Genomic DNA, 172,099 nt, shown 5'->3' with positions numbered 1-172,099 from the left:
GTGCTCCTTCTCGGTGCTGTCACCCTTGTCGTGCTCCTTGGACCACTCGTCGCCACTGACGAGCGACAGGGCACCGGAGCCGGTGTGCATGCCGCCGCTCGGCTTCTCGTGGTCCTTCTCGTACCGGCCGCCCTTGTCGTGCTCCTTCTCGGTGCTGTCACCCTTGTCGTGCTCCTTGGACCACTCGTCGCCACTGACGAGCGACAGGGCACCGGAGCCGGTGTGCATGCCGCCACTCGGCTTGCCGTGGTCGCTCTCCTTGCTGTGGGAGGAGCCGTCCCAGTCGCCGGTGGTGATCGCGTAGGCGCCGGGTGCGGCGAGCGCCAGGGTGCCGGCGGTGGCAGCCGCGGCGAAGAGAATGCGGGCAGAGCGCATCGTTGGACTTCCTTCCGTACGCCGCGTCAGATGACCAAGTGTCAGCTTCCGGTTACGCGGCGACACGGCTCACCGTCGGTCGCCGACGGACGGCCTGCCACTCGGGATGGTGCATATGGGCTCACGGCGCCCGAAAGAGGGCGCCTTCGCGGGCCGGGCTCACGCGGAAGCGCTCGGATTTTCGGCGCGTTGTGCGGCGTGTCACACGCGGGGGTCACGGGATCCTCGTGCGATCCTCGGACTGGCTTCACCCTCGCGTTCCGCCGAGAGGCCGTGGTCGAGAAGACCGGGCCCGATACGCGCGAAGACACCCCGTCAGAGGTGCCTTCGCAGGTCAGAACGTTTTTCTTCGGTGGGGCGGGTGGGACTCGAACCCACGGCCGACGGATTATGAGTCCGCTGCTCTAACCGGCTGAGCTACCGCCCCGAACGGTGAGGCGCGTACATGTGTGCGCGCCGTCTGCCGCAGCATAGCCGCTCATACGATCTCCTGCTTCGGATGATCGGCTCTGCTCGACCATGAAGACCGCGTCGCGCTCCGCATGGTTCCCGGAGACGCGAAAAAGGACCCCGAAGGGTCCTCTTCCGACTTGCTCCCCCGACTGGACTCGAACCAGTAACCCTCCGGTTAACAGCCGAATGCTCTGCCAATTGAGCTACAGGGGATCGCGCTCCCCCGACTGGACTCGAACCAGTAACCTGCCGGTTAACAGCCGGCTGCTCTGCCAATTGAGCTACAGGGGATTGCTGCGTTGCACCGATCGGATCCACCTCGGACCTTGCCGGGCGGCGCTCGCTCGCTGCGAGACATACATTAGCGCAAGCAGGGGGGTGCTCCGCCAATCGGTATCCCCAGGGCCTCCAGGGAAGGATCGCTTCCGTGCGGTACAAGCTGACGTTCGTCGTGGGGCTCGCCCTCGGTTACGTGGTCGGAACGCGGGCCGGACGCGAGCGCTACGAGCAGATGAAGAAGTCCGCGAAGGACTTCGCGCGCAATCCCGCCGTGCGGAACGCCGCGGAGTCCGCCGCCCAGACCGGGCGCCAGGCCGCGGGCAAGGCCGCGCACCTGGTGGGCGACAAGGTGGGCGACCGGCTGCCGTCCTCCGTGACCGACCGGGTCCACGCGCTGCGCGAGCGCGGCCGGGTCAACGGCAAGGTCGACGAAGAGGACTGGGGCACCAGCAACACCTGACCCCCCGCGTGCGGCAGAATCATGTGTCATGGGGATAGTCGCCGGACTGGACAGCTCTGCGGAGTTCACACGCATCGTCGTCTGTGACACGGACACGGGTGCCGTACTGCGGCAGGGGTACGCCGCACATCCCGGCGAACCCAAGGCCGCCGACGTCGATCCGCAGACCTGGCTGCTCTCGCTCGGGGAGGCCGCCGCCGGCGGGCTCCTGGAGGGCGTGGAGGCCATCGGCGTCTCCGCGCAGCAGCACGGCCTCGTGCCGCTCGACGCACAGGGCGGCCTGGTGCGACCCGCGCTCGTCCGCAACGACAAGCGGGCGCAGGTCGCCGCCGCCGACCTCGTCGAGTCGCTGGGCGGACGGCAGGCCTGGGCCGAGGCCGTCGGCAGCGTGCCCGGCGCCGGGCAGCCGGTCGCCAAGCTGCGCTGGCTGGCCCGTACGGAGCCGGAGAACGCCCAGCGCGTCGCCCTGGTGCTCCAGCCCCACGACTGGCTCGTCTGGCAGCTCCTCGGCCGGCCCGCCCGCCGCACCACCGACCGCGGCGCCGCGTCCGGCACCGGCTACTGGTCGGTCCGCACCGGCACGTACCGCCCTGACCTCGTCGATCTCGCCCTCGGACACCAGGCCGTGCTGCCCGAGGTCCTCGGGCCCTCCGACGCCGCCGGCATCACCCCCGAGGGCCTCCTCGTCTCGGCCGGCACCGGCGAGACGATGGCCGCGGCGCTCGGCCTCGGGCTCGGCCCCGGCGACGCGGTGGTCTCGCTCGGCGCGTCCGGCTCCGTGATGGCCGTCCACCACGAGGCGCTCGCCGACCCCAGCGGCGTGATCACCTCCTTCGCCGACGCCACCGGCATGTTCCTGCCGGTCGTCTCCACCTCGAACGCGGTGCGGGCGCTGCGCGGCACCGCCGAGATGCTGGGCGTGGAGTCGCTCGACGAGCTGTCGGCGCTGGCCCTGAAGTCGACGCCCGGCGCGTCCGGGCTCGTCCTGCTGCCCTACCTGGAGGGCGAGCGGACCCCCTCTCTGCCGCACGCCGCGGGCACGCTCAGCGGGCTGCGGCGCGAGTCGATGAGGCCCGAGCACCTCGCGCGGGCGGCCTTCGAGGGGATGCTCTGCGGGCTCACCGACGCGATGGACGTGCTGCGCGGCCGGGGCGTCGAGGTCCGGCGGGTGTTCCTGCTCGGCGCGGCGGCCGCCCTTCCGGCGGTGCAGGCCCTCGCTCCGGCGCTGTTCGGCGCCCAGGTCGTCGTCCCGCAGCCGGCCGACTACGCGGCGCTCGGCGCGGCCCGGCAGGCCGCGTGGGCGCTCGGGGTCGCGCGGGGCACGCTGTCCCCGTCCGCTCCCCCTGCCTGGCAGGGTGCCGTGGCGCAGATCCTGGAGCCCGGCGAGGACCTGGCGGCCGGGCAGGCGGTGCGCCAGCAGTACGTGGCGACGCGGGAGCAGATCCACCCGGGCGCGTTCGGCCGCTGAGCGGGCCGGGCCCGGGGGCGCACACAGGTTCGTAAAGTCTTGCCCAGGGCTGCGCCCGCACCCCGAAACCGAGTCGTAACGCTTCAGGGGTGCGGGCGATAGTAGGAGCCGTGCTCATAAGACTTCTCCGAACCCACCTGCGGCCCTATCGAAAACCCATCGCGCTGCTCGTCCTCCTGCAGTTCCTGCAGACCTGCGCGAGCCTCTACCTGCCGACCCTGAACGCCGACATCATCGACAACGGTGTCGTCAACGGGGACACCGGCTACATCCTGCGTTCCGGCGCCCTGATGGTCGGCGTCTCCGTCGTCCAGGTCGTCTGCAACATCGGAGCCGTGTACTACGGCGCGCGGACCGCCTCGGCGCTCGGCCGGGACGTCCGCGGCGCGGTCTTCGACCGGGTGCAGTCCTTCTCCGCCCGGGAGCTGGGACACTTCGGCGCGCCCTCGCTGATCACCCGTACGACCAACGACGTGCAGCAGGTCCAGATGCTGGTCCTGATGGCGTTCACCCTGATGGTCTCGGCGCCCATCATGTGCGTCGGCGGCATCGTGATGGCGCTCGGCCAGGACGTGCCCCTGTCGGCCGTGCTGCTCGCGGTGGTGCCGGTCCTCGGCATCGCCGTCTCGCTGATCGTGCGCAAGATGCGGCCGCTGTTCCGGACCATGCAGGAGCGGCTCGACACGGTGAACCGGGTGCTGCGCGAGCAGATCACCGGCAACCGCGTCATCCGCGCCTTCGTGCGGGACGGGTACGAGGAGGAGCGCTTCCGCGGCGCCAACCGCGACCTCACCGACGTGTCCCTGGCGACCGGGCGGCTGATGGCGCTGATGTTCCCGACGGTGATGACCGTCGTGAACGTCTCCAGCGTCGCCGTGGTCTGGTTCGGCGCGCAGCGCATCGACAGCGGCGGGATGGAGATCGGCGCGCTGACCGCCTTCCTCGCCTATCTGATGCAGATCGTGATGGCCGTCATGATGGCCACCTTCATGTTCATGATGGTGCCGCGTGCCGAGGTCTGCGCGGAGCGCATCGAGGAGGTCCTCGGGACCGAGACGAGCGTCGTGCCGCCGGCCGAGCCGGTGACGAAGCTGCTGCGGCGCGGGCACCTGGAGGTCAGGAGCGCGGACTTCCGGTACCCGGGCGCGGAGGAGTCGGTCCTCAAGGACGTGGCGCTGGTCGCCCGGCCCGGTGAGACCACCGCGATCATCGGTTCGACGGGCAGCGGCAAGTCGACGCTGCTCGGGCTCGTGCCCCGGCTCTTCGACGCGACCGGCGGCGAGGTGCTGGTCGACGGCGTGGACGTGCGGAAGCTCGACCAGAAGCTGATGGCGCGGACCGTGGGGCTCGTCCCGCAGAAGCCGTACCTGTTCTCGGGGACGGTGGCGACGAACCTGCGGTACGGGAAGCCCGACGCGACCGACGAGGAGCTCTGGCACGCCCTGGAGGTCGCCCAGGCCAAGGACTTCGTGTCCAGGCTGGAGGGCGGTCTGAACGCCCCCGTCGCGCAGGGCGGCACCAATGTGTCCGGCGGGCAGCGGCAGCGGCTCGCGATCGCGCGGACGCTCGTGCAGCGACCGGAGATCTATCTCTTCGACGACTCCTTCTCCGCGCTCGACTACGAGACGGACGCCCTGCTCCGTGCCGCGCTGGCCCGGGAGACGGCGGACTCGACCGTGGTGATCGTCGCGCAGCGCGTGTCGACCATCCGGGACGCCGACCGGATCGTCGTCCTCGACGAGGGCCGGGTCGTGGGCACCGGACGGCACCGCGAGCTGATGGCGGAGAACGAGACGTACCGGGAGATCGTGCTCTCCCAGCTGACCGAGGCGGAGGCAGCCTGATGGCCGGTCCTGGCGGACGCATGATGGCCGGTGGCGGCCCCGACCAGCGGTCGATGGACTTCAAGGGCTCGGGAAAGCGGCTGCTGAAGCAGCTGGCGCCGGAGCGCGGCACGCTCTGGGCGATGCTGATCGCCGGCGTGCTGTCGGTGGCGGCCTCCGTGGTCGGTCCGAAGGTCCTCGGCAAGGCGACGGACCTGATCTTCGCGGGCGTCGTCGGGCGGAACATGCCCGAGGGCGTCACGAAGGCGCAGGCCCTGGAGAAGCTGCGGGCCGACGGTGACGGCGGCATGGCCGACATGCTGTCCGGGGTCGACTTCACACCCGGCAAGGGCATCGACTTCGGTGCGGTCGGCGGGGTCCTGCTGTGGGTCCTCGCGATCTACGTGGCGGCGGGCCTGCTCATGCTGGTCTCCACCCGCCTGTCGATCAAGGTGATCAACCGGACGGTCTACCGGATGCGGGAGGACGTCCAGACGAAGCTGGCGCGGCTCCCCCTGTCGTACTTCGACAAGGCGAAGCGCGGCGAGGTGCTGTCCCGGGCGACCAACGACATCGACAACATCTCGCAGACGCTCCAGCAGTCGATGGGCCAGCTGGTCAACTCGCTGCTCACGATCGTCGGCGTGCTCTTCATGATGTTCTGGATCTCGCCGCTGCTCGCCCTGGTGGCGCTGGTGACGGTCCCGGTCTCGGTGTTCGTCGCGGCGAAGATCGGCAAGCGCTCGCAGCCGCACTTCGTGCAGCAGTGGAAGTCCACGGGCGCGCTGAACGCGCACGTGGAGGAGATGTACACCGGGCACAGCCTGGTGAAGGTGTTCGGCCGGCAGGACGAGTCCGCGGAGGACTTCCGCGAGCAGAACGAAGCCCTGTACGAGGCCGGGTTCAAGGCGCAGTTCAACAGCGGCGTGATGCAGCCGGTGATGTTCTTCGTGTCGAACATCAACTACGTCCTGGTGGCCGTGGTCGGCGGTCTGCGGGTCGCGACGGGCAGCCTGTCCATCGGCGACGTGCAGGCCTTCATCCAGTACTCGCGCCAGTTCTCGATGCCGCTGACGCAGGTCGCGTCGATGGCGAACCTGGTGCAGTCCGGTGTCGCCTCCGCGGAGCGGATCTTCGAGCTGCTCGACGCGGAGGAGCAGGAGCCGGACTCCCCGAAGAGCGAGACGGGGACATCCCCGGCCGAAGGCTGGGGGACGGTCGACCTCAAGGGCAAGGTCGCCCTGGAGGGCGTCTCCTTCCGGTACGAGGCGGACAAGCCGCTCATCGAGGACCTGTCGCTCACCGTCGACCCGGGCCAGACGGTCGCGATCGTCGGCCCGACGGGCGCCGGCAAGACGACCCTGGTGAACCTGCTCATGCGGTTCTACGAGGTGACGGGCGGCCGGATCACCCTGGACGGGGTGGACGTCGCGAAGATGTCCCGCGAGGACCTGCGCAAGGGCATCGGCATGGTCCTCCAGGACACCTGGCTCTTCGGCGGCACCATCGCGGACAACATCGCGTACGGCGCCACGCGCGCGGTGACCCGTGCCGAGGTCGAGGAGGCGGCGCGCGCCGCGCACGCCGACCGTTTCATCCGGACCCTGCCCGAGGGGTACGACACGGTGGTCGAGGACGACGGGGCGGGGGTCAGCGCGGGCGAGAAGCAGCTGATCACCATCGCCCGGGCGTTCCTGTCGGACCCGGTGATCCTCGTCCTCGACGAGGCGACGAGCTCGGTCGACACCCGGACCGAGGTCCTGATCCAGAAGGCGATGGCGCGCCTGGCCCACGGCCGGACGAGCTTCGTCATCGCGCACCGGCTCTCCACGATCCGGGACGCGGACGTGATCCTGGTGATGGAGAACGGCTCGATCGTCGAACAGGGCACGCACGAGGAGCTGTTGGCGTCCGGAGGGGCCTACGCCCGGCTGTACGCGGCGCAGTTCGCGCAGGCGGTCGCCGAGGTCGACTGACGCCCCGCGCGAGCGGGAGACCGGCCGGTCAGGGTGCGGGCACGGGACCACCGGGGCGGAAGCGCTCCACCCCGACGATGTGCCGCACCTTGACCGGGCGGACGACCACGCCGACCCGCCGCTCTCCCGGCATGAGCCACTCGAAGCGTTCGGTGCCGAGGTACTTGCGGGCCAGCCGGTCCATCATCGCGTGGGCCTCCTCGCCCTCGACGAAGCGGGAGACGACGCCGCTGATCTGGACCCGGTCGAAGGGGTCGGCGGCGTCGGCGTGCGAGAGGTAGACCCGGGGGTCGTTGCGGAGGTTCTCCTCCTTCACCCGGCCCACCGAGGTGTTGAACATCAGCTCCCCCTCGCCCTCCAGGTCCACCCACATGGGGCTGACCTGGGGGGCGCCGTCGGCGAACACGGTGCCGACGTACCAGATGTGGGGGGCGAGGAGGCGGGCCCGGACGGCCGCGTCGAAAGTCGCTGTCATTCCGGGGCCCCTACCCACGCTCAGTCCAGATAGCCGCGGAGCTGGTCGGCGTAGGCGTGGTCGCGGAGCTTGTTGAGGGTCTTGGACTCGATCTGGCGGATGCGTTCGCGGGTGACGCCGAAGATGCGGCCGATCTCCTCCAGGGTGCGGGGCCTGCCGTCGTCGAGGCCGTAGCGGAGCTGGACGACCTTCCGTTCGCGCTCGCCGAGGGTGGACAGGACGTCCTCCAGGTGGCGGCGGAGCAGCAGGAAGGCGGCGGACTCGACGGGTGAGGCGGCGTCGCCGTCCTCGATGAGGTCGCCGAGGGCGACGTCCTCCTCCTCGCCGACGGGCGCGTGCAGCGAGACGGGTTCCTGGGCGAGGCGGAGGACCTCGCCGACCCGCTCGGGGGCCAGGTCGAGCTGGGCGGCGACCTCTTCGGCGGTGGGTTCGTAGCCGCGTTCCTGGAGCATGCGCCGCTGGACGCGGATGACCCGGTTGATGAGCTCGACGACGTGCACGGGGACGCGGATGGTCCGGGCCTGGTCGGCGAGGGCCCGGGACATGGCCTGGCGGATCCACCAGGTGGCGTAGGTGGAGAACTTGTAGCCGCGCGCGTAGTCGAACTTCTCGACGGCCCTGATGAGGCCGAGGTTTCCCTCCTGGACGAGGTCGAGCATGGTGAGGCCGCGGCCCACGTACCGTTTGGCGACGGAGACGACGAGGCGGAGGTTGGCCTCGATGAGCTTGCGCTTGGCGATCCGGCCGAGGACGACGAGCCGGTCCAGATCGCCCGCCAACTGACTGTCTAGGTCGGGGGTGTTGGTGAGTTTCTCCTCGGCGAAGAGTCCGGCCTCGACGCGGCGCGCGAGGTCGACCTCCTCCTCGGCGCTGAGCAGCGGGATGCGGCCGATCTCGCGCAGGTACTGGCGGAAGAGGTCGGAGGAGGGGCCGTTGCCGCCGGGGTCGCCGGTGCGGCGGCGCTGGACGGGTATCTCGGGGAGTTCGGCCTGCTCGTCCGGTTCGGTGGTCTGGATCGTCTGGATCTCGGTCTGCACGGCGGGCGACCTCCAGGGAGGGGCGGAACGGCTCCGTCACCCAGTGTGGGGTACGACACATCGCCGCCACGAGGGGCGTGCGGTGACTTTTTGAGTCCGGACCGTGACCGACGGTCAGAGTGCGGCGGCGCCGTGCGCTTGCAGCGCCGCTCTGTACTGCTGGAGGACGAAGACCTCCTGCTGCGCTGCAGTCACCTGCTCAGGGCTCGTGTGGCTGAGCCGCTTCAACGCGGCGTTGAGCTGATCGATACGGCGATCCACCGCACGCCGCCGGACCTCGACCAGCTGCACGGACGCGTAGACCTCGTCCGCGCCCTTGGCAGCGAGGATCCTCTCCACAGCGAGCTCGCGCACGAGGGTACGGACAGTGTCGTTGGGCGCGGCTGCGAGAACGACGTCCATGTAGTCGGCGGGGGCGCCGTCGGCACCGCCCGCGTCCTGGATGCACTGGCGGACGGCCGCGTACGGCGGAGCGGTGAACTCGTCCACCCCGTATGCGTCGAAGAAAGGCGAGACCAGCTCGGGCCGCTGCAACGCAAGCTTGAGGAGTTCCCGCTCGGTGCGGTGGGCGGCACTGCGCAGGTTGAGCGCGGGACCAACGGGGGCCGTGGGGGCCGGTACGTCCTCGTACGAGCGCTGCCGAGCAGGCTGCGGAGCATCACCCTTGCCGCGCTGCCACTGGGCGATCCGGCTGACCCGCCGCACGACGAACTGATCTTCCATGATGCCGAGCAGCCCTGCAAGCTTGACTGCAACCCTCTGACGCATCGAGGGGTCCTTCAGCTTCGCGACGATCGGGGCGGCCTCGTTCAAGGCGGCAGCCTGACCCGCCGGGGTCTCCAGGTCGTAGCGGCGGACGATCTGGCGGAGGGCGAACTCGAAGAGCGGGGTGCGGGGCTGGACGAGCTCCGCGACGGCCTCGTCGCCCTTGGCGAGGCGGAGTTCGCAGGGGTCCATGCCGTCGGGGGCGATGGCGATGTACGTCTCGGCGGCGAACTTCTGGTCGTCCTCGAAGGCGCGCAGGGCGGCCTTCTGGCCGGCGGCGTCGCCGTCGAAGGTGAAGATGACGCGGGCCGAGCCGTTGTCCATGAGGAGCCGGCGGAGGATCTTGATGTGGTCGCCGCCGAAGGCGGTGCCGCAGGTGGCGATGGCGGTGGTGACGCCGGCGAGGTGGCAGGCCATGACGTCGGTGTAGCCCTCGACGACGACGGCGCGGCTGACCTTGGCGATGTCCTTCTTGGCCAGGTCGATGCCGTAGAGCACCTGGGACTTCTTGTAGATCGGCGTCTCGGGCGTGTTGAGGTACTTGGGGCCGTTGTCGTCGTCGCGGAGCTTGCGCGCGCCGAAGCCGACGATCTCGCCGCCCACGTCCTTGATCGGCCACATGAGCCGGCCGCGGAAGCGGTCGATGGGGCCGCGGCGGCCGTCCTGGGAGAGGCCGGAGAGGATCAGTTCCTTGTCGGAGAAGCCCTTGCCGCGCAGGAAGCGGGTGAGGTGGTCCCAGCCGGCCGGGGAGTAGCCGACGCCGAAGTGCTCGGCGGCGGCCTGGTCGAAGCCGCGCTCGGCGAGGAACTTCCGGCCGATCTCGGCCTCGGCGGAGCCGAGTTGTCCGGCGTAGTACTCGGCGGCGATCTTGTGGGCCTCGATCAGGCGGATGCGCTCCCCGCGCTGGTGGCCGGGGTTGTAGCCGCCTTCCTCGTACCGCAGCGTGATGCCCGCCTTCGCGGCGAGGCGCTCGACGGTCTCCGAGAAGGAGAGGTGGTCGATCTTCATCACGAAGGCGATGGTGTCGCCGCCCTCCTGGCAGCCGAAGCAGTGGAAGAGTCCCTTGCTGGGGCTGACCTGGAAGGAGGGCGACTTCTCGTCGTGGAAGGGGCAGAGACCCTTGAGGTTTCCGCCGCCCGCGTTGCGCAGCTGGAGGTACTCGGACACGACGGCGTCGATCGGGACCGCGTCCCGTACCGCCTTCACGTCGTCATCGTTGATCCTGCCTGCCACGCATGAAGTCTACGGGTGTCCCGCCCCCTTCAGATCAGGCTCTCCAGGGGTACGGAGGGGTCGGCGAGGGCCTCCGGGTCCACGGCCGTACGGGCCCTGATGAGGTCCTGGACCGGGCCTGTGACGTCCCACACATTCACGTTCATGCCGGCGAGCACCCGGCCCTCCTTGAGCCAGAAGGCGATGAACTCGCGCTTGCCGGTGTCGCCGCGGACCACCACCTGGTCGTACGTGCCCGGGGGCGCCCAGCCGGAGTACTCCATGCCCAGGTCGTACTGGTCGGAGAAGAAGTAGGGCACCCGGTCGTACGAGACGTGCTGCCCGAGCATGGCGCGGGCGGCGGCCGGGCCGCCGTTGAGGGCGTTGGCCCAGTGCTCGACGCGGAGCCGGGTGTGCAGCAGCGGGTGGTGGGCGGCGGCCACGTCGCCCGCGGCGTAGATGTCGGGGTCGGAGGTGCGCAGGGACTCGTCGACGGCGATGCCGCCGCCGTCGGCGCGGTCGACGAGGGCGAGCCCGGAGTTCTCGGCGAGGACGGTACGGGGCGCGGCGCCGATCGCGGCGAGGACGGCGTGCGCCGGGTGTTCCTCGCCGTCGTCGGTGCGGACGGCGAGGACCATGCCGTCCTGGCCGACGATCTCGGTGAGCCGGGCGCCGAAGTGGAAGCGGACGCCGTGGTCGGTGTGCAGGTCGGCGAAGAGCTGGCCGAGCTCGGGGCCGAGGACCCGGTGCAGCGGGGTGGGGTCGGCCTCGACGACGGTGACCTCGGCGCCGTAGCCGCGGGCGGCGGCGGCGACCTCCAGGCCGATCCAGCCGCCGCCGGCGATCACCAGGTGGCCGTTGTCCCGGCCGAGGCCGGCGAGGACCTGGCGGAGCCGGTCGGCGTGGGCGAGGCGGCGCAGGTGGTGGACGCCGGCGAGCTCGGTGCCGGGGACGTCGAGGCGGCGGGGTTCGGCGCCGGTGGCGAGGAGCAGCTTGTCGTAGCGGATGACGGTGCCGTCGCCGAGGCGGACGGTGCGGGCCTCGCGGTCGATCGCGGTGACGGACTGGTTGAGGTGGAGCTCGACGTCGTTCGCCGCGTACCAGGCGGCCTCGTGGACGAAGACGCTGTCGCGCTCCTTGGCGCCGGTCAGGTAGCCCTTGGAGAGCGGTGGGCGCTCGTACGGGTGGTCGCGTTCGTCGCCGATGAGGATCACCCGGCCGTTGAACCCCTCGGCGCGCAGGGTCTCCGCAGCTTTGGCCCCTGCCAGGCCCCCGCCGACGATGACAAAGGTCTGATCTGCGTCGACCACGTCGTTTCCTCCTCATTGCGACCGGTTCCAACCTACGCCCCCGGGCGTTCGTGCCGTCGTACCTCTCCGGGCCGTGCCTGCGAGGGTCCCGTACGGAGGGTGGTGACGGAAGAGGGCCGTACCGGCCCGCACCCGCTAGCGGGGGGTGCGGAGGCGGGCGTGCAGGGCGCGGGCGGAGGCGTCGGTGAGGTTGGCGATCTGGTCGACGAGGACGCGCTTGCGGGCCCGGTCGTCGGGGGCGGTGTCGAACGCGGCCCGGAACTGCGGTTCGAGTCCGTCGGGGGCGCGGGCGGCGAGGGCCTCGGCGAGTTCGGCGACGACGATCCGCTGGTCGGCGCGGAGCGCCTCCTGCTCGGCGCGCTGCATCACGTACCGGTCGGCGACGGCCTTGAGGACCGCGCACTCGTTGCGGGTGGCGCGGGGGACGACGAGTTCCGCGGCGTAGCGCGTGAGCCGGCCGGAGCCGTAGGTCCCGCGGGTGGCGCCCTCGGCGGCGAGGCAGAAGCGGCCGATGAGCTGGCTGGTGGCGTCCTTGAGGCGGGCCTGGGCGACGGCCGAGCCGTCGTACCCGTGCGGCCACCACTCCTGGTCGACGAGCCGGTCGAGGGCCTCGGCGAGCTCCTGCGGGTCGGTGTCCTCCGGTACGTAGCGGCCGATGGCGACGGCGAAGACGTCGGCGCGCTCGGGCTCGGCGTAGAGCATGTTGGGGTCGATGTGCCCCGCGTGCAGTCCGTCCTCGAAGTCGTGGACCGAGTAGGCCACGTCGTCCGACCAGTCCATGACCTGGGCCTCGAAGCACTTGCGGTGCGCGGGGGCGCCCTGCCGGATCCACTCGAAGACGGGCAGGTCGTCCTCGTACACGCCGAACTTGGGCGAGCCGGGGTCCTCGGGGTGACCGCCGCGCGCCCAGGGGTACTTGGTGGCGGCGTCGAGGGCGGCGCGGGTGAGGTTGAGCCCGACGCTGACGAGGTCGCCCTCGTCGTCCTTGACGAAGCGCTTGGGCTCGATGCGGGTGAGGAGCCGGAGCGACTGGGCGTTCCCCTCGAAGCCGCCGCAGTCCTTGGCGACGTCGTTGAGCGCCTGCTCGCCGTTGTGCCCGAAGGGCGGGTGGCCCATGTCGTGGGAGAGGCAGGCGGCTTCCACCAGGTCGGGGTCGCAGCCGAGGGCGGCCCCCAGCTCGCGGCCGACCTGGGCGCACTCCAGGGAGTGGGTGAGCCGGGTGCGGGGGCTGGCGTCCCAGGCGTGGCTCCTGGTGCCGGGGGTGACGACCTGCGTCTTGCCGGCGAGCCTGCGCAGCGCGGAGGAGTGCAGCACGCGGGCGCGGTCGCGCTGGAAGGCGGTCCGCCCGGGGCGTTTGTCGGGCTCGGCGGCCCAGCGCTCGGTCGCGGCGGTGTCGTATCCGGGGGTGTCGGTGATGTCTGCGCTGTCCTTGGTGTCCTCGATGCCTTCCATGTCTCGACGGTAACCGGAGGGACCGACAGAAGAGCTCAGACGGCGGCGAGTTCCCTCGCGGGATGGGTGGTGCGGGCCTGGTCGTAGCGGTGCAGGACGAGCCGGGCGAGGGCCGGGTGCGCGCCGAGCGGCGCGGAGGAGAGCCAGGGGGCGTGGGCGGCGGCCCGGGTCGCGAAAAGGCCGGGGGCGGTGAAGCAGGAGGCGACGGCGATCCGGTGGCGGCCGCGGGCGGTCAGCGCGCGGACGGCCTCGGGGACGGTGGGGGCGGCCGCGGAGGCGTACGCGGGGACGACGGGGACGCCGCCGAGGCGCTCGCCGAGCCGGGCGGCGATCCGGCGGGTCACGGCGCCGGACCGGGGGTCGCGGGAGCCCGCGGAGGCGAGGACGACGCCGTCTCCCGCGCCGGGGGTCCAGCCGGCCTCGGTGAGGCGGTCGGCGAGGGCCTCGACGAGGAGGGGGTGGGCGCCGAGGGGTTCGGCGAGGCGGGCCGGGGTGCCGGCGAGGGCGGCGGGCAGGTCGTGGGTGACGTGGTGGCCGGGGGCGAGGAGGAGGGGGACGAGGACGGCGTGCTCGACCTCGGCGAGCGCCTCGTCGAGGAGCGGGGCGTTCAGCTCGATGTGGGCGAGGCGGACGTCGAGCCCGGGGCGGAGCTCGCGGACCCGGTCGAGGAGCCGGGAGAGGGTGGCGCGGGCGCGCGGGTCGCGGCTGCCGTGGCCCACGGCGAGGAGGGTGGGGGCGTCGGTCATGGGCGGTGGGCCTCCTCGTCGGGCTTCGGGTGCCGCTCGGGCTTCTGGTCCAGCTCGGGCCGCTGGGGCAGCTCGGGCCGCTGGTGCAGCTCGGGCTTCTGGTGCTTCTCCTGCTTCTGGTGCTTCTCCTGCCGGCGGCCGTACGGACGCACCTCGGCCAGTCGCGCCGAGAGCTGTCCGGCGATCCTGTCGAGCAGTCCCGCGGCGGGGGCGAACGCGCTCTCCGGCTCCGTCATGCGCCGATCGTGGCGGGGCGGCGTTGCCTGGCCGTTTCCGGCGCGTGACGTGTCGTGGGCGCCCCCCTCACGCCGGCCGGACCGCGCGTGTGCCGGTGGCACCCCGCGGGGCGGGCGCCGAGAATGGGAGGGCCGACCGCGGGACGACGGTGCCCCGCTCATCCGGCAGGGATGCAGGTGACCGCGTATGTGCCGGTGGCTCGCGTACTGGGGAACTCCAGTGCTGCTCGACACGATCCTGTACAAGCCGGCCCACTCCCTGATCGACCAGAGCCTGCACTCCAAACTGGGCGTGGAGACCACGAACGGCGACGGCTTCGGCGTCGGCTGGTACTCGGCGCACAACGAGACCCCGGCCCTGCTGAGGGACGTCGGCCCGGCCTGGAACAACCGCAATCTGCGGGAGCTGGCGGACCACGTCCGGTCCCCGCTGTTCTTCGCCCACATCCGGGCGTCGACGGGGAGCGCGGTGCAGCAGTCGAACTGCCACCCCTTCCGGCACGGCCGCTGGATGTTCATGCACAACGGCGCCATCGACGGGTTCTCCCGCATGCGCCGCGACCTCGCGCTGCTCGTCGACCCCGGGCTGTACGCCGACATCGAGGGCACCACGGACTCCGAGGTGATGTTCTACCTGGCCCTGACCTTCGGGCTGGACCGGGACCCGCCCTCCGCCGTCGCCGCGATGGCGGGGGTGGTGGAGCGGGTCGGCCGGGAGCACGGGGTGGAGTTCCCCCTCCAGATGACGCTGGCCGTCACCGACGGTGAGCGCGTCTGGGCCTTCCGCTACTCCACGGCCGGCGCCTCCCGTTCGCTGTTCTACAGCAGCCGGGTGGACGCCCTGCGACGGCTCCACCCGGACCTCGGGTTCCTGCAGCACGTGTCGGGCGAGACGCGCCTCATCGTGTCCGAACCCCTCGGTGACCTGCCCGGGGCGTGGAACGAGGTGCCGGAGAACAGCTACGGCGTGGTCCAGCCGGGGAACGACGAGCTGCACCGGTTCGCGCCCGCGGCGGCGTGAGCTCGACCGGTCCGGGCCCGGGGTCAGGCCGCCGGCTGCCAGACGTACCGCACGTCCGGTTCCCGTTCCTCGTTGCGCGCGCCGTCCGTGCGCTCCGCCTCCACGAAGCCGTGCCGTTCGTAGAAGCGCCGAGCCGGGGCGTTGACCTGGAACGTCCACAGGGCGAGACCGGCCGCGCGGCGCTGCTTGGCCAGCTCGACGAGACGGTCGCCGATGCCCCGGCCGCGCCACGGTGGATCGACGTAGAGCTGGTCCAGCTCCTCGTCGTCCAGCGCCATCATGGCGACGACCGTGCCGTCGGCCGTCGCCACCCAGGTCTCCTGGCCGGCCACGACCACGTGCCGGATCCAGGACCTGACCTGGTCGTCGGTGTGTGCTCGGCGCACGTCCGGAAGGGCTGCCGCGTAGGAGCGCAGCCACACCTCGGCCACCGCGGCGGCGTCGGAGTCGGCGGCACGGCGGATGACGAGTTCGTTGATCTTCACTCCGCGGATCGTACGGACCCGCGCCCCTCTCCTCCCCTCTTTTTTCATTCCGAATCACGGAATATCTTTTCCACCATGAGAATGTCCCCGCCCGCGCTCCCCCGGCGCGCCGCAGCCGAGTTCATCGGCACCGCCGCCCTCGTCGCCGTCGTCGTCGGCTCCGGCATCCGCGCCGACTCCCTCAGCCAGGACATCGGCGTCCGGCTGCTCGCCAACGCCGCCGCCTCCGCCCTCGGCCTCGGCCTGCTCATCGCCCTCATCGGCCCGCTCTCCGGCGCCCACTTCAACCCCGTCGTGACGCTCTCCGAGTGGTGGGACCGGCGGCGGGAGGGCAAGGGGCGCGACGTGCTCGCCTACATCGCCGCCCAGATCGCCGGGGCCGTCACCGGCGCCGTGCTCGCCGAGGCCATGTTCGGGCGGGCGCCGGGCTCCTGGTCCACCGAGCCGCGCGCCGCGCTCCACCTGCTCCTCGGGGAGGCCGTGGCCACCGCCGGCCTCGTCCTGGTCGTGCGCGGACTGCGCCACATCGGGCGGCCCGGCCTCGCGCCCGTCGCCGTCGCCGGATACATCGGCGCGGCGATCTGGTTCACCTCCTCCGGCTCCTTCGCCAACCCGGCCGCCACCCTCGGCCGCTCGTTCTCCGACTCGTTCACCGGGATCGCGCCCGCGTCCGTGCCCGCCTTCGCCGCCGCCCAGCTGCTCGGGATGCTCCTCGGCATGGGACTCGCCGGTGTGCTCTACGGAACAGACCGGGCGGCGGGCGAACCGAACGCGTCCGAAGCGCGTCGGACGGGGTGACAGCACACCGCCCCCTCCAGGAGGTTCCCGCATGCCGGCACGGCTCACCCGGTTGATCCCCCGCACCACCCGGGCCCGCCGCCGCACCGTCCAGGCCGTGATGCTGGGAGCCGTCCTCGCGCTCGCCCCGGCGACCTGGATGCACACCGCAGCCGCCGGGAAGCTCCGTACCACCGCCGACGTGCCCGCCCGGGACGTCGCCGTCGTCTTCGGCGCCGGCCTCTGGAAGGGGCGCCCCACCCCGTACCTGGCGCACCGCCTCGACACCGCCGCCGAGCTGTACCGCACCGGGAAGGTCCGGGTCCTCCTCGTCACCGGCGACAACAGCAGGACCGCGTACGACGAACCGAGCGCCATGCGCGCGTACCTCACCGCGCGCGGCGTGCCGGACGGCCGCATCGTCAGCGACTACGCGGGCTTCGACACCTGGGACTCCTGCGTCCGCGCCCGGAGGGTCTTCGGCGTGGACCGGGCCGTCCTCGTCACTCAGGACTTCCACATCAAGCGGGCCGTCGCGCTGTGCGACCGCGCCGGGGTCGACGCGTACGGGGTCGGGGTCGCCGAGCCGCACGACCGCACCTGGTACTACGGCACCACCCGGGAGCTCTTCGCGGCGGGCAAGGCCGCCCTCGACGCCGGGCTCCGCCCCGACCCGCACTTCCTCGGCCCGAAGGAGAAGGGCGTCGCCGAGGCCCTCGCCTCACCCGGCGCGGCCCGCCCTGCGGAGGGCATGGCACCGCGCCCGTAATACGCCGCGCCGTCCCGCGTAACACGCCGGACCCATGCTGGCCGCATGTCCGACGCCGCCACCGTCCCTACCCACTGCCCCTACTGCGCCCTGCAGTGCGGCATGCGGCTCCGCCCGACCGGCACCCCGGAGCTGCCCGCCGAGGTGGTCGAGCGGACCGACTTCCCCGTCAACCGGGGCGCCCTGTGCGGCAAGGGCCGCACCGCCCCCTCCGTACTCTCCTCCCGGGTCAGGCTCACCGAGCCCCTGGTCCGAAGCCCTGACACGGGGGCCCTGGAACCCGCGTCCTGGGAGGAGGCACTCGCCGCCGTCGCCGACGGGCTGCGCCGGACCCGCGCCGACCACGGTCCCGATGCCGTGGGGGTCTTCGGCGGCGGCGGCCTCACCAACGAGAAGGCCTACACCCTGGGCAAGTTCGCCCGGCTGGTGCTCGGCACCTCGCAGATCGACTACAACGGCCGCTTCTGCATGTCCTCGGCCGCCGCCGCCCACCAGCGCGCCTTCGGCCTCGACCGGGGACTGCCCTTCCCCCTGGAGGACGTCCCCAGGACCGGCTGCGTCATCCTCGTCGGCTCCAACCTCGCCGAGACCATGCCGCCCGCCCTGCGCTACCTCACCGAGCTGAAGGTGAACGGCGGGAAGCTGATCGTCGTCGACCCCCGCCGCACCCGCACCGCCGAGCAGGCCGACCTCCACCTCGCCCCGCGCCCCGGCACCGACCTCGCGCTCGCCCTCGGCATGCTGCACCTCGTGGTCGCCGAGGGCCGGGTCGACGGGGAGTTCGTCGCGGAGCGCACCACCGGCTGGGAGGACGCCCGCGCCGGGGCCATGTCCCACTGGCCCGAGCAGGTCGAGCGGATCACCGGCGTCCCCGTGCCCCTGCTCCGCGAGGCCGTCGCCCTGTTCTGCGACGCCGACAGCGGCATGGTGCTGACCGCGCGCGGCCCCGAGCAGCAGTCCAAGGGCACCGACACCGTCGGCGCCTGGATCAACCTCTGCCTCGCCACCGGCCGGGCGGGCCGCCCGCTGAGCGGCTACGGCTGCCTCACCGGCCAGGGCAACGGCCAGGGCGGCCGCGAGCACGGCCAGAAGGCCGACCAGCTGCCCGGCTACCGCAAGCTCGACGACCCGGCCGCACGCGCGCACGTCGCCGGGGTGTGGGGCGTCGACCCCGCATCGCTCCCGGGGCCCGGCAGGAGCGCGTACGAGCTCCTCGACGCCCTCGGCGGCGACGTGCGGGCGCTGCTCCTCATGGGCTCCAACCCGGTGGTCTCCGCGCCCCGCGCCGCGCACGTGGAGGGGCGGCTGCGGTCGCTCGACTTCCTCGCCGTCGCGGACGTCGTGCTCTCCGAGACCGCCGAACTCGCCGACGTCGTCCTGCCCGTGACCCAGTGGGCCGAGGAGACCGGGACGATGACCAGTCTGGAGGGGCGGGTGCTGCTGCGCCGCCGCGCCCTCACGCCACCGGCGGGCGTGCGCAGCGACCTGGAGGTGCTGCACGCGCTCGCCGGGCTGCTCGGCTGGGAGAAGGGCTTCCCGGCCGACCCGGAGGAGGTCTTCGAGGAGCTGCGCCGCGCCTCGGCGGGCGGGCCCGCCGACTACGCGGGCATCAGCTACCGGCGGATCGAGGAGGAGCAGGGCGTCTTCTGGCCCTGCCCGGAGCCCGGGCACGCGGGGACGCCGCGCCTCTTCCTCGACCGGTTCGCGACGGCCGACGGGCGGGCCCGGTTCGTGCCCGTGGTGCACCGGGCGGCGGCCGAGGAGACGGACGCCGACTATCCGGTCGTGCTCACCACCGGCCGGGTCGTGTCCCAGTACCAGTCGGGGGCGCAGACCCGGCGGGTCGCCGAGCTGAACGCCGCCGCCCCGGGTCCGTTCGTGGAGCTGCACCCCCGGCTCGCCGAGCGGCTGGGGGTCGCCGAGGGCGAGGAGCTGGCGGTGGTCTCGCGGCGCGGACGGGCGGTCGCCCCGGCCCGGATCACGGCGTCGATCCGCCCGGACACGGTCTTCATGCCGTTCCACTGGTACGGGGAGGGGCGGGCGAACACGCTGGTGAACCCGGCGCTCGACCCGGTGTCGCGGATGCCCGAGTTCAAGGTGTGCGCGGTACGCCTGGAACGGCTCGCGGACTCCGGTCGAACCAGTCGCCGCTCTCGATGACCTCCCCCAGGGGCGCGTCCGGCGCCGCCAGGAACACCCAGGCGGAGACCCGCGCCCCGTCCCGTACCCGCTCGACGTCCATCGCCACCCGCTCGTAGCCGACGGGCAGCTCCAGGCGGTCGAGCAGGCCGAACAGGTCGCCGTAGTCGCCGGGCGAGGGCGTGAGCAGGGTGCCGACCACCCGGCCCCCGTCCGCCGGGACGACGTACGGGTAGCCGGGCCCGTCGTGCAGGACCGCGCCGTGCAGGACGGCGTCGGCCTCGGTGCCGATCCGGCCGGCGAGGAACCGGTCGTGGTTGTACGCGCCGGGGCGCAGCGTCCCGTACACGAAGAACGGCCGCTCTTCGGGGGCCGGGGTCGCGATCTCCGCGGCCGCCTCGGTCTCGCGCTCGACCCAGCGGGCGTACGCCTCGCCGGCCCGGGTCACGCGGGTGGCGAGGATCTCGGGCGTCTCGTAGTCGTGGGCGGCGAGGAGGTGGGCCTCCAGGGCCGGGTAGCGGGCCTCGGTGGTCTTGAACACCACCTCCCACTCCTCGGTGGTCTCGATCGCGCCCCGCCAGTGGTAGACGGAGGTGACGGGCCCCGAGATCTGCGCGCAGGCGACGAGCCGTGCCTCGACGGCGCCGCGCGCCAGGGCGTCGGCCTTGGCGCGGGCGTCGGTGGTGGTGCGGACGGTGACGATCACGTCTCCACCGTACGGGCGAACTGGGCGGCGTGCAGCCGGGCGTAGGCGCCGTCGGCGGCGAGGAGTTCCTCGTGGGTGCCCTGCTCGGCGATCGCGCCGCGGTCCATCACCAGGATCGTGTCGGCGTCCCGGACGGTGGAGAGCCGGTGGGCGACGACGAAGCTGGTGCGGCCGGCCCGCAGGGAGGTCATGGCCTGCTGGACGAGGCGTTCGGTGCGGGTGTCGACGGAGCTGGTGGCCTCGTCGAGGACGAGGATCACCGGGTCGGAGAGGAAGGCGCGGGCGAGGGTGACCAGCTGCTTCTCGCCGGCGCTGAGCCCGCCGCCGTCCTCGTCGAGGACGGTGTCGTACCCGTCGGGCAGGGTGCGGACGAAGCGGTCGGCGTGGGCGGCGCGGGCGGCGGCGACGATCCGCTCGCGGGAGACCTCCCCGGGGACGCCGTAGGCGATGTTGTCGGCGATGCTGCCGCCGAACAGCCAGGTGTCCTGGAGGACCATGCCGGTGGCGGAGCGCAGCTCCTCCCGGGTCATGGCGGCGGTGTCGACGCCGTCGAGGGTGATCCGTCCGCCGGTGACCTCGTGGAAGCGCATGAGCAGGTTGACCAGGGTCGTCTTGCCGGCGCCGGTGGGGCCGACGATCGCGACGGTCCGGCCGGGTTCGACGGTGAGCGACAGGTCCTCGACGAGCGGCCTGCCCTCCTCGTAGCGGAAGGCGACCCCCTCGAAGGAGACCCGGCCGCGGAGTTCGGCGGGCCTGCGCGGCGAGGCGGGTTCGGGGGACTCCTCCTCGGCGTCGAGGAGGTCGAAGACGCGCTCGGCGGAGGCCACTCCGGACTGGAGGAGGTTGGCCATCGCGGCGACCTGGGTGATCGGGCCGTTGAAGTCGTACGAGTACTGGATGAAGGCCTGCACGTCGCCGACGGACAGCGTGCCGCTCGCCACCCGCAGGCCGCCGACCACGGCGATGGCGACGTAGTTGAGGTTGCCGACGAAGGTCAGCGCGGGCTGGATGAAGCCGGAGACGAACTGGGCGCGGAAGCTCGCCCGGTGGAGCTCCTCGCCGAGCTCGTCGAAGCGGGCGACGGCCTCGGCGCGGCGGCCGAAGGCGACGACCTCGGTGTGTCCGGTGATCATCTCCTCGACGTGGCTGCCGAGGCGGCCGGTGACGGCCCACTGCTTCACGAACTGGGGCTGGGCCCGCTTGCCGACGAAGCCGGCGACGGCGACCGAGACGGGCACGGTGGCGAGGGCGACGAGGGCGAGCAGCGGCGAGATCCAGAACATCATCGCGAGGACGCCGACCAGGGTGAGCAGGGCGCGCGTCATCTGGCTGAAGGCCTGCTGGAGCGTCTGGGTGATGTTGTCGATGTCGTTGGTGGTGCGGGAGAGGACCTCGCCGCGCGGCTGCCCGTCCAGGTAGGTGAGGGGCAGTCTGCCGAGCTTGTGCTGGGCCCGGGCGCGGAGCCGGTGTCCGGCGCGCTGGACGAGGGTGGTGGCGGTCCTCAGCTGGACCCAGGTGAGGGCGGAGGAGCCGGTGACGACGGCGACGGAGAGGGCGAGCATCCGGCCGACGGCGTCGAAGTCGACGCCGTCGGGGCCGGTGGCCCCGGTGATCACGAGGTCGGTGGCGCGGCCGAGGAGGAGGGGGCCGAGGACCGAGAGGGAGACGGCGGCGGCGCCCGCGAGGAGGACGGCGAGCAGCCGGGCCCGGTCGGGGGTGAGGGTGCGCAGCAGGCGGAGGCCGGAGGAGCGGAAGGCCAGGGAGCGTTCGAGGGCGGGGGTGGTGAGGCCGGGGCCGCCGCTCCGGGCCGGGGGGCCGGTGCGCTCGGGGGTCTTCGCGGGGCTCGGGGCGCGGGTCTCGGTCGCCGTGCTCATGCGGCTTCCTCCTCGGTGAGCTGGGAGAGGACGATCTCCCGGTAGGTGGGGTTGTCCCGCATGAGGGACGTGTGGGTGCCGGTGCCGACGGTGCGGCCGTGGTCGAGGACGACGATCCGGTCGGCGTGCCGGACGGTGGAGACGCGCTGGGCGACGATGACGACGGTGGCGTCCGCGGTCTCCTCGCGCAGGGCGCCGCGCAGGAGGGCGTCGGTGCGGGGGTCGAGGGCGGAGAAGGAGTCGTCGAAGAGGTAGACGCGGGGGCGGGCGACGAGCACGCGGGCGATGGCGAGGCGCTGGCGCTGGCCGCCGGAGAGGTTGGTGCCGCCCTGGGAGACGGGGGCGTCGAGGCCGGCGTCGAGCGCGCGGACGAAGTCGGCGGCCTGGGCGACCTCCAGGGCGTGCCAGAGTTCCTCGTCGGTGGCGTCGGGCCGGCCGTAGCGGAGGTTGGTGGCCACGGTCCCGGAGAAGAGGTACGGCTTCTGGGGGACGAGTCCGACGGTCCGTGCCATCAGCTCGGGGTCGGCCGCGCGCACGTCGACGCCGTCGACGAGGACCTCGCCCTCGGTGGCGTCGAAGAGCCGGGGCACGAGCCCGAGGAGGGTGGACTTGCCGCTGCCGGTGGCGCCGATGACGGCGGTGGTCTCGCCCGGGCGGGCGACGAGTCCGACGCCGTCGAGGACGGGCCGCTCGGCGCCCGGGTAGCGGAAGCCGACGCCGGTGAGGTCGAGGCGGCCGGGGCCGTCGAGGGTCCGGACGGGGTCGGTGGGCGGGGTGACGGAGGAGCGGGTGTCGAGGACCTCGCGGACGCGCTCGGCGCCGGCTTCGGCGCGGGGCATGTGCATGAGCAGGAAGAGGACCATCATCACGGACATGGAGGTCTGGAGGAGGTAGCCGAGGAAGGCGACGAGGCCGCCCGGCTGGAGGGCTCCGGAGTCGATGCGGTGGGCGCCGACGTACACGAGGGCGACGGTCGTCAGCTGCCAGACGATCAGGACCGTGGGGAACATGAGGGCCTGGAGCCGGCCGGCCCTGAGGCCGACGGTGAGGAGCTCGTCGTTGGCGGCGCCGAACCGTTCCCGCTCGTGCCGGTCGCGGACGAACGCGCGGACGACCCGGACGCCGGTGATCTGTTCGCGCAGCACGCGGTTGGCCCGGTCGACGCGCTCCTGCATGCCGCGGAAGAGGGGTCGCATGCGCAGCACGACCGTGCCGACGGCGCCGGTCATCACGGGCACGAAGAGGAGCAGGACGAGGGCGAGCGGCACGTCCTGGCGCAGGGCCATGACGAGTCCGCCGGCGCAGAGCAGCGGGGCGGCGACGAGCATGGTGAGGACGAGGACGGTGAACGTCTGGATCTGCTGGACGTCGTTGGTGGTCCGGGTGATGAGGGAGGCGGCGCCGAAGCGGCCGCGCTCCCGGGCGGAGAAGTCCTGGACGCGGCGGAAGACCTCGGAACGCAGGTCGCGGGCGACGCCCATGGCGATCCGGGCTCCGGCGTAGGTGGCGCCGGCGGCCGCGGCGGCCTGGAGGAGGGTGACGGCGATCATCGCGGCGCCGCCGCCGAGGACGCGGCCGGTGTCGCCGCGCAGGACGCCGTGGTCGATGACGCCGGCGTTGAGGGTGGGCAGGGCGAGGGAGGCGAGGGTCTGGAGGAGCTGGAGGGCGACGAGGAGGGCGAGGAGGGACCGGTAGGGCCGGAGGCGGGGTGCGAGCAGTCGGAGGAGCATGCCGAGGATCGTGGTACCTCAAGTTTGGTTGAGGTCAAGTCTCCTTCCGGGCCCGTACGGTGAGGGCATGACGACTCCTCCCGCGCACATCGAGGTCGACGGAACCCCGGCGGCCGATCCGCAGCTCCTCGCCACCCTCATGAGCGGCTTCGGCCACTTCACGGCGATGCAGGTACGGAACGGGCGGGCGAAGGGACTCACCCTCCACCTCGACCGCCTCGACCGCTCGACCCGCGAGCTCTTCGGCCGGGAGCTGGACGGCGAGCGGGTGCGCGCGCTCGTCACCGGAGCCCTCACGAACGCCGGCCGGCGGGACGCCTCGGTCCGGGTGTACGTGTACCCGGGCGTCCGCACGGTCGTGACCGTCGCCGACCCGGCCCCCGACCGCCCCGGCGCCCCGCAGCGCCTGACGACCGTCGACTACTGGCGGCCCGCGCCGCACATCAAGCACCTGGGCGGCTTCGGCCAGGCCTACCACGGCGAGGCGGCGCGCCGGGCCGGGTTCGACGACGCCCTGCTGACCTCCCCCTACGGCGAGATCGCCGAGGGCGCGGTCACCAACATCGCCTTCTGGGACGGCACTTCGGTGGTCTGGCCGTCCGCCCCCTGCCTCACCGGCATCACCATGTCCCTCCTGGAGCCGCGCCTGGAGTCGGTGCGGCGCCCGGTCACCCTGGCCGACCTGCCGGGCTACCGCGCCGCGTTCGTGACCAACTCCCGGACCATCGCCCCCGTGACCGCGATCGACGAGGTGGAGTTCGAGGTGGACGAGGAACTGATGGGCCGGGTGTTCGCGGCGTACGAGGCGGTCGAGGGCGACGAGATCCGCCCGTAGCGGCGCCGGGGCACCCGGACACCCGTTCGGCGCGGGTGCTCACCCGTTCGGCACGGGCCGTCAGCTGACGCGACGTGAACCGCTCTGACCTGCGAAGACGCAGGAAATCCAGGCGACGCACCGTAGCGGACGGGTGAATCCTGATGCCCCATCAGCAGGCGGGGGGCGCGACGCGGCTCTTATCTCGGTCATAGAAGGTCCGGCTCCGGGACGTCCCTCCCGGGAGGACCAGCCGGCATGACCGCTCGCGCGCCCCGGAGGACCCCATGCGCACCACTGCCCGCCTCTTCACCGGTACCGCGCTGGCGGTCCTCGCGATCGGGGCGTTCACCGCCCCCGCCGCCCTCGCGACGGGCGACGGCAACGAGTGGACCAACGAGAGCCACGAGTCGGGCGGCGGCCGCGAGTCGCTCGAGATCTTCCCGTCGTCCGCGTCCCCGGGCGAGACCGTCACCGTGAACACGACCGCCTGCGGCAAGCACGGGCACGGTGTCGGGGACGCGAACTCGCTCGGCGCGGGCGAGTTCCCGCTGAGCCCGAGCACGCACAAGGAGGTCGTGGTCGGACAGTTCAGGGTGCCGGAGCACGCCAAGGCCGGCTCCTACTGGATCAGCGTGGCCTGCGACAACGGCAAGACGGCCCGGGGCGACCTCACGGTCAAGCACCGGACTCCGAGCGGCCACGTCCAGACCGGTGTCGGGGGCTCCGTAGGCCCCGACACCGCCCAGGTCACGGCAGGCGCGGCGGTGCTGGCCGCGGCTGCCGTCGGCGGGGTCCTGCTCCTGCGGCGCCGGGCGAGCGGCGCGCGGGGCCACTGAGACCACCGCCTGTCCTGCCCCCGCCGCGCGCCCGAACACGGCCCGGCGGGGGCAGGGCCACTTCCACGCACCGACCGAGCGACCGAGGGGACCCGGGTGAGCAACAGGAGCAAGGGCTGGGGCATAGCCGCGGCCGCCTGCGTCGGACTCTGGCTGGTCCAGAACGGCTCGCAGGACGTCACCCCGCCCGTGCCGTCGGCCGCGCAGGCCTTCGCCGCCGGGCCGAGCGTGCACACCGACGCCGCCGCCGACCCGCTGCCGCCCTCCCCGCCGGTCCGGCTGCGGATCCCCGAGACCGACGTGGACACCCCGATGATGCGGCTGGGCCTCGCGGAGAACGGCGCGCTCGACGTGCCGCCGGCCTCGGACCGGAACATGGCCGGCTGGTACGGGGAGGGCACCACGCCCGGCGCGAAGGGCACCGCGATCATCGCGGGGCACGTCGACAACGCCGACGGGCCGGCCGTCTTCTACACCCTCGGCGCGCTCAGGAAGGGGCACCGGATCGAGGTGGACCGGGCGGACGGGCGGACCGCCGTCTTCACGGTCGACGCGATCGAGGTGTACGCGAACAAGGACTTCCCGAGCCGGAAGGTGTACGCCGAGGCCGGCCGGGCCGAGATCCGGGTGATCACCTGCGGCGGGGGCTTCTCGAAGAAGAACGGCTACCAGGGCAACGTGGTCGCCTTCGGCCACCTCATCGGAGTCCGCTGAGGGTCACGACCACTGGTCGAAGGCCAGCTTCGCGACCAGCGACAGCACGACCACGAGCAGCACCCCGCGGACGAACTCCGCCCCCTTGCTCAGCGCCATCCGGGCCCCGACCGTCCCGCCGACCAGGTTGAAGACGGCCATGACGGCCGCGAGCTGCCAGTACACGCTGCCCTGGTAGGCGAACATGGCGAGCGCGCCCGCGTTGGTGCAGACGTTGACGATCTTCGCGGTGGCGGAGGCCGTCACCAGGTCCAGGTGGAGCACGGCGGTCAGGGCGAGGACCAGGAAGGTGCCGGTGCCCGGCCCGAACAGGCCGTCGTAGAAGCCGATGCCGCCGCCCACGACGACGATCGCGGTCACGATCCGCGCCCGGGTCAGCGGTGCCCGCTCCTCCCCCGCGGCCTTCGCGCCGAAGGAGGGCCGCAGCATCACGAAGGCCGCGACCGCGAGCAGCACCACCATGATCACCGGGCGCAGCACGTCACTGCTGATCCCCGCCGCGAAGAAGGCACCGCCCATGGAACCGGCGAGGGCCGCGAGCCCGATCCGCACCGCCGTCCCCACCTGGACGGGCGCCTTGCGGACGTAGGTGAGGGCGGCCCCGGTGGTGCCCACGATGGAGACGGCCTTGTTCGTCCCGAGGATGTGCGCGGCCGGCACGTGCGGCAGTCCGAGCAGCAGCGCGGGCAGCTGGAGCAGGCCACCACCGCCCACCACGGCGTCGATCCAGCCCGCCACGAGCGAGGCGAGGCAGAGCAGGACGAGGGTGGTCAGCGAGATGTCGGGCATGGCCGTGAGCCTAGGGAGGTGATCGTTGCCCCGTCCATCAATCGACGGATCGTTGAGCCAGTTCTGAGCTTGCGGAGCCCGGTTCCCGGTCGGGGGCCGGCGGGGCCGCCGGGGTGACGGCGGCGGTGAGCAGGGTCGCGGCGAGCGCCCCCGTGCCGAGGAGCGCGGCCGCGAGCCGCCGGCGGGCGAGTTCGGTGGCGCGCGGGGCCCTGTGTCTAGGCATGGTCGAAGTCCTCGCTGTGGATGCGGGAGGCCGGGACCCCGGCCCTGAGCAGGGAGGCGGTCGCGGCGCGGGACATCGCGGGCGGTCCGCACAGGTACACGTCGTGGGCGGCGAGCTCGGGCACGAGGGTCCGCAGGGCGCGGGGGGCGAGCGGGTCGAAGGCGCCGTCCGACGGGCCCAGCAGGAAGTGCAGGGCGGCCTGCCGCTCGCGGGCGATGGTCTCCAGCTCGGCGCGCAGGACCAGACCGGCCTCGTTCGAGGCCCGGTAGAGGAGGGTCACGTCGCCGGGCCCGCCGGGCAGGGTCTCGAAGAGGGCGCGCAGCGGCGTGATGCCGACCCCGCCGGCCAGCAGCAGGACCTTGCGGCGGGTGCGGCGGTGGGCGGTGAGCGCCCCGAAGGGGCCGGAGGCGAGGACCCGGGTGCCGGGGCGGAGCCGGCGGATGCGGCGGGTGTGGTCGCCGAGCGCCTTCACGGTGATCCGCAGGGTGTCGTCGCGGACCGGCGCGGACAGGGAGAACGGCAGGGCGGTCGCCCACAGCCCGCGCCGGAGGAAGCGCCAGCGGAAGAACTGGCCCGGTTCGGCGCGGAGGTGGGCCACTCCCCTGCCCCGGACGAGGACGGAGACGACCCCGGGGCCCTCGTCGCGGACCTCGGCGACCCGCAGGTCGTGGCGGAGGGCGGCGCGGACCGGGACGACGATCCGGTACCAGACGAGGAGCACGGCGACGGTGCCGTGGGCCATCGACCAGAGCCAGCGGGTGACGAGGCCGCCGGCGAGGTCGGGGCCCGCGAGCTGGTGGACGAAGCCGAGTGCGGCGGCGAGGAGGGCGCCGAGGTGGACCGCCCGCCAGGTCTCGTGCCGGATCCGGCGGCGGACGGCCCGGGCGGAGGTGACGCCGACGGCGACGAGGAGGCCGGTGCCGGCGGTGGCGGCGGCGATCGCCCCGTACGCGAGGAGGCCCCCGGTGGCGGTGACGAGGTCGGTACGGGTGTGCACCGCGTAGCCGCAGAGGGCGAGCAGCGCGTGCGCGCCGATCAGCCCGAGGGCGTACCGGCCGCCGAGGGCGTGCCAGCGGGCGAGCCGGTCGGCGCCGACGCCGTGCTCGACGGCCGGGACGCGGGCCATGAGCAGCAGCAGGACGAGGACGCCGTAGCCGCCGAGGAGGCCGGTGAGGTGGGCGCCGGTCGCGAAGAACGCGTCGAGGCGGGCGGAGGGCCGGGCCTGGACGCCCCACAGCAGTGCCACGGCCCCGGCGCCGCCGGCGATCGCGTTCCGCAGCCGCTCGGGGGCGAGCCGCAGGGCGGGCGCGGGCGGGAGCCCGGCCTCCGGATGCTCGGACAGCGGCACGGGGAGAGGGGTGTAGAGGGGGTGGTGGTGGCTGGCCTCGGTGGTCACGTCCCGACCCTAGGGCGGCCCGTATACGGGAACGGCGCGCTTAAGGCGGGCTTGAGGCGAGACTGACCGGGCGTTAATGCGGCGGGCCTCACAGCGGTCCCCGGGCCGGACGGAGATCAGCGTTCCGTACGGGAAACAGTCGGGATGCCGACGGGTAACACCCGCCCCGCACCCTTCCGGTATGAGTACACGGATCGTGGTGGTCGGGGGCGGGACGGCGGGCGCCCGGCTCGCCCAGCGCCTGCCCGTCACCCTCCTCGGCGAGGAGCCGCACGCCCCCTACAACAGGGTGCTGCTCGCCGACGTCCTCGCCGGACGGTACGCCCCCGAGGTGATCGCGCTGCCCGGGACCCGGGAGCCGGTGCGGCTCGGGACCCGGGCGGTGCGGATCGACCGGGCCGCGCGGACCGTCGCGTGCGCGGACGGCTCGGTCGTCGGCTACGACCGGCTGGTCCTGGCCACCGGCTCCAACCCGGTGCTCCCGCCGCTGCGCGGGCTGCGCGGGGCGGCGCTCCCGTCCGGGGTCCACCCCTTCCGCACCCTCGACGACTGCCTGTCGCTGCGCGCCCTCGTACGGCCCGGAGTGCGGGCCGTGGTCATCGGCGGCGGGCTCCTCGGCGTCTCGGCCGCGCGGGCCCTCGCCGAGCGGGGCGCGGACGTGGTCCTCACCCAGCAGGGCGAGCGCCTGATGGAACGGCAGCTCGACGAGCAGGCCTCGGCGCTGCTCCGGGAGCACGTCGAGGCCCTCGGCGTGGAGGTGCACACCGAGTGCCGGGTGAGCGGGCTGCGGCAGCGGGACGGGGCGGTGACGGCGGTCGAACTCGCCGACGGCTTCGTCCTCGACGCGACGGTCGTGGTCCTGGCGTGCGGGGTCCGCCCCCGGGTGGCCCTGGCCCGTGAGGCGGGCCTGACCGTCGCACGGGGCGTGGTCGTCGACGACGAGCTGCGCACCTCGGACCCGTACATCCACGCGATCGGCGACTGCGCGGAGCACGCGGGCCGCGTGTACGGCCTGGCGGGCCCGGCGCTGGACCAGGCGGACGTCCTGGCGGCGGTCCTGGCGGACCTGCCGCCGTCGGTCGCGCGCACCCGTCCCGCCCTCGGGGAACGCACGCCCGCGACGGCCCGCTACGAGGGGACCCGCGCGCTCACCCGGCTCACCCTCACCGGCCCCCGCCCCCTCGACCTCGCCTCGTTCGGTCAGGTCACCCCCGATCCCGGCGACGACGTCGTCCAGCTCACCGATGCCACGCGCAGCGCCTACCGCAAGGTCGTCGTCCGCGGGGACCGGCTCGTCGGGGGCGTCCTCCTCGGCGACCTGGCCGCGGTCGGCACGCTCGCCCGGGCCTGGGAGGGCGATGAGGCCCTGCCCGACGAGGCCCCCCTGCTGCACCTGCTCACCCACGACGGAGGCTCCTCATGACCACCCCCACCCTCGTCCTGGTCGGCCACGGAATGGTCGGCCAGCGGTTCCTGGAGGCGCTCGCCGACCGTGGCGTCACCGAGCGGGCCAGGATCGTGGTCCTCTGCGAGGAGCCGCGTCCGGCGTACGACCGCGTGCAGCTGACCTCGTACTTCTCCGGCAAGACCCCGGACGACCTGTCGATGGTCGAGGCCGGCTTCATGGAGCGGCACGGCATCGAGCTGTACGTGGGCGATCCCGCGGAGAGCGTCGACCGGGCGGCCCGGACGGTGACCGCCCGCTCGGGGCGGGTGATCGCGTACGACACGCTCGTCCTGGCCACCGGTTCGTACCCCTTCGTGCCGCCCGTCCCCGGCAAGGACGCCACGGGCTGTTTCGTGTACCGCACGATCGAGGACCTCCTGGCGATCGAGGAGTACGCGAAGACGGCGAGGACCGGCGCGGTCGTCGGCGGCGGGCTGCTCGGTCTGGAGGCGGCGGGCGCGCTCAAGGGCCTCGGGCTCGACACGCACGTCGTGGAGTTCGCGCCGCGCCTGATGCCGGTGCAGGTCGACGAGGGCGGCGGCGCGGCCCTGCTCCGCACGATCGAGCGGATGGGGCTGACCGTCCACACCGGGACCGGCACCCAGGAGGTGGTGACCGAGGACGGCCGGGTCACCGGCATGCGGCTCTCGGACGGTTCCGAACTGGCCGCGGACATGGTCGTGTTCTCGGCGGGGGTACGTCCCCGGGATCAGCTGGCCCGTGACTGCGGCCTGGCCGTGGGCGAGCGCGGCGGGATCGCCGTGGACGAGCTCTGCCGGACCTCGGACCCGGCGGTCTTCGCGATCGGCGAGTGCGCGCTGGCGGCCGACGGCCGGGTGTACGGCCTGGTGGCGCCGGGCTACGAGATGGCGCAGACGGCGGCGGCGACGATCGCGGACGGGGCGGCCGGGGACGGCTTCACCGGCGCCGACATGTCGACGAAGCTGAAGCTGCTCGGTGTGGACGTGGCCTCGTTCGGCGACGCGCACGGGACGGCCGAGGGCTGCCTGGACGTCGTGTACTCCGACTCCCGCTCGGGCGTGTACAAGAAGTTGGTGGTCTCCGGTGACGGGGTGTTGCTCGGCGGCGTCCTGGTCGGCGACGCCGAGCAGTACGGGCTGCTGCGCCCGCTGACGGGTTCCGTGCCGCCGGTCTCCCCCGAGCAGCTGGTGCTGCCGGCGGGCGCGGGTGCCCCGGTGGCGCTGGGCCCGTCCGCGCTGCCGGACGACGCGGTGATCTGCTCCTGCCACAACGTGACGAAGCACGCGATCGGCCAGTGCGCGTCGCTGGCCGAGGTGAAGAAGTGCACCAAGGCCGGTACGGGCTGCGGCAGTTGCGTGAAGGTGATCGAGAAGCTGCTGCCGGCCCCGGCCGACAAGGGGCTCTGCGGCTGCTTCTCGTACACCCGGAGCGAGCTGTACGAGATCGCCCGCACCCTGCGGCTGGCCTCGTTCGCGGCCCTGCTCGACTCGCACGGCCGCGAGGAGGCCCGGGGCGGCGAGGGGTGCGAGGTGTGCAAGCCGACCGTCGGGTCCATCCTCGCGAGCCTCAACAACGGCTACATCCTCGACGGCGAGCAGGCCTCCCTCCAGGACACCAACGACCACTTCCTCGCCAACATGCAGCGCAACGGCTCCTACTCGGTGGTGCCGCGCATCCCCGGCGGTGAGATCACCCCGGACAAGCTGATCGTGATCGGCGAGGTGGCCCGGGACTTCGGGCTGTACACGAAGATCACCGGCGGCCAGCGGATCGACCTCTTCGGCGCCCGGGTGGACCAGCTGCCCTCGATCTGGACGCGGCTCGTCGACGCGGGTTTCGAGTCGGGACACGCGTACGGCAAGGCGCTGCGCACGGTGAAGTCCTGCGTCGGGCAGACCTGGTGCCGCTACGGCGTCCAGGACTCGGTGCGGATGGCGATCCGCCTGGAGCTGCGCTACCGGGGCCTGCGCGCCCCGCACAAGCTGAAGTCGGCGGTCTCGGGCTGCGCCCGCGAGTGCGCGGAGGCGCAGTCGAAGGACTTCGGGATCATCGCGACGGCGAACGGCTGGAACCTGTACGTCGGCGGGAACGGCGGCGCGACCCCGCGCCACGCGGACCTCCTGGCGCAGGACCTCTCGGACGCCGAACTGGTGCGGCTCATCGACCGGTTCCTGATGTTCTACATCCGGACGGCGGACCGCCTGGAGCGGACGTCGACCTGGCTGGAGCGCCTGGAGGGCGGGCTCGACCACCTCAAGGACGTGGTGGTGCACGACTCGCTGGGGCTCTGCGACGAGCTGGAGGCGCTGATGGCCGCGCACGTGGCCGGTTACCGGGACGAGTGGGCCCAGACGCTGGACGACCCGGAGCGGCTGCGGCGCTTCGTCTCCTTCGTGAACGCGCCGGGAGCGCCGGACCCCTCGGTCCGGTTCGTGCCGGAGCGTGACCAGATCAAGCCGGACCTGACGATCCTGACGATCGGAAACCTGGAAGGGGCCACCTCCCGATGACGACGACGCTCGAACCGATGGAGACGCTCGAACCGGCGGGGACGCTCGAACTGTCCCTGTCCCCCGATTCCTGGATGGCGGTCTGCGAGGAGGCCCGGCTGACCCCGGGCCGGGGCGTGGCGGCGCTGCTGCCGGACGGCCGGCAGGCGGCGGTCTTCCGGGACCGGTCGGGCCGGACGTACGCGATCGACAACCGCGATCCGTTCACGGGGGCGCAGGTCCTGTCCCGGGGGCTCGTCGGCTCGGCGGACGGGCGGCCGTTCGTGGCCTCGCCGCTCCTGAAGCAGCGGTTCGACCTGGAGACGGGCAGGTGCCTGGACGACGAGGAGGTCGCGGTGGCGGTGTATCCGGTCCGCAGCAGATAACTTGACCGATCGTTCCAGATAGTCGTACGGTCCTCTCGTGGCCAGGACCAAGGAATTCGATCCGGAGGCCGCGCTCCAGGCAGCGCTCGAACTGTTCTGGGCGCGCGGCTACGAGGCGACGACGATGTCGGACCTCGTGGAGCACCTCGGCATCGGCCGCGCCAGCATCTACGCGACCTTCGGCAACAAGCACGAGCTGTACCTGAAGGCGATGGACCGCTACCTGGAGACCCGCGAGCCGGGGATGGTGGAGGAGCTGTCCGCGCCGGGCCCGGCCCTGCCGGCCGTGCGGGCCCTCGTCCGCCGCTTCGCCGCCGAGGCGGCGGCGGACGGGGAGCGCCTGAACGGCTGCTTCGTCACCAACTCGGCGGCGGAGCTCGGACCGCACGACACGGTGGTCGCGCGCCGGGTGGAGCTGAGCTGGGAGCAGATCGAGACGCTGCTGCACGGCGCGCTCACCCGGGCCCGCGCCGGGGGCGAGCTCCCGGCCGACCGCGACCCGAAGGCGCTCGCGCGGATGCTGCTCGTGCTGCTGCAGGGCGTCCGGGTGGTCGGCAAGGCGTCGAGCGACCCGGGCCGGGTCCTGGACGCGGCGGAGCAGGCACTGACCCTGCTGGACTGAGGAACGGGCGCCCACGGGGGGCGCCCTTTCTTCGGGGCCCATTATGGAATGAACGGTCAAGTTCAGAATGGATTTCGGGGGGACGACATGACGACGACGGACCTGCGGGAGCCGCGGGAGGCCACCGGCCTCCCCCGGCCGGCCCGCCACGGCTTCCTGCTGCTCGGCGGCGTCCAGATGACGCTCATCTTCACGCTCGCCTCCCTCGCCGTCCCGCTCCCCCGCATCGGCGCCGAGTTCCGGCTCGACCGCGCCCAGCTGGTCCTGCTGAGCGCCGCCTACGGGCTGACCTTCGCCGGACTGCTGCTGCTCGGCGGCCGGCTCGCCGACCGCTCCGGCGGGCGCCGGGTCCTCACCGCCGGACTCCTGGTCTTCGGCGCCGCCTCCGCCCTCGCACCGCTCGCCCCCGGGTACGGGACGCTGCTCACCGCCCGGTTCGGGCAGGGCGTCGGCGCGGCGCTCGTCGCCCCGGCCGCGATGGCGGTCCTGCGGGCGCTGTACCCCGAACCCGCCGCCTACGGCAGGGCGATGGCCACCTGGGGCGGGCTCTCCGTGCTCGGCGCGACCGCCGGGAACCTGCTCTCCGGGGTCGTCTCCGCGGCCACCTCCTGGCGCGGCACCTTCGCGGTCCCGCTCGCGGTGACGGCGACGGCCCTGATCCTGGCGCCCCGCCTGCTGCCCGCGACGCCACCGGGCCGGGGCCGGGCCCTCGACCTGCCCGGCGCGCTGCTCGCCACCGCCGGGATCACGCTGGCCAGTTACGGGCTCGTCCTCACCGACGCCCATCCCTGGGGCTCCGCCGCGGTCCTCGTGCCGCTGCTCACCGGCCTCGTGCTGCTCGCCGCCTTCGCCGCCGTCGAGCGGCGGACCGCCGACCCGCTGCTGCCCCCGGACTTCCTGCGCGACGGCCGCCGCGTCCTGGGCCTCGCGGCGATCGGGCTCACGGCGGCCGGCACGGCCACGGTCTTCGTCCTGCTGTCCCTCGCGCTCCAGCAGCAGCGCGGCTGGTCGGCGCTGCTCACCTCCGCCGCCTTCGTCCCCTTCGCGGTCGCCCTGCTCGGCTCGGGGCGGCTCGCGGGCCCGCTGATCGGGCGGTACGGCCCCGGCCGGGTGACCGCCGGCGGGCTCGGCACGGCCGCCGCGGGGCTCGCCCTGCTCGCCGCCACCGGTTCCGACACCGCGGCCCCGTACGCGTACGGCCTGCTGCCCGGCCTGCTCCTGCTGCCGGCCGGCGGCGCGCTGTCCTTCGCGGGCGCCGCCGTCCTCGCCACCGACGGGGTCCCCGCGCACCGCGCGGGCCTCGCGGGCGGCGTCCTGAACACGGCGATGGAGCTCGGGCCGACCGTGCTCTTCGCCGCCCTGCTCACCCTCGGCGGCGACGCGGTGTCGCTGGCGGCCGCCGCCGTCCTCTTCACCGCCCTCGCCACCACCACTCTCCTCCTCCGGAAGGGCTGACCACCATGTCCGCACGCTTCACCGACCGCACCGTCCTCGTCACCGGCGCCGGTTCCGGGCTCGGCCGGGCCATCGCGCTCGCCTTCGCCGCCGAGGGCGCGAAGGTCGTCGTCGCCGGCCGCACGGCAGAGTCCCTCGACGGGACGGTCGCCCTGATCGAGGCCGCCGGGGGCACGGTCGCCGCCGTCACCGCCGACGTGTCGAGCGCCGAGTCCACCCGGGAGCTGGTCCGGCGCACGGTCGCGCTGTTCGGCGGCCTGGACGTGGCCGTGAACAACGCCGGGGTGTTCCGGGGCGGCGGCCACAGCGCCGCCGACCTCCCGCTGGAGGACTGGAAGGCACTGCTCGACATCAACGTCACGGGCGTACTGCACGCGCTCCAGGCCGAGGTCGCCCACATGCGGGCGAACGGCGGCGGGGCCATCGTGAACATCGCGTCCAACCTGGGCCCCCACGTCCGCGTCCCCGGGCTCTTCGGCTACCAGGTCTCCAAGGCGGCCGTGTCGGCGATCACCCGGGCTGCCGCCCTGGACCACATCGCCGACGGGGTCAGGATCAACGCGGTCAGCCCCGGGGCGGCGGAGTCCACGATGTCGCTGCGGCCCGGTGAGACCGAGGCCGAGCGCGAGGTCCGGATGAAGGAGCAGTCGCCCCTCGGCCGCATCTCGTCGGCGGCCGAGGTGGCGGCGGCGGTGCTGTACCTCGCGTCGGACGACGCGGGCTCCGCCGTCGGCACGGACCTGGTGATCGACGGCGGCGTCTCGGCCTGAGCCGGGGCCTCAGCCCTGGACGGCCGCCGGGTCCATCCAGAAGACCTCCCAGTGGTGGCCGTCCAGGTCGGTGAAGGAACGGCCGTACATGGAGCCCATCTCCAGCGGGTCCTTCGCCGGGCCGCCGCCGGCGGCGAGGGCGGCGTCGGCGAGCCGGTCGACCGCCTCCCGGCTCTCGGCGCTCAGCGTGACCAGGACCTCCGTGGTCTTGGCCGCGTCGGCGATCTCCTTCCCGGGCGCCATGAAGGACGTGAACTTGGGCTCTTCGAGGAGCATCGCGAAGATCGTGTCGCTGATGACCACACAGGCGCTCGTCTCGTCGCTGAACTGCGGGTTCGAGGCGTATCCGAGCTTCTCGAAGAAGGCCTTGCTGGCGTCGACGTCCTTGACGGGCAGGTTCACGAAGATCATCTGCGGGGCCATGGCGCTCTCTCTTCCCTCGTTCGGTGCTGTCGAGAGGTAAGACGGACCTGCCCCTCGGAACTCATCGGTCTCCCGAGGATTCTTCTCGTTCAGGCCGCGGAGCGCAGGGCGAGGGCCGCCAGGGGGACGAAGCCACCGCCGGTGCCCTCGGTCGGCCCGGCACCCAGCCGCTTCAGCATCGCCACGGCGATCCGCTCGCCCTGCGCCTTGGCCCGCTCGGCCCTCGGCCCGCTGTGGAGGCCGTCGACGGCGGCGCGCCAGAGCTGCACCCAGCGGCCGAAGTGGGCGGCGGTGAGCGGCCGCGCGGAGTGGAGGGCGGCGTGTGGGGCGAAGGCGTCCCGCCCGTAGTCGGCGGTACGGAGGAGGGCGCGCTCCCAGAAGTCGCCGATGCGCGGCAGATGGACCTCCAGGTCGGTCCCGGCGATCTCGGTGAAGAAGGGCCCGATCAGCGGGTCGGCGAAGGCCGCGCCGTAGAAGCGCCGCAGCAGCACGTCGAGGTCGTGACGGTCGCTGATGTCCCGGGTGGCAGGCATGCCCCCAGTCTGCCCCCGGCCGCCGCCTCCCCCAAGAGCCGAAGGTCCCGGCGCCTCCCACGAGCCGAAGGTCCCGGCGCGCCTCCCCCACGAGCCGAAGGTCCCGGCGCGCCTCCCCCACGAGCCGAAGGTCCCGGCGCGCCTCCCCCGAGAGCCCCCGGAGGTCCCGGCGCCGGCGCTCGCCCCGCGCCGACAGCGAGCCCCCGTCTCCGCGTCATCGCCCGTTGACGCCCAGTCAACTCCGCACTCCTAGGTTCCGGAAGCGCGCGACCCCGTCGCCCGACCGGTGCGGCGGGGCGGTTCACAGCCTCTCAGGAGTGAGACGTGGAGCGACGCAGTTTCCTGCGTGGAGCGGTCATCGGCACCTCGGCCGCCGCCTTCGGCGGCAGCCTGTGGCAGAGCGCGGCCTTCGCCGCCCCCGCCCAGCCCGGCGCCGGCCCCTACGGGGCGCTCGGCGCGGCGGACGCGAACGGCATCCAGTTGCCGGCCGGGTTCACCAGCCGGGTGATCGCCCGGTCCGGCCAGACGGTGACCGGCACCTCGTACGCCTGGCACAACGCCCCCGACGGCGGCGCCTGCTTCGCCGACGGCACCGGCTGGATCTACGTCTCGAACTCGGAGATCAACCCGAGCGGCGGCGCGAGCGCCGTGCGCTTCGACTCGGCCGGAGCGATCACCGGCGCCTACCGCATCCTCTCCGGCACCCGCCAGAACTGCGCGGGCGGCAAGACGCCGTGGAACACCTGGCTGTCCTGCGAGGAGGTGTCCCTCGGCTACGTCTACGAGACGAACCCGTGGGGCGGCACCGCCACCCGCCGGGACGCCCTGGGACGGTTCAAGCACGAGGCGGCGGCCGCCGACCCGGTGCGCCGGGTGATCTACCTGACCGAGGACGAGACGGACGGCTGCTTCTACCGCTTCGTCCCCACCACCTGGGGCGACCTCTCCTCCGGCACGCTCCAGGTCTTCAAGGCCGGTACCGCCACCTCCGGCACCTTCACCTGGCAGAACGTGCCGGACCCGGACGGCTCGCCGACCACCACCCGCGCCCAGGTGTCCGGCGCCAAGCGCTTCAACGGCGGCGAGGGCTGCCACTACGCGGACGACACCGTCTGGTTCACGACCAAGGGCGACAACCGGGTCTGGCAGGTGAACCTGGCCGCCGGCACGTACGAGCTGGCCTACGACGACTCACTGGTGGTCGGCGGCGGCGCTCCGCTGACCGGCGTCGACAACATCACCGGCACCGCCTCCGGCGACCTGTACGTCGCCGAGGACGGCGGAAACATGGAGATCTGCGTCATCACGCCGGACGACGTCGTCGCGCCGTTCCTGCGGATCACCGGCCAGTCCGGCTCCGAGATCACCGGACCGGCCTTCTCCCCCGACGGCACGCGGCTGTACTTCTCCAGCCAGCGCGGCACCAGCGGCAGCTCCTCCGGCGGCATCACGTACGAGGTGAAGGGCCCGTTCCGCGCGTAGCCGCCGCTACGACGTGACCGGTCCGTTCCGCGCGTAGCCGCGCGTGTAGCACCGCAGGTCCATGTGCCGCTGGGCACCGCCGAGCAGGGCGGCGCCCAGCGGCGTCAGCGTGTGCAGGACCGCGTTGCCGTGGCGGAGGGTCGCGATGAGGCCGGCCTCGCGCAGCACGCCCGCGTGCTGGCTGGCCGAGGCCAGGGACACCCCGGCCCTGCGGGCCAGCTCGCTGGTCGTCCCGCCGTCCCCGATGGCGTGCAGGACGGCCGAGCGGGTCTGGCCGACGAGCTTGGCCAGCGAGGAGCCGCCCGGCGCCCGGACGGTCGCCGTCTCGCCGTGCGTGACGGGGTAGACGAGGACCGGCGGCAGCGCGGGGTCGCGGAGCACCACGGCGGTCCCCCGGCAGAAGAACGACGGCTGCAGCAGCAGCCCCCGCCCGTCGAGGTGGACGTCCCGGTCGACCGGGTAGTCCGCTTCGAGGACGGGCGCGCGCCAGCGCAGCATCGGCGGCAGCGAGGCGAGCAGCTCCTCGGCCCCGCCGTCCAGGAGGGCCCGGCCGCGGCGGGCCCGGTCGGCCTCGACGCGGGCCCGGATGTGCGGCCAGTACGGCTCGACGGCGGCCCGGTGGTAGCTCCGCAGGGCGCCCACGAGCCGGTCGAAGGGCTCCGCGCCGCCGTCGGCGAGGGCACGCAGCGAGTGGGGCACGGTCCGCCCGCCGGAACGGTCGGCGGCGAGCAGCGAGAGCTCCTCGCGCAGCCGGTCCCGTTCGGTGGCCCGGATGGCCTGGAGGCCCTCGTCGAGTCCGTGGACGCCCTCCGCGGGCGTCAGGAAATCGGGAAAGTAGCCGCGGCTGGGAACGAGCGCGGCGAGGAGCCGGGTCTCACCCCCGAGCCGCATCCGGGCGTCGGCCCGCCAATCCCCGTAGACGACCGGTCCACGCCGGTCCCTTAAACGGTGAAAGCTCAGAATCGTTTCCCACAGAACGTCCGGCCGGGCGGCCGTCCGCACCCCCGCCAAGTCGCTACCGGTGAAATGAATCCGCAGCATGAAGGTCCCCACCTGTGCACTCGCAACCACCCCCGACGACGAGTATGCACAGCATCACTGCACGTTACCAGGGTGTTTCAGCCACAGTTGAAAGGCATCGCGGCAATCAGGGGGGAACCGAAAAGCTGTACGGGTCGGGCAGGAAACCTTCAGGACCGAGGTGACGTGGTGAAGACCGTGGGGGGCTTTGCCCGTCCGGCGGCGGTCGGCGAGGTTGCGGCTCACCTGCCCGACATCGGTAAAGGGCGCGGCCTCCGGGTGGGGATCCGGGGGTCGCGCCCGCCCCGTTCTTTGCGACACGTAAACGTAGAAGTTCAATAGCCAATAATTCAATCGGCCGTAATTGAACATGAACTCACATGTGCACGGCTAACCCCCGGGGATATACGACGGGACGGACACCTCCGCACAAAGGTGTCCGTCCCGTCTCTTTTGTGAATCCGGAGCCGCCGCCCGCCGGTGAGGGTGAGAGGTGACCGACGGCGGCCCCGGTGGCTGTGAACCCGCTGCTGAACGGGGGTTCAGGAGGGCCCGACCGCCGCTCCTGAACGCCCGTTCAGCAGGCCTCAGCGACTGTCGCTGCCCTTGGCCTCGGCCGCCGCGCGGCCGGCCTCCAGGCGCGCCACCGGGATCCGGAAGGGCGAGCAGGAGACGTAGTCGAGGCCCACCTCGTGGAAGAAGTGCACCGACTCCGGGTCGCCGCCGTGCTCGCCGCAGACACCGAGCTTGATGTCGGGGCGGGTCGCGCGGCCGGCCTCGACGGCGCTGCGCACGAGCGCGCCGACACCGTCCTTGTCGATGGTCTCGAAGGGGCTGACGCCGAAGATGCCCTTCTCCAGGTACGCGGTGAAGAACGAGGCCTCCACGTCGTCGCGGGAGAAGCCCCAGACCGTCTGCGTCAGGTCGTTGGTGCCGAAGGAGAAGAACTCCGCGGCCTCGGCGATCTGACCAGCGGTCACGGCGGCGCGCGGCAGCTCGATCATGGTGCCGAGCGCGAGCTTCAGCTCGACGCCGGTCCGCGCCTGGACCTCGGCGATGACCTGCTCGGCCTCCTCGCGGACGATCTCCAGCTCCTGGACGGTGCCGACGAGCGGGATCATGATCTCGGCGCGCGGGTCGCCCTTGGCGTCGATGCGGTGGGCCGCGGCCTCGGCGATCGCCCGGACCTGCATGGTGAACAGGCCGGGGATGACCAGGCCGAGACGGACACCGCGCAGACCCAGCATCGGGTTCTGCTCGTGCAGCCGGTGCACGGCCTGGAGCAGGCGCAGGTCGTTCTCGTGCGGCTCCTTGCGGGACTCGGCGAGGGCGACGCGCACCGACAGCTCGGTGATGTCGGGCAGGAACTCGTGCAGCGGCGGGTCGAGCAGGCGGACCGTGACGGGCAGCCCGTCCATGGCCTCGAAGAGCTCGATGAAGTCCTGCTTCTGCAGCGGGAGCAGCGCCTTCAGCGACTCCTCGCGCTCGGCGTCCGTGTCGGCGAGGATGAGCCGCTCGACGTACTGGCGGCGCTCGCCGAGGAACATGTGCTCGGTGCGGCACAGGCCGATGCCCTGGGCGCCGAAGCGGCGGGCGCGGGAGGCGTCCTCGGCGTTGTCGGCGTTGGCGCGGACGCGGAGGCGGCGGACGCGGTCGGCGTAGGCCATGATCCGGTGCACGGCGCCGACCAGCTCGTCGGCGTCGTCGGCGCCGGCGTGCATGCGGCCCTCGAAGTACTCGACGACCGGGGACGGTACGACGGGCACCTCACCGAGGTAGACCTTGCCGGTGGAGCCGTCGATGGAGACGACGTCGCCCTCCTCGACGACCTGGCCGTCGGCCGTGGTCATCCGGCGGCGCTTGGTGTCGACCTCCAGCTCCTCGGCGCCGCAGACACAGGTCTTGCCCATGCCGCGGGCGACGACGGCGGCGTGCGAGGTCTTGCCGCCGCGGGAGGTGAGGATGCCCTCGGCGGCGATCATGCCGTCCAGGTCGTCCGGGTTGGTCTCGCGGCGGATCAGGATGACCTTCTCGCCGGAGCGGGACCACTTGACGGCCGTGTACGAGTCGAAGACGGCCTTGCCGACGGCGGCGCCCGGGGAGGCGGCGATGCCGCGCCCGATCTGCTCGACCTTGGCGTCCTCGTCGAACTTGGGGAACATCAGCTGGGCGAGCTGCGCGCCGGTGACGCGCTGGAGCGCCTCGGCCTCGTCGATCAGGCCCTGGTCCACGAGCTGGGTGGCGATGCGGAAGGCGGCACCGGCGGTGCGCTTGCCGACGCGGGTCTGGAGCATCCAGAGCTGGCCGCGCTCGATGGTGAACTCGATGTCGCAGAGATCCTTGTAGTGGGTCTCCAGCGTGTTCATGATGTGCATGAGCTGGTCGTACGACGTCTTGTCGATCGACTCGAGGTCGGCCAGCGGCACGGTGTTGCGGATGCCGGCGACGACGTCCTCGCCCTGCGCGTTCTGCAGGTAGTCGCCGTAGACGCCGGCGTGGCCGGAGGCGGGGTCGCGGGTGAAGGCGACGCCGGTGCCGGAGTCGGGGCCGAGGTTGCCGAAGACCATCGAGCAGACGTTGACGGCGGTGCCGAGGTCGCCCGGGATGCGCTCCTGGCGGCGGTACAGCTTGGCGCGGTCCGTGTTCCAGGAGTTGAAGACGGCCTCGATGGCGAGGTCCATCTGCTCGCGCGGGTCCTGCGGGAAGTCGCGGCCGGTCTCGGCCTTCACGATCTCCTTGAAGTGCTCGACGACCTTCTTGAGGTCGGCGGCGTCCAGGTCGGTGTCGCTGGCGACCTTCTTCGCGGCCTTGGCCTCGTCGAGGGCCTCCTCGAAGAGCTCGCCGTCGACGCCGAGGACGGTCTTGCCGAACATCTGGATGAGCCGGCGGTACGAGTCCCACGCGAAGCGGTCGTTGTCCGCCTGGCGGGCGAGGCCGGCCACCGACTCGTCGGAGAGGCCGATGTTGAGGACGGTGTCCATCATGCCCGGCATGGAGAACTTGGCGCCCGAGCGGACCGAGACGAGAAGCGGGTCGTCGGCCTGGCCGAGCTTCTTGCCCATCTGCTGCTCAAGGGCGTCGAGGTGCGCGCTGACCTCGTCGCGGAGCTCGACCGGCTCCGAGCCGCTCTCCAGGTAGACCTTGCACGCCTCGGTGGTGATCGTGAAGCCCGGAGGCACCGGCAGGCCGAGGTTGGTCATCTCGGCGAGGTTGGCGCCCTTGCCACCGAGCAGGTCCTTCAGGTCCCTGTTGCCCTCGGTGAAGTCGTAGACGAACTTCTGATCATTGTTTTCCGACACGGGTCCCGACTCCTCGATGACTCGGTTGGCTGCCCTGACGGCGAGGAACATACCCAGATCGAAGGCTTCTGGGGAGGTACGCCTACCGGTCACACGGTCTTAACCACCCGTCCGCCAGCACTTCGAAAGTTACCGAGGCGAAGCTTCCGGTTTCACGGCCCGAAGGCCAGTTGACCCGATCCAGTGGAACCTCGCTCACATGAGCGCACAATTGAGCATTTGCGTTCAACTCTTGAACGCAAAAGGGGTGGCACTCAGTGCCACCCCTTCAGGGCTTACAGCTACCCGTAACCTGCTCATCTGAGCACCACCCCCCTCAAGGGTGGCGAGGATCACTCCTCCAGAAGGGCCGGATCTCAGCCGCCGGACGTGTCCAGCTCGGCGTCCTCGCTCACCGCGGAGCAGTCGTAGGGGTCCTTCAACCAGCCGTCCGGCAGGACAACTCGGTTGTTTCCGGACGTACGGCCCCGAGGACCGTCGGCACCCACCGGCCACGACTGGTCCAGGTCCAGCTCGCTCAACTGAGCGCGCAGCTCGTCCAGGGAGGAGGTGATGGCGAGCTTCTTGCGCATCTCGGAGCCGACCGCGAAGCCCTTCAGGTACCAGGCCACGTGCTTGCGGAAGTCGATGACACCGCGTGCCTCGTCACCCAGCCACTCGCCGAGCAGCCGCGCGTGCCGCACCATCGCGTCCGCGACCACGCGCAGCCCCGGCTGGGCGTACGTTCCGGTGCCCTCGAAGCCCGCCACGAGGTCCGCGAAGAGCCAGGGGCGGCCCAGGCAGCCCCGGCCCACGACGACGCCGTCACAGCCCGTCTCCCGCATCATCCGCAGCGCGTCGTCCGCCGACCAGATGTCGCCGTTGCCGAGCACCGGGATCTCCGGCACGTGCTCCTTGAGCCGCGCGATCGCGTCCCAGTCGGCCGTGCCGCCGTAGTGCTGGGCCGCCGTCCGCCCGTGCAGGGCGATGGCGGTCACGCCCTCCTCGACGGCGATCCGGCCCGCGTCGAGATAGGTGATGTGGTCGTCGTCGATGCCCTTGCGCATCTTCATCGTGACCGGCAGGTCGCCCGCGTTGCCCACGGCCTCGTTGAGGATCGCCCGCAGCAGCGGCCGCTTGTAGGGCAGGGCCGAGCCGCCGCCCTTCCGGGTGACCTTGGGGACCGGGCAGCCGAAGTTCAGGTCGATGTGGTCGGCGAGGTCCTCGTCGACGATCATCCGCACGGCCTTGCCGACCGTCACGGGATCCACGCCGTACAGCTGGATCGAGCGCGGCTGCTCCGTCTCGTCGAAGCGGATGAGCTGCATGGTCTTCTCGTTGCGCTCGACCAGGGCGCGCGTCGTGATCATCTCGCTCACGAACAGCCCCTTGCCGCCGCTGAACTCACGGCAGAGGGTACGGAAGGGGGCGTTGGTGATGCCGGCCATGGGGGCGAGCACCACCGGCGGCTGCACGATGTGCGGCCCGATGGCGAGAGGGGTGAACGCGGTCATTCGGCCATTGTCCCGCACTGCGGAGTTTCTTAGACAGCCATACGATCCGCACATGCCAGAGCTCACACGCGGCCGCCGCCTCGTCGTCCTCGCCATCTGCTGCATGAGCCTGCTGATCGTCAGCCTGGACAACACCGCGCTGAACGTCGCCCTGCCCGCCATGCGCGAGGACCTCGGCGCCACCGTCGCCGGGATGCAGTGGACGATCGACGCCTACACCCTGGTCCTCGCCTCCCTGCTGATGCTCGCGGGCTCCACCGCCGACCGGATCGGCCGCCGCAAGGTCTTCGTCACCGGCCTGGCCGTCTTCGCCCTCGGCTCCCTGCTGTGCTCCCTCGCGCCGAACCTGGAGGCCCTGATCGCCTTCCGGGCCGTCCAGGCCGTGGGCGGCTCGATGCTGAACCCGGTCGCCATGTCGATCATCACCAACACCTTCACGGAACCGGCCGCACGCGCGCGGGCCATCGGGGTCTGGGGCGGGGTCGTCGGCGTCTCCATGGCCGCCGGGCCGCTGGTCGGCGGCCTGCTGGTCCAGTCCGTCGACTGGCGGGCGATCTTCTGGGTGAACCTGCCGGTCGCGCTCCTCGCCCTGGTCCTGACCCTGCGGTACGTCCCCGAGTCCCGCGCGCCCCGACCCCGGCGCCCCGATCCGGTCGGGCAGCTCCTGGTGACGGCGCTCCTCGCCTCGCTCACGTACGCGATCATCGAGACCGACCCGCTCTTCGCCGGGATCGCGGCCGTCGCGCTGGCCGGACTCCTCGGCTACGAGCCCCGTCGCCGCGAGCCCCTCATCGACCTGCGGTTCTTCCGCAGCGCGCCGTTCAGCGGGGCCACCGTCATCGCCGTCTGCGCCTTCGCCTCGCTCGGCGGCTTCCTCTTCCTGAACACCCTGTACCTCCAGGACGTGCGCGGGCTCTCCCCGCTCGAAGCGGGGCTCTGGATGCTGCCGATGGCCGGCATGACGTTCGTCTTCGCGCCGCTCTCGGGGCGCCTCACGGCGACGCGGGGGCCGCGGGCACCGCTGCTGCTCGCGGGGACGGCGATGACGGCGGGGCCGCTGCTCTTCGCGGCCTTCTCGGCCGAGACGAGCGATCCGCTGCTCCTCACCGGGTACGTGGTCTTCGGCATCGGCTTCGGCCTGGTGAACGCCCCGATCACCAACACCGCCGTCTCCGGGATGCCCCGCGCGCAGGCCGGGGTGGCGGCTGCGGTGGCCTCCACGAGCCGCCAGGTCGGGCAGACGCTCGGCGTCGCGGTGATCGGCACGGTCCTGGCGGCGGGTGTGGGCGCGGTGCCGGACGCGGACGCGTTCGTGGCGGCGGCCCGCCCCGGCTACTGGATCATCACGGGCTGCGGGCTCGCCGTCCTCACGGTCGGGGCGCTGACCAGCGGCCCGTGGGCGCGGCGCACGGCGGAGCGGACGGCCCGGTGCCTGGCGCCGGAGGGCGCGGCGGAGGACGGGCCTCAGGCGATGGCCAGGACGCCCTCCGCCTGATCCGCGACCACCAGGTCGAGGAGGCGGGCGACGCCGGCCTGGGTGGCGTCGTCGACGGGGACGTACGTGACGAGGTGCGTCCCGGCGTTGGGGCCGAGCCAGAGGTTGGTGTGCTCGAAGCTGAGGAGTCCGACGCGGGCGTTGCGGATGACCTTCACGCGGCCGCCGGGGGCGACCACCTCGTGCCGGGCCCAGATCTCCCGGAACTCGGGCGAGGCCTCCTCCAGGCGCCGGACGAGCTCCTTCCAGGCGGGTTCGGCCAGGTGCTCGGCCATGGCGGCGCGGAGCTTCCCGGCGAGCGCGCGGGTGACCTCGGGCAGGTCGGTGACCGAGGCCCGGAAGTCCTCGTTCGTGAAGGCCAGCCAGAGGGAGTTGCGGTCCTCGCGGGGCAGCGCGTCGAGGTCGCAGAAGAGCTTCCCGAAGGTGCGGTTGTGGGCGAGGAAGTCGTAGCGGCTGTTCTGGATCGCGGCGGGCACGGGCTCCAGCTGGTCGAGCAGCCGGCGCAGGGTGGGCGTGACGGCGGCGCAGGGCGCCTCGGGGTGCGGGTCGGCGGCTCCGGCGAGGGCGAAGAGGTGGCTGCGCTCGGTCGGGTCGAGCAGCAGGGCTGCGGCGAGGGCGTCGAGGACCTGCGGGGAGACCTGGATGTCGCGGGCCTGTTCGAGCCAGGTGTACCAGGTGACGCCGACGGCGGAGAGGTGGGCGACCTCCTCGCGGCGCAGGCCGGGGGTGCGGCGGCGCCGGCCCCTGGGCAGGCCGACCTGTTCGGGGGTGATGCGCTCGCGGCGGCTGCGCAGGAAGGCGGCGAGCTCGTGGCGCCGTACGTCCTGCTCGGTCCGCGGAGCCCGCGCGTCGGGTGCGCCGATCGCCATGACGGTCATGCCTCCAGGGTGCCGGGGTGGTCAGCCGGTTTCCAGGTACTGCTCGTACCAGGATAAGGAGACTCTGGTACCAGGCTGAGCGGGGGCGGAGGCTCGGTCCCGTGACTACGACCTCCGCTTCCGTCCGCACCTCGGCCCCGGCCGCCCGCCGGGCCCCGGCACTGGGCACCCTCGGCCTGTTCACCGTGCTGCTGGGTGCCGCACTGCCTCTCATCGACTTCTTCATCGTCAACGTCGCCCTGCCGTCCATCGACCACGACCTGGCGGCGGGCCCGGCACTGCTGGAGCTGGTGGTCGCGGGGTACGGCCTGTCGTACTCGGTGCTGCTGGTCCTCGGGGGGCGCCTCGGCGACCTCTTCGGCCGCCGCCGGCTCTTCCTCGCCGGCATGGCCGCCTTCGGGCTGACGTCGCTGGCCTGCGGGCTCGCCCCGGACGCCTGGACGCTGGTCGCGGCGCGGGTGGCGCAGGGCGCGGCGGCGGCGCTGATGCTGCCGCAGGTGCTCGCGACCATCCACTCCTCGACGGAGGGGCCGCGCCGGGCGCGGGCGCTGAGCCTGTACGGGGCGACCGCGGGTCTCGCGATGGCCGGCGGCCAGATCCTGGGCGGGGTGCTGGTGACGGCCGACATCGCGGGCACCGGCTGGCGCGCGGTGTTCCTGGTGAACGTGCCGGTGGCGGTGGCGGGCCTGGTCCTGGCGCTGCGGTCCGTGCCGGAGACCCGCTCGGAGCGTCCGGCGCCGGTGGACGTGCCGGGCACGCTGCTCCTCGCGCTGGCGCTGCTCGCGCTGCTCGCCCCGCTGACGGAGGGCAGGGCGGCGGGCTGGCCGCTGTGGACCTGGGTGTCGCTCGTGGTGTTCCCGTTCGCGGCGGCGGCGTTCTGGTGGGTGGAGCGGCGGGCGGACCGCCGGGGCGCGACCCCGCTGGTCCCGCCGAGCCTGCTGGCCCTGGTCCCGTTGCGGCGCGGGCTCGTGGTGGTGCTGCCGCTGTCGCTGGGGTTCAGCGGCTTCATGTTCGTGATGGCGGTGGCGCTCCAGCAGGGGCTGGCGATGGGCGCGGTGGCCTCGGGTCTGGCGCTGGTGCCGATGGCCCTGGCGTTCTTCGGGGCCTCGCTCGCGGGGCCGCGTCTGGTGCGGCGCTGGGGCACCCGGATCGTGCCGGTGGGCGCGCTGCTCCAGGGGCTGGGTGTCGGCGCGATCGCCTGGGCGGTGGGGCACGACTGGCAGGGGCTCTCCGTCGGGGACCTGGTGCCGGGCATGGCGGTGGCGGGTCTCGGTCAGGGGCTCCAGTTGCCGGTGCTGTTCCGGGTGGTGCTCTCGGAGGTGCCGTCGGAGCGGGCGGGCGTGGGCAGCGGGGTCATGGTGACGACGCAGCAGTCGGCGCTGACGCTGGGCGTGGCGACGCTGGGTTCGCTGTTCCTTTCGCTGGCCGCGTCACCGGCGGACATGGGCGGGGCGCTGCGGACGACGTTGCTGGTCCAGCTGGGTGTGGTGGTGCTGACGCTGCTGCTGAGCCTGCGTCTTCCCCGCACGGTGAAGTAGGCACGAGAACGGAAGATGGAGTGACAGATATTGAAATCTGTCATCGCACATGTCATGGTTGTTCCATGACCACCACAGCACAGAACTCCGTCCCCACCCGTCGGCTCGGCACCACCGGTCCCGCCGTCTCCGCGCTCGGCCTCGGCTGCATGGGCATGTCCGCGCTGTACGGCGAGAGCGATCGCGCCGAGTCGATCGCGACGATCCACGCCGCCCTGGACGCCGGCATCACACTGCTCGACACCGGCGACTTCTACGGGATGGGCCACAACGAACTACTGATCGCCGAGGCGCTGCGGACCGCGCCCGCGGCCGCTCGTGAGCAGGCGCTGACCAGCGTCAAGTTCGGCGCCCTGCGCACGGTCGAGGGCGGCTTCACCGGCTACGACGGCCGCCCGGCCGCCGTGAAGAACTTCGCGGCGTACTCGCTCCAGCGCCTCGGCACCGACCACATCGACGTCTACCGGATCGCCCGCGTCGACCCGGACGTCCCGATCGAGGAGACCGTCGGTGCCATCGCCGAGCTGGTCGAGGCCGGGCACGTGCGGCACATCGGCCTCTCCGAGGTCGGGGCGGACACCCTGCGCCGGGCGGCGGCCGTGGCCCCGATCGCGGACCTCCAGATCGAGTACTCGCTGATCTCCCGGGGCATCGAGGAGAAGATCCTGCCGACCGCCCGCGAACTGGGCATCGGCGTCACCGCGTACGGAGTCCTCTCCCGGGGCCTGATCAGCGGCCACTTCACCCGGGACCGGGAGCTGGGCGCCGGGGACTTCCGCGGGATGTCCCCGCGCTTCCAGGGCGAGAACCTCGACCGGAACCTGGACCTGGTGGACCGGCTGCGCGAGGTCGCCGGGGCCAAGGGCGTCACGGTCGCCCAGACGGCGATCGCCTGGGTCCTCGCCCAGGGGGACGACATCGTCCCGCTGGTCGGCGCCCGCCGCCGGGACCGCCTGGCGGAGGCGCTCGGCGCCCTGGACGTCACGCTCGACGACGCCGACCTGACCGCGATCGAGGAGGCCGTCCCGGCGGGCGCCGCCTCGGGCGAGCGCTACCCGGCGGCCCAGATGGCCCACCTGGACAGCGAGCACTGACAGGTACTGTCATTCCCATGGCCGCCACCGAGACCCTGACCGCAGAGCGCATCCTCGAAGCCACCGAGGAGGTGCTGCGGCGCTACGGCCCGGCGAAGGCGACCGTCGTCGACGTGGCCCGGGTCCTCGGCGTGAGCCACGGCAGCGTCTACCGCCACTTCCGCACCAAGGCGGCGCTGCGCGAGGCGGTCACGGAGCGGTGGCTGGAGCGGACGATCGTCGCCCTCGTGCCGTACGTCGAGGCGGAGGGTCCGGCCGATGAGCGGCTGACCGGCTGGCTGACGGCCCTGTTCGGCCTGAAGCGCAAGAAGGCGGGCGGCGATCCGGAGCTGATGGCCACCTTCCAGGTGCTGATCGGCGAGAACAGCGCGGTGGTCGACCGGCACGAGGACCATCTCGTCGAGCAGATCGCCCGCATCCTGGAGGACGGCCGCCGCGAGGGCCTGTTCGCGGCCCCCGAGCGGGACGCCGTGACCACGGCCCGCGCGGTCTTCCACGCCACGGACCGCTTCCACAACCCGGCGCACTCCGCCGAGTGGTCGGCCCCGGGCGCCGAGGACGCGTTCACGGCGGTCGTCTCCCTGGTGCAGCGGGCGCTGCGGGCCTGACCCGTCACCCATTTGAAGATCATTTGGCTTGGAGTTTCCCCTTCCCTGTCCGGTGCATGACTAGCGTTCTCCCGCACCGCGACCGTATGCACTCCCAGGGGGAACCATGTCCACACCCGCCAAGCCGGCCCGCTCAGGCGGTTCCTCCGCGATCGGCTGGGCCCTCACCATCGGCCTGAACGTCGTCGCACCGATCCTGACCTACAACACGCTGACGGAGGACCACGGCTGGTCCGAGTTCTCCGCGCTGCTGCTCAGCGGCGCGTGGCCGGTCCTCGACACCGCGATCGTGGCCGCCTGGCGCCGCAAGATCGACGAGTTCGCCATGGTCACCCTGGTCTTCCTGGTGATCACGGCCGTGGTCTCGCTGGTCGGCGCGCACACGGCCCGCGCGCTCCTGATCAAGGACTCCGCGGTGACGGGGCTGTTCGGTCTGCTCTGCCTGGGGACGCTGCTCGCGCCGCGCCCGCTGATGTTCTACTTCGGCCGGAAGTTCGCGACCGACGGCACCCCGGCCTCCACGGCGTGGTGGAACGGCATGTGGGAGTTCGAGGGCTTCCGCTCCACCATGCGCACGATGACGCTGGTCTGGGGCGTGGCGTACGTGACCGAGGCGCTGGTCCGCATCGCCCTCGCGTACGCGCTGCCGACGAAGACCATGGTCACGCTCAGCCCGGTCATGATCTACGGCGTCCTCGCCCTCCTCGGCGTGTGGACGGGCTGGTTCGGCAAGCGCCGCGCGGCGGAGGGTGCCCGGCGCCAGGCCGAGGCGGAGGCGGCCGCCGCCGCCGGTGCCGCGACCGCCTGACGGCACGGGAAAGCCCCCGGCCCCTTCCTGCGGGAAGGGACCGGGGGCTTTCGCGTGTCCGCGATCAGACGGTTCAGGCGCCGATGAGGCGGCTGGCCAGGTAGCCCTGGATCTGGTCGAGGGAGACGCGCTCCTGCTTCATGGTGTCGCGCTCGCGCACGGTCACCGCGTTGTCCTCAAGGGTGTCGAAGTCGACGGTGACGCAGTACGGCGTGCCGATCTCGTCCTGACGGCGGTAGCGGCGGCCGATGGCGCCGGCGTCGTCGAACTCGATGTTCCAGTTCTGCCGCAGGTCCGCCGCGAGGCCCTTGGCCTTCGGCGAGAGCTGCGCGTTGCGGGACAGCGGCAGGACGGCGACCTTGACCGGGGCCAGGCGGTGGTCGAGGCGCAGCACGGTGCGCTTCTCCATGACGCCCTTGGCGTTCGGCGCCTCGTCCTCGATGTAGGCGTCGAGCAGGAAGGCGAGCATGGTGCGGCCGACACCGGCCGCCGGCTCGATGACGTACGGCGTGTAGCGCTCGCCCGTCTCCTGCTCCAGGAAGGAGAGGTTGGCGCCGGAGGCCTTGGCGTGGGCGCTCAGGTCGTAGTCGGTGCGGTTGGCGACGCCCTCCAGCTCACCCCACTCGCTGCCGCCGAAGGAGAAGCGGTACTCGATGTCGGCGGTGCGCTTCGAGTAGTGGGAGAGCTTCTCCTGCGGGTGCTCGAACCAGCGCATGTTCTCCTCACGGAGACCCAGGCCGGTGTACCAGTTCCAGCGCTGCTCCATCCAGTACTCCTGCCACTGCTCGTCCTCGCCCGGCTTGACGAAGAACTCCATCTCCATCTGCTCGAACTCGCGCGTGCGGAAGATGAAGTTGCCCGGAGTGATCTCGTTCCGGAAGGACTTGCCCATCTGCGCGATGCCGAACGGGGGCTTCTTGCGCGAGGTGGTCTGCACCTGGGCGAAGTTGGTGAAGATGCCCTGGGCGGTCTCGGGGCGCAGGTACGCGACGGAGCCGGTGTCCTGGGTCGGGCCGAGGTGCGTGGAGAGCAGGCCGGAGAACTGCTTGGGCTCGGTGAAGGTGCCCTTGTTGCCGCAGTTGGGGCAGTTGAGCTCGGTGAGGCTCTCGGGGAGACGGCCGTGCTTCTCCTCGTACGCCTCCTCCAGGTGGTCGGCGCGGAAGCGCTTGTGGCAGGAGGTGCACTCGGTCAGCGGGTCGGTGAAGGTGGCGACGTGACCGGAGGCCTCCCAGACCTCGGTGGCCAGGATGACCGACGAGTCGATGCCGACGACGTCCTCGCGCGCGGTGACCATGTAACGCCACCACTGGCGCTTGATGTTCTCCTTCAGCTCGACACCCAGCGGCCCGTAGTCCCAGGCGGCACGCTGACCGCCGTAGATCTCGCTGCACGGGTAGACGAAGCCACGGCGCTTGCTCAGGCTGACGATGGTGTCGATCTTGTCGGCGGCCACGGTGCTCTCTTCATTACGACGACGAAGTGCGAATGCCTCAGGTTACCGGCGCGCACGCCCCCGGTATCAAATCGGTTCCGCGGCCGGGGCCCGCGAGGGCCGCGTGGGACGGACCACACGGAGGGCAATTGACAACCGTTTCCAGTTTTGTTGAAAATGAGTGTCATGAACGTACGTCGCCTCATACCCAGCACCGCCCTCGCCGGAGCCGTCGCGCTCGGGATCGTCTCCCTCTCCGCCTGCTCGGGAACGTCCGACGCCGCGGACAAGGGAGGCGACGGCAAGCTGGACGTGGTGGCGTCGTTCTACCCCATGCAGTACCTGGCCGAGCAGATAGGCGGCGGTCACGTCGCCGTCAACACGCTCACCAAGCCCGGCGTCGAACCCCACGACCTGGAGCTCAAGCCGAAGCAGATCGGCGAGCTCGGCGAGGCCGACGTCATCCTCTACCTCAAGGGCGTCCAGCCCGCCGTCGACGACGCCATCGCCCAGGCCGGCGTGGAGAACACCGTCGACGCCGCGACCCTGACGAAGCTGGAAGAGCACGGCGACGAGGTCGGCCACGACCACGCGGGCGAGGAGGCCGGGCACGACCACGCGTCCGAGGCCGGCGCCGACCCCCACGTCTGGCTCGACCCCGTGAAGTACGCCGAGGTCGCCAAGGGCGTCGGCAGCGCCCTGCAGAAGGCGGACCCGGACCACGCCGCCGACTACGAGAAGAACACCGCGGCCCTGGTGAAGAAGCTCGGCGACCTGGACACCGAGTTCGAGACGGGCCTGAAGAACACCGCGACGAGGACCTTCATCACCACCCACTCCGCCTTCGGCTACCTCGCCGAGCGCTACGGCCTGGAGCAGGAGGGCATCACCGGCATCGACCCCGAGTCCGAGCCGAGCCCCGCCCGCATCAAGGAACTCCAGGACATCGCGGCGAAGGACAAGGTCTCCACCGTCTTCTTCGAGACCCTCGCGAGCGACAAGACCGCGAAGACCCTCGCGGGCGACACCGGTCTGAGGACCGACGTGCTCGACCCGCTGGAGGGAATCACGGACAAGTCCAAGGGCGATGACTACCTCGCGGTCATGCGGTCGAACCTCACCGCCCTCAAGACCGCGCTCGGCGCCAAGTAGGAGGCCCCCTCGTGAGCGACGACCAGCCCGTCATCTCCGTACGCGGAGCCACCGCGGCCCTCGGCGCGCGCCCCGTCCTCCGGGGCGTCGACCTCACCGTCCACCGCGGTGAGGTCGTCGCCCTGCTCGGCGCCAACGGTTCCGGCAAGTCCACCGCCGTCCGCGCCGTCATCGGCCAGGTCGCGCTGACCGGCGGCGCCATCGAGCTGTTCGGCACCGACCGGAAGCGGTTCCGCGACTGGGCCCGCGTCGGCTACGTGCCGCAGCGCACCACCGCCGCCGCCGGCGTCCCCGCCACCATCCGCGAGGTCGTCTCCTCCGGCCGGCTCTCCCGCCGGAAGTTCGGCTGGACGACCAAGGCCGACCGGGCCGCCGTCGAGCGGGCCATCGACCTCGTCGGCCTCGCCGACCGCGCCAAGGACTCCGTCTCCGCGCTCTCCGGCGGCCAGCACCAGCGCGTGCTGATCGCCCGCGCGCTCGCCTCCGAGCCCGAACTCCTGATCATGGACGAGCCGATGGCCGGCGTCGACCTCGCGAGCCAGGAGGTCCTCGCCGCGACCCTGCGCGAGCAGGTGGCGGGCGGCACCTCCGTCCTGCTCGTCCTGCACGAACTCGGCCCGCTGGAGCCCCTCATCGACCGCGCGGTCGTCCTGCGCGACGGCTGCGTCGTCCACGACGGCCCGCCGCCGGAGGCCGTCGGCCAGCACGCGCTGCCCGGCCACGACCACGTACATCCGCACGCGGCCGGCGAGCCGCTCCGCACGGGACTGCTGACCTGACCATGGACTTCCTCGAACCTGCCTTCATGCAGCGGGCGCTCCTCGCGGCCGTCCTCGTCGGCATCACCGCCCCCGCCGTCGGCATCTACCTCGTCCAGCGCCGCCAGGCCCTCATGGGCGACGGCATCGGCCACGTCGCCATGACCGGCGTCGGCCTCGGCTTCCTGCTGAACTCCAGCCCGGTCTGGATGGCGACCCTCGTCGCCGTCGCCGGCTCGGTCGCCATGGAGCTGATCCGGGCGTACGGGAAGACCCGCGGCGACCTCGCGCTCGCGCTGCTCTTCTACGGCGGCATGGCGGGCGGCGTCCTGCTGATCAACCTCTCGCCGACCGGCTCCAACGCCAATCTCAGCTCGTACCTCTTCGGCTCGCTGTCCACGGTCTCCACCGAGGACGTCACGACGATCAGCGTCCTCGCCGCCTTCGTCGTCCTCGTCACGGTCGGCCTGCGCAAGCAGCTCTTCGCCGTCAGCCAGGACGAGGAGTTCGCCCGCGTCACCGGCCTGCCCGTGCGCGCCCTGAACCTGCTGATCGCGGTCACCGCCGCCGTGACCGTCACGGTCGCCATGCGGGTCGTCGGCCTGCTCCTGGTCAGCGCGCTCATGGTGGTCCCGGTCGCCGCGGCCCAGCAGCTGTCGAAGTCCTTCCGCGCGACCTTCGTCCTCGCGGTGGCGACCGGCATCACCGTCACCCTGGCCGGCACGGTCACCTCGTACTACCAGGACGTGCCGCCCGGCGCGACGATCGTCCTGTACGCGATCGGCGTCTTCATCGTCCTGACCCTCCTCGCGACCCCGCTCGCCAAGCGGCGGGCCCGCGCCGCTGAAGCCGCCACGCGGGACTGCGACGCACAGGTTCCGGCCACCCGGCGGCCGACGGACGACGTGAAGGTCTGATCCGCGCCTGATCCCGGGGGCACGGGGGGCTGGCAGAATGGCGGGGCAGACAAGCATCCAAGGAGGCCCCCGTGGCGACGGCAGGACCCCCCGTACGCGGCCGCTCGACCAAGCAGCGGGCCGCCGTGTCGGCGGCGCTGAACGAGGTGGACGAGTTCCGCAGCGCCCAGGAGCTGCACGACATGCTCAAGCACCGCGGCGACTCCGTCGGCCTCACCACCGTCTACCGCACGCTCCAGTCCCTCGCGGACGCCGGCGAGGTGGACGCGCTGCGCACCAGCGACGGCGAGACGGTGTACCGCCGCTGCTCGACCGGCGACCACCACCACCACCTGGTCTGCCGCGTCTGCGGCAAGGCCGTGGAGGTGGAGGGCCCCATGGTGGAGCAGTGGGCCGAGACCATCGCGTCCGAGCACGGCTTCGTGAACGTGGCGCACACGGTCGAGATCTTCGGCACGTGCGCGGAGTGTGCCGAGAAGTGACCTGACATACGAGGGGCCCGCACCGACGCGCATCGGTGCGGGCCCCTCGGGCGTCAGACCCGGATGGCGTTCCGGTCCAGGATCGCCCGCAGCCGGCCCTCGTCGGCCGGGCCGGCGAGTCCCCGCTTGGGCAGGTACGCGAAGCCGGTGCCGGAGCTGCGGTGCGTGAAGAGCACGAAGAGCCGGGGCGTCTCCGCGTACCGGGTCAGCAGCGCCCACCGGATCGTCATGTCGGTGTCCCGGGAGATCCACCGCCCGCCGTCCTCGTCCACGACCGCCCGGGCCTCGCCCTGGGAGCCGATCAGCCGGAAGAGGCTCCGGGCGGACAGCCACGGCACCAGCTCGGCGCAGGCCACGGCCACCGCGCCGAGGAGGACGAGCTTGACGGGCCCCGCCACCTCGCCGGCCACCAGCCCGGCACCGGCGACCAGGAAGGCCAGCGCACAGACCCCGCGGGTGGCCCACCGGAAGAACCGCCACCACCGGGTCGACCGCAGCCGGACCCGTACCGCCTCCTTCACCTCGGCGAACTCGGCCGAGTAGACGATCTCCAGCCGCTCCCCCACCGCCGGCTCAGCCCTTGTCGAGGACGGCGAGGTCGGCCGGGTCGACGCCGCCGAAGCGGCGGTCGCGCTGGGCGAACTCGACGCAGGCCCGCCACAGGTCACGGCGGTCGAAGTCGGGCCACAGCACGTCCTGGAAGACCATCTCGGCGTACGCGCTCTGCCAGATCAGGTAGTTGGAGGTGCGCTGCTCGCCGCTGGGCCGCAGGAACAGGTCCACGTCCGGCATGTCCGGGTAGTAGAGGTACTTCTGGATCGTCTTCTCGGTGATCTTCGCCGGGTCCAGCCGGCCGGCCTTCACGTCCTCGGCCAGCGCCTGCGCCGCGTCCGTCAGCTCGGCACGGCCGCCGTAGTTCATGCAGAAGTACAGCGTGAGCTTCGTGTTGTCCTTGGTCTGCTCCTGCGCGACCTGGAGCTCCTTCGCCACGGACTTCCACAGCTTGGGCATCCGGCCGACCCAGCGCACCCGGACGCCGAGCGAGTCGAGCTGGTCGCGGGACTTGCGGATGAAGTCACGGTTGAAGTTCATGAGGAAGCGCACCTCCTCGGGCGAGCGCTTCCAGTTCTCCGTGGAGAAGGCGTACAGCGAGATCGACCCCACGCCCATCTCGATCGCGCCCTGGAGCACGTCGAGCACCTGCTCGGCGCCGACCTTGTGCCCCTCGGTGCGCGGCAGCCCGCGCTCCTTGGCCCAGCGGCCGTTGCCGTCCATGACGATCGCGACGTGCTCCGGCACCAGCTCGGCCTGGAGCTTCGGCGGACGGGCACCGGAGGGGTGCGGCTCGGGGGCGCTGTACTCCCGACGCTGGCGCCCGAGGAGTCGTGCGATGGCCATGAGTGGTCTCTCCTAGCTTTTCTCTACGTACCGCAGGGAGCGCAGGCCGCGCTCCAGGTGCCAGTGCAGATAGGCGGACACGAGCCCGCTGCCCTCCCTGACGTGACGCGGCTCGCACGCGTCCGCCGTCGCCCAGTCGCCGGTGAGCAGCGCGCTGAGCAGGCCGATGGCCTCCGCAGAGGGTACGACGCTTCCGGGCACCCGGCAGTCGCCGCATATGACCCCGCCCACGGCGACCGAAAAGAACCGGTTCGGCCCGTGGAGTCCACATTTCGCGCAGTCCTCGAAGCTCGGCGCATAGCCGTTCACGGCGAGGGAGCGGAGGAGGAAGGCGTCCAGGATGAGGTGGGGCGCGTGCTCGCCCTTGGCGAGCGTCCGCAGGCCCCCCACGAGCAGCAGGTACTGCTGCACGGCGGGCTCGCCCTCGTGGTCGGTGAACCGCTCGGCCGTCTCCAGCATGGCCGTGCCGGCGGTGTACCGGGCGTAGTCCGTGACGATGCCGCCGCCGTACGCGGCGATGGTCTCGCTCTGGGTGCAGAGCGGCAGGCCGCGTCCGACCAGCTCACTCCCCCGGGCGAAGAACTGCACGTCCACGTGCGAGAAGGGTTCGAGGCGCGCCCCGAACTTCGACTTCGTCCGGCGCACGCCGCGCGCGACGGCGCGTACGCGGCCGTGACCGCGCGTGAGGATCGTGATGATGCGGTCCGCTTCACCCAGCTTCTGGGTGCGCAGCACGATGCCGTCGTCGCGGAACAGACTCATGGGCCCATTGTCCCGTACGGGACGGACAGCCCTCCCCGACGGGTCAGGGCACCTCGCCGCGGCTGCGGGCGTTCACGTGCGCCGTGGCCGCGCTCAGCCGCTCCGCCGACGTCGCCTCCCGCACCCCGTCGGGCTCCACGTCCCACTCCCGCCCGCCGCCGAGCGGCCGCACCTGCACATAGGGGCCCTCGTGTCCCATGACCCTCCCGACCCGTCCGGTACGGATCTCGACGACGTACGACCCGATGGGCAGCGTCATGAGCGACCCTCCTCCCTCGGCAGTACGGCGGCGGCGAGGAGCCGGGCCGTTTCCACCGTGCAGCATCCCAATTCCACGAGCGGCCGCGGGGGCTCCGCGGCGAGCGTGACGACGTCGAGCCCGAGCGAGGGGGGCGTGATTCCCGCCCTGGCGAGGGCCTCGCGCAATTCCGCCACTGCCTCTTGTGCGGTTCCGACTGCCCCCGTGGTCGCCTTCATGATGTCTTCCTCACCAACGTATGCCTTTCTGAATCCATTTCCCGCTTCGCCTCTCCAGGGCGTGGGCAGATCCGTAGAATCGGCAGACTCGCAGGCCCGACAACTGAGGTGCGGTGTCGGGGAGTTGTCTCATGGCCAGGAGGAACGCCGGAAGGCGGCGGGGCTCTCTCGGACGGAGCCGGGCGGACTGGTGTTCGTCTCCGGTGCGTACATCGGACTGTCCGAGCAGGGAATCCGAAAAACTCGAAGCGGCGGAATCTTCGAACGGACGGTACGGGATCTCGTCAACAAATCGCCGTACGCCTCCTCTTCACCGGTTCGAGAGCGAGGAGCCGGGACGCGCCTCCCCGAAGGGGTTCAACCGCGACCGCCCCGCCCCTACGATCACCGCCATGTCGATCACCCCGTCCACGCCCGTCCTCCAGGGCTCCAGGAAGACGTCACTGCGGCTCGACGACGGAGCGCTGCTCCTGGGCACGCCGCACGAGGAGGCCCGCATCCCGCTGGCCGCGATAGAGAGGATCCGGGCGGAGGGGCGGTCGGTCACCGTCGAGCTGACGGCACCGGCGGGGACCACCCGGTACACGCACCGGATCGACCGGGTGAGCGAGGCGGGCGCCGCGCTGTTCGCCGAGACCGTGAACGCCGCGCTGCCCGGGACCCCCGGACGGGACCCTGCGGCCGACGGCACCGCGCTCGTGGAGACGCGCGCCCTCCCCCTGAGCCGGCGGTCGAGGAAGCTGCGCGGCGTCGGGCGGCTGTCGGCCGGCGCCCTCGGCCTGCTCGCCCTGGCCTGCGTGGCCGTCGGCGTCGCCGGGGACCCCGTCACCGCGGTCCTCCTCATACCCGGGGGGCTCGTCGTGACGGGGGCACTCGCCGTCGGCGCGAACGCGCTGGCCAACTGGTACCGCGAGTGGCGGCTGATCCGGCACGGCATCACGGCCTTCGCGGCGGAGGTCCCGGACAGACCGGGGATGTACCTCTACACGGACCCGGCGGGGCGGATCCGCCATGTGTTCACCTGGGCGGGCGGCATCGCCGTGAAGGTCAGTTACGACCCCGCGGACCCGGGGAACGTCGTGCTCCCGAGGGCCGCCCTGTTCCGGCGCGGGGAACTCGCCCTCGGGCTGTGCTCCGCCCTCTTCGCGCTGCTCGGCCTCGCGGGACTGATCACGCTGACGGTCATCGCGTTCGTCGACCCGGAGGCGATCGTCGGCGCGACCTAGCCTGACTTATGGAAGTCATAAGTTCACCTTATGAGGCCATAGACCGGGGGCGGGTACCACGGTGCGCGAGGGGTTATTTAGGGTGGCCTAAGTGTCGGCGGCCTCGCCGCCACGTCGCTTGCGAAGGGAAACCCCGTCATGCCCCGCCCCCTCCGGGTCGCGATCGTCGGCGCCGGCCCCGCCGGAATCTACGCCGCCGATGCGCTGCTGAAGTCCGAGGCCGCCGCCGAGCCGGGCGTGTCGATCGACCTCTTCGAGCGGATGCCCGCGCCCTTCGGCCTCATCCGCTACGGCGTCGCCCCCGACCACCCGCGCATCAAGGGCATCATCACCGCCCTCCACCAGGTGCTCGACAAGCCGCAGGTCCGCCTCTTCGGCAACGTCGACTACGGCACCGACGTGCACCTCGACGACCTGCGCGCCTTCTACGACGCGGTGATCTTCTCGACCGGCGCCATGGCCGACCGCGAGCTGAGGATCCCCGGCGTGGAGCTGGACGGCTCGCTCGGCGCCGCCGACTTCGCGTCCTGGTACGACGGCCACCCGGACGTCCCCCGCACCTGGGACCTGTCCGCCGAGAAGGTCGCCGTCCTCGGCGTCGGCAACGTGGCCCTCGACATCGCGCGCATCCTCGCCAAGACGGCGGACGAGCTGCTGCCGACCGAGATCCCGGCCAACGTGTACGACGGCCTCAAGGCCAACAAGGCCGTGGAGATCCACGTCTTCGGCCGCCGCGGCCCCGCGCAGGCGAAGTTCAGCCCGATGGAGCTGCGCGAGCTCGACCACTCGCCGAACATCGAGGTCATCGTCAACCCCGAGGACATCGACTACGACGAGGGCTCGATCGCCGAGCGCCGCAAGAACAAGCAGACCGACATGGTCGCGAAGACCCTGGAGAACTGGGCCATCCGCGACGTCGGCGACCGCCCGCACAAGCTCTTCCTGCACTTCTTCGAGTCCCCCGTCGAGATCCTCGGCGAGGACGGCGAGGTCGTCGGCCTGCGCACCGAGCGCACCGAGCTCGACGGCACCGGCAACGTCAAGGGCACCGGCACCACCACCGACTGGGACGTCCAGGCCGTCTACCGCGCCGTCGGCTACCTCTCCGACGAGCTGCCCAAGCTCCCCTGGGACGCCGTCTCCGGCACCGTGCCGGACGAGGGCGGCCGCGTGATGGAGGAGACCGGCGAGCACATGGCCTCCACGTACTGCACCGGCTGGATCCGGCGCGGCCCGGTCGGCCTGATCGGCCACACCAAGGGCGACGCCAACGAGACCGTGGCGAACCTCCTGGACGACTTCGCGAACGGGCGCCTGCTCACGCCGGACACCCCGCAGGAGGACGCCGTCGTGTCCTTCCTGGACGGCAAGGGCATCACGTACACCACGTGGGAGGGCTGGTACGCCCTGGACGCCGCCGAGAAGGCGCTCGGCGAGCCGCAGGGCCGCGAACGCGTGAAGATCGTCGAGCGCGAGGACATGCTGCGCGCGAGCGGCGCGATCGACTAGCACCAGCCGGTCGCGGGGGCCCTCGCCCCTTCCCGGTCCTACGCTGGAAGGACCCGGAAGAGGTGAGGGCCATGTCCGCACCCACGATCGACCGGATCACGCGGGCGCGGGACGCCGCGGCACGGGAGTCCTGGGCCGAGGCGTACGGGCTGCTGCGCGCCGACGACGCCCACCCCTCGCGCGCGCTGACCGCCGACGACCTGACGATCCTCGCCGACGCGGCCTGGTGGTCGGGCCACGTCGACGAGTCCGTCACGGCCCGGCTGCGGGCGCACGCGGCGTACGTCGCGGGCGGCGACCACCGGGGCGCGGGACTCGCCTCCTGGTGGCTGTCGTACGAGTACGAGGGCCTCGGGCGGCCCGCGGCGGCGTCCGGCTGGCTGCACCGGGCCCACCACCATCTGGACGGCCGGCCGCCCTGCCCCGAGCAGTGCTTCCTCGCCTGGACCGACGCCGAGGAGGCCACGGCCCGCGGCGACCGCGCGGCGGCCCTCGCCGCCACCCGGCGCATGACCCGGCTCGCCGTCCGCTCCGGCAGCCCGGACCTCCTCGCCCTGAGCCGCCAGGCCGAGGCCAGGGTCCTGCTCGCCGAGGGCCGCCGCACGGAGGCCCTCGCCCTCCTCGACGACGCGATGTGCGCGGTCACGGCCGGCGAACTGAGCGGCATGTTCACGGGCTGGCTGTACTGCCTCGCCCTCACCCAGTGCATGGAGGCGGCGGACTTCGGCCGCGCCGTGGAGTGGACGAACGCGGCGATGGAGTGGTGCGCGCCGCCGTGGACGGGCCGCCCGGCCGACGCCGCGCCCGTCACCGTCACCGCGCCCGTGACCGCCCCCTCCGACGAGAACCCCTTCCGCGGAGTGTGCCGGGCGCACCGCGTCGACGTCCTCGACCTGCTCGGGGCGTGGGCGCTCGCGGAGGCCGAGGCCCGGCAGGCCTGCCGGGAGGTCCCGGTGGACTGCCTGGAGTCGGCGGCCGCCGCGTACTACGCCGCCGGGGACGTCCAGCGGCGCCAGGGCCGCCTGGAGGAGGCCGCCGCCTCCTACGCGCACGCCCACGAGCTGGGCCGCATCCCGCAGCCGGGCCTCGCGCTCCTGCGGCTCGCACAGGGCCGCGCCGAGGCGGCGGTCGCGGGCGTCGACCTCGCCCTCGCCTGCCAGGGCGACCCCCGCCACGACGTCCTCGGCAGGGCCCGGCTGCTCGCCGCCCGCACCGAGGTGGCCCTCGCGGTGCGGGACGTGCCGGGGGCGGCGGGCGCGGCGGGCGAGCTGGAGGTCCTCGCCGGGGACGTACCGCTGCTCCGGGCGATGGCCGACACGGCGCGCGGCGCGGTCGCCCTGGCCGAGGCCCGGCCGGAGCCCGCGCTGCGGCTGCTGCGCCGGGCGCTCGGCGGGTGGCTGGAGCTACGGGTGCCGTACGAGGCGGCGCAGGTCCGGATGCTGCTCGCGGCGGCCGACCGGACGGTGGGCGACGAGGAGGCGGCACGGCTGGAGCTGGCGGCGGCGCGGGCCGTGTTCGACCGGCTCGGCGCGGTGCCGGACGCGCGGCGGGCGGCGGCCCTGCTGACCGGCGGGACCCGACGACGGCTCCCGGGCGGTCTGACGGCCCGGGAGGCGGAGGTGCTGCGGCTGGTGGCCTCGGGCGGCACGAACAAGGACATCGCCCATGCGCTGGTGATCAGCGAGCACACGGTGGCGCGGCACCTGAACAACATCTTCGCGAAGCTGGGGGTCGGCTCCCGCTCGGCGGCGACGGCGTACGCCTGCGCCCACGACCTGACCTGACCCGGCCCCTTCGTCCCCTGGGCCGAAGGGCCCATGGGCGGGCCGTCCGGCGACATGGGCCGTTCCGGCGATGCGGGGCGCGGGCGCGGCCCGGTAGACCGGGCACATGACCACCACGACACACCCCCTGGACACGCTCCGCGGTGCCGTGCGCGGCACCGTCGTCGCCCGTGGCGACCCGTCGTACGACGAGGCCCGCCGGGTCTACAACGCCCTGCACGACCGCCGGCCGGCCGCCGTGGTCCACGCCGTCGACGCCGGCGACGTGATCGCGGCGGTGCGGTACGCCCGGGAGCACGCGCTGCCGCTCGCGGTGCGCGGCGGCTCCCACTCGGTCGCCGGTTTCGGCACCGTCGACGACGGCCTGGTCGTCGACCTGTCCCGGATGCGCGGCGTCCGGGTCGACCCGGAGGCCCGTACGGCGCGGGCCGAGGGCGGGGCCACCTGGGGCGACTTCAACCACGCCACCCACGCCTTCGGGCTCGCCACGACCGGCGGGGCGGTGTCCACGACCGGCATCGGCGGCCTGACGCTCGGCGGCGGCATGGGGCACCTGTCCCGCCGCTGCGGCCTGAGCTGCGACAACCTGGTCGGGGCGGACGTGGTGACCGCCGAGGGCCGGCTGGTCTCGTGTGACGCCGAGCGGAGCCCGGACCTGTTCTGGGCGCTGCGCGGCGGCGGCGGGAACTTCGGGGTCGTCACCTCGCTCGCGTACCGCCTGCACCCGGTCGACGTGGTCTTCGGCGGGATCACCTGCTACCCCCTCGACGGGGACGTGGTCCGTGCCTGGCAGGAGCTGATCGCCGCCGCGCCGGTCGAGCTGAACGTGATCCTCCTCCTGGCGCTCGGCCCGGAGGAGCCGTTCCTGCCGGAGCGCTGGCACGGGCGCCCGATCTGCGCCGCCTTCACCTGCTACAGCGGCCCGGTCGAGGAGGACGAGAAGATCCTCGCCCGCCTGGACGGTCTGGGGCCGGTGGTCGGCCGGTTCATGGACCGGATGCCGTATCCCGTGATCAACACCCTGTTCGACGAGCAGCTGCCGCCCGGGCTCTACCACTACTGGAAGGGCAACTTCAGCCGCGAGCTGTCGGAGGGCGCGATCGCGGCCCACATGGAGTACGGCGGGACGATGCCGACGATGGAGTCGGACACGGCGGTCTTCCCGATCGACGGGGCGTGCCACGAGAGGGGCCCGGAGGAGACCGCGTTCGCCTACCGGGACGCCGTCTTCTCGCACTCGTTCGGCGCGACGTGGACGGACCCGGCGGACTCGGAGCGGAACATCGCCTGGACCCGCGCCTACGACGCGGCGCTGCGGCCGCACACCGAGGAGGGCGGGTACGTGAACTTCATGGACACCGACGACCAGGACCGGGTGCGGGTGAACTACCGGCAGAACTACGACCGGCTGCGCGCGGTGAAGCGCCGGTACGACCCGGAGAACGTGTTCCGGCTGAACCAGAACATCGCCCCTTAGGGGACGGTGCGGGCCGAGGCGAGGAGGCGGACGGTGTCCTCGGGGGCGAGCGCGAGGGCGTTCCCGACGGTCCCGAGGACCTCGGTCTCGGCCGGGGTGTAGGGGCCGTCGGCGAGCGCGATCCGCGCGGCCTGGACGAGGATCGACTCCCGTCCGGAGGGCGCCAGGTGCGGGGTGAGCGGCTCCAGGGCCTCGTGGAGCTCGATCGAGAGGAGCGTGCCCTCGGGGTTCACCTCGGGCATGAAGCGCCCGGTGTCGGCCTCCAGGGCCTCGACGAGGTCGACGAGCTGGACGGCCGTGCACTCGGCGAAGCCGGCGGACCTGACCGCGGTGACGGCCCGGTCGAGGACCTCACGGGAGTCGGTGCCGCCGGCCGCGAGGACGGCGAGGGCGACGGTGTGCACGGCGTCCCGCAGCATCGCGGAGAAGCGGCTCGTCGTCGGGTGGTCGAGCACCTCCGTACCGAAGTGCGTGTGACAGGCCGCGCACTCGACCACGGGGCCGGTACAGCCCCGGGGCAGGACGGGGACGCCCAGGACGGCGAACCTGCGGCGGCCGGTGCGGCGCCGGTAGTTCCGGTCGCCGCCGCACTCCTCGCAGAAGAACTCGCCGTCTCCGACGGTGTTCCAGGAAGTGCGGATTCCGCAGACGCCCACTTTCCCGTCACGTGAATTCCGGGCAGACCGCACACGCACCTCCTCAACGGCCCGGCTGCACTGCCGGCGTTGGCGTGATGTTAGCCACATCCTTGATGTGGCGTCAGCACCCCGTCGCCAGATCGCCGTGGACTTGGCCGAGACACGTCACCGCTCGCGGAAGATCAGGAAGCACGGCGGCGGCGCTTCGCAAAGGCCAGGAAGCCTCCGCCGACCACGACGGCGGCCGCGGCGGCTCCGATGACGCCCGGACCGATGGCCGAACCGGTCGTCGCGAGATCACCCTCCGGGGTGGTGGAGGGCGCCGGGGCCGGGGCGGTGGCGGACGGGGTCGTGGTCCCGGCCGGAGTGGACGGGGACGCGGGGGCCGAGGGGGTCTCGGAGGTGCCCGGGGTCGCGCCGCCCTCACTCGGGGTGGGCGCGGGGGTGGTGGCCGGCGGGGTGGGGACGGGGGTGTCGGTCGGCTTCGGCTTGCCGGGGGTGACGACGGGTCCCGGCGTCTTCTCCTTCGGGAGGCAGCCGGTGAAGTTCATCTGGTGGGTCTCGGCGCCGGGGACGGTGACGAGCTCCTCGGCGATCACGGAGCCGTTGACGTGACCGGGGCCCACGTGCGCGCCGCCCATCTCGACCGTGGCCTTCGGGGCGAGGATCGTGCCGGGCCACGAGGTGTAGTTCTTCTTCACGCTCTCGGCCTGCGGGAAGTTCCACAGCAGCCGGGAGCGGATCTGCCGGTAGGCGTCGCCCGGCACGGCGTAGTCGTCGATGACGGGGGCGCCGCCGCCGAGGTTCTTGTAGTAGACGCCGTAGGTGGCGGAGGTGCTCATGTCGTACGAGGCGCCCAGCACGTTCACGAGGGTCGAGGAGCCGACCGGGACGTCCAGGGTGATCGCGCGGAACTTCTCCAGGTCGGCGGCGTTCACGGCGAAGACGTTGAGCTTCTGGTCGGTGCCGGTGAGGAAGATCCCGTCGCCGGCGGTGGAGACCGTGCCGTTGGGCTCGGTGGCGGCCCAGCCGGCGGACAGCGCCCGCAGGTTCGTGAACTCCTTGCCGAAGTCGACCGGAGAGGCGCCCTTCGCGCTCGGGCCGTCGACGCCGAAGCCGCTGCCCTTCCGGGAGCGGTCGTCGAGCTCGCCGTACACGCCGGTGCCCTTGGTGATCACGACCTGGTTGGCGTGCAGGGTGCCGGCGACGACGAGGCTGTGCCCGCCGGGCAGCTTCGCGAGGTCGGCGGGGGTCAGCCGATATCCGACGGAGAAGCCCTGGCCGGTCTTCGCGTCGCCGAAGTACGCGTCGCCGCCGACGGCGACGGCGCCCTCGGAGTCCGCGTGGCGGACCGAGTCCTTCTCGACGAACTCGGCGTAGAGACCGGCGGTGCCGAGCGGCTGCGGGGCGCACTCCGTGGGGGCGGCGGAAGCGGCGGGGGCCCACCCGAGGGCGGCGCCGGTCACCGCGAGGACGGCGGCCACGGCAGCGGTCGTGCGCATGGGAACTCCAGGTCAGGGAGGTGGGGAGGGGGTGTGAGGCCGACCCTCCGGCACGCCCTGATGTCCCGTCAACTTCTCCCATATCCCGGAAAATCGGACGCCGCCGACTGTTCCTCCTTAAGTCAAGCTAAAAGCGTGACGGAGGTCACAGTCGACGGCGTCCGGGGCCGGCGGAAGGGGTCAGCGGGCGGAGCGGTTGACGGCCGAGATGACCGCCTTCAGGGAGGCGCGGGTCGTGTTGGCGTCGATGCCGATGCCCCACAGGACCTGGCCGTCGATGGCGCACTCGATGTACGAGGCGGCCTGCGCGGACGCGCCCTCGCTCATCGTGTGCTCCTGGTAGTCCAGCAGGCGGGCGTCCACGCCGACCGACTGCAGGGCGTCGAAGAAGGCGGAGATCGGGCCGTTGCCGGAGCCGGTCAGGACGGTGTCGACGCCGTCGACGACCGCCTCGACGCGCAGGGTGTCGGTGCCGTCCGTGTCCGAGGTGGACTGGCCGGAGCGCAGCTGGATGCGGCCCCAGGCGTTGTCCGGGTTGGGCAGGTACTCGTCCTGGAAGACGGCCCAGATCGCGGCCGGCGTGACCTCGCCGCCCTCGCTGTCGGTCTTCTGCTGGATGATCTTCGAGAACTCGATCTGCATCCGGCGGGGCAGGTCCAGCTTGTGGTCGTTCTTCAGGACGTACGCGATGCCGCCCTTGCCGGACTGCGAGTTGACGCGGATGACGGCCTCGTAGGAGCGGCCGACGTCCTTCGGGTCGATCGGCAGGTACGGGACGGCCCACTCGATCTCGTCGACGGTCTTGCCCTGGGAAGCCGCGTCGGCCTCCATGGCGTCGAAGCCCTTCTTGATGGCGTCCTGGTGGGAGCCGGAGAAGGCGGTGTAGACCAGGTCGCCCGCGTAGGGGTGGCGCGGGTGGACCTCCATCTGGTTGCAGTACTCGGAGGTGCGGCGGATCTCGTCGATCTGGGAGAAGTCGATCTGGGGGTCGACGCCCTGCGAGAACAGGTTCATGCCCAGCGTCACCAGGTCGACGTTGCCGGTGCGCTCACCCTGCCCGAACAGGCAGCCCTCGATGCGGTCGGCGCCGGCCATGATCGCCAGCTCGGCCGCGGCCACGGCCGTGCCGCGGTCGTTGTGCGGGTGGACGGAGACGCAGATGTGCTCGCGGCGGGTCAGGTTCCGCGACATCCACTCGAAGCGGTCCGCGTGCGTGGACGGCGTCGAACGCTCCACGGTGGCGGGCAGGTTCAGGATGATCTCGCGGCCGGGGCCGGGCTGCCAGACGTCACAGACCGCCTCGCAGACCTCCAGGGCGAAGTCCAGCTCGGTGTCGGTGAAGATCTCGGGGCTGTACTGGTAGCCGAAGGCGGTCTCCGGGCCCAGCAGCTTCTCCGCGTACTCCATCACCAGCCGGGTGCCGTCCACGGCGATCTGCTTGATCTGCTCCTTCGAGCCGCGGAAGACGACCCGGCGGAAGGTGGGCGCGGTGGCGTTGTACAGGTGGACCGTGGCGCGCTTGGCGCCGATCAGGGACTCCACGGTCCGCTCGATCAGGTCCTCGCGGGCCTGGGTCAGGACGGAGATGGTGACGTCGTCCGGGATCGCGCCCTCTTCGATGATGGAGCGCACGAACGCGAAGTCGGTCTCGCCGGAGGACGGGAAGCCGACCTCGATCTCCTTGTAGCCCATGCGTACCAGCAGGTCGAACATCTCGCGCTTGCGGGCCGGGGACATCGGGTCGATCAGGGCCTGGTTGCCGTCGCGCAGGTCCGTGGACAGCCAGCGGGGCGCCTGGGTGATGCGCTTCTCGGGCCAGGTCCGGTCGGGGATGACGACGGCCTCGTACTGGCCGTACTTGTGGATCGGCATCCCGGACGGCTGCTGCGTGTGCGTCGCGTTGGTGATGGGCGTCGGGCGGCTGACGAAAGGCGACTGAGACATTGCGTAGGGCTCCTCGGGTCCGGCAAGAAGGACGGCCGACTGTCGAACGCAACACCAAAACCCGCGGGGAGGGGGTCGGCCTACGACTACAGGCCCTCGCCGCGGCAGCTAAGGAGAAGCAGCCCGAAACGCATGATGTGCGTCACCTTAGCCCAGGTCCGAGAAAGCCGGACGACGCGTTTCAGTATGCGGGACGGCGGCGCCGTCAAGCCCGAAAGGTGACCCATCACTCCATTTCGCCAATCGTCGTCGCTACTCGTGACATCAGCGGTACGCAGTGCCACATTGCTGGCATGACCTGCCACACGCCTGTGTTCTGCTCGATCGTCCCGCCGCACGTCCTGGAGCGGCTGGCCGAGCACGCCGATCCGGCCGTCGCCGAGGCCGCCCGCCGCACCCTCGCGGTCGACCTGGCCCAGCGCACCACCCGGACCGAGCGGACCGCGCCCGCCCCGGCCGGGGGCGCCGACGGGAAGCCCCGGCGCACGATCCACGACGCCAAGAACGGCACCCGGCTGCCCGGCCACGAGGTGCGCGGCGAGGGCGAGCCGGCGACCACCGACGACACGGCCAACCGTGCCTACGCCGGCCTGGGGGCGACCTTCGACCTCTTCCTGAACGCCTTCGGCCACGACTCGATCGACGGAGCCGGGCTGCCCCTCGTGGCGACCGTCCACTACGACGAGAAGTACGACAACGCCTTCTGGAACGGCGAGCAGATGGTGTTCGGCGACGGCGACGGCGAGCTGTTCCTCGACTTCACGATCCCCGTCGACGTCATCGGCCACGAGCTGGCCCACGGCTTCACCCAGTACTCGGCGAACCTCGCGTACTACGGCCAGTCGGGGGCGCTCAACGAGCACGTGTCGGACGTCTTCGGCTCGCTCGTGAAGCAGTACGCCCTGGGCCAGAGCGCGGAGCAGGCCGACTGGCTCATCGGGTCCGGGCTGCTCGGCCCCGCCGTCGACAAGGGCACGGCGCTCCGGTCCATGAAGGACCCCGGCACCGCGTACGACGACGACGTCCTCGGCAAGGACCCGCAGCCCGGCCACATGGACCACTACGTCCGGACCAGCTCCGACAACGGCGGGGTGCACATCAACTCGGGCATCCCGAACCGTGCCTTCTACCTGCTGGCCACCGAGCTCGGCGGCAACGCCTGGGAGCGGCCGGGCCGGATCTGGTACGCGACGATGACCGGCGGCACGCTGACCGAGGAGACCCGGTTCTCCGAGTTCGCGCGGGCGACGGTGACCACGGCGCGGGACCTCTACGACGAGGAGACGGCCGAGGCCGTGCGGCGCGCCTGGTCGGGCGTCGGAGTGTCCACGTCCTGAGCGGACTGGTAGACAGGGCCCATGCGGATTCGAGTGCGGCGCACGGGCGGTTTCGCGGGCATCGAGCGGTCGGCGGAGGTGGAGGTCTCGGGACCCGAGTGGGAGTCCCTGTCCTCCACCGTCCTCGCGGAGAGCGACGGTGACGCCAAGGGCGTGCCGGACGGCTTCTCGTACGAGATCACCGTCGACGGCCGCACGGTCCGCTGCCGCGACCCGCACCTCACGGACGCCCAGAGGACCCTCGTGACGAGGGTCCTCAAGGAAGGCGCCTAACGGGCGTCGCGCCGCCAGAACCTGCTCTGCTTCGGCGGCTTGACCTCCAGGGACCACTCGCCCTCGGAGGCTCCGACCGCCACCAGCAGGGGGCCGGCAGGTAGCGGCCGCCTGGACCTCGGCCATCTGCTCGCCTCGTTGGCGAGCAGGTGGTGGTCGTGGCTCCCCGGCTCGTAGCCCCGCACCTGGAAGAGGGCGTGCCCGTCCTCCGGGCGCAGCCGGGCGGAGAGCTCGGCGGCGGGCCCCGTGTGGAGCAGCACGTCGGCGCCCCGACCCCTGGCGCCGCGGCCGAGTTCCTCCACGGCACTCACCGGGCGGACCGCGACCGTCCACCTCCGGCCCACGCCGTTGACGCGCAGGCGCAACGGCCTCCGGCCGGCGTACCTGACCAGCGCCCGGCCCTGGAAGTCCTCCAGGGTCGTGTTCGCGACCAGGTCGCCGTTCTCGCCGTCCTCGCCGATGACGTGCACCGAGAAGTAGCCGTCGCCCCTCCGTTCGCAGTCGACCAGGACGCAGCCGGGCGGTACGGGCGCGTCGACGGTGACATCCGCCTTTCCCGAGCCGCTGCGGACGAACTCGGGGAAGTCCTCGCCGAAGAGCTCGACGTCCGACAGCGGGCCGACGCGGGCGGGCACCCCGGCCCGCGCCACGGCCCCGGCCTCCGCCTCCCGGACCTTGGCCAGGAGCTCCTCGGGGATGGCCTCGGGCACGGCGGGCCCGTTCTCGGGAGCGGGCTCGGCACCGGCGGGCGGCTCCGGGTCCCGGCCCTCGATGCCGAAGTCCTCGGCGAGGCCGACGAGCCCGGAGTCGTACCCCTGGCCCACGGCACGGAACTTCCACGCCTCGTCCCGCAGGTAGAACTCGCCGAGGACGAACGCCGTCTCGGTGCTCGCGTCGTCGACCTCGTACAGCGCCAGCTGCTCCCCGGTGGCGGCGCTGACCGTCCGTATGTGCAGGCCGGGCACCTGGCCGAACGTCCCGTCCTCGCTGGAGGCGGTGATCGCGATGCGCCGGACGCCGGGCTCCACGCGGCCGGTGTCGATCTCCAGCCAGTCGGCGACCCGCTGCTCCTCGTCCCGCACCTGACCGAGCAGGCGCACCGCGCCGGACGCGTGCGCCGGCTGGTTGTAGAAGACCAGGTCGCCGTCGCCCCTGACCCGGCCGTCGGCGTCGAGCAGCAGGGCCGAGGCGTCGACCTCCGGCACCCCGTCACCGGCGGCCCGCCGGACGACCGCGATCCGCCACACCTGCCCGGGGACCGGCAGGTTTCCCCCCTTGACGATCTCTGTCACGGCGCCATGCTGACACGGCCCCCGGGCCGCTGCCCAGAAGATCACGCAGACGGTCGCCTAGAAGCCGAGCTTCCGCAGCTGCTTCGGGTCGCGCTGCCAGTCCTTCGCGACCTTGACGTGGAGGTCGAGGAAGACCGGCGTGCCGAGGAGCGCCTCGATGTGCTTGCGGGACTTCATGCCGACCTCCTTGAGGCGGCTGCCCTTGGGGCCGATGATGATGCCCTTCTGGCTGGGGCGCTCGATGTACACGTTGGCGTGGATGTCGAGCAGCGGCCGGTCCGCCGGGCGGTTCTCGCGCGGGATCATCTCCTCGACGACCACCGCGATCGAGTGCGGCAGCTCGTCCCGCACGCCTTCGAGCGCGGCCTCGCGGATCAGCTCCGCGACCATGACCTGCTCCGGCTCGTCCGTGAGGTCGCCCTCCGGGTAGAGCGGCGGGGACTCAGGCAGCAGCGGGATCAGCAGGTCGGCGACCAGCTGGACCTGCTTGTCGCCGACGGCCGAGACCGGCACGATCTGCTGCCACTCGAAGCCCAGCTCCTTGCCGAGCTGGTCGACGGCGATGAGCTGCTCGGCGAGCGTCTTGGAGTCGACCAGGTCGGTCTTGGTGATGATCGCGACCTTCGGGGTCTTCTTGATCCCGGCGAGCTCCTTGGCGATGAAGCGGTCGCCGGGGCCGAGCTTCTGGTCGGCGGGCAGGCAGAAGCCGATCACGTCGACCTCGGCCCAGGTGGTGCGCACGACGTCGTTGAGCCGCTCGCCGAGGAGGGTCCGCGGCTTGTGGAGGCCGGGGGTGTCGACCAGGATCAGCTGCGCGTCCGGGCGGTGCACGATGCCGCGGACGGTGTGCCGGGTGGTCTGCGGCCGGTTCGAGGTGATGGCCACCTTCTGGCCGACCAGAGCGTTCGTGAGGGTGGACTTGCCCGCGTTGGGGCGGCCGACGAAGCAGGCGAAGCCGGCCCGGTGGACGGCTTCGGTTTCTTGGTTGCGAGCGCTCATGGGGGCCATTGTCCCCGATGAGCGCCCGCCTCACGCACTCAGTGCCCGGCGGCGCCGTATCCGCAGGCCGTAGAGCCCGGCCGCGCCGCCCGCCGCGAGGATCCCGGCGGCGAGCCAGGGCAGGGCCAGGAAGGACACGGTGCCGGTCTCCCGCACGTCCTTCGCGGTCGCGGTGAGGGTGACGTCGCCCCAGTCGAGCTGCGGGGAGCCGGTCCAGCGCTCGGTGAGCCGGATCCTCTGGCGGGGCAGCAGCTCGGTGGGCACCTGGGCCAGGTCGCGGTCGAGGAGCGTGCGGCCGAAGAGGCCCTGGGCCTTCAGGACGACCTTCGGGTTCAGGGTGACGTTGCCCCGGTTGTGCAGGGTGTACGAGACGAGGGCGCTGCTCGTGCGGGTGCCGGGGACCAGCGGCCGGTCCTGGTCGAGGGTGACGTCCTCGACGGAGAGGGCGGGGACGGTCGGTCCGTTGACCCGGAGGTAGACGCGGGCGCCGACCGCGCGCTGCACGCCGACGGCGACGGCTCCCTTCGCGCCGGGGGCGATCCGCTCGTCGAGGGCGACGAGGGCCCCGGGGTGGTCGCCGGGGTCGGCGTCGGCGGGGACGGTCAGGGTGTACGCGACGGTGACGGAGGCGCGGGCGGGGACGGTGATCCGGGTCCGCTCGGGCTTGATCCAGGCGCCGGCGCCGGTCTGCTTCTCCCGCTGGGTGCGGACGGCGAAGCCGCCGTCCCGGTCGGTGTTGTAGGCGTCGGCGCCGTACAGCCGGAAGGTGAGCGGGGCGGCGGTCTTGTTGGCGACGGTGACCCGGTCGGTGAGCGTGGTGCCGGGGTCGGCGGAGAGGTAGAAGTACGGGCGGCCGCCGAGCTTGGAGGCGGCCGGGTAGACGGCCCATTCACCGTTCTCGGCGGCCCGGGCGTCGGGGGCGGGGCCGAGCAGCGCGACGAGGGCGCTCAGGGTGCTCAGGAGGAGTGCGGAGAGCTTGCGCACGGGTGCGGACCCCCGGGGTGCGGATCGGGGCGGGCCGGCCGGGTGCGCGCCCGGCCCGCGAGGGCGGTCAGGACAGGGTCAGCGTGAGCACGCCCGCGTACGAGCCGGGCGCGGTGAACGCCGGGACGTCGAGGGAGAGCTGCGCGTCGACGGTGAACTCGCCGCCCGTGAGGGTGCCGTTCGGGGTGGAGGCGAGGGTCGCGCCGCCGCTGCCGACCGGTCCCGCCGAGCCGGCGGCACAGGCGCTGGGGCTGCCGGCCTTGGCGGTGCAGGCGGGCGTCCAGGAGAGGTTCCCGGCTCCGATGGCGCCGCCGGGGCCGGTGAAGTCGGTGACCTTGCCGGTCAGGGACCAGCCGGCGGGGCCGCCGCGGAAGTCCTTGACGGTCACCGTCTGGAGCGCGCCGGTGGCCGCGCCGCCCGCGCCGAAGTCCACGGAGGACAGCTGGACGGCGTCCCCGGCCTGGGTCATGGACAGCTCGCCCGGGGTGACGGCCGCGGTGATCGTCTGGCTGTTCGGCGGGGCCGGGACGACGACCTTGTACGCGGCGGGTCCCGCGCCCTTCTCGGGGTCCCAGGCCGTGCCCTCGTACGCCACGATCCCGGTGGTGGCCGGGTCGTTGACCTTCAGGCGCGCGGCGAAGCCGCCCTCGCTGTCGGTCGTGACGGTCATCCGGTCGGCGGTCTCCGCGCCACCGGCGCGGCCGACGACGGTGACCTCGGTGAGCGGGGTGAACCTGGAGCCGGTGACGGTCACCCGGACGCCGGGGTCTCCGGAGGCGCTGTCGAGCTGGAGCGCGCGGGTGTTGGGGTTGGTGGCGGGGCTCGCGACGACCGTCTCGGAGACCGGGGCGGGCGGGTTGAGCACCGTACAGGGGGTGTCCAGCTCCATGAGGTAGCTGGTGTGGATGTTGTAGTCGCCGGGCGAGAGGGTGATCGATCCGGCCGCGGTGGCGGTGAAGGTGCCCGTCATGGAGAAGGCCGGGAAGGAGCCCTTGCCGGGGACCGGCGGGTTCTTCTTGGGTCCGGTGACGGTGATCGCGCCGGTCTGGGCGCCACCGAGGACCACCTTGCCGCTGGGCGTCATGATGTCGGCCGGCAGCGCGAGGTCGACGGGGTTGGACGCGGCGGGCTTGGTGACCGTGTAGGTGACGGTGACGGTCTCGCCCACCTTGGGGCTGGCCTTGTCGACCGTGATCTCGGCGGTGGTGGTGCCCTCGATCGGCGGGATGCCGGCGATCGGCGGCGGGACGCAGCGGGTCTGGAATTCCACCGACTGGGAGGCCGTCGTCGCGCCGGCCGGGGCGGCGAGCGCGCCGCCGGCGACCGCGAGGGCGGTGGCGCCGAGGACGGCGGTCCAGCGCCGTCTTCGGGCCGCCGCCCGGGATCGGGTGAGTGCCATGTGTGTGCCCCCTCCTGAGGGATGAGTGGGCGCCATTGACGGCTGCGGGCGAAGAGAAGTCAATGGCATCAGGACCCATCGACTGATGACCCATCAGATCATGTCAAGATCGTGACATGAGGGACATATCCCCAGGTCACGACAGAGACCGGTGCCGCCCACGGCGACACCGGTCCGGGTGGTACGGGCTCAGCTGAAGACGAACGGGCCCGGCGACTGCGAGGTCACCGCGTCACAGTTCACCGTGACCCCGAAGATCACCATCTTGAGGGCGACCCCGGCGAAGTACGAGTTGAGGCTGTCGCCCGAGGCCACGGTCCCGCTCAGCGGGCCCATGATCACGGACTGCCCGGCCGCGCGCGCCGGGTTCTTCTTCCCGGTGAAGACCCGGGTGCCGCCGCCGCCCTTGGCCAGCGTGAGGGTGGAGCTGATCGTGTCGGTGCCGACCGCGATCGGCGTCGTCACGGAGGAGCTGATCGTGATGGTCGCGGCGGTGCCGCTCTGCGTGGCCGTGAGGGTGGCGCTGCCGCCGCCCCAGCTGCCGCAGTCGTACGTCGCCGTGGCCGAGCCAGGCGAGACCGCGCCGGCCGTCGGGGCGAAGGCGAGTCCGGCGGCGGCGAGCGCCCCGGTGAGTACCGCGACGGTCCCTAAGGTGCTTCTGCTTCTCATGGCGAGTTCGAACCCCTTCCGATGCCGAAACGCAGGGGTGCGGACACTGCGTGAATGATGGAGATCTGACGGTCCGTCGGACGAACCGCTGTCATTGACCCGCAGACAGCATGGGAAGGCAAGAGAAGTCGCGGTGATCCTTCACAAGGACACAAGGACAGCGGGGGGCCCGGCGCGCCGCCGGACCCCCCGCTGTCCTGATCCGTTCGCTCACCCGGCGGTGACGGCCACCCGCAGCTGCCCGTCCGGGCCGGCGAGCAGCACCGGGGTCTGAGGCCCGCCGAGGTCCCGGACCGCCGCGCGGTCCTCGTCCGAGGCCGCCTCGGCGTTCGACACCACGGCCGCCGCCTCCAGGGACTGGGCCCCGCTCGCCACGGCCATCGCGACCGCGGTCCGCAGCGCGCTCAGCTTGAGCGACTCCAGCTCCACGGTGCCCGCCACATAGGTGCGGCCCGTCTCGTCGCGTACGGCAGCGCCCTCCGGCACGCCGTTACGGGCGCGGGCGCTCCGCGCAAGGGTGATGATCTTGAGGTCCTCGGCGCCGAGGTCGCCGTGCTCGCTGCTGAGTGTCATGGGGCGAGCATAGATCCGTGAGGATGATCAGCCCGCGACCGGGTACATCGCCCCGCGGCGCCCCTCCGGCGACACCAGCCACTCCAGCTTCTCGGACGTGTCCGCCTCCGGGAGCGGCGTGTGCATCACGATGACCAGGTCCGGGCGCGCCGGGACCCTGAGCTGCGTGGCCTCCACGACCAGCGTGCCGACCAGCGGGTGCTCCATCTCCTTGCGGTTCTGGCCGCCCGGCAGGATGTCCCGCCGCTCCCACAGCTCGGCGAACTCCGGGCTCGCCTCCTTGGCCTCCGCGACCACCGCCTGGAAGCCCTCGTCGTCCGGGCACTCCGAGCACGCCGAGCGGAACTGCGCGACGACCTTCGGCGCCAGTTCCTCCCAGCGCGTGGACCGCCCGCGGTACAGCGGGTCCGTGAAGAACGCGATCAGGCAGTTCTGCACGATCTCCGGGCGCATGCCCAGCACGATCGCCGCCGCGTCGTTCCACATCACGGTGTTCCAGTACTGGTCCATGATGTGCGCCGGGAAGGGCATCCACGCGTCGATGAGCCGCCGCAGGCCGTGGCACATGTCCCGGTCCTCGGGGGCCGCCTCCAGCGGCGGCGGGTTCAGCGCCGCCAGGACGTACAGATGGCGCTTCTCGGCGGGGCTCAGCCGCAGCACCCGCGCCACCGAGTCGAGGACCTGCGGGGAGACCGTGATGTCCCGGCCCTGCTCCAGCCACTGGTACCAGGAGACCCCGACGCCGGCGAGGACCGCGACCTCCTCACGGCGCAGGCCCGGGGTGCGGCGGCGCGCGCCGCCGTCCGGGAGCCCCGCCTGGGCCGGGGTCACCCGGGCCCGACGGCTCATCAGGAACTCGCGCAGCTCCCCGAGTCGGTGCTGCTTCGCGCTGACGCTTTCGAGAGCGGTGGCCACGTCTGCTTCCTCCCCCTGGACGCAATGGCGGACGCGTGGTGATACCTGGTGGTGGTGCCTGGTGGTGCGACCAACAGGATAAGTTCCCGCTCCCCACCGTTGTTCCCGCCCGAAGAAGGTGGGGACATGGCAACGACGACCACCCCGCCCGAAACCCCCACCTCCCCCGCCTCCACCACGGCCCCCGCCGCTCCCCCGGCCCTCACCCGCCGCGACCGGCTCGTCCTCTTCGTCCTGTGCGCCGCCCAGTTCATGGTGGCGCTCGACTTCTCCGTCCTGAACGTCGCCCTGCCCGTCCTCGGCGCCGACCTCCGCTTCGACCCGTCCGGACTCCAGTGGGCGGTCACCGCCTTCGCCCTGCCCTCCGGCGGCTTCCTGCTGCTCTTCGGCCGGATCGGCGACCTCTTCGGCCGCAAGAGGCTCTTCCTCTCCGGCCTCGCGCTCTTCGGCGCGGCCTCCCTGCTCGCCACCTTCGCCTGGAGCCCCGGCTCCTTCCTCGCCGGCCGCGCCCTCCAGGGCCTCGGCGCGGCGGCGATCGTGCCGACCGGCATGGCGCTGCTCACCACCGCCTTCCCCGAGGGCCCGCTGCGGGCCAGGGCGCTCGGCATCTCCGGCACCCTGATGTCCCTCGGCTTCACCATCGGCATGGTGCTCGGCGGCGTCATGACGGACACCCTCGGCTGGCGCTCCACGATGGCCCTGCTCGCCGTCTTCACCCTGGTCGTGCTGCCGCTCGCCCCCGGCCTGCTGCCCGAGTCCCGCACCCCCGAGCGGCCCCGCCTCGACGTGCCCGGGGCCATGACCGTCACCGGCGGTCTGCTCTCCCTGATCTACGCCCTGACGACGGCGGCCGAGCGCGGCTTCGGCGGCGTGGACGTGCCCGTCACCCTCGCCCTCGGCGTGCTGCTGCTCGTGGCCTTCGGCGTGATCGAGTCCCGGCACCCGGCTCCGCTGGTCTCGCTGCCGGTGCTGCGCCGCCGTACCGTCGCCTTCGGCAACGTGGGCGGTCTGGTGACCTTCTCGATGATGTCGACGATCGTCTTCGTGCTGACCCTGTACCTCCAGGAGACGCTCGGCCTGTCGGCCCTCGCCTCGGGCATCGTCTTCGGTGTCCAGGGAGCCTTCTCGGTCCTCGCGGGCATGCTCACCCCGAAGGTGATCGGCCGCTTCGGCGCCCACCGCACGCTGGTGGTCTCGCTCGCCGGCCAGGGCCTGCTCACCGCCGCGCTGCTCGGCATCGGCCGGGACTCGGGCGCGGTCCTGGCGACCGTCGCGGTGTCCGCGGCGTCGATGCTGCACCTCGGCGCGATCATCTCGTACGGCGTGACCGTCACCTCCGGCGTCCGCGACGAGGAGCAGGGGCTCGCGACCGGTCTGGTCACGACCACCCAGCAGGTCGGTCTGACCGTCGGCATCCCGCTGCTCGGCGTCCTCGCCACCACCGGCTCCGACCTGTTCGCCGGGGTCCGGACGGTCATCGCGCTGGACGCGGCGATCGTGGTCGGCGCGGCGGTCCTGGTCGCCCTCGGCCTCCGGCGCCGTTCCTGACCGCCTACGGGCGGTCGAGGCGGAGCCGTACCGCCTTCGGAAGACCGGCGACGACGAGGTCGTACGAGTCCTCGACGAGCTCCCGGACCATCCGGTCCGGGAGCTCTCCGACGGTCACGGTGTTCCAGTGCCGCTTGTTCATGTGGTACCCGGGGGCGATCGCCGGGTGCTCCTCCCGGAGCCGTACCGCCTCGTCCGGATCGCACTTGAGATTGACCCGCAGCGGCCGGCCGTCGAGCCACGAGAGCGCGAACACCTTCCCGGCGACCTTGAACACGGAGGTGTCCGGGCCGAAGGGGAACTCCTCCGAGGCGTCGTTGAAGTCCAGGCAGAAGGCGCGCAGCTCGTCGGGGGTCATTCCGGCTTCTCCTCCGGTTCCAGCGGTTCCACGAGCACGGTGACGATCTTGTTCCGGCGGCCGGCCGGGGATTCGGCCGTCAGGCGCAGCGAGCGCCCGTCCGGGAGCTCCACGACCGCCCTGGCACCGGAGATCGGGACCCGGCCGAGCGCCTTGGCGAGGAGGCCGCCGACGGTCTCCACGTCCTCGTCGTCGTACTCGTCGGGGCCGAAGCCGTACAGCTCGCCGAGGTCGCCGATGTCGAGGCGGGCGGTGACCCGGTAGCGGTCGTCGCCGAGCTCCTCGACGGGCGGCAGCTCCCGGTCGTACTCGTCGGTGATCTCGCCGACGATCTCCTCCAGGATGTCCTCGATGGTGACGATGCCGGCCGTGCCGCCGTACTCGTCGATGACGACGGCGACGTGGTTGCGCTCCTGCTGCATCTCGCGCAGCAGGTCACCGGCGTTCTTGGTGTCGGGCACGAAGGCGGCGGGCCGCATCGCGGTCGACACCAGGTCGGCCTCGGAGTCCCGGTTGATGTGGGTCCTGCGAACCAGGTCCTTCAGGTAGACGATGCCGACGATGTCGTCCTCGTTCTCCCCGGTGACCGGGATCCGGGAGAACCCGGAGCGCAGCGCGAGGGTGAGGGCCTGACGGATCGTCTTGTACCGCTCGATGCAGATCAGATCGGTCCGGGGCACCATCACCTCGCGGACGAGGGTGTCGCCCAGCTCGAAGACCGAGTGCACCATCCGGCGCTCCTCGTCCTCGATCAGCGACTCCTGCTCGGCGAGGTCGACCATGGCCCGCAGCTCGGCCTCGGAGGCGAAGGGGCCCTTGCGGAAGCCCTTGCCCGGGGTCAGCGCGTTGCCGATGAGGATGAGCAGCTGCGGGATGGGGCCCATGATCCTGGCCAGCGGCAGCAGCACGTACGCGGCGGCGGTCGCCGTGTTCAGCGGGTGCTGGCGGCCGATGGTGCGCGGCGAGACGCCGACGGCCACGTACGAGACGAGGACCATGACGACGATCGCGACGAGCAGCGCCTGCCAGGTCTCCGGGAAGGCTTCCAGGCAGGCGTACGTGACGAGGACGCCGGCCGCCATCTCGCAGGCGACGCGGACGAGCAGCGCCACGTTGAGATAGCGGGTCGGGTCGGAGGCGACCTGGGCGAGCTTCTCGGCGCCGCGCCGCCCGGACCGGACGGCCTCGGCGGCGCGGAAGCTGGAGACGCGCGCGAGACCGGCCTCGGCGCAGGCGGCGAGCCAGGCGACGACGACCAGCGCGACGGCGCCGAAGATCAGCGAGAAGTCCATCGGGGGTCAGGAGACGGTCGGTGCCGGCGAGGGGCCGGTGAGGCCCTTCTCCGCGCGCCAGCCGTCGACGATCGCCGCCTGGAGGCCGAACATCTCGGCCTTCTCGTCCGGCTCCTCGTGGTCGTACCCGAGCAGGTGCAGCACCCCGTGGACGGTGAGGAGCTGGAGCTCCTCGTCCATGGAGTGCTGCGTCGGCGCGTCCTTGCCCTGCTGGGTGGCGACCTCGGGGCAGAGCACGATGTCGCCGAGGAGCCCCTGCGGGGGCTCCTCGTCGTCCTTCGACGGCGGACGCAGCTCGTCCATCGGGAAGGACATCACGTCCGTCGGTCCGGGCAGGTCCATCCACTGGATGTGCAGCTGCTCCATCGCCTCGGCGTCCACGACGATCACCGAGAGCTCGGAGAGCGGGTGGATGCGCATGCGCGCGAGCGCGTAGCGGGCGATGTCGAGGATCGCCTGCTCGTCGACCTCGGTGCCGGACTCGTTGTTGACGTCGATCGACATGGTGCTTGTGTACTACTTCCCGTTGCGGCCGTTGCGGCTGTCGTACTGCTCGTACGCGTCGACGATACGGCCGACGAGCTTGTGCCGGACGACATCCTGCGACGTGAGCGTCGAGAAGTGGACGTCCTGGACCCCGTCGAGGATGTCCCGGACCTGCCGCAGACCGCTCTTCGTCCCGTTCGGCAGGTCGACCTGGGTGACGTCACCGGTGATGACGATCTTCGAGTCGAAGCCGAGGCGGGTGAGGAACATCTTCATCTGCTCGGGGTTCGTGTTCTGCGCCTCGTCGAGGATGATGAACGCGTCGTTCAGCGTCCGTCCTCGCATGTACGCCAGGGGCGCGACCTCGATGGTCCCGCTCGCCATGAGCTTGGGGATCGAGTCGGGGTCGAGCATGTCGTGCAGCGCGTCGTAGAGCGGCCGCAGGTACGGGTCGATCTTCTCGTAGAGCGTGCCGGGCAGGAAGCCGAGCCGCTCGCCCGCCTCGACGGCGGGCCGGGTCAGGATGATCCGGTTGACCTGCTTGGACTGCAGGGCCTGGACCGCCTTCGCCATGGCGAGGTAGGTCTTGCCGGTGCCCGCGGGTCCGATGCCGAAGACGATCGTGTGCTTGTCGATCGCGTCGACGTACCGCTTCTGGTTGAGCGTCTTGGGACGGATCGTGCGTCCCCGGCTGGAGAGGATGTTCTGCGTGAGCACCTCGGCGGGGGTCTCCTCGCCGCCCTCCGCCGATCCGTTCCCGCTCGCCCTGAGCATGGCGATCGAGCGTTCCACTGCGTCCTCCGTCATCGGCTGACCGGTGCGGAGCACCAGCATCATCTCGTCGAACAGGCGCTGGATCAGGGCGACTTCCACGGCGTCGCCGACCGCGCTGACCTGGTTGCCCCGGACGTGGATGTCGGCCAGCGGGAACGACCGCTCGATCACACGGAGAAGGGCGTCACCGGAGCCGAGCAAGGTCACCATGGGGTGCTTCGCCGGGACGGTGAAGTGGGCGCGGGCCTGTCCAGGCGCCCCGTCGTGGGGCGCTCCGTTGTGGGCTGTGGGTGTCTGAGTCATGGGCCGGCACTGTGGCCTGCACATACCTCCCGTTGCAGGGTTCTCGCTGCTCGACAACCTCTCGGCTACCAAGCCTACGACTCGGCACGGACAAGCCCGTAGCGGTTTACGAGGCGGCCGCCCGGAAGCCGATGGTGGGCACGGCCCTGCGCAGCGGCCACGGACGGGCGGGGACGGGCAGGAGCCGCTCCAGGAAGGCGTAGCGGCCGCGCAGCGCCTCGGGGTCCTGCTGGGCGTGGCCCTGGACGTGCTGCCACCAGGCGGCGATCTCGCCCCAGGTCGGGGCGGACAGCGATCCGCCGAACTCCTGCACCGAGAGGGCGGCGGTCAGGCCCGCGAAGGCGAGCCGGTCGGCGAGCGGCCAGTCGGCGAGGGTGCCGGTGACGAACCCGGCGACGAAGACGTCCCCGGCGCCGGTCGGGTCGAGGGCGGAGACCTGGATCGCGGGGACCTCGGCGGTCTCGCCGGTGGCGCCGTCGACGGCGTAGGCGCCTTCGGAGCCGAGGGTGACGACGGCGTAGCGGACCTTGTCGGCGAGGGCGCGGGCGGCGGCCCTGGGGCAGTCGGTGCGGGTGTAGCGCATCGCCTCGGCCGCGTTGGGCAGGAAGGCCTCGCAGTGCCGGAGGTCGGTGAGTCCCGCGAGGTCCCAGCGGCCGGTGTCGTCCCAGCCGACGTCGGCGAAGACCTTGGCGCCGCCGCGCGCGGCCTGCGCGACCCAGTCCTCGGAGCGGCCGGGCACGAGGGAGGCGACGGCCGCGCGCGCGTGCGGCGGGTAGGCGGGCAGGGCGCCGTCGAGCGGCGGGGCCTCGTGGCCGTGGGAGACCATCGTGCGCTCGCCCTCGTAGGCCATGGAGACGGTGACGGGCGAGTGCCAGCCCGGCACGGTGCGGGAGAGCGACAGGTCGATGCCCTCGCCCTGCTCCAGGGCGTCCCAGCAGTACTCGCCGTAGTGGTCGTCGCCGAAGGCGGCGGCGAGCGAGGTGCGGAGCCCCAGGCGGGCGAGGGCGGTGGCCATGTTGGCGACGCCGCCCGGACTCGACCCCATGCCCCGGGCCCATGACTCGGTGCCGCGCACGGGGGCGCTGTCCAGGCCGGTGAAGATGATGTCGAGGAAGACGGTGCCCGTCAGGAAGACGTCGCAGGCGGGGTCGGTGGGCTCGCGCAGGCACACCAACGGGTCGACCCCGGCGTCGTGTTGCGGCTGCTCTCCCCTTGCTGTGGTCACGGCAGGCTCCCCGGTCGTGGTGCGGATCAGATCAGTGTGCCCGATGGGGGTGGGGTGACGGGTGGGACGCACGAGAAGCGCATCCTTTACCCCGGAACCCTGCCTCCAAACCCATGGTGACCCACCTCACACACCGAACGGGCGGAAACCGTCTTCTCCCGCCCCGCACCCGCTTGATACACATGGTCCCGCGACCCCGTGCCCCGCGCACACCACCGGGCGCCCCACCCCTTCCCACCCCTTCCGTTCCTGGGAACGCCCATGTCCTCGCGGACTCGCCGACCGGGGGCCCTCGTCGCCCTCGTCGCCCTCTTCACGGCCGGCTACCTCGCCCCGTACCTCCTGCCGACCGTCGTCGGCCGCCTCTCCGCCGGTCTCGGCCTCTCGCCCTCCCAGGCGGGCCTCGTCGGCTCCGTCCTGCTCCTCGGCTCCTCCACGGCCGGCTTCACGCTCGCCGCGCGCGGAGAGCGGATCGGCCCGCGCCGGGCCGCCCGCGCGGGCCTGCTCGCGATGGCCGTCGGATACGGCTCCGCCGCCGCGACCGGCCTCGTGCCGCTGGTCGTCACCGGCGCGGTCCTCGGCGGCCTCGGCTCGGGCACGGCGACGGCGGTGGCCGTCGCCGGGATCGCCGGCCGGCGCGACCCCCACCGGGCCTCCACCCTCGGCCTGCTCTCCGTCTCGGCGACGGCGGGCGCCCTGTACCTGACGCTCCCGCACCTCGGCGGCGGCCACGCGGCCCCGCTCCTCGCGATCGCCGGTGCGGCGGCCCTGGTGTGGCCGTTCACGACCCTCCTCCCGGCCACCCCGAACGGCGTGCGGGAGACGACGGACGCCCGGGGCCCCCTCCCCCACCGGCGCGCCGGCGCCGTGCTCGCCGGGGGCATCCTGTGCTGGTCCCTCGCGCAGAACGCCCTCTGGGGCGTGAGCGGCCGCATCGGCCTCACCCAGGCCGGGCTCTCCGAGGTCACCGTCGGCGCCGTCTTCGCGGCGGCCCTCGGCGCGGGCCTCGCCGGCGTCACGGCGGCGGGCGCGCTCGGCTCACGCCTGGGCCGCGCGGTCCCGATCGGCGCGGGCACGGTCGCGATCGCCGCCTGCGTCCTCCTCAGCTCGACCGCCCGGGACCTCGGCACCTTCGCGACCGGCGAGATCCTGTGGAACGCGGTCTACCCGGTCGTCCTGTCCTACCTCCTGGGCCTGGCGGCCTCCCTCGACCTGCGCGGCCGCTGGGCCGTCATGGTCGGCTCGGCCTCCTCCCTCGGCGTCGCCTGCGGCCCGGTGACGGGCTCCCTGCTCTCCGAGCACGCGGGCTACCCGGCCATGGGCGTGACCCTCGGCGCCCTGCTCCTGGCCGTGGCCGTCCCGATGACGGCGGTGGCCCGTCACGCCTCCGGCCGCCCCCTGGTCCCGGGCTCGATCCGCCGGCGCGGCGGCGCACCGGCGGCGGTCCTGGCCGGCCGGGGCCCGGGGACGCCCCTGGTCCCCCAGATCGGAGCGCCGGAGCAGGAGGTCACCCCGATCCCGGTCCCGACGGCCCGCCGCGGGGCGGCGAAGTCGGCGTTCCGGCTGGCCCGCCCCTCGGACCGGGGCTGACGGATCACCCCTGCCCGAACCGCCAGAAGTGGTCGGGGTACGGGCCGCACGGGTACTGGTTGACGGGAGCGGCCTCCCGGGTGCTCGCCCCCGGGACGGCGAGGCAGAGCCCGCTGTGGGCGTTCACGATCCGGTAGAGCGGGCGTCCGGCCGTGTCCCGCTTCCGGTACTCGACCCGCCACAGGTGGTCCGGGTAGTCGCCGCAGGGGTACTGGTTGACGTTCACGGCGGTGGCCCTGGCCGCTCCCGGAACGGCCGCGCAGTACCCGCTGTTCGCGTTCACGATCCGGTAGCGGGCCCGCCCCGAGCCGTCCGCGCCCGCGGGCCGCAGGTGCCAGAAGTGGTCGGCGTACGGGCCGCAGCCGAACTGGTTCAGGTCGACGACCGCGGTGGAGGCGCCCGGCACCGCGAGACACAGACCGCTGTTGCCGTTCACGATCCGCACCGCCGGACCCACCGGGGGCGCCACGGGGCCGCCGTCCCGCGGCGCCGGCGCCGGTCGCACGGAGGGCTGCCGGGCGGGCGGGGTCGGCTCCGGCGCGGAGGTCGGCGCGCTCGTCGGCACGGGCCCGGTGCCGGGCGCGGTGGTGCCCGGCGCCGTCGTCCCCGTCGGGGACGGCGGCGCGGACGTCGGCCCGGTGCCGGGCGTCCCGCCCACGGTGGACGAGGCCGCCGTGGGCGCCGCCTGCGCGGGCGGCGGCGCCGACGCGTTGCCCGTGCGCTGCGTCTGGGTCAGGACCGTCGCCAGGGCACCGACCAGGGGCACCACCACCCCGGCCACCCACCAGGCCCATCGGGGCGGATGCGGCGCCGGCCGCTCGGCCGGCGCGGCTCCCTGGGCTCCGGGACCCGTCGGCGCGGCCGTGGAGTCCCCTGCGGGACCGGGCGTGTCTGACACGTGCTGCTCCCCCCGAAACAACGGTCGTCGCCCGAGTATCACCCCACGGCCGGACCCGGAAACCCCTGCGGCGGGAACACCTGCGCCCGGGGTCCCCGGTTCACCCGGGCCTTGCCGCTCCCGTCAGCGGTCCCCGAACTCGTACGCCTCCACCTCGGCCAGGTACCGGGCGCGCCGCTCCTCGTCGTCCTCCAGGAAGGACGCCTCGAACGAGTTCCGCGCCAGCTCACGGAGCTGGTCCTCGGTGAGGTCCAGCGCGTCCCGCACCCCGTCGAAGTTGTCCCCCACGTACCCCCCGAAGTACGCGGGATCGTCGGAGTTGACCGTCACCAGCAGTCCCGCCGTCATCATCGCCCGCAGCGGGTGGTCGGCGAGGGTGTCGATCACGCGCAGCCGGACGTTCGACAGCGGGCACAGCGTGAGCGGGACCCGCTCGCGGGCCAGCCGCTCGACGAGCGACGGGTCCTCCATGCACCGCAGACCGTGGTCGATCCGCTCCACGCCGAGGACGTCCAGGGCCTCGCGGACGTAGGCGGCGGGACCCTCCTCGCCCGCGTGCGCGACGCGGCGCAGACCGAGCCGTGCGGCTTCCTCGTAGACCTCGCGGAACTTGGCCGGCGGGTGGCCGACCTCCGCCGAGTCGAGCCCGACCCCGGTGATCCGGTGGAGGTACGGCTTCGCGGCCTCCAGGGTCGCCAGCGCCGACTCGGCCGACTCGTCGCGCAGGAAGCACAGGATGAGCCGGGTGGAGATCCCGTACCGCTCCTCGGCGCGGTCCAGGGAGGCGCCGAGCCCCTCGATCACGGTCCCGAGGGGCACGCCCCGGGCCGTGTGCGCCTGCGGGTCGAAGAAGATCTCGGCGTGCCGGACGCCCTGCGCGGCGGCCCGCTCCAGGTAGGCGTCGGCGAGTTCGGTGAAGTCCTCGGCGGTGCGCAGGACCGCCATCAGGCCGTAGTAGAGGTCCAGGAAGGACTGGAGGTCGCTGAAGCGGTAGGCCTCGCGGAGGGCGGCGGTGTCCGCGTACGGCAGGGTGACGCCGTTCCGCTCGGCGAGCGCGAAGGCCAGCTCGGGTTCGAGGGTGCCTTCGATGTGGAGGTGCAGTTCGGCCTTGGGGAGGCCGGCGGGGAGGGGCATGGTCACGTTCGTTTCGGTACGGGGACCCTCATGAGGTCCTGGGCAATGCTCAGCTCGCCCTCGAACCCGGCGGCCCGCGCCTGGCGTTCGAACGCGGCAGGGTCGGAGTAGCGCTGCGAGAAGTGGGTCAGGACGAGGTGCCGCACCCCCGCGTCCCGCGCGACGGCGGCGGCCTGTCCGGCCGTGAGATGGCCGTGGTCGGTGGCGAGCCGGACGTCCTCGTCGAGGAAGGTCGACTCGATGACCAGCATGTCGGCGCCGTCGGCCAGCGCGTGGACCCCGTCGCAGAGCCGGGTGTCCATGACGAAGGCGAAGCGCTGCCCGCGCCGGACCTCGCTGACGTCGTCGAGGGTGACGCCGTCGATGCTGCCCTCGCGCTGGATGCGGCCGACGTCGGGTCCCTTGATGCCGTGCGCGGCGAGTCTCCCGGGCAGGATGCGGCGCCCGTCGGGCTCGGTGATCCGGTAGCCGTAGGACTCGACGGGGTGGGAGAGCCGGCGGGCTTCGAGGGTGAAGTCGGCGGTGACGGCGAGCGGCCCGTCGGCGGCCACCGGGGCCTCCGTCAGCCGCACGGTCTCGCGATAGGCCGTGGCGTACCGCAGCCGCTCGAAGAAGTGCTGTCCGCTCGCCGGGTAGTGGGCGGTGACCGGGTGCGGGACCTGGTCGAGGTTGATCCGCTGGATCACCCCGGCCAGGCCGAGCGAGTGGTCGCCGTGGAAGTGCGTGACGCAGATCCGGTCGAGGTCGTGCGCGGCGACCCCGGCGCGCAGCATCTGCCGCTGGGTGCCCTCGCCGGGGTCGAAGAGGATGCCGCTGCCGTCCCAGCGGAGCACGTAGCCGTTGTGGTTGCGGTGCCGGGTCGGGACCTGGCTCGCGGTCCCGAGGACGACCAGTTCGCGTACGGACACGGCTTATCCGGGGGGCCAGTTGAGGCCGCGGCCGCCGAGGACGTGCGCGTGGGCGTGGAACACGGTCTGGCCCGCGCCGGCACCGGTGTTGAAGACGATCCGGAAGCCGCTGCCGTCGATCTTCTCCTGCTCGGCGACCTCGCCCGCCTCGCGCAGTATGTCGGCGGCCACGGTCGGCTCGGCGACGGCCAGTGAGGCGGCGTCGGGGTAGTGGACGCGCGGGATCACGAGGACGTGCGTGGGCGCCTGCGGGTTGATGTCGCGGAACGCGACGGTGGTCTCCGTCTCGCGCACGATCGTCGCCGGCACCTCCCCGGACACGATCTTGCAGAACAGGCAGTCGTCCTGCGGCTCTCCGGCCATGTCCCGGACCTCCTCGGTCTGATGCGGATCACTGGTGTGGATCACTGACGATCACGACCCGGTCATGCTATCCGCCGCCTCCGACAGCCGGGGGAAGCCCCTCACTCCTTCGGCATGCGCCGGTTGAGCGCCGAGCGGCTCACCCAGTACGTGAGGATCACGCCCCAGAACAGCACGGTGCCGACTCCGCTCACCGCGTCCGACGCGGACGACCACAGGACGAGCGTGGCGAGCGAGTGGAGGCCGAGCAGCCCGACGGCCCCGGCCATGAACAGCACGGGCCGGCAGTTGCGCGCCACGAGGAGCATCGGCCGGCGCAGCCGCGGCGGCACCCGGCGGGCCATCCACACCGCCCATCCGGCCCAGGCGCCGAGGACCGCGGCCCCGCCGGCCAGGAGCGGGACGGCCGCGTCGGCCCAGGTCGCGGGCGTGGGGATCGCGGCGAGGGTGACGGCCGAGGCCAGGAAGCCGAGGAGCGCGACCCAGCGGGCCCCTGCGGCGGTGTTCCAGGCCATGGCCTCCAGGTTGTAGCGGGCCTTGCGGTCCTGGAGGTCGAGCGCGGCGGAGGCGACGAAGCCCTCGGCGGCCTGGGTCCAGGCACCGCGCCGGAACCAGCGGCGGCGCAGCCGCAGCAGCGACAGGTTGTTGTGGGCCTCGCTGCTCTGCGGGTTGAGGCGCAGGGTCGTCTCGTAGGCCCGCTGGGCGGTGGCGTGGTCGCCGCGCCGCTGGGCGGTGAGGCCGACCAGGAAGTGGGCGGCGTCCTCCTCGGGCGCGAGCCCGACGGCGGTCCGCGCCGCCTCGTACGCCTCGACGGTGCGCGCGGGCGTGCGGGCGTGCTCGGCGTGCTCGGCGAGGGCGGTGCCGAGGGCGTAGTGGGTGCCCCAGTAGTGCGGGGCGAGTGCGACGGCGTGCCGGGCGGTGGCCTCGGCCTCCTGGAAGCGCCGTTCGGCGAGGAGCACGTGGGCGCGCATCAGCCAGCCGCCGAGCAGCTCGGGCTGGGCCCGCAGCGCCTGGTCGGCGGCGTCCAGGGCGGCGGCCCGGTCGCCGGCGCGGTGGTGGCAGCGGGCGAGCAGGACGAGCGCGTCCGCGTCCTCGGGTTCGCCGGCCAGGTGCCGGGCGACGAGTTCGCCGGCCTGCGCGTACCGCCCGGTCTCGTAGAGCGCCTCGGCGCGGGCGAGCGCGGTGGAGGCGGTCACAGCTTGCGCTTCTTCTTGAGGTGGGTGAGGAGGTCGTCGTAGAGCCCGCCCTCGTTGGCGAACATGGCGACGTTCCGGGCGGCGGCGAACCACGGCTCCGTGGACGGCTTGATCTGCTTGGCGGCGCCGAGCAGGTCCTTGGTGGTGATCAGGCGTACGGAGCCGGTGCGGGCGGAGTCGAGGAGCGCGGCCTCGGCGGCGGTCTCGCAGACGTGGGCGAGGTCCGCGCCGGAGAAGTCCTCGGTGGCCTTGACGAGCTTGCCGAGGTCGACGGCCTCGATGGGGCGCTCCCGCAGGTGGTAGCGGAGGATCGACTCGCGGGCGGCGGCGTCCGGCGGCAGCACGAGCAGCGTGCGGTCGAGGCGGCCCGGGCGGCGCAGCGCGATGTCCACGTCCCAGGGCACGTTGGTCGCGGCGAGCACGAAGACGCCCTCGTTGCCGGGGCCGCTCGCGATGCCGTCGAGCTCGGTGAGCAGCTGGTTGACGACGTTGCGCAGGCCGCTGTGGTGGGTGCGCGAGCGCTTGGCGCCGAGGGCGTCCAGCTCGTCGAGGAAGACGACGCAGGGCGCCTGGCGGCGGGCGGTCTCGAAGATGTCGTGGATGTTCTTCTCGGAGGCGCCGATCCACATGTCGAGGACGTCGGAGAGCGAGACGGTGAGGAAGCCCGCGCCGAGCTCGCCGGCGACGGCCCGCGCGATGAAGGTCTTGCCGCAGCCGGGCGGACCGTAGAGGAGCAGGCCGCCGCGGAGCGACTTGCCGTACAGCCTGCGCAGTTCGGGGTTGCGCATGGGGGCGAGGAAGGCGGCCTCCAGACGGTCCTTGACCTCGTCCATGCCGCCCACGTCGGAGAGGCGTACGGCTCCGGGGGCGTCGACGTCCCAGGCGGCGGCGTCCCCGGCGGTCCCCTCGGCGCCGGCGGCCTGCGGGTCGTCGAGGAAGCGGGGCCCGACGAGGTCCTGGACCTGCTGCTCGGCGGCGTCCCAGTCGAAGGAGGGGACGGACGGGGGCCGCGCGGGCTCGTCGCGCGCGGGCACGACCGGCACCTCGGACGCGGGCGCCGCCGGCACCTCGGGCGCGGGCGGCACCGGCACCTCCGGCGCGGCGGCGGGGGCGGGCGCGGCCGGCATCCCCATCGCCCGGACCATCAGCGCGCGGGCGTCCGCGTCGCCGGGCGCGTGCTGGAGCGCGACGGCCGCCTCCGCGACGGCCTCGTCGTTGCGGCCCTCCGCGAGGAGGAGCTCGGCGAAGTGGAGGCGCAGGGGCACGTCACCGGGGGCGGCGGCCACGGCGGCGCGCAGACTGCGGATGAGGGGGGACTCGTCGGCCATGGGCCCAGCCTAGAAAAGTCACCCCGTGCCCCGTCCAGCGGGTTGCCCGCGCTCGTAGGCTGCGGTCCATGAGACGCGCCCGCGCACCGCGCCGGCTGACGGTGGACGGCCGGGTCTGGCTGTGGAACGTCGGCCACACGCATCCCGGCTGCCGCACCTACGTCACGCTGCGCCGGGCCGAAGCCCGCGACGCCCTGCTCCGGCTGGTGTTCGCGAGCGGCCCGGGCCGCGTCACGGCGGGCTTCCCGTACGGCACGGGCGAGGTGGCCGCCGCCGGCGGGCACCTCAACCTGAACGAGCCGGGCGTGGTCCGCCGGCTCCTCGACCTGGCGACGGCCCGGGGCCTCCTCCCGTACGAGACGGGCGTACGGGAGGTGGACGCCTGGCCCCTCTTCGACGCCCTGACGGGAGGGGACTAGGCCCCCCGCCAGCCCGGCCTGATCCGAAGGACAGGCCCTAGCTCCAGCGGCCCGTGCGGCCCAGGACCAGGGCCGTGGCCGCCGTACCCGCCGTCGACGTGCGCAGCACGCTGCGGCCGAGCCGGTACGGCTGCGCGCCGGCGGCCTCGAAGGCCGCCAGCTCGTCCGGGGAGACCCCGCCCTCGGGGCCGACGACGAGCACGATCGAGCCCTTGGCGGGGAGGTCGGCGGTGGCGAGGGCCCCGCTGGGGTGGTCGCGGTCCTCGTGCAGGACGGCCGCGAAGTCGGCGCTCGCGAGGAGCGCGGCGACCTGCTTGCCCGTCATGAGGTCGGTGACCTCGGGGAAGCGGGTGCGGCGCGACTGCTTGCCGGCCTCGCGCGCGGTGGAGCGCCACTTGGCGAGCGCCTTGAGGCCCCGGTCGCCCTTCCACTGGGTGATGCAGCGTGAGGCCGCCCAGGGCACGATCGCGTCCACGCCGGTCTCCGTCATGGTCTCGACGGCGAGTTCGCCCCGGTCGCCCTTGGGAAGGGCCTGGACGACCGTGATGCGCGGCTCCTCCTCGGGGTCCTCGTGGACCTCGTCGACCCGCACGGTGAGCTCGTCCTTGCCCTCGGCGGCCACGACGACGCACTCGGCCCAGCGGCCGCGCCCGTCGGCGAGGACGAGTTCCTCCCCGGCGCGCAGTCGCTTCACGGAGACGGCGTGCCGCCCCTCGGGCCCGTCCAGGAGGAAGCTCCCGGCCCCGGGGACGGTGTCGACGACGAAGACGGGTGCGGTCATGAGGTGCTCCTGTGGGCGAGCCCGGAGAGGGCGGTGTCGAGTTCGGCGGCCAGCACCTCGACCAGCCGGCCGGCGGGGAGGTCCCGGGCGAGGCGGTGGCCCTGGCCCGCCCACAGGGCCATGCCCTGGGCGTCGTTCGCGGTGGCGGCCGCCTTGCGGAGGGGGGCGGTGAGGTGGTGGATCTCGGGGTAGGCGGCGGGCGCGTACGGCCCGTGCTCGCGCAGGAAGCGGTTGACGAGGCCGCGCGCGGGTCGCCCGGAGAAGGCCCGGGTGAGGGCGGTCCGGGTGAACAGCGGGTCCGTCAGGGCCTGCTTGTGCAGCGGGTGCGCGCCCGACTCGGGGCAGCACAGGAAGGCGGTGCCGAGCTGGGCGGCGTCGGCGCCGGCGGCGAGAACGGCGGCGATCTGCGCACCGCGCATGATCCCGCCGGTCGCGACGATCGGCAGCGCGACGGCCTCGCGGACCTGGGTGACGAGGGCGAGGAGCCCGGTGCCGGGGGCACCCTCGTCGGCCGGGTCGTCACGGAACGTGCCCTGGTGCCCGCCCGCCTCGACGCCCTGGACGCAGACGGCGTCGGCGCCGGCCCGCTGCGCGGCGAGGGCCTCGTCGGCGGAGGTGACGGTGACGATCGTGTACGTACCGACGCGGTCGAAGGCGTGGAAGGTCTCACGGGCGGGGCAGCCGAAGGTGAAGGAGACGACGGGGACCGGGTCCTCCAGGAGGATGGCCAGCTTGGCGTCGTAGCCGTCGTCGCGGGAGTCGTCGGTCTCGCCGAGCGGGGTGTCGTACCAGGTGGCCTCGCCGGCGAGCTGATGGCGGTAGACCTCGACGGCGGCGGGGTCGGCCGGCCGGCCGGCCTGCGGCATGAAGAGGTTGACACCGAAGGGGCGCGCGGTGAGCCCGCGGACCCGCTTGATCTCCTGGTAGAGGCCGCCGGCCGTCTTGTACCCGCCGGCGAGGAAGCCGAGCGCCCCGGCCTCGCAGACGGCTCCGACGAGTTCGGGACAGGAGGCGCCACCCGCCATGGGGGCCTGCACGATCGGAAACCGAGAGAGATCGTTCAGTGCGGTGGTGGACATATGGGCATCGTGTCATGCGCGGACCGGGGCACGGGAAAGGGGCGGCACACGGGTGCCGCCCCTTTCCGACGTGGAACCGCTACCGCCCGTTGAACGCGTCCTTCAGGCGCGAGAACAGCCCCTGCTGCCCCGGCTGGAACTGGCCGGTCGGCCGTTCCTCGCCACGGAGCTTGGCCAGTTCGCGCAGGAGGCGCTCCTGCTCGGCGTCGAGCTTGCTCGGCGTCGTCACCTCGACGTGCACGATCAGGTCGCCGCGGCCGTTGCCGCGCAGGTGCGTGACACCCCGTCCGTGCAGCGGGATCGACTGGCCGGACTGGGTGCCCGGGCGGATGTCGATCTCCTCGACGCCGTCGAGGGTCTGCAGCGGCACCTTCGTGCCGAGCGCGCCCGCGGTCATCGGGATGGTGACCGTGCAGTGCAGGTCGTCCCCGCGCCGCTGGAACACCTCGTGCGGGGTCTCGTGGATCTCGACGTACAGGTCGCCGGCGGGGCCGCCGCCGGGGCCGACCTCGCCCTCGCCCGCGAGCTGGATGCGGGTGCCGTTGTCGACACCGGCCGGGATCTTGACCGTGAGGGTGCGGCGGGACCGCACGCGGCCGTCGCCGGCGCACTCGGGGCACGGCGTCGGGACGACGGTGCCGAAGCCCTGGCACTGCGGGCAGGGCCGGGAGGTCATGACCTGGCCGAGGAAGGACCGGGTGACCTGGGAGACCTCGCCGCGGCCGCGGCACATGTCACAGGTCTGCGCGGAGGTGCCGGGCGCGGCGCCCTCACCCGAACAGGTGGTGCAGACGACCGCCGTGTCGACCTGGATGTCCTTCGTGGTGCCGAAGGCGGCCTCGTTGAGGTCGATCTCCAGACGGATCATGGCGTCCTGGCCCCGGCGGGTCCGCGAGCGCGGGCCGCGCTGCGAGGCCGTGCCGAAGAAGGCGTCCATGATGTCGGAGAAGTTGCCGAAGCCACCTGCTCCGAAGCCGCCGCCCGCGCCGGCTCCGCCGGAGGCCGAGAGCGGGTCGCCGCCGAGGTCGTAGACCTGCTTCTTCTGCGGGTCCGAGAGGACCTCGTAGGCGGCGTTGATCTCCTTGAAGCGCTCCTGCGTCTTCGGATCGGGATTGACGTCCGGGTGCAGCTCGCGCGCGAGCCTCCGGAACGCCTTCTTGATCTCGTCCTGGGAAGCGTCGCGGCGCACGCCGAGTACGGCGTAGTAGTCCGTGGCCACTTACGACTCCGCCAGGATCTGTCCGACGTAACGTGCCACTGCGCGTACCGCTCCCATCGTTCCGGGGTAGTCCATGCGGGTCGGTCCGACCACGCCGAGTTTGGCGACTGCCTCGCCGCCCGAACCGTAGCCGACCGAGACGACGGACGTGGAGCTCAGCCCCTCGTGGGCGTTCTCGTGCCCGATGCGTACGGTCATGCCCGATTCCTTGGCCTCGCCGAGCAGCTTGAGGAGCACGACCTGCTCCTCCAGGGCTTCCAGGACGGGCCTGATCATCAGGGGGAAGTCGTGTCCGAAGCGGGTGAGATTGGCGGTGCCGCCGATCATCAGCCGCTCCTCGTGCTCCTCGACGAGGGTTTCGAGGAGGGTCGCGAGCACGGTCGAGACCGTGGCGCGGTCCTCGGCCTCCTCGAAGGACTCGGGGAGGTCCTGCACCAGCTGCGGCACGTCGGCGAACCGGCGGCCGACGACCCGGCTGTTGAGCCGGGCCCTGAGGTCGGCGAGCGAGGTCTCGCCAAAGGGCGCGGGGCAGTCGACGACGCGCTGCTCGACCCGGCCGGTGTCGGTGATGAGGACGAGCATCAGGCGGGCGGGGGCCAGCGAGAGCAGCTCCACGTGCCGGACGGTCGAGCGGGTCAGCGACGGGTACTGGACGACGGCGACCTGCCGGGTGAGCTGCGCGAGCAGCCGTACCGTACGGCCCACGACGTCGTCGAGGTCGACGGCTCCGTCGAGGAAGTTGTGGATGGCCCGCCGCTCGGGCGTCGACAGCGGCTTGACGCCGGCGAGCCGGTCGACGAAGAGCCGGTAGCCCTTGTCGGTGGGGATGCGCCCCGCACTGGTGTGGGGCTGGGCGATGTACCCCTCCTCCTCCAGGACGGCCATGTCGTTGCGCACGGTGGCGGGTGACACGCCGAGCTTGTGGCGCTCGGTGAGCGCCTTGGAGCCGACGGGCTCCTCCGTACCGACGTAGTCCTGGACGATGGCGCGCAGGACCTCGAGTCTGCGTTCGCTGAGCATCGTGGCGCACCTCCAGCTGTCGACGTCGTTCCGGTTGCTCCGCTTTTGGCACTCGCCCTGTCCGAGTGCCAGCGATCCCCCGGTCAGTGTACGGCGGCGGGCATCGCTCCTGGCAAGGAGGCGGCGCCCGCACCCGTTAGCGTCGCCCCATGGACATCGATTGGGAAGCTCAGGGATGGGAGCGGCTGGCGGACGGGGTGGGGCGGCGCCGGCTGCCCGTCTGGGACGCCACGGTCGGTCTGGTCCTGGGCACACGGGCCGTGCTGCTGTACGACACGGGTGCCTCGCTCGCGGAGGGCGCCGAGCTCCGGGCCCAGATCGCGGCGCTCACGGGCGGCCGAAAGGTGACACACATCGCACTCAGCCACCCCCATTTCGACCACGTCCTCGGCACGGCGGTCTTCGCGGGCGCGGAGGTCTTCGGCGCGGTCGGCTCGGACGCCCTCCTGGGCGGGGCCCACGCCAGGGAGGAACTGCGCACGGACGCGGTCACGCAGGGTCTGGACGCGGAGGCCGCGGAGGCGGCGGCGGAGGTCCTGGTGGCGCCGCGGCACGTGGTCTCGGGCGAGTGGACCCTCGACCTGGGCGACCGGCAGGTCCTCCTGGCGAACGTGGGCCCCGGCCACTCGGGCCACGACCTGGCGCTCTGCGTCCCCGGCCCGCGCGAGGTCGTCTTCTGCGGCGACCTGGTGGAGGAGTCGGGCGAGCCGCAGGCCGGCCCGGACGCGATCCCGTCCCGCTGGCCGGACGCCCTGGACCGGCTGCTCGCCCTCGGCGGCGAGGACGCGGTGTACGTCCCGGGGCACGGCGCCGTGGTGGACGCCACGTTCGTGAGGGCACAGCGCGAGGAACTGGCACACCGCTTCGACGTGCCCTAACGTCACCCAAATGCGCAGCTACAACCCGGATCTGACACCGCCTTGGAAGAGGTCGGCGCCCGCGCCCGAGGTCCCGGCGGACCCCGACCTCGTGGTCGAGGAGGTCGCGACGGGCTTCTGCGGGGCGGTGATCCGCTGCGAGGCGGGCACGGTGACCCTGGAGGACCGCTTCGGCAAGCACCGGGTGTTCCCGCTGGAACCGCGCGGCTTCCTCCTGGAGGGCAAGGTCGTGACGCTGGTCCGCCCGGTGTCGGGCCCGTCCCGCCCCACCCGTACGGCCTCCGGCTCGGTCGCGGTGCCGGGCGCACGCGCGCGCGTGGCGCGGGCGGGCCGGATCTACGTCGAGGGCCGCCACGACGCGGAGCTCGTGGAGCGGGTCTGGGGCGACGACCTGCGCGTCGAGGGCGTGGTCGTGGAGTACCTGGAGGGCGTCGACGACCTGCCCGCGATCGTCGCGGAGTTCGGCCCGGGTCCGGACGCCCGGCTCGGCGTCCTCGTGGACCACCTGGTGCCGGGCTCGAAGGAGTCGAGGATCGCCACCCGGGTGACCTCCCCGGACGTCCTGGTGGTCGGCCACCCGTACATCGACGTCTGGGAGGCGGTGAAGCCGTCCTCCCTCGGCATCCCGGCCTGGCCGGCGGTCCCCCGGGGCCAGGACTGGAAGACGGGCGTCTGCCGCGCCCTGGGCTGGCCCCCGGACAACACGGGTGCGGTCTGGCAGGCGATCCTGAAGCGCGTGACGTCGTACAAGGACCTGGAACCGGCGCTCCTCGGCCGCGTGGAGGAACTGATCGACTTCGTGACGGCGCCGTAGGCCGCCGGGGCGGCGCCCACGACGACGGTCCCGTCGCGAGCCCCCCTAGGCCGCGTCCGGAAAGTAGCGCCGCGGCCCAGGCGGGACTTTCCGGACACGGCCTGAGGGCCTGTGCGGAAAGTCCCTAGTCCACCAGGTCCCGCACGACCGCGTCGGCCAGCAACCGCCCCCGCAGGGTCAGCACGGCCCGCCCCGCCGCGTACGACCCGGGGTCGAGCAGCCCGTCCGACAGGGCCCGCCCTGCGGCGGCCAGCCCCGCGGGCTTGAGGACCGACAGCTCGACGCCCTCGCGGAGCCGCAGTTCCAGGAGGATCCGCTCGACCCGCCGGTCCTCGTCCGCGAGGATCTCCCGCCCGGCGCCGGGCGACCGGCCCTCGGCCAGCGCCGCCGCGTACGCGCCGGGGTGCTTCACGTTCCACCACCGGACGCCGCCGACGTGCGAGTGCGCCCCGGGCCCGGCGCCCCACCAGTCGGCGCCGCGCCAGTACAGCTCGTTGTGGAGGCAGCGCCCGGCCTCGGAGGTGGCCCAGTTGGACACCTCGTACCAGGAGAAGCCCGCCTCCTCGAAGGCCGCGTCGGCGATCAGGTACCGGTCGGCGTGCACGTCGTCGTCGGTCATGGGCACTTCACCGCGCCGGATGCGCCGCGCGAGCTGCGTCCCCTCCTCGACGATCAGCGCGTAGGCGCTGACGTGGTCGGGGCCGGCCCCGATCGCGGCGTCCAGCGAGGCCCGCCAGTCGTCGTCGGTCTCCCCGGGCGTGCCGTAGATCAGGTCGAGGTTGACGTGCTCGAACCCGGCGGCCCGCGCCTCGCCGACGCACGCCTCGGGCCGCCCGGGCGTGTGCGTGCGGTCGAGGATCTTCAGGACGTGCTGCCGGGCGCTCTGCATCCCGAAGGAGATCCGGTTGAAGCCGCCCTCCCGCAGCTCGGCGAGGTAGGCGGGGTCGACGGATTCCGGGTTGGCCTCCGTGGTCACCTCGGCGTCGTCGGCGAGCCCGAACTCGTCCCGGACGGCCCCCAGCATCCGTACCAGGTCACCGGCGGCGAGCAGCGTCGGCGTGCCGCCGCCGACGAAGACGGTCCGCACGGGCCGGGGGTCGTCGCCGAGGACCTTCCGGGCGAGCCGGATCTCCTCGGCGACCTGCTCGGCGTAGTTGTCACGGGAGGCGAGGACACCGCCCGTACCGCGCAGCTCACTCGCCGTGTAGGTGTTGAAGTCGCAGTAGCCGCAGCGCGTCGCGCAGTACGGGACGTGCAGGTAGAACCCGAGCGGCCGCTCCCCGGCCCCTTCGAGGGCGCGCGGGGGCAGCGCCCCGTCGTCGGGAACGGCTTCACCATCGGGCAGTACGGAAGGCATGAGCCCCATTGTCCCGTACTGCCCGGGGTGAGCGGGCGGCGCGGGCTCAGGCCTCGCGCGAGCCCGCGTACATCTCCTCGATGAGGTCCTTGTAGGCGCGCTCGACGACCGGCCGCTTCAGCTTCAGGGACGGGGTCAGCTCGCCGTGCTCGATGTCGAGGTCGCGCGGCAGCAGGCGGAACTTCTTGATCGTCTGCCAGCGCTGGAGGCCCTCGTTGAGGCGGTCGACGTAGCCCTGGATGAGCTTGACGGTCTCCGGGGCCGCGACGACCTCCGCGTACGCCTTGCCGCCGAGGCCGTGCTCGGCGGCCCAGCCGAGGAGGGAGGGCTCGTCGAGGGCGATGAGGGCGGTGCAGTAGTTCCGGTCGGCGCCGTGGACGAGGATGTTCGAGACGAACGGGCAGACGGCCTTGAACTGGCCCTCGACCTCTGCCGGCGCGATGTACTTGCCGCCGGACGTCTTGATCAGGTCCTTCTTCCGGTCGGTGATCCGGAGGTAGCCGTCGGCGGACAGTTCGCCGATGTCGCCGGTGTGGAACCAGCCGTCGGACTCCAGGACCTCGGCGGTCTTCTCCGGAAGGCCGTGGTAGCCCTCCATGATGCCGGGGCCGCGCAGCAGGATCTCGCCGTCGTCGGCGATGCGGACCTCGGTGCCGGGGAGCGGCTTGCCGACGGTGCCGGTGCGGTAGGCCTCGCCGGGGTTGACAAAGGAGGCGGCGGAGGACTCGGTGAGGCCGTACCCCTCCAGGATGTGGATGCCGGCGCCGGCGAAGAAGTAGCCGATCTCGGGGGCGAGGGCGGCGGAGCCGGAGACGCAGGCGCGCAGGTTGCCGCCGAAGGCCTCGCGGATCTTGCCGTAGACGAGGGCGTCGGCGACCTTGTGCTTGGCCGCGAGGCCGAAGGGCGCGGTGGCGCTGCCGGTGCGGCGGAAGTTGTCCTGGGTGGTCTTGGCGTAGTCGCGGGCCACGCCGGCCGCCCACTGGAAGATCTTGTACTTGGCGCCGCCGCCGGCGCGGGCCTTGGCGGCGACCCCGTTGTAGACCTTCTCGAAGATGCGGGGCACGGCCGCCATGTAGGTGGGCTGGACCACCGGCAGGTTCTCGATGATCTTGTCGACGCGGCCGTCGACGGCGGTGACGTGGCCGACCTCGATCTGGCCGGAGGTGAGGACCTTGCCGAAGACGTGGGCGAGCGGCAGCCAGAGGTACTGGACGTCGTCCTGGGTGACGAGACCGGTGGCGGCGATGGCCTTGGCCATGTACGACCAGTTGTCGTGCGGGAGGCGGACGCCCTTGGGGCGACCGGTGGTGCCCGAGGTGTAGATGAGGGTGGCGAGCTGCGTGGCGGTGATCGCGCCGACCCGCTCCTTGACCGCCTCCGCGTGCTTCTCCAGATAGGCCTTGCCGCGCGCCTCCAGCTCGGCGAGGGAGAGGACGAACTCGCCGTCGCTCTCCACACCGGTGGCGTCGACGACGACCACGTACCGGAGGTTCGGCAGGTCGGCGCGGCGCTCGACGGCCTTGGCCAGCTGGGCCGCATCCTCCGCGATGAGGACCTTCGACTCCGAGTCGGAGAGGATGAACGCCGACTCCTCGGCGTTGGTCTGCGGGTAGATCGTGGTGGTCGCGGCGCCCGCGCACATCACGCCGAGGTCGCAGAGGATCCACTCGACCCGGGTCGAGGACGCCAGGGCGACGCACTCCTCGGACTGCACGCCGAGGTCGACGAGGCCGGCGGCGATCGCGTAGACCCGCTCGGCGGCCTGCCCCCAGCTGAGCGACTTCCAGTCGTCCGGGCCGGTTCCGGAGGCGGCGGGGACCGGGTAGCGGTAGGCCTCCGCGTCCGGGGTCCGCTCGACGCGCTCAAGGAAGAGGGACGCCACGGAGGGCGGCCGGTTCTCGATCTGGGTCTGTGTGTCGCTCACGACGTCCTCCGGGCGGCGGCGGTGCCTTCTGGCGGTTCGTAACTAACTGGCGAGTAACCTTCGAGCCGGGATCAGAGTAAAGGGCCGAGGACCGGCGCGTAAGGCCTTGCAGGGCGTCGCTTCATAACGAACGAGCCCACGTGGGGAACGCGAACGGGCCCACGCGCACACGGCGCGTGGACCCGTTGGTTGCACAGGGCACCTATTGTCCGGCTTCCTGACTACTTCTTCTTGCCGGAGGACTCGTCGCTCGACAGGACGGCGATGAAGGCCTCCTGGGGCACCTCCACCGAGCCGACCATCTTCATGCGCTTCTTGCCTTCCTTCTGCTTCTCCAGCAGCTTCCGCTTACGGGAGATGTCACCGCCGTAGCACTTGGCGAGGACGTCCTTGCGGATGGCGCGGATGGTCTCGCGGGCGATGACCCGGGAGCCGATGGCGGCCTGGATCGGCACCTCGAAGGCCTGCCGCGGGATGAGCTCGCGCAGCTTGGCGACGAGCCGGACACCGTAGGCGTACGCGGCGTCCTTGTGGGTGACGGCCGAGAAGGCGTCGACCTTGTCGCCGTGCAGCAGGATGTCGACCTTGACCAGGCTGGAGGCCTGCTCGCCGGTGGGCTCGTAGTCCAGGGAGGCGTACCCGCGCGTCTTGGACTTCAGCTGGTCGAAGAAGTCGAAGACGATCTCGGCGAGGGGCAGGGTGTAGCGGATCTCGACCCGGTCCTCGGAGAGGTAGTCCATGCCGATCAGGGTGCCGCGACGGGTCTGGCAGAGCTCCATGATCGCGCCGATGAACTCGCTCGGGGCGAGGATCGTGGCGCGCACGACGGGCTCGAACACGTCGTCGATCTTGCCCTCGGGGAACTCGCTCGGGTTGGTGACGGTGTGCTCGCTGCCGTCCTCCATCACGACCCGGTAGACCACGTTCGGCGCGGTGGCGATGAGGTCGAGCCCGAACTCGCGCTCCAGCCGCTCGCGGATCACGTCGAGGTGGAGCAGGCCGAGGAAGCCGACGCGGAAGCCGAAGCCGAGCGCGGCGGAGGTCTCCGGCTCGTAGACCAGCGCGGCGTCGTTGAGCTGGAGCTTGTCCAGGGCCTCGCGGAGGTCCGGGTACTCGGAGCCGTCGAGCGGGTAGAGGCCCGAGAAGACCATCGGCTTCGGGTCCTTGTAGCCGCCGAGGGCCTCGGTCGCGCCCTGGTGCAGGGAGGTGATCGTGTCACCGACCTTGGACTGGCGGACGTCCTTCACGCCGGTGATCAGGTAACCGACCTCGCCGACGCCGAGACCGTCGGAGGCCGTCATCTCGGGCGAGGAGACGCCGATCTCCAGGAGCTCGTGGGTGGCGCCGGTCGACATCATCCGGATGCGCTCGCGCTTGTTGAGCTGCCCGTCGACGACACGGACGTACGTCACGACGCCCCGGTACGAGTCGTACACGGAGTCGAAGATCATCGCGCGCGCGGGCGCGTCGGCGACGCCGACCGGGGCCGGGACGTCCTGCACCACGCGGTCGAGCAGGGCCTCGACACCCATGCCGGTCTTGGCGGAGACCTTGAGGACGTCCTCCGGCTGGCAGCCGATGAGGTTGGCGAGCTCCTCGGAGAACTTCTCCGGCTGGGCGGCCGGGAGGTCGATCTTGTTGAGGACGGGAACGATCGTGAGGTCGTTCTCCATCGCGAGATAGAGGTTCGCGAGGGTCTGCGCCTCGATGCCCTGCGCGGCGTCGACGAGCAGGATCGTGCCCTCACAGGCGGCGAGCGACCGGGAGACCTCGTACGTGAAGTCGACGTGCCCGGGCGTGTCGATCATGTTCAGGATGTGGGTCCTGCCGTCACCCTGCCCGTCGGTGGGCGCCCACGGCAGCCGGACCGCCTGGGACTTGATCGTGATGCCGCGCTCCCGCTCGATGTCCATCCGGTCGAGGTACTGGGCACGCATCTGCCGCTGGTCGACCACACCGGTGAGCTGAAGCATCCGGTCGGCGAGCGTGGACTTGCCGTGGTCGATGTGCGCGATGATGCAGAAGTTGCGGATCAGAGCCGGGTCGGTACGGCTCGGCTCGGGCACGTTGGTAGGAGTCGCGGGCACGCAGGGATCTCGTCTCGGGCGATGTTCAGAACGGATACGTAGAGACCATGGTCCCATGCCCGGCGCCCGGCGCCCGGTTTGGGCGGCCCCGAGGGTGGCTGATAGTGTGGACAGCTGTGTCTCGCATGCCCTCTCAGCTGCGGGGCGCATCCAGAAGGAACATCGAACCTGTAAAGGCTCTTTTCGTGGCGAACATCAAGTCCCAGATCAAGCGGAACAAGACGAACGAGAAGGCGCGCCTGCGCAACAAGGCCGTCAAGTCCTCGCTCAAGACCGCGATCCGCAAGGCCCGTGAGGCTGTCGCCGCCGGCGACCTCGAGAAGGCCACCGTTGCCACTCGTGCCGCCTCGCGTCAGCTCGACAAGGCTGTCTCGAAGGGTGTCATCCACAAGAACGCCGCCGCCAACAAGAAGTCGGCGCTGGCCACCAAGGTTGCCTCCCTCCAGGGCTGAGCTCTGATGTGATCGGCCGTACGGGACCCAGCGGGCCCTCTCTCCCGCTCCCGCCCGGCCACTCCGGACTCGCGCGCGGACGCGTTCGCCACGCGGGCGCGAGCCCACCAGCATGAACGCCGAAGGCCCCGCCACCCCCTTCCCCAGGGGGAGCGGGGCCTTCGCCGTACCGCACCACCGCGTCGCGCCTGCCGGGATGAGCCCGGCCGCAGCTCGCCGCCTCCGTGGGCGCGCACCGCCCCGACCTGTACGGCGGAGGCGCACACCGCCCCGGCCGGTACGACGGAGGCGCGCACCGCCCCGGCCGGTACGACGGGCACACGGCCGCAGGGCCGTCCCCGGTACGACGGAGGCGGGCACCGCCCCGGCCGGTACGGCGGGCACGGCCGCAGGGCCGTCGGCCCGGTGCGGGGCCGGGCGGGGCCTCGGCCGGGCGCATCGCCTCGGGGGCCCGGGGGCGGAGCCCCCGGGAAGAACACGTACCTCCAGCCCCACCAGCCCCCGGCAGGGTTTCGGGAAGGGGCGGGGTGAGGGAAACCCGCTCAGGCGCAGGCCACCGCCTCACGGCGACCCACGCCCCCGGACACCCCGGTCATCCCGGACACCGCCGGGGCTACGCCCTCCGCAAGCGCGCCGCCCGCGCCACCGCCACCACGGCCTTCTCCAGGGCGTACTCCGGGTCGTCGCCCCCGCCCTTCACCCCCGCGTCCGCCTCCGCGATCGCCCGCAGGGCCAGCGACACCCCGTCCGGGGTCCAGCCCCGCATCTGCTGCCGCACGCGGTCGATCTTCCAGGGCGGCATGCCCAGCTCCCGCGCCAGGTCGGCGGGACGTCCGCCCCGCGCCGAGGAGAGCTTGCCGATCGCCCGTACCCCCTGGGCCAGCGCGCTGGTGATGAGCACGGGCGCGACCCCGGTCGAGAGCGACCAGCGCAGGGCCTCCAGGGCCTCCGCCGCCCGCCCCTCGACGGCACGGTCGGCGACGTTGAAGGAGGAGGCCTCGGCGCGGCCCGTGTAGTACCGCCCGACGACCGCCTCGTCGATCGTCCCGTCCACGTCGGACGTGAGCTGCGAGACCGCCGACGCCAGCTCCCGCAGATCGCTGCCGATCGCGTCCACGAGCGTCTGACAGGCCTCGGGCGTGGCCGACCGCCCGAGCGCCCGGAACTCCTGCCGTACGAACGTCAGCCGCTCCGCCGGCTTCGTCGTCTTCGGGCAGGCGACCTCGCGGGCCCCCGCCTTCCGCGCCGCGTCGAGCAGCCCCTTGCCCTTGGCGCCGCCGGCGTGGAGCAGGACGAGCGAGATGTCCTCGATGGGGTCGTCGAGGTACGCCTTGACGTCCTTGACCGTGTCGGCGGAGAGGTCCTGCGCGCTCCGCACGACCAGCACCTTCCGCTCGGCGAAGAGCGAGGGGCTGGTGAGCTCGGCCAGCGCGCCGGGCTGCAACTGGTCGGGGGTGAGGTCGCGCACGTCCGTGTCGGCGTCGGCGGCCCGCGCGGCCGCCACCACCTCCTGCACGGCGCGGTCGAGGAGCAGGTCCTCCTGCCCCACGGCGAGCGTCACGGGGCCGAGGAGGTCGTCGGGGGAAGTCTTTCTGGTGGCCATCGCGATCCAGCATCCCACGGGCCACTGACACCGCCGCCCGCGAAGGGGACGAGAATGGCGGGGTGAGTGAACGACACGTACTGGTGCTCCCGGACCGCGACGCCGCCGAGGAGCTCGCCGGGGAGCTCCCCGACCGTTTCGGCGTGGCCGAGGAACCGCAGCTCGTCCGGGACGCCCTGGCCGGGGAGGACGACGCCGAGGACGCCCAGTGGCTGGTGGTCGTCGAGGATCCGGACGCCCGGCTCGACCCGGCGGAGCTCGACGCCCTGGCCGCCGAGTACGAGGGCTGGCTGGAAGCCCCGTAGAACGAGGGCGTGGCCCCGCCCGTCAGCCCTTCTTGGGGACGATCTGGACGTCGAGGTCGATGCTGATGCTGGACCCGACGGCCGCGATCCCCCGCGCCAGCAGCGTCTGCCAGGTGAGGGTGAAGTCCTCCCGGTGCAGCTCGGTGGTGGCCCGGCAGGCGCCCCGGGTCTCGCCCTCCAGGCCGTTCCCGAGCCCCAGGTACTGGGTGTCCAGGGTCACCGTGCGGCTCACGCCGTGGAGGGTGAGCGCTCCGGTGACGGCCCAGCGGCTGCCGCCCCGGTGGACGAAGCGCTCGCTGTAGAACTCCAGCGTCGGGTAGGCCCCGACGTCGAGGAAGTCGCCGGAGCGCAGGTGGTCGTCGCGCATCTGCACCCCGGTGTCGATGGAGGCCGCGTCGATGACGACGTGCATCGCGGACTGCTCCATGCGCTCGGCGATCCGCACCGCGCCCGCGAAGCTGTTGAACCGGCCGTGGATCCGGGCGAGGCCGATGTGCCGTGCGGTGAAGCCGATCTGGGAGTGCAGGGGGTCGATCTCCCAGTCCCCCGGCTCCGGGAGCTGCGACTGGGGCGCGACCTGGAGCAGGACGTCGCCGAGCCCCTGGTGCTCGCCCTCGGAGACGACGGCGCTGCCGTGGTACGGCGTGTACCCCTCGGACGTGACGGCGACCCGGTACTCGCCCGCCGGCACCGTCGCGAGGACCGTGCCGTACGGGTCGGTCTCGCCGCCCAGGACCTTGCGGCCCGCCGCGTCGCTGAGGACGAACTCGGCCTGGCGGACGGGTTCGTGCACGGGGTCGAGCACCCGGCAGCTGAGCACGCCCGCCGAGGAGGGCACCGCGAGGCCGGCGAACGGACCGCCGCGCGCGGCTCCCCCCGCCCGCTTCCCGAAGAGACGATCGAACATTCTTCACGCACCCCCGTGCGACTGATTCACTATGCAACGAAGTCGCATTCGATCACCGTTGAGGCGTTCGAGGCAAACGGGGCGAGTGGCGGCAAGTGTTACCGAGGGTCCGAATTGGGGATTCCGCTTCGTACGGCCGGCAGCACGTCGAGCTCGATGCCGAACAGCTCCCGATACGCCTTCCTCACCTCGTCGTCACCGTCGAGGATCCGCTCCTCGCGCTCGTCTCCCACACGGGTGATCAGCTTCGGCGCGCTGAGCGTGATCCGGCCGTCCTCGGTGAGCCGTGAGCAGATCAGGGACTTCGGAAAGTGCGAGTCGGGCGAGGTCTGGTGGTACCAGGCGCCCGCCGTGAAGTCGGCGAGCCGCCGCGGCCGCCGCTCCAGCCGGTACTGCGGCTTCCCGTTCCGCAACACGTCCAGGTCGCCCTCCTCGGTCTCCACGATCCGGAAGACCCCGCCCGGATCGACCTGGTCCTCGCGCGCCTCGAAGGCCAGCGGATAGTGGCTGTGGTCGCCGAAACCGACGTCGGCCAGCCACCGCTCCCCCTCCGCGGTCTCCACGAGCAGCGCCATGTGGTCGTACGGGATGCCGGGCGTCCCGTCCGGCCCGATCACCCGCCCCTGGAGCAGCGCGACCTCGTATCCGAGACCCCTCAGGAGCACGGCGAACGCCGTGTTGACCTCGTAGCAGAACCCTCCCCTCCGCGCGCCGACCACCTTGTCGAGGAGCGCCTTCTCGTCCAGGACGATCGGCTCGCCGAGGTGGATGGAGAGGTTCTCGAAGGGCACGGTCCTCAGGTGCCGCAGATGCAGTTCGCGCAGCGCGGCGGCGTCCGCCCGCGCCGGCCGCTCCGCCCCGATGCGGCGGAGGTAGGCGTCGATGGTGACGGGTTCGTGTGTGGTCATACCCGCAGTCTGCCCCTTCGGCGATCGACACCTCACCCCCTTGTCCCCCTCGCCCCCGTCTCTCATCCGACGGGCACGGACTCGCCCTCCCTCACGGGGAGTTCCCGCATCCTGGCCAGCGGCGAGGGCAGCAGCCACAGCACGGCGAGGACGGCCCCGACGGTGGCGATCCACAGCGTGGGCCGCAGCCCGATGGCGGTGCCGAGCAGGCCGCCGACGAGCGCGCCGAGCGGGCGGAAGCCGTGGTTGAGCGTGCGGAAGGCGCCCATGACCCTCGCCCGCACGGCGTCGGGTATCGCCGCCATCTGGAACGATCCCGCCGCGATGTCCACGATCATCACGCCGAGGCAGGAGAGGAACTCCGCGACGAAGAGCACGCCCACCACCAGGGGAAGCGGCCCGCCCGCCAGGGGTACCAGGATCAGCGGCGCCGTGAAGCCGAGGAAACCGACGACGAGCGAGCCCCCGATCCCGATCCGGCGGACGACCGCGCCGCTCCACAGGGCCCCGAGGAGACCGCCCACGGCTCCGGCCGCGAGCACGAGGCCGAGCAGGCCCGCGCCGATGCCGAGTTCCGTGGTCGCGTAGAGCACGAACAGCGTGCCGAACATGAGGTTGAAGAACTGGACCGTGCCGGAGGCCGCGAAGAGGGCCCGCATCGAACGCTCCCGGACCAGCCAGCGCAGCCCCTCCGTGAAGTGCCCCTTGGCCACGGGTGCCGGCGCGGGTTCGACCGGCTTGATCCGGGCCAGGTAGCCGGCGGAGACCAGATAGGTGACGGCGTCCGCGACCAGCGCGAACGGCGCGGTCAGGAACTGCACCAGCACGCCCCCGACACCGGGACCGGCGAGCCAGGCCATCGATCGGCTGCCGTTGACCAGCGCGTTCGCCTGGACGTAGCGCTCGGTGGGGACGAGCGCGACGAACAGCGTGGTGTTGCAGACGTCGAAGAGCACGGTGAGCGCGCCGATCCCGAAGGCCACCGCGTACAGCTGACCGAGCGTCAGCACGTCGAGCGCGTACGCGACGGGGAGGGTCAGCATCAAGGCCGCCCGTCCGACGTCGGCCGCGACCATGGCGCGCCTGCGGCTCGTCCGCCGGTCGGCCCAGGCGCCGAGCGGCAGGTTGAGCAGCAGGGCGGGCAGGAGTTCCGCGGTCCTGAGCAGGCCCATCGCCGTGGCGTCCGCGCCGAGGACCAGAACGGCCGCGAGCGGGATCGCGATGAGCGAGATCTGGTCCCCGGCGAGGGACACCGTCTGCCCGGTCCAGTAGCGGCGGAAGGTCCGCTCGCGCAGCAGTGCCGGTATGCGTTCCACGAGGGCCATTCCCTCACTCCTCTTCGCTGTCGGTGATGCCGTGGTCGGGGATGTCCTGGTCATGGATGTCCTGGTCGGGGATGTCCTGGTCGGGGATGCCCTGGTCCAGGTAGGCGATCCGCAGGATGCTGACGGGTCGCGTGCCCCGCGGCCTGAGGGACGGGTCGGAGGCGCGCGCCTCGTAGGGACGGAGCAGTTCGCCGATCCGCTGCCCGAGGCCGGCCAGCTCCTCGGGGGTGAGGTAGAGCAGGGAGTCGCCGAACTCCCCGGCCTCCCGCCACTCCCTCGGCAGCCGGTGCCGGTTCTCCATGGCCTGGGTGACCCGGGCGAAGTAGCGCTCGACGACGGCCATGGTGAGCGCGTCGGCCGCCTCGGCCACCGCCGCGTCCTCGCTGTGGTCGGGCCACTCCGTGTACCGGGCCGTGGCCCGCCAGGGCTTCTCCCGCCCCCGGCCGCCGGACGCCTCCTCCACCAGCCCGTACTTGGCGAGTATCCGCAGGTGGTACGAGCAGCTGGCCACCGATTCGCCGGTCAGCTCGGCGGCCCGGGTCGCGGTGAAGGGCCCGCTGCTCCGCAGCAGTCCGACCAGCGTCATCCGCAGCGGATGGGCGTAGGCCCGCAGGGCGCGCGGGTCGGTGAGTCGGATGCTGCGGGGCTGCTCGCCCTCGGGTTGGGGTTCGCTGATCTCCGGCATGATGTAAAGGTATCTTTAGAAAGACTTCTTTACAAGGATTCTCCGCCCGCGCCCTCACCGTTTCCCCTCATCCCCCTTCCGGTACGGCCACCAGCCCTCTGCCCGCCCCCACCACCGCGACGGCCCCGTCCCGGTCCGTCCGCAGCACCCTCGCCCCACCCGCCCTCAGCGCCTCCAGCGTCCGGGGCGAGGGATGCCCGTACGGGTTGTCGCGCCCGGCCGACACCAGCGCGAGCCTCGGCCGCACGGCCCGTATCAGTCCCGGGTCCTGGTACGCGGAACCGTGATGGGCCACCTTGAGGACATCCACCGCCCCCAGCTCCGGATGCGCCCGCGCCAGCGCCCGCTGGGCCGGCGGCTCCAGGTCCCCCAGCAGCAACAGGCTCAGCCCTCCCGCGGCACGGACGAGCAGCGTCACACTGGCATCGTTGGGCCCTTCCCACGCCGCCCCGGACGCCGAGTCCGACGATGCCCCGAACGTCGAGGCCACCCGCGAACCCGACCCCCCGGAACCCGAGGCCACCCGCAAACCCGACCCCCCGTTGACCGGGCTCTCCTCGACGCCGGCCCCCGGCCACAGCACCCGCCACTCCAGGACCCCGATCCTCCGCCGCTCCCCCGCCCACGCCCGGACCAACGGCACCCCGGCGGCAGCCGCCGTCCGCCGCACGAACGCCGCCTGTCCGGGCGGCTCTTCGAGCCCCGTGGTCTGGATCGCCCCCACCTCCCTCCCCCGCAGCACCCCGGGAAGCCCGGCCACATGGTCCGCGTGGAAGTGGGTGAGGACCAGCAACGGCACCCGCCGCACCCCCAACTCACGCAGACAACGATCCACCGGCACCGGATCGGGGCCCGCGTCCACCACGACGGCCGAGTCCCCGCCCGCCGCGAGCACGGTCGCGTCCCCCTGCCCCACCTGGCACATCGCGAACACCCAGCCCGGCGGCGGCCACCCCGTCACCCAGCGGGCCAGCGGCACCGGCCGCACCACCGCGAGCAGGAGCAGAGCGGCGGCGACCGCGCCGACCGCGCCCCGGTGCGGCAGCCTGCGCCCCCCGAGGACCACCAGCGCCGTGAGCAGCGCCAGCGCGAGACCTCCCCACCACCCGCCGGGCCAGGCCAGCTCGGCCCCCGGGAACGCGGCGCCCGTCCGAGCCACCCACGCGATCCACCCGACCGGCCAGCTCGCCACCCACGCGAGGCCCTCCGCCGCGGGCGCCCAGACCGCCGCCAGGGCGAGCGCGGCGAACCCGCAGACCGTCGCCGGCGCCACCGCGAGTTCGGCGAAGAGGTTCGCCGGGACGGAGACCAGGCTCACCCGGGCGGCGAACACCACCACGACCGGCGCGCACACCGCCTGCGCCGCCAGGGCCGCGCCCAGCGCCTCCGCCAACCCGCCGGGCACTCGGCGCCGCCGCAGCGCCTCGCTCCAGCGCGGGGCGATCGTCAGCAGCGCCCCGGTCGCCAGGACCGACAGCAGGAAGCCGTAACTCCGCGCGAGCCAGGGGTCGTAGAGCACCAAGAGCAGAACGACCGCCGCCAGCGCGGGGATCAGCGATCTCCGGCGTCCGGTACCGATCGCCAGCAAGGCGACCAGACCGCAGGCCGCGGCGCGCAGCACGCTGGGATCGGGACGGCAGACGATCACGAACGCGAGCGTCAGCCCTCCCCCCGCCAGCGCCGTGGCCCGCAGCGACAGCCCGAGCCGTGGCGCCAGCCCGCCCCGCTCCACCTGGTGCGCCCGCCCCGGCCGCCCGATCAGCAGGAGCAGCACGATCGTGAGGTTGCTCCCGGAGACCGCGAGGAGGTGCGTGAGGTCGGTCGCCTCGAACGCGTCCCGCAGGTCGGGACCGATCCGCGAGGTGTCCCCGACGACCAGTCCGGGCAGCAGGGCCCGCGCGTCCGGATCGAGCCCCTCGGTCGCCCTCCGCAGCCCGGCCCGCAGCTCCCCCGCCGTCCGTTGCAGCGCGCTCGGCGGGCCGAGGATCCGCGGTGGCCCGGCCCCGCCGGCCTTGAGGACCGCCGCGAAGGGCTCACCGGGCCGCAGCGGCGGTGCGAGCCGCCCGGCCACCAGCAGCCGTGTCGTCGGCAGGAGCCGCAGCCACTCCTCCCGGCCCTCCCCCGACGGAACGATCAGCAGGACCGGCGCCCGGGTCCGGTGCACCGAGCCGTCCGACCGCTCGACCCTCGTCACCTCACCGTCCAGGACGATCGCGACCGGTGCCATCGCGCTGCCCCGCACCTTGGGCCGGGTCAGCCGCGGATCGGAGGTCACCGCCACCTCCAGCCGCGCCCGCGCGTACTCCCGCGCCAGCTCCGGCACGGGTCCCCTTCGGAGGTCCGCCGCGTGCAGCCCCGCCGAGGCGACCCCGGCCGCCGCGCAGAGCAGCACCCCGGCCCACGCGGTCGCCCTCAGCCGCCACCCTGCCGCGTCCTTCGGAGCGGCGGCTCCCGGGCCGTCCCCCGGGTCTCCTCGCCCCCGGACCGACACCCGCGTCACCAGCACCAGCGCCACCACCCCGCAGACCACGACAGCGGACACCGCCCACCACCCGGCGACCCCCACGGCCCAGGCCGCCGCCGCCCAGGCCGCCACCGCGAGCGGCACGAGCCGGAGGTCCGCGGGCCCCTCGTCGGACTTCACGGCCGGACCAGCGGTTCGAGATCGGCGAACCTGCGCTCCCCGATGCCGTCGACCTCCCGCAGCTCCGCGACCGACCGGAAGCCGCCGTGCTCCGTCCTGTGGTCGACGATGTGCCGGGCGAGGACGGGCCCCACCCCCGGGAGGCCGTCGAGCTGCTCCACCGTGGCCGTGTTGAGGCTCAGCGGGGCCCCCGGCGCACCGCCCGCGGCACCCCCGCCAGGACCTGGGGCGCCCGGAGGCGCCCCGGGAAGCCCGACCAGGACCTGCTCGCCGTCGAACAGCACACGCGCCCGGTTGATCCCGGTGAGATCCGCCCCGGACTCGGCCCCGCCGGCCGCCCGCAGGGCGTCCGCCACCCGCGACCCGGCGGGCAGGGTCAGCACCCCGGGCCTGCGCACCTTGCCGCCGATGTCCACGACGACCCGCGCCCCGGAAGCGGCCGAGGAAGCCCCCGCACCCGCTCCCGAGCCGACCCCTGGACCTCCCACCGAGTCGGCCCCCGGTGTCGGCACGGGCGCCGCGGCCATCGGAGCGGCCGCGCGGACGAGTTCGGGAGCGCGCACCGGCTCCGGCCGCCCGGTCCAGAAGTACCCGCCGGCGAGACCCGCGGCCACGAGCAGCACCACCGTCAGCGCGCCGAGCGCCCTGGGCTCCAGACCGCACCTGGTCTGCACCCACACCGGCGTCCGGTCACGGAGCAGCGCGGCCAACCGCTCCCGTACGCCTGGCGGAGACCCCCGCTCCAGCGCCTCCGGCACCTCCCGCACCTCCGGAGCGGTCCCCGCCGCGACCGACGGCGCCGACGGGCCCACCGCCGGGAACAGCGCGTCCCCCCGGCTCCTTACGACACCTCCCGGCACCGTGGGGATCCGCCCGGCCCCGGTCCGCCCGCGGGCCCGCCCATGAGGCGAGCCGCGCCCTCCGGGGCGACTGCGCCCGTCCGAACCGGGCGCCCGTCCGGGCCCGCTCGTCGGAGCGCCCGCCCTGCCCGAGGTCCTGCGGGTGGTCGATGCCATACGTGTACGAAGAGTCATGTCCGTGACGGTAGAGATCACGGTCGGCCCGTGCGGAGCTCAGCCGTCTTCCGTGGACGACCGCCCCACTGTGGAAATCTCTCTCACCCTCACGGGTGACACAGGGCTGTGGGGCGACACCCTGCCACAGGGTGAATGCGGCCGGACGGGCTCAGCGCGGCGACACCACGACCGCGAGCAGACCAGGGCCGGTGTGGGCGCCGATGACCGCGCCCACCTCGCTGACCTGGAGTTCCTCGACTCCCGGCACCCGCTCGCCGAGCCGGTCCGCGAGTGCGTCGGCCCGCTCCGGTGCGGAGAGGTGGTGCACGGCGATGTCGACGGCGCCCGAGCCGGCCCGCTCCACGGCGATCTCCTCCAGGCGGGCGATCGCCTTCGAGGCCGTCCGTACCTTCTCCCGCAGTTCGATCCGCCCCCCGTCGAGTTCGAGGAGCGGCTTCACCGCGAGCGCGGAGCCGAGCAGCGCCTGCGCGGCGCCGATGCGTCCACCCCTGCGCAGATAGTCCAGGGTGTCGACGTAGAAGTAGGCGGAGGTGCCCGCGGCGCGCTTCTCCGCCGCCGCGACGGCCTCGTCGAGGGAACCGCCGGCTTCGGCGACCTCCGCCGCGGCGAGCGCGCAGAAGCCGAGCGCCATGCCGACCATGCGGGTGTCGACCACCCGTACCGGCACGGGAGCGTCCTTGGCCGCCAGCACGGCGGCGTCGTAGGTCCCGGAGACCTCGGCGGACAGGTGCAGCGAGACGACGCCCTTCGCGCCGGCCGCGGCGGCCTCGCGGTAGGCCTCCGCGAAGACCTCGGGGCTCGGCCGCGAGGTGGTGACGGGCCGCCGCTTCTGCAGGGCCTCGGCCAGGGCCTTCGCCGAGATCTCGGTGCCCTCCTCAAGGGCGCGGTCGCCGATGACGACGGTCAGCGGGACCGTGGTGATCGCGTGCCGCTCCCTCGTCTGGCGTGGCAGGTAGGCCGTGGAATCGGTGACGATCGCGACATGCCGGGACATGAGCGGGAGGTTACCCGCCGAGGCTGTCGCGCGGCAGCCCGGCCCCCCACCGGACACGCGTGCGCGGCCGGACCCCTCTCATACGGTGGCCTCCGGACGGGCCTACACGCCTCTCGTCCGGTGACACCCTCCGCGCGGGCCTACACGCCCCCCCGTCAGGTGATGCCCTCCAGACGGGCAGTACCTCCCGTCCGGTGATGCCCTCCGGACGGGCCGGCACCTCCCGTCAGGTGGTGGTCTCCGGGCGGGCCGACTTCTCCCACGGGTAGGCGGTCCGCCGGGGATCGGGCCCCGTGATCGCGGAGGGCTCCGCACCGGCCGTAGGACCCGCCTGGTCCGCGGGCCGTCCCCGGCCGTCGGTCGCCGCGCCGGCACCGGCCGTCCTCGCGCCGCCCGGCGTGGCCCCCTGCGGGGCCTCGGGCGTCGTCCAGTGGCGCAGGGCGCCCGCCTCGACGTCGATCTGCGCGCTGAGCGTCGAAAGGTCGTCCTCCGCGAACCTCACGGCCCGGTCCCGGGCGGCGCGCCGCAGCGCGTCGGCGGAGCCCGTGATCCGCTCGGTCCGCGCCGCGAGTTCGGGCAGCTGGCCGGCGACCCACGCCCGGTCGGGCTCCCGCTCCAGGCGCTTGAGGTCCCCGTCCAGTTCGAGCCCGTGGGCGCTGAGCCGGTGGAACAGGTCGAGCGACTCCTTCAGCGAGGCGTCCTCGCCGACCCCCGCGTGCAGCGCTTCCTGGGTGGCCCGCATCGAGGTGCGCAGCGAGAGCCGCAGCCGGGCCAGTTCGCCGGCGGTCCCGGGCTGGCCGAGGCTCTTGGCCCGCAGCGTGGTGTCCTCGACGGTGCGCCGGGCCTGGTCGATGGTGCGGTCGACCCCTCGCTTGGCGGCCTTCGCGACCTTCACGGTGACGAACACCCCGAGCGCCACGAAGGACAAGAAGAGCAGGGCCATGATCGTGATAATCGTGGCTTCCATGGGCGCCCCTCCGGCCTCGGTTGTGGTTCTTCCACGGTAAACGGAAGGGGCAGGTTGACGGTTCCCTTCGGACCCTCAACCTGCCCCTACGCTCCCCCTAGGGGAAGCCCGGTGTCAGCCGGCGACGATGTTGACCAGCTTCGGCGCGCGGACGATCACCTTGCGGATCTGCGCGTCGCCCAGCGCCGCGACCACGTGCGGGTCGGCCAGCGCCAGCGCCTCCAGGTCGGCGTCCGTGATCGACGGGGAGACCTCCAGGCGAGCCTTGACCTTGCCCTTGATCTGCACGACGCAGGTCACGGTCTCGTCGACGACGTACGCCGGGTCGGCGACCGGGAAGTCCTGGTGGACGACCGACTCGGCGTGGCCCAGCTTGTGCCACAGCTCCTCGGCGATGTGCGGGGCCAGCGGGGCGACCAGCAGCACCAGCTGCTCGGCGACCGGGCGGGAGATCGCGCCACCGGACTTGGTCAGGTGGTTGTTCAGCTCGGTGATCTTGGCGATGGCGGTGTTGAAGCGCATCGCGGCCATGTCCTGCGCGACGCCGTCGATCGCCTTGTGCAGGGCTCGCAGCGCGTCCTCGTCGGGCGCGGTGTCGACGACGGTGACCTCGCCGGTCGCCTCGTCGACGATGTTGCGCCACAGGCGCTGCAGCAGGCGGTACTGGCCGACCACCGCGCGCGTGTCCCAGGGGCGGGACACGTCCAGCGGACCCATCGCCATCTCGTACAGGCGCAGGGTGTCGGCGCCGTACTCGGAGCAGATCTCGTCCGGCGTGACCGCGTTCTTCAGGGACTTGCCCATCTTGCCCAGGACGCGGCTGACCTTCTCGCCCTGGTACCAGAAGCCGCCGTCGCGCTCCTCGACCTCGGCGGCCGGCACGGCGATGCCGCGCGCGTCCCGGTAGACGAAGGCCTGGATCATGCCCTGGTTGTACAGCTTGTGGAACGGCTCGGCCGAGGAGATGTGGCCCAGGTCGAACAGCATCTTGGACCAGAAGCGCGCGTACAGCAGGTGCAGCACGGCGTGCTCGGCGCCGCCGACGTACAGGTCGACGCCACCGGTCGGCATGCCCTCGCGGGGGCCCATCCAGTACTGCTCGACGGCGGGGTCGACCAGCTTCTCCGCGTTGTGCGGGTCCAGGTAGCGCAGCTCGTACCAGCAGGAGCCGGCCCAGTTGGGCATGGTGTTGGTCTCGCGCCGGTAGCGGCGCGGGCCGGAGCCGTCGCCCAGGTCCAGGGTGACGTTGACCCAGTCCTCGTTGCGGGACAGCGGGGTCTCGGGCTGGGTGTCCGCGTCGTCCGGGTCGAAGGTGCGCGGCGAGTAGTCCTCGACCTCCGGCAGCTCCAGGGGCAGCATCGACTCGGGCAGCGAGTGCGCGACGCCGTCCTCGTCGTAGACGATCGGGAAGGGCTCGCCCCAGTACCGCTGGCGGCTGAACAGCCAGTCGCGCAGGCGGAAGTTGACGGTGCCCTCGCCGATGCCGCGGTCGGCCAGCCAGGCGGTGATCTTCGCCTTGGCGTCGACGACGCCCAGACCGTCCAGGGAGATGTCGTCGCCGGCGGAGTTGACGAGCTTCGCCTCGTACGAGGAGAAGGCGTCGTCCCAGGTCGAGGGGTCGGTGCCGCGCTCGTCGCTCGGCTCGACGACGCAGCGCATCGGCAGCTCGAAGGCCCGCGCGAAGGCGAAGTCACGGCTGTCGTGCGCCGGGACGGCCATGATCGCGCCGGTGCCGTAGCCCATCAGCACGTAGTCGGCGATGAAGACGGGGACCTTCTGGCCGCTGACCGGGTTGGTGGCGTACGCGCCGGTGAAGACGCCGGTCTTGTCCTTGGCCTCGGCCTGGCGCTCGACGTCGGACTTGGAGGCGGCCTGCTTGCGGTAGGCGTCGACGGCCTCGGAGGGGGTGGCGTGTCCGCCGGTCCAGACCTCGTGGGTGCCCTCGGGCCAGGCGGCCGGGACGATCTTCTCGACCAGGTCGTGCTCGGGCGCCAGGACCATGTAGGTGGCGCCGAACAGGGTGTCCTGGCGGGTGGTGAAGACGGTGATGGCGCCGGTGTCGCCGACCTGGAAGTCGACGCGGGCGCCCTCGGAGCGGCCGATCCAGTTCCGCTGCTGCAGCTTGATGGCCTCGGGCCAGTCCAGCGCGTCCAGGTCGTCCAGCAGGCGGTCCGCGTAGGCGGTGATCCGCATGTTCCACTGGCGCAGCTTGGCCTTGAAGACGGGGAAGTTGCCGCGCTCGGAGCGGCCGTCGGCGGTGACCTCCTCGTTGGCCAGGACGGTGCCCAGACCGGGGCACCAGTTGACGGGCGCGTCGGAGGCGTACGCCAGGCGGTACTCGCCCAGGACGTCGGAGCGCTCGGCGGCGCTCAGCTCGCTCCACGCGCGCGCGGAGGGGACCTCACGCGTGCCGTTCTCGAACTGCTCGATCAGCTCGGCGATGGGCCGGGCCTTCTCGGCCTCGTCGTCGTACCAGGAGTTGAAGATCTGCAGGAAGATCCACTGGGTCCACTTGTAGTACTCCGGGTCGATCGTGGCGAACGACCGGCGCTTGTCGTGGCCCAGGCCCAGCCGGCGCAGCTGGACCTTCATGTTCTCCATGTTGGCCTCGGTGGACACGCGCGGGTGCGTGCCCGTCTGCACGGCGTACTGCTCGGCCGGCAGGCCGAAGGCGTCGAAGCCCAGGGTGTGCAGCACGTTGTGGCCGGTCATGCGCGCGTGGCGGGCGAAGACGTCCGTGGCGATGTAGCCGAGCGGGTGGCCGACGTGCAGACCCGCACCCGAGGGGTACGGGAACATGTCCATGATGAACTTCTTGGGCAGGGCGGCGACCGCGGGGTCGCCCGCCAGGTCACCGGAGGGGTTCGGCGCCTCGTAGGTGCCTTCGGCGTCCCAGAAGTCCTGCCAGCGTGCCTCGATGTCGGCGGCCATGGCCGCCGTGTAGCGATGAGGGGCCGCCGTCTCGGCGGCCGTCGTGATCTCGGTCATGGTCCTTGATGCTCCATCGATCGTCTCTGCCCACTGCCACGAACTGCCCGAAATGAAAAATCCCCTCGCACAGGAGGGGATGCCGCGCCGACTCCGACGGGATGTCTGTCACCCGTCGGGACTGGTCAGCGCGGCTCGGTAAGCAGGAGGCGTACGGCACGCATGGCGCCAGGGTACCGCAGGGCCCGATCGGGCCGCACCGACGTTCCACGGAGCGGAAGGGGCGAGAACACGAAAAAGCGGGCCACCCTGATCAGGGTGGCCCGCTTCTCTTCTGTGGAGCTAAGGAGAATTGAACTCCTGACCTCCTGCATGCCATGCAGGCGCTCTACCAACTGAGCTATAGCCCCGCGCGCGGGAATGTTCAGATTACCGCAGAACCGGCGCGAGCCATCCGATGCGGATGGCTCCCCTTCCGTTCTGTGGAGCTAAGGAGAATTGAACTCCTGACCTCCTGCATGCCATGCAGGCGCTCTACCAACTGAGCTATAGCCCCTCGATGCGTCGTCCCCGGCTTCGATCTCGCTTGGTTCTCGCTTCGATCTCGCTCGCGGCGACGGACAGAACAGTAACGGCCCGCGCGGCAGATCTCCAAATCGGTTTCCCCGCCCCGTCCGGAGCCCCGGGTAGGGTCGCCGGTTGTGTCCGTCTCCGTGCTCTCCCGAACCCGCGCCCGGCCGTGGCCCCTGGCCACCGCCGCGGCGGTCTGTCTGCTCTCGTTCGCGGCCTTCTGGGTGGCGCAACGCCTCGCCCACGTGAACATGCTCGACGTGATGGTCTACCGGGCCGAGGGCGAGACGGTCCGGGCGGGCGGTGACCTGTACGCGATGCGCGCCACCTCGGCGAACCTCGGCATGACCTACCCGCCCTTCGCGGCCCTGCTGTTCGTCCCGCTGACCCTGGTGGGCGTCCCGCTGATGCGCACGCTCACCACCGCGGGGAACCTGCTCCTGGTGGTCGCCCTGGTCCAGCTGTCGCTCCAGCTGGTCCGCCCCTCGCTGTCCCGCACGGACCTGTGGCGCACCACACTCTGGGTCGCCGCCGTCGTGGTCTGGTGCGAGCCGGTGTGGACGACGCTGCGGTACGGCCAGATCAACCTGCTCATAGCGGTGGCGGTGCTCTGGGACCTCACCCGGCGCGAGGGCAGCCGCTGGGCCGGCCTGGGCATCGGCCTGGCGACCGCGGTGAAGCTCACACCGGGGCTCTTCGTGGTCCTGCTCCTCGCCGCGGGTCTGCTGCTGTGGCGCCGGGACCGGCGCATGAACCAGTGGCTGCGCACGGCGCTGACGGCGACCGGGGTGTTCCTCGGTACGACGCTGGCCGTGGCGCTCGCCCTGCCGGCGGACTCGAAGCGGTTCTGGACGGAGACCCTGTTCGAGACCGGCCGGGTCGGCTTCGCCGAGGAGACCGCCAACCAGTCGATCCGCGGGGTCCTGGCCCGGCTGATGCACACGGACGACCCGGGCATGTGGTGGGCGGTGACGGCGGCCGTCCTGGGCGGCGCGGCGATGGTTCTCGCGGTCCGGGCCGCCGTGCGCGGCGACAAGGCGGTGGCCGTGGTCGTCTGCGCGTTCACGGCGCTGATGATCAGCCCGATCTCCTGGTCCCACCACTGGGTCTGGTGCGTGCCCCTGCTGATCCTGCTCGCGGACCGCTCCACGCGCGCGTGGCCGGTGACGGGAGCGGTGGCCCTGGCCTTCGCCTCGTTCGCGCTGTGGTGGGTCCCGCACGACCCTGGCCGCCCCGAACTGGACCAGAACGCGGGCCAGATGGTGCTCTCGGCGGTCTATCCGCTGACGGCCACGGCACTGCTCGTGGGCTATGCGCTGACGCTGCGGGCCTCGGGCCGGGGCGAAGCGCGTCAGGCCGTGGCGAACGAGTAGAACCGCTTGAGGGTGCAGTGCTCGTCGAGGAGCCGGCCGTAGATCGGCTCCCCCTCGAGTTCGCGGTACGTCTCGATGGGGTCGCCTTTTATGATCAGCGCCCGCGCGCACTCCTCGCACCAGTACTGGAACCCGGTGTTGACGGGATCCATGTCGCGCACGATGGGCGTGCCGCTGCCGCACCAGTCGCACTTCCGCCTGTGTGCACCCATCAATCAGCTCCAGCTGTGGCCGCAGGCCGTGCACCCATAGGACACCCTGCCGTTGTCGCCGAGCACTTGGGTCACCCTCCCGTCCGGATCCTCGTCCCCCTCCGGCCGTCCGATTCTGCCATGGCCCCGCAAGAGGGTCAGCGTGATCGTCGAGGCGGTCCCACCAGGGCGCCCACGACGGACGCGGCGGCCAGTGCGAGGACGGTCGCCCACAGCGCGTCGGCGGAGTCCTGGGATCCGGAGCCCGCGTACCGGCCGAGGAAGAGGGTGCCGAACGTGGCGACGCCGACGAGCTGACCGAGCTGGGTGACGGTGGCGAGCAGTCCACTGGCGTCGGCGGCGTCCTCGGGGCGCACGGTCGCCAGCGCCCCGGTCAGGGCAGGGCTGAAGGCCAGCGAGACGCCCGCGCCGAACGCGCCCAGAGCCGGGTAGAGGCCCCAGCCGCCGGTGCCGCCGTCCCCGAGCAGTCCCCCGACCGCGAGCAGCGCCGCGCCCCCGAGCAGGAACCCGGCCGGGACCAGCGCGCGCTGGAGCCGGGCCGGCCAGCGCCGCCAGGTCAGACCGACTGCACCGAAGGCGACGGCGGCGGGGCCGAAGGTGAGTCCGGCGCGCAGGGCGCTGTGGCCGAGCCCGCCCTGCAGGTGCAGGGTCAGGGTGAACAGGAATCCGGCGTTGACGCCCATGGACAGGGCGATCCACAGGACGGCCCGCCCCATCCCGGGGACGCGCAGCACGCGCGGGGCGATCAGCGGGGCGCCGCCGCGCCGGGCGAGCCGGGACTCGTACGCGCCGAAGACGGCGGCGAGCACCAGTGAGCCGCCGAGGGAGAGCCGGGACCACGACGGCCAGTCCTGCTCCTGGCCGAGCACCAGGGGGACGGTCAGCAGGGACACGGCGGCGGCGAGCAGGAGCAGCCCCGGCAGATCGAGGGCACGCGCACGCGTGGACCCGGCGTGGGCGTCGCGGGGCAGCACCCGGGCGCCGAGGACGAGCAGCGCGATCCCGAGGGGGACGTTCACCAGGAACACCGGCCGCCAGCCGGCGCCGAAGAGGTCGGCGCTCACCAGGACGCCACCGACGACCTGCCCGGCGGCCGCACCGGTGGCCAGGACCGCGGAATAGGCGCTGAGGGCCCTGACCCGGTGCTCGCCCGTGAAGTTGCGCTGGATGAGGCTCAGCACCTGAGGGATCATCAGCGCGGACCCCGCCCCCTGCGCCAGCCGGAAGGCGATCAACTGGCCGGAGTCCGCGGCGAGTCCGCAGGCGAGCGAGGCCGCCGTGAACAGGGCGAGCCCGCAGAGATACGCCCTGCGGTGACCGAGCAGGTCGCCGAGGCGGGCTCCGGTGATCAGCAACACCGCGTAGGTGATGGTGTATCCGGCGATGACGAGCTGGAGCGCGCCTCCGGACGCGGAGAGTTCGGTACGGATGGTGGGGGCGGCGACGTTGACGATGAGGACGTCGAGGAGTGCCATGAACTGGGCGGCGAGCACCACTCCGAGCAGCAGGGCGGGTCGCTTGTCGGTGGCACCGTCTTTACTGGGTACGGGCCGTGTCGCGGTCGAGGTCATGCGTCGAGCGTGAGCCCGATCGGATACGGGTAACGAGAGCCCGCCGATGCTGGTACTGACACCACCTGGCAGCGGCGGCACGGGGACTCGACCATGGGGGCGTGACGATTGTGGCAGCACCACCGACGCATCGGCGGCGACGCCCTGAACTGGCCGCGTTCCTGCGCAGCCGCCGTGCCAGGGTGACCCCGGAGGACGTGGGCATGCCGCCGGGGCTGCGCCGGCGCACTCCGGGGCTGCGCCGCGAGGAGGTCGCCCAGCTCTCGGGTGTCGGCGTCACCTGGTACACCTGGCTGGAGCAGGGCCGGCCGATCAACGCCTCCGCGCAGGTCCTCGACGCGGTGGCCCGTACCCTCCGGCTCGACCGGCCGGAGCGCGAGCACCTCTACCACCTCGCCGAAGTGCCGTACGCCCCGGACCGGTCGACCTCGGACGTCCCGGAGGTGAGCACGGAGATCCAGGGGATCCTCGACGCCCTGGACCCGCTCCCGGCGGTGCTCTACAACACGCGGTACGACGTGCTCGCGACCAACGCCCTGTACGAGCGGCTCCTGATGCAGGACGGACCGGGCCTGGACACCGGGCCGTTCGGCATACGCAACGTGCTCTGGGCGCTCTTCAGCCTCCCGGGGCCGGCGTGCCCGGTGGTCGACCGGAAGCGGGAGCTGCCGCTGATGGTGGCCCAGCTGCGGGGCGCGTACGGCCGGCATGTGGGCGAGCCCGAGTGGGAGGAGTTCGTACGGCGGCTGGCGGAGGCCAGCCCGGAGTTCGCCCGGCTCTGGCGCAGCGGTGACGTGGTGCCCCCGGGGACCCGGGTGAAGGTCTTCCGGCACCCTCTGGTGGGACAGGTCCGGCTGACGTCGGTCTCCCTGTCGGTCAACGGGATGCCGGAGTGCCGGATCGTGACGTACACGCCGACCGACGAGGAGAGCCGGGAGGGCATCGAGATCCTCCGCCGGACGAAGACGGGGACGTGACGGAAACGACGAATCCCGCCCCCTGCTGGGGACGGGATTCGGTGACTGTGGAGCTAAGGAGAATTGAACTCCTGACCTCCTGCATGCCATGCAGGCGCTCTACCAACTGAGCTATAGCCCCTCGTGTTCTTCGCGCTCCGCGCTGCGAACAAGAAGAACTTTAGCCTGTGACCTGCCGGAAAGTGAAATCCGGGTCCGGCAGGCCGGTCGGGGGGCTCAGTCGTCGTCGCCGAGGACCGGCTCGGGCAGCGTGCCCGCGTTGTGCTCGAGGAGACGCCAGCCACGGGCGCCCTGGCCGAGCACCGACCAGCAGCAGTTGGAGAGCCCGCCCAGGCCCTCCCAGTGCCGGGCCTCAAGGCCCAGGAGCCGGCCGATGGTGGTGCGGATGGTGCCGCCGTGGCTGACCACGACGAGCGTGCCGTCCGCGGGGAGCTTGTCGGCGTGCTCCAGGACCACCGGGGCGGCCCGGTCGGCCACCTCGGTCTCGAGCTCGCCGCCGCCCCGGCGCACGGGCTCGCCGCGCTTCCAGGCGGCGTACTGCTCGCCGTACCGCGCGACGATCTCGTCGTGGGTGAGTCCCTGCCACTCCCCCGCGTACGTCTCGCGCAGGGCGGAGTCGTGCGCGACGGTGTGGCCGGTGAGCGCGGCGAGCTCGGCGGCGGTGGCCGCCGCCCGCTTCAGGTCGGACGCCACGATGGCGTCCGGCTTGAGCGCGGCGAGCAGCCGGGCGGCACGGCGTGCCTGGGCGACGCCGGTCTCCGTGAGCTCGATGTCGGTCGAGCCCTGGAAGCGGCGCTCCAGGTTCCATGCGGTCTGGCCGTGACGCCAGAGGACGATGCGACGGCCGCTGCCGCCCTTGGCGGCGCTCAGCTCAGCTCACCGTCCGGTCCTTCGGGAAGGCCCGAGCCGGCCTCGATGTCGGCGCCGGTCAGCGCGGCGTGCTCGGCGGCCTTGCCGCGGGTCTTGAGGGCGTCCTCGGGCAGGTCGAGCTCGGGGCAGTCCTTCCACAGCCGCTCCAGGGCGTAGAAGACCCGCTCCTCGCTGTGCTGGACGTGGACGACGATGTCGACGTAGTCCAGCAGGATCCAGCGCGCGTCGCGGTCGCCCTCACGGCGGACCGGCTTGGCGCCGAGCTCCTTCTGCAGCCGCTCCTCGATCTCGTCGACGATCGACTTGACCTGGCGGTCGTTGGGCGCGGAGGCGAGCAGGAAGGCGTCGGTGATCGACAGCACATCACTGACGTCGTACGCGATGATGTCGTGCGCGAGCCGGTCGGCGGCCGCCTGTGCGGCGGTCTTGACGAGCTCGATGGAACGGTCCGTGGCGGTCACAAGCAGGCTTTCGTCGGCGGTCCAGTACCCCTCCAGGGTCTCACGGACCGCCGACGGCCCCGTCGGCGTTTTTCCGGGGCGCCCTCACGCGCCCCTCAGCGGGCCCCCGGGACCTTGTAGTCCCGGCCCAGGATCACGGTGACCGCGATCGTTCCCGAGGGCTTCCCCTTCTCGACCGAGCCGGCCGGCAGCCCCAGGGTCTTGGCCACCTCGACCGCCGTCGGCTTCTGGGCGTCGTCGCCGTAGAGGACCTGCGATTCCTCCTGGGACGGGGCGTCGGCGCCGCCCACGAAGGCGTAGCCGCCGTTGATCAGGACGATCCGGGCCGCCTCGGCGGCCTTCTTCCCGGATCCGTCCCGGACCGAGACGCGGGGCACCTCGCCCGCCTCGGGGGCGGTGACCTTGCCGCCCAGGATGTCCTTGACCACGCTGTCGCCGGCGGCCTCGGTCAGTGCGCCGTCCTGTCCCACGGGGAGCAGGGCCGTCTTGTAGTCGCCGATCTTGGCGTGCTCGGCGAGCTTGGCCAGGGAGGCGCCGAGGTCCTTCTCGGGGAGCGAGGGGTCGAGGATCTGCTGGAGGGTCTCGATGGTGACCGTGGCGGCCTCGGGGTCGCTGGAGAACTTGCGCAGCACCCCGTACATGACCTGGCCGAAGCGCTGGAGCTGCGCGGCCTCGGCCTCGCCGGGTGCCCGGTAGGTGGCGTAGGCGACGGCGGCGCGGCCGTTCAGCGTCTGCTTCTCGCCCTTCCTGACGAGCGGGTCGGCGCCCTTCTTGCCGTCGGGGACGTCCGTGTCGGTGTCGATCTCGATGCCGCTGACGGACTCGACGAGGTTCTCCAGGTACGGGGTGTCCAGGCGCCAGGTGCCGGCGATCTTCGTCCCGAGCAGGTTGCCGATGGCCTCGCGGGTGCCGCTGGAGCCGTCGTCCTCGACGGACTTCCCGAGCGTGGTCCCGGAGCCCTCGGAGTCGGCGACGACGACGGAGTTGGGGAGGAGGACCGTGGTGCCCTGGCGGGTGGTGGTGTTGTCCACGAGCAGGGCGGTGGAGGTGGTGCCGTTCTTGAGGTCGTGGAGGTGGACGACGATCGTGTCGCGCTGCTGCGGGCCGGTCGCCGCGGTCCCGCCCTTGCGCTCCGGGTCGGACGTGCCGGGGAGCAGGCCGGCGGACCAGAGGTAGCCGACGCCGCCGGCGACGGCGAGCGCGAGGACGACGGCGAGCGCGACGATCCGGTTGCGGCCGCGCCGTCTGGCCTCCTCGCGCCGCTCCGAGCGGCTCTCGGTGAACTTGAGCCAGTCGATGACGTCCTCGGAGTCCTCGTCGGGCTCCTCGATGAACGAGAACTGTTCGGTGCGGTAGGCGCGGTCGTCCTCGTCCCGCCGGGGCGGGGCGGGCCGCTCGGACGCGGGGCGCTGCCCGGGGACACCGGCCGGCGCGGCGACCGGCGCGGCCGGCGTCGGAGGGGCCGCCGACGCCGCCTGGACGGGTGCCTGGGCGGGCGTGGGCGCGGGCTCGGCCTGGGCGGCCCACTGCTGCCCGGTGTCGTAGGAGGGGTAGGCGTAGCCCTGCTGCCCGTACGGGTCGTACTGCGGGGTGTGGGCGGGGTCCTGGGCCTGCGGCGGCTGGGCCTGCGGCTGCTGGGCGTAGGGGTCGTAGCCGTACGCCTGCTGCTGTCCGCCGTACGGGTCGTAGTGCTGCTGCGCGGGCGCCTGCTGCTGGGCCTGCTGCTGGTACACCGGCTGCCCGTACTCGTCGTAGCCGATGATCTGCGGCTGCGGATAGTACGGGTCGTACGGGTGCTGCTGATCGTTCACCGGTGCCCCTCCCCGAAGCTCACTCGCCGCGGTACAGCTGGCGCTTGTCGATGTAGCGGACCACGCCGTCCGGCACCAGGTACCAGACGGGATCGCCCTTCGCGACCCTCGCCCGGCAGTCGGTGGAGGAGATGGCGAGCGCGGGGATCTCGACGAGCGAGACGCCGCCCTTGGGCAGTCCGTCGTCGGTGAGGTCGTGGCCCGGCCGGGTGACGCCGATGAAATGGGCGAGCGAGAAGAGCTCTTCGGCGTCGCGCCAGGTGAGGATCTGCGACAGCGCGTCGGCCCCGGTGATGAAGAACAGGTCCGAGTCGCTGTTGAGAGACCGCAGGTCCCGCAGGGTGTCGATGGTGTACGTCGCGCCGCCCCGGTCGATGTCGATCCGGCTCACCGAGAACTGCGGGTTGGACGCCGTGGCGATGACCGTCATCAGGTAGCGGTCCTCGGCCGCGGAGACGGCCTTGTCGCTCTTCTGCCACGGCTCCCCGGTCGGTACGAACACCACCTCGTCCAGGTGGAACAGGGCGGCGACCTCACTGGCCGCCACCAGGTGTCCGTGGTGGATCGGGTCGAAGGTTCCGCCCATCACGCCGAGTCGGCGCTTCCCACGCCCGCCAGTAGGCACTTCCTGCTCTCCCATGCGTGCAGAGCCTACTGGCACGGCGCCGGACGCCGGATCAGCGGTCTCCGGATCAGCGGTCGCGGTTGAAGCGGGTGGTGATCCACAGCAGCAGGAGCAGGGTGCCGAACGCGCCGAAACCGGTGAGGTAGGGGCTGAGGCTTTCGTGGTTGCCGCCGTGCTCGGCGCCCTCGGCGAGGGTGACCAGGTGGGCGGCGGTGCTGTGGAGGCTCATCTTCGACAGACCTATCGATCGGGGATGGGAGCGGAGACTTCGCGCACATCGTATGCGGAGGGTCCCGGCGCGCTCACGCCGACTCAGGCGTTGGCGTCGCGGCCCGTGCCGCCCTCGTCACCGGGGCGGGCGGCCTCGGCGGTGCCGGCCGTGTCGTCGGTGTCGTCGGCGCGGTACCCGCGCAGCAGGAACCAGGCGAGCAGGGCGGCGCCCACGAGGGAGACGAGCAGCACGATCCGGAGCGTGTCGCCCACGCCCTGCTGTGCGGCGGCCGCGAGCTGTGCGGTGACGGTGTCCGGCATGTCGGTCGTGCCCTTCGGTCGTCCTCGGCGTCCCAGTTATCCACAGGACCCCCGGCACACGGTAGCGCCAGCCCCTACGCTGGGTTCAGTCAGGGGGACGAGCACCGACTCGTACGAACAGGGGGCATCCATGACCGAGAACGACCAGGGGAACGTGCCGAGCAGGCAGCGCAAGCGGTTCCCCGGCATCTCCTCGCGGGCCTACGAGCATCCGGCCGACCGATCGGCCCTGGTGGCCCTGCGGAAGCTCAGCGGCTTCGACACGGCCTTCAAGGCGCTCAGCGCACTGCTGCCGGAGCGCAGTCTGCGACTCCTCTACCTCTCGGACTCCGTCCGGGTGAGCGACGCCCAGTTCAGCCACCTCAACGACATGCTGAGGGACGCCTGTTACATCCTGGACCTGGAGAAGGTCCCGCCGATGTACGTCACCCAGGACCCGAAGCCCAACGCGATGTGCATCGGTCTCGACGAGCCGATCATCGTGGTCACCACCGGTCTGGTGGAGCTCCTGGACGAGGAGGAGATGCGGGCGGTCGTCGGCCATGAGGTCGGGCACGCGCTGTCCGGGCACGCCGTGTACCGGACGGTCCTGCTCTTCCTCACCAACCTCGCGCTCAAGATCGCCTGGATCCCGCTGGGGACGGTCGCGATCACGGCCGTCGTGACCGCGCTGCGCGAGTGGTTCCGCAAGTCGGAGCTCTCCGCCGACCGGGCCGGGCTCCTCGTCGGCCAGGACGTGCGGTCCTCGATGCGCGGCCTGATGAAGATCGCCGGCGGCAACCACCTCCACGAGATGAACGTGGACGCGTTCCTCGCCCAGGCCGACGAGTACGAGAAGTCCGGTGACCTGCGGGACTCCGTCCTGAAGATCCTCAACGTGCTGCCGCGCTCGCACCCGTTCACCACCGTCCGCGCGGCGGAGCTGCGCAAGTGGTCGGAGAGCCGCGACTTCCAGCGGATCATGGACGGTCACTACCCGAAGCGCTCGGAGGACAAGGACACCTCGGTCACGGACTCGTTCCGCGAGTCGGCCGGGCACTACGCCGACACCGTGCGGAACAGCAAGGATCCGCTGATGAAGCTGGTCGGGGACATAGCCGGCGGCGCCGGTGACCTGGCGGGCGACCTGGGCGGGCGACTGCGCAACCGGTTCGGCGGCGGCCCGGCCGGGGACGGCAAGGGCACCGACGGCAAGGGCACCGACGGCAAGGGACCCGACGCCAAGGGACCCGAGGCCGGCGGCGCCGACGGGACCGGGGCCGGTCAGAGCGAGGGCTGAGCGCTCGGCGCCAGCGCTCCGCAGAGGGCGGGGGCGGCGGGCCGGGCGGTGGCGTACGGGTCGGTGACCGCCGGACCGTCGCCCGCGTCGGAGGCCCGCGCCCCCGCCAGGAGCGGCTTCAGGGAGCCGGTGGTGTCGGCGCCGCAGGCCTGCGGTCCGGCCTCCACGGTGCTGGTCAGGAGTTCGGCGCGGTGCATGCGCAGGTCCTCGCGGTCGAAGCGGAAGTGCACCACGCGGTGGACCGTGAAGAGCGACGCCGCGGCGACCGGACCGGCGCCCTGGACGGCCGGGCGGAGGGCGTAGGTGTACGTGTGGTCCGCGGTGACGTCCAGGGTGTCGGGGCCGGTCTCCTCGAAGCGGAGGGTGCCCTGCACGCGGGCCGCGGGCTCCGCGAGGGCGACCTGCCGGGGGTCGAAGCGGATCAGCCAGCCCGCGAGGGCGTGCCGGCCGTCGTCGGCGGGGGACTCCACGCTCCGGTCGAACTGTTCCTGCTGGTCCGGGTCGAGCAGCAGCCGCGCGGGCCGGACGGTCGCCCCGGACAGGACGTCGGGGTCCAGGGCGGAGGCCACCAGGTAGTCCTTGGCGATGCTGAGGCCGGTGACGACCTGGCTCTCGGCGAAGTGGGAGGTGCGCCCGGCGATGGGGAGGTTGATGCCCGCGGCTCCGGTGCGGTACTCGGCGGCCGGGCTGTGGGCGAAGAGCTGGGCGGGTGTGCCGCCCGGGACGGTGTCCCGGGGGGCGAGCGGGACCACGGTGGTCCGCAGGGGCTCGGCCCGCTGGTCGACGGGGGGCTGGTACGGGTTGCGAACGCCCAGGTAGATGGCGGTGCCGAAGGCGAGGAGGATCAGCAGCACGAGCATGACCGCCTGGCGGGATCCGCTCCGGGCCTCCCAGGAGGAGCGGCTGCGGACGGCGCGGGCGTGCTCGCCCATCCGCTCCTGGGCGGAGAACTCCTGGAGGTGGGCAGCCCGGATGAACGCCTCGTCGAAGACGACGGATCGGTATTCGTCCTCACCGCCGCCGGAGAAGCCCTCGGGTGTCCCCTCAGGCGGGTCGCCACGCCTGGCCATACTTTCAGGGTAGGTCCGCCGGAGCTTCGGTAAACGCCCAGGTATACGACAAGTTCGGAAGAATTCCGCCGTCAGGGTGGACCGGGGAGCGAGGGGCGCCTAGTGCCGGTGAACCTTTCCGGTCACAGCGCTAGCGGGGGGACACCGCCCCGGCCGCGGGGGCGGGAGCGGGGGCCTGGGCGGCCGGCGGGGCAGGGTTCGGCTGCGGCGTGTCGACGCCGGTGGTGGCCGGGGGCGGGACCTGGTCCTCGCGGTGGGCGGCGGCGCCCCGGTAGACGGCGCTGAAGGCGAGGGCGACCATGCCGACGCCCATGACGAGGGCGAGGACCCAGGCGACGGGCCGGAGCCAGCGGGCCCGGCCCCGGTACGGGCGCAGGGCGCCGCCGTGGCGGCCGTAGGGGCTCGCGTCGTCGCCGACGTCGTCGGGCTCGTAGGTGAGGCCGAGCGGGTCGGGGCCGTCCTCGTAGGGGTCGTCCTCGACGGATCCGCCGCCGGCACGGGCGCGGGCGGCCTCGGCCTCCGCACGGGCCTGGGCGGCGGCGAGGAGCCGCTCGACCGCGGTGGGCTCGTGGATCGTGGCGGCCCTGACGAAGGCCTCGTCGAAGACCACGTCGGCGTAGATCTCGTCAGCGCCTCCGCGGTCGACTTCCTCGGGGTCCCCGCCGTCCTGGAACGGCCTGCCCCCCACGTCGTCCGGCACGGACTCAGAGTAGACCCGGAAGGTGGTTTTGGGCAGGGAGAGTGCGAAGCCTCCCTGCCCGTCCCTCCCCGTACCGATAGGAGGTGTTACCGCACGTGACCGTCACCGGTGACGATGTACTTGGTCGAGGTCAGCTCGGGAAGGCCCATCGGGCCCCGGGCGTGGAGCTTCTGGGTGGAGATGCCGATCTCGGCGCCGAAGCCGAACTGGCCGCCGTCCGTGAACCGGGTGGAGGCGTTCACGGCGACCGTGGTGGAGTCGACCAGCTGGGTGAAGCGGCGGGCCGCGGCCTGCGAGGTGGTGACGATCGCCTCGGTGTGGCCGGAGGACCACATCCGGATGTGCTCGACGGCCTTGTCGAGGGAGTCGACGACGGCGGCGGCGATGTCGTACGAGAGGTACTCGGTCTCCCAGTCCTCGGCGGTGGCCGGGACGACGGTGGCCTTGGAGCCCTCGGCGAGGGCGAGGACCCGCTCGTCGGCGTGGACGGTGACTCCGGCCTCGGCGAGGGCGGCGAGCGCCTTGGGCAGGAAGGCCTCGGCGACGTCCTGGTGGACGAGGAGGGTCTCGGCGGAGTTGCAGACGCTGACCCGCTGGGCCTTGGAGTTGATCAGGATGTCGACGGCCATGTCGAGGTCCGTCTGGGCGTCGACGTAGACGTGGCAGTTGCCGGTGCCGGTCTCGATGACCGGGACGGTGGACTCCTCGACGACCGTCTTGATCAGGGAGGCACCGCCGCGCGGGATGAGGACGTCGACCAGGCCGCGGGCGCGCATCAGCTCGTGGACCGACTCGCGGGACTCGCCGGGGACGAGCTGGATCGCGTCGGCGGGCAGTCCGGCGCCGCCGACGGCGTCGCGCAGGACGGTCACCAGGGCGCTGTTGGAGGCGTACGCGGAGGAGGAGCCGCGGAGCAGGACGGCGTTGCCGGACTTGAGGCAGAGGGCGGCGGCGTCGACGGTGACGTTGGGCCGGGCCTCGTAGATGATGCCGACGACGCCGAGCGGGACGCGGACCTGGCGCAGGTCGATGCCGTTGGGGAGGGTCGACCCGCGGACGACCTCGCCGACGGGGTCGGGCAGCGCGGCGACGTCGCGGACGTCGGCGGCGATGGCCCGGACGCGCTCCGGGGTGAGGGTCAGGCGGTCGATGACGGCCTCGCTGGTCCCGGCTTCACGGGCCTTGGCGATGTCCACGGCGTTGGCTTCGACGATCTCGGCCGTGCGGACTTCCAGGGCGTCCGCGATCGCGAGGAGCGCGTCGTCCTTGGCCGCGCGCGGGAGTGGCGCGATTTCGGCGGCGGCGCCACGGGCCCGGTAGGCGGCCCGGGTGACCGGGGAGAGGTTGTCGAGGGGCGTGAGCGAGGTCATGCCCGCAGGGTACTGGCACCCCTGCGGACATCCCTCACGTATCCCGCACTCCGAGACGTACCTCCACCGGTACGAGACGGTCGCGCGGTCGTCAGTAGGGGTGGACGCCGACCGGGGCGGCCGGCGGGGGACCGTAGCCCTCCGCGATCCGCTGGTGGTAGGTCTCGCGGTCGATCACCTCAAGGCCGACGATCTCCCAGGGCGGCAGCTTGGCGGTCTGCCGGTGCTCGCCCCAGAGGCGCAGGGCGACGGCCGCCGCGTCGTGCAGGTCGCGGGCCTCCTCCCAGTACCGGATCTCGGCGTGGTCGTTGGCGTAGCGGCTGGTCAGCAGGAAGGGGTGGTCGTGGGCCAGCTGTTCGAGGCCTCGTCGCACCTCCTTCAGCGGTGACTCCACGCCCGACACACTGAGAGTGATGTGCCAGAGCTTGGACACCGGCCGTTCCTCACGTGTCTCGGTGGTGGTCTCGGTCTTCCTGTCCGTGGACCTGTCCCGTGCCTCGTCGAAGTCGGCTCCGGCCTCGACACTGGTCAGGGCGCGTTCGGCAGTCCCGCGGGGCGGTGCCCCTGGGCGCGCTCGTCTCACCGGCGGCCTCCTGTGTGATGCGTGTGGTGCTGTACCCCGCCTTGTCTTACCCCCGAGACAAAGTTGACCAGTCCGAGGCGGCACTTGGGGCGGTTTTGGTAAACGTCCCTTCCGGATGGCCAGACTTTCAGCCGTTTCGGCGGCGGCCGAATCAGCGGATGACGACCAGGTCGTCGCGGTGGACGACCTCCCGCTCGTACTCGGGTCCGAGGTCCTTGGCCAGTTCGTGGGTGGAGCGGCCGAGCATCCGGGGCAGCTCCTTGGCGTCGAAGTTGACGAGGCCGCGGGCGACGGCCCGGCCGGCGGCGTCGCGGAGCTCGACGGGGTCGCCGGCCACGAAATCGCCCTCGACGGCCGCGACCCCGGCCGCGAGCAGGGACTTCTTGCCCTCGACGACGGCGCGTACGGCTCCGTCGTCGAGGCTGAGGGAGCCCTGCGGGGTGGAGGCGTGGGCGAGCCAGAGCAGCCGGTCGGCGGAGCGGCGCCCGGTGCGGTGGAAGTACGTGCCGGTGTCCCGGCCGCCGAGGGCGTCGGCGGCGCGGCTCGCGGAGGTGAGGACCACGGGGATGCCCGCGGCGGCGGCGATGCGGGCCGCCTCGACCTTGGTGACCATGCCGCCGGTGCCGACGCCCGCCTTGCCGGCGGAGCCGATCTCGACGTGGGCGATGTCCGAGGGGCCGGTGACCTGGGCGATCCTCGACGTGCCGGGCTTGGAGGGGTCTCCGTCGTACAGTCCGTCGACGTCGGAGAGCAGGACGAGCAGGTCGGCGCGGACGAGGTGGGCGACGAGGGCGGCGAGCCGGTCGTTGTCGCCGAAGCGGATCTCGTCGGTGGCGACGGTGTCGTTCTCGTTGACGACGGGCAGCGCGCCCATGGCGAGGAGCTGGTCCAGGGTCCGGTACGCGTTGCGGTAGTGGGCGCGCCGGCTGGTGTCGTCGGTGGTGAGGAGCACCTGGCCGACGCGGACGCCGTAGCGGGCGAAGGAGGCGGTGTAGCGGGCGACGAGGAGGCCCTGGCCGACGCTGGCGGCGGCCTGCTGGCGGGCGAGGTCCTTGGGGCGGCGGGTGAGGCCGAGCGGGGCGAGTCCCGCGGCGATGGCGCCGGAGGAGACGAGGACGATCTCCTTCTCGCCGCCGCTGCGGACCTTGGCGAGGACGTCGACGAGGGCGTCGACGCGGTCGGCGTCGAGTCCTCCGGAGGCGGTGGTGAGCGAGGAGGAGCCGACCTTGACGACGATCCTGCGGGCCTCCGTCACGTACTGCCTTGCCACGTCCGTCTGTCCGGTCACCTGCGTCGCCACCTGCGTCGTCCTCACTCGGCTGTCCCACGCGCCGCGCGCTCCGCGCCGCGGCTGCCAGGCAATCTACGCGAGGCGGGAGGGCTGCCGCTCGTCCGTTTCGCTCCCTGGACCGGGGTCGGCGGAGGGCCGCGCGGTGCCGCGGGGCACCAGGATCCGCTGGGAGATCAGGTAGGTGAACGGGATCGCGACGACGGCCGCGACGAGTGGCGCGATTCTTTCGTCCGTTCCGGCCCAGGTGACGAGTGCGTAGAGACCGACGCTCTGCACCAGGTAGTTGGTGACGTTGGTGAGCGGGAAGAGGGCGAACTTCTTCCAGGTCGGCCGGGTGCGGTAGGTGAAGTAGGTGTTGAGGAAGAAGGAGCCGACCATGCTGAGGAGGAAGGCGAGGGAGTACGCGGCGAAGTACGGCATCCAGGGGTGCAGGAGCAGGTAGCAGCCGAAGAAGGTGCCGGTGTTGACCCCGCCGACCAGCGCGAAGCGGACGATCTCGGCCAGCCGGGCCTGCCGGGCGCCGGGGCCGCCCCCCGTGCCCTCCCCGTCCGGGGCGGCCTCCATCAGCGGTCCCGCTCGGCGCTGACGACGCGGACGCGTTCGGCGGCGACGCGCTCGGCGGCCGAGCGGCCGGAGGAGCGGTGGGTCTCCTTCACGAGGAAGTGGGGCCGCCGCTTGGTCTCGTAGTAGATGCGGCCGATGTACTCGCCGATGAGCCCGAGCATCACCATCTGCACGCCGCCGAGCCCCACGATGATCGCGACCAGCGTGACGTAGCCGGGTGCGGTGACGCCGTGGGTGATCGCGGCGACGGTCACCCAGACCGCGTAGAGGGCGGCGAGGCCGGTGAGCATCATGCCGAGCCAGAGGGCGATGCGCAGCGGACGGTTGTTGAAGGAGATCAGCCCGTCCATGCCGTAGTTGAGCAGGGAGCTGAACTTCCACTTCGTCTCGCCGCCCTCGCGTGCGGCGTTCTGGTAGTCGAAGGTGACGGTGTCGAAGCCGATCCAGGAGAACAGGCCCTTGGAGAAGCGGTTGTACTCGGGCAGGGAGAGGAGCGCGTCGACGGCGGGCCGGGAGAGCAGGCGGAAGTCTCCTACGCCGTCGGTGAGTTCGACGTCGACCCAGCGGTTGACGGCCCGGTAGTACACCCGGCTGAGTGCCGTACGGACCTTCTTGTCGCCCTCGCGGGTGCGCCGCGCCATCACCTGGTCGTGGCCCTGGTGGTAGAGGTCGAGCATGCGCGCGAGCAGCTCGGGCGGGTGCTGGAGGTCGGCGTCCATGATGACGACGGCGTCGCCGGTGGATTTGCGCAGGCCGGCGAGCATGGCGGCCTCCTTGCCGAAGTTGCGGCTGAAGGAGGCGTACTGGGTGTGCTGCGGGTGTCGGGCGGCGATCTCGCGCAGCTTGCCCAGCGTCCCGTCGGAGCTGCCGTCGTCGACGTAACAGATCTCGTATCCGACCGGGAGTGCGTCGAGCACCTGTCGCATCCGTGTGTCGAACCGCTCGATGACGTCTTCCTCGTTGAAACAGGGGACGACGACGGAAAGCCTGGTCATGGAACGGTCACTCCAGAGGGATGGGCGAGAAGACGTCCCGAGGGACTGGAAGGACCGCCACCGGACTCTCCTTCGAGCTGCGCGGCCACGGTACGGCGGAGCGGTGACCGCCCGGCGTCGTCCGAGTGGCCGCGCCCGGTCGGCATGTCGTCCATGGGGCAAAGCATGTGGGGAAGATATTGATGTAAGTGACCTTTTCACCCATTTGTCACCCATAGGGGCGACACGCCGACCTTGGCCAGCTGGAGCGATGACCGTTGAGCAGGACGACCATCTCGGAGCACGGTGACGCGCTGATGCGGAAGACGGACGGAACCACCGGCCCGGAGGAGACGGAGGGGAGGGCCGGCGCGGAGGGCACCGAGGACACGGCCGAGGCAGAGGGCACGGAGAGCACGGAGGACAGGGAGGACAGGGAGGGCACGGAGGACGCGGAGGGCACGGAGGCGACCGGCGGCGGGGACGACGGGCCTCAGGGCGTGCTCCGGCGGCTGCCGCCCCTGCTCGCGCTGGTCGTCGCCGCCGGAGCTGGCGTGCTGCTCTCCGTCGGCGCCTTCCTCGGCGTCTACGTGCGCCCCACCTCGGACGACTGGTGCGCCCTCTGGAAGGCCCGCGACATGGGCCCCCTCGGCATCACCTCGGACTTCTACCGCACCCAGAACGGGCGCGTCACGAACGCCTTCCTCACCGGCCTCCTCTACTCCGACGGCATGCTGGGGCCGAAGCTGCTGCCCGCGTTCCTGATCGTCACGCTCGGGGTGGGGCTGTTCCTCCTCGCCCGGGAGGTGCTGCGCGCCCTGCGCCTGCCGTTCCCGGTGGTGGCGACCGCGACGGCGGTCCTGGTGCTGGAAGCGCTGCTCTTCCTCGCGGGGACCCGCGCGTACCAGGTGCTGCTCTGGGCCCCGTCCACCATCTCCCACACCCTCCCGAGCGTCCTCGGCGTCTGGGCCGTCCTCTCGGGCGTGTGGGCGGCCCGCAGCCGCCGGCCGTGGGCCCGGTCCGCCGCCGTCGGCGCGGCGGTCCTGCTCGGCACGGCGGCCGGCACCCTCAGCGAACCCTTCGTCGCCATGTCCGGGCTGCTCGCCGCGACGGCCTGTGTGCTCTGCCTCCCCCGGCTGCGCCTCGCCCACGACCGCTTCGCCTCGACGTGGTGCGCCGCCTGGTGCCTGGGACTGGTCATCGGCTCGGTGGTGCTGTTCGTCTCCCCCGGGGCGCGCTGGCGGCGCTCCCAGCAGCCGCCGCGGCCGCTGTCCCTCGCGGAGCTGGGGGCGACGCTCCAGGACTGGGCGCGGGTCTGGGAGACGATCGGCTCCCAGTGGGCGTACGCGGGCGCCCTCGCCGCCGGGGTGCTGCTCGGGCTCGTGATGGCGCTCACGGGGCGGACCGCGCCCGGGGCCGCGGGGCGGCTGTCGCGCGGCACGGTCCTGGTGATCGCCGTGCTGCCGGTGCCGCTGATCGCGCTGGGCAGCCTGGTGACGGTCTACGGCCTGCGCGGGGGGTACGGGGCGGGCGGCTGGACATACGCGCGCGCGTGGACCAGCTTCCTGGTGCCGTTCCTGATCGCGCTGTGCGGGTACGGGGCATGGCTCGGGCACCGGATCGGGCGGCGGCTCGGGGCCCGGTCCGTCCTCGCGGCGGCCGCGGCGGGGATCGCGGGGGTCGTCGCCGTGGCGGGCACGGCCGCCCTGGTGCCGGCGACGCGGACGCTCACCACGAGGACGGTGGAGCGCAGCGTGGCCTGGGACCGGCAGGACGCGACGATCCGCGCGGAGAGGGCGGCCGGCCGCGAGGCCGTGCCGTACCGGCCGCTGCTCATCGGCGGTCTCGCGGAGCCCTTCTTCACGACCGTGTACGCGAAGGACTGGGTGGCGCAGTGCGCCGCGCGCTACTACGGGGTGGACCGGCTGCGCCGGTCATGACACACCACACCTCGGGACGGCTGTGACGCCTGTCACGCGCGATGACCGGAAGTGAACAGCTTTGGGGTAGGTTCTCGCCACATGTGCCATCGTCCGCACAGCCGCTCCGGAACAGGCGCCCGAGAGGGCGACCCCTCACGCGCGCGGATGGTTGCCTACGACCCGCTCTCTGTCCCGTAACGATCGGGACACGGGGCCCGTCGTCGCGCCCGAAGCGGCGGCGAAGCAGGTGGACAACACCAGGTAGCTTGGGTGTGTCTAGAGGAAAGACAAGTGGATCGAGGTGCAAGTGCCTGACGTCTCCGTGGTCGTCATCGCGTACAACGACGCAGAGCGTCTCCCGACGGCCGTTCAGTCGGTACTGGATCAGACCCTGCAGGCCGTCGAAGTGGTCATCGTCGACGACTGCAGCAAGGACAGCACCTTCGAGGTCGCCCAGGCGCTCGCCGCCGCGCACCCGGACCGGGTCAGGGCCTTCCAGCTGCCGCAGAACAGCGGCGGCTGCGGCGCGCCCCGCAACTACGGCATCCAGCAGTGCGCCGGCGACTACGTCATGTTCCTCGACAGCGACGACGTGCTGGAGCGCAACGCCTGCCGCAACATGCTGGACGCTGCCGAGAGCAACGGCTCCGACATCGTCTCCGGCCTCTGCGTGCGCGTGCACCTGGACAGCCGCAACCAGAAGAAGACCTCCTGGTACCCCTGGCTCTACTCGTCGACCAGGACGATCGACTCGATCACCGAGCTGTCGGACCTGCTGACCTTCGACACGCTGTCGACGAACAAGTGCTACCGCCGGGAGTTCCTCCTGGAGTCCGGCCTGGAGTTCCCGGTCGGCATCCACTACGAGGACCTGCTCTTCTCGGCCCAGGCCTACGTCGCGGCCCGCCGGATCACGCTCATCCCGAACACGGTCTACTACTGGAACGTGCAGGAGAGCGCCGCCGCCAAGTCGATCAGCAACCGGCGCCACGAGATCGCCAACTTCGAGCACCGCATGGAGATCCACCGCCGTGTGGACGCGCTGCTCGCGAGCAAGGGCTACGACGAGCTCAAGTACCGCAAGGACATCAAGTTCCTCAAGCACGACCTGGTCCTGCACTTCCGTGACCTGGCGCGCACCGACGACGAGTACCGCCACGCCTTCGCCGAACTGGCCAACGCCTACCTCGCCGACATCGACCCGCGGGCGTACGAGGAAGTGCAGCCGATCCACGCGATCTGCGCCTACCTGCTGAGCAAGGAGGACTGGGAGAACCTGCTCCCGGCCACCGAGGCGCTCAGCAACCCCGGCCGCCTCACCGTGCCCCTCGCCGAGCTCGACGAGCAGATCTACTGGTGCGGCGGCCACCTGGACACCGAGCTGGGACGCGAGGTCCTCGACGTCACCGCGCGCGGCTTCCACACCCGGCCGCTCACCACGCTCGCCCTCGGCAACCGCCTCACCTCGTACGAGAGCACCGACGGCGTCGTCAAGCTGGCCGGGCGCATCGTCAACCCGCTCGGCCGGATCAGCCCGGACGCGAAGATCAGCGCCGTCCTGGAGCTCTCGGCCCGCCGGAGCATCAGCGGCAAGGCCGCCCGGATCCCGGTGACGGCCCTGCGCCACGCCGGCGAGTGGATCGAGTGGGAGGGCACCGCGGACATCGCGGGCACCGTCCGTCCGCTGGGCATCATCGACGCCGTCTGGGACGTCCGCGTGATACTCACCGTCGACGGCCAGCGTCTGCGGACCCGAGTCTCCGTCGGCGGCGCCTCCCTCGACGAGGCCCGCTCGCTCAAGGTCCGCCCGCGTCTGACGACCCTGGTCTCGGACCGCTTCGTCCCCGAGGTCACCAAGAAGGGGAACCTGTCGTACGTCCTCGCCGCCGAGGGCAAGGCGGCCGTGCGCACCTCGGCGATGATCGACGGCGCGATGCACGGGCGCCCCGCGCAGCTCGCCAAGACGAGCCTGCGCCGCCTGCGGAAGGCGAAGAAGGACCTGACCTCGGGCGAGACGAAGCTGCGCGTCTACCACGAGTTCTACAGCAAGCTCCCGATCCGCAAGGGCCTCGTCGTCTTCGAGAGCCACCTCGGCAAGCAGTACAGCGACAGCCCCAAGGCGATCTACGAGGAGATGCGCCGTCAGGGCATCCCGTTCGAGGCCGTGTGGTCGTACGCGGGGGCGACCCCGGTCGGCTTCCCCGAGGGCGCCACCCTCGTCCGGCGCTGGAGCTGGCAGTACCTGCGGGCGCTCGCCCAGGCCGAGTTCTGGATCGACAACCAGGGCTTCCCGCTGCGCCTGACCAAGCGCCCGGGCACCACGTACATCCAGACCTGGCACGGCACGGCCCTCAAGCGGATGGGCTTCGACGAGCCCAACTCCAAGGCGCGCCCCCTGGCCGCCCAGGAGTCGTTCCAGCGCGCCCTGGACCGCTTCGACCACTTCCTCATCCGTGGTGAGCACGACCGCCGCACGCTCGGCCGGGGCTTCCGTCTCCGCGACGAGGTGCTGCTGCCCGTCGGCTACCCGCGCAACGACGAGCTCGCCAAGGCGCGCTCGGAGGAGGCCGACACGGGGAGGCGGGAGCGCGGTGCGCTCGCGGAGGAGCTGGGTCTCGACCCGGACAAGAAGGTGCTGCTGTACGCGCCGACGTTCCGTTCCGCCCCGGGCGGCAAGGTGCGTGCCTTCAAGCCGCCCTTCGACCTGGAGGAGTTCGCGGAGCGCTTCGGCGACACGCACACGCTGCTGATCAGGACGCACTACCTGAACCACGTGACGCTGCCGGAGTCGGTCAGCGGCCGGATCATCGACGTGTCGCGGCACCACGACATCACGCCGCTGCTCGCCCTCGCGGACGGACTGATCACCGACTACTCGTCCGTGATGTTCGACTACGGGCTGCTCGACCGGCCGATGATCTTCTTCACGTACGACTACGACGAGTACGCGACGGAGAACCGCGGCACCTACTTCGACCTGAAGGAGCACGCTCCGGGGCCCGTCGTGGCCACGGAGGAGGAGCTCTTCGGGGTGATCGCCAACTTCGCGGACGAGGCCGACACCAAGTACGCGACGGCCCGTCGGCGGTTCAACGCGGAGTTCAGCGAGTACGACCGGGGCGACGCGGCCCGTCAGATCGTCGCCAAGTTCTTCACCAGGAGCGGTAAGTGACCAACCAGACCGCCGTGTCCGGCGGCCGCGACATCTTCATCGTCTCCAACAGCGTGGACGAGATGGGCGGTGTGACCACCTGGACGCACCAGATGGCCCGCGAGTTCACCGACCGGGGTCACCGGGTCCACGTCATCGGCATCACCCCCGCCCCCGCGGGGCGGCAGCACGAGTTCCCCGAGCCGCTGCCGTACGACACCACCACGCTGTACGACGCGCACCCGCCGCAGGTGAAGCCGCTCCGCGGCCTCAAGGGCAAGCTCAACGCGGTGGAGCGCCGGCGCCACGCGGCCCGCGCCGCCGGGATGCGCGAGCGGGCCGACCGGATGACGGCGCTGTTCGCCGCCGCCCGGCCCGGGGCCGTCGTCATCGTGACCCAGGTGTGGGCGATGGAGTGGGTCTCCCTCGCCGACACCAAGGGCCACGTGGTCATCGGCATGAGCCACGAGTCGTACGCCGCGAGCGCCGCCTCCTCCCGGCTCGCCCGTGTGAAGCGCTACTACCAGGACGTCGACCGGATGCTCGTCCTCACTCCGGGCGACGCGGACCAGTGGATCCGGGCCGGGATGGACAACGTCGGCCACATGCCGAACGCCCTGCCGTTCATGCCCGAGACCCCGGCGCCCCGCACCGCGAAGGTCGTCGCCTCGATCGGACGCCTCTCGCACGAGAAGGGCGTCGACATGCTGCTCGACAGCTGGGCCGAGATCGCCGACCGGCACCCCGACTGGAAGCTGCGGATCTACGGCACGGGCGACGAGGAGCCTGCGCTGGCCGCCCGGACGGCCACGCTCGGCATCGAGGGGTCCGTCGAGTGGATGGGCCGCACCAGCGACGTCCTCGGGGCGCTCTCCGGCGCCTCGGTCTTCGCGCAGGCCTCGCGCGCCGAGGGCTTCCCGATCACCCTCCTGGAGGCGATGGCGGCGGGCGTGCCCTGTGCCGCGTTCGACTGCGCGCCGGGCGTGCGGGAGATCATCCGCGACGGTGAGGACGGGCTGCTCGCACGGCTCGGCAACACGGTGGAGCTCGGCGGCCACATCAGCAGGCTGATCTCCGACCAGGAACTGCGGGACACGATGGGCGACGCCGCCTTCGAGAACGTGAAGCGGTACTCGGCCGACGCGATCACCGACCGCTGGGAGGCGCTCTTCGCCTTCCTGGAGCGCTGACGGCGCCACCGAGGCAGCAGTCGGCCGCGCAGCGGGACAGCAGCCCGGCCGCGCGCCGGGGCAACAGCCGGCCGCGCGCCGGGGCAGTACGAAGGGCCGGGGAGTTCACACTCCCCGGCCCTTCGTCGTGTACGGCCCTCGGTCAGACGGTCACACCGCGCCGCGCGACCCAGCCGGCCCAGGCCGACTCGATCATGTCGCGCACGTCGTGACGGGCCTTCCAGCCCAGCTCCGACTCGATGCGGTCGGCGGCGGCGACGACCCGGGCGGGGTCGCCGGCGCGGCGCGGGGTGACCAGGGGCTCGGTCGTGTGCTCGGTGATCTCGTTGATCAGCCGGACCATCTCGGTGACGGAGACGCCCTCGCCACGGCCGATGTTGACCGTCAGGTCACGCGGCTCGCCGGCGGCGGCCCACTCCGCGAGCTTCCGCGCGGCGACGAGGTGCGCGTCGGCCAGGTCCTCGACGTGGATGTAGTCGCGGATGCACGTGCCGTCGGGCGTGTCGTAGTCGTCGCCGAAGATCCGCGGGGACTCCCCCGCGTCGAGACGCTCGAAGACCATCGGGACCAGGTTGAAGACCCCGGTGTCGGCCAGCTCGGGGGTCGCCGCGCCGGCCACGTTGAAGTAGCGCAGGCAGGCCGTCGAGATGCCGTGGGCGGCGCCGGCCGCACGCACCAGCCACTCGCCCGCGAGCTTGGTCTCGCCGTACGGGCTGAGCGGCAGGCAGGGGGTCTCCTCGGTGACGAGGTCGACGTCCGGCATGCCGTAGACGGCGGCGGAGGAGGAGAACAGGAAGTTGCGCACACCGGCGGCGGCGACGGCCTCCAGGAGGACCGTCAGGCCGATGACGTTCTCGCGGTAGTAGTGCAGCGGCAGCTCGACGGACTCGCCGACCTGCTTCTTCGCGGCGAGGTGGACGACGCCCGTCACTCCGTGCTCGGCGATCGTCCGGTCCAGGACCTCGCGGTCGAGGGTGGAGCCGACCACCAGGGGAACGCCCTCGGGCACCCGCGACTCGTAGCCCGTCGACAGGTCGTCGAGGACGACGACCCGCTCGCCCGCCTGCGTCATGGCACGGACCACGTGCGAGCCGATGTATCCGGCGCCGCCGGTGATCAGATAAGTCATTGCGCCCCAAACCCTTTCACTGAGAACTGCGGGCAAGCCGACGGAGCCGGGCCCTGACCGCCCGGAATCCGTCCCGTGCGCCGGGTGCGATCCGTACCGCCAGCGAACCGTTGGCCGTCGTGTACGGCTGCACCAGGAGTACACCGTACCGGCTGCTCGGAAGCACCGAGCGCCGCTGCGGACCGTCCGGAGGCCGGAGCGACGTGGTGAAGGACTCACCGTTCGCACACGCCACGGTGGCCTGGACGTCCCACAGCTGGACGCCCTCGCGCCCCCGCCGCCGGCCGGTTCCGGCGAGCCCGGTGAGCCCGACGGGGACCCGGGCGGTCCAGGCCTCCACGGTCCCGTCGGGCCCGGTCACGGCGCTCAGCGCGGCCCCTACGGTACGGGCGGGCTCGCTGTCGCCGCGCGGCAGGAACGCGAGTTCGGCGCGCACCGGCCCCGCCTCGGCGAGCCGTCCGTACAGGTCCTTGACGCTGAACCGCAGGTCGCCGCCGCCGCCGATGCGCAGCACGGCATCGACGACGATCGGCAGTTCGCCGAGGTCCGCTCCGTCCGTGCCGTCGAGGCGGGCCTCCGGCAGGTCGTCGGCCCAGACGGCGGCGGCGCGGGTGCCCGCGTACGGCGGGAGCAGCCGGGCCGGGTTGGCGGCCAGCCGGGACAGCCGGAGCAGGTCGCGGGGCTCCTCGGCGGCCAGCAGGAAACGGGCGATCCAGCGGGCGGGGGTGACCGCGGCGGCGATCTCCTCCTCGGCGAAGCCGGACAGGTGCTCGCGGGTGAGCCCCCACCACTCGGCCCGGTGCGCGGCGTCACGGAGCCGCAGGTCGCGGGCGTACATGCGCAGGTCGTGTTCGAGGAACTTGGTGCGGCAGGCGGCGGCGAGCCCGGCCCGCCCCGCCTCCGCGAGGGTCTCGACGGCCGCGCGGTGGGCGGCGATCCGGGACCGCCAGTTGGAGACGCCCTCGCGGTCGAGGGAGATCGACAGCTGGGCGGCGGCCCGCCGCACGTGCCAGACGTAGACGGTGTCGGGGATCACGGCGACGCGGGGCGCGGCGGCGTACACCCGGGCGGTGAAGAGGAAGTCCTCGTAGACGAAACGGCCGTCGGGGAAGCGGATGCCGTGCTCGGTGAGGAAGGCCCGGTCGTAGATCTTGTTGACGCAGAGCGTGTCGTGGACCAGCGGGCGCAGCTCGTCGGGCGTCTCCAGGACGGCGGGCTCCCGGTACAGGGCCGGCTGCCAGCGGACGTCCCGGCCCTCGGGCAGTTCACGGCGTACGGCGACGCCGACGGCGACCGGGGCGCGGTGCCGCTCGGCGGCGGCGACGAGGGCCTCGGCGGCGCCGGCCGGCAGGACGTCGTCGCTGTCCAGGAACATGACGTAGGGCGAGGTGGCGGCCTGGACGCCGTCGTTGCGCGGGGTGCCGCAGCCGCCGCTGTTCTCGGTGCGGCGCACCACCTTCAGCCGGGGGTGCCGGGTGGCGAGCTCGTCGAGGACGGCGGCCGTACCGTCGCTCGAACAGTCGTCGACCGCCACGACCTCGGCCACCACGGGTCCCTGGTCGAGCGCGGAGCGGATGGCCTCACCGACCAGGCCCTCGTCGTTGTAGGCGATGACGACGACACTGAGCCGACCTGCGGTCTCGGGCTTGGGGACGCTACTCACACCAGGATCCTACGGGAGCCCCCCGCCCCCTCGGACGGGGTCGGGGGGCTCCCTGAGCACCTGCTGGAAGGGGTCGGGGGGGCTCCCTGAGCACCCGCTGGAAGGGGTCGGGGGGCTCCCTGAGCACCTGCTGGAAGGGGTCGCACGCGGCACCGGCTCGCCGCCGGGCCGGTGCGACCCGACCCGCTAGAAGGGGTCGAACTCGTCGTACTCGCGCTGCGCGTCGTCGCGCTCCGCCTGCCGGTCACGACGGCGCTGCGCCGCCGGACGCGGGGCCTCCAGGCGGTGGTCCTCACCGCGGCGGCCCAGCATCTCGGCGCCGGCCATCATGGTGGGCTCCCAGTCGAAGACGACCGCGTTGTCCTCGGCGCCGATCGCGACGCCGTCGCCCGCGCGGGCACCGGCCTTCATCAGCTGGTCCTCGACGCCGAGGCGGTTGAGGCGGTCGGCCAGGTAGCCCACGGCCTCGTCGTTGTTGAAGTCGGTCTGGCGGACCCAGCGCTCCGGCTTCTCGCCGCGCACCCGGTAGACGTCCTCCTGCTCGTCGTACGTGACGGTGAAGCCCGCGTCGTCGACGGCCTTCGGGCGGATGACGATCCGGGTCGCCTCCTCCTGCGGCTTGGCCGCGCGCGCCTCGGCGACGATGCCGGCGAGGGCGAAGGAGAGCTCCTTGAGACCCGTACGGGCGACGGCGGAGGCCTCGAACACCTGGTAGCCGCGCGCCTCCAGGTCCGGGCGGATCATGTCCGCGAGGTCCTGGCCGTCCGGGATGTCGATCTTGTTGAGGACGACGATCCGGGGCCGGTCCTCCAGGCCGCCGTACTGCTTGAGCTCCTCCTCGATGACGTCGAGGTCGGTGACCGGGTCGCGCTCGGACTCCAGCGTCGCCGTGTCGAGCACGTGGACGAGCACGGAGCAGCGCTCGACGTGACGGAGGAACTCCAGGCCGAGGCCGCGGCCCTGGCTGGCGCCCGGGATCAGGCCCGGGACGTCGGCGATCGTGTAGACCGTCGAACCGGCCGTGACCACGCCGAGGTTCGGGACGAGGGTGGTGAACGGGTAGTCCGCGATCTTCGGCTTGGCGGCCGACAGGACGGAGATCAGCGAGGACTTGCCGGCGCTCGGGTAGCCCACCAGCGCCACGTCGGCGACGGTCTTGAGCTCCAGGACGATGTCCCGCGCCTCGCCGGGCTCGCCGAGGAGGGCGAAGCCGGGGGCCTTGCGGCGGGCCGAGGCGAGCGCGGCGTTGCCGAGGCCGCCGCGGCCGCCCTGGCCGGCGACGAAGGTGGTGCCCTGGCCGACGAGGTCGGCGAGGACGTTGCCGCGCTTGTCGAGGACGACGGTGCCGTCGGGCACGGTCAGGACCAGGTCCTGACCGTCCTTGCCGGAGCGGTTGTCACCCGCGCCGGGCTGACCGTTGGTCGCCTTGCGGTGCGGGGAGTGGTGGTACTCGAGGAGCGTGGTGACCGACTGGTCGACGACCAGGGTCACGTCGCCGCCCCGGCCGCCGTTGCCGCCGTCGGGGCCGCCGAGGGGCTTGAACTTCTCGCGATGGACGGAGGCGCAGCCGTGGCCTCCGTTACCCGCGGCGACGTGCAGCTCGACGCGGTCCACGAAGGTGGTCATGGTGGTGCCTCCAGAGCATTGCGTGGGGAATGTCTATCTAGTAACACGCGAAAGGCGGACCCGCTTCCCGTACGGGAAGTGAGGTCCGCCTCCGCAAAGAGTTCCGATCAGGCGACCGGAACGATGTTCACGACCTTGCGGCCACGGTGGGTGCCGAACTGCACCGAACCGGCCTGCAGGGCGAACAGCGTGTCGTCGCCGCCACGGCCGACGCCCGCGCCCGGGTGGAAGTGCGTGCCACGCTGGCGGACCAGGATCTCACCCGCGTTGACGACCTGACCGCCGAAGCGCTTCACGCCGAGCCGCTGGGCATTCGAGTCGCGCCCGTTCCGGGTGGACGATGCGCCCTTCTTGTGTGCCATGTCTCAGTCCCTCTTACTTCGCAGCCGCGGGGATACCGGTGACCTTGATCGCCGTGTACTGCTGGCGGTGACCCTGGCGACGGCGGTAGCCGGTCTTGTTCTTGTAGCGCAGGATGTCGATCTTGGCGCCCTTGTGGTGGTCCACGACCTCGGCCGTGACCTTGATGCCGGCCAGGACCCACGGGTCGCTGGTCACGGCGTCGCCGTCGACAACGAGCAGGGTCGAGAGCTCGACCGTGTCGCCAACCTTGGCAGTGGAAATCTTGTCAACCTCAACGATGTCGCCGACAGCAACCTTGTGCTGGCGACCACCGCTGCGCACGATGGCGTACACGCGGATCTCTCTCTCACTCGGGATGGAACCTCTGAAGCCAGCCGCCCGCACGGGCCCGGGGGCCCGCGGCGATCCGGAATCGGATGAGCGGCCTCTCCCGGCGAGCGGGAGGGAGGTGCTCAGAGGCGCGGCGCGTGCAAGACACGCCGACGGTCTAGGTTACGGGCGGCTGCCGCGGGGGGTCAAATTCGCCCGTACGATGCCGGGCCGCCTCCTCCGGACGGAGGAGGCGGCCCGCACCTGCCGGTCAGTCCTGGGCCGGGGCGGCGGTCTTCTCCGCCGCCTTCTTGGCCGGGGCCTTCTTGGCGGTGGTCTTCTTCGCCGCGGTCTTCTTGGTCGCCGCCGTCTTCTTGGTGGCGGCCTTCTTGGCCGTGGTCTTCTTCGCCGCGGTCTTGCGCGCCGCCGTCTTCTTGACGGGGGCGGGCTCGGCCTCGGCCTCAGCCTCGGCCGGGGCCTCGGCCGGGGCCGTGGTCACCACGACGACGGCCGCGTCCTCGGCGCCCGAGGGCGAACCGGCGGGAGCGGTGGCCTTGCGGACCACCCGGCGCCGGGCCCGCGGCGGGGCGGCCACGGGGGCCTCCTCGGCGACGGGCTCGGACTCCGCGACGGGCTGCGCCTCGGCGACCGGCTCGGCCACCGGCTCCGGGGCCACGACGGGCTCCGCGACAGGCTCCGGGGCGGCTTCGGCGACCGGCTCGGCGACGACCTCGGCGGCGTCGGTGGTCGACACGACCGGGGACGTCACCCGGCGGGTGGCCCGGCGACGGCCGCGCGGGGCCGGAGCGGCGGTCTCCTCGGCCACGGCCTCGGCCACCGGCTCCGCGACCGGCTCGGCCACCGGCTCCGCGACGGCCGCCGCGGGGGCCGGCTCGGGCTCGGCGGCGGGCGCCGGCTCGAAGACCACGGACTCGGTCTCCACGACCGGGGCGACCGGCGTCGAGACGACCGGGGCGGACACCCGGCGGGTGGCGCGACGACGGCCACGACCGCGCGTGGCGGCGGCCTCGGCCTCGGCGACGGAGCCGTACAGCTCCTCGTCCGGGGCGATCGGCACCGGCACGGCCACCGGGGCGGCCAGCTCGGCCGCGACCTCGGCCTCGGTCTCCGACGTCTCCGGCTCCACGGCCTCGGCGTGCTCGTGCTCGTGGACGTGCTCGGCACCGCCGCGGCCGCGCTTCTTCGAGCGCTTGCCGCCGCCACCGCCACCGGCGGTGGTCGGCTGCTCCATGTGCACGATGACACCGCGGCCGTTGCAGTGGACGCAGGTCTCGGAGAAGGACTCCAGGAGGCCCTGGCCGACGCGCTTGCGGGTCATCTGGACCAGGCCGAGCGAGGTGACCTCGGCCACCTGGTGCTTGGTCCGGTCCCGGCCCAGGCACTCCAGGAGGCGGCGCAGCACGAGGTCGCGGTTGGACTCCAGGACCATGTCGATGAAGTCGATGACGACGATGCCGCCCAGGTCGCGCAGGCGCAGCTGGCGCACGATCTCCTCGGCCGCTTCGAGGTTGTTCCTCGTCACGGTCTCTTCGAGGTTGCCGCCCTGGCCGGTGAACTTGCCGGTGTTGACGTCGACGACGATCATCGCCTCGGTCTTGTCGATCACCAGCGAACCGCCCGAGGGCAGCCAGACCTTGCGGTCCAGCGCCTTCATGAGCTGCTCGTCGATCCGGTACGTCGCGAAGACGTCGACCTCGCTCGTCCACTTGGACAGCCGGTCGACCAGGTCGGGCGCGACGTGGCCGACGTACCCGTGGATGGTCTCCCACGCGTCGTCGCCGCTGACGATGACCTTGGAGAAGTCCTCGTTGAAGATGTCGCGGACGACCCGGACGGTCATGTCCGGCTCGCCGTACAGCAGGGTCGGGGCGTTGCCGCTCTTCGCCTTCTTCTGGATGTCCTCCCACTGCGCCTGCAGTCGCTCGACGTCGCGGCGCAGCTCGTCCTCGCTCGCGCCCTCGGCGGCGGTGCGCACGATGACGCCCGCGTCCTCGGGGACGATCTTCTTGAGGATGGTCTTCAGGCGGGCGCGCTCGGTGTCCGGGAGCTTGCGGCTGATGCCGGTCATCGAGCCCTCGGGGACGTACACGAGGTAGCGGCCCGGGAGGGAGACCTGGCTGGTCAGACGGGCGCCCTTGTGGCCGATCGGGTCCTTCGTGACCTGCACGAGGACCGACTGGCCGGACTTGAGGGCGGACTCGATGCGGCGGGGGCCGTGGCCCATGCCGAGCGCCTCGAAGTTGACCTCACCGGCGTACAGGACGGCGTTGCGGCCCTTGCCGATGTCGACGAAGGCGGCCTCCATGGACGGCAGCACGTTCTGGACCTTGCCCAGGTAGACGTTGCCGACGTACGAGGTGGCCTGCTCCTTGTTGACGTAGTGCTCGACGAGCACGTTGTCTTCCAGGACGCCGATCTGGGTGCGCTCGCCGTTCTGGCGGACGACCATCACGCGCTCGACGGCCTCGCGGCGGGCGAGGAACTCGGCCTCGGTGATGATCGGGACGCGGCGGCGGCCCTGCTCGCGGCCCTCGCGGCGGCGCTGCTTCTTGGCCTCCAGGCGGGTCGAGCCCTTGATGGACTGGACCTCGTCGGAGGGCTCGGCCTTCTCGCGGGCCGGGCGGGGCTCGCGGACCTTGACGACCGTGCGGACGCCGTCCTCGTCCGACGCATCGACGTCGGTGGCGCCGTCGCCGCTGCGACGACGGCGACGGCGGCGGCGACGGGAGCTGCTGGAGCCGCCGGCGTAGGCCTCGGCGTCCTCCGACTCCTCCTCGCTCTCCTCGGCCTCGTCGGTCTCGTCCTCGGCGTGCGGCTCCTCGCCCTCCTCGGTCTCCTCGACCTCGGTGAGCTCGCCGCGACGGCGACGGCGGCCGCCACGGCGGCGACGGCGGGAGGGACGGTCCTCGTACTCGTCCGTCTCCTCGGCCTCCTCGGCCTCGGCCTCGTCCGCGACGGCCTCGACCTCGGGCTCGTCGGCGACCGTGGCCGGGACGGGCTCGACGGCGACGGGCTCGCCGCGGCGGCGACGGCGACGGCGGGAGCCGGTCTCGGCGCGCTCGGCGGTCTCGGTCTCGGCGGCCTCGACGACGTCCGTGGCCTCGACGGCCTCGACGGTCTCGACCGTCTCCTCCTCCTCCGGCTCCTCGACCACGGCGGCGGCGGCCGCGGCGGCGGTCTCCGGCGTCTGGAACATCGGCTCGGTGAAGACCGGGGCCTGGAAGACGGCGACGGCGGGGCGCGCGGCGCGGCGCGACTCGCGGGCCGGGGCCGGCTCGGAGGTGAACTGCGGCGAGGTGGCGCGGCGGCGGCCGCGGCCACGGGTGGCGGCGGTCTCGGCGGCGGCGACCTCGGCCTCGTCGGCGGCGATCTGCTCGACGGCGGACGTCGGCAGCGACTCGCCGGTGGCGGCCTCGGTGGTGGCGGCCTCGGTGGTGGCCTCGGGCGAGGTGGCCTTGCGGGTGGCGCGACGGCGGGTACGGGCCGGCGGGGCGGCCTCCTCGACGGCCTCGACCGCGGGGGCCTCGACGACCGGCTCGGCGGCGACCGGCTCGGCGGTCTCCTCGACGGCGGCCGGAGAGGTCACCGGCGACGTCGCCTTACGGGTGGCACGGCGACGCGTACGGGCCGGGGCGGCCTCGGGGGCCTCCTCGACGGCCTCGACCGCGGGGGCCTCGACGACCGGCTCGGCGGTCTCCTCGACGGCGGCCGGGGAAGTCACCGGCGACGTCGCCTTACGGGTGGCACGGCGACGCGTACGGGCCGGGGCGGCCTCGGGGGCCTCCTCGACGGCCTCGGGCGCGGCGGCGGCGGTGACCGGCTCGGCGACCGGCTCGACCGCGGGCTCCGCGGTGGCCTTGCGGGTGGCGCGGCGGCGGGTGCGCGGCGCGGGGGCGGCCTCGGCCTCGGCGGGCGCGGCCGCCACGGCGGGGGCCTCGGCGGCCGGGGCGGCCTCGGCGGCGGGGGTCTCGGCGGTGGTGCCCGTCACCGGCGGACCGGCGGGGCGGGAAGCGGCGCGGCGCCTACGGCGCGGCGGCAGCTTGTCACCGGGGGCGTTGGTGTCTTCGTTGGACTCGAGCATGCGGGCGGTTCTCCCGTCACGCTCCCGGGCGCCGCGTCTGGTTCCGGTCCGGCGGCACGGTCGCGCCTGAGGCGCGGTGCCGCCGTCCGGGGCGCGGGCGCCGCACGGGAGCTGTATGTCTGGCTCGCCGGTTCCGTACGCCCTGTGCGGACGGCCTGGCGAAAGTCTCCTGGTCAGTGCGCTGCCCGACCCAGGTGGCTCCCGAGTACCAGGGCGGCGCTACGACGACCGCTCCCTACGCGGTACCGGTACCCGGCGCCGTCGCCGGGGCGGTCGCGGCGGCCGTGGGTGAAGCGGCCGTGACTGCCTCGCGGTCGGGCGCGAGCGGGTCGGTCACCGTGCCGGACTCCTCGTCGAAGAGCCCCTGCGCCAGCCTGGTCACCGCAGCGGGGACCGGCGGCGCCAGGTCGGCCACAGCTCGGAGACCGGACAGGACGTCGTCGGGTCGCACGGCAGGTGTCACGTGCCGAACAACCAGCCGCAGTATCGCACAGGCGCTGTCCAGCGGCCTATCACCCTGGGGATCACCCTGGGGACGGACGGCCGTCAGCTCGGTGACGGCGGAGCGGGCGTCGAAGGTGCGGACTCCGTTCTTGGTCTTGCGCTGTACTTCCACGGTCTCGGCCGCGAGAAACGTCTCGACCGCCTTCTCGGCGTCCTCGACGGCGACGCCCTCCAGACGCAGCTCCCACACGGAGGCGGTGAGCCGGTCGGCGAGACCCGAGGTCCGGGCCTCGACGGCGTCGGTGATGTCGAGCCCGGCAGGGAGGGACTCGTCGAGCAGGGCCCGCAGGGTCTCCGGGTCGCGGGCCTCGGTGAGCGCGATCTCCAGGTACTCGGCCTCGGAGCCCGTGCCCGTCGGGGCGGCGTTGGCGTACGACACCTTGGGGTGCGGGGTGAAGCCGGCCGAGTACGCCATGGGCACCTCGGCACGGCGCAGCGCACGCTCGAAGGCGCGCTGGAAGTCACGGTGGCTGGTGAACCGGAGGCGGCCGCGCTTGGTGTAGCGCAGTCGGATGCGCTGCACCGCCGGTGCGGGCGGCGGGCCTTCGGGCTGTCGCTTGCCCAGTGGTTCTTCTCCTCGGTGCGGGACGACGCGGGTGCGCGCCGTCCACGAGATGTACGGGTTGCCCCGGGGGTCCCGCCCGGTTCACCCCCGCTTCCGCGGGGAGATCTCGGGGGCGGGCGCCGCGCCGGGGACGTTCGTTGTACTACCCAGAGTACGCGCCCGGCCCGCCTCCGGTTCCCCGGCCCGGGTCAGCGGGGTCCGCCGAAGAGGGCGACCCGCACCTCCCGGGCCGCGGCGCGCACGGCCCGCGCGACGGCGGCGGCGGGCCGCCACACCCACGCCCGCAGCCAGTGGCCGAGCGGGGTGAGGACCACCCGGTACGTCCAGACGAGGGGCCTGCCGAGGGCGTTCCACAGCACCCAGCCGAGGGCCCGGGCGACGGCGGCCGAGATCCGGCCGGCCACGCCCCAGGCCCAGGCGAGCACGGCGCCGACGGCGCGGCCGACGGGCGCGAGCACATGACGCCGGAGCCAGCCGAGCGGGGTGACGACCAGCAGGTCGACGACCCACCACAGCGCCTTGAGGACGGGGAGCAGCGCCCAGCGCCAGAGCCAGGTCAGCGGGGTGAGGACGAGCAGGTCGATCACCCACCACAGGGCCCGCGCGACGGGCACGATCACCCACTCCCACAGGAACCGCAGCGGGATCACGACCAGATGGTGGATGAGCCATCCGAGGGCGCGGCCGACCGGGGCGAGGACCCAGCGCCAGAGCAGCTCCAGGCAGAAGACCAGGGCGTCCCACACCAGCCGGACGGGCAGGACCACCACGAGGGCGATCACGCGGGCCACCCCGGTGAGGCAGCCCGTGGGCTCGTTCGGCGGCTGCGACCTGGTCTTCTCCGTGTTCATGCCGGAAATGACGCGACGGCCCGGCGAAGGGTTTCCCCTTCGCCGGGCCGTCACTCAAGCGTTACTGGTTGACGACCGTCAGCGGCAGCAGCTTCTTGCCGGTGGGGCCGATCTGGATGTGCGTGTCCATCTGCGGGCAGACGCCGCAGTCGAAGCACGGGGTCCAGCGGCAGTCCTCGACCTCGGTCTCGTCGAGGGCGTCCTGCCAGTCCTCCCAGAGCCAGTCCTTGTCGAGGCCCGAGTCGAGGTGGTCCCAGGGCAGGACCTCCTCGTAGGTGCGCTCGCGGGTGGTGTACCAGGCGACGTCCACGCCCACCTCGGGCAGCGTCTTCTCGGCGCAGGCCATCCAGCGGTCGTACGAGAAGTGCTCGCGCCAGCCGTCGAAGCGGCCGCCGTCCTCGTACACCGCGCGGATGACCGCGCCGAGGCGGCGGTCGCCGCGGGAGAGGAGGCCCTCGACGATGCCGGGCTTGCCGTCGTGGTAGCGGAAGCCGATCGAGCGGCCGTACTTCTTGTCGCCGCGGATCTTGTCGCGGAGCTTGCGCAGGCGCTCGTCCGTCTCCTCGGCCGACAGCTGCGGGGCCCACTGGAAGGGGGTGTGCGGCTTGGGGACGAAGCCGCCGATGGAGACGGTGCAGCGGATGTCGTTCTGGCCGGAGACCTTGCGGCCCTCGGCGATCACGTTCATCGCCATGTCGGCGATCTGGAGGACGTCCTCGTCGGTCTCCGTCGGCAGGCCGCACATGAAGTACAGCTTCACCTGGCGCCAGCCGTTGCCGTAGGCCGTGGAGACCGTACGGATGAGGTCCTCCTCCGAGACCATCTTGTTGATGACCTTGCGCATGCGCTCGGAGCCGCCCTCGGGGGCGAAGGTCAGGCCGGAACGGCGGCCGTTCCTCGTGAGCTCGTTCGCCAGGTCGACGTTGAAGGCGTCGACGCGGGTGGAGGGGAGGGACAGGCCGACCTTGTCGTCCGTGTAGCGGTCCGCGAGGCCCTTCGCGATCTCACCGATCTCGGTGTGGTCGGCGGAGGACAGCGAGAGCAGGCCGACCTCCTCGAAACCGGTCGCCTTGAGGCCCTTCTCGACCATCTCGCCGATGCCGGTGATGCTTCGCTCCCGCACGGGGCGCGTGATCATGCCGGCCTGGCAGAAGCGGCAACCGCGGGTGCAGCCGCGGAAGATCTCGACGGACATGCGCTCGTGGACGGTCTCCGCGAGCGGGACGAGGGGCTGCTTGGGGTACGGCCACTCGTCGAGGTCCATCACGGTGTGCTTGGACACGCGCCACGGCACACCGGACTTGTTGGGCACGACACGGCCGATGCGGCCGTCCGGCAGGTACTCCACGTCGTAGAACGCCGGGATGTACACCGAGCCGGTCTTCGCGAGGCGGAAGAGGACCTCCTCGCGTCCGCCCGGGCGGCCCTCGGCCTTCCACTGGCGGATGATCTCGGTCATGTCGAGGACGGCCTGCTCGCCGTCGCCGATGATCGCCGCGTCGATGAAGTCCGCGATCGGCTCGGGGTTGAAGGCGGCGTGGCCGCCGGCGAGCACGATCGGGTGGTCGACCGTCCGGTCCTTCGCCTCCAGCGGGATGCCCGCGAGGTCGAGGGCGGTGAGCATGTTCGTGTAGCCGAGCTCGGTGGAGAAGCTCAGGCCGAAGACGTCGAACGCGCCGACGGGGCGGTGGCTGTCGACCGTGAACTGCGGCACCTTGTGCTCGCGCATCAGCTCTTCGAGGTCCGGCCACACGCTGTAGGTGCGCTCGGCGAGGACGCCCTCGCGCTCGTTCAGCACCTCGTAGAGGATCATGACGCCCTGGTTGGGCAGACCGACCTCGTACGCGTCCGGGTACATCAGCGCCCAGCGGACGTCGGCGGACTCCCACGGCTTGACCGTGGAGTTCAGCTCTCCACCGACGTACTGAATCGGCTTCTGCACGTGCGGGAGCAGAGCTTCGAGCTGCGGGAAGACAGACTCGGCAGCAGACATCTCGAACCTTCGTGAGCTGGCAGGGGGGCGACTCTCAAGCGTACCCCGGTGCTCAGCGGGTCAGAGCCGCCCGCAGTCCGGGGGCGGAGGCGCGCGCCCAGACCTCGGGCAGCTCGCGCTCGGCCGCCTCGGCCGCGGCCTCCTCGCGTCCGTACAGAAGTCCCCAGGTGAAAGCCGATTCGCCGACCCCGTGGGCCATGATCCCGAATTCGCGGAGGGCGGCGCGGGCGACGACGGAGTCCTGGTGTTCACCGAGGAGCGACTGGAGGGCCTTGACGCGCTTCGAGAGGCGCTTGGCGGGCTTTCCGAGGGTGGGGCGGGCGGCGTCGGCGGCGTAGCGGGCGCGTTTGGCGGCCTTGCGGGCCTCGTGGAGGGCGAGGTCGCGCTCGTGCCCGGGGTCGAGGGCGAGGGCGCGCTCGACCCGGCCGCCGAGCCGGTCGTGGTCCTTGCGCACGGCCCGGGCGAGGACGGGGCCCGCGTCGCGGCGGGCCGCCTTGCGCAGCGGCGGGTCGGCGAGGAGCGCCGCGAGGGCGTCGAGGAGGGCGAGGTGGCGGTCGGAGTCGAGGGCGGCGAGGGCCTGGTGCCGGGCGTTCCTGGCGAGCGCGGCGTCCCGGTGCCGCAGCCGGGCCTGGACGGGGCCGAGGGTGAGCTCGGGCGGCAGGTCCGCGATCCGGCCGCGCAGCCGTGCGTCGAGGACCTCCTGGTCGCGGGCGACGCCGAGTTCGCCGGCGAGCCATTTCAGTTCGTCGCCGATCGGGTCGGTGATCTTCCGGTCGAGGACGCGGCGGTACGTCTTGAAGGCGCTGCGCAGCCGGCGGCAGGCGACGCGGAGCTGGTGCACGGAGTCCGGCAGGTCGCGCCGCACGGCGGGGTCGAGCGCGATGATCGCGTCGGTCTGTTCCCGCGCGTAGGCGAGGACGGCGGCCGCGGCGGTGCCGGGTTTCCCGGGGGTGGCGGGCGGTTCGGGTTCCGCGCCGGTGTCGGCGAGGGCCCTGGCGAGTTTGGAGGGGGACGCGGAGGGCGTGATGCCGGCCTTCCGCAGGCGCTTCTCGACGGCGTCGAGGAGGGCCGGGGCGGTGTCGTCGGCGAGTTCGACCTCGATCTCGGTCCAGGAGGCCTCGGCTCCCCCGGGCAGCCGTCGGGCGTGGACGGTGTCGACGGAGAGTTCGGCGAGGAGGCCGCCGTCGGCGTCGAGGAGGTGGCGGACGTCGCGGGCGGAGCGGAGGTGGACGGCGGGGACGACCTCGGTGTCGCGGACGCGGGAGCGCAGGAGCGCGGCCAGCTCGCCCGGCAGGGTGTCGCCGAGCGGGGCCCTGATCTCGTCGCGGATCCCGGCGGCGACGGGGAACTTGACGTGCCAGCCGCTGTCGCCGCCGCCGGTGCGGCGGCGCAGGGTCACCCCGTCGGCGGCGAGACGCAGGTCGGGGGTGTCGTAGTAGACGGCGTCGAGTTCCATGACGCCCCGGTCCACGACGTCGGACACCCCGGGCACCCGGGTGAGGTCCGGCAGGGCCGTCCCTCCGGTGGCTTCGTACTTCCGCTCGATCTCGCGCTTCGTCTCCGCCATGCCTCGAATCTAGCCGCCGTCAGGCCGTCATGGGCCGCTGGACGCGGATCGACTGGAGCAGTCCGATGGCCACCCACACGGCGAACATCGACGAGCCGCCGTACGAGACGAAGGGCAGCGGCAGGCCGGCGACGGGCATGATGCCGAGCGTCATGCCGATGTTCTCGAAGGACTGGAAGGCGAACCAGGCGATGATCCCGGCCGCGACGATCGTGCCGTAGAGCTCGGTGGTCTCGCGGGCGATCCGGCAGGCGCGCCAGAGGATGACGCCGAGGAGGACGAGGATCAGGCCGGCGCCGACGAAGCCGAGCTCCTCGCCCGCGACGGTGAACACGAAGTCGGTCTGCTGTTCGGGCACGAACTGGCCGGTGGTCTGCGAGCCCTTGAAGAGGCCCGCGCCGAGGAGGCCTCCGGAGCCGATCGCGATGCGGGCCTGGTTGGTGTTGTAGCCGACGCCGGCGGGGTCGAGGTCGGGGTTGGCGAAGGCCGCGAAGCGGTTGATCTGGTACTCGTCGAGCATGCCGAGCGCGGTGACGAGGACCGCGCCGAGGACGCCCGCGCCGATGAGGCCGAGGACCCAGCGGTTGGAGGCGCCGGAGGCGAGGAGCACGCCGAGGACGATGACGGCCATGACCATGACCGAGCCGAGGTCGGGCATCAGCATGACGATGCCCATGGGCAGGGCGGCCAGGGCGAGGGCCTTGGCGACGGTGCGGTGGTCGGGGTGGAGCTGGTCCCCGGCGTCGACCTTGGCGGCGAGGAGCATCGCCATGATCAGGATGATCGTGATCTTCACGAACTCGCTGGGCTGGAGTGAGAAGCCGCCGCCGATGACGATCCACGCGTGGGCGCCGTTGATGGTGGCGCCGAGCGGGGTGAGGACGGCGAGGATCAGCAGGATCGAGAGGCCGTAGAGGACCGGCACCGCGCCGCGCAGGGTGCGGTGGCCGAGCCAGATCGTGCCGATCATCAGGGCGAGCCCGATGCCGGTGTTGAGCATGTGCCGGAAGAGGAAGTAGTACGGGTCGCCGTTGTTCAGCTCGGTGCGGCCGCGGGTGGCGGACCAGACGAGCAGGGCGCCGAGGCCGGAGAGCGCGAGCGCCGACAGGAGTATGGGCCAGTCGAGCCTGCGGAGCACCGAGTCGCGGGCGGTCAGCTTGGCGAGGGTGCCGCGCTCGGGTGCGTACCGGGAGACGGAGAAGCCATGGGGAGTGGTCATCCGGTCAGAGCCTCCCTCGGGTGGCGGGCGGGCCCGCGAGCTGCTGGTCGTCGTCGTCCGGCTTCCCCGGGGGCGTGGTGGGGTCGGCCGGCGGCTGGGTGCCGTCGGACTTCGGCGCGGTCTCGTCGACCTTCTGCTCCTCCGGGTCGTACGGCTTGACCCTCGGCGCGTCGATCGAGCCGTCGGCCTCGATCTTCGGCAGGGCCTTCTGCGGCTGCGGCAGCAGGGCCCGCTTGAGGTCCTGGTTGCCGGCGTCGTCGAGTCCGTAGAGCGCGTCGTAGATGTTGCGCACGGCGGGGCCGGAGGCGCCGGAGCCGGTACCACCCTGGGAGATCGTCATGACGATCGCGTAGTCCTTGGTGTACGTGGCGAACCAGGAGGTCGTCTGCTTGCCGTAGACCTCGGCGGTACCCGTCTTGGCGTGCATCGGGATCTTGTCCTGCGGCCAGCCGCCGAATCGCCAGGCGGCGGTACCGCGGGTCGCGACTCCCGCGAGGGCTTCGTCTATCAAGTTGCGGGTGTCGGCGTCGAAGGGCAGCCGGCCGTGCGACCTGGGCGCGATCTCGTTCACCTTCTTGCCGTCGGGGCTGATGACGGCCTTGCCGACGGTGGGGTTCCACAGGGTGCCGCCGTTGGAGATGGCGGCGTAGATGGTGGCCATCTGGATGGGGGTGACCAGGGTGTCGCCCTGTCCGATGGAGTAGTTGACGGAGTCACCGGCGCGCATCAGGTTGCCCTCCAGACAGTTCTCGTACGAGAGCTGCTGGACGTAGGTGCCGCCCTTCTTGCCGTACTTGCACCACCAGTCCTTGTTGTCCTCCCAGAACTTCTGCTTCCACTGGCGGTCGGGGACGCGGCCGGTGACCTCGTTGGGGAGGTCGATGCCGGTCTCGGCGCCGAGGCCGAACTGGTGGGCGGTCTTGTAGAACCAGTCGCCCGGGTTCTTCTTCGGCTTCATCCCCCCGTCCCTCTGCCACTGCTGGTGGGCGAGGGCGTAGAAGACGGTGTCGCAGGAGACCTCAAGGGCGCGGCCGAGGCTGATGGGGCCGTGGTTCTGCGATTCGAAGTTCTTGAAGACCTGGTTGCCGATGGAGTACGAACTGGTGCACGGGTAGCGGCCGTCGAAGTCGTAGCCCGCGTTGACGGCGGCGGTGGTCGAGATGACCTTGAAGATCGAGCCGGGCGCGGCCTGGCCCTGGATGGCCCGGTTGAGGAGCGGGAAGTTGGAGTTCTTGCCGGTGAGGGCGGCGTAGTCCTTGGCGGAGATGCCGCCGACCCAGGCGTTGGGGTCGTAGTCGGGCTGGGAGGCCATGGCGACGATGCGGCCGGTCTTGGCCTCCATGACCACGACGGCGCCGGCGTCGGCCTTGTAGTTCTCGCTGGTGTTCTTGTCGTACGTCTTGCGGGCCTCCACCATCGCGTTGTGCAGCTCCCATTCGGCGACCGCCTGCACGCGGGCGTCGATGGAGGTGACGACGTTGGAGCCGGGCACGGCGGGGTCGGCCTTGGCCTGGCCGATGACGCGACCGAGGTTGTCGACCTCGTAGCGGGTGACGCCGGCCTTGCCGCGCAGTTCCTTGTCGTAGGTGCGCTCCAGGCCGGAGCGGCCGACCTGGTCGGAGCGGAGGAACGGCGAGTCCGAGTCCTTGGCCTTCTCGATCTCGGCGTCGGTGACGGGCGAGAGGTAGCCGAGGACCTGGGAGGTGCGGGACTTGCCGGGGGCCGGGTAGCGGCGGACGGCGGTGGGCTCGGCGGTGATGCCGGGGAAGTCCTCGGCGCGCTCGCGGATCTGCAGGGCCTGCTGGGTGGTGGCCTCGTCGGTGACGGGGATCGGCTGGTAGGGCGAACCGTTCCAGCAGGGCTTGGGCGTCTTGGAGTCGCAGAGCCGGATCTTGTTGATGACGTCCTGCGGCTTCATGTCGAGGACGCCGGCGAGCCGGGTGAGCACGGCCTGGCCGTCGTCCTTCATCTTCATCAGCTCGGTGCGGGACGCGGAGACCACCAGCCGGGTCTCGTTGTCGGCGAGCGGCACGCCGCGGGCGTCCAGGAGCGAGCCGCGGACGGCCGGCTGCACGACCTGCTGGACGTGGTTGTTCTTCGCCTCGTCCGTGTACTCCTTGCCGTTGCGGATCTGGAGGTACCAGAGCCGGCCCCCCAGGGTGAGGAGCAGGGAGAAGACGAGGATCTGGATGACGACGAGCCGGATCTGGACCCGTGGGGTCCGCCCGGTCTCGGGGATGTTGCTCATGCTGCCGGTGCCCCCTCGGTCACAGTCGCTTGACTCCCTTGATGCGTCCGGCGCGTGAGGCGCGGCTCCGCGCGGCCTTCACGCGCAGGCCGCCGCGCTGGGCGCCGATCCTGAGGCCGGTGCCGGAGGAGAGCCAGCCGGAGGCCACGTCGGCGCCGTTGCCGCCGCCGGCGTCGGCCAGCGGGTCGTTCTCCGCGCGGCGGGCCAGCGCCATGATGAGCGGCACGGTGAAGGGCGCGAGGAGCAGGTCGTACAGGGCCGCCGTGAACAGCAGGAAGCCGAGGCCGACATGGCGTGCCGCGGTGTCCCCGACGAGGGCGCCGACGCCCGCGTAGAGGAGCGTGGAGCCGACGGCCGCGGCGACGACGACGGCCATGGGGCCGCTCGCCGAGGTCAGCCGGCCGTTGTCGGGCTTGGCGAGGCCGACGAGGTAGCCGATGACGCAGAGCACGAGGGCGTAGCGGCCGGCGGCGTGGTCGGCGGGCGGGGCCAGGTCGGCGAGGAGGCCGGCGGTGAACCCGATGAGGGAGCCGCTGACCGGTCCGTAGACGAGGGCCAGGCCGACGACCGTCAGGAGGACGAGGTCGGGGACGGCGCCGGGGAGCTGGAGGCGGGCGAGGACGGAGACCTGGACGACCAGCGCCACCACGATCAGGGTGGCGGAGAGGAGGATGCGGTTGAACTTCACGGTGTCACGCCCCCCTGGTCCTGCTGCTGGTCCTGCTGCTGGTTCCGGTCCTGTGCCGTCTGGTCCTGATTCTGACCCTGCTCCCTCTCGTTCGCCTGCTGTCCGTCCGGTGGCGGCGGCGTCACCGTGACGGTGACGGTCGGCGCGGGCTTGGGCTTCTGCGGAAGGACCATGTCGCGGGGGTCGGAGCGCGGGGCCTGGACGACGACGCCGACGATGTCGAGCTTGCTGAAGCCGACGTACGGGCGGACGTAGATGTTGCGGGTCAGGCCGCCGCCCGCCGGGTCGACGCGGACGACCTCGCCGACCGGGACACCGGGCACGAACGGCTTGTCGGCGCGGGAGCCGAAGGTGACGAGCCGGTCGCCGGGCTTGACCTTGGCCTTGCCGTTGAGCAGCTGGACCAGGAGGGGGCTGTCCCCCTGGCCGGTGGCGAAGCCGAGCTCGTCGCTCTTCTCCATGCGGGTGCCGACGGTGAAGTCCGGGTCGTTGGCGAGGAGGACCGTGGAGGTGGAGGGGCCGACGGTGGTGACGCGGCCGACGAGACCGGAGCCGTTGAGCACGGTCATGTCCCGCTTGATGCCGTCGCGGGCGCCGATGTCGATCGTGACGGTCCAGGAGAAGCCCTGGGCCGCTCCTATGGCGATGACCTGGGCGCCCTTGATGCCGTACTGCCCGGCGCCGGCCGTCTTGAGCATGGCGTCGAGCTCGCGCAGCCGGTTGCGGTTGCGGTCGTCGCTGCCGAGCCTCGCCTTGAGTTCGGCGTTCTCCTTCTCCAGGGCGGCGATGCGGGTGTGCCGCTCGCCGGAGTCCCGTACCGCGCCTATGGCGTTGCCGACGGGGTCGACGGCGGCCGCCACACCGTTCTCGACGGGCCCGAAGACCGCCGCTGCGGCCTGCCGGGCACCGTCGACGGGTGACTCCTGACCGCCGCGGATGTCCACCGTGATCAGTGCGAACGCGATGGCGATCAGCAGCACCAGGAGCAGCCGGCTCTCTCGTGTGTCCCTCACGTGCGGCGGCCGTGCCTTTCCTCGGGGTTCGGTTGTTCGGCTGTTCGGTTGAACGGGCGTCGCTAGCGGCGCGGCTGGGCGTCCAGGACCTGCTGGAGGGCCTCGAACTCCTCCACGCACTTGCCGGAGCCGAGCGCCACCGAGTCCAGCGGGTCCTCGGCGATGTGGATCGGCATGCCGGTCTCGCGCCGGAGGCGCTCGTCGAGGCCGCGGAGCAGGGCGCCGCCACCCGTGAGAACGATGCCGCGGTCCATGACGTCACCGGAGAGCTCGGGCGGGCACTTGTCCAGGGTGGTCTTCACCGCGTCGACGATCGCGTTGACCGGTTCCTCGATGGCCTTGCGGACCTCGGCGGCGGAGATGACCACGGTCTTGGGGAGGCCGGAGACGAGGTCGCGGCCGCGGATCTCGGTGTGCTCGTCCTTGTCGAGGTCGTACGCGGAGCCGATGGTGATCTTGATCTGCTCGGCGGTGCGCTCACCGAGGAGGAGCGAGTACTCCTTCTTGATGTGCTGGATGATCGCGTTGTCCAGCTCGTCGCCGGCGACCCGGATGGACTGTGCCGTGACGATTCCGCCGAGGGAGATGACGGCGACCTCGGTGGTGCCGCCGCCGATGTCGACCACCATGTTGCCGGTGGCCTCGTGGACCGGGAGGCCCGAGCCGATGGCCGCCGCCATGGGCTCCTCGATGATGTGCACCTGGCGGGCGCCGGCCTGGGTCGACGCCTCGATCACGGCGCGGCGCTCGACTCCGGTGATGCCGGAGGGCACGCAGACGACGACCCGGGGGCGGGCCAGGTAGCGGCGCTTGTGGATCTTGAGGATGAAGTAGCGGAGCATCCGCTCGGTGATCTCGAAGTCGGCGATCACACCGTCCTTGAGCGGGCGCACGGCGACGATGTTGCCGGGGGTCCGGCCGATCATCTTCTTCGCCTCGGCGCCGACCGCGAGGATGCCCCCGGTGTTGGTGTTGATGGCGACGACTGACGGCTCGTTCAGAACGATGCCTCGACCCCTGACGTACACCAGCGTGTTGGCGGTCCCGAGGTCGACAGCCATGTCACGGCCGATGAACGACATTGAGTTCCCCTTGATTTCCCATGGCTGAGAGTGGTGCGGCGTGGAGTTTTCCATCGTAGTGCCGCCCGCGCGAATGGCGCGCGTTGGTCCACCTCAGTACTGGTGACGGCAGGACGCGGCGATCCGTTCCCGGGATTGGCGTTCATATGCCTGGGGGCGACCGAAATTCCTTCGGTCGCCCCACAGGGTGATGCGTTTGGCTGACGTCGCGTCAGACGAGACCCGGGAAGAAGATCTTCAGCTCGCGCGCCGCGGACTCCTCCGAGTCCGAGGCGTGGATCAGGTTCTCCCGGACGATGGTGCCGAAATCGCCCCGGATGGAGCCCGGCGCGGCGGCGATCGGGTCGGTCGGGCCGGCGAGCGTGCGCAGGCCCTCGATGACCCGCTCGCCGTCGACGACGAGCGCGACGACCGGGCCGGACTGCATGAAGCCCATGAGCGGCTCGTAGAAGGGCTTGCCCTTGTGCTCGCCGTAGTGCTGCTCCAGCGTGTCCTGGTCCAGCTCGCGCAGCTCCAGGGCCGCGATGGTCCAGCCGGCCTTGCGCTCGATGCGTCCGATGATCTCGCCGATCAGACCACGGCGGACGGCGTCGGGCTTGAGCAGGACGAGCGATCGCTGGCTCACGGGGGAACTCCTTCGGAAAAACGGTGTGCGGGACCTCCGAGGCTACAGGGCCCGCACGTCCCGCGATTACGCAGCGTCAGGCCCTGCCGAGGCCTGTGCGGCGGCCCAGCGGGCCTTGGTCTCGTCGATCCGCCGCCCGTAGTGCACCGAGGCCCACCAGAGACCGGCGAAGACCGCGCCCAGGAAGAACATGGTGGGGACGAAGAAGCCGCTGAGGATCAGTCCGACCTGGAGCGCCCAGCCGAGCTGCACCCCGCCGGGCCGGGTGATCATCCCGCACAGCAGCACCGAGAAGACCATGGCCACGCCGCAGACCCACCAGACGGTGGACGTCGTGAGGCCGTCGTCCTTCATGGCGACGAGCCCGGCGAAGCCGATCACGAAGAACTCGCCGATGAGCGTCGAGGAACAGAGCACACGCATCGGATCAGCCCCTCCGCAGCAGCAGCCGGGCGTCGCCGACCGTGAAGATCGAACCGGTGACGAGGACGCCCGCGCCGCCGTACTCGCCCTCTTCCTCGGCGAGGGTGATGGCCGCCTCGATGGCGTCGTCGAGCCGCGGCTCGACGACGACCCGGTCCTCGCCGAAGACCTCGACCGCGAGCGCGGCGAGCGCGTCCACGTCGGTGGCCCGCGGGTTGGAGTTCGCGGTGATCACGACCTCCGCGAGGATCGGCTCGAAGGCCTCCAGGAGACCCTTGGCGTCCTTGTCGCCGCTCGTGGAGACCACGCCGATGAGCCGGGAGAAGCCGAAGGCCTCGCTGACGCCCTCCGCGGTCGCCCGCGCGCCGTGCGGGTTGTGCGCGGCGTCCAGGATGACGGTCGGCGAGGAGCGGACGATCTCCAGCCGTCCGGGCGAGGCCACCTGGGCGAAGGCCCGGCGGACGGTGTCGACGTCCAGGGTCCTGGCGTGCTCGGCGCCGATCCCGAAGAAGGCCTCGACCGCGGCGAGCGCCACCGCGGCGTTGTGCGCCTGGTAGGCGCCGTGCAGCGGCAGGTAGACGTTGTCGTACTCGCCGCCGAGGCCGCGCAGGGTGAGGAGCTGGCCGCCGACGGCGACCTCGCGGGCGACGATGCCGAACTCCATGCCCTCGCGGGCCACGGTGGCGTCCGTCTCGACGGCCTTCTTCAGCAGGACCTGGGCCGCGTCGACCGGCTGCTGGGCCAGGATGACGGTCGCGCCCTGCTTGATGATCCCGGACTTCTCCGTCGCGATCTCGGCGGTGGTCCCGCCGAGCCGGTCGGTGTGGTCGAGGTCGATGGGGGTGACGACGGCGACGGAGGCGTCGATGACGTTCGTCGCGTCCCAGGTGCCGCCCATGCCGACCTCGACGACGGCCGCGTCGACCGGGGCGTCCGCGAAGGCCGCGTACGCCATGCCGGTGAGGACCTCGAAGAAGGAGAGCCGGTACTCCTCGCGGGCGTCGACCATCTCCACGTACGGCTTGACGTCCTGGTACGTCTCGATGAACCGCTCGGCGGAGATCGGGGCGCCGTCCAGGCTGATCCGCTCGGTGATGGTCTGCACGTGCGGCGAGGTGTAGCGCCCGGTGCGCAGCTCGAAGGCGCCGAGCAGGGCCTCGATCATGCGGGCCGTCGACGTCTTGCCGTTGGTGCCGGTGATGTGGATCGAGGGGTACGAGCGCTGCGGCTCGCCGAGGACGTCCATCAGCGCCGCGATGCGGGTGACCGAGGGCTCCAGCTTGGTCTCGCCCCAGCGGGTGGACAGCTCCGTCTCGACCTCGCGCAGCGCCTTGTCCAGCTCGGGGTCCTCGGGGCGGCTGGGCACGGGGTCGCCCTGGGGCGGGCCGCCCTGCGTGCGCAGCGTACGGCTGCCGGCCTCGATCACCGCGAGGTCGGGGTCTCGGTCTGTCTCGGCGTCGACGATGTCGTCGAACTGGTCATTTGGGTCGCTCGGCTCGCTCACGGGCCCAGTCTACGGAGCGGTACCGACAGGACCATGGACCCACCCCTTTCGGGACTTTCGGTCCACCGTCCGCCGGACCGGCCCGGCAAACTTGGCGATCATGGACATAGGGATCGACCTCGGCACGGCCAACACCCTCCTCTACGCCCGCGGCCAGGGCATCGTGCTCAACGAACCGTCCGTGGTGGCGGTCCAGGAGGGCTCCCGGCAGGCCCTCGCGGTCGGCACGGAGGCGAAGGAGACCATCGGCCGCACGCCCGGCTCGATCACCGCGATCCGCCCCTTGAGGGACGGCGTGATCAGCGACTACGAGGCGGCCGAGGAGATGATCCGGCACTTCGTGCGCAAGGCCGTCCCGGGCCGCCGGCGGCCCCGCACCCGGATGGTGGTGTGCGTGCCGAGCGGGGTGACCCAGGTCGAGCGGCGGGCCATCGTGCACGCCTCCCTCTCGGCGGGGGCGCGGGCGGTCCATCTGATCGAGGAGCCGATGGCGGCGGCGATCGGCGCGGGGCTGCCGGTCTCCTCCGCGCGCGGGTCGATGGTCGTCGACATCGGCGGCGGTACGACCGAGGTGGCGGTGATCTCGCTCGGCGGGATCGTCACGGCCCAGTCGCTGCGGGTGGGCGGCGACCGGCTCGACGCGGCGATCACCGACTACGTCCGCAAGCGGCACTCGCTGTACGTCGGCGAGCGGACGGCGGAGGACGTGAAGGTCGCGATCGGCTCGGCCTGGCCGGTGCCGGGCGGCGAGGACTTCGAGCGGCGCACGTTCACCGTCCGGGGGCGGGAGAAGGTCAGCGGGCTGCCGCGGACGGTGGAGCTGACGGTTCCGGAGGTGCGGGAGGCGCTCGACGAGCCGGTGGAGGCGATCATCGCGGCGGTGCGGGTGACCCTGGAGGAGTGCCCGCCGGAGCTGTCCGGCGACGTGATGGAGCACGGCATCGTGCTGACCGGCGGCGGGGCGCTGCTGTCGGGCCTCGATCTGCGGATGGCCTCGGCGACCGGCATCCCGGTCTTCGTCGCGGACGAGCCGCTGGACTGCGTGGCGCTGGGCTCGGGGCGGTGCGTGGAGGACTTCGAGGGTCTGCAGCGGGTGCTGGGGAAGGCGGAGACGGTGCGTTAGGGATGTCCCGGACGGGCCCTGGCCGGTCGGTTCCCCAGGCCGTCAGTTCCCGGGCCCGTCGGTTCCCGGGCCCGTCAATTCCCCGGGCCCGTCGGTTCCCCGGGCCCGTCAGTTCCCCAGGCCCGTCGGGAGCAGTGCCGTCACCCGGTAGGCGCCGCCGTCCCGGCGGGCCTCCAGGGTGCCGCCCATGCTGGTGACCCGCTCCTCCATGGAGAACAGGCCGGTGCCGGTCGAGACCGGCGCCGGGTCCGGCGGGCTCTTGGGCAGCGGGTTCCGCACCTCGATCCGCAGGTCGGGGCCCTCGACCGTGATCGCGACGGTCACGGGCAGGCCCGGGGCGTGCTTGGCGGCGTTCGTCAGGCACTCCCGGACGACCCGGTGGACGGCGGCCTGTCGGAGCGGGGACAACGCCTTGGCCTCCTGGGCGACGGTCAGGTCGACGGGGCCGCCCATCCGCTCGCTCTCCTCCGCGAGCGCGGCGAGCCCTTCGAGGCCGGGGGTGGCGGCGTCCCGGTCGGCGCGGCGCACGATCGTCTCGTTGAGCATGAGGTGGGCGCGCCGGGCGGTGTCCGCGAGTTCCTCGAAGTCCTTCTGGTGGGCCTCGCCCCTGGCCCGTACGGCGAGGACCTCGGCCCGCACCGCGAGGACGGTGAGCTCGCGGCCGACCAGGTCGTGGACGTCCCGGCCGACGGAGATCCGCTCCTCCTGCACGGCCTGCCGGGCGGCGGCCTCGCGGCGCTGGGCCTCCAGGGCGCGCACGAGGTCCTGGCGGTACGCGGCGATGCCGACGCCCGCCGCGAGGACGCCGATCGGGACGACCAGGCTCAGGAAGTCGCTCAGGGTGTCGCCGTGCTTCGCGGGCCAGCCGGGCGTCAGGAAGAGGCCGTACGCCACGGCGACGTACAGCAGGGTCGCGACGGTCGCGGCGCGGCGCCCCCGGAAGCGGCCGATCGAGTACAGCGCGAACTGGATCATGGTCAGCTCGTGCAGCCAGCCCATCAGGCCGAGCGCGACCGCGTACGGCAGCCAGGGCAGCCGTCGGCGCAGCACCAGCGTGGCCGCCCCGGCCGCGAGGACCAGGGTGGCGGTGACCCCGGTGAGGGAGTTGTCGGCGCGGGCGAGCCCCGGCACGTCCAGGACCATCAGGCCGAAGGCGCTGATCGCGGCGACGACGTCGAGGGCGCGGGGCGAGGCGGCCCACCGGTCCACGCAACGGCGGAGCGCGGGGACGGTGGGGAGGCGGGGCATGCCCTCCATCATCCCGGGTCTTTCGTCCCGGCGCCGTGGACCTGAAGTCCCGTCTGATGTGACATCGGGCACTTCGTCCCGATTCCTGTCTGACGCGGAGGCGTGCACGGAGCATCCCCGGCGCGGCGGTCCCTCGCGGCCGCCGTCGAGGACGTCACCCGGCAGCGGGTACGGGAAGGGGCCCGGAACCTGTACCGGTTCCGGGCCCCTTCCTCGTGCCGTCTAGGCCTGCGGCAGGGCCGCCAGCTGGCTCTGGATGCGGGCGATGTCCTCGTCCGCCTTGGCCAGCCGGCCCTTGATCTTGTCCACGACGTTGTCGGGGGCCTTGGCCAGGAAGGCCTCGTTCCCGAGCTTGGCCTCGGCCTGCGCCTTCTCCTTCTCAGCCGCCGCGAGGTCCTTCGCGAGGCGCTTGCGCTCGGCGGCGACGTCGATGGTGCCCGAGAGGTCGAGCCCGACGGTGGCCCCGGCGACCGGCAGGGTCGCGGTGGCCGCGAAGCCCTCGCCCTCCGGCTGGAGACGCAGGATCTGGCGGATCGCCGCCTCGTGCGCGACGAGCGGGGTGCCGTCGAGCGTGAGACGGGCGGGCACCTTCTGGGCGTCCTGGAGGCCCTGCTCCTTGCGGAAGCGGCGGACCTCGGTGACGACCCGCTGGACGAGCTCGATCTCCTTCTCCGCGGCGTCGTCGCGGAAGCCGGAGTCCTTGGGCCAGTCGGCGATCACGAGGGACTCGCCGCCGGTGAGCGTCGTCCACAGGGTGTCGGTGACGAACGGCACGATCGGGTGCAGCAGCCGCAGCATGACGTCCAGGACTTCGCCGAGGACCCGGCCGGAGACCTTGGCGCCCTCGCCGCCCGCGAAGAACGTGGTCTTCGACAGCTCGACATACCAGGCGAAGACCTCGTCCCACGCGAAGTGGTAGAGGGAGTCGGCGAGCTTGGCGAACTGGTAGTCGTCGTAGTAGGCGTCCACCTCGGCGACGACGCTGTTCAGCCGGGACAGGATCCAGCGGTCGGTCGCCGACATCGCGGAGGCGTCCGGCAGCGGGCCCTCGATCGTGGCGCCGTTCATCATCGCGAAGCGGGTGGCGTTCCAGATCTTGTTGGCGAAGTTCCGGGACGCCTGGACCCAGTCCTCGCCGATCGGGACGTCGACACCGGGGTTGGCGCCCTTGGCCAGGGTGAAGCGCAGGGCGTCGGAGCCGTACTTGTCCATCCAGTCCAGCGGGTTGACCGTGTTCCCGAACGACTTCGACATCTTCTTGCCGAACTCGTCGCGGACCATGCCGTGGAACGCGATCGTGTGGAACGGCGGCTGGCCGTCCATCGCGTACAGACCGAACATCATCATCCGGGCGACCCAGAAGAACATGAGGTCGTAGCCGGTGACCAGGACGGAGTTCGGGTAGAACTTCTCCAGGTCCGGGGTCTGCTCCGGCCATCCCATCGTGGAGAACGGCCACAGGCCCGACGAGAACCACGTGTCGAGGACGTCGGTGTCCTGGGTCCAGCCCTCGCCCGTGGGCGCCTCGTCGTCGGGACCGACGCAGACCAGCTCGCCGTTCGGGCCGTGCCAGACCGGGATGCGGTGGCCCCACCACAGCTGGCGCGAGATGCACCAGTCGTTGAGGTTGTCGACCCAGTCGAAGTAGCGCTGCGACATGTCGGCCGGGTGGATGTTGACCCGACCGTCACGGACCGCGTCACCGGCGGCCTTGGCCAGCGTTTCGACCTTGACCCACCACTGCATCGACAGGCGCGGTTCCAGCGTCGTCTTGCAGCGCGAACAGTGGCCCACGGAGTGGACGTACGGACGCTTCTCGGCGACGATCCGGCCCTCGGCACGCAGGGCGGCGACGATCGCGGAGCGGGCCTCGAAGCGGTCCAGGCCCTGGAAGGGGCCGTGGACGGTGATGACACCGCGCTCGTCGAGGACCTCGATGGACTCCAGGTCGTGACGCTGCCCGATGGCGAAGTCGTTCGGGTCGTGCGCCGGCGTCACCTTGACGGCGCCGGTGCCGAACTCGGGGTCGACGTGCGTGTCGGCGACGACCGGAATCGTACGGTCCGTCAGCGGCAGCTTGATCTGCTTGCCGATCAGGTGGGCGTAGCGCTCGTCGTCCGGGTGGACGGCGACGGCGGTGTCGCCGAGCATCGTCTCGGCGCGGGTCGTGGCGACGACGATGGTGTGCTCACCCTCGCCGTACTGCATGGAGACGAGCTCGCCGTCGTCCTCCTGGTAGTCCACCTCGATGTCCGAGATGGCCGTGAGGCAGCGCGGGCACCAGTTGATGATGCGCTCGGCGCGGTAGATCAGCTCGTCGTCGTAGAGCTTCTTGAAGATGGTCTGGACGGCACGGGAAAGGCCCTCGTCCATGGTGAAGCGGTCCCGGCTCCACGCCAGGCCCTCGCCGAGGCGGCGCATCTGGCCGGCGATCTGGCCACCGGACTCGGCCTTCCACTCCCAGACGCGCTCGACGAAGGCTTCGCGGCCCAGATCGTGGCGGGACTTGCCCTCCTTGGCGAGCTCGCGCTCGACGACGTTCTGGGTGGCGATGCCCGCGTGGTCCATGCCCGGCTGCCACAGCGTCTCGAAGCCCTGCATGCGCTTGCGGCGGGTGAGGGCGTCGATCAGCGTGTGCTCGAAGGCGTGGCCCAGGTGGAGCGAGCCGGTGACGTTCGGCGGCGGGATGACGATGGTGTACGCCGGCTTCTCGCTCTTCGCGTCCGCCTCGAAGTAGCCCCGCTCTACCCAGCGCTCGTACAGCGGCCCCTCTACCTCGGCCGGCGCGTAGGTGGTCGGCAGTTCGGTGGTGGGCGCTGTCTGCTGCTGAGTGTTCTCGGTCACGGGCCCAGTTTAGGGGTGTCCCGGTCGTGTCCTGAAACGCTTTGGTTCGGTAACGGTGTGGCCCCCGCCGCACTCCCCGGTCCGCCGTTCCGCCAGGATGTTCGGAGGCATAAACATCCTGTGAGGGGAACCTGTCGATGAGCTACAACCAGCCGGGCCCGTACGGCGGCCAGCAGCCCGGTCCCTACGGCCAGCCGGGCCCGTACGGCCAGCAGCCGCAGCAGCCGGGCCCGTACGGCCAGCCGCAGGCTCCGCAGCCGGGTTACGGATACCCCCAGCAGGCCCCGCAGGGCGTCCCGCCGCAGCAGCCGCCCTACGGCTACCCGCAGCAGCCGCCGCAGCCCGGCCCCTACGGCCAGCAGCCGCAGTACGGCGCGCCGCAGGGCCCCGGCGGCTACGTGCCCCACCCGCCGGCCCCGAAGAAGTCCAAGGCCGGCTGGATCATCGCCGCGGTCGCGGTGGTCGCGGCGATCGGCGTCGGCGCGTACTTCGTGATCGGCGGTGGCGGCGGCGCGTCGGTCGCGGACGACGGCCCCCACAAGCTGATCACGCCGGAGACGGTGCTCGGCGAGTACAAGAAGGACGCCAAGGAGAAGGACTCCGACGGGAAGAAGTTCCTGGAGGAGGCGGAGAAGACCGGGGTCAAGAACGCCACCCAGGTCGACGCGGGCTACAAGGTCGAGAACAAGGCCAACCCGCTGGGCGGCAAGGCCCTTTCCTTCAGCGGCCTCTACGGCGAGATCGACGACCCCGAGCAGGTCGTCGACGCGCTCTTCGCCACCATCAAGACGGAGGCCGAGAAGGACAAGGGCAAGGGCGACGAGCCGCAGCTCGTCGGCAGCCCCAAGGAGTACACGCCGGCGGACCTCGACGGTGCGGTGCTCAAGTGCCAGGAGGCCAAGTCGGAGGCCGACGCCTCCGCCGGCACCCCCGCGATGTCCATGACGATGTGCGCCTGGGCCGACCACAGCACGGTGGGCTTCGTCGTCCCGATCGACGTGGCCTCGATGCTGGCGGGCAAGGGCGGCTCCGGCGAGGACGCCGCCGCCATCACCGCCAAGTTCCGCAAGGAGATCCGCGTCAAGGCCTGATCACCGGCCCGCACACGAGGGAAGGGGCGCCCCGCCGGTCGGCGGGGCGCCCCTTCCATGTCGCTGCGGCTCAGGCCGACTTCTCGTGCCTGCCGTCGTTCTTCACGATCCGCGGGACCAGCGTCGGGTTGACGTTGTTGCGGACGACGTCGGCCGTGATGACCACGCGGGCCACGTCCTTGCGGGACGGGACCTCGTACATGACCGACTGGAGGACCTCCTCCATGATGGCGCGCAGGCCACGCGCGCCGGTGCCGCGGAGGATCGCCTGGTCGGCGATGGCCTCCAGGGCCGGGCGGTCGAAGTCCAGCTCCACGCCGTCGAGTTCGAAGAGGCGCTGGTACTGCTTCACCAGCGCGTTGCGCGGCTCGACCAGGATCTGGAGGAGCGCCTCGCGGTCCAGGTTGTGGACGGAGGTGAGGACGGGGAGACGGCCGATGAACTCGGGGATCATCCCGAACTTCACCAGGTCCTCCGGCATGACCTCCTGGAACTGGTCGCTCGCCTCGATCTCGCGCTTGGAGCGGATGGTCGCCCCGAAGCCGATGCCCTTGGCGCCCGCCCGCGACTCGATGATCTTCTCCAGGCCGGCGAAGGCGCCGCCCACGATGAAGAGCACGTTCGTCGTGTCGATCTGGATGAACTCCTGGTGCGGGTGCTTCCGGCCGCCCTGGGGCGGGACGGAGGCGGTCGTGCCTTCCAGGATCTTCAGGAGGGCCTGCTGCACGCCCTCGCCGGAGACGTCACGCGTGATCGACGGGTTTTCGCTCTTACGGGCGACCTTGTCGATCTCGTCGATGTAGATGATCCCTGTCTCGGCCTTCTTGACGTCGTAGTCGGCCGCCTGGATCAGCTTGAGCAGGATGTTCTCGACGTCCTCGCCGACGTAGCCGGCCTCCGTCAGCGCCGTCGCGTCGGCGATGGCGAACGGGACGTTGAGCATGCGGGCCAGGGTCTGCGCGAGCAGCGTCTTGCCCGAGCCCGTGGGGCCGAGCAGCAGAATGTTGGACTTCGCCAGTTCGATGGCGTCGTCACGGCCCTGCGCGCCGCCGTTCTCGCCGGCCTGGACGCGCTTGTAGTGGTTGTACACCGCGACCGAGAGGGCCTTCTTCGCGGGCTCCTGCCCGACGACGTACCCCTCGAGGAACTCGTAGATCTCGCGGGGCTTGGGGAGTTCCTCCCAGCGCACCTCGCTCGTCTCCGCGAGTTCTTCCTCGATGATCTCGTTGCAGAGGTCGATGCACTCGTCGCAGATGTACACACCGGGTCCCGCGATGAGCTTCTTCACCTGCTTCTGGCTCTTTCCGCAGAACGAGCACTTGAGCAGATCGCCGCCATCACCGATGCGTGCCACGAGGTGCTTCCCCTTCGCCTGGGAGCGCTTGGTTCAGCGACTCCTGGTGCCTCATATTCGACGGTACCTTGCCGGGCCCCCCGTTCGGGCCCCCCTTGGCACGGTTCACATGGTCGCGATTCGGCCACACGGGCCGTCAGGGCCACGCGGACCGTGCCAGGGGAAGGTCGGGCGTCAGCGCTCGGCGGAGGCCGTGCTCTTACGGGTCGAGACGATCTGGTCGACGAGCCCGTACGCCAGGGCGTCCTCGGCCGTCAGGATCTTGTCGCGCTCGATGTCGTCGCGGATCTTCTCGATCGGCGTCGAGGAGTGCTTGGCCAGCATCTCCTCCAGCTGGCTGCGCATCCGCAGGATCTCGTTGGCCGCGATCTCCAGGTCGGAGAGCTGCTCACGGCCGGTGCCGCCGGAGGGCTGGTGGATCAGCACACGCGCGTTCGGCAGGGCCATCCGCTTGCCGGGGGTGCCGGCGGCGAGCAGCACGGCCGCGGCGGAGGCCGCCTGGCCCATGCAGACCGTCTGGATGTCGGGCTTCACGAACTGCATCGTGTCGTAGATCGCCGTGAGGGCGGTGAAGGAGCCGCCCGGGCTGTTGATGTAGATCGAGATGTCGCGGTCCGGGTCCATCGACTCCAGGCACAGGAGCTGCGCCATGACGTCGTTGGCGGAGGCGTCGTCGATCTGCACGCCGAGGAAGATCACGCGCTCCTCGAAGAGCTTCGCGTACGGGTCGTACTCGCGGACGCCCTGCGAGGTGCGCTCGACGAAGCGGGGCACGACGTAGCGGTTGTCCATCGGCGCGCCGGTGTAGAGGCCGCTCGGAGAGAGGTTGTTCTGCATCTGGGTGTTCACCGTCCTGGTGGCGTTCGGCGGAGGTCTTGGGCTCTTCGGCGGGCGGCCGGCGCTCAGGCGCCCGTGCCGCCGCCGCCCGGAACACCCGCGGCGTGCGTGATGATGTCGTCGATGAGGCCGTACTCCTTGGCCTCCTCCGCGGTGAACCAGCGGTCGCGGTCGCCGTCGCGGATGATCGCCTCGACGGTCTGGCCCGAGTGGTGCGCGGTGATCTCGGCCATGCGCTTCTTCGTGCGCAGGAGGTACTCGGCCTGGATCTTGATGTCGGAGGCGGTGCCGCCGATGCCGGCGGAGCCCTGGTGCATCAGGATGTCGGTGTTCGGCAGCGCGAAGCGCTTGCCGGGGGTGCCGGCGGTGAGCAGGAACTGGCCCATGGAGGCCGCCATGCCCATACCGATCGTGACGACGTCGTTCGGGATGAACTGCATGGTGTCGTAGACCGCCATGCCGGCCGTCACCGAGCCGCCGGGGCTGTTGATGTACAGGAAGATGTCCTTCTCCGGCTCGGCGGCCAGGAGGAGCATCTGGGCGGTGATCTTGTTGGCGATCTCGTCGTCGACCTGCTGGCCGAGGAAGACGATGCGCTCGCCGAGCAGCCGGTTGTAGACATGGTCGCCGAGGCCGCCACCGATGGACGGCTCACCCGCGGCGTAAGGCTTCAGATTCGTCACGTATCCACCTGCTCGTCTCCGACGGCCCCAAGCCGTCTCAGCGTCTTGTTCTGAGGGCAGTGCCCTCGTATTCATGGACCCTAACGCGCAGGTCGGACAACGCCATCCCGGTTCCCGAACTGTTCGCTGGGAGCGCAAGGTAGTTGGGGGGCGTGTAAGCGGGTCCCGGTACGTCCACGGGCCCGTACGCACAGCAGTGCGCACGGGCCCGTGGAGCGGGGTCCGCCGGGGGCGGGGGCCCTTACTTGTCCTCGGAGACCTCGGCCTCGCCGGTGACGGCCTCGACGGCCTCGGCGGCGGCCTCGACGACCTCGTCCTCGTCGTCCGAGAGGTCGACGACCTCGCCGTTGCTGTCGACGACCTTGGCGGCCTCGACGACGACCGCGAGGGCCTTGCCGCGGGCGACCTCGCCGACGAGCATCGGGACCTGGCCCTGCTGGGCCACGGCCTGGGCGAACTGGTCGGGGCTCATGCCGGAGGAGGCGGCACGGCGGAACAGGTGCTCGGTGAGCTCCTCGCGGGAGACGTCGAGCTTCTCCTTGTTGACGAG

The 172,099-nt window shown here is 72.3% G+C and carries 150 protein-coding genes, 6 tRNA genes and 1 pseudogene (1 of these 157 only partly in view); 48 read left to right on the top strand and 109 right to left on the bottom strand.

The genetic code is table 11. The features are described from left to right. The 4 genes and pseudogenes from ABTY59_RS06250 to ABTY59_RS06235 all read right to left on the bottom strand — a co-directional run. Window positions 1-375, bottom strand: a pseudogene (locus ABTY59_RS06250) (hypothetical protein); the annotation flags it as partial. A gap of 353 nt (window positions 376-728) precedes the next feature. Next, a tRNA-Ile gene (locus ABTY59_RS06245) sits at window positions 729-802 on the bottom strand. A 166-nt stretch (window positions 803-968) separates the two neighbouring features. Then, a tRNA-Asn gene (locus ABTY59_RS06240) sits at window positions 969-1,041 on the bottom strand. Window positions 1,042-1,046: 5 nt separating this feature from the next. Next, window positions 1,047-1,119, bottom strand: a tRNA-Asn gene (locus ABTY59_RS06235). Window positions 1,120-1,255: 136 nt separating this feature from the next. Here ABTY59_RS06235 and ABTY59_RS06230 point away from each other — a divergent pair. The 4 genes from ABTY59_RS06230 (at window position 1,256) to ABTY59_RS06215 (ending at window position 6,834) form a co-directional block, all read left to right on the top strand. Beyond that, a complete protein-coding gene (locus ABTY59_RS06230) occupies window positions 1,256-1,567 on the top strand; it encodes a YtxH domain-containing protein (protein WP_352017717.1) in 312 nt (103 codons plus the stop codon). Between the two features lie 28 nt (window positions 1,568-1,595). Next, window positions 1,596-3,035, top strand: coding sequence for an FGGY family carbohydrate kinase (locus tag ABTY59_RS06225; protein WP_352017716.1), 1,440 nt, complete (start codon window positions 1,596-1,598; stop codon window positions 3,033-3,035). Window positions 3,036-3,145: 110 nt separating this feature from the next. Then, window positions 3,146-4,879: an ABC transporter ATP-binding protein gene (locus ABTY59_RS06220; protein WP_352017715.1), complete on the top strand. Its 1,734-nt coding sequence runs from the start codon at window positions 3,146-3,148 to the stop codon at window positions 4,877-4,879. After that, a complete protein-coding gene (locus ABTY59_RS06215; RefSeq protein WP_352017714.1) occupies window positions 4,879-6,834 on the top strand; it encodes an ABC transporter ATP-binding protein in 1,956 nt (651 codons plus the stop codon). Before ABTY59_RS06220 ends, ABTY59_RS06215 begins: the two co-directional genes overlap by 1 nt. Window positions 6,835-6,862: 28 nt before the next feature. Here the strand turns inward: ABTY59_RS06215 and ABTY59_RS06210 are convergent, their stop codons facing one another. The 7 genes from ABTY59_RS06210 to ABTY59_RS06180 all read right to left on the bottom strand — a co-directional run bounded on the left by ABTY59_RS06210 (window position 6,863) and on the right by ABTY59_RS06180 (window position 14,067). After that, window positions 6,863-7,309 carry a TIGR03618 family F420-dependent PPOX class oxidoreductase gene (locus tag ABTY59_RS06210; protein ID WP_352017713.1) on the bottom strand — a complete coding sequence of 149 codons (447 nt, stop codon included), beginning with the start codon at window positions 7,307-7,309 and terminating at the stop codon, window positions 6,863-6,865. 20 nt (window positions 7,310-7,329) lie between these two features. Next, entirely contained in the window at window positions 7,330-8,346 is a 1,017-nt protein-coding gene (locus tag ABTY59_RS06205) for an RNA polymerase sigma factor (protein ID WP_352017712.1), read from the bottom strand. Between the two features lie 114 nt (window positions 8,347-8,460). Next, on the bottom strand, window positions 8,461-10,344 hold the full coding sequence (gene dnaG, locus ABTY59_RS06200) for a DNA primase (protein WP_352017711.1): 1,884 nt from the start codon (window positions 10,342-10,344) through the stop codon (window positions 8,461-8,463). 29 nt (window positions 10,345-10,373) lie between these two features. Then, complete coding sequence (locus ABTY59_RS06195; RefSeq protein ID WP_352017710.1) at window positions 10,374-11,633, bottom strand: NAD(P)/FAD-dependent oxidoreductase; 1,260 nt, start codon at window positions 11,631-11,633, stop codon at window positions 10,374-10,376. 135 nt (window positions 11,634-11,768) lie between these two features. Beyond that, on the bottom strand, window positions 11,769-13,085 hold the full coding sequence (locus ABTY59_RS06190) for a deoxyguanosinetriphosphate triphosphohydrolase (RefSeq protein WP_352017709.1): 1,317 nt from the start codon (window positions 13,083-13,085) through the stop codon (window positions 11,769-11,771). A gap of 35 nt (window positions 13,086-13,120) precedes the next feature. Then, window positions 13,121-13,831, bottom strand: coding sequence for a sirohydrochlorin chelatase (locus ABTY59_RS06185; RefSeq protein ID WP_352017708.1), 711 nt, complete (start codon window positions 13,829-13,831; stop codon window positions 13,121-13,123). Further along, window positions 13,828-14,067 carry a hypothetical protein gene (locus tag ABTY59_RS06180; RefSeq protein ID WP_352017707.1) on the bottom strand — a complete coding sequence of 80 codons (240 nt, stop codon included), beginning with the start codon at window positions 14,065-14,067 and terminating at the stop codon, window positions 13,828-13,830. Before ABTY59_RS06180 ends, ABTY59_RS06185 begins: the two co-directional genes overlap by 4 nt. Window positions 14,068-14,254: 187 nt before the next feature. Here ABTY59_RS06180 and ABTY59_RS06175 point away from each other — a divergent pair, with 187 nt between their 5' ends. Beyond that, on the top strand, window positions 14,255-15,088 hold the full coding sequence (locus tag ABTY59_RS06175) for a class II glutamine amidotransferase (RefSeq protein WP_352017706.1): 834 nt from the start codon (window positions 14,255-14,257) through the stop codon (window positions 15,086-15,088). Between the two features lie 23 nt (window positions 15,089-15,111). Here ABTY59_RS06175 and ABTY59_RS06170 read toward each other — a convergent pair whose 3' ends face one another. Then, the gene (locus ABTY59_RS06170; protein ID WP_403534081.1) at window positions 15,112-15,582 is read right to left on the bottom strand and encodes a GNAT family N-acetyltransferase; all 471 of its coding nucleotides are present in this window, start codon (window positions 15,580-15,582) and stop codon (window positions 15,112-15,114) included. Window positions 15,583-15,648: 66 nt separating this feature from the next. Between ABTY59_RS06170 and ABTY59_RS06165 the strand changes: the two genes are divergently transcribed. From ABTY59_RS06165 to ABTY59_RS06155, 3 genes are read left to right on the top strand one after another with little or no spacing between them, the layout of a single operon-like run. After that, a complete protein-coding gene (locus ABTY59_RS06165) occupies window positions 15,649-16,371 on the top strand; it encodes an aquaporin (RefSeq protein WP_352017704.1) in 723 nt (240 codons plus the stop codon). Window positions 16,372-16,402: 31 nt separating this feature from the next. Further along, on the top strand, window positions 16,403-17,119 hold the full coding sequence (locus ABTY59_RS06160) for a SanA/YdcF family protein (RefSeq protein ID WP_352017703.1): 717 nt from the start codon (window positions 16,403-16,405) through the stop codon (window positions 17,117-17,119). 45 nt (window positions 17,120-17,164) lie between these two features. Then, on the top strand, window positions 17,165-19,279 hold the full coding sequence (locus tag ABTY59_RS06155; RefSeq protein ID WP_352017702.1) for a molybdopterin oxidoreductase family protein: 2,115 nt from the start codon (window positions 17,165-17,167) through the stop codon (window positions 19,277-19,279). Here the strand turns inward: ABTY59_RS06155 and cutA are convergent. The 3 genes from cutA to ABTY59_RS06140 are packed head-to-tail and all read right to left on the bottom strand — an operon-like array spanning window position 19,212 to window position 23,568. Then, window positions 19,212-19,964, bottom strand: a complete 753-nt coding sequence (gene cutA, locus ABTY59_RS06150; protein WP_352017701.1) for a divalent cation tolerance protein CutA — start codon at window positions 19,962-19,964, stop codon at window positions 19,212-19,214. The two genes, ABTY59_RS06155 and cutA, sit on opposite strands and share 68 nt — an antisense overlap. Further along, window positions 19,961-21,838, bottom strand: a complete 1,878-nt coding sequence (locus tag ABTY59_RS06145) for an ABC transporter ATP-binding protein (RefSeq protein ID WP_352017700.1) — start codon at window positions 21,836-21,838, stop codon at window positions 19,961-19,963. The genes cutA and ABTY59_RS06145 overlap by 4 nt, the downstream gene beginning before the upstream one ends. After that, entirely contained in the window at window positions 21,835-23,568 is a 1,734-nt protein-coding gene (locus ABTY59_RS06140) for an ABC transporter ATP-binding protein (protein ID WP_352017699.1), read from the bottom strand. The genes ABTY59_RS06145 and ABTY59_RS06140 overlap by 4 nt, the downstream gene beginning before the upstream one ends. 67 nt (window positions 23,569-23,635) lie before the next feature. Here ABTY59_RS06140 and ABTY59_RS06135 point away from each other — a divergent pair, with 67 nt between their 5' ends. The 3 genes from ABTY59_RS06135 to ABTY59_RS06125 all read left to right on the top strand — a co-directional run bounded on the left by ABTY59_RS06135 (window position 23,636) and on the right by ABTY59_RS06125 (window position 25,935). After that, window positions 23,636-24,403 (top strand): aminotransferase class IV, encoded by a 768-nt coding sequence (locus ABTY59_RS06135; RefSeq protein WP_352017698.1) that lies wholly within the window; start codon window positions 23,636-23,638, stop codon window positions 24,401-24,403. A gap of 266 nt (window positions 24,404-24,669) precedes the next feature. Continuing rightward, complete coding sequence (locus ABTY59_RS06130; protein ID WP_352017697.1) at window positions 24,670-25,221, top strand: GVDTG sorting domain-containing protein; 552 nt, start codon at window positions 24,670-24,672, stop codon at window positions 25,219-25,221. Between the two features lie 96 nt (window positions 25,222-25,317). Then, the gene (locus tag ABTY59_RS06125) at window positions 25,318-25,935 is read left to right on the top strand and encodes a class F sortase (protein ID WP_352017696.1); all 618 of its coding nucleotides are present in this window, start codon (window positions 25,318-25,320) and stop codon (window positions 25,933-25,935) included. A gap of 3 nt (window positions 25,936-25,938) precedes the next feature. On the opposite strand, the gene ABTY59_RS06120 is transcribed toward ABTY59_RS06125, so the two are convergent. Genes ABTY59_RS06120 through ABTY59_RS06110 form a run of 3 tightly spaced genes read right to left on the bottom strand, consistent with a single transcriptional unit; the run spans window position 25,939 to window position 28,343 of the window. Beyond that, on the bottom strand, window positions 25,939-26,724 hold the full coding sequence (locus ABTY59_RS06120; protein WP_352017695.1) for a TSUP family transporter: 786 nt from the start codon (window positions 26,722-26,724) through the stop codon (window positions 25,939-25,941). Between the two features lie 37 nt (window positions 26,725-26,761). Next, window positions 26,762-26,947, bottom strand: coding sequence for a hypothetical protein (locus ABTY59_RS06115; protein WP_352017694.1), 186 nt, complete (start codon window positions 26,945-26,947; stop codon window positions 26,762-26,764). Further along, window positions 26,940-28,343: a ferredoxin reductase family protein gene (locus ABTY59_RS06110; protein ID WP_352017693.1), complete on the bottom strand. Its 1,404-nt coding sequence runs from the start codon at window positions 28,341-28,343 to the stop codon at window positions 26,940-26,942. Before ABTY59_RS06110 ends, ABTY59_RS06115 begins: the two co-directional genes overlap by 8 nt. Window positions 28,344-28,524: 181 nt before the next feature. On the opposite strand from ABTY59_RS06110, the gene ABTY59_RS06105 reads away from it, so the two are divergent. The 6 genes from ABTY59_RS06105 (at window position 28,525) to ABTY59_RS06080 (ending at window position 35,494) form a co-directional block, all read left to right on the top strand. Further along, window positions 28,525-29,766, top strand: a complete 1,242-nt coding sequence (locus tag ABTY59_RS06105) for an NAD(P)/FAD-dependent oxidoreductase (protein WP_352017692.1) — start codon at window positions 28,525-28,527, stop codon at window positions 29,764-29,766. Beyond that, the gene (nirB, locus tag ABTY59_RS06100) at window positions 29,763-32,282 is read left to right on the top strand and encodes a nitrite reductase large subunit NirB (protein WP_352017691.1); all 2,520 of its coding nucleotides are present in this window, start codon (window positions 29,763-29,765) and stop codon (window positions 32,280-32,282) included. The genes ABTY59_RS06105 and nirB overlap by 4 nt, the downstream gene beginning before the upstream one ends. After that, the gene (gene nirD / locus ABTY59_RS06095; protein ID WP_352017690.1) at window positions 32,279-32,647 is read left to right on the top strand and encodes a nitrite reductase small subunit NirD; all 369 of its coding nucleotides are present in this window, start codon (window positions 32,279-32,281) and stop codon (window positions 32,645-32,647) included. The genes nirB and nirD overlap by 4 nt, the downstream gene beginning before the upstream one ends. Window positions 32,648-32,684: 37 nt before the next feature. Further along, window positions 32,685-33,269 (top strand): TetR/AcrR family transcriptional regulator, encoded by a 585-nt coding sequence (locus tag ABTY59_RS06090; RefSeq protein WP_352017689.1) that lies wholly within the window; start codon window positions 32,685-32,687, stop codon window positions 33,267-33,269. Window positions 33,270-33,356: 87 nt separating this feature from the next. Next, window positions 33,357-34,724 carry an MFS transporter gene (locus ABTY59_RS06085; protein ID WP_352017688.1) on the top strand — a complete coding sequence of 456 codons (1,368 nt, stop codon included), beginning with the start codon at window positions 33,357-33,359 and terminating at the stop codon, window positions 34,722-34,724. Between the two features lie 5 nt (window positions 34,725-34,729). Then, window positions 34,730-35,494 carry an SDR family NAD(P)-dependent oxidoreductase gene (locus ABTY59_RS06080; protein WP_352017687.1) on the top strand — a complete coding sequence of 255 codons (765 nt, stop codon included), beginning with the start codon at window positions 34,730-34,732 and terminating at the stop codon, window positions 35,492-35,494. Window positions 35,495-35,503: 9 nt separating this feature from the next. Here the strand turns inward: ABTY59_RS06080 and ABTY59_RS06075 are convergent, their stop codons facing one another. Together ABTY59_RS06075 and ABTY59_RS06070 are read right to left on the bottom strand one after the other, a co-directional pair. Further along, entirely contained in the window at window positions 35,504-35,917 is a 414-nt protein-coding gene (locus ABTY59_RS06075) for a VOC family protein (RefSeq protein ID WP_352017686.1), read from the bottom strand. Between the two features lie 89 nt (window positions 35,918-36,006). Beyond that, window positions 36,007-36,450 (bottom strand): group III truncated hemoglobin, encoded by a 444-nt coding sequence (locus ABTY59_RS06070; RefSeq protein WP_352017685.1) that lies wholly within the window; start codon window positions 36,448-36,450, stop codon window positions 36,007-36,009. A gap of 324 nt (window positions 36,451-36,774) precedes the next feature. On the opposite strand from ABTY59_RS06070, the gene ABTY59_RS06065 reads away from it, so the two are divergent. Beyond that, window positions 36,775-37,932, top strand: coding sequence for a PhoX family protein (locus ABTY59_RS06065; protein WP_352017684.1), 1,158 nt, complete (start codon window positions 36,775-36,777; stop codon window positions 37,930-37,932). 6 nt (window positions 37,933-37,938) lie between these two features. Here the strand turns inward: ABTY59_RS06065 and ABTY59_RS06060 are convergent, their stop codons facing one another. From ABTY59_RS06060 to dusB, 3 genes are all read right to left on the bottom strand, one after another. After that, window positions 37,939-38,973 (bottom strand): ArsR/SmtB family transcription factor, encoded by a 1,035-nt coding sequence (locus ABTY59_RS06060; RefSeq protein ID WP_352017683.1) that lies wholly within the window; start codon window positions 38,971-38,973, stop codon window positions 37,939-37,941. Window positions 38,974-39,539: 566 nt separating this feature from the next. Then, window positions 39,540-42,251, bottom strand: coding sequence for a pyruvate, phosphate dikinase (gene ppdK, locus ABTY59_RS06055; protein WP_352017682.1), 2,712 nt, complete (start codon window positions 42,249-42,251; stop codon window positions 39,540-39,542). 356 nt (window positions 42,252-42,607) lie between these two features. Continuing rightward, window positions 42,608-43,744 (bottom strand): tRNA dihydrouridine synthase DusB, encoded by a 1,137-nt coding sequence (gene dusB / locus ABTY59_RS06050; protein WP_352017681.1) that lies wholly within the window; start codon window positions 43,742-43,744, stop codon window positions 42,608-42,610. A gap of 52 nt (window positions 43,745-43,796) precedes the next feature. On the opposite strand from dusB, the gene ABTY59_RS06045 reads away from it, so the two are divergent. Continuing rightward, window positions 43,797-45,239, top strand: a complete 1,443-nt coding sequence (locus ABTY59_RS06045) for an MFS transporter (RefSeq protein WP_352017680.1) — start codon at window positions 43,797-43,799, stop codon at window positions 45,237-45,239. Here the strand turns inward: ABTY59_RS06045 and ABTY59_RS06040 are convergent. Beyond that, window positions 45,209-46,117 (bottom strand): MmyB family transcriptional regulator, encoded by a 909-nt coding sequence (locus ABTY59_RS06040; RefSeq protein ID WP_352017679.1) that lies wholly within the window; start codon window positions 46,115-46,117, stop codon window positions 45,209-45,211. The genes ABTY59_RS06045 and ABTY59_RS06040 overlap by 31 nt on opposite strands. 101 nt (window positions 46,118-46,218) lie before the next feature. Here ABTY59_RS06040 and ABTY59_RS06035 point away from each other — a divergent pair, with 101 nt between their 5' ends. The 4 genes from ABTY59_RS06035 to ABTY59_RS06020 all read left to right on the top strand — a co-directional run bounded on the left by ABTY59_RS06035 (window position 46,219) and on the right by ABTY59_RS06020 (window position 50,165). Continuing rightward, entirely contained in the window at window positions 46,219-47,655 is a 1,437-nt protein-coding gene (locus ABTY59_RS06035) for an MFS transporter (RefSeq protein ID WP_352017678.1), read from the top strand. Between the two features lie 65 nt (window positions 47,656-47,720). Beyond that, window positions 47,721-48,749, top strand: coding sequence for an aldo/keto reductase (locus ABTY59_RS06030; RefSeq protein ID WP_352017677.1), 1,029 nt, complete (start codon window positions 47,721-47,723; stop codon window positions 48,747-48,749). 17 nt (window positions 48,750-48,766) lie between these two features. Beyond that, window positions 48,767-49,357 carry a TetR/AcrR family transcriptional regulator gene (locus ABTY59_RS06025; RefSeq protein ID WP_352017676.1) on the top strand — a complete coding sequence of 197 codons (591 nt, stop codon included), beginning with the start codon at window positions 48,767-48,769 and terminating at the stop codon, window positions 49,355-49,357. 106 nt (window positions 49,358-49,463) lie between these two features. Then, window positions 49,464-50,165: a VC0807 family protein gene (locus ABTY59_RS06020; RefSeq protein WP_352017675.1), complete on the top strand. Its 702-nt coding sequence runs from the start codon at window positions 49,464-49,466 to the stop codon at window positions 50,163-50,165. A gap of 73 nt (window positions 50,166-50,238) precedes the next feature. Here the strand turns inward: ABTY59_RS06020 and ABTY59_RS06015 are convergent, their stop codons facing one another. After that, on the bottom strand, window positions 50,239-51,618 hold the full coding sequence (locus tag ABTY59_RS06015) for a glycine--tRNA ligase (protein WP_352017674.1): 1,380 nt from the start codon (window positions 51,616-51,618) through the stop codon (window positions 50,239-50,241). 165 nt (window positions 51,619-51,783) lie between these two features. Between ABTY59_RS06015 and ABTY59_RS06010 the strand changes: the two genes are divergently transcribed. From ABTY59_RS06010 to ABTY59_RS05995, 4 genes are all read left to right on the top strand, one after another. Continuing rightward, window positions 51,784-52,749, top strand: a complete 966-nt coding sequence (locus ABTY59_RS06010) for a metal ABC transporter substrate-binding protein (protein ID WP_352017673.1) — start codon at window positions 51,784-51,786, stop codon at window positions 52,747-52,749. Between the two features lie 11 nt (window positions 52,750-52,760). Next, window positions 52,761-53,528 (top strand): metal ABC transporter ATP-binding protein, encoded by a 768-nt coding sequence (locus ABTY59_RS06005; protein WP_352017672.1) that lies wholly within the window; start codon window positions 52,761-52,763, stop codon window positions 53,526-53,528. Between the two features lie 2 nt (window positions 53,529-53,530). Continuing rightward, window positions 53,531-54,424 (top strand): metal ABC transporter permease, encoded by an 894-nt coding sequence (locus ABTY59_RS06000; RefSeq protein ID WP_352017671.1) that lies wholly within the window; start codon window positions 53,531-53,533, stop codon window positions 54,422-54,424. Window positions 54,425-54,495: 71 nt separating this feature from the next. After that, complete coding sequence (locus ABTY59_RS05995) at window positions 54,496-54,906, top strand: Fur family transcriptional regulator (protein ID WP_093876193.1); 411 nt, start codon at window positions 54,496-54,498, stop codon at window positions 54,904-54,906. Between the two features lie 53 nt (window positions 54,907-54,959). Here ABTY59_RS05995 and ABTY59_RS05990 read toward each other — a convergent pair whose 3' ends face one another. The 4 genes from ABTY59_RS05990 to ABTY59_RS05975 are packed head-to-tail and all read right to left on the bottom strand — an operon-like array spanning window position 54,960 to window position 57,325. Further along, window positions 54,960-55,472 carry a YcxB family protein gene (locus tag ABTY59_RS05990; protein ID WP_352017670.1) on the bottom strand — a complete coding sequence of 171 codons (513 nt, stop codon included), beginning with the start codon at window positions 55,470-55,472 and terminating at the stop codon, window positions 54,960-54,962. A 7-nt stretch (window positions 55,473-55,479) separates the two neighbouring features. Beyond that, a complete protein-coding gene (locus ABTY59_RS05985) occupies window positions 55,480-56,304 on the bottom strand; it encodes an isoprenyl transferase (RefSeq protein ID WP_352017669.1) in 825 nt (274 codons plus the stop codon). Window positions 56,305-56,316: 12 nt separating this feature from the next. After that, a complete protein-coding gene (gene recO / locus ABTY59_RS05980; protein ID WP_352017668.1) occupies window positions 56,317-57,066 on the bottom strand; it encodes a DNA repair protein RecO in 750 nt (249 codons plus the stop codon). 43 nt (window positions 57,067-57,109) lie between these two features. Beyond that, a complete protein-coding gene (locus tag ABTY59_RS05975; protein ID WP_030317441.1) occupies window positions 57,110-57,325 on the bottom strand; it encodes a hypothetical protein in 216 nt (71 codons plus the stop codon). 610 nt (window positions 57,326-57,935) lie between these two features. Between ABTY59_RS05975 and ABTY59_RS05965 the strand changes: the two genes are divergently transcribed. The 4 genes from ABTY59_RS05965 (at window position 57,936) to ABTY59_RS05950 (ending at window position 63,539) form a co-directional block, all read left to right on the top strand. Continuing rightward, window positions 57,936-58,769 (top strand): hypothetical protein, encoded by an 834-nt coding sequence (locus tag ABTY59_RS05965; RefSeq protein WP_352017666.1) that lies wholly within the window; start codon window positions 57,936-57,938, stop codon window positions 58,767-58,769. Window positions 58,770-58,907: 138 nt separating this feature from the next. Then, window positions 58,908-60,278, top strand: coding sequence for an FAD-dependent oxidoreductase (locus tag ABTY59_RS05960; RefSeq protein WP_352017665.1), 1,371 nt, complete (start codon window positions 58,908-58,910; stop codon window positions 60,276-60,278). A gap of 71 nt (window positions 60,279-60,349) precedes the next feature. Beyond that, the gene (locus ABTY59_RS05955) at window positions 60,350-62,062 is read left to right on the top strand and encodes a LuxR C-terminal-related transcriptional regulator (protein ID WP_352017664.1); all 1,713 of its coding nucleotides are present in this window, start codon (window positions 60,350-60,352) and stop codon (window positions 62,060-62,062) included. 106 nt (window positions 62,063-62,168) lie between these two features. Beyond that, window positions 62,169-63,539 carry an FAD-binding oxidoreductase gene (locus ABTY59_RS05950; RefSeq protein WP_352017663.1) on the top strand — a complete coding sequence of 457 codons (1,371 nt, stop codon included), beginning with the start codon at window positions 62,169-62,171 and terminating at the stop codon, window positions 63,537-63,539. Here the strand turns inward: ABTY59_RS05950 and ABTY59_RS05945 are convergent. From ABTY59_RS05945 to leuA, 3 genes are all read right to left on the bottom strand, one after another. Then, a complete protein-coding gene (locus ABTY59_RS05945; RefSeq protein WP_352017662.1) occupies window positions 63,536-64,228 on the bottom strand; it encodes a TerB family tellurite resistance protein in 693 nt (230 codons plus the stop codon). The two genes, ABTY59_RS05950 and ABTY59_RS05945, sit on opposite strands and share 4 nt — an antisense overlap. A gap of 131 nt (window positions 64,229-64,359) precedes the next feature. Next, window positions 64,360-65,679 carry a choice-of-anchor A family protein gene (locus tag ABTY59_RS05940; RefSeq protein WP_352017661.1) on the bottom strand — a complete coding sequence of 440 codons (1,320 nt, stop codon included), beginning with the start codon at window positions 65,677-65,679 and terminating at the stop codon, window positions 64,360-64,362. Between the two features lie 180 nt (window positions 65,680-65,859). After that, entirely contained in the window at window positions 65,860-67,623 is a 1,764-nt protein-coding gene (gene leuA / locus ABTY59_RS05935) for a 2-isopropylmalate synthase (RefSeq protein ID WP_352017660.1), read from the bottom strand. 293 nt (window positions 67,624-67,916) lie between these two features. Between leuA and ABTY59_RS05930 the strand changes: the two genes are divergently transcribed. Both ABTY59_RS05930 and ABTY59_RS05925 read left to right on the top strand, forming a co-directional pair. Further along, window positions 67,917-68,960 (top strand): M4 family metallopeptidase, encoded by a 1,044-nt coding sequence (locus ABTY59_RS05930; protein WP_352017659.1) that lies wholly within the window; start codon window positions 67,917-67,919, stop codon window positions 68,958-68,960. 21 nt (window positions 68,961-68,981) lie between these two features. Then, window positions 68,982-69,233: a protealysin inhibitor emfourin gene (locus ABTY59_RS05925; protein ID WP_352017658.1), complete on the top strand. Its 252-nt coding sequence runs from the start codon at window positions 68,982-68,984 to the stop codon at window positions 69,231-69,233. Here ABTY59_RS05925 and ABTY59_RS05920 read toward each other — a convergent pair. From ABTY59_RS05920 to ABTY59_RS05890, 7 genes are all read right to left on the bottom strand, one after another. Further along, entirely contained in the window at window positions 69,230-70,525 is a 1,296-nt protein-coding gene (locus ABTY59_RS05920) for a TerD family protein (RefSeq protein ID WP_352017657.1), read from the bottom strand. The genes ABTY59_RS05925 and ABTY59_RS05920 overlap by 4 nt on opposite strands. A 57-nt stretch (window positions 70,526-70,582) precedes the next feature. After that, window positions 70,583-71,533 carry a GTPase Era gene (era, locus tag ABTY59_RS05915; RefSeq protein WP_403533504.1) on the bottom strand — a complete coding sequence of 317 codons (951 nt, stop codon included), beginning with the start codon at window positions 71,531-71,533 and terminating at the stop codon, window positions 70,583-70,585. Between the two features lie 21 nt (window positions 71,534-71,554). After that, the gene (locus tag ABTY59_RS05910) at window positions 71,555-72,508 is read right to left on the bottom strand and encodes a WxL protein peptidoglycan domain-containing protein (protein ID WP_352017655.1); all 954 of its coding nucleotides are present in this window, start codon (window positions 72,506-72,508) and stop codon (window positions 71,555-71,557) included. Window positions 72,509-72,575: 67 nt separating this feature from the next. Beyond that, on the bottom strand, window positions 72,576-73,907 hold the full coding sequence (locus ABTY59_RS05905; RefSeq protein ID WP_352017654.1) for a beta-xylosidase: 1,332 nt from the start codon (window positions 73,905-73,907) through the stop codon (window positions 72,576-72,578). Window positions 73,908-74,096: 189 nt separating this feature from the next. Beyond that, a complete protein-coding gene (locus tag ABTY59_RS05900; protein WP_352017653.1) occupies window positions 74,097-74,576 on the bottom strand; it encodes a hypothetical protein in 480 nt (159 codons plus the stop codon). 210 nt (window positions 74,577-74,786) lie between these two features. Further along, entirely contained in the window at window positions 74,787-75,149 is a 363-nt protein-coding gene (locus tag ABTY59_RS05895; protein WP_352017652.1) for a cytidine deaminase-like protein, read from the bottom strand. 27 nt (window positions 75,150-75,176) lie between these two features. Further along, window positions 75,177-75,998, bottom strand: a complete 822-nt coding sequence (locus ABTY59_RS05890) for a helix-turn-helix transcriptional regulator (protein ID WP_403534084.1) — start codon at window positions 75,996-75,998, stop codon at window positions 75,177-75,179. A 192-nt stretch (window positions 75,999-76,190) separates the two neighbouring features. Between ABTY59_RS05890 and ABTY59_RS05885 the strand changes: the two genes are divergently transcribed. Then, complete coding sequence (locus ABTY59_RS05885; RefSeq protein ID WP_352017650.1) at window positions 76,191-77,612, top strand: MFS transporter; 1,422 nt, start codon at window positions 76,191-76,193, stop codon at window positions 77,610-77,612. A gap of 4 nt (window positions 77,613-77,616) precedes the next feature. Here ABTY59_RS05885 and ABTY59_RS05880 read toward each other — a convergent pair whose 3' ends face one another. The 5 genes from ABTY59_RS05880 to ABTY59_RS05860 form a co-directional block, all read right to left on the bottom strand. Then, a complete protein-coding gene (locus ABTY59_RS05880) occupies window positions 77,617-77,970 on the bottom strand; it encodes an MmcQ/YjbR family DNA-binding protein (RefSeq protein ID WP_352017649.1) in 354 nt (117 codons plus the stop codon). Beyond that, on the bottom strand, window positions 77,967-79,262 hold the full coding sequence (locus tag ABTY59_RS05875) for a hemolysin family protein (RefSeq protein ID WP_352017648.1): 1,296 nt from the start codon (window positions 79,260-79,262) through the stop codon (window positions 77,967-77,969). Before ABTY59_RS05875 ends, ABTY59_RS05880 begins: the two co-directional genes overlap by 4 nt. A 6-nt stretch (window positions 79,263-79,268) precedes the next feature. Further along, complete coding sequence (ybeY, locus tag ABTY59_RS05870; protein ID WP_041129173.1) at window positions 79,269-79,766, bottom strand: rRNA maturation RNase YbeY; 498 nt, start codon at window positions 79,764-79,766, stop codon at window positions 79,269-79,271. Between the two features lie 12 nt (window positions 79,767-79,778). Then, complete coding sequence (locus ABTY59_RS05865) at window positions 79,779-80,825, bottom strand: PhoH family protein (RefSeq protein ID WP_352017647.1); 1,047 nt, start codon at window positions 80,823-80,825, stop codon at window positions 79,779-79,781. Window positions 80,826-80,931: 106 nt separating this feature from the next. Continuing rightward, complete coding sequence (locus tag ABTY59_RS05860) at window positions 80,932-82,050, bottom strand: carbohydrate kinase family protein (protein ID WP_352017646.1); 1,119 nt, start codon at window positions 82,048-82,050, stop codon at window positions 80,932-80,934. A gap of 261 nt (window positions 82,051-82,311) precedes the next feature. On the opposite strand from ABTY59_RS05860, the gene ABTY59_RS05855 reads away from it, so the two are divergent. After that, on the top strand, window positions 82,312-83,640 hold the full coding sequence (locus tag ABTY59_RS05855; protein ID WP_352017645.1) for an MFS transporter: 1,329 nt from the start codon (window positions 82,312-82,314) through the stop codon (window positions 83,638-83,640). A gap of 4 nt (window positions 83,641-83,644) precedes the next feature. On the opposite strand, the gene ABTY59_RS05850 is transcribed toward ABTY59_RS05855, so the two are convergent. The 6 genes from ABTY59_RS05850 to ABTY59_RS05825 all read right to left on the bottom strand — a co-directional run bounded on the left by ABTY59_RS05850 (window position 83,645) and on the right by ABTY59_RS05825 (window position 89,467). Further along, window positions 83,645-84,538, bottom strand: a complete 894-nt coding sequence (locus ABTY59_RS05850; protein WP_352017644.1) for an RICIN domain-containing protein — start codon at window positions 84,536-84,538, stop codon at window positions 83,645-83,647. A gap of 123 nt (window positions 84,539-84,661) precedes the next feature. Further along, entirely contained in the window at window positions 84,662-85,672 is a 1,011-nt protein-coding gene (locus ABTY59_RS05845) for an adenosine deaminase (protein WP_352017924.1), read from the bottom strand. 2 nt (window positions 85,673-85,674) lie between these two features. Then, on the bottom strand, window positions 85,675-86,580 hold the full coding sequence (locus ABTY59_RS05840) for a ribonuclease Z (protein WP_352017643.1): 906 nt from the start codon (window positions 86,578-86,580) through the stop codon (window positions 85,675-85,677). A 3-nt stretch (window positions 86,581-86,583) separates the two neighbouring features. After that, window positions 86,584-86,943, bottom strand: a complete 360-nt coding sequence (locus ABTY59_RS05835; protein ID WP_352017642.1) for a histidine triad nucleotide-binding protein — start codon at window positions 86,941-86,943, stop codon at window positions 86,584-86,586. A 101-nt stretch (window positions 86,944-87,044) separates the two neighbouring features. After that, window positions 87,045-88,139 carry a tetratricopeptide repeat protein gene (locus tag ABTY59_RS05830; protein WP_352017641.1) on the bottom strand — a complete coding sequence of 365 codons (1,095 nt, stop codon included), beginning with the start codon at window positions 88,137-88,139 and terminating at the stop codon, window positions 87,045-87,047. Then, window positions 88,136-89,467: an ATP-binding protein gene (locus ABTY59_RS05825; RefSeq protein ID WP_352017640.1), complete on the bottom strand. Its 1,332-nt coding sequence runs from the start codon at window positions 89,465-89,467 to the stop codon at window positions 88,136-88,138. The genes ABTY59_RS05830 and ABTY59_RS05825 overlap by 4 nt, the downstream gene beginning before the upstream one ends. A 68-nt stretch (window positions 89,468-89,535) precedes the next feature. Here ABTY59_RS05825 and ABTY59_RS05820 point away from each other — a divergent pair, with 68 nt between their 5' ends. Further along, complete coding sequence (locus ABTY59_RS05820; RefSeq protein WP_352017639.1) at window positions 89,536-89,886, top strand: hypothetical protein; 351 nt, start codon at window positions 89,536-89,538, stop codon at window positions 89,884-89,886. Window positions 89,887-89,923: 37 nt separating this feature from the next. Here the strand turns inward: ABTY59_RS05820 and ABTY59_RS05815 are convergent, their stop codons facing one another. From ABTY59_RS05815 to hrcA, 4 genes are all read right to left on the bottom strand, one after another. Continuing rightward, a complete protein-coding gene (locus ABTY59_RS05815) occupies window positions 89,924-90,667 on the bottom strand; it encodes a 16S rRNA (uracil(1498)-N(3))-methyltransferase (protein ID WP_352017638.1) in 744 nt (247 codons plus the stop codon). Next, window positions 90,664-91,746 carry a nitronate monooxygenase gene (locus tag ABTY59_RS05810; protein ID WP_352017637.1) on the bottom strand — a complete coding sequence of 361 codons (1,083 nt, stop codon included), beginning with the start codon at window positions 91,744-91,746 and terminating at the stop codon, window positions 90,664-90,666. The genes ABTY59_RS05815 and ABTY59_RS05810 overlap by 4 nt, the downstream gene beginning before the upstream one ends. 79 nt (window positions 91,747-91,825) lie before the next feature. After that, window positions 91,826-92,965, bottom strand: coding sequence for a molecular chaperone DnaJ (gene dnaJ / locus ABTY59_RS05805; RefSeq protein WP_189801871.1), 1,140 nt, complete (start codon window positions 92,963-92,965; stop codon window positions 91,826-91,828). After that, window positions 92,966-93,985 carry a heat-inducible transcriptional repressor HrcA gene (gene hrcA / locus ABTY59_RS05800; protein WP_352017636.1) on the bottom strand — a complete coding sequence of 340 codons (1,020 nt, stop codon included), beginning with the start codon at window positions 93,983-93,985 and terminating at the stop codon, window positions 92,966-92,968. A 149-nt stretch (window positions 93,986-94,134) separates the two neighbouring features. Here hrcA and ABTY59_RS05795 point away from each other — a divergent pair, with 149 nt between their 5' ends. After that, window positions 94,135-94,863 carry an MBL fold metallo-hydrolase gene (locus ABTY59_RS05795; protein WP_352017635.1) on the top strand — a complete coding sequence of 243 codons (729 nt, stop codon included), beginning with the start codon at window positions 94,135-94,137 and terminating at the stop codon, window positions 94,861-94,863. A gap of 10 nt (window positions 94,864-94,873) precedes the next feature. Further along, window positions 94,874-95,677: a DUF3097 domain-containing protein gene (locus tag ABTY59_RS05790; RefSeq protein WP_352017634.1), complete on the top strand. Its 804-nt coding sequence runs from the start codon at window positions 94,874-94,876 to the stop codon at window positions 95,675-95,677. Between the two features lie 124 nt (window positions 95,678-95,801). On the opposite strand, the gene hemW is transcribed toward ABTY59_RS05790, so the two are convergent. From hemW to lepA, 3 genes are all read right to left on the bottom strand, one after another. Continuing rightward, complete coding sequence (hemW, locus tag ABTY59_RS05785) at window positions 95,802-97,034, bottom strand: radical SAM family heme chaperone HemW (protein WP_469533205.1); 1,233 nt, start codon at window positions 97,032-97,034, stop codon at window positions 95,802-95,804. Window positions 97,035-97,080: 46 nt separating this feature from the next. After that, the gene (locus tag ABTY59_RS05780; protein ID WP_352017632.1) at window positions 97,081-98,958 is read right to left on the bottom strand and encodes an AMP-dependent synthetase/ligase; all 1,878 of its coding nucleotides are present in this window, start codon (window positions 98,956-98,958) and stop codon (window positions 97,081-97,083) included. A gap of 221 nt (window positions 98,959-99,179) precedes the next feature. Beyond that, window positions 99,180-101,045: a translation elongation factor 4 gene (gene lepA / locus ABTY59_RS05775; RefSeq protein ID WP_352017631.1), complete on the bottom strand. Its 1,866-nt coding sequence runs from the start codon at window positions 101,043-101,045 to the stop codon at window positions 99,180-99,182. Between the two features lie 185 nt (window positions 101,046-101,230). On the opposite strand from lepA, the gene rpsT reads away from it, so the two are divergent. Further along, window positions 101,231-101,497, top strand: coding sequence for a 30S ribosomal protein S20 (gene rpsT, locus ABTY59_RS05770; RefSeq protein WP_188270270.1), 267 nt, complete (start codon window positions 101,231-101,233; stop codon window positions 101,495-101,497). Window positions 101,498-102,110: 613 nt separating this feature from the next. On the opposite strand, the gene holA is transcribed toward rpsT, so the two are convergent. After that, a complete protein-coding gene (gene holA / locus ABTY59_RS05765) occupies window positions 102,111-103,100 on the bottom strand; it encodes a DNA polymerase III subunit delta (protein ID WP_352017630.1) in 990 nt (329 codons plus the stop codon). A gap of 62 nt (window positions 103,101-103,162) precedes the next feature. Here holA and ABTY59_RS05760 point away from each other — a divergent pair, with 62 nt between their 5' ends. Continuing rightward, entirely contained in the window at window positions 103,163-103,405 is a 243-nt protein-coding gene (locus tag ABTY59_RS05760) for a hypothetical protein (protein ID WP_352017629.1), read from the top strand. A gap of 22 nt (window positions 103,406-103,427) precedes the next feature. Here the strand turns inward: ABTY59_RS05760 and ABTY59_RS05755 are convergent, their stop codons facing one another. The 11 genes from ABTY59_RS05755 to ABTY59_RS05705 form a co-directional block, all read right to left on the bottom strand. Beyond that, window positions 103,428-104,312 carry a YceI family protein gene (locus tag ABTY59_RS05755; RefSeq protein WP_352017628.1) on the bottom strand — a complete coding sequence of 295 codons (885 nt, stop codon included), beginning with the start codon at window positions 104,310-104,312 and terminating at the stop codon, window positions 103,428-103,430. Between the two features lie 98 nt (window positions 104,313-104,410). Then, the gene (locus ABTY59_RS05750) at window positions 104,411-105,220 is read right to left on the bottom strand and encodes an arylamine N-acetyltransferase family protein (protein ID WP_352017627.1); all 810 of its coding nucleotides are present in this window, start codon (window positions 105,218-105,220) and stop codon (window positions 104,411-104,413) included. A gap of 62 nt (window positions 105,221-105,282) precedes the next feature. Next, complete coding sequence (locus tag ABTY59_RS05745) at window positions 105,283-106,545, bottom strand: MFS transporter (protein WP_352017626.1); 1,263 nt, start codon at window positions 106,543-106,545, stop codon at window positions 105,283-105,285. Window positions 106,546-106,549: 4 nt separating this feature from the next. Continuing rightward, window positions 106,550-107,230, bottom strand: coding sequence for a winged helix-turn-helix domain-containing protein (locus ABTY59_RS05740; RefSeq protein WP_352017625.1), 681 nt, complete (start codon window positions 107,228-107,230; stop codon window positions 106,550-106,552). A 67-nt stretch (window positions 107,231-107,297) separates the two neighbouring features. Then, entirely contained in the window at window positions 107,298-109,874 is a 2,577-nt protein-coding gene (locus tag ABTY59_RS05735) for a ComEC/Rec2 family competence protein (RefSeq protein ID WP_352017624.1), read from the bottom strand. After that, window positions 109,871-110,632: a ComEA family DNA-binding protein gene (locus tag ABTY59_RS05730; protein WP_502995331.1), complete on the bottom strand. Its 762-nt coding sequence runs from the start codon at window positions 110,630-110,632 to the stop codon at window positions 109,871-109,873. Before ABTY59_RS05730 ends, ABTY59_RS05735 begins: the two co-directional genes overlap by 4 nt. Before the next feature lie 427 nt (window positions 110,633-111,059). After that, window positions 111,060-111,905, bottom strand: a complete 846-nt coding sequence (locus ABTY59_RS05725; RefSeq protein ID WP_352017622.1) for a DegV family protein — start codon at window positions 111,903-111,905, stop codon at window positions 111,060-111,062. 226 nt (window positions 111,906-112,131) lie between these two features. Next, window positions 112,132-112,872, bottom strand: coding sequence for a hypothetical protein (locus tag ABTY59_RS05720; RefSeq protein WP_352017621.1), 741 nt, complete (start codon window positions 112,870-112,872; stop codon window positions 112,132-112,134). A 114-nt stretch (window positions 112,873-112,986) separates the two neighbouring features. Then, entirely contained in the window at window positions 112,987-115,860 is a 2,874-nt protein-coding gene (gene leuS, locus ABTY59_RS05715) for a leucine--tRNA ligase (protein ID WP_352017620.1), read from the bottom strand. Between the two features lie 277 nt (window positions 115,861-116,137). Further along, window positions 116,138-116,210, bottom strand: a tRNA-Ala gene (locus ABTY59_RS05710). 73 nt (window positions 116,211-116,283) lie between these two features. Continuing rightward, window positions 116,284-116,356, bottom strand: a tRNA-Ala gene (locus tag ABTY59_RS05705). 145 nt (window positions 116,357-116,501) lie between these two features. Here ABTY59_RS05705 and ABTY59_RS05700 point away from each other — a divergent pair. Next, a complete protein-coding gene (locus tag ABTY59_RS05700; protein ID WP_352017619.1) occupies window positions 116,502-117,743 on the top strand; it encodes a glycosyltransferase 87 family protein in 1,242 nt (413 codons plus the stop codon). On the opposite strand, the gene ABTY59_RS05695 is transcribed toward ABTY59_RS05700, so the two are convergent. Together ABTY59_RS05695 and ABTY59_RS05690 are read right to left on the bottom strand one after the other, a co-directional pair. Continuing rightward, window positions 117,722-117,955: a hypothetical protein gene (locus ABTY59_RS05695; RefSeq protein ID WP_017239283.1), complete on the bottom strand. Its 234-nt coding sequence runs from the start codon at window positions 117,953-117,955 to the stop codon at window positions 117,722-117,724. The genes ABTY59_RS05700 and ABTY59_RS05695 overlap by 22 nt on opposite strands. A gap of 137 nt (window positions 117,956-118,092) precedes the next feature. Next, window positions 118,093-119,526, bottom strand: coding sequence for an MFS transporter (locus ABTY59_RS05690; protein ID WP_352017618.1), 1,434 nt, complete (start codon window positions 119,524-119,526; stop codon window positions 118,093-118,095). Between the two features lie 101 nt (window positions 119,527-119,627). Here ABTY59_RS05690 and ABTY59_RS05685 point away from each other — a divergent pair, with 101 nt between their 5' ends. Then, window positions 119,628-120,503 (top strand): helix-turn-helix transcriptional regulator, encoded by an 876-nt coding sequence (locus tag ABTY59_RS05685; RefSeq protein ID WP_352017617.1) that lies wholly within the window; start codon window positions 119,628-119,630, stop codon window positions 120,501-120,503. Between the two features lie 48 nt (window positions 120,504-120,551). Here the strand turns inward: ABTY59_RS05685 and ABTY59_RS05680 are convergent. The 7 genes from ABTY59_RS05680 to ABTY59_RS05650 form a co-directional block, all read right to left on the bottom strand. Further along, window positions 120,552-120,624: transfer RNA gene (locus ABTY59_RS05680), tRNA-Ala, on the bottom strand. Window positions 120,625-120,719: 95 nt separating this feature from the next. Then, window positions 120,720-121,373 (bottom strand): histidine phosphatase family protein, encoded by a 654-nt coding sequence (locus ABTY59_RS05675; protein WP_352017923.1) that lies wholly within the window; start codon window positions 121,371-121,373, stop codon window positions 120,720-120,722. Beyond that, a complete protein-coding gene (gene rsfS, locus ABTY59_RS05670) occupies window positions 121,370-121,834 on the bottom strand; it encodes a ribosome silencing factor (RefSeq protein ID WP_041129201.1) in 465 nt (154 codons plus the stop codon). The genes ABTY59_RS05675 and rsfS overlap by 4 nt, the downstream gene beginning before the upstream one ends. 95 nt (window positions 121,835-121,929) lie before the next feature. Next, window positions 121,930-123,645, bottom strand: coding sequence for an LCP family protein (locus tag ABTY59_RS05665; RefSeq protein WP_352017616.1), 1,716 nt, complete (start codon window positions 123,643-123,645; stop codon window positions 121,930-121,932). Between the two features lie 19 nt (window positions 123,646-123,664). Continuing rightward, window positions 123,665-124,285: a nicotinate-nucleotide adenylyltransferase gene (gene nadD, locus ABTY59_RS05660; RefSeq protein ID WP_352017615.1), complete on the bottom strand. Its 621-nt coding sequence runs from the start codon at window positions 124,283-124,285 to the stop codon at window positions 123,665-123,667. Between the two features lie 52 nt (window positions 124,286-124,337). After that, window positions 124,338-124,499, bottom strand: coding sequence for a hypothetical protein (locus tag ABTY59_RS05655; RefSeq protein WP_030684916.1), 162 nt, complete (start codon window positions 124,497-124,499; stop codon window positions 124,338-124,340). Between the two features lie 83 nt (window positions 124,500-124,582). Continuing rightward, a complete protein-coding gene (locus tag ABTY59_RS05650) occupies window positions 124,583-124,801 on the bottom strand; it encodes a hypothetical protein (RefSeq protein ID WP_352017940.1) in 219 nt (72 codons plus the stop codon). 130 nt (window positions 124,802-124,931) lie between these two features. Here ABTY59_RS05650 and ABTY59_RS05645 point away from each other — a divergent pair, with 130 nt between their 5' ends. Then, entirely contained in the window at window positions 124,932-126,080 is a 1,149-nt protein-coding gene (locus tag ABTY59_RS05645) for a M48 family metallopeptidase (protein WP_352017614.1), read from the top strand. Here the strand turns inward: ABTY59_RS05645 and ABTY59_RS05640 are convergent. The 7 genes from ABTY59_RS05640 to ABTY59_RS05610 form a co-directional block, all read right to left on the bottom strand. Further along, complete coding sequence (locus ABTY59_RS05640; RefSeq protein ID WP_352017613.1) at window positions 126,065-127,150, bottom strand: SCO2583 family membrane protein; 1,086 nt, start codon at window positions 127,148-127,150, stop codon at window positions 126,065-126,067. The two genes, ABTY59_RS05645 and ABTY59_RS05640, sit on opposite strands and share 16 nt — an antisense overlap. Before the next feature lie 130 nt (window positions 127,151-127,280). Beyond that, window positions 127,281-127,850 (bottom strand): SCO2584 family spore wall biosynthesis protein, encoded by a 570-nt coding sequence (locus ABTY59_RS05635; RefSeq protein WP_352017612.1) that lies wholly within the window; start codon window positions 127,848-127,850, stop codon window positions 127,281-127,283. A gap of 86 nt (window positions 127,851-127,936) precedes the next feature. After that, the gene (locus ABTY59_RS05630; RefSeq protein WP_352017611.1) at window positions 127,937-129,220 is read right to left on the bottom strand and encodes a glutamate-5-semialdehyde dehydrogenase; all 1,284 of its coding nucleotides are present in this window, start codon (window positions 129,218-129,220) and stop codon (window positions 127,937-127,939) included. A 91-nt stretch (window positions 129,221-129,311) separates the two neighbouring features. Continuing rightward, window positions 129,312-129,803 (bottom strand): DUF8830 family protein, encoded by a 492-nt coding sequence (locus tag ABTY59_RS05625; RefSeq protein WP_225799839.1) that lies wholly within the window; start codon window positions 129,801-129,803, stop codon window positions 129,312-129,314. 151 nt (window positions 129,804-129,954) lie between these two features. Further along, on the bottom strand, window positions 129,955-131,058 hold the full coding sequence (gene proB / locus ABTY59_RS05620; protein WP_352017922.1) for a glutamate 5-kinase: 1,104 nt from the start codon (window positions 131,056-131,058) through the stop codon (window positions 129,955-129,957). Between the two features lie 108 nt (window positions 131,059-131,166). After that, complete coding sequence (locus ABTY59_RS05615; RefSeq protein ID WP_352017610.1) at window positions 131,167-131,658, bottom strand: GtrA family protein; 492 nt, start codon at window positions 131,656-131,658, stop codon at window positions 131,167-131,169. Then, complete coding sequence (locus tag ABTY59_RS05610; protein WP_352017609.1) at window positions 131,658-132,653, bottom strand: glycosyltransferase family 2 protein; 996 nt, start codon at window positions 132,651-132,653, stop codon at window positions 131,658-131,660. Before ABTY59_RS05610 ends, ABTY59_RS05615 begins: the two co-directional genes overlap by 1 nt. A 257-nt stretch (window positions 132,654-132,910) precedes the next feature. Here ABTY59_RS05610 and ABTY59_RS05605 point away from each other — a divergent pair, with 257 nt between their 5' ends. The 3 genes from ABTY59_RS05605 to ABTY59_RS05595 all read left to right on the top strand — a co-directional run bounded on the left by ABTY59_RS05605 (window position 132,911) and on the right by ABTY59_RS05595 (window position 138,895). Next, the gene (locus tag ABTY59_RS05605) at window positions 132,911-134,572 is read left to right on the top strand and encodes a DUF6056 family protein (RefSeq protein WP_352017608.1); all 1,662 of its coding nucleotides are present in this window, start codon (window positions 132,911-132,913) and stop codon (window positions 134,570-134,572) included. Between the two features lie 283 nt (window positions 134,573-134,855). After that, window positions 134,856-137,726, top strand: coding sequence for a bifunctional glycosyltransferase/CDP-glycerol:glycerophosphate glycerophosphotransferase (locus ABTY59_RS05600; protein WP_352017607.1), 2,871 nt, complete (start codon window positions 134,856-134,858; stop codon window positions 137,724-137,726). A 62-nt stretch (window positions 137,727-137,788) separates the two neighbouring features. Continuing rightward, the gene (locus ABTY59_RS05595) at window positions 137,789-138,895 is read left to right on the top strand and encodes a glycosyltransferase (RefSeq protein WP_352017921.1); all 1,107 of its coding nucleotides are present in this window, start codon (window positions 137,789-137,791) and stop codon (window positions 138,893-138,895) included. 142 nt (window positions 138,896-139,037) lie between these two features. On the opposite strand, the gene galE is transcribed toward ABTY59_RS05595, so the two are convergent. From galE to folC, 18 genes are all read right to left on the bottom strand, one after another. Further along, a complete protein-coding gene (galE, locus tag ABTY59_RS05590) occupies window positions 139,038-140,024 on the bottom strand; it encodes a UDP-glucose 4-epimerase GalE (protein WP_352017606.1) in 987 nt (328 codons plus the stop codon). A gap of 16 nt (window positions 140,025-140,040) precedes the next feature. Then, window positions 140,041-141,687: a glycosyltransferase family 2 protein gene (locus ABTY59_RS05585; protein WP_352017605.1), complete on the bottom strand. Its 1,647-nt coding sequence runs from the start codon at window positions 141,685-141,687 to the stop codon at window positions 140,041-140,043. A gap of 186 nt (window positions 141,688-141,873) precedes the next feature. After that, a complete protein-coding gene (obgE, locus tag ABTY59_RS05580) occupies window positions 141,874-143,313 on the bottom strand; it encodes a GTPase ObgE (RefSeq protein ID WP_352017604.1) in 1,440 nt (479 codons plus the stop codon). Window positions 143,314-143,420: 107 nt separating this feature from the next. Further along, window positions 143,421-143,675 (bottom strand): 50S ribosomal protein L27, encoded by a 255-nt coding sequence (gene rpmA, locus ABTY59_RS05575; protein WP_010041940.1) that lies wholly within the window; start codon window positions 143,673-143,675, stop codon window positions 143,421-143,423. 13 nt (window positions 143,676-143,688) lie between these two features. Further along, a complete protein-coding gene (rplU, locus tag ABTY59_RS05570) occupies window positions 143,689-144,009 on the bottom strand; it encodes a 50S ribosomal protein L21 (protein ID WP_015033583.1) in 321 nt (106 codons plus the stop codon). A 247-nt stretch (window positions 144,010-144,256) separates the two neighbouring features. Then, complete coding sequence (locus ABTY59_RS05565) at window positions 144,257-148,087, bottom strand: Rne/Rng family ribonuclease (RefSeq protein ID WP_352017603.1); 3,831 nt, start codon at window positions 148,085-148,087, stop codon at window positions 144,257-144,259. A 235-nt stretch (window positions 148,088-148,322) separates the two neighbouring features. Then, window positions 148,323-149,114, bottom strand: a complete 792-nt coding sequence (locus ABTY59_RS05560) for a TIGR03936 family radical SAM-associated protein (protein WP_352017602.1) — start codon at window positions 149,112-149,114, stop codon at window positions 148,323-148,325. 230 nt (window positions 149,115-149,344) lie between these two features. Further along, window positions 149,345-150,007: a hypothetical protein gene (locus ABTY59_RS05555; RefSeq protein WP_352017601.1), complete on the bottom strand. Its 663-nt coding sequence runs from the start codon at window positions 150,005-150,007 to the stop codon at window positions 149,345-149,347. A 61-nt stretch (window positions 150,008-150,068) separates the two neighbouring features. After that, window positions 150,069-152,000, bottom strand: a complete 1,932-nt coding sequence (locus tag ABTY59_RS05550; RefSeq protein WP_352017600.1) for a TIGR03960 family B12-binding radical SAM protein — start codon at window positions 151,998-152,000, stop codon at window positions 150,069-150,071. A gap of 52 nt (window positions 152,001-152,052) precedes the next feature. Continuing rightward, window positions 152,053-153,567 carry a CYTH and CHAD domain-containing protein gene (locus ABTY59_RS05545; RefSeq protein WP_352017599.1) on the bottom strand — a complete coding sequence of 505 codons (1,515 nt, stop codon included), beginning with the start codon at window positions 153,565-153,567 and terminating at the stop codon, window positions 152,053-152,055. A gap of 19 nt (window positions 153,568-153,586) precedes the next feature. Beyond that, window positions 153,587-154,786, bottom strand: a complete 1,200-nt coding sequence (gene rodA, locus ABTY59_RS05540; protein ID WP_352017598.1) for a rod shape-determining protein RodA — start codon at window positions 154,784-154,786, stop codon at window positions 153,587-153,589. A gap of 4 nt (window positions 154,787-154,790) precedes the next feature. Beyond that, window positions 154,791-157,034, bottom strand: coding sequence for a penicillin-binding protein 2 (gene mrdA / locus ABTY59_RS05535; RefSeq protein ID WP_352017597.1), 2,244 nt, complete (start codon window positions 157,032-157,034; stop codon window positions 154,791-154,793). A gap of 19 nt (window positions 157,035-157,053) precedes the next feature. Next, complete coding sequence (gene mreD, locus ABTY59_RS05530) at window positions 157,054-157,722, bottom strand: rod shape-determining protein MreD (RefSeq protein ID WP_352017596.1); 669 nt, start codon at window positions 157,720-157,722, stop codon at window positions 157,054-157,056. After that, entirely contained in the window at window positions 157,719-158,735 is a 1,017-nt protein-coding gene (gene mreC / locus ABTY59_RS05525; protein WP_352017595.1) for a rod shape-determining protein MreC, read from the bottom strand. Before mreC ends, mreD begins: the two co-directional genes overlap by 4 nt. Window positions 158,736-158,797: 62 nt before the next feature. Then, window positions 158,798-159,817, bottom strand: coding sequence for a rod shape-determining protein (locus tag ABTY59_RS05520; protein ID WP_017239313.1), 1,020 nt, complete (start codon window positions 159,815-159,817; stop codon window positions 158,798-158,800). A gap of 211 nt (window positions 159,818-160,028) precedes the next feature. Next, entirely contained in the window at window positions 160,029-160,442 is a 414-nt protein-coding gene (ndk, locus tag ABTY59_RS05515) for a nucleoside-diphosphate kinase (RefSeq protein WP_352017594.1), read from the bottom strand. A gap of 66 nt (window positions 160,443-160,508) precedes the next feature. Then, the gene (locus tag ABTY59_RS05510; protein ID WP_352017593.1) at window positions 160,509-160,865 is read right to left on the bottom strand and encodes a DUF4233 domain-containing protein; all 357 of its coding nucleotides are present in this window, start codon (window positions 160,863-160,865) and stop codon (window positions 160,509-160,511) included. 4 nt (window positions 160,866-160,869) lie between these two features. Further along, window positions 160,870-162,369 carry a bifunctional tetrahydrofolate synthase/dihydrofolate synthase gene (gene folC / locus ABTY59_RS05505; RefSeq protein WP_352017592.1) on the bottom strand — a complete coding sequence of 500 codons (1,500 nt, stop codon included), beginning with the start codon at window positions 162,367-162,369 and terminating at the stop codon, window positions 160,870-160,872. Window positions 162,370-162,469: 100 nt separating this feature from the next. On the opposite strand from folC, the gene ABTY59_RS05500 reads away from it, so the two are divergent. Beyond that, window positions 162,470-163,492 (top strand): rod shape-determining protein, encoded by a 1,023-nt coding sequence (locus ABTY59_RS05500; RefSeq protein ID WP_352017591.1) that lies wholly within the window; start codon window positions 162,470-162,472, stop codon window positions 163,490-163,492. 108 nt (window positions 163,493-163,600) lie between these two features. Here ABTY59_RS05500 and ABTY59_RS05495 read toward each other — a convergent pair whose 3' ends face one another. Next, entirely contained in the window at window positions 163,601-164,740 is a 1,140-nt protein-coding gene (locus ABTY59_RS05495; protein WP_352017590.1) for a sensor histidine kinase, read from the bottom strand. Between the two features lie 222 nt (window positions 164,741-164,962). Beyond that, complete coding sequence (locus tag ABTY59_RS05490; protein ID WP_352017589.1) at window positions 164,963-167,584, bottom strand: valine--tRNA ligase; 2,622 nt, start codon at window positions 167,582-167,584, stop codon at window positions 164,963-164,965. Window positions 167,585-167,721: 137 nt separating this feature from the next. On the opposite strand from ABTY59_RS05490, the gene ABTY59_RS05485 reads away from it, so the two are divergent. After that, window positions 167,722-168,675 carry a hypothetical protein gene (locus ABTY59_RS05485; RefSeq protein WP_352017588.1) on the top strand — a complete coding sequence of 318 codons (954 nt, stop codon included), beginning with the start codon at window positions 167,722-167,724 and terminating at the stop codon, window positions 168,673-168,675. A gap of 70 nt (window positions 168,676-168,745) precedes the next feature. On the opposite strand, the gene clpX is transcribed toward ABTY59_RS05485, so the two are convergent. From clpX to tig, 4 genes are all read right to left on the bottom strand, one after another. Further along, the gene (gene clpX / locus ABTY59_RS05480) at window positions 168,746-170,029 is read right to left on the bottom strand and encodes an ATP-dependent Clp protease ATP-binding subunit ClpX (protein WP_015033605.1); all 1,284 of its coding nucleotides are present in this window, start codon (window positions 170,027-170,029) and stop codon (window positions 168,746-168,748) included. Window positions 170,030-170,203: 174 nt separating this feature from the next. Beyond that, a complete protein-coding gene (locus tag ABTY59_RS05475) occupies window positions 170,204-170,866 on the bottom strand; it encodes an ATP-dependent Clp protease proteolytic subunit (protein WP_352017587.1) in 663 nt (220 codons plus the stop codon). A gap of 65 nt (window positions 170,867-170,931) precedes the next feature. Continuing rightward, the gene (locus ABTY59_RS05470; RefSeq protein WP_352017586.1) at window positions 170,932-171,549 is read right to left on the bottom strand and encodes an ATP-dependent Clp protease proteolytic subunit; all 618 of its coding nucleotides are present in this window, start codon (window positions 171,547-171,549) and stop codon (window positions 170,932-170,934) included. Between the two features lie 241 nt (window positions 171,550-171,790). Beyond that, on the bottom strand, window positions 171,791-172,099 hold the end of the coding sequence (gene tig / locus ABTY59_RS05465; protein ID WP_352017585.1) for a trigger factor. It continues 1,080 nt past the right edge of the window; 309 of the gene's 1,389 nt are visible here — the last part of the coding sequence; the start codon falls outside the window, past its right edge; the stop codon is at window positions 171,791-171,793.

The sequence above is a fragment of the Streptomyces sp. NPDC096079 genome, assembly GCF_040303145.1.
Classification (GTDB): Bacteria; Actinomycetota; Actinomycetes; order Streptomycetales; family Streptomycetaceae; genus Streptomyces.
This window is presented reverse-complemented; position numbering and strand designations above follow the sequence as displayed.

Excerpts from the sequence above, each read along its gene's own strand:
- ABTY59_RS06225 (WP_352017716.1), top strand. The coding sequence starts at position 1,596 with ATGGGGATAGTCGCCGGACTGGACAGCTCTGCGGAGTTCACACGCATC.
- ABTY59_RS06215 (WP_352017714.1), top strand. The coding sequence starts at position 4,879 with ATGGCCGGTCCTGGCGGACGCATGATGGCCGGTGGCGGCCCCGACCAG.
- ABTY59_RS06210 (WP_352017713.1), bottom strand. The coding sequence starts at position 7,309 with ATGACAGCGACTTTCGACGCGGCCGTCCGGGCCCGCCTCCTCGCCCCC.
- ABTY59_RS06190 (WP_352017709.1), bottom strand. The coding sequence starts at position 13,085 with ATGGAAGGCATCGAGGACACCAAGGACAGCGCAGACATCACCGACACC.
- ABTY59_RS06185 (WP_352017708.1), bottom strand. The coding sequence starts at position 13,831 with ATGACCGACGCCCCCACCCTCCTCGCCGTGGGCCACGGCAGCCGCGAC.
- ABTY59_RS06180 (WP_352017707.1), bottom strand. The coding sequence starts at position 14,067 with ATGACGGAGCCGGAGAGCGCGTTCGCCCCCGCCGCGGGACTGCTCGAC.
- ABTY59_RS06175 (WP_352017706.1), top strand. The coding sequence starts at position 14,255 with ATGTGCCGGTGGCTCGCGTACTGGGGAACTCCAGTGCTGCTCGACACG.
- ABTY59_RS06165 (WP_352017704.1), top strand. The coding sequence starts at position 15,649 with ATGAGAATGTCCCCGCCCGCGCTCCCCCGGCGCGCCGCAGCCGAGTTC.
- ABTY59_RS06160 (WP_352017703.1), top strand. The coding sequence starts at position 16,403 with ATGCCGGCACGGCTCACCCGGTTGATCCCCCGCACCACCCGGGCCCGC.
- ABTY59_RS06155 (WP_352017702.1), top strand. The coding sequence starts at position 17,165 with ATGTCCGACGCCGCCACCGTCCCTACCCACTGCCCCTACTGCGCCCTG.
- ABTY59_RS06145 (WP_352017700.1), bottom strand. The coding sequence starts at position 21,838 with ATGAGCACGGCGACCGAGACCCGCGCCCCGAGCCCCGCGAAGACCCCC.
- ABTY59_RS06140 (WP_352017699.1), bottom strand. The coding sequence starts at position 23,568 with ATGCTCCTCCGACTGCTCGCACCCCGCCTCCGGCCCTACCGGTCCCTC.
- ABTY59_RS06135 (WP_352017698.1), top strand. The coding sequence starts at position 23,636 with ATGACGACTCCTCCCGCGCACATCGAGGTCGACGGAACCCCGGCGGCC.
- ABTY59_RS06130 (WP_352017697.1), top strand. The coding sequence starts at position 24,670 with ATGCGCACCACTGCCCGCCTCTTCACCGGTACCGCGCTGGCGGTCCTC.
- ABTY59_RS06120 (WP_352017695.1), bottom strand. The coding sequence starts at position 26,724 with ATGCCCGACATCTCGCTGACCACCCTCGTCCTGCTCTGCCTCGCCTCG.
- ABTY59_RS06115 (WP_352017694.1), bottom strand. The coding sequence starts at position 26,947 with ATGCCTAGACACAGGGCCCCGCGCGCCACCGAACTCGCCCGCCGGCGG.
- ABTY59_RS06105 (WP_352017692.1), top strand. The coding sequence starts at position 28,525 with ATGAGTACACGGATCGTGGTGGTCGGGGGCGGGACGGCGGGCGCCCGG.
- nirB (WP_352017691.1), top strand. The coding sequence starts at position 29,763 with ATGACCACCCCCACCCTCGTCCTGGTCGGCCACGGAATGGTCGGCCAG.
- nirD (WP_352017690.1), top strand. The coding sequence starts at position 32,279 with ATGACGACGACGCTCGAACCGATGGAGACGCTCGAACCGGCGGGGACG.
- ABTY59_RS06085 (WP_352017688.1), top strand. The coding sequence starts at position 33,357 with ATGACGACGACGGACCTGCGGGAGCCGCGGGAGGCCACCGGCCTCCCC.
- ABTY59_RS06080 (WP_352017687.1), top strand. The coding sequence starts at position 34,730 with ATGTCCGCACGCTTCACCGACCGCACCGTCCTCGTCACCGGCGCCGGT.
- ABTY59_RS06075 (WP_352017686.1), bottom strand. The coding sequence starts at position 35,917 with ATGGCCCCGCAGATGATCTTCGTGAACCTGCCCGTCAAGGACGTCGAC.
- ABTY59_RS06070 (WP_352017685.1), bottom strand. The coding sequence starts at position 36,450 with ATGCCTGCCACCCGGGACATCAGCGACCGTCACGACCTCGACGTGCTG.
- ABTY59_RS06060 (WP_352017683.1), bottom strand. The coding sequence starts at position 38,973 with ATGCTGCGGATTCATTTCACCGGTAGCGACTTGGCGGGGGTGCGGACG.
- dusB (WP_352017681.1), bottom strand. The coding sequence starts at position 43,744 with ATGACCGCGTTCACCCCTCTCGCCATCGGGCCGCACATCGTGCAGCCG.
- ABTY59_RS06045 (WP_352017680.1), top strand. The coding sequence starts at position 43,797 with ATGCCAGAGCTCACACGCGGCCGCCGCCTCGTCGTCCTCGCCATCTGC.
- ABTY59_RS06040 (WP_352017679.1), bottom strand. The coding sequence starts at position 46,117 with ATGACCGTCATGGCGATCGGCGCACCCGACGCGCGGGCTCCGCGGACC.
- ABTY59_RS06030 (WP_352017677.1), top strand. The coding sequence starts at position 47,721 with ATGACCACCACAGCACAGAACTCCGTCCCCACCCGTCGGCTCGGCACC.
- ABTY59_RS06025 (WP_352017676.1), top strand. The coding sequence starts at position 48,767 with ATGGCCGCCACCGAGACCCTGACCGCAGAGCGCATCCTCGAAGCCACC.
- ABTY59_RS06020 (WP_352017675.1), top strand. The coding sequence starts at position 49,464 with ATGTCCACACCCGCCAAGCCGGCCCGCTCAGGCGGTTCCTCCGCGATC.
- ABTY59_RS06010 (WP_352017673.1), top strand. The coding sequence starts at position 51,784 with ATGAACGTACGTCGCCTCATACCCAGCACCGCCCTCGCCGGAGCCGTC.
- ABTY59_RS06000 (WP_352017671.1), top strand. The coding sequence starts at position 53,531 with ATGGACTTCCTCGAACCTGCCTTCATGCAGCGGGCGCTCCTCGCGGCC.
- ABTY59_RS05985 (WP_352017669.1), bottom strand. The coding sequence starts at position 56,304 with ATGGCCATCGCACGACTCCTCGGGCGCCAGCGTCGGGAGTACAGCGCC.
- recO (WP_352017668.1), bottom strand. The coding sequence starts at position 57,066 with ATGAGTCTGTTCCGCGACGACGGCATCGTGCTGCGCACCCAGAAGCTG.
- ABTY59_RS05975 (WP_030317441.1), bottom strand. The coding sequence starts at position 57,325 with ATGACGCTGCCCATCGGGTCGTACGTCGTCGAGATCCGTACCGGACGG.
- ABTY59_RS05965 (WP_352017666.1), top strand. The coding sequence starts at position 57,936 with ATGTCGATCACCCCGTCCACGCCCGTCCTCCAGGGCTCCAGGAAGACG.
- ABTY59_RS05960 (WP_352017665.1), top strand. The coding sequence starts at position 58,908 with ATGCCCCGCCCCCTCCGGGTCGCGATCGTCGGCGCCGGCCCCGCCGGA.
- ABTY59_RS05955 (WP_352017664.1), top strand. The coding sequence starts at position 60,350 with ATGTCCGCACCCACGATCGACCGGATCACGCGGGCGCGGGACGCCGCG.
- ABTY59_RS05950 (WP_352017663.1), top strand. The coding sequence starts at position 62,169 with ATGACCACCACGACACACCCCCTGGACACGCTCCGCGGTGCCGTGCGC.
- ABTY59_RS05940 (WP_352017661.1), bottom strand. The coding sequence starts at position 65,679 with ATGCGCACGACCGCTGCCGTGGCCGCCGTCCTCGCGGTGACCGGCGCC.
- leuA (WP_352017660.1), bottom strand. The coding sequence starts at position 67,623 with ATGTCTCAGTCGCCTTTCGTCAGCCGCCCGACGCCCATCACCAACGCG.
- ABTY59_RS05930 (WP_352017659.1), top strand. The coding sequence starts at position 67,917 with ATGACCTGCCACACGCCTGTGTTCTGCTCGATCGTCCCGCCGCACGTC.
- ABTY59_RS05925 (WP_352017658.1), top strand. The coding sequence starts at position 68,982 with ATGCGGATTCGAGTGCGGCGCACGGGCGGTTTCGCGGGCATCGAGCGG.
- era (WP_403533504.1), bottom strand. The coding sequence starts at position 71,533 with ATGGCCCCCATGAGCGCTCGCAACCAAGAAACCGAAGCCGTCCACCGG.
- ABTY59_RS05905 (WP_352017654.1), bottom strand. The coding sequence starts at position 73,907 with ATGGCACTCACCCGATCCCGGGCGGCGGCCCGAAGACGGCGCTGGACC.
- ABTY59_RS05900 (WP_352017653.1), bottom strand. The coding sequence starts at position 74,576 with ATGAGAAGCAGAAGCACCTTAGGGACCGTCGCGGTACTCACCGGGGCG.
- ABTY59_RS05895 (WP_352017652.1), bottom strand. The coding sequence starts at position 75,149 with ATGACACTCAGCAGCGAGCACGGCGACCTCGGCGCCGAGGACCTCAAG.
- ABTY59_RS05890 (WP_403534084.1), bottom strand. The coding sequence starts at position 75,998 with ATGAGCCGTCGGGCCCGGGTGACCCCGGCCCAGGCGGGGCTCCCGGAC.
- ABTY59_RS05885 (WP_352017650.1), top strand. The coding sequence starts at position 76,191 with ATGGCAACGACGACCACCCCGCCCGAAACCCCCACCTCCCCCGCCTCC.
- ABTY59_RS05880 (WP_352017649.1), bottom strand. The coding sequence starts at position 77,970 with ATGACCCCCGACGAGCTGCGCGCCTTCTGCCTGGACTTCAACGACGCC.
- ABTY59_RS05875 (WP_352017648.1), bottom strand. The coding sequence starts at position 79,262 with ATGGACTTCTCGCTGATCTTCGGCGCCGTCGCGCTGGTCGTCGTCGCC.
- ybeY (WP_041129173.1), bottom strand. The coding sequence starts at position 79,766 with ATGTCGATCGACGTCAACAACGAGTCCGGCACCGAGGTCGACGAGCAG.
- ABTY59_RS05865 (WP_352017647.1), bottom strand. The coding sequence starts at position 80,825 with ATGACTCAGACACCCACAGCCCACAACGGAGCGCCCCACGACGGGGCG.
- ABTY59_RS05855 (WP_352017645.1), top strand. The coding sequence starts at position 82,312 with ATGTCCTCGCGGACTCGCCGACCGGGGGCCCTCGTCGCCCTCGTCGCC.
- ABTY59_RS05845 (WP_352017924.1), bottom strand. The coding sequence starts at position 85,672 with ATGCCCCTCCCCGCCGGCCTCCCCAAGGCCGAACTGCACCTCCACATC.
- ABTY59_RS05835 (WP_352017642.1), bottom strand. The coding sequence starts at position 86,943 with ATGGCCGGAGAGCCGCAGGACGACTGCCTGTTCTGCAAGATCGTGTCC.
- ABTY59_RS05825 (WP_352017640.1), bottom strand. The coding sequence starts at position 89,467 with ATGGCCGACGAGTCCCCCCTCATCCGCAGTCTGCGCGCCGCCGTGGCC.
- ABTY59_RS05820 (WP_352017639.1), top strand. The coding sequence starts at position 89,536 with ATGAGACGCGCCCGCGCACCGCGCCGGCTGACGGTGGACGGCCGGGTC.
- ABTY59_RS05815 (WP_352017638.1), bottom strand. The coding sequence starts at position 90,667 with ATGACCGCACCCGTCTTCGTCGTCGACACCGTCCCCGGGGCCGGGAGC.
- ABTY59_RS05810 (WP_352017637.1), bottom strand. The coding sequence starts at position 91,746 with ATGTCCACCACCGCACTGAACGATCTCTCTCGGTTTCCGATCGTGCAG.
- hrcA (WP_352017636.1), bottom strand. The coding sequence starts at position 93,985 with ATGCTCAGCGAACGCAGACTCGAGGTCCTGCGCGCCATCGTCCAGGAC.
- ABTY59_RS05795 (WP_352017635.1), top strand. The coding sequence starts at position 94,135 with ATGGACATCGATTGGGAAGCTCAGGGATGGGAGCGGCTGGCGGACGGG.
- ABTY59_RS05790 (WP_352017634.1), top strand. The coding sequence starts at position 94,874 with ATGCGCAGCTACAACCCGGATCTGACACCGCCTTGGAAGAGGTCGGCG.
- hemW (WP_469533205.1), bottom strand. The coding sequence starts at position 97,034 with ATGCCTTCCGTACTGCCCGATGGTGAAGCCGTTCCCGACGACGGGGCG.
- holA (WP_352017630.1), bottom strand. The coding sequence starts at position 103,100 with ATGGCCACCAGAAAGACTTCCCCCGACGACCTCCTCGGCCCCGTGACG.
- ABTY59_RS05755 (WP_352017628.1), bottom strand. The coding sequence starts at position 104,312 with ATGTTCGATCGTCTCTTCGGGAAGCGGGCGGGGGGAGCCGCGCGCGGC.
- ABTY59_RS05750 (WP_352017627.1), bottom strand. The coding sequence starts at position 105,220 with ATGACCACACACGAACCCGTCACCATCGACGCCTACCTCCGCCGCATC.
- ABTY59_RS05745 (WP_352017626.1), bottom strand. The coding sequence starts at position 106,545 with ATGGCCCTCGTGGAACGCATACCGGCACTGCTGCGCGAGCGGACCTTC.
- ABTY59_RS05740 (WP_352017625.1), bottom strand. The coding sequence starts at position 107,230 with ATGCCGGAGATCAGCGAACCCCAACCCGAGGGCGAGCAGCCCCGCAGC.
- ABTY59_RS05725 (WP_352017622.1), bottom strand. The coding sequence starts at position 111,905 with ATGTCCCGGCATGTCGCGATCGTCACCGATTCCACGGCCTACCTGCCA.
- ABTY59_RS05720 (WP_352017621.1), bottom strand. The coding sequence starts at position 112,872 with ATGGAAGCCACGATTATCACGATCATGGCCCTGCTCTTCTTGTCCTTC.
- leuS (WP_352017620.1), bottom strand. The coding sequence starts at position 115,860 with ATGACCGAGATCACGACGGCCGCCGAGACGGCGGCCCCTCATCGCTAC.
- ABTY59_RS05695 (WP_017239283.1), bottom strand. The coding sequence starts at position 117,955 with ATGGGTGCACACAGGCGGAAGTGCGACTGGTGCGGCAGCGGCACGCCC.
- ABTY59_RS05690 (WP_352017618.1), bottom strand. The coding sequence starts at position 119,526 with ATGACCTCGACCGCGACACGGCCCGTACCCAGTAAAGACGGTGCCACC.
- nadD (WP_352017615.1), bottom strand. The coding sequence starts at position 124,285 with ATGGGAGAGCAGGAAGTGCCTACTGGCGGGCGTGGGAAGCGCCGACTC.
- ABTY59_RS05655 (WP_030684916.1), bottom strand. The coding sequence starts at position 124,499 with ATGAGCCTCCACAGCACCGCCGCCCACCTGGTCACCCTCGCCGAGGGC.
- ABTY59_RS05650 (WP_352017940.1), bottom strand. The coding sequence starts at position 124,801 with ATGCCGGACACCGTCACCGCACAGCTCGCGGCCGCCGCACAGCAGGGC.
- ABTY59_RS05645 (WP_352017614.1), top strand. The coding sequence starts at position 124,932 with ATGACCGAGAACGACCAGGGGAACGTGCCGAGCAGGCAGCGCAAGCGG.
- ABTY59_RS05640 (WP_352017613.1), bottom strand. The coding sequence starts at position 127,150 with ATGGCCAGGCGTGGCGACCCGCCTGAGGGGACACCCGAGGGCTTCTCC.
- ABTY59_RS05630 (WP_352017611.1), bottom strand. The coding sequence starts at position 129,220 with ATGACCTCGCTCACGCCCCTCGACAACCTCTCCCCGGTCACCCGGGCC.
- ABTY59_RS05615 (WP_352017610.1), bottom strand. The coding sequence starts at position 131,658 with ATGGAGGCCGCCCCGGACGGGGAGGGCACGGGGGGCGGCCCCGGCGCC.
- ABTY59_RS05610 (WP_352017609.1), bottom strand. The coding sequence starts at position 132,653 with ATGACCAGGCTTTCCGTCGTCGTCCCCTGTTTCAACGAGGAAGACGTC.
- ABTY59_RS05595 (WP_352017921.1), top strand. The coding sequence starts at position 137,789 with ATGGGCGGTGTGACCACCTGGACGCACCAGATGGCCCGCGAGTTCACC.
- galE (WP_352017606.1), bottom strand. The coding sequence starts at position 140,024 with ATGACTTATCTGATCACCGGCGGCGCCGGATACATCGGCTCGCACGTG.
- obgE (WP_352017604.1), bottom strand. The coding sequence starts at position 143,313 with ATGACCACCTTCGTGGACCGCGTCGAGCTGCACGTCGCCGCGGGTAAC.
- rpmA (WP_010041940.1), bottom strand. The coding sequence starts at position 143,675 with ATGGCACACAAGAAGGGCGCATCGTCCACCCGGAACGGGCGCGACTCG.
- ABTY59_RS05565 (WP_352017603.1), bottom strand. The coding sequence starts at position 148,087 with ATGCTCGAGTCCAACGAAGACACCAACGCCCCCGGTGACAAGCTGCCG.
- ABTY59_RS05555 (WP_352017601.1), bottom strand. The coding sequence starts at position 150,007 with ATGAACACGGAGAAGACCAGGTCGCAGCCGCCGAACGAGCCCACGGGC.
- ABTY59_RS05550 (WP_352017600.1), bottom strand. The coding sequence starts at position 152,000 with ATGTCTGCTGCCGAGTCTGTCTTCCCGCAGCTCGAAGCTCTGCTCCCG.
- ABTY59_RS05545 (WP_352017599.1), bottom strand. The coding sequence starts at position 153,567 with ATGGCGGAGACGAAGCGCGAGATCGAGCGGAAGTACGAAGCCACCGGA.
- rodA (WP_352017598.1), bottom strand. The coding sequence starts at position 154,786 with ATGACCACTCCCCATGGCTTCTCCGTCTCCCGGTACGCACCCGAGCGC.
- mrdA (WP_352017597.1), bottom strand. The coding sequence starts at position 157,034 with ATGAGCAACATCCCCGAGACCGGGCGGACCCCACGGGTCCAGATCCGG.
- ABTY59_RS05520 (WP_017239313.1), bottom strand. The coding sequence starts at position 159,817 with ATGTCGTTCATCGGCCGTGACATGGCTGTCGACCTCGGGACCGCCAAC.
- ABTY59_RS05510 (WP_352017593.1), bottom strand. The coding sequence starts at position 160,865 with ATGCGTGTGCTCTGTTCCTCGACGCTCATCGGCGAGTTCTTCGTGATC.
- ABTY59_RS05500 (WP_352017591.1), top strand. The coding sequence starts at position 162,470 with ATGGACATAGGGATCGACCTCGGCACGGCCAACACCCTCCTCTACGCC.
- ABTY59_RS05495 (WP_352017590.1), bottom strand. The coding sequence starts at position 164,740 with ATGCCCCGCCTCCCCACCGTCCCCGCGCTCCGCCGTTGCGTGGACCGG.
- ABTY59_RS05485 (WP_352017588.1), top strand. The coding sequence starts at position 167,722 with ATGAGCTACAACCAGCCGGGCCCGTACGGCGGCCAGCAGCCCGGTCCC.
- ABTY59_RS05475 (WP_352017587.1), bottom strand. The coding sequence starts at position 170,866 with ATGCAGAACAACCTCTCTCCGAGCGGCCTCTACACCGGCGCGCCGATG.